Origin of the sequence: Photobacterium profundum (assembly GCF_003026285.1) — a bacterium.
Classification (GTDB): Bacteria; Pseudomonadota; Gammaproteobacteria; order Enterobacterales; family Vibrionaceae; genus Photobacterium; species Photobacterium profundum.
The window spans coordinates 519,045-749,730 of the sequence record NZ_PYOD01000001.1; the positions used below are offsets into that span (position 1 = coordinate 519,045).

Here is a 230,686-nt window from a genome sequence, read left to right on the forward strand (position 1 = left end):
CCTGCGTGAGTGTTCCCGTTTTATCAAACGCAATAGTTTCAATATGACCTAGCTGCTCTAACGCTGCACCACCTTTAATTAAGGCACCTCGTCGTGCGGCGGCGGCTAAACCTGATGTAATCGCAGCTGGCGTTGAAATCACCAATGCACATGGGCACGCAATCAAGAGTAATGTTAAACCTCGGTAGATCCACTCATCCCAAGACTGTGCGAACAACAAAGGTGGAATCACAATAACCAATGCGGCAAACACAATCATTGCTGGGGTGTACCAGCGACTAAAGCGATCTAAAAAGCGCTCAAGTGGGGCTTTACGTGATTCTGCATCTTCAATCAAATGTAGAATCCGATCAATGGCGTTCTCACCTTGCTCTGAAATGATGGTTAAGCGCACCACCTTGTCAGCCACTAGTGAGCCAGCCATTACCTTCTCGCCAGGAATATGTTCAACCGGAACTGATTCGCCCGTGAGTGCACTTTCATCAAAACTAGCAATAATATCAAGTAACTGTGCATCCGCAGGCAAACGCGAACCTGGAGCCACTTCAATCACATCACCTTTCTGTAAATCTTCAGCAGCAACCTTCACTCTTGTACCATCAGCACGAATAACCGTCGCTTCTTCTGGCACAAGATCCATCAATGCTTTTACACCACTACGTGCGCGGGCTGAAGCATACCCCTCCAGCTGTTCCCCGATAAGAAATAACAACAACACCATTGCCGCTTCGGCGGTTTCGCCTAAGTACAATGCACCTATGGCTGCAATGCTCATCAAGGTTTCAATCGAAAATGGTGTGCCTGATTTAGCTAATACAACAGCTTTTTTAGCTATTGGGAATAAGCCTAAAATACTGGTCAGAGTGAACGCGATTAAGCCCATCGGTTCAGACACTTGGCTTATTAGAAATGACACCGCCATCATGCTTGCAATGGTAATGACCGCTAAATTTTGCTTTATAAAATGAGGCTTTTCTTGTTTTTGTTGTGATTTACGCCCAGTAACTAATTGAAACCCTGTTTTTTTCGCTTTGGCTTCAATCGCTTCTACCATATCGGCTGACTGGCAATTCACCACCAGCTTTTCTGTTGCAAACATCACTTTGGCACGTTCGACACCATCAAGTGTCATTAATGCTTTCTCAAGTTTACTGGCACAGCTTGGGCAATCCATACCGAGCACTTTCCAGCTTTGGCTATGCCCTAAATTTGATTGAGTTAACTGTTCTTCAAACTTTTTTTCTTCATCTTTCTGCTGTTCTAACGAAACGTTAGATGTACTACAGCAAGATGTTGAACAGCTGCTTTCACTTACAAGATCACTTTGATGATGATGCTGTTCACCTTTTGAATGCGAATGCTGATGAGTAGGCGAAACATCATGAAGATGAGGGGAACTGGAAGCAGGGCCTTCAGTATTTGAATCACCATCACCATTATTTTCTGTTTCAGTTGATACAACAGTTGCTGTATTGGTTGTACTACAACAATCGGTTGATGTGCACGCTTCTACTTGAACAGAGTTACTCTGTACTGCTGTAGCTTTAATGCTATGGATATGTGGTTTCTTATTATTGCATTGAGCACACATAGGTCACTCTCCTTAATCACTATTTTTATTCTAGCTTGGTGGGCTTTTCCACCTGCAATAACTATAAACCTTAGAGTTGAATCTAAGGTCAACAAAAAAGCCAAAATAATTTATTTTGGCTTTTTACTGTTTATAAGGATTTGAATATTAACAAGAAGTATAACTAGCGTAAGCGCCTAAAGATAACGCCGTTATCTAATATGTCAGTCCAAGGTTGGTAGTCTAACCCCATATCAAATATATACTCTGTGATTAGAGTACGTGCCGATGTTAGTAAAACTTCTGCTTTCCACGGTTTTTCAAAATAACTTTCGATACGAGCACGGTTTATTGCGGCAATCGTATCTTGGTGGGTAGCTTGCCCTGTCAGTAATACTTTCTTGGTACGGAGGAAACGTGAGTCTTGTGATATTTCGGTTAGTAACTCGACACCGGTTTTCCCAGGCATAACATGGTCTGAGATCACTAAAGCGATAAACTCGCCTTCTGCATCTAATTCGTCCATTAGCTCTAACGCTTCATCAGCCGACTCACAATCTTCAACATGAAAGTAATCATTTAACGGTGCTAAATCTTTAAGTACAGCGCTAAGCACTTCTCTCTGGTCATCTACACAGATGATATTTAACTTTTCCATAACCGTCCCTCTACGCAATAGGCAGCTTAATTCGAAATTTTGTTTTTTCTGGATCACTTTTAAGTGCAATCGTACCGCCGTAGCTCTGTACGATACGTTGCACAATAGATAACCCCAGCCCTAAGCCAAACGACAAACCTCCTTTTTTGGTGGTGAAGTTTGGTTGGAAAATTTGTCTACGAGTCACTTCTTCTATAACTGGCCCGTTATTACTAATAGTGATTAATAGTCGATTCTTCGAGCAGCGGGTAATAATCTCTATATGCGGATTATCCGTATACTCCATTGCATCACAGGCATTTTTAATGATGTTAACCCACACCTGTACTAACTCAGTCACACTTGCATTAATGGTTGGCAGCACTGCTGGTCGCAATACGACATTTACACGGCGTAAATTACTTTGCAGTAAAGCCAAAGACTTATGGATGGTGTCATTCACGTCAACATCTGGCTGACGTGCTTGATCACTCCCCCCTAGCTGTTTAACGGAACGTACAATACTTGCGGCATGTTTACCGGCTAGACGCATGTCATGAAGGTCACGCCCTATATCCCAATACTGTAAGGCTTCATCTAAGTTGGTAAGCCATGAATCAGGAATATCACCTTGTGGTACAGCTCGGGCTAATTGTCGAGCTTGGTCACGGTCTAATCGATACATATCTTGCAGGATCTTCGCTCGCTTGCGAACTTCAGCAGATGTTGCAGATTGTCCATCGCAAATACCCGAGTCTAAAAAAGGTGATACTTCTGGCTTATTTTCTTCCAGAAAACGACAAATAGCATTCTGAACACCTTCCGTTTTACTGCTTAATACCCCCACGGCATTATTCAATTCATGAGCAATACCAGCAGCAAGTTGACCTAGCGTGGTCATTTGTTCAGCGGCATACAGTGTTTGTAATGCTTGTTCTTTTTCTATTGCTTCTAACCCAGTCAACATTTGGCGCTGCGCTAATTCATGAACCATCACAGGCATAAACTGCTCAACCAGTGAACCATAGATTTCAGGCTCAATGGGTTGAGTGTTTAAATCAATCCACGCAATTTCACTGTCTTTCTCTGCAATTACTGTGGTTGATGCCACCAATGTTTGCGCAAAATAACTATGCACACCAAAAAACATGCCTTGTTCAACACGAAAAACTTTTGCCGTAAGACCACTGGTTTCATTTTGAAGAGACCCAGATAGCTCTCCCCTTTTAACCCAATACAATTTGTCGTTAAAGCCATCTTGCTTTAAGACCTGAGTACCTGCGCGAACAGAAACCGTTCGTGCGCTGTGACTAAAGTAAACATCGACAATACGCTGTAAAGCCTTCGGTTGATGCATTAATACACCCCTTTAAGCACTTATTAAATATGATCGATAAGGTGTAATAACCAAATCATCACGAAACTCATTAGCACACCAACAATACCAATAATGACACCGACTCGTGCCATCTGATTACTTTGAACATGACCTGTCGCATGCGCTAGCGCATTTGGTGGCGTACTGATAGGTAAAGACATACCAAGAGAAGCGGCAAAAGTAACGACTAGAATAAGTGTGATTTCACCACCCAATGGCGTGAGTGAAGTCATGGATGTGCCTAACGCCGCCATTATTGGCATTAACAAGTTAGCCGTTGCCGTATGAGACATGAAGTTGGCCATCAATAAACACAATACCGCCGCCCCTGCTAACACAACATATGGCGAGTAATTATCAAATGGGATGCTATGCACCATAAGACGAGCTAACCCAGTTTGATCAAGTGCTAAACCAAGTGCAATACCACCAGATACTAACCAAAGCACATCCCAAGAAATCTTCTTCAGATCTTCTTTATTGATGATGCCTGTTAATGAAAATATTGCGACAGGAATAAGTGCAACAGTGTAAGAATTCATACCATGCGATGAACCCATTAACCACAATATAATAGTTAAACCAAAAGTAATGTATACCGTGATTGCTTTCGGCGTTTTAAGGAATTTACCTTTGATGGTCAGTTCAATTTTCTCTTGCTTTGCAGGGTAAAGATAGTTGATAAGAAACCATGCAAATACAAGTAAGATAGCGACAAAAGGCACACCAAAGAACATCCATTCCCCGAACGAGATCATGTTATCTTCTGAGATATACTTCAGCGCGATCGCATTGGGCGGGGTGCCAATTGGCGTACCAATACCACCAATATTCGCAGCGACAGGCACACAAAGTGCAAAGGCTATTTTACCCGGATCTTTCACGCCAAATAATGCAATGACAGGTGCGAGAATAGACAACATCATCGCCGTGGTGGCGGTATTCGACATGAACATCGAAAAAATAGCGGTGATCAACATCAGTCCGAACATGACATATTTGGGCTGGGTACCAAACGGCTTTAACAGCACACGTGCAAGGTTAACATCAAGGCGGTATTTGGTTGCCGCCATTGCAAGGAAAAACCCCCCTAAAAACAGCATAATAATAGGGCTCGCGAACGTTGCCATAATGTCGCTAGAGACTAATAATTCACCAAAATGAGCTTGCCCCTCGCCCTGACGGAACAAGTACAGCCCTTTATCGGAAAGCAATAACAACTCAAGTACAATGATAACCACAGATGTCGCATAAATAGGGATCGGTTCAAGCACCCAGCATAATGCAGCCAGTAAGAAAATAGCGATAACACGTTGTTGGACAACAGTAAGCCCTTCAACAGGAAATGCTGACGCTGGCAACAATAGAATTATGAGTGGAATTAAGATTGGTACTATGTACCGGATGTACTGACGCATAATGATGTTATTCCCTTAAAACAAAAAATGAATCTGTTGTTCACAACTTCGGTCTATTCCTTTGTCGCTGTTTGTTATTTTTGAGTAAATACAACATTGGCATTGCGCATACAAACAGTCGTTCTTGTTGGTGGAATGACTCTGAAAAGCTGTGTTTCATTGCTGATTTGATAATCTAACCATAATCAACAACTAATCTAAGACTTTAGTAGTATTCATTTTGAGTGTAAAAGGGCTACTTTTCTTCGTTATAGATCAATTATTTCGTGAAATGTAAGTAAGTTTTAATTAAAGAGTTATAGTTCCGACTGTTCATATACAAAGGATTAAGAGAGTAAACCAACGATAATGAAGACCTAAATCACAAATACAACCAAAGCGTGACTTACATCACCATTATGGGGCGCTATATAAATAAAAGTACCTTCAACAAAAAAACGCCTTCAACAAATTGTGTTAAAGGCGCTTGGGTCGATTTAATTCATTACATTGGTGCAGCAATGTTTGTTAGATGTGCATATCAGTAACCGTTATTGTGGTTTAGTTTCCTTGCTGAATGTTTCTTCCAATATATCTTCTGATGCCATATAGGTACGAGAAGAACAAAATGGTGTCATTGGTACACTTGGCTCTAGTACTTCCAATTCTTGCTGTTTACGTTCGTGATCGTGTCCCATTTTTTTCACTTGGCGAATCACCAAAAAATACCCCAAGATACCGAAGACGATAGAGCCTACCGCCTGTCCCATTAATACCCCACCAGCACCAGCAATTTGACCGCCAAGAATTACAAATGGGATAGTACCAATGGTTGCTTTACCCATATTCAATGCCGTTGACCATGTAGGACGATTCAAGTTGTTGAAAGCAGCATTTGCCACAAACAATGCACCATTAAAAATAAAGGTAATTGCCACAAAAGAGCAAAAAATCATCACAATTTCGGCAGAATCGTCTTTTAGGCTAAACATACCTATAAGTAAATCTTGCCCTAGCCACAATACGACTGATACCAAGACACAATAAAGAGAGGTAAATAACATCGCGTCGCGTAACGTGCGATTAATACGATCCCAATGGCCTGCACCGAAGTTTTGCCCTATGATAGGGCCTACTGCACCAGATAAAGAAAACACCAACGCAAAACATACTGGCATAATTCGACCAATCACGGCGTATCCCGCAACATAATTCTCACCAAACTGCGCAATATTACTGGTAACAATTGCATTACCGATTGGTGTTGCGGTATTCGTTAATATGGCCGGAAAAGCAATTTTATATATGGTTGGGATGTATGATTTAAAGATACTAAAGTCTGGCTTTGCCACTAGGTTATGCTTGTAAATAACAGCGTAGAGCGAGAAGACCATTACCGCTAAACGCGCAAAAACCGATGCAATTGCCGCCCCTTGCACCCCCATTGATAGCCCAAAAATAAATATTGGGTCCAATATTGCGTTTACACCGCCACCAATTAATGTGGCGACCATAGAACGTCGGGCATCTCCAACTCCACGAAGTGCTGCCCCCGCAGACATAGAAATCGCAATTAAAGGGGCGCTTGGCAGTAAGATAACCAAGTATTGGGTAGCCACTTCAGCTACTCGCCCTTTCGCACCAATCATGCTTAATAATACAGGCAGTTGCCAAAGCATAATCGTCACTAAAATTGCACTGATGATAAAGGCAAATATCATTACATTGACGGTTAGTATTCTGGCTTCATCGCGTTTTTGTGCCCCTAATGCCCTTGAAACAAGTGCACCAGCCGCAATAGAGGTACCAATAGAAGCAGATGTCGAAAAGAAAACTAATGTACCCGCAAAACCAATTGCAGCCGCAAGCTCAACCTCGCCCAACATACTAATAAATAGCATGTCGAGTAGATCAACCAAGAACAGCGCCATTAAACCCACAGCCCCAGTACCCGACATAATGACAATGTGGCGCATGGGTGAGCCAGTCACAAACTTTGCGTGCGTGTTATGTGCTTTATTTGATGAGTCTTTCACTTCTGACGTTTGTGCCACATACACTCCATTCTTTTTATAGTTAATGGCACTTTACTGTTCAATAGATTGATACCATTCTGGTTCAGTAAATGGTCAAATAATTACTTGGTAAAATTGATATTAGCAATTTATACCAACAAGGACGATCAGGTATTTATCTAGATTGGTGTTACATTGTCGATCCTAAAAAAGGCGCATAAAGCGCCTCCTTAACGTATTTTAGTAATCATAGACTTAAAATCAAACTGGGTGCTTAAAGCATTCACCAATCTGGGTACTGATGGCCGTTAATACATCACGACGAGTAATCACCCCAACCAATTGTCCATTATTAATGACTGGATAAATTTTTGGTTTTTGACCAGACATTACTTCTGCGAGTTCGATAATTGAATCTTCAGGCGAAACAGTCAGTACATCTGGTCGCATACAGTCATCGACATTGTGTGTATCTTGGCAGTGATAACCCACTTTCAATAGCTTATGAATCATATCTTGTTCAGACAAAAAACCAACCACTCGTTTTTGCTCGTCGATTACAGGTCCACCAATCTGCTTAGCAGTAAGCAGTTTATCAAGCGCGACCGATAGCGACATATGCTTATCAAATGTGACTGGTCGGCTATTCATATAATCTTTTACTTTTAATGATTCCATACATCCCCCAAACCTATTGTTATAACAAGATAAACAAGTTACGAGCTTTTTTATTATTGCCGGATACTTGCTCCGATAAACTAAGTGTCGTCTATTTCCTTGAAATTACTAAATCGAAATAAGTAATTTTATTGATAGTTAAAAACTATCGCTCAATGAAATATCTATTTTTCACTTATAAAAAAGCCCTTCTGCTATCTAGTAATTAGACAGCAGAAAGGATCCTGCATGTACTATGCCATTATTCCGCAACGATACTTGGTATCATCAAAGTGCTTACATAAATAACATCATCAGCATCGCAATCGGTAATTGATCACCCGATGCTAAAACAATTTGATCACCTTTGATTTGCATTTGAAGTTTATAGTTGCCGTCTTCAAGTACTACCACGCCACCCTGCTCCATCATTTTTGCTCTTTCCAAAAGAATCGGATCTTCATCTACAATAGCTTGAGGCAAAATAAGATTAATTTGACCCGATAGTTTTTCAGAAATTTTAGCCATATTTTCAGAAGCGCGAGCAAGGCCAGGGGCAATATCTAAAGTAATATTACTGCTCACATCACCCTGTGGTGCTGTAACACTTAAATCTTCAAGTTGAACCTTTAAGCCTTTAGCAACCAATAAATCAAGTGCTAACGCCGCTTCTTGCGCCTGAGCTTGTGTCATGTTTTCGTTCAAATCATCAGCCATATCGCCCAAGCGGCTTAGCGCTGAGTAATTTAAGTCCGAGAATGCTAACTTGAAATTAAGATTGGTAAATTCATCACCATTTAAAGAGACAATTTTACCAATCGTCGCAGTGTTGGTGTTCGTCATTATCTGGTCGTTAGTATCAGATGCTTTATCATCAGCTTGCGTTAATACATTACTCATACCAACGCGCATGTCTTCAAGAGACACTTGCATCTCATTTATCTGATCAACAAAGCTAACGCTTTTTAATGCAAAATCCTGCTTACCAATCCAGAATTGACCGTCTAGTATCCCTTTAGCACTACCTGATAAATCAGTAAGCACCATGGCTTCATTTGCAGTCGTAGTAAGTTTCGCTTCTGGTAAGGCATATTCAAATTCGCCATACCCTTTAGCATCTACCACCCCTTTAAGTACTAGCGCACTGGTATCCGCTTTTGCCCCTAATTCTTCAACATATGACATAGGGTTAACCGTGATCGTAAAATCAGTTTTACGTGTAAGTGCTGTTGAAGCGGTAAAAGTAATAGGTGAAACATCTTTTCCCCATATTTCAGCAGCAATCGGTTTCAAATCATCATCAAGTACTAACTGACTTTCAGATGATATACCAAATACGCCATGCGTCATTTTGCTATCAATATGCCAAACAGTTGGCAAGCCTTCTTCTTCAAAGAAAGGCTTAAAAGCATCTTTAATTTCAACACGAGAAACGACATCAGAAGATAAGTAACCACGATCGTAACTTTCGCTGGTAATACTTACATAAGGGCTATCATATTTTCCGACTGTATCCAGATAAATTCGCTCTCCAACCTGACCAGTTGCAAAAGGCCAACACAGTACAATTAGCACTGCACCCGCACCGGCAGCCGCTTTCTTCAACATATCACTTCCTAAAATAGTTTTATAAACCCAGTTAGTTTATTACAAACAGCAGTAATGAGGTATCGATATCCCTATGAATCAAACACTAAAGAGATAATAGTTTACAGGTTTGCTAGATGCCTCTCAGTCCAATATGGCGAATTATTCTACACTTTTAAAGCCAATGAAGTTTATAAGGATATAAGGGTGAATAGTTTTGTCATTTTGTGCCTCGATGATGATCCAAGGATCATTGAACAGTTAAGCAAAGAGCTTGTCCCCTTTGCTAACCTGTTCGATATTATTAGTGCAGAAAGCATAGAAGAAGCACATGACACGCTTGAATTTATCGCACAAAATAACCAACGCGCAGCAATGGTTATTTGTGATAATGAGCTAGGCAGTGAGAATGGCGTTGATTTTATTATTCAGCTAGACCAACACCCTGTAACCCAAAAAGCACGAACCATCCTCCTCAATGATAAACCTCAGCTTGATACCATTATGCAAGCTGTTAATGAAGGACGGCTAAATTATTGCCTCACTAAGCCTTGGAATAGAGGAGAGTTTAATCGTGTATTAGTTAAAGAATTAACGACATACATTCTTAAAAACCCCCAAGAAGATTGGTTGCAATACAGCCGTACCTTAGATCATCGTCGTATTCTAAAAGCTCATATTGATCGCCAAATGTCTAATTTTCGCTCAGGTTTTATTCAAAACACCAATAGCCTTGACGACAATACACTTGCAAAACAAGTGGCTGATGCTTTGCATGACTTTTTTAATGGCAATGATGAAAGCCGAGCGTGCCGAACGTACAGCAAAGGGCATTTATTAACCAAAGAAGGCACATCGAATAATTTCCTCTGGTTAATTACCCAAGGAGAAGTCGCTTTATATAAAGAGGATGATAAGGGATGCAAACATGAAGTTGTTCGCGTAGGTGCAGGGCATTTAGTCGGCGGTATGTCTTTTGTAACCGGAGAAGCTTCATTTTCAACGGGTATCACCTTAGGGAAGACAGATGTAATCAAGCTTGATCGTCAGTTATTTACCAAGGTGATGAATTCACGTAATGAGTTACTCCCTCTTTTTACCAACCTTCTATTACGTAATTTTAACCGTCGCCTACAAGGCAGTATAAAAACGGAGCTACAGTTACAACAAACGTTAAAATCTCTTGATAATGCTCATCTACAACTTGTTGAACAAGAAAAAATGGCTATTCTTGGTCAGTTGGTGGCAGGTGTTGCACATGAACTGAATAACCCGGTATCGGCTATTTTAAGAGGCAGTGAAACACTTCAAGAAACTATCGGCAAGCTCACTGAATCTCAGCTCAATCAGGAAAACCAACGACGCGGTAATCATATTCTGCAACAAGCAATGCAATCAAGGCCATTATCTACATCAGAAACTCGCCAACGAGCTAGACAATTAGAAAGCCAACTGGGTGATCGTCAACTCGCACGTAAAGTGGTTCAGATGGGTATTGATGATCATGAACACCTTTCTGATTGGTTATTGCCGCAAAAGAACCAATTAAAAGAAGTAATGGGCGAATGGGAAAACTATTACCAAATGGGTAACTTCCTACGCTCGATCAATGTTTGCGCACAGCGTATTGCTGATTTAGTCAAAAGCTTAAAAAGCTATGCTAGGCAAGATGATGAAAGTACCCATACCGTTGATATTCATGAAGGATTAGAAGATACCTTGGTTATTTTTGAGAACCGTTTAAAGCGCCATCAGGTGACTAAAGAATATACCCAATTCCCTCTTTTTACCTGCCAACCCATTGCCCTACAGCAAGTGTGGACTAACCTCATTGCAAATGCTTTAGATGCCGTTACTGAGCCAGGTGAAATTCGTATCAAAACCCAATTTACACCCGGTAGTAATAAGCAGTTGATGGATATTGTTATCGAAGACAATGGCAAAGGTATTCCTCTAGAACAACAGAAAAAAATCTTTGAATTGAATTACACCACTAAACGAGAAGGAAACTTCGGGCTAGGTATTGGCTTGTCGGTTTGCCAACAAATAATCAACCAACATAATGGAGAAATTCGGGTTGACTCTGAACTCGATAAATACACTCGAATGATTGTAACGCTGCCCATTAACCACAGCAGCTAACGGAGAGCATATGAACAAATACCTCATCCTATGCGTTGATGATGAAAGAGAAGTGTTAGACAGCGTATTTCATGATCTTGCCATACTCGAAGAGCACTTCATGATTGAAGCAGCTGAATCTGTCGATGAAGCTAAAGAAGTACTTGCCGATGCCATTACTGATCATATACCGCTGGCGTTGATCTTATGCGATCACATAATGCCGGGCGAAAAAGGCATCGATTTTTTAATTGAATTAAAGCAACAGCCTGAAACAAGAAAAACCCGTAAAATATTATTGACAGGCCAAGCTGGATTAGAAGAAACAATACAAGCAGTCAATAATGCTAGCCTCGATTTTTATGTCTCAAAGCCTTGGAATGGCGACAAATTAAAAGAAATAGTTATTGATCAATTAACCACCTATGTCATTGAGAACGAAAAAGACTTAATGCCATGGATCAGGGTGCTTAATACTGAACGTATCATGCAGGCACTAAGCGACAATCGGTTATCTTTATCTGATATTTAATTGTCATACAAACTTTTAGAAACCGTTATAAAGTGTTATCTTGATCACAAAGAATAACCTGTCGGGTTAGTCAAGTATTCGCTGACTAATCCGATTGAATAACAGTGATCCAAAAGGTAGCCTTATGAAAGTTGCAGTCTTTAGCACTAAAAAATATGACCAAAAATCCTTTGAATTGATAAATACCAATTATCAGCATGAGCTGACATATTTTGATTTCCGTTTAACCCAACAAACGGCAATCATGGCGCATGGGTTCGATGCTGTTTGTGCTTTTGTAAACGATGATTTAAGCCAACCTGTACTTCAAGATCTCGCCAACCACGGTGTTCGACTTATTGCGATGCGCTGTGCTGGTTTTGATAAAGTTGATCTTGATGCTGCTGAGAAACTAAATATTCAAGTTGTTCGTGTTCCAGCCTATTCTCCTGAAGCGATTGCTGAGCATACTCTTGGGCTTATGTTGAGTTTAAACCGTCGTATTCACCGAGCATACCAGCGTACTCGTGACGCTAATTTCTCGTTGGAAGGTTTAACAGGCTTCAATTTCCATGGCAAAACAGTGGGGGTGATTGGAACTGGTAAAATAGGTATTGCGACAATTCGAATACTTAAAGGGTTTGGCATGAATATTCTCGCTTACGACCCGTATGAAAACCCTATTGCAATTGACTTAGGGGTCACTTACACCACTTTAGAAGAGATCTACCGCCAAGCCAATGTGATAACTTTGCACTGCCCGATGACCCAAGAAAATTATCATATGCTCAATGCCGATGCCTTTGACCAAATGCGTGATGGTGTGATGATTATCAACACAAGTCGTGGTGGTCTACTTAATTCTGTTGATGCTATTGAAGCATTAAAAGCCAGTAAAATTGGTTCATTGGGTATTGATGTTTATGAAAATGAACAAGATTTATTCTTTCAAGATAAATCAAATGATGTGATTAAAGATGATGTATTTAGACGTTTGTCTTCATGCCACAACGTCTTATTCACTGGACACCAAGCATTTTTAACAGAAGAAGCGCTAGGTAATATTGCTGATACAACGCTCAATAATATTTTAATATTTGATCGTAATACCCTGTCAGGCAATGAACTTATTAACAAGTAACTCAATATATTCGCTATGGGTCAAACAAACAGCCTAAGCGAACATATTAAGCTAGCTTAGAAATAAAAGGCAGGAAGTGATATGACTTCCTGTTTTACGTTTTATAATCGAATTGACACCCAAACTATTTAAACTATTACCTTTCACGATTAAGGAATAATATCTTATTCATTCTTATCATTAATATTTATATTAAAGTGTTTGTATATAAGGTAAATCATGCCGTAAATCACATTCATTTGTGACTTTTGCTGCATTTTTAACCTCACACCTATCATTTTTTCAACTAAATGCATTAATAATCTATTATTGATAATCTTTGTCCATTAAAATAATATCCATTATATTTATGCCTCCATGGACCTCTTTCATGCGTAAAATTCTTTGTGCCACTGGCATCTTATTAGCATCTGTTTCAGTTGCTCATGCAAATTCATCAACAATGAGTAACTTTAGCTACGATTACGCTGAAGCTCGTATTGGTATTAGCCCGCTAACTTATGGTGCTGGTTTCAGTAAATCAATTCACCCAAACGCCCACATTCTTGCTAGCGTTGATACAGAATTTGATAGCGATTGGAACCTAGCGGCTGGTGTTGGCTTCCATGCCCCAATTAATAACTGGGCAGACGTAACTGGTGAACTGAAACTTCGTAATGAAAAAAGCGAAAAGCACGATGGTTCAGGCGGTAAAGTAGGAATGGAAGTAAACATTGGTGTTCGTCAATGGCTTGGTCCACAACTTGAAGTTGGTGGTTTAATCGGGCATACAAGTATCGATGATGATGATAATGTCATCGGAGCAATCTACGGTCGTTTCCATGCCACTGAACTGTTTTCTATTGGTGCTGAAGGCCGTTTTAACGACACTTACGGTGACACTGTTTTACTGACAACACGCTTTAAGTTCTAACGTCTATGCTTACTCGCTTACATTGACGAGTAAAATGATGAATAAAAAAAGTCCTATAGTAGGACTTTTTTATTATCTGTTATAAGTTACATGGAAGTGTTGCTAGCAATCTCATCTGCCAGCCAATCTTGGAAGGCTTTCACTCGTGGCGAAGACTTCATATCTTGTCGGCAAACTACGTAATAGCTTAATGGTGATTTCACGGGCATATCAAAAGGTATCACTAACCGTTCATTTGCTAGTTGCTCTGCGACAAATGACATTCTACCCATAGCTACACCAATTCCCCTTTCGGCTGCTTGTAGCGCTAAATCTGAACGATCAAAAGTACAGCCAACTTCAGGTAAAATTATCCCTTGTCGTTGTGCCCAATATTGCCATTCATCATTACGCCCCGCCCTTGCCCAAGGCGCCGCATCATGAAGCAACATACACATGACTAAGTTATCAGGACGATCATACAAATTGTACCTAAGCGCATATTCGTGCGTACATACCGGAAGCATGCTTTCATCCATTAACTTTTCTGAATGTAGGCCTGCATATTTACCATGTCCAAAATAAATTGCGCAATCAAATATTTCCGTTTGAAAATCGATCAAGTCATTACGGGTACGAAGATGAAAACGTAATGCAGGGTATTTATCGATAAAGCTTTTAATACGTGGCATTAACCACGTCTGTGCAAATGTAGGAGGTGCTGACACATTAAAATCACCGCTTAACTCCAGCGTTTTCAAGTCACGAATTTCATGTGCTATGTCGCCAAAATTTTGAGCAACCACAGCTTTTAGGCGTTTACCTTCATCTGTCAGCATTACTTTCCTTGGCTGTCGAATAAATAGCTTCACCCCTAGACTATCTTCAAGGTTCTTAATTTTATGGCTAACAGCACTTTGCGTCAGGCACAAAACTTCTGCTGCTCGAGTGAAACTCATTTGATCTGCTGCGATAAGAAAGCAATGAAGCCCTGAAAGTACAGAACCCGTTAATTTAGGTAGTTGCATAATGCCTCAAAATGGCACAAGAAAGAGACAGTATAATAACAAATAAAATAGCCACCGATAATCAGTGGCTAGGTAAATACGTAACTTATCCGTCTATTATTCAATGGCGTTCAAAAGTTTCTCTTTATGGTCGTCATTCAATAATGACCAATGGCAACCGTTGACTGCACCAGCAAACATCCAAAGCAACTTAAGATCGATATCAGCCCCATGCGTTTTACGCACTTTACGGAATACTTCAGCTGCACCCAATAAAAGAAAGCTGTTCACATCTGGAATACCGGCTTTTTTAACCATTCTTTCAAGTGTTAAACGCATATTGGGTAAATCACGTAGACGTCGACTCTCTTCTGAACATTTAAACGCCTTCTCTTTTTGTGAAAAAGAGATAGATTCATTGATAAGTAAGTGGCATTTATTTTTGTCACGTAAAAACAATTTCGTTATATCATAGTAGTTTACAGTTGCCGTTGTACTTTTTTTAATATGTTTAAACTTCAGGCAACCTAATTGAAGTAATTTATCATCTAACTCACCACCACCACGTATAAATATCGTGGTATCCGTCAGAATTGCATACATAGCCCCATGAATGAAAACCCCAGTCCCGCCAAACATTGACCGTTTTTCATGGCACCCAAAGTTGCTTAAATATGTTAAATAATCTTCCTTGAAAGCTGACACAGCATGTCCTCCGATTAAGCGCTAATGGTTTCGATTCTCCAGTAACGCCACACATCACGACGTCAACAAATTGACTTTCTCATATCCAATTTATAAATTCCACATATGAAACAAGTAACAGTCACTTTTGAGATTTAAGGCATATTATTTAACGCGAAATAAGAGAAAAGGGACAAAACTTGACCATATTTTTTGCGCTTTACCTCGCAAAAAATTCATGATTCTCTCCTATCTTTTATCGTATTTTTATCAGCGAGGTCTATCTTTATAGTATTAAATTAGGGAAATATAATGACAAACATCGCACTTTTACCTTCATCAAGCCACGTTTTGCCGGGCGGACGGCTAGAAATTATCGTCGCCGAAAAGCGTTATACCCGTATGGTAAAAGACTCTCTCACTTCCGGTGAAGGATTTGCTATGTGCATGATCAATGAAAATGAGGAGTCTGAAGAAATCAAAAAAATTCCCGCGATTGCTACTCACGTAAAAATAATCGACTTTAACGCACAAGAAGGCGGTCTGCTTGTTATTACGATTGAAGGTATACAAAAGATCCGATTACTCAGTATTGAAATTGACCCCGATGGTTTATTAATTGGTGAATTTAAGCCTTATCTTGAGTGGATGTACATGCCTGTCGATGATGATAACGTTAGCCTAAGAGAGAAACTGAAACTTTTTTACTCGTCTATGCCAAAAATAGGCGCCTTATATAACGAGCCTAAATACAATGACATCAGTTGGATATGTCAGCGATGGATAGAGGTACTACCTATAGAGGTGAAATATAAACAATTATTAATAACGCAAGACACAACAAAATTAACAATTCGTTTTTTAAAAAAATTACTCGACTATGAGTACTATGAATAAAACAATGGATTAAATAACAAGTAGAAATAAAATTTACATTCATATCTACTTTTTTACGAATGTTTATTGTATAAGCGTTCATACTCAAGATAAAATACCTAGAATCAATATTTACTTATTTGTAATAATGTCACATTTATCTTTTTTTTGGCTAAAAGCTGAAAGTGAAAAAATAGTTAAAGGTTTAGAGTCTGAATTCTGCACACTGGTAAAAGAGACAGTAAAGCATAACACTCTTTCACTTCCCCCGATTCCGGAGGTTTTAGCGAAGCTTCATACACTCTGTAACGATGAAGAGACGACAGTGCGTGATGTTGCCGATCTTTTGCTCGATGACCCAAGCTTAGCGGCTGCTATTATTCGCACATCAAACACAATTATGTTCAACAGACGTAATGTTATTTGTCATGATCTGCTAACGGCGGTATCTCGCTTAGGGATAATGCGAGTGCGAGATATTGCAACAGCACAAGCAATTGATGAATTAAAAAATAATACACATTGTTTTGAACACGAATGTAATATAGTGCTCTCAAGTAGCGCTATACGTTCCCGTCAATTAGCTGGTACCATGGCTTTAATATGCCAAGGATTTATAAAGACCTCGACTAAACCATTTAAACTTGAACCAGAGAAAGCATTATTAGTCGGCTTGTTGGCAGACATCGGTTTATTTGGTTTAATTAATGAATATCAAAATTACTTAAATAACGGTAATTATTTAGACCTTGATATCGCCACATATATTTTCCAACATTGCTGTAATGAAGCAAGCCCTATTGTGTTAAAACATTGGGGGTTTGATAAAGATTATATTGAAGTTTCATCTAATAAAAAAATGCCTTATTATAATGAACAAAACACCAGTTATTTAGACATTGCCCGTATGGCTAACCACCTTCTACTATTTAAAAATAATGATGATGCCATTGAAGACCATCATGTAGAGATGGATCTGACTGGTGCAGAGGTCATGTATGATTTGACTAATCTTTCAGACAGAGATTTTGATTCCGAACTTCAAAGTGTCATGAAAGCATGCGGATTATAACCAGATAGCAATATGACATAAATATATTGATTCTTAAAACAATACGGTATGTACCGTATTGTTTTCGATTGACCATCCTACATTGCAATTGATAAGCTTCTAAGTTCTGAAAAACGATTGAATAATCTCTGTTTATCATAAAGTAAGGATGCTCATGTTCTCTGGGATGCTTTTCATCTTCCTGCCGCTAATAATTGGTTATTTAATACCAGTACATAAAACATCCGTACTTGAATTTATAAATACCCAAACTAGCAGACTTGTATTGGTCATTCTGGCATTGATGGGCTTAAGCCTTGCCGGGTTAGATAACCTTGGGCAGAATTTAAGCCAAATCCTTCTCTATACTGCCACTTTCTTCATCTCCATCAGCGTCTGTAATCTTGCCGCATTACCATTGCTCGATAAATTATGGCCTACAAACACAGCACATGACCACCGTCAACTTCCACTGGGTAAAATGATCATGGAGTCGGTTAAACTGGTACTTGTTGTGGCTGGTGGCTTAATTGTGGGGATTACACTTGGCTTTGATCTTTCTTGGGTTGATCAAGCAAGTGAGACTATTCTACTTTTATTGCTCTTTTTAATTGGTATTCAATTAAGAAACAGCGGCATGACACTACGACAGATTCTGTTGAATAAAAAAGGGATAATTATTGCCCTTGTCATTATAGGGACTTCACTGCCTGGCGGTATTATTGCAGCCCTAATCTTGGATATCCCCATTACACACGGCTTAGCCATGGCCTCTGGTTTTGGTTGGTATTCACTAGCAGGTATATTGATGGGCGATGGGCTTGGGCCAATCTATGGCGGTGCTGCTTTTTTAAATGAATTAATGCGAGAGCTCATTGCGTTGAGCTTAATTCCATTAATCATTCAGCGTTACCCTAGTACAGCAATTGGTTACGCAGGTGCGACAGCGATGGATTTCACACTACCCGTAATACAAAACTGTGGCGGTATAAAATGTGTCCCTATCGCAATTGTAAGCGGCTTTATCCTTAGTTTACTCGTTCCTGTACTTATGCTGTTCTTTATCTCGCTGTAGCCTTACACAGACACATGTGTACATGTGTACATGTGTACATGTGTTACTTTGACGATAAGATTCCTATACATTCCATAATATTTCCTCATTCGCATGACTAGAAAGGCCACCTCAATGGCCTTTTTATTTATCTGATACCATCACGAAGAATCACCTAATCGGCATATCAACCTTGTCGCACTCCCTTTCAAACACATTTAATACCAATCTAGACAAGTATCTGACCATTTACTTATACAGAATGGTATAACACAAAAAAAGACACGTTGATCCCTTCAAAGAACGAGTTTATTGGGATCTATACGGCGTTGATAATTTCCAACGTAGAACCGCCACGCCTATAAATTCGCGCCAGCCTAAAGCACAATAAATTCTCGCTGAAACGAGTATCTTGAGGCGGCGTACAAATCCAGCACTATTTACTAGGATCAAAAAAGGGAAGCCGAAGCTTCCCTTTTATTTATAGATTTAGTGAGCCGTATTAGTTATTACGAATCCACTCATCCATATCAGATTTTAGGTTGTCAGATTTAGTACCGAAGATAGCTTGAACACCACTACCAGCGATAACAACACCTGCAGCGCCAAGCTTCTTAAGACGATCTTGATCAACGTTCTCAACACTTGCAACAGATACACGTAGACGTGTAATACATGCATCAAGGTTAGTGATGTTGTCTTTGCCACCAAATGCAATAACTAATTCTTTAGCCATCTCTGAACCAGCGCCAACAACGACTGCTTCACTTTCTTCTTCGTCTTCACGACCAGGTGTTTTCAAATCTAGCTTAGCAATAACTACGCGGAATACTACGTAGTAAATTGCAGCATAAATTAGACCCATAACAGGGAATAACCATAGCTTTTGAGCGTTCGCAGAAAGAACAACGAAATCAATGAAACCGTGAGAGAAAGAGGTACCGTGTACCATACCCAGCATATTTGTCATTACAAACGCAGAACCCGCAAGGAAAGCGTGGATTACGTAAAGTACAGGAGCAACAAACATGAATGAGAATTCGATTGGTTCAGTAATACCTGTTAAAAATGAAGTCAGCGCAGCTGAGATCATGATACCACCAACTTTCGCACGGTTTTCAGGCTTAGCTGAATGCCAGATTGCGATTGCTGCAGCAGGAAGACCAAACATCTTGAACATGTAACCGCCAGCTAGCTGACCGAAGCCGTTACCAGCAAGACGAGTTGCTTCATTTGCTTCTAAGTAACAAGTTAGAACACCTGTACGTGCTTCACCCGCAGCGTTTACACAGCTACCCGCCTCGAAGAAGAATGGTACGTTCCAAACATGGTGTAAACCAAATGGGATTAGAGAACGCTCAACAACACCGTAAATGCCGAATGCTAATGTTGGATTCTGGTGTGCCGCCCAATCAGAGAATGCACCAATTGCGCCGCCGATTGGAGGCCAAATGATAGAAAGAACAATCGCAAGACCGATAGAGCAGAAACCTGTCATGATCGGAACAAAACGCTTGCCAGCAAAGAAGCCTAGGTACTCAGGAAGTTGAATACGGAAGAAGCGGTTAAATGCCCACGCCGCAACACCACCAACAAGAATACCACCAAGTACGCCTGTTTCGATGTTCTCAAGACCCATCAGGTTAGCCATAACCTTCAGAGTTGCAGCCATGATACCGTAACCAACAATAGCCGCTAGACCAGCAACACCATCGTTATTTGTAAAACCAAGTGCAACACCTACTGCGAAAAGTAGTGGCATTTGACCAAATACAGAACCACCAGCTTGTTCCATAATTTGTGAAACAACGTCGGGTAGCCAGCTAAAGTTTGCTGCGCCAACTCCTAATAGAATACCAGCTACCGGCAAAACCGATACAGGCAACATTAGCGCCTTACCGACTTTTTGCAGGCTAGCAAAAAGGTTCTTAAACATATTGTGCTCCTGAGTGGAATGTTTTAATTAGAGTTCAAATGGGTGCAAGCGACATACCCCCGTAGCCATAATGCTAGCACCACTTTCTTTTTCTTTCGGCACTTAGTATAAAATGCGGTGCTAAATATAACTTGATGGCAATCAAGAATGCTAATGCAGCATGAAATTTAATTTCAAAATCAAGTGCCGATCACAATAGGCGCACATGCAGTAAAACAAAAAACAAACAGGTAACATATTGAATAATATAGTAAATATAAACATTAAAAAGACAAATAAAAAATGTAATAAATTTTCAGTTTTGTAATCCATGTTATTTTATGTAACGAAGATACTTTTAAGCTATAAGTCATAAAAAATGACCATTTGAAGACTAAACCTTGAATTGGTAATTTGAATATCAAAACAATTAACTAAAACCATTAAAAAAGGGAGCTAAAAGCTCCCTTTTTATAAATTTTATCTTTCGGCTCGCGAAAAAAGGTTAAAGAAGTTATTCGTCGTTACTTTTTCAACTTCTTCGACAGATACCCCTTTTAGCAACGCGATATATTGTGCAACATCACGAACATACGCAGGCTGATTCTGCTTACCGCGATAAGGGATTGGTGCGAGGTAAGGCGAATCAGTTTCAACTAATAAACGCTCTAACGGCAAGCTACTAACTACATTTTTAAGTTCACTTGCTTTATTGAACGTAACAATGCCCGATATCGAAATATAAAAACCAAGCTCAATCGCTTCTTGTGCCATTTCAAGGCTTTCAGTGAAACAATGCAGAACACCGCCACATTTATCTGCACCTTCTTCACGTAAAATTCGCATTGTATCTTCACGTGCCATACGGGTATGAATAATAAGTGGCTTATTCAATTCAACCGCTAAGCGAACATGCTCACGAAAGATCTCTTGCTGCTGCTCAGCCAATTCAGGCTGATAATGGTAATCTAACCCCGTTTCACCGATTGCAATAACGCGATCATGCTGAGCAAATGCTTTCAATTGTTCAAAATTAAACCCTTCTTCAATATCAAGGGGATGAACACCACATGACGCAAAAACATTTCTATGAGGTTCAATCATTTCCATCATTGCTGGAAAACTTTTAAGTGTAACGCCCACAGATAAAAAGTACTCAACACCACGATCTTTAGCTTTAGCTAACACATCATCAATGCCTGTATGAAGTTGCTCGTAATCTAATTTGTCCAGGTGACAATGTGAATCAACTAACACGGTTATTTTCTCCAATAAATCCTGTTAACCACTCTACAATGAGTAATTCAATATTCAAACCACTGTGCTTCTCTAACTTTCGATGTAGTTCGTTAATTTTTCGAACCTGCTGTATCAGAATAGTAGAAGGTACCGCTTGTGCTACTGATTGAATCTTGTCGATAGATTCACAATGCGTAAAATAATCAGTAACACTTTGTTGAAGTTTAATACAGTCAACAAGAAAGTAACTTAACCACTTCATACTAATGATACCCTCACTGCTACACAGTGATACAACATCATAAATGCCAATATGCGGTGGTTGTAAAAAAGCAGCAAATGCTTCCATCAAATGATGGTGCCGAATGTCCATTCCTTGCTCAATAAACTGCTGTGTTGCTAACGGTGCACACGCATTCAAACGAATAGATTCAATCTTGATCGTTTGCATTAATTGCTTTTCCACCCACTGCTTCACAAACTGTTCGTCAGGGGTTTCCATACGCCATTTATTACAGCGACTTACAATTGTCGGTAATAAACTATCCAGAGATTGTGCCGTTAAAATAAACTGACATCCTGATGGCGGCTCTTCCAATGTTTTCAAGATAGCGTTAGCACCCGCTTCACCCATTGAATCAGCACAGTCAATCATGATAACGCGTTGCCCTGCTAGCTGAGAGGTTTCCATTGCCCAGCGATTACATTGCCTGACAGCATCAACACCAATCTGTTTCCCTTCTTGCTCTGGCTTAATAAGATGAAAGTCAGGATGTGTACCTGCAGCAAACAATTTGCAACTATGGCAAACACCGCAGGGTTCAGAGTCACAGTTATGACACAGCACAGTTTGTGCTAATTGTTGCCCTAAAATCTCTCGTCCAGTACCTTTAGGGGCAAGTAATAGAATTGCATGGTGCAAGCGTTCCTGTATTAACAGTTGCTGCCAACTGTGCCATAGCGCTTCATGCCAAGGATAGAGCATCTATTGCTTCTCCAACCAATGATTCAATGCTTGCTTCAGATCGCTCGTTACACACTCTAACGACTGGCTAGCATCAATAATGATCACTTTAGGATTATTTTCTGATAATTCTAGAAAACGAGCACGCGCTCTATGGAAAAAATCCACATTCATTTTTTCGATACGATCTAGCTCGCCACGACCACGCGCACGTTCTAGTCCGAGTATTGGGTCAATATCCATATAAATCGTTAAGTCAGGGCAAAAATCACCTAACACGGTATCACGCAAGTTTTCCATCAATGCTTTATCAAAACCACGACCACCACCTTGGTAAGCTTGAGATGACATGTCGTGGCGATCGCCAACTACCCAGCGGCCTTCAGCTAATGCAGGTTTAATAATGTTATCAACCAACTGAATACGAGCGGCATATAACAAAAGCAGCTCAGCCATATCGGTTAATGGTTCATCTGGGTGCCCATCTTTTATCAAGGCACGCATTTGCTCTGCTAATGGTGTTCCGCCAGGTTCACGCGTCGATTCTGGGTTTTCAATACCATGTGCAGCAAGGGTATCGATCACTTGTTGAATAGCGGTACTTTTACCTGCGCCTTCAAGGCCTTCAATTACAATAAATTTAGCAGTCATCAGTTTCTTAACGTCTTTAAATAAGCGCGTACAGCACGATTATGCTCTACCAGCGATTTAGAAAATTTATGACCACCTTTACCGTCAGCCACAAAATAGTAAAATGAACTCGTTTCTGGGTTTACCGCCGCTAAAACAGATGCTTTACTCGGCATTGCTATTGGCGTTGGAGGCAAACCAAAAATGGTATATGTGTTATAAGGTGTTGGCGTGCGTAAATCACGTTTACGAATATTCCCTTCATATTTATCACCCATACCGTAAATCACTGTAGGGTCTGTTTGAAGGCGCATACCTTTATTTAAGCGGTTCATGAATACCGAAGAAACCAAGGTTCGCTCGTCATCAACAGCTGTTTCTTTTTCAATAATCGAGGCCATAATTAAGGCCTCATAAGCCGACTTTAATGGTATATCGTTATCACGAGCTTGCCATGCTGTATCAAGTAAAGCCGTCATCTTATTGTACGCGCGCTTTAACAGCTCAAGATCAGACGTACCCGCCGTATAATTATAGGTTTCAGGTAATAAGTAACCTTCGAGCTTACTAATATCTGTCGCACCAATGGCTTGAGCAATATCATCTTCTGACATGCCTTCACTTGCATGCACAACAGCTGGTGCTGTTCTTAATTGCTCTAGCCAATCAACAAATCGGTCACCTTCAACGAGAGTAATAGAAAACTGATGCTCTTTTCCTGATGTGACTAATCCAAGTACTTCTCGCAGGTTTTGATCTGGTATGATCAAATACGTACCAGCTTTAATACGTGTCAGTTGAGGCTCTAAACGGCCAATCCAACGTGTCCATTTTGATGGTGTTACCACATCAGCAGTCACTAATTGATTCAGTAACCCTCGAAAACTGGTTCCAGGTGTTACCGTTAAAAGTACATCTTCTTGATTAATCACAGACTGTTCAAGAGACTGGTTAACCTGTTGATACGACCAGCCTGCAACACCTGCTGCAAACACACCCAGTATAAGTACAACAATGAACAACTTCTTTAGCACGTATACAACCTCTTGTTTAAAGCACTGAGCAGTATTCGCTCAGAGAATTCATTTTCATTAATTTTTTTAATTGGCACTAACGCCATAAGCGCATTAGTAATAAAGATTTCATCAGCACAAAGCAATGACTCTAACGATGTTTTGACAAACTCAACACAATAGTCAGTGCTATCGAGCAATTCCAGTACGTGTGATCGCATCACACCATGTACACCTGACATATCCAATTCAGGTGTATATACGGTATTTTCACACCGCCAGAAAATATTTGATGCTGTCGCTTCCATTACATGCCCATTAACATCAAGAACAACAGCGTCCAGCCAACCGCTATCATCGACCTCTTGCTTTAATAGCACTTGTTCAAGTCGATTAAGATGCTTAAAGCCAGCAAGCATAGGAACAAGCCCAAGACGTTGCTGGCAAACACCCAACTCAATGCCATCTTGCTGCCATTCAACATAATGCTTTGGCCAATCAAAATTAGAAATGATGACCTGAGTATCAACACAGCCTGCTGGACTATACCCTCGCCCACCGACACCACGACTGATCACGACTTTGACAACGCCTTTATCTGAATATTGTTTAGCTTGTTGATACACCTGTTGAGTTACGTCATCCCAATTAGGTGCAGAAATCCGGAATGTTTGTACATTTTTTTGTAATCGTTGGAGGTGCAATCGCCATAATAGCGGTTTACCTTGCTTGATCAGCACTGTAGTAAAACTACCATCACCATATTGAGCTGATCGATCACTTATCGAAATGCTGGATTGTTCCGTTCCATTGACCAGTACCATATTGAAATATTCTTCACAGCAAAATTAAATATAAATAAATACGTATAAAAAAACGACCCGATGTAAACATCGGGTCGTTCATAATATCAGGTTATCACTAATTTTTCCTGACCACTCGCTTTAGATGTCTAAAGGGGAATGTCTAGATCTTCTTGAATAGTAACGAGCCGTTTGTACCACCAAAACCAAATGAGTTACATAAAGAGTACTCAAGGTTCTTAACTTGGCGAGCTTCACCAGCTACATAATCAAGGTCACAGCCTTCATCAGGGTTATCTAAGTTAATTGTAGGCGGTACAGCCTGATCAACAAGAGACATAATAGAAATAATAGCTTCAACAGAACCCGCCGCACCTAACAGGTGGCCAGTCATCGATTTTGTTGATGATACTAATACATCTTCAACTGCAGCACCCATAGCGCGCTTAATACCACGCGTTTCAGCTACATCACCTGCAGGTGTTGATGTACCGTGAGCGTTAATATAGCCAATTTTATCAGCATTGATACCCGCATCACGTAGTGTCGCTTCCATTGCCAAAGCGCCACCAGAACCATCAGGCGTTGGTGAAGTCATGTGATAAGCATCACCACTCATACCAAAGCCAACAAGTTCAGCGTAGATTGTTGCACCACGCGCTTTCGCATGTTCGTATTCTTCTACAACTATCACACCTGCACCATCACCTAGAACAAAACCGTCACGGTCTTTGTCCCAAGGGCGAGAAGCCGCTTGTGGATCATCGTTGCGAGTTGATAACGCTTTAGCAGCTGCAAAGCCGCCCATGCCTAGCTCTGTAGATGCTTTTTCAGCACCGCCAGCTAGCATTGCGTCAGCATCGCCATATGCAATCATACGTGCTGCATGGCCAATGTTATGAAGACCAGTAGTACAAGCCGTAGAGATAGCGATGTTAGGACCACGTAAGCCATGCATGATAGACATGTGACCCGCAATCATATTTACAATTGTTGATGGAACAAAGAACGGGCTAATTTTGCGCGGTCCTTTATCCATAAAGGCTTGATGACCAGCTTCGATAAGCCCTAGACCACCAATACCAGAACCGATAGCAACACCAATACGGTGTGCGTTTTCTTCTGTTACTTCAATGCCTGAATCTTTAAATGCTTGCACGCCAGCTGCAATGCCATATTGGATAAATAAATCCATTTTACGGGCATCTTTTTTGGTCATGTATTCTTCAGGGTTGAAGTCTTTGATCATACCGGCAAACTGAGTAGCAAATAAGCTAGCATCAAAATGCTCAATAGTACTAATACCACTAGTACCAGATAGTAAAGCCTTCCAAGAAGATTCAACCGAATTGCCAACAGGAGTTAGCATACCCATGCCAGTAACAACTACACGACGTTTTGACACGATTAATTTCTCCGGGAAAATGAGGATTAAAACAGACTTTAAAAAAATCAGGCGGTCATGGTGACCGCCTGGAGGTGTTCTTTATTACTCAGAAGCGCTGTTTACGTAGTCGATTGCAGCTTGAACTGTAGTAATTTTTTCAGCTTCTTCGTCAGGAATTTCTGTATCGAATTCTTCTTCAAGAGCCATTACTAGTTCAACTGTATCTAGTGAATCAGCACCTAGATCGTCAACGAAAGAAGCTTCGTTCTTAACTTCTGCTTCGTCCACACCTAGTTGCTCAATGATGATTTTTCTTACGCGATCTTCGATGTTGCTCATACTAATATATTTCCTTAAAACAAGAATTCGCTAATGCGATTTGCTGTAGTTTATTCATTACTACAAAAGTTGCAAGACCCTCATTGCTGGTCAAACCACGATTTTTCATGAAATCATGTCGAGTTTGACTTGCGTCATCAAGTATTGCAACTTTTTTGATTAAATCATGTACATGCCGCCGTTAACATGTAACGTTTCACCGGTTACATAAGCAGCATCTTCAGAAGCCAAGAAAGCAACAGCTGCTGCAATTTCACGCGGATCACCTAAACGACCAGCAGGAACATTTGCTAGTGTAGCAGCACGTTGCTCATCATTCAGGGCTTTTGTCATATCTGTTTCAATAAAACCTGGCGCTACCGCATTCACAGTAATACCACGAGATGCCACTTCACGTGCCATAGATTTAGTGAAACCAATCAAACCTGCTTTCGCAGCTGCGTAATTAGTTTGACCTGCATTACCCATAGTACCGACAACAGAACCAATGCTAATAATACGACCATTACGCTTTTTCATCATGGCACGTAGCACTGCTTTAGAAAGACGGAAAACAGATGTTAGGTTAGTATCCATGATATCTTGCCATTCGTCATCTTTCATACGCATTAACAAGTTGTCACGAGTAATACCCGCATTGTTTACCAAAATATCAATATCGCCGAACTGCTCTTTAATCTGCTTTAGTGTATCAGCGATTGAGTCAGGTGAAGTCACGTTCAGGGCTAAACCTTTACCTTTATCACCTAAATATGCGCTAATTGCTTCTGCGCCACTTTCAGACGTTGCAGTACCAATAACAGTTGCGCCGCGCTCAACCAAAATTTCAGCGATTGCACGACCAATACCACGGCTTGCACCTGTTACTAGAGCAACTTTACCTTCCAGGCTCATTGTATTTCCTCTTTAAATAATACTTATTTTGCTGCTTCTAAACTTGCAGAATCATTCACAACAGCACTTGTTAATGCACGATTAATGCGTTTCGTTAGGCCAGTAAGGACTTTACCAGGACCCATTTCAAGTAGCTGCTCAATACCTTCATTTGCCATGCGCTCTACAGATTCAGTCCAACGAACTGGTCCATATAATTGCTTAACAAGTGCGAGCTTAATCGCAGCAGGATCGCTCTCAGTTTGCACATCAGCATTGTTGATCACTGGAATAGAAGGCGTATTAAATTCAATAGCTTCTAATGCCACTGCTAGCTTATCTGCTGCGGGTTTCATTAGTGCACAATGTGAAGGCACCGATACTGGTAATGGAAGTGCACGCTTCGCGCCAGCTTCTTTACACAATACATTAGCACGCTCAACCGCTTCTTTATTTCCCGCAATCACAACCTGACCCGGTGAGTTAAAGTTAACCGGAGAAACGATTTGGTCTTGTGCTGCTTCTTCACATGCTTTCGCAATTGAATCATTATCCAGACCAATAATTGCAGACATTGCACCTACACCAGCAGGTACAGCTTCTTGCATTAATTGACCACGAAGTTCAACTAATTTAATGGCTTCTTTAAAGTCAATCACACCGGCACAAACCAATGCTGAATATTCACCTAGGCTATGACCTGCAAGTACTGCTGGTTGCTCACCACCTTGTTCTTGCCATACACGCCAAATCGCAACAGATGCTGCTAATAAAGCAGGCTGTGTGCGATCAGTTTGATTTAAATCTTCAGCAGGTCCGTTTTGTACCAGTGCCCATAGGTCATAACCTAGTACTTCTGATGCTTCAGCAAAAGTATACTTAACAACATCAAATTTTTCAGCAAGTTCAGCCAACATACCAACAGCCTGAGAACCTTGCCCAGGAAAAACAATCGCGAATTTAGACATTCGAGAGTCCTTTAATTTTTTTAAACTAAGTTTTTCAGTTTTAACTTAACTAATCGCTTTAAACAATCCTGTTATTTATCAGGTTGTTATTATTTTAACTTTAAGCAGTTTTTTAATCGTTATCGTTAAAAATTGAAAGCAATTAGCAACATAATTAGAATTTAACTAGGGCAGAACCCCAAGTAAAACCACCACCAAAAGCTTCCAGCAGCAAGGTTTGTCCGCGCTGGATACGTCCATCACGTACGGCCTCATCGAGAGCTGTCGGTACAGTTGCGGCCGACGTATTGCCATGACGATCGAGTGTTACCACCACTTGATCCATCGACATAGAAAGCTTTTTCGCTGTGGCTGAAATAATACGCAGATTCGCCTGATGAGGTACTAACCAATCAAGCTCAGATTTATCCATGTTATTTTCAGCAAGCGTATTTTTAACAAGATTAGATAGTTGTGTAACCGCCACCTTGAATACTTCATTACCAGCCATATACAACCACTTATCCTCAGTGAATGTTTGACCGTGATCAGGTATTGCTAGGCTTAGTAAACCGCCAAAATGACCGTCAGCATGCAAATGCGTGGAAATAATACCGGGCTCTTCACTTGCACCAATAACAACAGCCCCCGCAGCATCACCAAACAAGATGATCGTCGAACGATCCTCTGGATCACATTTGTGCGAAAGGGCATCAGCACCAATCACCAAAATATTCTTTGCCATGCCTGTTTTAATATGCTGATCTGCAATACTTAGAGCATAAACAAAACCAGAACATGCAGCCGCAATATCAAATGCAGGGCACCCTTTAATATCGAGCATCCCTTGAACCTGACAAGCAGCTGAAGGGAATGAGTGACTTGCACTGGTTGTTGCTACAATAATCAAATCAATGTCTTCTTTATCAATACCCGCCATTTCAATAGCGTTTAAAGAAGCTTGATATCCCATTACTGCCACAGTTTCATCTGGCGCAGCAATACGACGTTCGCGGATACCTGTTCGGGCAACGATCCACTCATCGCTGGTATCTATCATTTGCTCTAAATCTGCATTAGAGCGAATCTGAGATGGCAGATAACTGCCAGTTCCTAAAATTTTACTATACATGAAGACTAATAATGCCTCTCGAGTAAGACTTCTTCCAAACGGTCACTGATTTTAGTCGGTATTTGCCGTTTGACCTCGTGTACCGCTTCACCTATCGCATTTGCGAAAGCGGCAGTATCAGCTCTTCCATGGCTTTTAACCACAATACCTCGTAATCCTAACAGACTTGCACCGTTGTACTGGTCGGGGTTCAATTTCTTAAGGCTAACGAATAGATCGCTAAACAACCATTTAGCTAACAAACGTTTCATTGGGTTAGTAGAAATTGCCTGTTTAAAGCTACTAATGAAGAGATTAGCTACGCCTTCACTGGTTTTTAAACTGACATTTCCAACAAAGCCATCGCAAACAATCACATCCGCTTTGCCTGCATATAACTGATCACCTTCAATGTAGCCTATATAGTGAATATCAGGCGAATTGCTTAGCATTTCAGCACAACGTTTTACTAAATCATTACCTTTAATTTCTTCTTCACCGATATTCAGTAAAGCAACGCGAGGTTTTGACGGTAAAGATTGTTCAGCCAGTACAGAGCCCATTACTGCAAATTGAAATAACGTATCTGCATCACAGGATACATTCGCGCCTAAATCCAATAGCCACGTTTTATTTAAACCATGGGTAGGTATAGCAGAGACTAATGCAGGACGATCAACACCAGGAAGCTGTTTGAGAGTATAACGAGACAGGGCCATTAATGCCCCCGTATTACCAGCACTAACACAAGCATCTGCTTCACCATCGGAAACAGCATCTAATGCCATACGCATAGATGTACCTTGGCTTCGACGCAAAGCATGAGATGGACGAGTTTCGTCGGCAATCACAAGATCGCTATGAATGATACTAATACGAGAATGAGAGTGTTGATTAAGAAGAGTTAGTTGCGCGGCGATAGCACTATGATCACCATAAAGTTTAATTTTGAGTTCAGGGTATTGTAACAGTGCCTGCACAGCGGCAGGCACTATTACTTGAGGACCGAAATCCCCACCCATCGCATCAAGTGCAACGGTTAGACCAGTCAAGGCTCAACCTTATTTGTTGATAACCTTGCGGCCACGGTAGAAACCGTCAGCTGTCACGTGGTGACGTAGGTGAGTTTCACCACTTGCAGAGTCTACAGATACAGCTGCAGTTGTTAGTGCATCGTGTGAACGACGCATGCCACGTGCTGCACGTGATTTTTTGCTCTTTTGTACGGCCATTAACCCTACTCCTGTTAAATAACACTTACTTAGATTGTTTCAATACTGCAAACGGATTCGGACGCTCATCAGCAATAGGGAGTTTACCAAAGACTTTATCAGATGAACTCACTTTACAGTCAGCATCATCATGCATAGCAATCTGAGGTAGTTCTAATATCAACTCATCTTCGATGATTTCAACTAGATTAATCTCACCATTTTCGTCGACTTCAGCCGGCTCATAAGCTTCCGGAAACTCATCATCATCTTCATCAGTTTTGAGAAGCGGACTATAACAGAACTCCACACTAGAAGTGTGATTGAATTCTTCCTGACATCGCTGACAGGTTAACGTTACTTCTACATCAGCACTACCGTGCATGACTGCGAGGTGACGTCGGTCAAAGTCAAATGACAAGGTGACGTTTGCATCACTTTTTACGCTCTGAGTGGATTCAGCTAGACGCGTCAGTAACTCGGCTTTGATGATACCATCATAATCAAGTTGTTTCTGAGCTGCGCGAACTGGATCGACCTTCAGCGGTAATTTTACCTTTTGCATAGGGCGCGAATATTAGCCTTCTAATTAGTTTGAGTCAAAGGAAATGTGTGTGAAATAACAGCTTTTGACCATTTCGCCAAAGAAGGTTCAACCCCTCTTGCTACAATCACCACTTTCCCATCGGTTTGATGGTTATTTACTCATGAGTCAATCACTTGCTCTCCTTATAGAGAGCGAATAAATAACACACAAAAATAGTATGAAAAACGTTCTCACCAGTAGCGAAGATTGCTATCAACCACTCATTTAATGGTACTTTAGCTGAAAATTATGCCATGGCATTTTATCTATAGTCAGCGAAAAACTCGATTCCAATACCTGAGAGAGTTAGACTGTGCCTAGCATTCCTTCACAAGTACAAACCATGACACAACCTTTATTACTTGCATCAACCTCTCCTTTCAGAAAGGCGTTGTTAGATAAGTTTCAATATCCTTTTGAGACAGCAAATCCCAATACTGATGAGAGTAGCTTCTCTGGTGAATCTGCCGAAGCTCTTGTTCAAAGATTAGCAGAACAAAAAGCCAAAGCATGTGAAAACAATTACCCTGATCACTTAATCATTGGCTCAGATCAGGTCTGCGTGATCAATGATAAAATTATTGGTAAGCCCCACACAGTTGAAAATGCTTGCCTACAACTTAAAGCCGCAAGCGGACAAATTGTAACGTTTTATACAGGCTTATGCCTCTACAACGCAAAAACAGGACAAAGCGATGTTATGTGCGAACCTTTCCACGTTCACTTTCGCCAACTAACAGAGCAAGAAATCAAACGCTACATTGAACGTGAAATGCCGCTTTATTGTGCTGGTAGCTTTATGTGTGAGGGACTAGGCATCGCTTTATTCAATAAATTAGAAGGACGCGATCCTAATACTCTCATTGGCCTACCCTTAATTGCTCTACGTGAAATGCTAGAAAAACAAGGCATTCATATTTTATAGATCAAATACAGCTTAGAAAAGAGAATCAGGTTCAACGGTTCATAGAAGTAATTCGAAATCATCAATAAGACACTCGCATTGCTTCTATCATACCCAGCTCGTCCTTTATCACGATTAAACAACAATCTATTTATTCGCAAGACCAGGAACCATTAACAGCTCTTCAATCAAATCAATGACAAATACTGGGTTATATCGATTCAATGTTTCTCTATCATCGACTCCCCAAGTAATACCAACAACATCTACTCCGGCATTATTTGCAAGCCGCATATCATGAACACTATCACCAACCATTAATGCTTCATCTGGTTGTAACCCTAATTCAGCCAGCACTTCATGAATCATAAGAGGGTCTGGTTTCGATGCAGTTTCATCGGCGCATCGAGATACAGCAAAATAGTCTTGAATCTGTGTGTGTTGAAACGCACGATTCAATCCCCTTCTACGTTTACCCGTTGCTATCGCAAGAACTAACTTCTGCTGTTGTAACAATTTTAATGTTTCAACGACCCCTGAATAAAGCTGGCTATCTTGTCGGTTATCCGCAGCCACATAGAGTTCACTATATCGCTGTTGCCATAGCGTGTGTTGCACATCAGTCGCATTTGGATACAAGCTATTTGCTGTTGCTTCCAAACTTAAACCGATTGTTTGTTTATACGCGTTAACTGAAAGGCTTGTTAATCCATCCGTCATTTCAGCAGATTGATGCATACAAGTTACAATTTGAGAGATAGTGTTCATTAACGTTCCATCCCAATCAAAAATAACAACCTTGTACTTTTTCATACTTTTCCTTTATCGAGTCTGGCTAAATTCAAGTAACAAGAGCAACAAGCCTTCAGTGTAAATACCGTTATAGCTTACGTAAATTATCAAGCGAACGGGTTAACAGCGCATCTAACGGTGCACTAATATCAACTGGCTCATCAGTACTTGGATGAGTAAATTTAATATTAGCCGCATGAAGGAATAATCGATTCAAGCCCGTTTTTTTCGTGTAAGCATCAAATCGAGGATCGCCGTAGCGATCATCCCATGCAATCGGGTGCCCTTCATATTGGCAATGCACACGAATTTGATGTGTACGACCGGTAACTGGGCTAGCCTGCACTAATGTTGCGTGTTCAAAACGTTCTAATACTTTGAATCGCGTATCAGAAGCTTTACCATTTTGGTTAACACGTACAATGCTGTTCACTTCATTTTTCAATAAAGGTGCAGTGACTTTTTTACAGCTTGCCTTCCATTCACCCATAACAAGCGCGAAATAATACTTTTGCACTGTCTTTTCACGGAACTGTTCTTGCAACTTACGTAAAGCTGAGCGTTTCTTCGCCACTAATAATATACCCGATGTATCTCGGTCTATACGGTGAACCAATTCTAAATATCGAGCATCAGGGCGTAGTGCACGTAATGCTTCAATTGCGCCAAATTTCAACCCACTGCCACCATGAACAGCAGTACCCGATGGTTTATTCAAAACCAATAAATGATCATCTTCATAAATAACGCACGATTCCAATTCAGCCACTTTTGACAGTTTTGTGCTGATTGGTGCCTGATCTGCCTGTTCAGGTAAAAAAATCGGCGGTACACGGATAAGATCACCATCTTGCAACTTATATTCAGGTTTTATACGTTTTTTGTTTACTCGTACCTCACCTTTGCGCAGAATGCGATAAATCATACTTTTTGGAACGTTTTTAAGCCGAGCACGGAGAAAGTTATCGATCCGTTGGCCAGCAAAATCATCAGTAATGTCGATGAATTGCACTTTTGGTTTATCTTCTTTCATAGATTTGATTCTAACACGCATGCAAAGCAGATTGCCGCAAAAAAGTCACCCTGCTATCATTGCTTACTAGAGTAGGTAAAATTGCCTACTTTATTGACAGGGTGAACAAAGGTTCACCTTAATGGCTATTTTTTATGCACTCTTGGCAATATGCGCAGCATCTGGCGTAAGACGTTATAGTCCCAGGAGTGATTATTAGTGTGTTCAAATTATATTTTTTTTACTGATGTGATAGATACAACCGCGTTGAAGCGGTGATACCAGCTGTATATTTTAGATCTAAACATCTCGATATAGTTGGATGATAAGTGTTGCCAAATAGCACTCCTGAATTTCCAGCCGTGAGGCTGCACTCGTACATAGACCTGGAGTCCGGCACCATCAGTAAACTATCTGTAGTTGACTCACTAAAACAACGACAATAATGAGTACAATATAATGAAAAGAATGTTGATTAACGCAACTCAGAAGGAAGAGTTGCGCGTCGCATTAGTTGACGGGCAGAAGCTTTTCGATTTAGACATCGAAAGCCCTGGTCACGAATCTAAAAAAGCAAATATTTATAAAGGTCGCATCACCCGTATCGAACCAAGCCTGGAAGCTGCGTTCGTTGATTACGGTTCTGAGCGCCATGGCTTTCTTCCTCTTAAAGAGGTTGCTCGCGATTACTTTCCTGCTAATTACACCTACCAAGGCCGTCCTAATATTAAGGAAGTGCTTAAAGAAGGTCAGGAAGTTATTGTTCAAGTTGACAAAGAAGAACGTGGTAACAAAGGCGCAGCCCTTACTACTTTCATTTCGTTAGCGGGTAGCTACCTTGTTCTTATGCCTAATAACCCTCGCGCTGGTGGTATTTCTCGCCGTATCGAAGGTGAAGAGCGTACACAACTTAAGGCAGCACTAAGCACATTAGAACTACCAAAAGGTATGGGCTTAATTGTTCGTACTGCTGGTGTTGGTAAATCTGCTGAAGAACTTGAATGGGATTTAAATGTTCTACTGAATCACTGGAGTGCTGTTAAAGAAGCCGCTGATTCAAATCCTGCACCTTTCCTTATTCATCAGGAAAGTAACGTTATTGCTCGTGCAATTCGTGATTATTTACGCCGCGACATTGGTGAAATTCTTATCGATAGCCCGAAGATTTTCGACCGTGCACGTGATCATATTAAACTTATTCGTCCTGATTTCTTATCTCGTGTTAAGCGTTATGAAGGCGAAGTACCACTATTTAGCCACTACCAAATTGAAAGCCAAATTGAATCTGCGTTCCAGCGTGAAGTTCGTTTGCCTTCAGGTGGCTCAATTGTTATCGACCCAACGGAAGCACTAACCTCTATTGATATCAACTCTGCTCGTGCAACGAAAGGTGGTGATATTGAGGAAACAGCATTCCAAACTAACCTTGAAGCGGCTGATGAAGTTGCCCGCCAACTTCGCCTACGTGATCTAGGTGGCTTGGTTGTAATTGACTTCATTGATATGACGCCAGTTCGTCACCAACGTGAAGTTGAAAACCGTCTTCGTGAAGCGGTTCGTATGGATCGTGCTCGCGTACAAATTGGCCGCATATCTCGCTTTGGTTTACTAGAGATGTCGCGTCAGCGCCTAAGCCCTTCATTAGCAGAAGCAAGCCACCACGTTTGCCCACGCTGTACAGGTACAGGTGTTGTTCGTGATAACGAATCGCTATCTCTATCTATTCTTCGTTTAATTGAAGAAGAAGCATTAAAAGACAACAGTGCACAAGTACTGGCTATTGTACCGGTGGCTGTCGCTTCTTACTTATTGAATGAAAAACGCCGTTCAGTTCAGCATATTGAAAAATTCCACACAGTACGTGTTGTAATTGTTCCAAATGCAGAGATGGAAACACCGCACTTTGAAGTGTTACGTATCCGTGAAGGCGATCAAAAAGATACACTTTCTTACCAAATGCCTAAAGTCATTGAAGCTATTAAAGAAGCTGAAGCGGCAGAAGCACCACAACAAGAACGTGTTATTAAAAAGCATGAAGAACCTGTATTACAAGGCTTTGCTTCACCTAAAACACCAGCGCCTGTTGTTGCTGCAAAACCTAAACCAGCAGCACCAACGAAATCAGCTACCGAAGCAAAAGCTCAACCAGGTTTAATCAGCCGTCTATTCTCTGCGCTAACTAATCTGTTCTCTGGTCCAGCGGAACAAGAGCCAGAAAAGAAAGTTGAAACGAAGCAAGACAACCGTAATGACAACCGTCGTGGTGAACGTCAAGGCAACCGCCGTAATGATACTCGCCGTAACAAAGATAGCTCTCGTCGTAACAATCGCCAAGATACTGATCGTGATAATAGCGAGAATAACGGTGAACAACGTCAGCAACGTCAGCAGCGTCCTCGCCGCAACGAGAAGCCTCAGCAGGAACGTCAGAATGACAAACCAGCGAAGCAACGCTCTCCGCGCAACGAAGACAAACGTCAACCTCGTAAGGATGATGTTCAAGCTCAAAAAGCACCACGCCGTCAAGATGAACAACAGACTAAAGTTGAAAAACCAGTTGTTGATGTAGTTGAGAATAAGCAAAATATTGCACAGGAAAAAGTGGCGACAGTTAAACTACGCCGCCAGCGTCGTCAGCTAAGTCAAAAGATACGTATCACTGACGATGTAGAGAATACACCTGTACAAGCTCAAGCAATTGATGCAGTTGAAGCTGCACCATTAGTAGAAGAGCAAAAACAAACTTCTCCTCTACAAGAAATGGGAACTGCTGTAGCAAAAGAAGCATTAGCGACTGATACTGATACTGATACTTCTGAGCAAGACAATGAGCAGAACACTGAACAAGAAGCAGGTCAGCGTCGTAACCGTCGTTCGCCTCGTCATCTTCGTGCTAGTGGTCAACGTCGTCGTCGTATTCGTGATACACGTGAAGAGAAATCTGACCATGTTTCACACCCAACGACAGATACTAAAGGCTATGCAGCAGTAGAAACGACTGATGCGATAAACGACATGGAAAATGTTATTTCTATTGTCGAGAAGCCAAAAGCAATACGCCCAGAAACGGGTGTCGCATCTCCTGAAATGGCAATGGGTAAAGTTTGGGCTCGCGCAAGCAAGCCATCTGTTGAGACAATTACTGAAACACCAGTAGAAGTACCGACACAACCTGAAGTTATTGCTGAACGTGCTGTATCTGCTGAGCCAGCAGTTGAAACTGAAATGTTAAGCGGTGTAGCAATGCCAGAGCTTGCTATGGGCAAAGTAACGCCAATGCGCTCAACAGTTGAAGCATCAACAACATCAGTAGAAACTCAATCAGTAACTATTGATGAGCCAATTATTATTGAGCCAGTTGTCGCGGCACCTGTTGTTGAAAAAGCTGAAGTTGAAAAAGTTGAAGCCGTTGTTGAACAACCAGTCGCTGAAGTTAAAGTGATTGCAGAAGAGACGACAGTTGAAGCAACAACTGAAGAGACTGTAGTTGAGAAGCCAGTTGCTAACGTTGAAATGCCAGCGCCAGTCGTTGCAGCAACCGTACAAGGCAATGATGTCGCTACTACAGCAACATCACCTCGCGGTCGCCATGCTGTGTCTCCGATGACGAAGGCACCAGCAGTCGCTGAACCTGAAGTCAAAGAGATTACTGTTGCTATCGCCCCTTTACGCGATGTAAAAGTACAATCTCGTCAAGCTGGTAGCCAAACGGCAACAAGCAAGGCAATGGCTCCTATGACTAAACCATCATACGACTAAGCCATAACTCATATAAAAGCCATGCATTATGCATGGCTTTTTTTTGGCCCAAACGAAAATGTAATTAAATGTATCGATAAGTATATTAAATACTATGATGATTACATTCTCTTACTCTTTTAACTGAATGAGCAGCTATCGTTAGCTACAAAGTTGAAGTATGTCACATACAACTGTAGCATCCGTGTCCATTCACGCCCCTTTTAACCACCAAACTGAAGCCAATTTATAAAATGTTTGAATTCCCCCAAGTTTCACATCAATCAGTCAAGAATGACGTACTTTCAGGTTTAACCGTTGCGTTAGCCCTTATTCCAGAAGCGGTTGCTTTTGCCTTCGTGGCTGGTGTCGACCCTATGGTTGGTTTATACGCCGCTTTTATCGTCGGCTTTATTACTGCTATTTTAGGCGGTCGTCCAGGAATGATTTCTGGAGCTACTGGCGCGATGGCTGTTGTAATGGTAAGCCTTGTTGCTGAACATGGTGTTCAATACCTATTTGCTGCCGTTATGCTTGCCGGTCTATTCCAAATTCTTGCCGGTATATTTAAACTCGGTAAATTTATTCGCATGGTGCCCCACCCTGTGATGATTGGCTTTGTTAACGGTTTGGCGATCGTTATATTCTTAGCTCAGCTTGGTCAATTTAAAGTGCAGGGAGCGACAGGTGCACTTGAGTGGATGCAAGGTTCTCAGCTGTATATCATGCTTGGGCTTGTTCTTCTTACAATGGCAATTATCCATTTCTTACCGAAACTAACGACTGCAGTCCCATCATCTCTTGTTGCTATTATCACTGTTACTGTATTAGTTCATGTATTTGGTCTAGATTCTCGTACTGTTATCGACTTCGTTCGTACAATGAGCGGCGACAGTAATGCAACATTAGCAGGTAGCTTACCTACTTTTGCTTTGCCTGATGTGGGTTTCAATATGGAAACCTTACGTATTATCTTACCGTATTCGTTAATCTTAGCTGCAATTGGTCTGATTGAATCACTACTAACATTAACTGTAATTGATGAAATGACAGGAACTCGTGGTAAAGGTAACCGTGAGTGTGTTGGTCAAGGCATTGCAAACGTAACATGTTCAGTGTTCGGTGCAATGGGTGGTTGTGCGATGATCGGTCAGTCGATGATCAACATCAACTCTGGTGGTCGTGGTCGCTTATCGGGTATTACTGCCGCTGTTGGTTTACTTTGCTTTATTTTATTTGGCTCTGCGCTAATTGAAATCATTCCTCTAGCTGCACTTGTCGGTGTCATGTTCATGGTTGTTATTGGCACCTTTGAATGGGCAAGCTTTAAAATGGCGCGTAAAGTACCAAAGCATGATTTCTTCGCCATTATTCTTGTTACCTGTGTAACAGTTGCTGCCGACCTTGCTATCGCTGTTATTGTGGGTGTTATCTACTCTGCACTTGTATTTGCTTGGGATCACGCTAAGCATGTTTACGCATCATCACATACCGATGAAAAAGGAACAAAGATCTACGAAGTAAATGGACCAATTTTCTTTGGTTCGGTTTCTCACTTCCAAGATCTATTTAACGCAAAAACAGATCCAAATGACGTTATTATCGATTTTGCTAAATCACGCGTTGCCGATCACTCTGCAATCGAGGCGATTGATACAATTGCAGAACGTTATGCAAGCCAAGGTAAAACATTGCATATTCGTCATTTAAGCCCTGAATGTCGTGGCTTACTTAAAAAAGCTGGTACTCTAGTTGAAGTGAATATGCTAGAAGATCCAACATACAAAGTAGCGACAGATACGTTAGGCGGCTAAACCCAACGATAAAGACGCTAGAAAACGCCCACGACGGCTTCATTTTGTAATAGTGAAGGCATGTCGTGGGCGTTTTCATATCTATCTTTTTTGAAATGACTCTAGCCTATTTATTTCCAAAACAAGTTAGCCTATCTTTCCTTAATTCATATCCTCCCAAAGACCCCCCAATAAACTCACGTTATGACTCTCAAAAATTTGCTCTAGTCCATATCCAGTACTTTCACGTGCAGAATCGTTCGCAAGGCAATCTCACTGGATATAACCCTGCCCTATATTTTGAAGATTATTAGTGTTTTCTGGGAGATATTGATAGCAGTATTAGTATGGGGCTAGGTTGAGCGGAATCCCAGTATTTTACGGTCTATTTCTGTCCTTTGAAATCAGTATGAGTAATTTAGTGATTTATTAATAGTGATGTTTGTCTCGTCATTTCTTCGTAATTGGTTATTGCTGGGAGTGCCTATATCATATGGATTTGTGAATAAATAAGCATAGCTTATTAGGAGTTCTATACTATACCTACACTCTATATTTAAATTTATCATTGAAACCATAAGGTTTATAAAATGAAAAATTATATTGTTACAGCTACTATATGTATGGCACTTTCTAACTCTCTAATTGCTGGAGATGGCTTACCTGATCCTGGTATGGTATATGAAAAAGGTCATACAGCTATCGTTATTACAGACCCTCAAATTGATTTTTTAAGCCCTGAAGGGGTAACTTGGGGGCTAGTTGGTAAAAGTGTTACTGAAAATAAAACAGTAGAAAATATAGATAGTTTAATGAAAGTTGCAGAGAAAATGAATATTCCACTTTTTATTTCTCCACACTACTATTTTCCAACAGACTCGGACTGGAATCACGGTGGAGCACTTGAAGCCGCAATGCACAGTTTGCATATGTTTGAACGAGCGGGGCAGTTAGATCTTACAGGGTTTGACGGATCGGGTTCTGATTGGATGCCTCAATATAAAAAATATATCAACAACGGTAAAACTTATGTTTCAAGCCCTCATAAACTCTATGGTCCAGACTCTAACGATACGGTATTACAACTACGAAAAAGAGGTATTAATAAGATAATTCTTGCAGGTATGTCTGCAAATCTTTGTACTGAGTCTCATTTACGTGAATTTATGGAACAAGGATTTGAAGTACAAATTGTATCTGATGCAACTGCTGCAGCGCAGTTACCGGGGTTAGATGGATACGCTGCTGCTATGACCAATGTACGAATGATCGCCAACTCAGTCAAAACAACGAAAGAGACACTACAACAGATTAAAAAAGAATTATAGCCTTAAAAGCTAGTGAGTAACTCGGCACTTAATTGTTACCACTGCGCATACGCATATTATGCGCAGTGGGGATAAAAATATGTCATTCCTGCGCGCATCAGCAGCTAATAAGTCGAACACAGTCCCAAATAATAGGCAAGAATATCCAACAAGAACCATACAACAAAGGCGTCTTAAGGAATTAAAAATGCTCCTCAGTGAGGAACTTAAGTATATATCGAACTTAGCGACTCAGCATTGATAACCAGAAGGTTTAATAATGAAGTCTGGTTGGTAATAAAAGCCCGCTTGAACATTGCTATCGTCCACTAATAATATTTACTTTCTTGGATTAACTTTTGTCTTGTTCATTGAGGGTTGCTTGATACGCGGTTACACGAATAAAGTGCACAATATCTTGAGTAAACAACTCTACGGTTTCTTTAATCTGTTCGTATTCAAGATCAACATCATCATTTTCTAAAATACCTTTGGCTAAAATGACACCAACTCGTTCAGCCAATACTTCCTCCGTTTGACTATCAATAAGCTGAGATTCTACAAGTATACGAACGTTCCGGTCACGGGTGCCAAGCAATGCTTTAGCACTTCCAATGAGTGCACCATAAGGAAGAACTTCTGTAATTTGAAGATCTTCAAAATCGGTACTTGCACGGCTAATCATAATATTCAGCGTTGCTGTGTTAGCTCCGGCTTTATCAACAACTTCAGCACCACGTGTGAATTCTTGTTTAACGATCGTAGTTAATCGTTCAGATACTTTATCTAGCACGCGCTCTGGGATTTGGCGTACCGCTTTCGCATTTTGGTGAATACCGACGTCATTAATCAGTATTTTATTATATTCAGAAGCCTCTACTGTTGGAGATACCCACTGCAAACCTGTCGCATCTTCTATGTATTCAACTTCAACCAATTTATCATTATTTTTAATAAATTGAGTTTGTCGTTCATCTTCTGTCGGTAGGCGGCTTGAACAGCCAAGAAGAACAAGTGAAAAACTTATAATAGACAATAATTTAATATTCATACGTCGCTATGCAGTTGATTAAATACCACGCAATTAGAACACTATACGGTTAATGCTTTCAAGCACTATTTTGCAACCACGTGGTGCGTTTAAAAATATAATCACCATATTTGCCATTTCTTCATTGCTTTGCCAGCTTTGCTGCCGCAAAATTTCAGCTCGCTTCATTGCGTTAAACGATATGCCGTCATAAACGTTATCTTGCCAGAACAAGGAAATCTGCACATATGTTTGCCATCACTCAGCCAGATACTCAGCTATCCGACCATATTCAACACCAAATAAACAACAAGACAAAACCGTTAGGTGCATTAGGTCAATTAGAAACTGTCGCATTACAACTGGCTTTAATCCAACAAACTGAAAAAATTGAAATAATACATCCTCATCTACTTGTTTTTGCTGGCGACCACGGTATTGCTCAACATGGTTTAAGTATTGCGCCAAGTGAAGTAACAGCACAAATGGTGGCAAATTTTCTCGCTGGTGGCGCTGCGATTAATTGTTTTTGCCGAACAAACGACATGGCACTAAAAGTCATTGATGCTGGCATTAAGGTAGAACCAGAAGATCACCCTAATCTCGTTAAACAACGTCTTGGTCACGGCACTGAAGATTTCAGCCAGTACGCAGCAATGACAAAGAGCACCGTTTTACAAGCCCTACAATATGGCGCAGACGTTGTAGAAAAGCTAAGCCAGAAAAGTTGTAACCTTGTAGGCTTTGGTGAGATGGGTATTGGTAATACCAGCAGTGCTGCTGCCATAATGGCTGCACTGTTGAATATACCAGCTGATGAGTGTGTTGGCCGTGGTACTGGTATTGATGATCAGCAGCTACAACGTAAAGTCGACCTGATAACTCAAGCGTTAGATCTGCATGCAGAACGATTATCCGATCCTTTATCCATTCTAGCCAATGTTGGTGGGTTTGAAATTGCTCAAATTGTGGGTGGCATGCTAAAGGCTGCTGAAAATAAGATGACGGTATTGGTTGATGGCTTCATTTCTACAGCCGCAGCTATGCTTGCCGTTTCAATGTACCCTGAAGCAAACCACTACTTTATTTATTGTCATTGTTCAGAAGAATCAGGCCATCAGCGGATGCTACAACATTTGAATGCCACACCATTGCTTAGTTTAGGTTTACGTTTAGGCGAAGGGACTGGTGCGGCATTAGCACTACCACTACTGCGCTCTGCTTGTTGTTTCTATAACGAAATGGCCAGTTTTGAAGATGCAGGGATAACAGTGTGAAACACGAACCAGATAGTCAAACTATCACACAACATACAGACACAACGAATCGCTTAAACGCCACTGGTTGTAAACGCCAGTGGCAAATATTTTTGGTTGCATTGGCTTTTTTTACGCGCATTCCTATCCCTGAAAACACGCCTTACTCGTCAGAAAGACTCAATCAGGCAAACCGTTATTTTGGGGCTGTAGGTATTATTGTCGGTTTTTTAACGGCAATAATGTACTGGATTTCCGTACAGGTATTCCCTATAGAGCTCGCCGTTGCAGCCGCAATCATTTGCGGGCTATTGTTAACAGGAGCCTTTCATGAAGATGGCTTAGCCGATGTTTTTGATGGGTTCGGCGGTGGTTGGTCTGTCGAACAAAAGCTAAACATAATGAAAGATTCACGCCTTGGTACGTATGGCGCATCTGCTTTGGTGATGATGCTTGGCTGCAAATGGGCAGTGTTAATTGCGTTAGCAAAAATTGATATCTTGCTACCTGTAGGGCTATTAATAGTGATGCACACGTTAAGTCGAATCTGTGCAGCAAGCCTAATATTTTCTTATCCCTATGTAAGAGCAGATCAAGATAGCAAAGTAAAACCATTAGCTAATCAGCAAAGCCAACACGACTTGTGGGTTTTAATTGCCACAGGATTGATTATATTACTAGTCTTGCCTTTAGAGATGGCTATCAGCTTAACGTTAGTTTTACTTGTTGTTCGTTGGCTCTGCGGTAAATGGTTCCAACAACAATTAGGAGGCTACACCGGCGATTGCTTGGGGGCTGCGCAACAAATTACGGAACTTATGGGCTACCTAACCTTACTAGCCTGGCTTTCATAAAATAAACACACTGACAAAAAATAAAGAGGGAAATCCATGGTTGATCAAACCAACAAGGACGAACGCTATAAATCACGCCAAGAAAAAGTAAAAGCTGACGTCGATGCTCGTGTTGAAGCTGCTCAAGAAGAGAAAGGGCTTTTCCTCATTATTACAGGTAACGGTAAAGGCAAATCTACCTCTGGTTTTGGCACAATTGCCCGCGCTGTGGGTCATGGTTTTAAATGTGGTGTTGGGCAATTCATTAAAGGTACTTGGGACTGTGGCGAGCGTAACCTGCTCGAACAACACGGCGTACACTTTTCTGTAATGGCAACCGGGTTTACTTGGGAAACACAGAATAAAGAAACAGATAAAGCTGCCGCTCAAAAAACGTGGGCAGAATGTAAAGCAATGCTCGCTGATGATAGCTACGACGTTGTTTTACTCGATGAGATGACCTACATGGTAACTTACGGCTACGTGGAGTTAGAAGAGGTTGTGGAAGCAATTAACAACCGTCCAAATATGCAATCGGTTATCATTACAGGTCGAGCGGCGCATCGTGCATTGATTGAAATGGCAGATACGGTATCCGAAGTAAAAAGCGTAAAGCATGCCTTTGAAAATGGTGTTAAAGCACGCAAAGGCATCGACTGGTAATTAAGCAGCAACGTTAATTTTGACTTACAGAGGCAATACTGATGTGTTGCCTCTTTGTATTTGCGATTTAAAATAATTATTTTCTTTCTCTATCTCTTTCCTATTCTTATAATCTCAACTTATTATTCCTAAAACCGTAAAAAGCGGTTAGTACATTGTTTTCGGAGAATTTATGCCTTCCCAGTTACCAAAGAGCTTTAGTAAACCGTTTCTCAAAATATTTCACATTCTTGAAGCAATCCTGCTGGTTGCCATTACCTTAGCCACCTTGTTCGCCATGGTTAATGAGTTTATTCACGTTATTACCCAAAGAAACATCCAGCTGACCGATATTTTATTAATGTTTATTTATCTGGAAGTACTGGCAATGGTGCAGCAATTTGTCGCCCACGGTAAAATTCCGGTGCGCTATCCAATCTATATTGCGATAATGGCGATTGCACGCTATATCACGCTAGGCATGAAAGAGTTAGATGGGGTTTTAGTAGTATGGCTAGCTCTCGCCGCCTTTATTCTTGCAGCTGCGACGTTAGTAATCCGTGTTGGTCATCATTATTGGCCTTATGAAGCAGTAACAGACCCATTAAAGAAGCAGTCTGATGACTAAAGATTTATCAGCTAGAACGCATTCCTAAATAGACATCTATTCGTAAACAAAAAGGGAGCAATTGCTCCCTTTTTCTATTTTATAAATCAGAACTCTAAATTAGGACGACCTACACAACAATTTGTGCGATGGTATAGCCGATCATACACGCTGATATCACACCAATAAGACCTGGCATCATAAAGCTGTGGTTAAAATAGTACTTACCTATCTTTGTTGTACCTGTAACATCAAAGTTACACGTTGCGATATCTGATGGGTAATTAGGAATAAAGAAATAACCGTAAGTTGCAGGCATTAAACCAATCAATAATGCTGGGTTAAGTCCCATTGCAAGACCAACAGGTAGCATCATACGTGCCGTTGCTGCTTGGCTATTCACCACAACAGAGACAATGAATAGTGCTAGAGCGAAGGTCCAAGGGTAGCCTTGTACCATCTCAGTAATACCCGACTTAAACGATGGCATTGCATACTGGAAGTAAGTATCACTCATCCACGCGATACCAAAGATGGCAATAGCCGCCACCATTCCCGATTTAAATACCACACCTTCAGGTACTTTCTGCACGTTAGTACGCGTAACAAGCAAGATTAAACCACCAAAACCAAGCATCATCATCTGAATAATCAATGACATTGAAATCGGTTTAGTTCCCTCACCTATCGTACGAATTTCTGGCACCATCGCCACAACCACAATTGTAGCCAGTGCCAAAATAAATAGCATAACCGCATGCTTTGAAGACGATGGAAGCTTTTCATCGAGAGATGTTGACGTCGTATGAAGAATTTTATCACGCCATAATGGATCTTGTAGACGACGCTGATATTCAGGATCATCATTTAGCTCTTTACCACGACGCAAACTATATAAAGATAATAAAATAGTACCCAATAGCGTAGAAGGCACGGTTACCATTAAAATGGTTAGCAGGTGGATGCTTCCATTGATACCCGATAGCTGTGCCAAATAGTACACAACCGCGGCAGAAATTGGACTCGCTGTAATCGCAAGTTGCGATGCTACAGATGAAGCTGCCATCGGACGCTCTGGTCGAATGCCATTTTTCAATGCAACATCACCAATAATTGGCATGATAGAGTAAACCGCATGACCAGTTCCCAACATAAAAGTCATGGTGTAGGTTACAAGGGGGCCAAGAATGGTTACGCGTTTAGGGTTACTACGTAAAATTCGTTCAGCAACCTGTAACATGTACTTCAAGCCACCAGCCGCTTCTAAAATAGAGGCACAAGTAACCACAGCAAGAATAATTAACATTACCGTGATCGGTGGCGAGGTTGGCGGCATCCTGAAAATGAACACTTCTACCAACAAACCTAAACCTGAAACGACGCCTAAACCAATACCACCAAAACGGCTACCAGCATATAAGACGAGGAGGAGGAATAAAAATTCCAAATACAGCATACTCGTTATCTCCATATATCGAAAAATGCGATCTCAACACAAGACCATTAATACTTTAGGAGTATTTTGACAGCTGTATAATTCATCACTCTTGATAGAAATCAATTAATTAAAAAAATCATTTATTGGGAAAGTAATGTGTGAGCCCACTCTTAGAAACAACGCTCTATAAAAATAGAAACGCTACAATACTTTTTGTAACAATTCACTAAACATACGATTATATGCAACATTTAGAGCGGTGTTTTTTATGTATCACATAAAAAACATCATCAACAATAAGAAACAGATTTACTATAAAATAAAAAAGCTAACACAGTTTTATCACCATATTAGCTTTTAAGCTTGTATGAAGAAAAACCGTTATAACAAGCTATTCATGTCATCAGGGCATTCTTTAATATGACATAAGTTCGCATTAATATTTTGATTCCCTAATAAGCGCAACCATAATGCGGGTAAGTGTTTGGGCCTGACCCGTTTCTCTTCCATTTTTTCAGGCGATAACATTTTCCATTCATCATTATCACTTTCCTGAGCAAACGCAAAACTAAACGGTAGGTATTCAGCCATGCCTAAACGTAAATCCGTCACGATTAATTTGTCATCAATCTGTTGATAACGAACAAATTGATCGCTGAACTTTTCAAGCATAAGTAAATGCTCAGGCTTTTCATTCAACAACCACTCACCACGGGGCTTGGCAATAAAATCAATCGTCTTATCTTTATCTAATAACGACGTTAACCCTTCCCAATACGTATCACTATCTAATACAACGACACGCCACAGCACAGTATTCACAGGTGTTGGGGTAACAAATACAGGTTTATTCTCAAGTGGTGTACCCGCCAAATCCCCTTCGACTCTCGACTCGATAAGTTGCAAAGCAATCACTGACCACGCTAAATACACTGTCGAGATAGCTAGCCCTACTCCACATAGCTTTGCCATCTTCTCTCGCCAAAAAAGGCTAGCAAAAATCACCACGAGCAAGGGTATGGTATAAAGTGGATCGATAATGAAGATACTTGATACCGCAAAACTAATATCAAACGGCCAAAACAGTTGAGTGCCATAAGAGGTAAACGCATCAAGTAGCGGGTGCGTGATAAGACAAGCCGCAATAAGAAGCCAAAGCTGAGTAAAAGAAAAATGAGAAGGGCGCCACTGATGCCAACCTTGCGCTAACAACCAAGAAAACGGTAACAAGATAAATAATGAATGGCTAAAACCACGGTGTTTCACCATATCTGAAACAGGATCACCATAACCAATCAATACATCGAGATCAGGAATCGTACCTAGTGCAGCACCTGCCAGTAATATTTTTGGGGTACTTTTTTTCCCGGCGACAACCGCAGCAACTGCAGCACCTAACGCAGCTTGTGTAACTGAATCCAACCACCTTCTCCTTGTTTTTTAAGCATATTGCAATCACATTGCAAATAGATGCCTTATAAATACACTAACTGAAGGGTCCTATAATAACGACTGAAAAGTAAATAGAAAGTCATACTTTTGGTTGAGAGATAAAGTAAAACAAACACTGGCTTAACATTTTAACCAAAAAGCCCTTACAATTATAAAGCTAACGACTATCCTTATTTTGTCGTCACTAAATTACTATTTAGTTATTGCCGTTTGATACAAAGGACTTTGATTTATAAGAGGATATCAACCTATGGATAAACAGTGCCCATGCTGTAATAAACAGCTTGATGTTCCAGCACTAAAAGATATTGAAAAGAATTTCAGATGCTCGCATTGCGATGCAATTTTAACTCATAGTGAAATGCAAATTATTTCATATGGCGCTATTTACCTTATTGTTGTCACTTCACTCCTAATATTACTTGGTGAAAATACTTTCCTTGCTACAGTTATTGCGTTCATCACTTACCATTTTCTACGTCCAGTAATTGTTGAGCCTAGACTTGATATTAAATTAAGTTATATACCTAAAATTAAAAGCTTAATGCCATTTAAAACAAATAATAGCCTTTAAGGCTCCTTTCTCATTTACGGCCACTAATTTTGTTACACAAAAAACGCCCCCTCTTTTCATTCCTTCACTTTTTAATCAAAGACTTAAAAAGTGAAGGTTAACAAGCCGCTTACTTTATGAACAATATGTGCCATCGATCGCAAATTAATACCGTTGATTTCGCTAGCTTAGATAAGGATACCCACATACCTAAAAGGAAACGCTAATGCCAACAAAAGTATCTGAATATATGACGAGAAAAGTTGTCACTATCCAACCTGAAACAGGATTACGTGAAGCATTTTTTTTAATGCGAGATAATGCAATTCGTCACTTACCAGTTACCAATATTGATGGTGAATTAATTGGTTTCATCAGTGACCGAGAATTACGGCGCCCCGGGTGGGTTGATGAGTCGCCAGATATCGGCCATGAATATGACTTAACAGATGACCTACACGTGGGTGATGTTATGGTTAAAGATATCATCCATGTTAGAACGTATGACACATTAACCAAAGCCATAGGTACGATTCTTAATCACAATATTAGCGCAGCCCCTGTGTTAGATAAAACGGGGCAATTAGTAGGAATACTATCTGCCGTTGATTTATTAAGTGCTTTCCAAGATACGTTAGAGTCACAGAAAACGCATAAAAATAAGAACAAAAAAGCGATGGCTTGATTCTATTTTATAATCAATAAAGGTGTTGCGATGAACCATCTACTACACCTTTATTGTACTAAAACTAGGATACCTTTACGGTTTTACATCCTCGACATTATTAACAACCTTAGGAGTCGCTGTAGCGATCCACGCGGCGCAAAATAGAGTTAAGCGAGCATAGAAATAAAAGAATGCCATTAGACCGATAATAGAGCCAAAGGCAGCACCTGATGGTGATTTCGCTAAGCTTGGTAATATTATAGTCATCGCAAACTTGATAACCTCAAAACCAATGGCTGCCAATAAAGTACCTTGTAATAAAGCCCGCGTTTCTAACTTCTTCTTTGGTAACATCCAAAAAATCCATAAAAACATCAGATAGTTTGCTGTAATTGAAATAGTGAGAGCAATCAATGTTAGCGCAGGACGTAACCACGTGATCCCCCCTAAACCTAGCGCCTCTACAATCGTTTTCTGCGCTGAACCCGCCACTGATGTTAATGCAACAGTAAAGATAAGCGCAGCAACCAAGCCCGTAAGCGCGACAAAATCTTTCCCATATTGTAAGAGCAGGTGATCTTTATCTTCTGGTTTTCGCTCCCACACATCACGCGTTTGCGCTCGAATGGCTTCACGCAAATTACCCATCCAACTAATACCGGAATACAAGGCAATCGCTAAACCACTCAAGCCAACGGTGGTACGTTGATTAATCGCGGTGTTCACGGTATTTTCAAGGGTTTTTGCTAGGCTTGGATCCGTTACACCCGTTACGATTTTATCGATTAGTCCCGTTAGTAGATCGGAATTCGCAGCTAAAACAAAACCAGCAGCAGCAAATAGCACCATTAAAATAGGGATAAGAGATAAAAAAGAAAAGTAAGTAATCGCGGCACCAAACTGGCTGCCTAAACGATCATTAAACCGATCAGCAGCACGTAACAGGTGATCGATAGGAGGAAGCGCTTTTACCTTGCCTACTGCAAACCTACACATCGAAATAAATCGATTCATGATGGTGTTTTTCACTTCTTTTTTATCTTGTTCCATACTCTCTTTACTACTTAATCAATACATTGGAATTGACAATTAAATGCCTAAAGATTATTCAATTTCATATTGTAGTCATAATAAAACTGCAAACTAGTGAATCATTCTTAATCATAAATTTATTATGTACTTAACATTTATTATTTAATTGCTATGTATCTAAAATAGAAAAGGCTTGCCAAAAGTGGCAAGCCTTTTTACTCAAAGTACGTCATGGCTTAGTTAAATAAGCCTTTTAATAACTTATCCGCAGCATTTTTGATATTGTCATCTTTGCTTTTATCACCCAGTAACTTTTCTAAACCGCGATCAATTTCTTTCTTTGCTTTTTCTTCAAGTTCATTGTTTTGTTTAAACAACTCTTTCAAATCCAGTGCAAACGTGGGTTTAGTCCAATCACCTTTTACGTTTACGGGCACAGTCAAATCAGCAATATCATCAATATCTTTACCACCCTGACCTTTACTGCTCGCAACCACTGATGTACTAATGATGAAATCAAGACGCTCGCTTACTAGGTTAGTGTTACCCTTGCCATCAATACGTAATAACGGTGATGCAAGGTGAATATTGGTTGAGGAAGCAACACTTTTACCAATTTTGAAGGTAGCTTTTAAAGCTGAGAAATCCGTCTTCTTTTCTTCTTTCACATATTCTGCTTTTTTACCTTTCAATGTCGCTTTTGCTTCACGAATCATCTCAGGAATATTCACGCCGTAGATTGCACCATCAGCAAAGTTTATCGCAATGCTACCAGCAACATTTTCACGAATGCGCTTTTCAGCCAGCCCAGTACCCGACAGTTTTACATCGATATTACCCGTACCAGCCAGTGTTTCATTTTGTGCAACGTCTTTAAGTAAAGCATGTACATCAACACCTTTAATATGCTTTGTTACCTGATATTTTGGCAACTTACCATTTGCATCGACGGTAGCATTAGCACTAACAGTACCGCCGTATAACTTAGCATTGAAGCGCTGAAGGTTTAGTACACCTTTTTGTACTTTCATATCAACTAGCACATCAGATACTCTCGCATTCGCAACTTTCAATTTTTTAAGAGTAACGGTACCAGCGATATCCAATGTTTTTAAAGCCGATAAATCTGGCTCTTCACTTTTGCTGACTGTTGATGTTTCACCACCAGCAGAAGGCACAGAACCAGTTTCTTCTTTTGTAGTATCTTTATTGCTTGCTGATGATGCAGTGCCTAAGAATGCATCCAGATCAATATTATCACTATTAACATCAAAACGAATAACAGGGATAGTTGCACTCTTAAACGAGCCTTTACCGTCTAAAAGCAGCTCATCGATCGATGTTTCAAACCGACTTAACGTCGCTAAGCCTTTTGCAACATCATAAGTCGCATCAGCGTTTAGCCCGACTTTCATCTCTGGACGCGGTAACGTGCTGCCTTTAAGATCAGAAGATAATGTCAGCTTATCAAGTTCAGCCATATTGTAATCAGTGCTTATTTTAAAGCGTGTTGCACCACTTGCATCAAATGCAAGTTCAGGTATTTGACCTTTCGCAGTAAACGTAATGTTAGCCCAGTCGCCGACTTTTAAATGATCGACACCAAGTGTTAATGATTCAATATTATTAATACTGTCTTTTGCAGACGCAGTTAGATTTAATGCTTTAAGTTCACCGCCTTTATAATCAGTCGCAATCAACAACTGGCTATCACCCTTAGCGGTAAAGCTAAGCTCAGCATTCTTGCCTGTTATATCAAAGTTGGCCTGAGTCCATTCACCTGGTGAAAATGTATCAAGTTTGAAGTTCAAACTATCAATTGTTGTGGCTGTACCGGCTTTATCATCACGTAATTCTGCACTCGCATTCATAACTTCAACGCCAGCTAAGCTGATTGTCCACGGTTGCGTCGCTTCACTTTCTACTGGCAACTGAGTTACAGGTTCGCTATTCGTATTTTCAGTAACAGTGCCTTCAACAGCAGCTTGTTCACCTAGACCATCGAGGTTACTGACACCATCTTTACGTGTTTGAATAAATACACGCGCATCATTTAAACTGATACTACCAATCTCAAGATGCTGAGAGAAAAGAGGCATCACCGACACAGAAAGTTCTGCACTACCCAGTTTCACTAGATCAGCTTCAGCAAAACCTTGAGGGTTCTTAAACTCCGTCTCACCTAAGCTAAAACCAATACTAGGGAAAAAACGCCAGCTAATATCGCCATTAATGACTAAGTCTCGCCCAGTGGCTTTTTTAACTTGTTCACTTAATAAAGGTTTAAATTGATTGGGATCGACCAATGCAAGCAAGGCACCGATACCAACGACTATAACTAGTACAATGGCTAATAATACGTAAAGAAGCTTTTTCATTGTATCCTCTGAATTATCCGTTATTCCTGACTTTTATTACGTTAAAGTTTTTAGTCAGAGTCCATTTATGACAGCGATGGCTACAATTAGTTTCTTGACGAAAAAAACAATAACCATAATAAAATTATGTGAAAACTAAATAGTACTACACCCAAGTTACTTAGTTATATATCAATAACAAAGATATTCTATTACCTAGATTAAAGCAGAAAAAAAGGCAGTCGTTAAGACTGCCTTCATAAAGAATAACCAAATCACAATAATTAAATTAGATTAAGCATTATTTATCTTCATTTATTCGACTAGCAACCGCACCTTGCTGATTTTTATACTTTGCATTTTCACGCTTATTATAAGGTTTTTCAGCAAAATCAGATAATATCTCGAAACTTAATGCGCCAATTGGCATATTAGGGCGAAGCGCCAGTGGTAAACGACCACTGTTAAAAAATTCAAGTACTATACGACCAGACCAGCCTGGATCAATGCGGTGTGCTGTTACATGCACCATTAATCCTAAGCGTGCTAATGAAGAACGACCATCTAACCAGCCGACAATATTACTAGGCAAGGTTACGGATTCGTGTGTAACAGCCAGAGCAAGCTGACCAGGATGCAGATAAAAAGCGTCACCCTCTTCAATGTTAATTTCATCACTCATGACTTTTTCAAGCTGTGATGCGACATCTTCTTTCTTTCCTGAAAGGTCGATAAAGGGGGCACAGTGATCAGTAAAAACACGAAACTTATTACCTAAAGACACATCAACCGTTAAGCCACTAATGCAGTCGTTTGACGGTCTAGGCTCTATAAGAATTTTACCGTCATCAAGATATGTCTTGATATCCCTATCACAAAGTCTCATATCTATGTTATCTCCTGAAAACAGCCAATCCGCTTGTACTTTGACGACAATAAGCAGATATAAAAAAGGCTGACAATGTCAGCCTTAGTAATCACATTATGATTTTAGCAACTTGGCAATATGCGCCTTCAATACATCAATCGCGATTCGGTTTTTACCCCCACGCGGTACGATGATATCGGCATATTGTTTAGACGGTTCAATAAACTGCATGAACATAGGGCGTACCGTCTTTTGATACTGCACAAGCACAGATTCCATTGTACGACCACGTTCAGCAACATCACGCTGCAAACGGCGAAGTAAACAAATATCTAATGGGGTATCCATGAACACACTTGCGTGCATAATTTCACGTAAACGTGGGTCCGTTAATAAAAGAATACCTTCAAGAATGATCACTTTTTTAGGTGTCATTGGTGTGGTTTCTTTTAAACGAGTGTGTTCGCTGTAGCTATATTGAGGCACTTCAACAGCTTTGCCTTCGATCAACCGTTGCAGATGGTCACAAAGTAAATTGTGGTCAAGTGCATTTGGATGATCATAATTCGTTTTAACCCGCTCATCCATGGTCAGGTGACTTTGATCACTGTAGTAACAATCTTCCGTGATAACACCGATCTGGTGATCGCCTACTTTTTCTTTTAATTCTTTATAAACAGTACTGGCAATCAAGCTTTTACCGGACGCAGAAGCACCTGCGATACCAATAATGACGCATTGGTGTGAGTTTTCAGACATATCAGAAAGCACCTGTAAGACAACGAGACGAGGCGGAAAATTAACCGCATTATTATAGGCACTTGCAGCGCCAGAAGCCAGTAAAAATGTGACTTCCAGCACGCTTTGTTAGAAACCTGTCACATTTTTCTCATATTTAGTGCCTTTACTCATTCGTATACTCTTACATTGTACGAATTGTAATCTGCTCTGTAATCACGTCACCTTGCCAGAATAATCGACTCGCAACTTGTCCAGCAAGATCAATGTATGCAGCGGCTTGCTCTGAATCAGGCGATGCTGCGACGGTTGGCTTACCACGGTCGATATCTTCACGAATCGTAATATGCAGTGGTAGTTGCGCTAATAAAGGTACGGAATATTCTTTAGCCATGCGCTCTGCACCGCCAGTACCAAAAATAGTTTCATGATGGCCACAATTGCTACAAATGTGATAACTCATGTTTTCAACCAAACCCACGATAGGCACATCCACTTTATCAAACATGCTTATACCTTTAATGGCATCAGCTAATGCTAAGTCTTGTGGTGTCGTAATAACAATCGCACCTGTTACAGGAATTTGTTGAGCAAGTGTCAATTGGATATCACCCGTACCCGGTGGCATATCAATAACAAGATAATCGAGATCTGGCCACCATGTTTCAGTGATGATTTGTTGCAAGGCTTTTGATGCCATCGGTCCACGCCAAATTGTAGCGCTCTCTGCGGGTACTAAATAGCCAACTGAATTCGTATACAAACCGCATGATTCAACAGGTAACATCATTTTGCCATCTGTTGATTGTGGCTTCTCATCTACCGTACCCAGCATCAAAGGTACAGAAGGACCATAAATATCGGCGTCTAATAAGCCAACTTTTGCGCCTTGCTTCTGCAAGCCTAACGCTAAGTTAACAGCGGTTGTCGATTTTCCCACTCCGCCTTTTGCCGAGCTTACAACTATAATATTTTTAACGCCCTTTAGCGGTTGCTTTTTACCACATGCCAATGGTGCAACACGACACTTAACAACAAACACCATACTGGCAGCTACATGATGCAACTCTTGTTGAGTAAGAATCCAATGTTCAAGTAATTCAGTAATGGCGGTAGCAGCAAAAGGAAGGGTTATGGTCACTGTACCTTGAGCAGATACCGACACAATATTTTCAGTCTCTGCCCATTCTGAAATGAGTAAAGGGTGTTCAAAGTGATTTAACCAAAGACAGATATCTGCAACATTTTCAAAGCGAATCATCGAATCATTCCCCATAAGGTTTAAGGCTCCACGTTCATATTAGACTTATTATCGCACCCACTAACAACCTAGGTATAAGCAAAGTATTGAGGTAGTTAGGGAAAAGGATGGATTCATCTTCTTTTTCTTAATCCTACCACCAATGTACCTAGACTGCTGCTGTTTAGACAGCGTTTAACTTGGATAAATCACCCAGTGACGCTAGGCAATATGCTGCTGATCAGGTAATATTTGATGCTTATTCTATTTTTACCCATCATGAGCGAAATAAGTAATTATGGCTGCGAACCCAAGAAAAATTCTGGTGACCTGCGCCCTACCGTACGCTAACGGTTCTATCCACCTTGGCCACATGCTTGAGCATGTACAAGCGGATATTTGGGTGCGCTATCAGCGCCTTCGTGGTAACGAAGTACACTTTATCTGTGCAGACGACGCACACGGTACTCCAATCATGCTTAAGGCCCAGCAGATGGGTATGGAACCTGAGCAAATGATTGCAGAAGTAAGCAAAGAGCACCAAGCTGACTTTGCTGGCTTCGATATTAGCTTTGATAACTATCACAGCACTCACAGTGACGAAAACCGTGAGCTAGCATCATTTGTTTATACTCAGCTAAAAGACAAAGGGTATATTACTAACCGTACTATTTCTCAGCTATTTGATCCTGAGAAGGAAATGTTCTTACCTGACCGTTTTGTTAAAGGCACATGCCCTAAATGTAAAGCGGAAGACCAGTATGGTGATAACTGCGATAATTGTGGCGAAACATACAGCCCAACAGATCTTATCAATCCGAAATCAGCAGTCTCTGGCGCAACGCCAATCATGAAAGATTCTGAGCACTTCTTCTTTGACTTACCACAGTTTGAAGACATGCTTAAAGCGTGGACAAAATCTGGTGCACTACAAACTGAAACCTCAAATAAAATGCAAGAGTGGTTTGAGTCTGGTCTTCATCAGTGGGATATCTCACGTGATGCACCTTACTTCGGTTTTGAAATCCCAGGTGAAACTGGCAAATACTTCTACGTATGGCTAGATGCACCAATCGGCTACATGGGTTCATTCAAGAACTTATGTGATAAGCGCGACGATCTTGATTTTGACGAATTCTGGAAGAAAGACAGCACAACAGAGCTTTATCACTTTATTGGTAAAGATATTGTGTACTTCCACAGCTTATTCTGGCCAGCAATGCTAGACGGTGCAGGTTTCCGTAAACCAAACAATGTATTTGTGCATGGTTACGTAACAGTAAACGGCGCGAAAATGTCGAAGTCGAAAGGTACCTTTATTAAAGCAGGTACTTACCTTGAGCACCTAGATCCTGAATGTCTACGTTACTACTACGCTGCAAAGCTAAATAGCCGTATTGATGACTTAGATCTTAATCTTGAAGACTTTACACAACGTGTAAACAGCGATGTTGTAAACAAGATTGTTAACCTTGCTTCACGTAACGCAGGTTTCATTGCTAAGCGTTTTGAAGGTAAGTTATCTGAAACATTTGCAGAACCAGCGCTATATGCTGAATTTGCCAACGCTGCAGACCGTATTGCTGAACTTTACGAAACTCGCGAATTTAGCCGTGCTATCCGTGAAATTACAGCTCTTGCAGATAAAGCAAATCAGTACATTGATGAAAAAGCCCCTTGGGTTGTTGCTAAGCAAGAAGGTCAAGACCAAGAACTACAAGATATCTGTTCTGTGGGTATCAATTTATTCCGTGTTCTGATCACTTACTTGAAGCCAGTAATGCCATTACTGGCTGAACGTACTGAAGCATTCTTAAACGAAACACTTACATGGGAAGGTGTGGCACAGCCATTAACTAACCATGAAGTGACAAAGTTTAAAGCACTATTCAATCGTATTGATCCTAAGCATGTTGAAGCAATGGTTGAAGCTTCTAAAGAAGATGCAGCAGCAGCACAAGCACTGATCGAATCAGCAAAACCAACTGGCCCTCTTATTGATGAGCCAATTGAAGCTGAAATTGAATTCGATGACTTTGCTAAAATTGATATGCGAATCGCGAAAATTGTATCGTGTGAAGCTGTGCCAAAAGCAAATAAACTACTGAAGTTCCAATTGGACATCGGTGGTGAAATGCGTCAAGTATTCTCGGGTATCAAATCAGCATACACACCAGAAGAGCTTGTCGGTAAGCACACTGTAATGGTTGCAAACCTTAAACCTCGTAAGATGAAATTTGGTATGTCTGAAGGTATGATCCTAGCAGCAGGACCTGGTGGTAAAGATCTTTGGATCTTAGAACCACACGAAGGTGCTCAGCCTGGTATGCGTGTTATGTAACGCTATACGCCTTAATACTAAGGAGCCTATTGGCTCCTTTTTTTATAAGCGATACCAAACTAATCAAGCCTCTGACTCATCCTTGCTCGTATAATTGTGGTCAATACTGGTATAAAACAGCATTTATGCATAAATCATTCAACCAGCCTATCATTTTTTAATTGAACTTAAATTCAATATTTAAAACTCAGAATATAGATTAAATCCAGTCCATTTAACCAATATGCTGTTAAATGTAAACATTTAGCTCCAAAGCGACCAAAAAAAAGCATTTGCATTTGTTAACAGCACTTTCGAGTTACATGCAAAAAAACACACTCAATTAGATATTACCCTACCGAATCGACGCTAATAGTGCCGTGACCTTAACGAAATCGACTATGATTTAACCACAGTGTTAACGCATAGTTAAATATTCTATTTCCCAAGCTTAAGATGGCATAAAAAATGTGATCTAAAACAGACCTTTGCACTTTAGATAACATTTTACTTCGCTTTAACACCCAAACTACTGCTAATCTGCTCCGCACTCTGATGAGTGATTTACAGAGTGAATAATTATAAGGAGTGTTCTATTCATGAATACAGATAAGAAAAAGATGTCTCTAACTGGCCGAGTTATCCTCGGTATGCTTTTAGGCATATTAACAGGATTTATCATTCGCTCTCTGTTTGCCGATACGGCTTTCGTTCACGAATATATCGTGAACGGTTTATTTGACGTAGGTGGAAAAATATTTATCGCGAGCTTAAAAATGCTTGTGGTTCCATTAGTATTCGTATCTTTAGTGTGTGGCACTAGCTCGCTAAAAGATATCAGTACTCTAGGTCGTCTTGGTGGTAAAACCGTATTATTTTATCTCGTTACTACGGCACTAGCGATTACTCTTGCACTAACAATGGGTACAATCTTCCAACCAGGTGCCGGTGCTGACCTTTCTGCTGCAACAACTTTTGCATCCAAAGAAGCGCCATCATTAGGCGATGTTATTGTTGGTATGTTCCCAACAAACCCAATCAGCTCAATGGCACAGGGAAATACACTGCAAATTATCGTCTTTGCAATTTTGTTTGGTGTTGCTATTAGCGCTGCTGGTAAAGCTGGTGAACGTATTGCCGCTCTATTCGTTGACTTAAACGCAGTAATAATGAAACTAGTTGCACTTTTGATGAACATTGCACCGTATGGTGTGTTCTTCTTAATGGCTAAACTATTTACAGGTCTAGGCTTAGATGCAATCTACAATCTTCTAGGTTACTTCTTAGTACTCAGTGCAACCTTATTACTACATGGTTTAGTGACTTACAGTGTAATGCTAAAAGCATTTTCTGGTTTAAGCCCGATTGTTTTCTTGAAGAAAATGGAAGATGCAGTAATGTTCGCATTCTCTACCGCATCTTCAAATGCAACTATTCCTGTAACGATGGAAACAGCAACTAAGCGTCTTGGTGTCAATAACAAGATTGCATCGTTCACTGTTCCTCTAGGTGCAACCATCAATATGGATGGTACAGCGATCATGCAGGGTGTCGCGACTGTATTTATCGCGCAGGCATTCAACATTGACCTCACGATGAGTGACTATCTCGCCGTAATTATGACAGCAACATTGGCTTCTATCGGTACCGCCGGTGTTCCTGGTGTTGGTCTAATCATGCTTGCAATGGTACTTAACCAAGTTGGGCTACCCGTTGAAGGTATCGCACTTATCATGGGTGTAGACCGTTTACTTGATATGATACGTACTGCGGTAAACATCACTGGTGACAGTGTTGTTACCTGTATCGTCGCTAAGTCTGAAAATGAAATGAGTATTGATACTTTCAATGACCCGAAAGCGGGTGTAAAAGACGAAGAAGTTCACTTCCATACACTAAAACAAAATAGCTAATTACACGTTTAATACCGCTGTAATCAACTAGTTCTAAGGCTTCGCTATTCTCTATAGCGAAGCCTTTTTTTCTGTATCAATATAGTGCAACACTCACTAAAACAGCGCACTTGTTTATACTCCTCCCCTCTCTTTTAAATATAAGCCATTGTTTAATTGGCTATTAAGTAAAAATATTAATCGGCATAGATATTGCTGAACAATATTGTGTATGGAATTTTATACCAATATTTGGAGGAGTTATGTTGATACTATTGCTACTCGTAATAATCTTTGGTGCTAGTTGCTTCTTCCTTTGGCAGGCAAGAGAAAATAAGCGTTTTTTACAAACTCGGTTTGATCAAGTCATCGGTCTTCGACAGCTTATTTTTTTACTACGATTTCATCGCCGTGAAACACATCACTTTTTATCTCAGTCTCATCCACTTGAAACAGCACAATTAAATGAAGTCATTGCGATAAAATCATTGATGAAGATCTTGTCTTCTCGAGCCGATAAAGTGCATAAACCCATGTATCGTATTCTTGCAAAGCAAATCAATAAATTACTGGATGAATGGTTAAGCTATTCTGTTCGCCGTAATCAAGCCGCTCATGGAAAAGCGATTCGACATGTTTTGTACTTAATTGATGATATGATCACCCAAAGCTTGCTCGCGGCAGATAAAGAAGCGCTATTTAAAACCTATCAAACCGCTTGGCCTATTACTTTAAATTCGATTGATAGTTTAAGTCGGTTTCGCTACGCCATTGATAGTTACACCTTAGGAAAAAACTCAAGTAAGCGTGAGTTAAAGGTACACATAGGTGTTATTCAGCGTCGATTAGGACAGATAGCCTTACTAACAAATAAGCCGCCGCTCACTTTCATGATTGATGATCTAATGTTGGAGTTTGAGAGCATCAATTTACAAGCAAGAAATTTGGAAGACGTTAAAGGTGAACTATACCAATTATCACTTAAAATCTCTGATACGATTTTCAATTTATTCGACATAATCTTGACTGATATCGCGACTGATATTTCTGTTCGTTTTCCTGAACTTCAGCACACTAGCAGCAATGTAGTGGCTTTTCAGAAAACACCCAACTTGTATTCTATTTCGCACTAATAGCAATATTCGTATCTCATTCTTATGATATTGCACATATAAAAAAACCCAGCCTTAGCTGGGTTTCTTCTTTATCGCTAACCTCTAAAGAGATTAACCGATGTGCGTAGCACCTTGCATGTACTTACGAAGTACGACAGGGACTTCAATACGACCATCTGCTTGCTGACCATTTTCCATGATAGCAACCATTGTACGACCAACAGCAAGACCTGAACCATTAAGAGTGTGAACAAGCTCTGGCTTCTTCTCACCTTTACGACGGAAGCGTGCTTGCATACGGCGTGCTTGGAAGTCTTGCATGTTTGAACATGAAGAGATTTCACGGTAGGTTTCTTGTGCTGGAACCCATACTTCTAAGTCGTATGTTTTCGCAGCACCAAAGCCCATATCACCCGTACAAAGAATCACTTTACGGTAAGGTAGTTCTAGCAGCTGAAGTACTTTCTCAGCATGACCTGTTAGCTCTTCTAGTGCTGCCATTGAATCTTCAGGCTTAGTGATCTGAACTAATTCAACTTTGTCGAATTGGTGCATACGAATAAGACCGCGAGTATCACGACCGTATGAACCAGCTTCAGAACGGAAACACGGTGTGTGAGCCGTCATCTTCAATGGAAGATCTGCTTCATCTGTAATCGTGTCGCGAACCATATTCGTAACAGGTACTTCTGCTGTTGGAATAAGTGACATACCAACGCCTTCTTCTGTCGCAGGTTTAGTATGGAACAAATCTTCACCAAACTTAGGAAGCTGACCAGTACCAAATAGGCTGTCTGCGTTAACTAGGTAAGGTACATACATTTCAGTGTAGCCATGTTCTTCTGTATGAAGATCTAGCATAAACTGCGCAATGGCACGGTGTAGACGCGCGAATTGACCTTTCATCACGATAAAACGTGAACCTGAAATCTTCACGGCACTAGCGAAATCAAGACCACCAGCCATTTCACCTAGATCAACGTGATCTTTCACTTCAAAGTCGTAAGCTTTTGGCTCACCCCAACGTGAAATTTCAACATTCTCGTCTTCATCTTTACCAGCAGGTACAGAATCATCCGGAAGGTTTGGTACCATCATAGTGATGCTTTGAAGCTCATCAAGAAGTTCTGCCAATGCTTTTTTCGCATCGTCTAGATCACTACCAAGATTTGCTACTTCAGCTAGAATTTTTTCAGCTTCTTCGTGATTGCCTTGTGCTTTCGCTTGACCAATCGACTTCGATCGCGCGTTACGCTGTGCTTGAAGATCTTCAGTCATCATCTGAAGGGACTTACGCTTTTCTTCAAGAAGACGTAAATTTTCAACGTCAAGGGTAAAACCACGACGCGCGAGTTTTTCAGCTGTTTCATCCAGCTCAGTTCGAAGTAATTTAGAATCTAGCATGCTAATCCTGTGCTCTTAATATTCTGAAGTGCTCGTTATTTAGGCAATTATTGCCAAAATAATCTTAAATTTCGGTACGTCAGGAACTCTGACGCCAATTGCTTTACGATACCCAAAAAGCCTTATTATTGGTAGCGCTTTAATGTGCTTTTAGCATCTAATGAAGCAAGATAATTCAACTTTTCGGCAATTTTGGTTTCTAAGCCACGATTTGTTGGTTCATAGTAACGTGTATCTTTCAATTCTGGTGGGAAATAGTTCTCACCCGCAGCATACGCACCAGGCTCATCATGTGCATAACGATATTCAGCACCATAACCCAATTCTTTCATTAACTTGGTTGGGGCATTACGCAAATGAGGCGGTACTTCATAATCAGGATGATGCGCTGCATCTTGCTTTGCTTTTGCAAACGCCACATAAACCGCATTACTTTTAGGAGCACAGGCAAGATATACAATCGCCTGAGCAATGGCACGCTCACCTTCGTATGCTCCGATGCGGGTAAAACAATCCCATGCTGATACCGCAACCTGCATTGCACGAGGGTCTGCATTACCAATATCTTCAGAGGCAATAGCTAATAATCGTCGCACAATATAGAGCGGATCACAGCCTGCTTGCAGCATACGAGCAAACCAGTATAAAGCACCGTCTGGATTAGAACCTCTAATTGATTTATGCACAGCTGAAATCATGTCGTACCAAAGGTCACCTTTATTATCAAAGCGCCCTATTTTCTCACCAGCCACTTCTGCAAGCAGTTCGAGTGTAATCTGTTTAATACCCGCTTTGTTTTCTTCTGCCATATCAATTAACTGTTCAAGATAATTGAGTGACATACGGGCATCACCACATACCAGCTCGGAAAGGCGCTCTTTTACATCATCAACAAACTCAAGATTTGTATCAGATATACCACGAGAGCTATCCTTGAGTGCTTGATCGACAACCGCCAGCACTTCAACCGTTTCTAATGATTTCAACTTATAAACACGGGCACGCGACAACAATGCGTTATTAAGCTCAAATGATGGATTCTCTGTCGTGGCACCAATAAAAGTAACAGTGCCATCTTCAATATGTGGCAGAAAAGCATCTTGCTGACTTTTATTAAAACGATGCACTTCATCGACAAATAATATAGTGCGTCGCCCTGCCATCTTATTTTCACGGGCTTTATCGATAGCAATACGGATATCTTTAACGCCAGAAGTGACAGCCGATACACGCTCAACTTCTGCATTCGCATAATTTGCCGCCACTTCAGCTAATGTTGTTTTACCTGTACCTGGCGGCCCCCAAAGAATCATCGAATGCAGGTGACCCGCCTCTAAGGCGCGTCGTAATGGTTTACCTTCACCAAGGATATGTTGCTGACCAATATACTCTTCAACAGTACGAGGTCGCATTCTTGCCGCTAATGGGCGGAAATCAGATGAAAAATCAAGACTGAAGTTACTCAAAATAACCACTCCCTTAAAGACAGAAAAGGTGGCATTAAATGCCACCTCGTTTAAATAGTGTTTTCTATGCCAAGATGAAGAAATGCTAATGTTCAGCGTTCTTATTTTTCGGCGTTTTTATCAATTGCGTTGATCATCAAGCTCTACACCTTTCGGAGGCGTAAAGGTAAACAAGTTAGCTTTTGGCACTTGCTTGCTGAACTGACGGAATTTGAAATTGCTACGCTGACCATCTTGTTCTACGACAGAAAAATTACGCACTTCGCCCGACTTTGCAACGGTAACAACAAACTTACCCATCGTCGATGTTGTATCTTTCGGCGTTAACGTAAAGGTATCTGACGTTTGAGCCACATTATAATTAGCCCAATCACTTGCACTATTACGGGTTAAAAGTACAAACGGTGTTTGCTCCGTGGCATCTTTCAACCACATCGCGGTAACTTGTTCGATAAATGGGCTGTAGTACCACAACGTTTTACCATCAGAAACCAGTAGGTTTTCATCAGGTGTGACTGTGTTCCAACGGAATAAATTAGGACGTTTAATTGTTACATCCCCTTTTCCTTCTACCAGCACATCACCTTCAGGGCTAACAACTTTCTGGTCAAAATTAGCACTGAATGCATTAACTAAACTCAAGCGAGAACTTAACTCTTGCTGTGGGTTTGCCCATGCAGCAGAAGACAATACCAATGGTGCAGCCAAAAACAGGCCTATCATTGCTTTTTTTATCATTTTACAACCTACTCATATATTCGCTGTGTTGAGGGTTTACCTCAGAACAGCATCATTAATAGTTAATCTCTTGGTGGCGGAGGCGGTGCTAATACCTCACGGTTACCATTATGACCAGGAGCACTTACAATACCGTGCGCTTGAAGCTGCTCGACAATTCGAGCCGCGCGGTTGTAACCAATTTTAAATTTACGTTGAACACCGGATACCGAACCACGGCGAGTTTCGGTCACAAATGCCGCTACATCATCAAATAGCTGATCCAGATCTTCATCACCAGATGCGGCTTCGCCTGGCAGTAAGCCTTCAGAACCTTGATCTGCACTTAAAATACTTTCGATGTACTGAGGTTTCCCTCTCGCTTTCCAATCGTTAACAACGTTATGCACATCATCATCTGATGCAAATGCACCGTGAACACGAATAGTATGGCTTTGGCCTGACGGCAAATACAACATATCACCCATGCCCAATAGCGATTCAGCACCACCCTGATCCAGAATCGTACGGGAGTCAGTTTTGGTTGATACTGTAAATGCCATACGTGTAGGAATGTTAGCTTTAATCAAACCCGTAATAACATCAACAGAAGGACGCTGAGTGGCCAAAATAAGGTGAATACCTGCGGCACGGGCTTTTTGAGCCAAACGGGCAATCAATTCTTCAACTTTTTTACCAACAACCATCATCAAATCAGCAAACTCATCGACGATAACAACAATACTTGGCATCTTTTCTAGCAGTGGCGCATGCTCTGCCATGCTGTCGCCTGGTTTCCACAATGGATCATAGATTGGAAAACCAGCATCAGCCGCTTCTTTTAATTTAGCGTTATAACCCGATAAATTCCGTACTCCAACGGCTGCCATCAACTTATAACGACGCTCCATTTCCCCTACACACCAACGTAATGCATTACCCGCATCTTTCATGTCGGTAACAACTTCGGTTAATAAGTGCGGAATGCCTTCATAAATTGAAAGTTCCAACATTTTCGGATCAATCATAATGAAACGACAATCTTCTGGCGTACATTTGTACAGTAAGCTCAGAATCATTACGTTAACACCAACAGACTTACCAGAACCTGTCGTACCAGCCACTAATAAGTGTGGCATCTTACTTAAATCTGCAACAACCGCTTCGCCAGCAATATCGTTACCTAAAACAACAGGCAATGCACTGTTCATATTCTGAAAGCGATCACTAGCAACCACTTCAGACATGTAAACTGTTTCACGATTTCGATTGGGTAATTCCAAGCCTACATACGGTTTACCAGGAATCACTTCCACCACACGTACTGCAATTGCCGATAATGCACGGGCTAAATCTTTGGCTAAGCCTGAAATACGGCTTACTTTTACGCCAGGAGCAAGATCCAACTCATAACGCGTAATAACAGGGCCAGGATAAACCCCCGCCACTCGTGCTTTGATTTTGTAATCTTCCAACTTAGATTCAACCAAACGAGCTGTTTCCATTAACTCTTCTTCTGATGCTGGTTCTACGTTCTGTCTCGCTGGGGCCAACAAATCAATGGTTGGCATTGGCGATGTTGGCACTGGAAGATCTGGCGCTGACTTCATCAAAAACGGATTGTCTAAACCCGCGGCATGCACTTGTTCTTTTTGTGCCTGACGAATTTTCTGCAAAAAGATTTCTTCATCCGTTAATTCTTCAACATTATCTTGCTGAGAACGATCTAGCTCTGATAATCCATCTTGAACACCAATTTCAATATTGCTCGGTTCAGCTTCAATCTGCTCTACAGGTGCTGGCGACATTGGTGTTGCTGTTTGAACTGTGGGGTGAACTCGCGTTTGAGCGCCGCTTGATTGGGGTATATGTACCGACGGCACAGGCACCGATGTATGTTCAGGAACCCTTTGTGATACTTGTTCTATATTTTCCGCTGGTGCTTGTATTGGCTCGAGAGGGGCTGATATATCAACTAGTGACTCATCACATATCGCTGACGCTGGCATTATAGCGCTTGCAGCAACCACTGGCGTAACAACAGGCGCAATATTCTGAGCAACCTGCATAACAACCTCTGCAACACCTTCAGGTGACAGTGTAATATCAGCAGTAGGTGTCGAAACACTTGTCGTTGTAGACGCTACAGAATGAGAGGCTGAAGCCACAAGCCCTTCATGTTGCTCTTCAACGTACATGGTGAAATCTTCATCTTTTTCTAGCTCTCGCTCTAACTCTGCAATGGTTAGCCCTTTTGCTTGAGTCGTTGATGTAATTTCAACTGGGTCTGTTTGTTCAAGATGAATGCTATCAAGCTGCTTGCCTTCAAGGCTAGCCGTTTCAACACTAGTGCTACTTACAGTACCGTTATGTGCAGCGCCGTTATTTACAAGAGTACTTTCTTGCACATCAGACTTAATAGCCAGATTAGATTCAGGGACATGAACAGAAGTCGTCACATCCATCAAAGGATCGGCTAATTGTTCGCCTTGCGCCGTCGCCACGTCTTGAGCTGCGGCACGGTTTTCAACAGCACTGCTAGCAACAACATTTCCTGCCACGGCAGTTGCCGCAACTGCTGGTTGGCGGAATGCATTATCAGAAACAGGTTGTTGTATAGCTGTTTGCGTACGGTTCGGCATTACAATATGTGGCGTTGACTCTGAATTCCAATCCTGAGAGGGCGTATCTGCTAGTACCGGCTCTGGAGAAGCACTCTTAGAAAAATCAATCTCTGACGCAGTTCTTCGACCATACGAAGCAAGTAACACATCGTCTGCATCAACCTCAGCCGACTGTTCAGGCTGAAGTTGTTTAGCATATGCCGTTTGCTGTTCATCAGGAATATCGGTTGCAAATGGCGTCAATGTTTCTGATTTGTCTGAACGTACAGCATTTAATAACCGTGACATCCCCCTAAGGGTTTTATCACCGATGGTATCAACAATGGTTAGCCAAGAAATACCCGTAAACAATGTAAAGCCAACCGCCCAGAAAAACATCAAGACCAACGTCGTACCAAGCACATTTAGCAGAGGTAATGCCATGTTAGAAACAACATCACCAATCACTCCACCTGACGAGAAATACCAAATGTCATCAAAATTTAAATCAGCTAGACCACAACTAGTAAGAAATAGCAGAAGCATGCCTAATAAGCGTGTTCCATAAATCATATAATCAATAGAAGCTGGCTCACTACGATGGCGGAATAACACCCACGCAGCTAAAACAATGGCAGCGGGTAAAGGATAAGCTAAAGAGCCTAAGGTGAAAAAGAATGTGTCGGCGACAAATGCACCCAGTGCCCCGGCCTTATTTTGAACCTGACCTTCCCAAGCAGTTTGGGACCATGATGGATCGGCGGGGTCAAAACTGACCAAGGCAACCATGATAAAAATGGCAGCCAAAATGCCTATGATCAAAAAGCTTTCAAGAATGCGTTGACCACCCGAAAGACGTAATTTGGGCTGTTTGCTTTTAACCTTCCTCAAAAAAAACTCCGGTGTAACTATTTAATTGCCAAAACAAGAATCTGACTTTTCATTCAGAATTCATACTCTTAGTTGTGAATAGCTCAATAATCTTAATATGCTTATTGTAAAGGAAATCGTCATATTTTGATGACTTATTAAAATTTTATTACCAATTAACCAATACTGACAGCAATCACACTAAGCTATTGACCATAATCAAAGGGTGAACCCATATAATCATGATAAATGGCTTAATATTATTAACCACAAGAAAACACCCTATTGTAGACGTTTATCCCTCGAAAAAATTCATCCTTTTGTCAATTCGTACTAATGCTTAATGAATTGAATAATAATCATGCAATTCGTTAATGTTTAAACCACGATGCAATAGATACAAATCGAGCGGCACTAGGCCGCTCGATTCAATTCTTTACTCAGCCACAATGTAACTAAATAACCATCTTACGATGGATCACAAAGCCATTAGCGAGTTTTGATAACCAGATTATTGGTTTGCTTAACTTCTTCCATCACAACATAAGTACGCGTGTCGTTTACACCAGGCAGACGAAGTAAGGTTTCGCCCAACAGTTTACGGTAAGCAGACATATCACATACGCGAGTCTTCAACAGGTAATCGAAATCACCTGAAACTAGATGACACTCTTGAATGTCTTCAAGTTCTTGAACTGATTTATTAAATTGTTCAAAAACGTCAGGCGCACCACGGTTTAGTGTAATTTCAACAAATACAAGTAGAGATGCATCTAGAAATTGAGGATTCAGCAACGCTGTATAACCGCTGATGTAACCTTGTCGCTCTAGTCGACGCACACGCTCAAGACATGGTGTTGGAGAAAGTCCTACACGCTTAGACAACTCAACATTTGAAATGCGGCCATCTTTCTGTAGTTCGTTCAATATGTTGCGGTCAATGCGATCCAATTCCTTGGATGGTTTCTTTTTGGTATCTACCATTTTTTATTCCACCTTCTTACTTCCTTGCAAAAAAATATACTACAACTTTCTAATATTTAGAATCAAATACTCTTATAGTCAAACTATACTGCCTTTAGATCCGTATTTTTAACCTCGTCACTAGCAACAAAAACTAGTAGACCACGGAGGTAACAGTATGATCATTGGTGTACCAAAAGAAATCAAAAATCACGAGTACCGTGTTGGTCTGATTCCAGCTAGCGTTCGCGAACTTATCTCGTTCGGCCACCAAGTTGTCATAGAAACCAATGCCGGTGCTGGTATTGGCCTCACAGATGCTGACTATCAAGCTGCAGGAGCTTCCATTATTTCTAACGCTAAAGAAGTTTTTACCAGATCAGAGATGATTATTAAAGTAAAAGAGCCTCAAGCAGTAGAAAGAACTATGTTACACGAAGGACAGATTTTATTCACCTATCTTCATCTCGCACCAGATTTCCCACAAACAGAAGACCTGATAAAAAGTAAAGCAATATGCATAGCCTATGAGACCGTAACAGATAATAAGGGTACATTACCACTATTAGCGCCAATGTCTGAGGTTGCAGGGCGCATGTCTATTCAAGCTGGCGCCCAAACATTAGAGAATTCGCGCGGTGGACGAGGGTTACTGTTAAGTGGTGTTCCGGGGGTCGAGCCTGCAAAGGTCGTTATTTTAGGTGGCGGTGTTGTAGGTTCAAATGCAGCACGAATGGCTGTAGGTATGAGAGCTGACGTGACAATACTCGATAAGAATATTGATACGTTACGCGCATTAGATGCTGAGTTTCAAGGAAAAGCAAAAGTTATTTATTCTACAAAAGAAGCCATTGATAGGTTAGTTGTACAGGCCGATTTGATTATTGGTGCTATTTTGATCCCTGGTGCAGCAGCGCCAAAATTAATTACTGCCGCTCACCTTAAAATGATGAAATCAGGGTCTGCGCTGGTTGATGTCGCGATTGATCAAGGGGGGTGCTTTGAAACCTCTCATCCTACAACACACGCTGATCCAACCTTTATAATCGATGACATTGTCCATTACTGTGTTGCTAATATGCCGGGCGCTGTTGCTCGCACATCAACCTTTGCTTTAAATAATGCCACTTTGCCTTATATCATTAACCTTGCCAACAAAGGATACAAAAAAGCACTTCATGATGATGAAGGTTTCTTGAAAGGCCTAAGCATTATGCATGGCAAAGTCACGAGTAAAGAAATTGCAGATACGTTCAACCTCCATTATACCGATCCCGTAACTGCCCTTAGTATGCACTGATTTGTAAACCATCAACCATATAAGCGATAGGTATAATAAAGAAGAAAGTTATCTAAGCTTTCTACTGTAAAATGGAAAATTTGCTAACTGATTTTCCATTTTTACCCACTATCCTCCCACCGCGTTTCACGCTACTTTGTCTTTAACTGATATTTATTTCGTTCAACTGATAAATAAACATGTTGTTAAACTCTATATCAGAGTGAATAAGTAGCAATACACCTACAGCAATTAAGGCTTTTGGATCAGTTAAATCAGTAACTTTTGGTATTATTGATTGGGCTCTTTCTTTACGTCATCATTTTACCTACAATCAGCCTTCAATAAGAAATCATCTCATTCAGCCTGGAGAAGTAATGAGTAACGTAAGACATTGTAATCTACTCATCCTTGGTTCTGGCCCTGCTGGTTACACAGCGGCGGTTTATGCAGCCCGTGCAAACCTCAATCCCGTTATGATCACAGGCATGCAGCAAGGTGGTCAGCTAACGACAACCACAGAAGTTGAAAACTGGCCGGGTGATGCGGAAGGTTTAACGGGTCCGGCATTAATGGATCGCATGAAAGAACATGCTGAAAAATTTGAAACTGAAATCATCTTTGATCACATCAATGAAACTGATTTCAGCCAACGCCCTTTTCGTTTAAAAGGTGACAATGCCGAATACACATGTGATGCGTTAATCATCTCTACAGGTGCATCTGCGAAATACTTAGGTTTAGAATCTGAAGAAGCTTTCAAAGGTCGTGGCGTCTCTGCATGTGCAACATGCGATGGATTCTTCTACCGTAACCAAAAAGTGGCTGTCGTCGGTGGTGGTAATACTGCTGTTGAAGAAGCACTTTACCTATCGAATATTGCCTCTGAAGTTCACTTAATCCACCGTCGTGATACGTTCCGTTCAGAGAAAATTCTGATTAAGCGTCTTATGGATAAAGTTGAAAACGGTAACATTGTTCTTCACACCGATCGTACTCTAGAAGAAGTACTGGGTGATGAAATGGGTGTTACTGGTGTACGTATTAAAGATACTCAGTCTAATACGACAGAAGATTTAGACGTAATGGGTGCATTCATTGCGATTGGTCACCAGCCAAACACGGCCATTTTTGAAGGTCAATTAAAAATGGCAAATGGCTATATCGGTGTGCAATCTGGCACACAAGGTAATGCTACTCAAACCAGCGTAGAAGGTATTTTTGCCGCTGGTGATGTTATGGATCACACATACCGCCAAGCAATCACTTCTGCGGGTACTGGTTGTATGGCCGCATTAGATGCCGAACGTTACTTAGACGCACTAGAACAACAAAAATAATAATCTTACCCTGGCCGCTATCTTCAATAGCGGCCAGATTCTTTCAGCCTGCTCAACATCAGCATTCGCTGTACACCATTTAAAAACGATATCTTTTATATGGATAAACAAATACAGAAAAATTTAACCAAATGGTTAAAAGAACAAAGCAAACTAGCAAAACGCTGGTTAATGCTCACTATTGGGCTGGGTTTCCTTTCTGGATTACTGCTCGTCGGACAAGCCGCACTTCTTGCTAATATTCTTCATGAACTGATCATGGAACATACCGACAAATCTGAGCTGATTAATCAGTTTATTGGTTTGATCGTTGTAGTTGCCCTTCGTGCTGCATGTAGTTGGGGACGTGAAATAACAGGATACCGCTGTGGCGAACAAATTCGCTTACACATTCGTCAACTCATACTAGATCGCCTCCATAATTTAGGCCCAGCCTATATCAAAGGGAAGCCTGCGGGTGTCTGGGCAAGCCTTGTGCTTGAGCAAGTAGAAGAGATGCAAGATTTCTTTGCTCGCTACCTGCCTCAGATGTCAATTGCAGTTTTAGTCCCCGTTATTATTTTAGTGACGGTTTTCCCTCTCAATTGGGCTGCAGGGTTAATATTTTTAATTACAGCACCGCTTGTACCTATCTTCATGGCACTTGTGGGTTTAGGTGCTGCTGATGCTAACCGTCGTAACTTTAAAGCACTCCAGCGTCTTTCAGGGCACTTTTACGACCGCTTGCAAGGCTTATCAACGTTACGTTTGTTTAATCGAGCTGAAGCGGAAGCGGAAAACCTCCATGCTGCATCAACTGTGTTACGCAAACGCACAATGGAAGTATTGCGCCTTGCCTTCTTATCCTCTGCGGTTTTAGAGTTCTTCTCTGCTATTTCAGTGGCTATTGTTGCGGTGTATTTTGGTTTTGCTTTCATTGGCGAATTAAACTTCGGGCATTACGGTATTCCAATTAGCTTATTCACTGGCTTATTTATCTTGGTACTTGCTCCCGAATTTTATCAACCTCTGCGTGATTTAGGTACGTTCTACCACGCCAAAGCACAAGCAATTGGCGCAGCAGAATCGATTGTTGAATTTCTAAATGCAGAAGCTGATGAGATGAAGGCTGGAGATACAAACTTACCGTCACCCGAAACAATAGAGCTTCATGCTACCGGTTTAGAAGTACTCAGTCCGGAAGGACAAATTCTAGCGGGTCCGCTCAGCTTTTCTATTCACTCCCAAGAGCAAGTTGCGCTTGTTGGCCCTAGTGGTGCTGGCAAAACTAGCTTATTGAATGCCCTACTCGGCTTTTTACCTTATCGTGGTAGTTTAAAAATTAATGGCATTGAACTGAATGAACTTGATCACAATCAATGGCGTCAGGCAATTAGCTGGGTTGGACAGAACCCTTTATTGGTTCACGGTACAATTCACGACAACATTACGCTAGGTAATCCATTAGCAACTGAACAACATATTGCTCAAGTGGCGAAACAAGCTTATGCCAGTGAGTTTATTGACCGACTAGAAAAAGGCTACCAGCATCGTGTGGGTGATCGCTCTGGTGGGTTATCGGTTGGCCAGGCTCAGCGATTAGCTGTTGCACGTGCCATGCTACAAAACGGTTCTTTTTGGTTACTGGATGAGCCCACTGCAAGCCTTGATGCAAACAGTGAAAAATTGGTACTTGATAGCTTGGCGCAAGCCGTTAAGGGTCAAACAACGTTGATGGTCAGTCACCGTTTAGATCAACTATCAGCAATCGACCGTGTACTTGTTTTAGACAATGGCAAGCTGGTTCAAAATGGTCATTTTGATCAAATTAGTCATGAAGGCCTTCTCGCTGACATGTTGGCACATACTGATAAGAGGGATCTCGATGCGTGATTTAGTCCCTTACCTAAAGCTTTACCGTAAGCACTGGTTTGGCTTAACTGTAGGTATGATACTCGGCTTATTGACTTTACTTGCAGGGCTTAGCCTTCTCACCTTATCGGGTTGGTTTATCTCAGCATCTGCTGTAGCTGGCTTAACTATTGCCCGACAAACATTTAATTACATGTTACCCGGAGCCGGTGTTCGTGGCTTCTCGATGGCAAGAACCGCTGGTCGCTGGGGAGAAAGAGTTGTAAGTCATAATGCAACTTTCAAACTGCTTGCCGACCTGCGTTTATTCTTTTTTAAAAAACTTACGCCATTAATTCCTGGTCGTCAGACAAATCTGCGTGATGCTGATTTGCTCAACCGTCTTGTAGCTGATGTTGACGCAATGGATCATGTTTATTTGCGCCTTGTTAGCCCTCTTGTTATTGGTGTTATCGGGTTATTAGCAGTAACAGGCTTTCTTGCTTGGTTTGACTTAACCATTGGTTTAACGCTGGGTGCCGTTCTTTTATCGCTCATGCTAGCGCTACCCGTTATTTTTTACCGCTTAGGAAAATCTAACGGTGAAGAACTGACTTATGCCAAAGCCAATTACCGAGTGAAGCTGCTTGACTGGTTGCAAGGCCATGCCGAGTTACTTCTGTTCAATGCAGAAGACCGTTACCGTAAAGAAGCAGAAAGCGAGCAAGAAAAATTACTCGCAGCACAACGCAAAATGGCAAGCCTAACAGGATTCGCGAATGCAATACTGATGGCTGCGACAGGGTGGACGCTAGTACTAATTCTGTGGATTGCCGCTGATGGTGTTGGCGGAGCAATGCCTGATCCCTTCATTGCCATGGTAGCTTTTGCGACAATGGCAAGCTTTGAAATGATGATGCCTGTCGCAGGTGCTTTCCAATACTTGGGGCAGACACTGACTTCAGCACGTCGTTTAAATGAAATTATTGAAGCAACGCCTGATACGCAATTTGATCCTAATGGGCATCAAGCTGTCGTTCACGGTGATATCAGTATTGATAATATCAGTTACACCTACCACGATAGTGAACAGCCTGTTGTTAGTAATGTCTCTATCAAGCTTAAAAAAGGTGAAAAGCTGGCATTGCTCGGGCGTACTGGTTGCGGTAAATCAACCTTGCTTCAGCTAATCACCCGTAATTGGGATCCACAGCAAGGGCAAATCAGCATTGATGGTGTTGCTTTACCCTTATGGCATGAAACATCTCTTCGTAAAGCGATTACCGTCGTTAGCCAACGGGTTGATGTGTTTAATGGCTCATTACGTGAAAATCTTGTGTTGGCGAAACCTGAAGGCACAGATGAAGAGTTCAAAGCATCACTCGTGCATGTTGGGCTAGAAACCTTGCTTGAAGATAAAGGGTTAGATACTTGGTTAGGTGAAGGTGGCCGCCAGATCTCTGGTGGTGAACGTCGCCGCTTAGGTATTGCACGGGCACTGCTTCATAACGCGCCTATCCTTCTACTGGATGAACCAACAGAAGGTCTTGATCGTCGTACCGAACAACAGATTTTAAGCCTGTTACTAGAGCATGCGAAAGATAAAACCGTCTTATTCATTACCCACCGCTTAGTTGGTCTAGAGCAAATGGATCATATTTGCTTAATGGATGAAGGTGAAATCATCGAACGCGGTAAACACCAAGAGCTGATCGCCGCTGGTGGTCGATATACTGAATTGTGTAACCGTATCTAGTTTACCTTAGACAGTAGGTTTCGATACCGAGATAAACAAAAGGCGAGGACATTCCTCGCCTTTTTCACTTTTATCTTTCAAGAATAAATCTCATTTTCTTGATTAAAATTCTTTATCAACCCTTACGCCATCATTGAAGTAGAGAATCCGCACATTGTCACCTCGATTAAACACAGAGGTTTGATCAACATCTTGAATAACATCAATGAGCTTACCTTGATCGGTTTTAATCAGCACTTCAACTAAACGATATTCAATAACGGTTTGCCCTTGCTGGCGATTATGAGCAATACCGGCCCCCGCAACAGCACCTACCGCGGTAGCGACTTCTCGACCTGTACCACCACCAAATTGGTTACCAATCAAGCCACCCACCACACCACCTAGCAATGTTTCCCAGCCGTTTCGTTGTGAATTAATCACTTCTTGTTGGGTGATATAACGAACAGATTCAACCTGGCCAAAAACAACGTCATTTACTGGTCGCGCTTCATTTCGATTATACGGTGCCGCTGTTACGATCAAAGGAAGCATTAGCAGTAACAATAAAAATTTTCTCATATATAATTTCTCCATTGACGCTAATTTTTAACTAAAAAGTATTCTTTTAAAGACTATTTAACGAGAACAATTGAGTTTTATGGCAATTTACCTACCGGAACTTGACCCGGAAAATACTTTTTTCCCGAAACCTGAAACCGCACTTGATGAACCCAATGGCTTACTTGCTTTTGGAGGTGATCTACAACCAGCCCGTTTGTTAGCGGCTTACCGCCAAGGTATTTTTCCTTGGTACTCTAATGGTGAACCTATTCTATGGTGGAGCCCTGCCCCGCGTGCCATCTTTCTGCCTAACGAATTTAAGCCCAGTAAGAGCTTACGAAAGTTCTATCGAAAATCAGGATACCAAATCACACTGAATAATGCCTGTCATGACGTTATTCGCCAATGTGCCGACTGTCGAAGTCCTGAAGAAACATGGATCACCGAAGATATGATCCAAGCTTATCAAACGATGCACAACCTTGGACACTGCCATTCGGTAGAAGTTTGGCACCAAGATAAACTCGTTGGTGGATTTTATGGTTTACAAATCGGTTCAGTGTTTTGTGGTGAATCAATGTTTTCATTAGCCGATAACGCATCAAAAATTGCACTATGGTTTTTTTGCCGCCATTTTTCAGATCAAGGTGGCACCCTCATTGATTGCCAAGTGATGAACAATCATTTGGAGTCACTTGGCGCACTAGAAATTCCACGAGCACCGTTTATGCAACAGCTGCACCAGCAAAGAGCTGCCATAATTAAACCAAATAGTTTTGTTCCTCAAACGCTCAAAATACCTATTGAATAAAGAGATTTATGAATAACCTTTCTTTACGCATCGGCCTCACACCAAACTCCGACTGCAACTACCTACCTAACGAGCAAGAGCAGCTAGGGGTGGTCATGGATGAACATTGGCTATCACCTGTAGGCTATAACATATTACTCTCGTCAGGCTATCGTCGCAGCGGTAGAGCTGTCTATAAGCCAATGTGTGAACTATGTAGTGCATGCACCCCTCTACGTGTCGATTGCCCTAATTTTGTCGCCTCTAAGAGCCAAAAGCGCCAGCTAAATCAAATGAAAAAATTCCGCTGGGAGTTTAAAGCTCAACTCGATGAAGAGTGGTTTCCACTGTATGAAAGATATATCCGTTTACGCCACTCTACAGGCTCAATGTACCCTGCGAATAAAGAGCAATTCTTTGATTTTTGCACCGCAGAGTGGATGGATACTTTGTTTTTGCATGTCTACGATGATGATAAGCTTATTGCCATCGCGGTGACCGACGTATTTGAGAATGCCCTCAGTGCTGTATATAGCTTTTTTGAACCCGATTCCACGCTATCTTTAGGTACTCTATGCGTTCTTTATCAAATTCAATATAGTCAGCAGACGGGTCGAAAATGGCTTTATCCGGGCTATCAAATTGATGGCTGTAAAGCGATGAATTACAAAGTCAGATTCCAACCACACCAGAAGTTAATACTGGGCGACTGGCAATAACTGTTCACCATACAAACAGCTGGGTGAAAATCCAAACAATTCAGCACTTACAAATGAATGTATTTTGGCAAAAAACAGATAAAAGAGACTTTAGACCGCAACAAAAGCTGACAAAGTGTACTGGCAAGGGTAGAATTGCGTCCTAAACTTTACACTCAAACAGTTTCAAGGCATTATCTTGCCCGATCAGAAGAATGGCAGGTAGCCTAAGAGGATTCAATGGCAAAAGAAGACGTAATTGAAATGCAAGGTACTGTACAAGATACACTACCTAACACGATGTTCCGCGTTGAACTAGAAAACGGTCACGTTGTTACCGCTCATATCTCTGGTAAAATGCGTAAGAACTACATCCGTATTCTAACTGGTGATAAAGTTACCGTGGAACTGACTCCATACGACCTTACTAAAGGCCGCATCGTCTTCCGCGCACGTTAATCTTTCACCAAGATTAGACTGCAAATAAAACCTAGCCAAGTGCTAGGTTTTATTTTACCTGAAACTTAAGGTTTGTTGAGCTTTCAACATTGTGACCATATTGTCTTCAGATAAAAAAACCGCCTCGAAGGCGGTTTTTATTTACTGCTAACTCAGCAATGAATGATTAGTGTGCAGCTTCCAATTCATTGTTGCTGTTGTATTGGAAATCCAACTCATTATTAATATAATCGACACGTACCGAGCCACCGTTAACTAAACAGCCGAACAATAGTTCATTCGCTAATGGCTTCTTCAAGCGGTCTTGAATCAAACGCGCCATCGGACGTGCACCCATCGCCTTATCGTAGCCTTTTTCAGCTAACCAAACACGTGCATTATCAGACACTTCCATTGATACGCCCTTCGCATCAAGCTGTGCTTGCAACTCTACGATGAACTTATCAACCACTTGATGGATAACATCTTTTTCAAGATGATTAAACCAAATAATACTGTCTAAACGATTACGGAATTCTGGTGTAAATACACGCTTAATTTCCGACATTGCATCATGACTATGATCTTGTTGAATCAAACCAATCGACTTACGCACTGTTTCTGTAACGCCGGCATTGGTTGTCATAACAAAAATGACATTACGAAAATCAGCCTTACGGCCATTGTTATCTGTTAGCGTACCGTTATCCATAATCTGCAGAAGCAAATTAAAGACGTCTGGGTGCGCTTTTTCAATTTCATCTAACAATACAACAGAGTGTGGTTGCTTGATTACCGCATCGGTTAACAGACCGCCTTGATCATAACCCACATAACCAGGAGGCGCACCGATCAAACGGCTCACAGTATGACGCTCCATGTATTCCGACATATCAAAACGCAGCAGGTCGATACCCATAGTACGTGCTAACTGAACAGTAACCTCAGTTTTACCTACACCAGTAGGGCCAGCAAACAAGAAGGAACCAACAGGCTTATTCTCTGCACCCAACCCAGCACGACTCAGTTTAATAGCTTCGGTTAGTACATCAATGGCATCATCTTGACCAAATACCAGCATCTTCAGTTTGCTGTCTAGCTTCTGAAGTACATCACGGTCACTTGAAGACACAGATTTCTCTGGAATACGTGCCATTTTGGCAATCATCGATTCAATATCGCTAACATTAACGGTTTTCTTACGACGGCTTGCTGGTGCTAAACGGCAACGCGCACCCGCTTCATCAATAACATCAATTGCTTTATCAGGTAGATGACGTTCATTGATATATTTCGCAGATAGCTCTACAGCGGCACGAATCGCTTTATTGGTAAAACGAACTTCATGGTGCGCTTCATACTTAGGCTTCAGCCCCATCAAAATCTTTGTCGTATCATCAAGCGAAGGCTCAATAACATCAATTTTTTGGAAACGACGTGATAATGCACGTTCCTTCTCAAAAATATTGCTGTATTCCTGATACGTCGTTGACCCCATACAGCGTAACTTACCATTGCTCAGTAATGGCTTGATAAGGTTCGCAGCATCGACTTGCCCACCAGATGCGGCACCCGCACCAATAATGGTGTGAATTTCATCAATGAACAATACAGCGTGATCTTCTTTCTCAAGCTGCTTCAGAATACCTTTGAAACGCTTTTCGAAATCACCACGATATTTAGTGCCTGCAAGCAAAGAACCTATATCTAAAGAATAAATCACACAATCTTGAATAATATCAGGCACTTGACCTTCAACAATACGCCATGCCAACCCTTCAGCAATCGCGGTTTTACCCACACCAGCTTCACCCACTAGCAAAGGGTTATTCTTTCTTCGGCGACAAAGCACCTGAACAGTACGCTCAAGCTCACTGTCACGACCGATAAGCGGATCAATACCACCAGCACGGGCTAACTGATTAAGGTTCGTTGCAAAGTTCTCTAGCTTGTCTTCAGACGACTGTTCAGCTCTTGGTTCTTCAGAGCCAACTTCAGGGCCATTTAAATCATCATTGTCACTGTCTTTCACAGTGCCATGAGAAATAAAGTTAACCACATCAAGACGACTAATATCACTCTTCTTGAGGAGGTATGCCGCATGGGATTCTTGTTCACTAAAAATAGCGACAAGAACGTTAGCACCTGTTACTTCACTACGACCTGAAGATTGCACATGAAAAACGGCACGTTGAAGTACACGTTGAAAGCTCAGTGTAGGTTGTGTTTCGCGGCTCTCATCATCAGCAGGAATGAGAGGAGTTGTTTGCTCGATAAATGAGTCGAGCTCTTTACGCAATACATCGAGATTTGCGCGACACGCAAGCAGAGCTTCCTGAGCAGCTGCATTCTCAAGCAAAGCCAAAAGCAAATGCTCAACAGTCATAAACTCATGACGTTTTTCTCTTGCTCGTGCAAATGCACCATTCAAGCTAGCTTCTAGTTCTTTATTTAGCATAAGGCACCTCCCCTAAATACCACTCAAAGTGGCGTGCCGGAAAAATTAAGCTTTTTCCATCGTACACAGTAGCGGATGTTCATTCTCTCTTGCGTGCATCATCACTTGTGCCACTTTTGTTTCGGCGACTTCAGCAGTGAAGGTTCCACAAATTGCTTTACCTTCGTAATGCACGTTGAGCATCAACTGTGTGGCTTTCTCCATGTCCATTGAGAAGAACTTCTGTAACACTTCTATCACAAAATCCATCGGAGTGTAATCATCATTGTTTAAAACAACTTTGTACATCGCTGGTGGTTTAACCTGAGCTTCTTCCTTATCTAATACATCTGACTCAGGAATAATCCATTCGTATAACTTACTCATAATCTCATCTTAGTCATTAGTTCAAGCGCTTGCTATATCTAGGCCCAGAAAAAAAAGATTTTATCAAAATGTTACAATATGCACTTGACTGTCTAGCTCTTTTTACTAAAGTGTAACCTGTAGTAGATATAAACTGCATCAAAACAGCATTAGTATGCAAGAATAGAAGGAATACCTTGTACACTAGTAGTTAAATGGATCTTGAATGCAAGAGGGATGTAAAGCATGGCAACAGGTACAGTTAAATGGTTTAATAACGCCAAAGGTTTTGGTTTTATCTGCCCAGAAGAGGGTGAAGGCGATATTTTTGCGCACTATTCAACTATTCAAATGGATGGATATCGAACTCTCAAAGCCGGCCAACAGGTCAACTATGAGATTCAAACAGGGCCTAAAGGTCACCATGCTAGCGAGATCATTCCAGTTGAAGGTGAACTTACAAAATAGTCACTGAAAACTATCGCATCAATTTCTAAGGTGAGCATTAGCTCGCCTTTTTCATTGAAAATACCGCTTACCTACCCACTCACCTGATTAATCATATTTACATCGGCAACTCATATTATTCACTAAAATCAATAAATATTTCATGAATAAAAAATGAATGACCTCCAACACATCTTATTAACAACACTATTAACAAATATTGGTTAATGTTCCTCTAAGAGAATCATCATATACGTCTATCATAGGCGAAAAAAGAACAAGAGCAAATCGAGACAAAGCAGATAAAAGAAGAATTGAGAGTAAACGCACTGATTGCCTTTATATCTTCATAACTTACAAGTGAACTGCTTTAATATGCAGCAGTACTATGGTCAGGAAATCATCGAGATTTGAAAGAGGGAAAGAAAAGAGTGTAACAAACGTTATTTTGCCTGAGATAGCATAGAATAAAGGCCCAGCCTAAGCTGAGCCTCAAATATCTTACAGAGTAAGAGATTTACAATTACATGTGTTCAATCATGTCATCTGCAAACTCTGAACACTTACGTAAGGTAGCACCTTCCATTTGGCGTTCGAAGTCATAAGTCACAGTCTTGTTGCTGATTGCTGATTCCATTGAACTGATGATCAAATCAGCAGCTTCAAGCCAACCCATATGACGAAGCATCATTTCAGCAGAAAGAATAAGTGAACCTGGGTTTACTTTATCTTGTCCAGCATACTTAGGTGCAGTACCGTGAGTTGCTTCAAACAATGCAACACCATCACCGATGTTTGCACCCGGTGCGATACCGATACCACCAACTTGTGCAGCTAGTGCATCAGAAACGTAGTCACCGTTAAGGTTCATGGTTGCAATTACATCGTACTCAGCAGGGCGAAGTAGGATCTGTTGTAAGAATGCATCAGCGATACAGTCTTTGATAACGATCTCTTTACCAGTATTTGGATTTTTAAGCGTCATCCATGGACCACCGTCCAATAACTCAGCACCAAACTCTTGTAGAGCTACTTCGTAACCCCAATCTTTAAAGGCACCTTCAGTGAACTTCATGATATTGCCTTTGTGTACAAGCGTTAGCGAGTCACGGTCATTATCAATTGTGTACTGAAGTGCTGCGCGAATTAGACGCTTAGTGCCTTCCTCTGAAACCGGCTTAATACCGATACCACATTGCTGTGGGAAACGGATTTTAGTTGCGCCCATTTCATCTTGTAGGAATTTAATGACTTTATCTGCTTCTGCAGTGCCAGCTTGGTATTCAACGCCAGCATAGATATCTTCAGAGTTCTCACGGTAAATTACCATGTCTGTTAGATCTGGACGTTTAACTGGGCTAGGTACGCCATCAAAATAACGAACAGGACGTACACAGATATATAAATCAAGTTCCTGACGTAAAGCAACGTTTAGAGAACGAATGCCGCCACCAACTGGAGTTGTTAGTGGACCTTTGATTGCGACTTTGTATTCACGAATGAACTCTAAAGTTTCTTGCGGTAGCCATGCATCTTCGCCATAAACTTGAGTTGATTTCTCACCTGTGTAGATTTCCATCCACTCAATCTTGCGATCACCTGCATAAGCTTTATTTACTGCCGCATCGACAACTTTGATCATTGCAGGGCTTACATCAACACCGATACCATCACCTTCAATGTATGGGATTACCGGGTTGTTAGGAACGACCAGTTTACCTTCAGAATCCAATGTGATTTTCTGACCTTCGACTGGTACAACTACTTTACTATCCATTTAAATCTCCTAGCGTCCATTTGTTATCTTTTTGTAAGATGCGCGCAAATCATACTCGAAATTTTATCGACACGCCAATACTGTTATTTTCGCGTATAATAGGCATGTCGATTTACTAATCCCCAGTACAGCAGCTATTTATGAAGCCAAATACCCCTTTTCGTCAACCTCAACGTGCCAATAATGAGCGTCGAGCATCAAGAAAGATATCAAACCCGAAGCGACCTCGCGGACCGCAAAAGATCATTTTATTTAACAAACCCTTCAATGTGTTGACTCAATTTTCGGGTGAACCAGGCGATAAAACGCTGGCAGATTATATATCTATCAAAGATATTTACCCTGCAGGGCGACTGGATAAAGACAGCGAAGGCTTATTGGTTTTAACTAATGACGGCATTCTTCAAGCGCGTTTAACACAACCACAATCTAAGCAGCCTAAAACCTACTGGGTTCAGGTTGAAGGTGTGCCAAGTGATGACGATTTGGAACAGCTTCGCAAAGGTGTCACATTAAAAGATGGGCTAACGTTACCAGCAGATATCGAACGCATGGAACAGCCCGTGATTTGGGATCGTACCCCCCCAATTCGTGAACGGAAAAATATTCCAACCACATGGCTTGCGCTTACCCTGCGCGAAGGACGAAACCGACAAGTGCGTCGTATGACGGCTCATATTGGCTTTCCTACATTACGCCTAATTCGTTATAAAATGGCTGATTGGACGGTTGATGATTTAGCGCCAGGTGAGTGGCGTGAAGTGACATTACCTAATACACAAATACGCTAAATTCTATAATTTAAGCCGTTATGTTATAAATTGGTCGCTCCAACGACCAATTTATAACTGACACAATTTGTCATCAAACCCATAATAAAAAGCTACACATTCCCCCAGACTTACACTATTATTGCCCGCAAATAGCAAACGATTGCGCCATTGAAAAATAAAGCATTACGTTTAACAAAATAAAATTATTTATATACAGCATATTGTCAATTTCTCGGTTCTTTTTACACAATGAAACAAATTTGTCTCAGCCATGAAAAAAAACGATTAAATTATTAAAGTGTGATTCTGTTCTCGGTCTGTTTCGACAGATAGCTTTCTGTTAGAATTACGCTCTTAACACTAAATTGCGACTGAAGAGAAATATGTCAGATAACAGCCAGAAAAAAGTCATTGTCGGCATGTCCGGCGGCGTTGATTCATCGGTATCAGCCTACTTACTACTTCAACAGGGTTACCAAGTTGAAGGTTTGTTCATGAAGAACTGGGAAGAAGATGATAACGAAGAATACTGCTCTGCCGCAGAAGATCTCGCTGATGCACAAGCTGTATGTGACAAATTGGGTATCCACCTTCATACCATTAACTTTGCAGCTGAGTACTGGGATAACGTATTCGAGTATTTCTTAGCTGAATACAAAGCAGGTCGTACTCCAAACCCGGATATCCTTTGCAATAAAGAGATCAAATTTAAAGCGTTTTTAGAGTTTGCCGATGAAGTTCTAGAAGCGGATTACATTGCAATGGGTCACTACACACGTCGTAGTTTCCCTACAGCTGAAGGCGAAAAGCCGAAAATGCTACGCGGTGTTGATGGCAATAAAGATCAAAGCTACTTCTTGTATACGTTGAGCCATGAACAAATTGCTCGTAGCCTATTCCCTGTGGGTGAATTGGAAAAACCTGAAGTACGCCGTATCGCTGAAGAGCAAGACTTGATCACAGCCAAGAAAAAAGATTCAACAGGTATTTGCTTTATTGGTGAGCGTAAATTCACTGAATTTTTAGGCAAATACCTTCCAGCACAGCCGGGTAAAATTGAAACCGCTGATGAAGGAAAGGTGATCGGTGAGCATCAAGGTTTGATGTATCACACGCTAGGCCAACGTAAAGGTCTACATATTGGTGGCCAAAAAGGCGGAAACGGTCTTGAAGATGCGTGGTATGTAGTTGATAAAGATCTTAAGCGTAATGTCTTAATTGTGGGTCAGGGTAAAGACCACCCTCGCCTAAAATCGAATGGTTTAGTCGCATCTCAATTAGATTGGGTAGATCGTCAACCAATTCGTCAACCAATGACATGCACAGTGAAAACCCGTTACCGTCAAGAAGATATCCCTTGTACCATCATCCCTATCGATGATGAGAATATCAAAGTTATTTTTGACGAACCTCAAATCGCGGTTACACCAGGTCAATCTGCTGTGTTCTACAGTAATGAGATCTGTTTAGGCGGCGGTATTATTGAGCAGCGAATCTAAAGGAGTCGTCACCAGTGGCACACACCTTATATGACCGTACAATCGCGTTTGCCAGCATCTGCCAAGCAGTAAAGTTGGTTCAATTAGTTGCACAAAATGGCAACTGTGATCGCGAAATTCTAGAAGCTTGTTTGAACAGTATTACTGTAACAAACCCTTCTAATACCATTGAAATTTATGGTAACGAGAGCAATCTACGGCTTGGTCTTGAAACCTTATCGCAAGAAATCGATAGCTCACCAACAGGCAGTGAAATTACTCGCTACTTAGTGAGTGTGATGGCACTTGAACGTAAATTATCAGGTCGACGCGATAGCATGGGTCAGCTTGGTGACCGCATTGATGTCATCATACGTCAGAAAGATCATTTTGATTTATTAGATGATCAAATGGTTAGCAATATCGCCAGTATTTACCTTGATATTATCAGCCCTCTAGGCCCTCGAATTCAGGTAACAGGTGCGCCAGCACATCTTCAACAGCAACAAGTACAGCATAAAGTGCGAGCATTATTGCTTGCAGCTGTTCGTGGTGCAGTGTTATGGCGTCAGGTTGGTGGTAAGCGTCGTCATTTAATTTTCGGGCGTAAGCAAATGGTTGAGCAAGCCAAAATTTTATTGGCTCGCAGTTAATTATTTTATTTTTTCTCGCTGCTCCTATTCTCAAAATAAGAGCAGCGATGTTTACACATCCTCATAAATCAGGAGAGATACAACATGGAACTGTCAGCTCTGACTGCTGTTTCCCCGGTCGACGGCCGTTACGGAAGTAAAACAAGTGTACTTCGCAGCATTTTCAGCGAATTTGGTCTGCTAAAATACCGCACTATCGTTGAAATCCGTTGGCTACAAAAGCTGGCTGCAACTGATGCTATCGTAGAAGTTCCTGCATTTAGTGATGAAGCAAATCAATTTTTAGATCGTGTTGCTACTGAATTTAGTGAAGAAGATGCACTACGCATTAAAGCTATTGAGCGCACAACTAACCACGACGTTAAAGCTGTTGAATATTTCTTGAAAGAGAAAGTAGCAGAGCTTCCTGAGCTACACGCTGTGAATGAATTCATTCACTTCGCATGTACATCAGAAGACATCAACAACCTTTCTCACGCTCTTATGCTGACTGAAGCACGTGAAAAAGTAATGTTACCTGAAGTGCGTAACGTTATTGATTCAATTAAAACGCTTGCAAATGAGTACCGCGAGATTCCATTGCTTTCACGTACACACGGTCAGCCTGCTTCTCCATCTACGATGGGTAAAGAAATGGCTAACGTTGCGTACCGTATGGAACGTCAATTCAAGCAAATCGAAAACGTTGAAATTCTAGGTAAAATTAACGGCGCAGTAGGTAACTACAACGCACACGTGATTGCTTACCCTGAAGTTGACTGGCATCAGTACAGCGAAGAGTTTGTAACGTCGCTAGGTATTACTTGGAACCCATACACAACTCAAATTGAACCGCATGACTACATCGCAGAGTTATTCGATGGCTTTGCTCGTTTCAACACAATTCTTTTAGACTTTGACCGTGACGTATGGGGCTATATTGCTCTAGGTCATTTCAAGCAAAGAACAATTGCGGGTGAAATTGGCTCTTCAACAATGCCGCATAAAGTTAACCCTATCGACTTCGAAAACTCTGAAGGTAACCTAGGCTTAGCTAATGCAATCTTCTCGCACCTAGCACAGAAACTACCTGTTTCACGCTGGCAGCGTGATCTTACTGACTCAACAGTGCTTCGTAACCTAGGCGTTGGTTGTGGTTATGCAATCATTGCTTATACTTCGACGCTAAAAGGTATTAGCAAGCTTGAAGTTAACCAAGCAGCGCTAGAAGCAGAGCTAGACAAAAACTGGGAAGTATTAGCTGAACCAGTACAAACAGTAATGCGTCGCTATGCTATCGAAAAGCCATATGAGAAGCTAAAAGAGCTAACTCGTGGCAAACGTGTTGATGGCGAAGGTATGCGCAACTTTATTGACAGTCTTGAGCTTCCTGAGCACGAGAAAACACGTCTTAAAGAAATGACACCAGCTAACTACATCGGCGATGCAGTAAAGCTAACAGACCAACTATAAGCTGGCTGTACAGACTCTTTTAAGGCTGGTTTCGACCAGCCTTTTTTATACCTATTTTTAATTTAAGTAACCCGCCACCTTTCAACTAACACTTCCCTCCTGAAATCATAACAAACCATTTTAAAATTTAAATTCTTATAAATCAAAATGATATCTTAAACATGTATTATTTATACATGTTTACTATTGCCATAACCAACACTCAGGTATAACATGCATTCAAAATACAGGTTATCGGAATTATAGGTTGGAATTATGTCTATTCACGTTAAGAACAATATTCACTGGGTAGGTCAGCGCGATTGGGAAGTTCGAGATTTTCATGGCACTGAATACAAAACATTGAAAGGAACGAGCTATAACAGTTACCTGATCCGTGAAGGTAAAAACGTGTTAATTGATACCGTTGATCATAAGTTTAGCTACGATTTCGTCCAACAACTAGAGCAAGAAATCGACCTAAACGAGATTGATCTTATCGTCATCAACCATGCTGAAGAAGATCATGCTGGTGCTTTGTCTGTGTTACTTAGCAAGATCCCAAACACACCTATTTACTGTACTGAAAATGCCATTGATTCTATTACTGGTCACCACCATCACCCTGAATGGAATTTCAATGTAGTCAAAACTGGCGATAGCATTGATATTGGTAATGGTAAATCACTCGTCTTTATCGAAACACCAATGCTGCACTGGCCTGATAGTATGATGACGTACATGACAGGAGACGCAGTACTTTTCAGTAACGATGCCTTTGGTCAACACTACTGTGACGAACGTCTGTTCAACGATGAAGTTGAGCAAAACGAACTGATGGAACAATGCTTACGCTACTATGCCAATATCCTAACGCCGTTTAGCCCGCTTGTTACTGCCAAGATTCATGAAGTGTTAAGCTTTAATCTTCCCGTTGATATGGTTGCGACATCTCATGGTGTTATCTGGCGTGATAACCCTACTCAGATTATCGAACAGTATCTTGAGTGGGCCAATGAATATAAAGAAGACAAAATCACTATCTTCTACGATTCAATGTCTAATAACACCCGAATGATGGCAGATGGTATCGCTCAAGGTATCACCGAAACTGACCCAAATGTTGCGGTTAAAATCTTCAATGTTTCTCGTCATGATAAGAATGAAATACTAACTAATGTATTTGGTTCTAAAGGTATTCTTGTCGGTTCATCAACCATGAACAATGTGATGATGCCAAAAGTCGCTGGCATGTTAGAAGAAATTACGGGCTTACGCTTTAAAGGAAAAAAGGCCGGTGCATTCGGTAGTTATGGTTGGAACGGTGGTGCTGTCGATCGTATTCACTCTCGTTTAACCGATGCGGGCTTCTTTACTACTGTCGGGTTAAAAACCAAATGGCGCCCAGATTCAAATGCAATGGAAGAGTGTCGCGAACACGGTCGTAAAATTGCTCGTGAATGGGCGTTACAGCCCCTTACTGTAACTGCGACTACACCCGCGATAAACGAACTTAATGTTGCACCTCGCAGCGTTGTAGTACCTCAAGCTGCTGTAGAAACCGTAACACCAGCAACCAATGAAACGGCAGCCGTGCAACAAGAAGTAACCAGCACCACAACGTCTAGCAACACAGATCAAAAACAGAAACAAATTTGTACTGTGTGCCAGTGGATATACGATCCAGAACTAGGCGAGCCTAATCAAGGTGTTGAACCCAAAACAGCATGGGAAGAAGTACCCGATTCATTCTTATGTCCTGAATGTGGTATTGGCAAGCAAGTATTCGAACCCATTAACTAAGGCAATAGTATGAATAAGCATATTGTTATAATCGGTAGTGGTTTCGCGGCTTATCAATTGGTCAAATCACTACGCAAACAAAATGAGCTAACCCCTATTACGGTTATTACCGCTGATAATGGTGACGATTACTCAAAGCCTGACCTAAGCCATGTATTCAGTCAGCAGCAAACCGCTAATGATCTGATTAAGCAAACAGCTGACGACTTTGCTCGCACGAACAACATCACTTTAATTGCTAATACCCGAGTAAAGGCGATAGACAGTTCAGAACAGGTGGTTCATTTTAATGACCACTGTGTCGGCTACTCTGATTTGGTGCTGGCGACAGGCGCAACCTCTTTTGTTCCACCATTTTCTGGTAATGGAACAAACGAGATCGTCACATTAAACAGCCTAATGGAATATGAAGAGCAGCAAGGTAAGCTAGCAACAGCGAAGTCTGTTCTCGTGCTTGGTGCAGGTTTAATTGGCACTGAAATCGCGATGGATTTAGCGACATCAGGTAAAAAGGTGACATTGCTAGATCGTGCCACCAGCCTTATGCCAACGTTATTACCGTCATTTATTAGTGCCAATTTATATCAAACCATGCAAGAAAAAGGGGTCGATATACAGCTAGGCAAAGACGTTAAAACGATTACCCGCCACCATCAGGAATTGATTGTGACGTTGCAAGATGGATCTTATCAACATGCAGACGTCATTATTGCTGCTATGGGTCTAGCACCTAATACACAATTAGCGCAGGAATCAGGTATTGATGTTGCCAAGGGGATTCTGGTTAATCAGCAGATGCAAACGTCAGTAAACAATGTTTATGCGTTAGGCGACTGTGCCGAACTAAATGGCAAGGTAAGAGCTTTCTTACAGCCAACCATGTTAAGTGCTATGGCATTAGCAAAAACATTACTCGGATCACCAACGCCAGTTCAACTGCCAGCTAGTTTAGTGAAAGTGAAAACGCCTTGGCTACCGCTGCATTTATCGGGCGATACCACCAGCGATAATTTAACTTGGGAAGTAAAACAAGAACCTGAAGGCTTAGTTGCCAAAGCCTTTAACCAAACAACTGGCGACCTCGCAGGTTTCATTGTTAGTCATAATCAGCTTAAAGCAGCATTCCCACTGTTAAGATTATTACCAATAGAATAATTAAAACGAGGGCTAATACCAACCTTCGATAATCACTGCTAGAAATGGATTTCATATTGAGAGGCATCACGATGCCTCTCTTTTTTGCTTCACCTAGCTAAGTCACTTAATTAAGCTTGCGTAAAAATAACAATACCGCGTCGGTTAAGGGCGTTTGCTTTTAGACTGTGTGCTTTAACTATGGGGTTATTTTCACCAAAATACGCGACTTCAAACGTATAATTTTCTACTGAAATACGCGCAGATAAATACTGTTGGATTACTGTAGAGCGGCGGAATGATAGCTTTTCATTATAATCATCAGAGCCTTGATAATCCGTATGCCCCGCAATAACGATATGCCCTTTCAAGTTGATAACTTTAGCAATAAAATCATCTAATTCCGCAATATCTTCAGGCTTCAAAATAGATTTATCAAAATCGAAATGCGACACCAATGATAGGTAGATTTTCTTCTCAGGCTCCACTGTCGGCTGTATTTCTGCAATCAGAAACTTCTTCACCGATAGGTCATCAAATTTATCAATATTTTCATCACTGACATAAGTATCTGTGGCACAGCCAGCCAGCAGGGTTAGTAGCAATGTTATACAAACAGTGCGTAAAAAAACTTTCATTATAGATCCTGTAAATACGTATAGGCGGTTAGCCATGTTATTTAGAACTTACCAACAACATTGATAAAGATACCTTCTGCGTCATAATCATCGTCATGTACGAGATCATCTTCAAAGCTCGAGAAGTTATAGCCAACCCCCACTTTCATGTTGTCGTTAATATGCTTATTCACTGATACTAATGCCCCATGTTCAAGCTGGTCATTTTCCTGATCTTTTTTCCAATGGTATTCGCCAGTGACATCCCAGCTTTTCATCACGTTATAACTTGCGCTTAAACCCGTCAGGAAAATATCGTTCTTCACTGGCACATCAGCACCAGACTCGCGCGTATAGATTTCATCTTTTTTCTTGTAGGCAACTTTGGCCCCCACATCGATATGTGCATCCACTGAGTAGATGGCTTCACCTTCTATTATGTGGCTTTTCTCGTCTTTATAATCGACATCACGATTCATATTGTCGAAATCAACCAAGTAGGTATAGCGAGTTAAAAAGTTAAGGCGATCATTAAAAATTGGACGGTACGCTACCCCCATATTACTTTCGATAAAGCGCTCGACCACTTCATCTGAAGTGGCATTCTCTGATTTGGAGTAATTGAATTTAGCAAACAGTGTGTATTCGTCGGTCAAATGGTGGGTATAGCGGTTGGTGGTAACGTACTGACGAATTTTCTCTTCACCATCATCAACACGGTACTCAACTTTATCTTTTAGAGTGTAGTTATCTTGATCGAAGGCGACGTACAAACTTGTTGCTTTGCGCTCAACCCCCACTTCATCAGGGTAATCAATGGTGCCTTGCTGAAAAGCGATTCCCGCTTCAATATCATCATCCATATCATAGTCGAAACCAAACGAATCAATCCGCCCTTTGCCATTATTTTCATCAACAAATTGGTTTTCTTGATAAACATCTATCGTATCTGTGAGCGTCGCTTTCTGACCAAAGACAATATTGTTTTTATCATCATATTCATCTTCTACATAGCTTACGTAGGTACTGTAATCGTCCGTTACATCGTAGTTAACTGTTGCTTCTGCTGCATCGCCTCGATCACCACTGGTATACTCGCCAGATAAGGTCCAATCTTCCGTAATTTTAGTTTCGGCCCCCACAGTAACGCTGTCGTTCTGATCATAACTGCTGCTCTGGTTGATGGTTTTCTGGGTTTTAGCGTACACGCTGTTATCGTCATCAAAAATATACTCAACACGTGCCCCCACAAGATCGCCATCCCCCTTTTCATCTTGGTTATTCAGCTCTTCAATATGCTTTCCGGCAACTGCAACCTTGACGTGCTCTGTCACCATATATTGGGTTTCTAGCTCGATTTCGTCGGTATCAGTGGTGATATCGCCATTTTCTTCTTGTTCTTCAATATGCTTATAGCGCGCCAATACCTGCGATTTATCTCCGGTTTGTAATCGAAGTTGCGTACCGTAAGCTTCTTGTGCCAAATCGTCGGTTTGACTGGCGTATGAATACCCGGCATCTTTATTTTTGTACCAACCACGAACGTCATTGCCTACCGCGCCAAATGTATCGGGCATAAGATCATAAAGGCTAGCAACACCAGTAATTTCAATCGAATCGCCTTTTCGCACTTTTGCACCAGAACTCACCTCGTCGAAACTCAAACCACCATCGAAAGACACAAAGTTACTGTCTGCTTGCGTACCTTCACTATGACCAAACTCTGTTTTTAAATAGGTCCCTTCTGTCGCACGCAAGGTTAAATCGCTGGCATACATTTCATAATCTTGGTCGTCTTTTTCCTCTTGTACATACGTCGCACCAACCCCAACATTGTCGTTTACCCAACCTTTAACCCGCCCGCCCGTTGCCATCTTATCAATAGCGTCAGACCCTTCAGGTACGTATTCGTAATCAACCGTTAGGTAATTTTCTAAATCGCCACGAGGGCCGCTGTCAATCACGGTGCCAAAGTCATCGCCGACGATGTCGGAAAGTGGACGGGTTAAAATTAAGCGACCTTGGTATTCATCAATTTCATAATCACGCCCTGATTGGAGATACACCTGTTTTTCCGCAATATTAGTATCTTTATCAATGACTTTTACCGATACCTTATCGCTTCCGGGTACAACTTCGCCATGGCGTAAAAAGTACAGACTACCGCCAGTACCTAAAAATTCATCATGTGAGTACAGGCTATCGGCTTGTGATGCAAAACCAACAATATTTAGCTTATCGTCACCAAACTTGGTGGTTTCACGGGTGCGGTAATCCCCTTTGAAGCCATACAGACTACGGTTATAACCACCCGTTTCTGTGCCCGTTACACCTGTGTTGTAGTTGCCCCATAAGTAGCGTGATTTATCATATTGCACATCAAGATAAACCTTACCTTTGGTATTAACGACTTTCTGAATATTGGCATTATCGCCATAGTTACCGTAATACATTTCATCGTCATCTTCTACGATATCGAATACTGTGGTTTCATCGGCTGCAAACGGATTTTTGAACATGTCTTTTAGCGCAGCTTCTTTAGTATCAACATGAGCAACTACACGCAGCTTATCGCCAAACTTACCTTCACCGAAGTAGGCTAAACGACCACGGTTGTATATATCACCTTGGTATTGTTCATCAACACCAAGTACGTCTTTATTGCCCGATACGCGATTTTTACCTAGGTATAAATCGGCTATACCTGCTTGCGAATAGTAAGTATCCGGAATTCGGACAAATAACTGATATTTCCGTTCATCACCGTTATCGTACTCAACACGTACAGGAAACATGTATGCATCTGTCGGTAAATATTGTTCAACATAGAGACGATTATCTTCAATATCATATTCATCGTCGCCGATATAAACTTTATCAATGCCTTTTAAGCCGGTACCCATCAGCTTCGCCATGCCTGAAGATGTGGGAATGTTATGGCGCATTAATTTTGCTTCGCCGTAACTACGCCCATTCTTATCGTCTTCATCATCAAACTTATCGATATCAACTTCTTTCGTAGGTTTTACCATGTCGGCAACACCTATCGTTGATATATCCATATTTCCATCTTTATCCCAAACTTTTAGGCGAAACAGCAACTGCCTTCCAGATTTAAATTTATAATCAGTTTGGGTTTTACCGTCCCAATCGATATCAAAATCATTACTTAGTTTATCTCCGGAAAGTGTCGCTAACGGTTGAGACAAGTGGCTATCTTTACCTTGATAAACCTCTAACTGCCATTTTTTTACATAGTAGCTATAGTTGGTTTGAACATTAAAATTCAGGTTGCTATTTATCGCATCATTTTCAATTTCAACCTCATCACTCAGGCTAATATTTAATACGGGATCGACTTTGGTAATATCTCGGGTCGCCCAAATAGCACCTTCTTTCAAATAAATACGAGAGTTATCTGTTTGCTCATGAATCTCTTTTTTTATGTCTGTTGATTCGCTGCTAATTAATTCCAAACCATCTGTTACCCCAGCTTTGGCGATAAAGGGTAAGCAGGTAATAATAAGTAATGACAGTCGACTTAATTTAAAATTCTTCACTCTTTAACCTTTTAAAAATGCTGTTACAGAAAACCAAAACGAAAAAACCTAGGGCTGATGAATTTTCATCAGCCCTTTTCCTTTGTAATTACTCTTTATTAGGAACTTATCGGCTTCTTCTTTTGGCTATTACCTGCACTGGTTTTGGCTTGAACGCTAAAGTTAAATTTCGCTAACGCATGGGGGGTAATACGTTTTGCTTTAGGGTTCTCACTGATCACCTTCATCCCCGTTGGCAACGAGTCAGAATCTAACTTCACCAGGAAGTTACGCCCTTTCTTATCTGTAACCCATTGGTCGGGAACGTGGTAGCGACCGTATTCATCGGTTTCGATCTTGATGCCTTCTGTCGTAATCAAGCGCGCACCAGGAATGCCATCTTCATAGACACCTAAATTTTCGATGACGATTTCCCATAAATAACCATCGGGTGCTTTATAAAGATTACGGGTCACATTCAGCTCTTCAGCAGATAACTCTTCTTTTACATCACCTTCTAGGTGGCGTTGAATTTTACCTTGCGCATCAAATGTTATCGTTGTGCCATTATCCGTTTCTATCACCAGTAAAAATGGCGTCATTGTACGTGTCTTGAATTGGATATATGCCTTATTTGACTGCTTCAACGTGCGGTTTTTAGATTGACCATATAACTCATCAATATGAATACCGTTTATTGCTGGCACCGTATTTTCGTCATCAACCACCACAGTGTGACCATTAACCTCGAGGGTGGTTGAACCCGCAATATAGTCTTGTGGTTTAACCGTTGTAGTTAGCTCAATATCATCAGCCGTTGCATCGGCTTGGAATCCATCGCCATTGAGATCTTCAAACACCTTACCGATTATCGATGCGGTATCGAATAGTTTATCCGCTTCAATTTCCACCGTTGCCGAACCGGTGTTCGATACATTGCTATTATTAACTTTCGCTACCGCGGTATTAACATACTTGCCAAACGTCACCCCTATACTTACCCGCATCAAGTAGCGAATACGTAATTTTTCGTAAGGGTCAAAATCCACTTGAGGGAATTGCAAACTGCCTGATAGCGTAGGTTCTGCTGACACAACCACATCATCAGAAGTTTCAAATTCACCATCAGCACCGCTTAGCACCATCTCGGTAGAATCTGACACATATTGAAAACCAGCAGGGAATCGGTCATCGACAACAACATTGTTAAAGTAAGATTCATTGTTATTATCGACAATGATCTCATACTCAACAACATCACCCACTTGCGCGTCAGTCTTTGTCGCGCGCTTAGTAAGCTCTAACTCTCCCGTATTATCGGGGATCTTTTTAATATGCGTGGTTGCCTCATCTTGAGTAACCTTGCCATTTTCTTCCGTGGCTTTGAAGACATTGGTAATGTCGTCATCCAAATGCTTATTGATCGTTGCAACAATCATCATCTCTATATTGTTGCGACCATTCGACTTCATATTTTTGATCACATCGAGGTTATTCTTATTGTTTTGGTCACCTTTAATCGTAAAGTGATCAATTAAGCGCCCTTCTTCAAATTCACGACCAGTGATCACCCAATCTGTAAATACATCAATACCTTTAGTATTTTGAAGACCCGCAATATCGTCAAACAATGTTACGTTGGGTGCATTGCCCCCACCGGTATTATTAACCGACAATTGATACTGTACCGTTTTGTCATCATCGGTATAAGAAGCCTTCTCTACCGTTTTCACCACACTCAGCTGCGAACCCACTGGCGGTATTTGTAAAACTTCTAATTTGCCTGACGTACCCACCTCAATCTGTTTGGCGAGCTGCCTAGCTGCCCCCGTACCCGGTATATTGATGGTCGAATCTAAAAAGAAAGTACGTAAATCAATAGGCGTTAACATGTCTTGATTAACGATGGCTACGATGGTGTATTCAACTTTACCATGAGGCGCGATATTGATTGATGTTGCTATATCACTATCATCGGTAAACGTTCCTGACGTGGTATCAACGCCTTCGGTTACGGCTTTAATGGTCCAACTATCAAACGCATTGTCCTCATGGCCATCAATATAGGTACCCGATGCCTTATTAAACTGCGTAAGCAAATACACGTTTTTAGCAATGCCATCACTGTCATTCGCCAATGTTAAGTGGTATTCGATGGTGTTGCCTGGCACGTACTCCTCTTCAACTGCTGTTAATGTGCCTTTCACTTTTGCAGCTACCGTCGGCACCCAGTTACTTTTCACATCATTCCCATTAAGCTGGGCAATGTTTTGAATATCACTGGTTGCATGCTCATTGACTGTGCCTGTTACATCAAACGTAACGGTAGATTTAGGTGCGATATCGACTTTATAGCTGGTCTCGGAACCTTTAACAGTTAATGAGCCTGCTGGTACAACTTTCGGCGTAAAGCTGATAGTACCCGGAATGAAAGCTGGTCCAGTCGTACCGTCAATGTACTTCACTTGAACCGTAGACATATCATCGACGACAATCATATCGTCAATGTAATTTGACGAGGTATTTGCAATCGTCAGTACGAAGCTTAGTGGCTGATTAGGTGTATATTTTTCTTCAACACTGACTTTACTCACACGCGTTGAGGTCGGTGCAGGCTCGACAACTGCATCATCTTCTTGAGAAGCACCGTCAGCATCGGTGATAACCGCTGTATTTGTGATGGTGCTAATCGCATGGTCTTGAACTTTCGCCGTTACAGTGAAGGTCACCGTATCTTCTGGCGCAATATCCATCACCGCATCAATATCACTATTGTTGGCAGGATGATAAATCTTGCGGGTATTTGCCATCACGACAGTTTTACTATCACCCACTTCGTACTCGACTTTCCAGTCGGTAAATGCAGGTTCAGACATGCCCAAATTAGTATCAACAACTATGTTGGATATCTCATCGGTTAGCGCAATATTATTGGCAAAAGATTGCGATTTGTTATGTACATCAATGTGGTAAACAACCTTGCCACCATCGGTATAAGTTTTACTTTCTGAGGTCTTGGTAATTTCAACTTCTGACTTTGCAGCAGGCGTTACTACACTTGCATCTTGCCCGCTGGCTGACGCGTTATTGGTAATGTCGCCAATAACGTTATCTGCAACCTTGGCTTTAATCACAAAGATGATTGATTCATTCGGCGCAATATCTGCCTTCACCGTTTCGTCAGTGGTTTTTGCCACAATACTGTTGATGACGACTGGATCTTCAAAAATAATCGAACTGACATCAAAGGCATTGCCTATTGCAGGCACAGATGCTGATCCCCCTGCAATTTCTGCCTGGATCTTTGATACTTCGTCCCTTATTGCAATGTCATTTGCCCAGCTGCCAGAGATATTGCTAACCGTGACCGTATACGTTAGTTCCTGCCCTGGTACATATTCAGCAGCATCAACTTTTTTCGTGATTTCAAGCGTTGATTCTTTAGGAGTAATGACCACCTCTTCAGAGGCAATATCATTGGCGAACGCGGTATTGGGGATATCGCCGACAACATCGGCTGCTACTGTTGCTTCAAAAGTAACGGTAGCTTTACTTGCAGGACCAATGTCTGCCATTGCCGATACGCTACCATCAGGATTGGCAAAGACAAACCCCTCGCCGTCGACTACACCTGAAATCACTTTTAAGGAACTGATATCAAATGCAGGCCCTGTCTTCCCCCCTGCAACTTCTACATTAATCGCTGCTATATCATCAGTAATTTTCACATCATTCGCCCAAGCATCCGTCGTATTCTCAACAACTAAGCTATAGGTCATGACTTGACTCGGAATAAATGTGGGCTCATCGACACTTTTTATGATGGTGAAAATGGCTGTTTTTGGGGTAATAACGACTTCTGCCGATTTATCGTTGGCATTCGCAATATTACTGATCTCACCGACTACATTTGAAGCCACATTCGCTTTGATTGTGAATACCACATTGCTATTTGGTGCTATATCAGCGGTGGCATTCTCACCAGTACCATCAACAAAGCTCGTCCCTTTCGTAATATCGACAGTGATAGTCGCGGCATCAAATGCTGGTCCCGTTATTACGCTGCCTGCCGTTGAGTCATGTGCTATTTCAGCTTCAATTTTTGAGACCTCATCACTAATCGCAACATCGTTAGCCCAGCTATTCGTCGGGTTATACACCGTCACGGTATAAGTAATCAATTGACCTGGTACAAACTCTTTTGTATCTGCTGTTTTAGTTACCTCGATATCAAAAGGTGCAGGCTGGATAATAACGGTTTCTGAAGGAATATCATCGGCTGTCGCGGTGTTCGAAATTTCACCAATAACATTGTCAGACACAATCGCTGCAATCGTAAACGTAATGGTATCGCCCGGCTTAATATCTGCGATGGCTGAAATAGAACCATCAGGATTAGCCGATACGTAACTCTCACTTTGCTTAACAGATAACGATGATGAACTAAAGGCTGGTCCAATATTCGATGTAGACGAACTGCCCGCTATTTCAGCTGTAATTGCACTAATTGGATCTTTTATTACAACATCGTTCAGCCATGTATCACCGGTATTGGTGACTGTAACGGTATAATTAACAGTCTGCCCCGGAATAAACGTATCTGTATCAACCGCTTTATGAATTTCTAGCGAAGATGCCTGTGGCGTAATAGTGACATCAGCAGGCAGATCGTTCGCCGTTGCAATATTGGTGATATCGCCAATGACATCTTCTGCAACCGTTGCTTTGATCGTAAACGTTACATCACTGTTAGGTGCAATATCTGCTAATGCTGACGTTTGACCTGCACTAGGAACGACATAGCTACCCGTTGCCACAAATGTCGCAGTGATCGTTGCGGGATCAAATGCCGCCCCTAGTTTTGGCGCAACGCCCGTACCACCAGCAACTTCTGTTTCAATATCTTTAACCGCATCAACAATACTGACATCATTTGCCCAGCTTGCTGTTTCATTGTGAACCACAACGTTATAAGTCACCATTTGACCCGGTACAAACTCAGCAATATCAGCAGTCTTATTAATCGTAACGGTTGGCACTTCTGGCTTAATGACTACCGATGCAGTCTCGCCCATTGAATCTGTTACTGTATTTTGAACATCACCTAATACATTATCGTTAAGTGTTGCTTTTAAAGTGAAGTCTACCGTTGTATTCGGTGGAACATCTAATGCGGCATGTAAGACGTTGTTCGAATCATCAAACGTAACAAAGCTTGGATCGCCATCATGGATGACAGTCAACGAATCTACGACAAATGCCGTCCCAAGACCACCGCCTGCAATATCGGCTTGAATACTGGCAAGATCATCATCTATCTCATAATCATTCAGCCAAGCACCACCTTGGTTAGCCACTAAGACATGGTAGGTAACTTCATCGCCAACATTATAAGTCGCCTTATCAACTTGCTTACTTAACAAATGGGCAGGCGCTGAATAAACGTATGTTGCATCATCTCGCTCTAATGCACCTTCATAGCTTGCTTGTGCCACATTGGTAATATCACCTAAAATTTGATCATTCACTTTTCCTTCTAAGTGGATGTTAACAACCTCATTTGGGTGGATATTGAATGCATCAGTATAGCCACTGGTGTTATTGCTAAACTGGCCAGCAACCGCTGATGTTAATGATGACGTGGTCGTAATATCGACAGCATCCCATTGCACAAAAACGTGATCTTCCCCGCCACCAGCAATTTCTGATTTCAGTGTGTCGAGCATGTCTTGCACTTTCGTATCAACCGCATAACCTTCACCGCTATTTTTGATGCTGATATCAAAGCCAATGGTTTCACCCGGTACATAGGCAGGGGGATTGGGTTCAGATCCGCGCGAGGTCACTTTCGTCAGGGTTATTTTTCCGGGAAGCGGTTTAATCATACCCTGAAGGAGCTTGTATGCTGTGCCATCAAGGTAAGCTGTATTCGTAAATTCACCGATCGCATCATCAATCACTGTCGCCTCTATATTAATAAAAGCTCGCGTAATCGATGTGCTTCCAGGAATAGCCGATGCGATTCTAATTTCAGCATCGATGTCGCCCGTTGTACCGATTGCAGATAAATCAGTATCAGCGGTATCACCGTCCACTCGGGTAGTGATCGTCCAATTTTTTAAAGCGGGTTTTACGGTACCGTCAGCAGCTTCAACCTCAATTTTACTCAGCTCATCTTTCAGCTGAATAATAGCAATCGAATCTGAAGCATTGGCTATAGCTATTTGGAAGTTAACCTTCCCCCCAGGAATATAATTTGGCGTATCCGTAGTTTTAGCAGCAATAATTTTGGCATCACCCGGCAGCAAATCGACATGTGCGGTATCAACACCGTTAACCAATAACGTGTTGGTAATTGTTCCAGTCGCATTGCCAGAAACCAAACCCGTTACCATAAATTCAGCCGTCTCATTAGGTGCTAAATCAATAGTTGCATTCAGTGGGTGTTCGCCGGAATAGGTTCCACCGGTAATCACTGATTTGTCTAATGTTGATGTCAATTCAACAGAGTACCTAGAAAAGGCTACTTGACCATCAGTGGTTTTGATTTGGTCTATTTGATCTTCAATATGCACATCATTCGCAAAACCTTTCCCATTATTCGTTACCCATACACTGTAATGAACCAACCCTTTGGGTGCATAATACGCATCGCCCTGATCAGCCGATGTATCAAGTACAAGCTTGTCAGAATCTAAATCTGGTAGCGTCGGTAAGATGGGGTTGGTGGTATTGTTTTGGCTATCGATAATCGCAGTATTCGCATCAATAGTGCCTAACGCATTGTCTTTTATTTGGGCTTTTATGGTGAAAGTGATCCCTTCTTTTGGTGCAATATCAGCTTCAATATCCAAGTTATCTGTTGGTGAATAATTAGGTAAATAGGTATCTTTCTCGAGATCGGAACCTCGGCTAATTACATGGGTAACGACCCAAGAAGAGAACGCGGTTTCTGTCTTATCACCAGCAAGTTCAACCATGATTTTGCTTATTTCATCTTTCATGGTGATGTTATTCGCCCAACCGTCAGATTGGTTATCCACTGTTATTTGGTATTCAACTTCATCACCCGGTAAATAATGGGTGTCCTTTGAATATGTCACCCCACCTACTGATACAATCGTTTTATGATGTTCTACTTGCTTAGGCTGCGGGTCTAACACCGCCGTTGCAGATAAGCTACGATTATCTCGTGATAACCCTTTCGATGCTTTCAAGTGAGCAGTATTGGTAATTTGGCCCAACGCTGTATCGCGAATAGCGGCTTTCACCGTAAATTCAATGTAACCAAGTGGTGCAATATCGATATCGGTATCAATATCAACATTATTCCCCCCCGTAAAACCGTCTACATTAGTAATACCACTTGATTGATCAATAGATACACTCCATAACATAAACGGATTAGCCGTTGGGTTCTCTTTGCCACTACCAGACAGTTCAGCAATATCGGTGGTGATTGACGACAGAATATCGGAGAGGTGTTGATTGTAGATAGTACCCTGCTTGGTATTTTCAAGGCGGATCTTATACACAACATCTTGGCTTGGTAGATATTGAGAAATAGTCTTGCCTGCTGAGTCAAACACTGCTTTTTTTAGAGTCACATTCGCTGGCAGCATTGTTGAAACAGGAGAGATCTTTTCTAACCCATAAACATCAACGGTATTGCTAAAGTCGCCCACCGCTTTATCACTGATTTGAGCTTTGATAATGTAATCGACAAACCCGTCGTGACCAAGATCGGCAAGAGTATCGATATCATGGTCATCGCTGGTTGAGCCAGCATTAGACACACTGCCAGAATCTGTTTCTGTTGTTATCTGCCAGTGAGTAAAAGCTTGACCTGTCGTATTATCAAAATAATCTGTTTCAATACTTTCTATGGCATCTTTCACCGGAATATCAGCAATATTACTGCTACTGTTATTTTGGATATGAATACGGTATTCAACGCTGCCACCCGGCATGTATCCATTGTTGTTTGGCAGCTTAGCGCCATCGGTATCGTAATACGCAACAATCTCTTTGCTGACATCGTACTGGCGGGTTTCAGGGCGAGTCGTCACACTGGTCGTATTATCATTAACATTTAGGACATTCAGAATGTCACCAGCAGCCGTTTCTGCAACTGTCGCTGTTACGTGATAAACGAATTTACCCCCGAGCGGGATATCTGCCGTTGTCTTAAGATCGTGATTGTCGCTATAACTTCCTGGTGAAGCGAACGGTTTGAAATCACCAGAATATACTGGTTTTATGGTCCATTCAGTGAATGCTTTAATTAGGTTGCTATTAACATCTGTCACTTCCACAGATGAAATAGCATCTTCAATATTCACATCCTGTGCATGCGCCTTGCCCGTATTCTCGACGGTCAGTAAATACTCTAGTGTTTTGCCCGGTGCATAGTTCGCTTCAACTGTTTCTTTCTTATATTCAATCTGTGCTGCATAGGGCTTCACAATTAAGCCATCATTATTGATCTCACCAATGGCATCATCACGTACTGTACCAGTAATGGTGTAAACCACCTTATCGTTTGGCGCAACGTCAATAATAGTATCTAAATCGGTATTGTCTTTTACAACACCATCCAATGCTCCATCTGTCGAGCCGCCATCTTTAGGATTTGCATCTTCTATCGCAACATCAACAGTAAACTGTGGGTGGGTAGGATCATCGTCGGTGGCAAAAGGGTTACCTTCACCGCCGTTTAATAACGTAACGCGTAATTTGCTGATCTCATCTTGAATAGCAACGTTGTTAAAATAGCCTAACGCCGATGATGCAGTAATGGTATACGTGACTTTATCACCGGGCTTATACATCGCGGGGGATACTTTACGAATCACTGCCCCACCTGATTCCGCACGATGGTTTTGCACTTTTGCAAACGCTTTATACGTTTGCTTTTTGCCATTGCGATCTATCGAAACAACATTCAGATACGCAATGTTTTCGAGGGTATCTTCAATGACATTGTCTTTCACAATAGTGGTTATACGATAAACCGCTTCAGCTCCCGGCTGTAGCGCTATGTGATCATTTAAATCAGTTGTACTACCCGGCGGTATGATTTGTTCGCTAGTTGATCCTATCGTTCGCTCTACTCCCCAGCTTTCAAACGCTGTGTCTTCATTAGAATCAGGATAATGAGCGTCTTTATCATTCGCAGTTTTTACCCCCATAGTCGATAAACCATCAACAACGGATACATCATTCATTTCTTTATCAGAATGATTAGTTACCGACACCACATATACATGTTCCTGACCTGGGTGGTAGTAAACCTGCTCTGAATACTTATCAATACTGACACTGATATCTTTCTCTGGTTCGTCGATATCCGCTGACTCATCAAACTCACGATTGTTTTGATTGTCATATACTTTCACTGTATTGGTGATTTTTCCGCGATCGAGAAGACTATTAATGACAGTGCCAGTTACCTCAAAGGTAATTTTAGAATGAGGGGCAATATCGACCTGTGTATCAATATTGTCAGTGGTTTTGACTGACTTGAATTCTTGATCAACACGCGTACCTAAGCCTGTTTTTTTATAATCTATTTTCCACTCATCAAATAAACCCAGCGAGGCGATATCATCAAACACAGTAGTGTCATTTGCATAACCATCACCAATATTTTCAATCACAATGGTGTAAGTGACCTCTTCACCTACAACGTAATAAGGCTGATTTACAACTTTGGTAACACGTAGGTTAGGCATTTTAGGATGAGTGACAGCATCATCAGTCACATCATCAGCCTCTAATTTGGCATTGGCTGAATTTGAAAATGTGCCCCAAATTATATGATCTTGTGTACGATCTTTTAAGTGAGCAACCACGGTATAAGTAATTTTCCCGCGGGCTGGAATATCAGCTTTAACATCAAGGTTCTTATCCTTAACCAAACCACTCATACCAGAATCAGCTTCATCACCTTCAGCAACCGCCGTAATCTCCCATGATTCAAACGGATTTTCGGCAGGGCCAAATTCTAAAAGATCAGCACGAATGCCTTCAATATCATCAACAACATGCACGCCTTTAGCAAAACCTGCATAGTCGCCATTCTTGACTTCAATCGTGTAGGTAAAGGTATTTTCAGAATCACTGTACGTACCGAGATCAACATTTTTGCTGATGGAAATATCATGGATATACGGTGTAGAACCGACTTCTGAATTACCTCTATCACCAGCCGTCACTTTGTTGCGGATTTCACCGTTTACTTTCACATTCGTTTTAGCTGTAACGGTATATGTGACTATATCACCAGGATAAATAGTGGCATGGGTATTAATATTAGCGTTATCACGAATGGAGCTATCCAAGTCAGGCTTAGTCGGATTGGTTGCCGCGCCCGAATTATTCGTCGCAGAGGCAGTTACCGTCCAGCTATCAAACGCCTTAATATTGACACCATCAACGCTACTCGCCATTACATCCGAAATAGCGTCATCAACAGGAACATTAATCACATACCCTTGTGCTGGGTTTTCAATAGTGATGGTGTAGGTAAGGTTATCACCGGGAATAAATTGGGTTTTATCAACTGTTTTCTTTACTTGAATCTTGCCTTTTGGCATTTCAAGTCCTGATCCCCCCTCATCAATAGCATCACATCCAGGGGCATCATGAATATGGCCCACGCTATTTTCATTCACTAATGCTTCAATGTGGTAAACCACCTTGCCATTGGGCGCTAAGTCAGCCACAAATTCAAAATCACCACTTTGCTGGCTAGTTTTATTCGCGACCAAACCCGCATCAGTACCCTCACCAATTTCTTCAACACTCTTCACTTTCCAGCCAGAAAATGCATCTGATGTAGAACCATCTGCTTGTTCTGTTTGCACACAGGTTGTGAGGTTATCCACCATGGTGACATTGTTCGCAAATTTAGTGCTGTCACTATTTTCAACCGTGATGTCATAAGGCACCCACTGGCCGGGAGAATATTGGGTTGCCGTGGTCTTTTTACTTGCTAATGCGGTATCTAATACATCTAGATTAGTCGAAGTGGCAACATCAGAAATGGCGACTTGAGCACTCGTACTATCATTGACTTGGGCTGTATTATCTATAGGAGAGATCGATACCGACTTTGTAACCGCTTTAATGGTGTATTTAATCGATTCATTTGGTGCAATAGAGACCATATCATCCAAATCGACATCCGAGACTTCACCCGCTAGCTTTAATGCAGATTGACTGTTGGCCCCTATCGACGCCACTTTTACCGTCCAGCTCTGAAATGGGTTAGCACCCACATCTGTGTGATCATGCTTAGCTGATGCATCATTAGCTAACAACGATGAAATATCACTAACCGCATCTTTAACTTGATATTGGTACGCAATGCCGCGACCTGAATTTGATGCGGTAATGGTATACGTCAGCTCATCACCTACCTGATAATCATTTTTCTTATCAACAGTTTTCGTAATAGAAAGGTTAGGTTTGGCAGGATTTATAACAATAGCGTTTGAAGGGTTAGTTACTGAGTGGGCTGTCGCTTCTGCCGTATTATCAATAGAAGAAACAATATCAAGCGCAACGGTTGCCTTAATTTGGTATTCAACCCATCCACCGGTATCAATACTTACATTCGTTGCACTTAAATTACCAGATGAATTAAAACTACCGACATTTGACAACGAGCCGGATTTTGAAGCAGTAATTGAAGTAGAAGAAAAAGCAGGAACAGAGAGACCGTCAATCGAGGTTGCTTCAATAGCCATAACGGCATCAGCTACTGTCATACCTTTGATAAGCGATGCGCCGTTATTATCAATATGGACTTGATAAGTAATCACTTCGCCTGGTGCAAAATCCCCTTCGGTTACAGCTTTACTGACTGAAAAATCGTATTGAACACGCTTAACAGAAACAACATTAGACTCAATCGTCTCATGAGGGGCGGCAGTAATAAAAGAGCCGCTCACATCAATACGACCAACAACGTCATCAGCAACCCTTGCTGTAAGGTGGTAGGTAATCGTATCACCAGCTGCTAACGTCACATTTTGAGCATATAGATTACCCGAGGTAGAAAAATCACCAACGGAAGATTTAGCAGAAGAGGCATTAGCTGAAATTGACACTGCAGAGAAGGCTTTGCCTTTTCCCCCACTATCAATGTCTGCTAAAACAGCAAGTAAATCACTTTTAACTTCAATGCTTTCTACGCCGCGTCTCGCTGAATTAGTGACAACTAACTTATAATCAATATTATCGTCATTATCATATTTTGCACTAGTACTTGAGAGCGAAATAGCCACATTACTGCTGGCAGCAAAAACATGACCTGAAAAAATGACAGACAAAAGAAAAATACACAGGGGGATAAACCTGATTTGAGCTAAACCGTTATTCATAGACTTGCTGCTGACCTTGCTTCGTTATATTTTGTTTTAACGAACACATGCCTACGCTTCATATCAGGCATTAAGATCGTCAAATTTGGTCAAAGCCTAACAAGTCAATAATTTGGCGTTAAATAATAAAAGCTCGGAAAAAATCACTTCGGTATTTTATCTTCACTCATTTTCTAAATAATAAATTTACTTTTTACCCTATCATGCTTTCCTAATTGCTCGATCACTATGGTTTAGCAGCTTAAGCCTCAAAAATAAAAGTATCGAACATTGCCCCCTATATCTGGGCAATAATACCAACATCAAAAAAACAAATAAAAAACATAAGGTTAAACTGAAAATCAGGAAAATTCAGATCCAAATAACTCTACCTTCAAAATAAATTCAGCTATAAACATTCAGTTTCGACACAAAAACAAATCAAAAAAAACCAATAAGCACTGTTCTCTTCCACCAGGAATAAGGCTTAAAAAACACCCATCCTTCAATGATTTTTTATCTAGCATGATGCGCTTTGCGCTATAATCGGCACTAAGCTCAATAATTAATAGTTTGAACATGTACCAATTAACCTTCTCGTTTGAAGAATTTCTTGCCGAGTTTTGGCAGAAAAAGCCTGTTGTCATAAAAGGTGGTTTTAAAGATTTCGTCGACCCAATCAGCCCTGATGAACTTGCAGGATTGGCGATGGAAGAAGACGTCGATTCCCGTTATATCGCAAGAAACGGCGAAGAGTGGGACGTTCGTCATGGTCCTTTATCTTTTGACAATACACCTGAAGATCACTGGTCATTCATAGTTCAAGCTGCGAATCATTGGCATGAAGGTGCTGCTCGCTTAGTTACACCATTTCGTCAATTACCAAACTGGTTACTTGATGATTTAATGATCAGCTATTCAACGCCGGGTGGTGGTGTTGGCCCACACATTGATCAATATGATGTATTCATTACCCAAGGTTCAGGTAAGCGTCATTGGCGAGTTGGTCCTAAAAAAGATGATTATGAAGAAGAATTCCGCCATCCGGAACTTCGTCAAATCAAAGGCTTTGAGCCAATCATTGACGAAGTAATGGAACCTGGTGATATTTTATATATCCCCCCAGGGTTTCCACACGACGGTTACGCAATAGAAACATCCATGAGCTTTTCTGTTGGCTTTCGCTCACCTAAGAAACAAGAATTATTAAGTAGCTTTGCTGATTTCGTTATTTCTAACGATATTGGGGATGTGCATTACCACAACCCTTCAATTCCTGCGCGTAAAAATTGCGGAGCAATTTTAGAAGCGGAATGTAATGATCTTGAAGCAATGATGCGAAGCTTATTGGATCACCCTAATTTAATGAAACAATGGATGGGGGAACATCTAAGCCACAGCCGTCATGAACTTGATATCATTTCATCAGAGCCGCCTTGGCAAAAAAATGAAACCTATCAGTTTTTAGAAGATGGTGAAGAGTTCAAACGTTTAGGTGGTTTACGGGCTTTTTACCACCCAGAACAACCTAATGTTCTTTACATCAATGGTGAAAAATTCGAACTACCAGAAGAATGTTCAGAAGCTGCTAAATGCCTATGTGATGAAGAACAAGTCAGTTTACCTTTACTTGGGAAACAGCTTGATCACCCCGCATTTTTAGCAATGCTGACACAACTTATCAATATGGGTTATTGGTATCCCGTTGAATAAGAAGCAGTAATTATTTAATTTTGCACCAAACAAAATGTTTGGTGTTCTTTATTTGCAACTTTGATTCTATCCTCTCGCTCTAATTATCCCAGTTACACTTCACCTCTGTGCTTAGAAGCAACGCATTGAGCAATAAAAAACGTCAGCTAGGCTGACGTTTTGGTGAAAACAGAAAAGATACCAACAACAATACCTACACTTTAAATTGACTCGCGAGCGCTTTCTGGCGTTCTGAGATCTCCGTCAAACACTGCCCTATATCTGCAGAGCTTTCGGCATGCATTAAGATACCCTCACTCAGCTCGCGAATATTAGATACATTACGATTCACTTCACCAGAAACAGCTTGCTGCTCTTCTGCAGCCCGCATTATTTGTTCATTCATGGCTTGAATCGCACCAACGGATTCCGTAATTTGGCTTAAACTATCAACCGCTTTACTCACCTGCTCTGCCGTATCACCTGCTAGTTGGTTTCCTTCATCAATTGCACCAACAACACTGCGCGTACCTTGTTGCAAATCGTCAATTACGGTATGAATTTGTCCAACAGAATCTTTTGTTCTGCTGGCGAGCAAACGCACTTCATCAGCTACAACGGCAAAGCCTCGCCCTTGCTCTCCTGCACGCGCAGCTTCTATCGCGGCATTTAATGCTAATAAATTCGTTTGCTCAGAAATACCTTCAATCACCTTTAATATCTCATTGATATTCTCACTATTGCTTTCTAGCTCTTTAGCAATAGGTACCGCACTGTCCATGCGGTTAACAAGACTTGCCATTAAGCCTGCTGATAACTGTATAACCTGCTGCCCTTCTTGCGCTGCACTAGCTGCTTTTTTTGCAGCGTCGACAGCTGTTTCAGTGTGGCTGACGACTTGAGCTGATGTTTGGGTCATTTCTTCTGATGCCGTTGCAACCATGTCAACTTCTTTAAATTGTGATTCACTACCATCACGAGTATTGCTGGCAACATAAGCGGCTTCACCTGCTGTTTTACTCACTTCTTCTACCGTCACAACAACCTGACCAATTGTATCTTGCAGCTTATCAAGGAATCGATTGAACCAAGTTGCTAACTCTCCAACTTCGTCTTGTTGAGTAACGGCGATACGTTGCGTTAAATCGCCTTCGCCACATGCTATTTCTTTTAGGCTTTCGATAACTTGTTTAATCGGCGCGACTAACCGTGATGCTGCAAATAGCACTACTAAGATGCCAAAACCACCGATCAGTACACTCGCGATAATTTGAATATTTGATGATACAGAACGCTGGGCTTGAATCGCGCTGTCTAATGCTATTGCTTCTTCTAATACTTGCTCAGCAGGAAGTTGAACTGTAATACCCCATGTGGTGTTACCCAGCATTACAGGTGTATACGCTAATAACGTTTGTTGGTTATCACTCCAACCAATAAAATCATCTCCCTGGCTTAACCAAGAAGATAACATTTCGGGCAATCCATCTTGCGGTGTATACCTATCACCTAATCGATTTGCATCTTGGTCCCACGCAACAACCGTACCGTCGTTACTTAATAGACTAACTTTACCGACACCATTAAATAGATTGTTATCGACTTCATTAATAACGGACTGAAGGGTATTCAATTTAATATCGATTCCCATAATACCGATAGATTTACCATCCACAATCAAAGGGGTGGTTATTGAACTGATTAGATGCCGTCCAGATTCTTCACTTGAAAAAGTAGGGTCCATCACACAAGTATTTTGAGAAAGTGCACTGCATGAGAAGATATCATTCGCTGCACGCCCTGCTGTATTCAAGCTGGTATTAACAATTTTCTCTTCAGTGAATACACGTTGAACGGCTTGCTGGTTTAATGACTTTGACCAGTAGGGTGCAAATCGCCCCATACTATTGGCACCAACATAATTAGCATCATGATAATTACTGTCTTCACCGTCTAACGCATTGGGTTCAAATACCACGAATGCACTATAGATATTGGGGAAGTTATTGACCGAACGACGCAATAATTCATTAATTGAACCTCGAAGTTCTGCACTATTTGTATAATTTTCTTCAGCATTAAACTTTAAAAATAAAACGCTTTGTGCCAACATTTCAGCTCTATAAGTGGCTTCATCCATATACTGTTGAACATATATAGCCTGACGTTCCGATTGTATTTTTACGAGCGATTCAGATTGATTACGCAAGGATGTGAACGTTTGCTCACTAACAAGTTGCTGGTTTTGACTTGAGAAATAAAATGACAGCCCAGTTAATACGATTACTGTAAGTAGTATCCCTACTCCTGCCATCAGCGTGATTTTCCATTGCACAGAAAGTGAACGCATATAAACAATCCTTGTTTGTATTTGATACCAAAATGTAACGGTTATTTATTTAATTATCAATACGATAAAATATTAATTAAACATTTATATATTAACGAGATACGACATTTTTTTGACATAAAAAAAGCGCGGTTTTGACACCGCGCCTAAAGCCTGTCACAGGCTTGAACTAGTAAGCTTTTAAACAAGATACGGCATGAACATCACCGCCTTGCAAGCCTGGCTTTGTTTGAGCACACTCATCAGAGGCTATTGGGCAACGCGTGCGGAATACACAACCTGATGGCGGATTAATAGGAGAAGGAAGCTCACCTTCTAACAATTGAATTACTTTATTTTTTTCCAACTCAGGATCTGGAATAGGTACAGCAGACATTAATGCTTTGGTATATGGATGTTGTGGGTTAGCAAATAGTGCATCACTTTCACCCATTTCAACCGCATTGCCTAAATACATCACCAAGACACGGTCAGAAATATGTTTCACTACCGACAAATCATGCGCAATAAAGATTAAGCTTAAGCCCATTTCTTTTTGCAGCTCTTTTAGTAAGTTCACAACTTGTGCTTGAATTGATACATCAAGAGCTGAAACCGGTTCATCACAGATAATCATCTTTGGCTTTAATACCAATGCACGCGCAATACCAATACGCTGGCACTGTCCACCAGAAAACTCATGAGGATAACGGTTGATCACGTTAGGCAATAGACCCACTTTGGTCATCATAACTTTAACTTGCTCTTTCACGTCATCATCGTGTAAATCTGGATAGAACGCTTTTAATGGTTCCGCAATAATTTCGCCAACAGTCATGCGAGGGTTCAATGAAGCCAATGGATCTTGGAAAATCATTTGAATTTCTTTACGTTTTTCACGCATATTCGAATGGTTTAATTTTGTTAAATCTTGACCAAGCCAAACAACATTCCCATCAGTAGCTTCAACTAAACCAATAACGGCACGTGCAAATGTTGATTTACCACAACCAGATTCACCAACAACACCGAGTGTTTCACCTTCATATAAACGGATATCAACCCCATCGACAGCTTTCAGTTTCAATGGTTTGGTCCAAGGCCATCCTGATTTAGCGGCAATATTAAAGTGAACTTTTAAATCTTTAATATCTAACAATAGATTTTTTTGTGCATTCATTACCACGTCCCCAAGTCAGAAAAACAAGCACGTAAACGACCGTCAGAAAACGCTTTCAAATCTGGCGCTTCTTGTTTACAACGGCTCGATACACGGTGACAACGCTCTTGATAAGGACAACCAACAGGCAAACGCAATAAGTTTGGTGGATTACCAGGAATTGTCGGTAATTCTTCTCCTTCGGTATCTAAACGTGGAATTGCACGTAGTAAACCTTCGGTATATGGATGCGCTGGCTTATAGAAAATCTCATTGATTTTGCCATATTCCATTGTACGACCCGCATACATCACCAGTACTTTGTCACAGCTACCAGCCACGACACCTAGATCGTGAGTGATCATAATGATCGACGTATTAAAGTCTTTTTTCAGATCATTCAGCATTTCCATGATCTGTGCTTGAACGGTTACGTCTAACGCGGTGGTTGGTTCATCGGCAATCAACAGCTTAGGACGACATAACAACGCCATAGCAATCATGACACGTTGACGCATACCACCCGAAAATTCGTGAGGGTACATAGTAATACGCTGACGAGCTTCTGGAATTTTAACCGCGTCTAACATGCGTACACTTTCTTCAAACGCCTCTTTCTTACCCATGCCTTTGTGCAGCATTAATACTTCCATAAGCTGATCGCTTACTTTCATATAAGGGTTCAATGACGTCATTGGATCTTGGAAAATCATCGCAATTTGCTCAGCTCGAACTTTATTCAGTTCTTTCTCTGGCAAATTGAGAATTTCATTACCTTCAAATTTAGCACTACCGCTAATAATACCGTTTTTAGCCAATAGCCCCATAATGGCAAATACGGTTTGGCTTTTGCCTGAACCCGACTCACCAACAATGCCTAGGGTTTCACCTAGATTAAGCGAAAAATTAAGATCATTTACCGCGGTGACAATACCGTCTTGTGTTGTAAATTCTACGCGTAGATCTTTGACATCTAATAAGCTCATCATTACTTCCTTATACTTGTATACCTAACTCAGCCCATTGCGTGAGAATGTCACCATTAACAGCACTGAGTTAAGTATCACTGATTCTTATCTGTCTTTTGGATCTAGTGCGTCACGTAAACCGTCACCCACATAGTTAAAGCAGAACAGGGTTACCACCATAAATGCCGCAGGGTACATCAACTGCCACAAAGCAACTTCCATTGTTTGTGAACCTTCTTGAAGTAGTGCACCCCAACTCGTCATTGGTTCTTGAACGCCTAAGCCTAGGAAGCTAAGGAAAGATTCAGTCAAGATCATAGATGGCACAAGCAGTGTTGAATACACAGCAACAATACCCAGTACGTTAGGCACGATGTGGCGTGTAATAATTCTCCAACGGCTCACACCCGATACATGCGCAGCTTCAATAAACTCTTTACTGCGAAGTGACAAGGTTTGCCCACGTACAATACGTGCCATATCAAGCCAGGAAATCGCACCAATCGCAACAAAGATCAGCATGATATTTCGACCGAAAAACGTTACCAATACAATCACAAAAAACATGAATGGGATCGAATAAAGAATCTCAAGAATACGCATCATTACACGGTCAGTACGACCACCGATGAAACCAGATGTGGCACCGTAAAGTGTACCGATAACAACAGCAACTAGCGCCCCTAACACACCAACCATTAGTGAGATACGCCCACCAATAAGTGTACGAGTAAACAAGTCTCGACCTAAGCTATCAGTACCAAAGAAGTGACCTTCAACACCATAGCTTGGTGCTGCGTGTAATGAATACCAGTCAGTATCATCATAGGCATAATGACTTAGCATTGGACCAAAAATTACTGCTAGTGTTATTAGCGTTAATATTGCTAAACTCACCATTGCCGCTTTATTACGTTTAAAACGTGTTCGAGCATCTTGCCATAAACTGCGACCTTCGATTTCCAGTTTTTCTGAAAACGCTTCGACAGCTTCTACATTTTCTTTTTTAGTTAGCATCATCTGTCTGGCCCCTAGTAACGAATTTTCGGATCGATATACGCAAGTAAGATATCAACAACAGCATTGAAGATAATTGTTAGCGTACCAATAAGAATTGTAATACCTAAAACCAGCGAGTAATCACGGTTGAAGGCTGCGTTTACAAAGAGTTTACCGATTCCTGGCAGACCAAAGATCGTCTCAATAACCACAGAGCCAGTGATAATACCGACGAATGCAGGTCCCATATAAGAAACAACAGGCAGTAAAGCAGGCTTTAGCGCATGCTTGATAATGATATACGGGTAGCTTAAGCCTTTCGCACGTGCGGTACGAATAAAGTTACTGTTCAATGTTTCAATCATGCTGGCACGTGTAATACGCGCGAATGTAGCAACGTATAGCAGTGACATACCAAACATAGGTAATAATAAGAACTTCATTGAACCATCTTGCCAGCCACCCGCAGGCAACCAACCAAGATTGATTGAGAATATATAGATAAGAATGGGAGCCAAAATAAACGAGGGCATTACAACCCCGGCCATGGCTGTCGACATGATAGTGTAATCAATCCAAGTATTATGCTTCAACGCTGCAATGGTTCCGACGGTTACCCCCATCACCAAAGCAAAGATAAATGCAAAGAAACCAATCTTTGCTGATACTGGTAATGCTTTAACAACCAGTTCATTTACCGTGAAATCTTTATATTTAAATGAAGGACCGAAATCACCTTGAAGAATATTACCAAGGTAGGTGATGTACTGTTCTGAAACTGGTTTATCTAGCCCGTATTTAGCTTCAATGTTAGCCATTACTTCTGGTGGTAATGGACGCTCGCTTGAAAAAGGGTTGCCTGGTGCAAAGCGCATCAGGAAAAACGAAATAGTAATAAGTACCAATAACGTAGGGATGGCTTCAAAAATCCGTTTTGCGATGAATTTAATCATAAACTCTACCGTTTAATTTTTTATAGCTGTGACAGAAAGAGCGCTACACCCAAAATTCCGGGTGCAGCGTTAATAGCGTTATATATCTTGCTGTTTATTTGTCAGCAATGATGTACATGTCTTTAGTGAACAATTTATCTTCTGCGTTGTTTGACGCGTAACCACCAACTTTAGTGCTTACAAGACGCGCCTTAACGTATTGGTAGATAGGTGCAATAGGCATATCTTCAGCAAGTTGCTTTTCAGCTTCAGCGTAAAGCTTCTCACGTTCAACATCAGACGTTGAACTCAATGCTTTAGCCATGATGCCATCATAAGCTTTGCTGTTATATTTTGGATCGTTAGAACTGTTGTTACTTTGCATTAGTGACAAGAAGCTTGATGCTTCGTTGTAATCACCACACCAACCCGCACGTGTTACGTCAAAGTTACCCTGACGGCGGTTATCCAAGTATGTTTTCCACTCCTGGTTTTCAAGCTTAGCTGTTACACCTAGGCTCTTCTTCCACATAGAGGCGATAGCAACGGCTAGCTTCTTATGGTTTTCTGATGTGTTATAAAGCAAAGTAAATTCTAATGGGTTACTGCTATCAAAACCAGCTTCAGCAAGCAGTGCTTTCGCCTCTGCATTACGCTCTTTCTGGTTTAATTTACCGTACTGAGGCGTAACAGGGTTAAAGTTAGCTGTGATTTCTGGTGTTAAGAAGTAACCAGGCTTTTGGCCTTGGCCTAATAACGCTTTAGTAATAATGTCACGATCGATTGCGTAAGAAAGCGCTTTACGAACACGAACATCATTGAATGGTGCTTTATCGTTATTAAAACCGTAGTAGTACGAACAAAGGTTACCAGTAATAGAAACGTCTTCAGCGTGCTCTTTTTGTAAGCGACGGAAGTGTTCATTCGGTAGTTCATTAGTAATATCGATCTCGCCAGCTAAGAAGCGATTCATTTCTGAAACTTGGTTTTCAATAGGCAAATAAGTTACTTGGTTAATAACCGTTTTCTTATCATCCCAGTATTGAGTATTGCGCTTTAATACGATGCGTTCGTTAACAACCCATTTGTCTAAAACATATGCGCCATTACCTACGAAGTTTTCTGGTTTAGTCCAATCGTTACCAAACTTTTCAACCACTTTTTTGTTAACAGGCTTCACTGTTGTGTGGCCCATCATTTTCACAAAATAAGGAACCGCTTCGTTAAGCTCTATTTTTAGCGTATTCGCATCAACAGCGGTTACACCCAACGTTTCTTTATCAGCTTTACCCGCGATGATCTCAGCAGCATTCTTCATGGTCGTCATTTCGATATACCATGAGTAAGGTGATGCCGTTACTGGATCAGCTGCGCGCTTAAAGCTGTATACAAAATCTTCTGCTGTTACTGGATCGCCATTTGACCACTTAGCATCTTTACGCAGGTGGAAAATAAAGGTTTTATTATCTGTCGTTTCCCAACTTTCAGCGACACCAGGAATAGTATTACCGTCTGCATCTTGGTTAACCAAACCTTCAAGTAGGTCACGGATAACATGCGACTCTGGAACGCCTTCCGTTTTATGGGGATCAAGAGAAGCAACTTCAGTGCCGTTACCACGAACAAGTTCTTGTGTTGCAGAAAGTTTTACGCCTTCAGGTACTTCAGCTGCAATTGTAGAAAAAGAAGTTGCAGCAACCGTTAGGCCCGCACTGATCAGTAGTGCTTGAGTGATTTTGTTCTTATACATGCATAACTCCAATACATAATTCTTAGCATCCATGACTTTCTTCAGCTGGCATAATAATTTGCAACCCATACACCGTTAGTCCTAAACAATGCATAGCAAACCGAAGAATTGGTCAAAACATTAACAGGCATTGAAGCAATTTGCCACAAAACCATTACAAAAAGTGAGAATATTCTTAATATTGGTGCTTTATGCAGAACAAATGACCAGACAAAAACAAACGATTAGATAGATCTATTAAAAAAACCACTCCGTAGAGGAAAATCCGCCAAAAACGCTAATAAAAGCACTACTTTGAATAATAAAAGCACCAAAACGAATAACTAATCAGCATAATATGCTCATGCAAATAACATAAGAGAAAAGAGTCAATAACATAAAAGTAAAAACATGATCTTAAGGCATAAAAAAAGCGCCCTTTTTAAGGCGCTAATTCAAAACCGGTTAACAATTGAAAATAAGGAAATTTACTTGTTTTCGCTATCAAACTGGGTAATTTGCTTATCGTCACTCACAGATTGCTGTCTTTGCTCTAATAAAAGCTGTTGATCATCATCTAATTTTGCATTATCTGTAATGCCTAAATCATCCATCATCTGCTTAATCTTTTTGCTGCCTACACGTCTGTGTTTCATATAACTCTCCGCTGTTAAAGAAGACCAGATAGATAAAAATTCACATTTTTATCAGGACACTTAATAAATATGGCACATAATTTAAGTTTGCGCCTAAGCAGGTATTTCTTAATAGCGAAAAGGGGAATTATAAAGGCGCAATATCTACCTTTTTTGCACGGCTGAAGCACGTATTTTAATAACAAAAACGTATAAAAAAAGCACTGATAGATTAAGATTTCACAACGCTGTTTTTTAATGAACTTCCTGTACCTATCGCTCCGCAATAGCGCTACTATCTTCATATCGGGATGATTAATTAGATTTCAGTAATCAAGCTTGATCTTGTCGATACTTCCGTTTCCGTTCTGTTAGCATTTGTGAGTTTAGTATGGCATCAGCAAAACCAGCAGCTTGTCTCGCTCGTCCTAGTCCTACCCGTGTTCGTCATGGTTATGTGCCACCAGCACACCGTCCTCAGTACAATAAAAAAAGTGATTAATAGCTAAATTACGCTATGAGATCAATATAATAATAGCGCCTATATAGGGGCTATTTTTTTACTCGAAAATAAATTTTATTTCTCACGCTTCTCCCTCAAACTAGCAACCAGTTTTACGAAAAATAGTATTGGTATTAGGCCTTCGTTGTGAAATGATAAGCTGATAGATAGAGAGTAAGGGTAATGAAGATGGAAAGTAAGGATACTTTCTCAATTTCTCAGCTTGCTGACGAGTTTGGTATTACACTAAGAAGCATTCGTTTTTATGAAGATCACGGTTTACTTACCCCTACACGTAAAGGTAAAGTTCGCGTATATTCAAAGCAAGATCGCGCTCGCTTAAAGCTAACTTTACGAGGAAAACGTTTAGGTTTTAGCCTTGTTGATATTAGTGAACTCTTTGAATTCTACGATTCAAATAAGAGCAACAAGAAACAACAACAAGATATGTTAAATGCCATAAAACACCGCCAACAATTATTAATACAACAGCAGGCTGATATAGACGCAGTAATGATGGAATTAAATGCTGCAGAAAGAAACTGTTACTTACAGCTCGCTAAATTTGAACAGCAGAACAACAAACCACTTTCAAAGAAATGTATCGCTCCCGCTAAGCTACACCGTTAGTTTTATACTTATATAGCGTCTCTAAGCCTCTCGTGACCTTATTGTTAAGGTTAGAGTTTCTACCTCCTTTATACTCACAAATCATCATAGCCCCCTTCTTATCACCTGATAAAACATCTAATTAAGAAGCTTGAATGTTATAGCTATAAAAAACCCGGCTACAAGAGCCGGGAAAAAAACAGGGATATATCAGTGTACTAATTTATTACCAGTAAACACGTGCACCTAGTGCAAAAGAACTTTCACTATCTACTTCAGTCAGACCAATAAATGAATCAGAACCTTTATTCGAGTAACCTAGCGTTGTGCCGTCGCCGTAACCATATTCAGCATAAACACGGAACCAGCTATTCACGTTGTAATCTGAACCAACATAAACCAATGTACCATCTTGATCTTCAACGCTATCTGCGGATTGTTCTGTATATTCATAGCCAGCATATGCTGTTGCATTATCAGCCCAGCTATATGTACCCGCTAAACTGTAACCATTCTCATCAATCGAAAGGTTCGAATTTTTATCCGACAGCTCTGCGTTGTAATAAGTAAAACCAATAAGTGCAGCCCCAACGGTATATTCTACTGTACCTTCAAAATAGATATTTTCGATATCAGCAGTAATTGTATTCTCTTGAGTAAATTCAGGAAGAGAAGCTTCTGGAGTTACCGTTTCGGTGCCAATTTTATGTGATTTGTCGCGGTTTTGGCCACCACCCGCATGCAAGTTAAAGCGACCAACACTTGTACCAACATAAAGTTCTGCTAGTTCTTGGTTACTATCATCTTCAGATAGGCCGTAGTTCGCTGCAACCCAAAAGTCTTCACCATCAAAATTATATTTAATTAATGAATCATGACGAGCACCAGAAAGCGTGCTGTAACGAAGCGCAGTACCACCGAAGAAATATGAGTAATCAGCACCGTAAACATCATCTGATACTACCCATTGACGACCAAATGAAATTTTACCAAATTCTGAATCAATACCAATATAATGCAAACGGTTATTCATAGAATAATCTGAACCATCTGCTTTATAATTCAAACCAAATTCAACTTTACCAAACACATCCGTTGTGTCTGTTAATTTATATCGAGCGTCAACACCAGTACGAGAAGAGCCCGCATTTAATGTAACGTCTTTATCTTCAAGCTTTTTAACTTCCGTACGAAGCTGACCATAAAAATCAACGGTACCATCTTCTGTCTTAATAATTTCAACTGCCATAGCTGAATTAGCTAATAGTAATGTTGGGATTGCGACTGCTAATAATGTCTTTTTCATTCTACGTTCCTGTAATAACTTATAATTATTTAACTCTTCCTGAGCTGCAGAGAACTTAGCAATAACAAATACACACCGCAACACGGTAAAACCCCGAAAAAATAACACACTCGAAACAATTAACACAAAAAACAACATTGTGGAAAAACACAGAATATGAGTTATTAATCAGTATTTCCAACTAAAAAACCGCAATACCCGCTATGTAATCGAATTCATAAAGAATAATAATTCCATCACCAATAAAAAATATTTTATAAATCATAATAACCAAACGGAATAACAGCAAAGAAAAAAAGATAAAAAAACATTAACAAAAAAAATAAAAAGACCTAAAAATAGGTCAAAAAGCACTCAAATTGATAATTATGTACAAGATTTAAATTTGTTATAAATAAAACCAACAATAAGCGCGGGGAATACTTAGACGCAAAGTCATTCAGATCAAGAATTAATTAAAATAATATCTATTGATAGAACTAAGATGAAGTCATAGTAAGTTGACGCTATAAAAGTGGAGATAAATGAAAGCGACCATAAGTTTGAATAAAGTTTGTCTACAACTAAACTAATATTCAAATAAAGGTAATGAAAAAGGCAGCCATTAGCGGCTGCCTTTCATTGAAAATCGTCAACATATTTTAGATACGAGACAATACACGTGAATTAATGTACCGAAATTTTAGCTACCCAAATCTCATGAGTATCACGAGTAAATTCACCTTGTTCAATTAATCCCTTTAAATAACCAAGCCGATGATGCCCTTCAAGTAAATTAAATGGCGCTTTTAGTACTCGTCCATTTGTCGCATGTAAATCTCGCTCGTAATGAAGAACAATAGGTGCCACAGGCCACGTGCCTTGTTCAGTCATATTTCGAACTAACCAACTACGTTGAAATATTTCGTTGTTCATTCGACGTGTAAGTTTATCAACAACATCATCATGAGGTGTTTTTACGCTGTTTATAATTTGTTCACTAGTCCACGTTTGTTTTGTGAACTGCATTGCTTGAAAATCAAGCCATCCCCAGTTACATAACACCGCTTTCCAATGGCGGTACAGCCACTGCTCTAGCACCTCATCTGGAAAGCTAGGTAACATCATGTGAGCGCGAGCGCGCCATAATTCCCATGATTCACAGTGACGCCCACCAAAACCTTCAGGTTCAATTTCATAAAGTAAACGATCGCTCCTGATCATAATCCCACTCCTATGATTGCTTGTGTTCATATTTTTACCATAGCTATCTGTGATAACTGCATGAAACCAACTCAACAACGCAATAACCATTCATTAATAATGGTTAAATATGCCAGTAAGTTCAACATAGCACAGCTTTTTTTGAAACAACACCTGAATATTCGAGAAAGATTATTCAGGGCATTGTTATTTAATTGTTACATACCTCTTGTGTTGCTCTAAAATAACGCAGTTAGCAGGTAGCCAATTTGTTATTGATTTAAATTACAAAGAGGAATATTCAATCAGTACACTACAATAGAGAAAGTGGAGGAAATGTGGTTTCATGCAGCGGAAGTAATGTGATTATACCAAATCCATTAATTATCTGTTCAAATCCAGCGAGAGTTAATGGAATTGGTATGAACCTTTCACGTCATTGTTTCAGCCATTAAAAAAGGAGCTATAAGCTCCTTTTTTTTAACCTGCCTAACAATCCGTATTAGGTTATTTGTTCTGCCAACGATCAGCAGCAGAAGTGTCGGTATCTCTAGCATCGACCCAACGCGTTTCGTTGCTCGTTTGCTCTTTTTTCCAAAAAGGCGCTCGGGTTTTAAGAAAATCCATGATGAATTCACACGCTTCAAATGCTGCACCACGGTGTGCACTTGTTACACCGACAAATACAATCTGATCGCCTAACCCCAAGTCTCCAACGCGGTGAATCACACGGGTTTTTAATAATGGCCAACGCTCGCGAGCTTGTACGACGATTTCTTCTAACGACTTCTCTGTCATACCTGGGTAATGTTCAAGTGACAGTCCTGTTACGTCATCACCTTGATTAAAGTCACGAACTTTACCAATAAAGGTTACCACGGCACCGGCATCTGTTCCTTCCGATAAAAGCGCATATTCTTCAGCAACAGAAAAATCATCAAACTGAACCGAAATCATATCTAACCTCCCGTCACTGGCGGAAAAAACGCAACTTCATCACCATCTTTAATTTCAGTATCTAAATGACAAATCGTTTGATTAACCGCAACCAATAATTTACCCGATTCAAGTGCCAGTTGCCACTTATCGCCACGTTCCGTCAAATGTGCACGCAGCATCTCTGCCGTTGCATACTCAGCATTAACCTCTAAACGATCAACACCGACTAACTCTTTAACTTGGGCAAAGAAAAGTACATTAATCATGCTTCTACCTTAAAATGACCTGATTTTCCACCCGTCTTCTCGAGCAAACGAACTTGGCTAATCACCATATCTTTTTGAACAGCTTTACACATATCATAAATGGTTAATGCCGCTACTGAGGCCGCTGTTAATGCTTCCATTTCAACGCCCGTTTTACCTGCCAGTTTACAACACGATTCAATGCGTACCATATTGGTTTCATTTTCATTTGTGGCAGGCATTGCTTCAAGCTGTACTTCCACTTTTGATAACAAAAGAGGATGGCAAAGCGGTATTAGATCCCACGTCTTTTTAGCCGCTTGAATACCTGCAATACGCGCTGTTGCAAATACATCACCTTTGCGATTATGACCCGATACAATCAATTCTAGGGTTTCTGGTGCCATATGTACAAATGCTTCAGCACGTGCTTCACGTACTGTTTCAGCTTTAGCTGACACATCGACCATGTTTGCTTCACCAGAAGCATTAATGTGAGTTAGTTGATTCATCTATATTTTGTCCATGAAGAGGCATGAAAAATGACCAAGCATGCCTAAATGTGTTCATAAGTAAGGCTTCGTACTTCGCGATTCAAATGTACAATAAGGTGTTATACAACTAACACCTTACTAAATAAGCTGAAGAATCAACCGCCGATTGAAGCAAGGTTAGGTGTCATACCAGTATTGCCGGCATCAAGGAAATGGCTAACGGATTTTTCCTTTAATCCACCTCGAATACGACTGATGAGCTCTGTACGTTGTTCATCTGCCGACAGTAAATCACGAAGTTCTACTCCGTGATCACCAAATAGGCATAGGTGAAGTTTGCCTTTCGCTGAAACGCGTAAGCGGTTACAACTTTGACAGAAATCTTTTTCATAAGGCATGATAAGTCCAATCTCACCCATATAATCGGGATGACAAAAAACTTGTGCTGGGCCATCATTTTTGCCGTTGATCTTTAAGAGCCAACCATTAGCAATAAGATGATTACGAATGCTTACACCAGAAACATGATAATTTTTGAATAACGAATCCATTTCGCCAGTCTGCATCAATTCAATAAAACGTAACTGAATAGGTCTCGTTTTAATCCATGCTAGAAACTTAGGTAGCTCTTGTGAATTCTGATTTTTAAGCAATACCGTATTAATTTTGACTTGTTCGAAACCCGCGTCAAATGCCGCATCGATCCCAGACATCACCTTATGAAACATATTTTCGCCGGTGATTTGATAAAACATCTTAGGATCTAGGCTATCCACACTCACATTTATATGAGTAAGGCCAGCCTCACGCCACTCTTTGACATTCTTTTCCATACGATAACCGTTCGTGGTGGTAGCCACTTTAGTTATACCGGGCTGAGCTGCTACAGTACGGATAATATCCGTATAGTCACGACGTAAACTAGGTTCGCCCCCAGTGATACGTACTTTTGACGTTCCACATTCAGCAAAAGCCCTTGTTACGCGCTCAATTTCATCCAATGTAAGAAAAGAAGGTTTCTTTTTTTCTGTCGGCTTATAGCCATCAGGCAGGCAGTAAGTACATTTAAAATTACAGACATCTGTGACTGATAGTCGTAAGTAATAAAACTTACGATGAAAGCGATCTTCAAATTGAAGATCATTATCTAATTGTTGCGCCATGGAACACCTTTCCAAATACGGGAGGCCGATTCATTTCTAAATTGACCCTGGTGACAGTATGTCACTGGCTCTGAACACATATATTCTGATTTAAGAAAAACAGAAAACGTAGTGACCAAAGCTCGGAGTTATGGCAGCTATGCAAGCTGATTCACTAGGAAGCAATTTACATAACAGCTAATCTAATAATAAAAGTATCAGATAAAATGCCTTATTGACAAATTACTGAAAAAATATTGCTGTATTCTACCTTTTGGCGCGGATCGCGACAATACTACTAAAGGGAATATTCTTTATATTTCTTACTAATTCTGGGGGTATTATGTCCAATATTATTGAATCTGCGACCATTGACGATATAGCGCTCTATCTGCAGCGTGAAGATGGCATAGATGTAAAAGCATCCTATCAACAGGCACAAAGTGTTATTGATGGCTTCAACGACATGGCGAGCAAAGGAATTATCAAAGGCTGGTATTTTAATGACCAAGGGCATTTAGAACTGCTACCCAGTGACAATGCGCTTCGTATTATTGCTAATCAAAAGTAAAGTGCTTTGCATTTTGCAGCTTGGGTGAACAAACTGTTTGCAATATGCAAAAAAACGCACACTACCTTTCATGCAGCAAGGTATAAAACGACAAAAATAGCGGTGTTGAAATATCGGCATCACATTTGCAATGTCTACTTTATCAGACAACAACATTTGTAAATGGAGCCGACAATGACGAATTTACTACCGCTACTTTTTCAAAAACGTCATGTTCTACCAACAGGTAGAATGCCAATAAGAATAGCTCCAGGACCACAAACTGAAGCATTTAAAGTTGCTGTCACATCTACAAATGGATTTGGCGTTTGTATGTTCGACCGAGGTGAGGATAATCACCAGTTTTTTCATATAGGAACACGTGTAACAGTTGAAGATTTTGATACATCTAAAAAAGATGGTGCATTAATCGTTACGGTTTATGGACACGAAAGCTTCCGTATCAAGTCATTAGAGCAAAACGATAATGGTGTTTTCTTTGGTGAATATCAGACATTGCCACAATGGTCTGAAATGAAGGCACATAATAATCAACAATTATTGGCTGATAAATTACAAATCATGTTTGATAAATACCCTGAATTAGATAATTTACATAGAACTAAAGAATTTCATAATCTGAGTTGGTTATGCCAACGTTGGTTAGAGATTTTACCTGTACCCGCGAGTGAAAAGCAGCTACTACTCAACACACCAAACTGTCTCGATACCTGTGATTATCTTATGAGTATGATGCTTGAATCACATTAGCTTGATGCCAGATGAAAATATTCCAATATGTTGTGTATTTCGTCTTATTAATTTAAAGCATTTTTACTCGCTCAAGCTTCACACAATAATGCTTACTAAGCGTGATACAAGCAGCATATTAAAATCCAAGTCTTGTATTCATATTGCAGCCTTGTATACACTCACGGGTAAATACAGATCACGAAAGCTTGCAAATTGAACATGACAAACACGCAAAATAAAATAAAAACAAAAATCGTCGCTATTGGCGGTGGTCATGGTTTAGGTCGTATACTTTCTTCGTTGTCTGATTACGGCTCTCAGGTTACTGGGATAGTTACAACCACAGACAATGGTGGCTCTACTGGGCGAATTCGTGCTTGCCAAGGCGGAATTGCATGGGGAGATATGAGAAATTGTATCAACCAATTGATTACAGAGCCTTCTGTCGGCTCAATGATCTTTGAATACAGATTTCGGGGTAATGGTGAGTTAAATGGCCACAACTTAGGCAATTTAATGCTTACGGCACTCGATAACCTATCGGTGCGCCCTCTAGAAGCAATAAACCTTATTCGCGATATGCTCAAAGTTGAAACACAAATTATCCCCATGTCTGAGCATCCTGCCGATTTATCTGCTTTGACGCTAACGGGTGAAATCATTTGTGGCGAAACCAGTATCGACGAACTGCCAGACGTTCCACAACGTCTGTATGTTGAGCCATCAGTACCAGCGACAAAAGAAGCAGTAACGGCTATTCATGAGGCCGATATTGTTTTACTAGGTCCCGGCAGCTTTTTAACCAGCATTATGCCACCACTACTATTGAAAGAAATTGCAGGAGCATTAAAAGAATCTAATGCCAAAATTGTTTTCATCTCGAATTTAGATCTAGAAAATGGGCCTGCAGGGCAAATGTCATTAACGACAATGCTGCATTGGTGTGAGCGAGCAATGAACGGCAAGTATATTGATGCTGTCATTACTGATAAGCCGATACCTGAGCTCGCCCCCCGATACGAGCAACTAATCGAAGACTTAGCATCTAATAATCATGAGTGGCGTCATGATAGAGAAAAGTTAAAGCATGCTATTGACAAAATCATTATTGCTGGCTAACTGCTTATATCTATGCGCAGTCTCTTCAACCATCGTCCTAAATTCAGGCAGACGGTCGACTACCCAATGATCTTGCTCTTGCTTCACTCTCGACTCACATTCTTGAGCCATTAGAGCGAGATCATCTGCACCAAAGCTAGCAGCACTGCTCTTTACAGCATGACTAATATCACCAATTTGGGCTACCGTTGGTTGATCGGATAATTGACGTAAATATTGCTCTAGTTCATCACTAAATACATTGAACAAGATCGAAACGGTTTCGTCACCCACTTCATCAGCTAGGCGCTTTATTGTTTCTTGGTTAATATTAATAGCCATAATTAATCGATCTCCCTATTACTACCTACAGCATCTTGCCAGGCTTGTAATTTTCTATAAATTGTTGATGGGCTAACTTCTAGCAAACCTGCAGCACGAGGAACATTACCATCACACGCATCAATAGCAGTTTGTATTGCGCGTTTTTCGACAACCCAAAGCGGCTCAATTGCAGTCCGTTCAATGGGTTCGGTGTGTAAGATATCTTTCTGTACAATCGTAGTTTTTTGTACTCCAGAAGCAATCCTTAGAGGGGATGCAATTTCAACGCCAGATATCTCACTAATTGGCGGTGGAACCATTTGAAGTGTCACTTCTTCGCCAGAATTTAAAACGACAATATTACGAATAACGTTTTGCAATTCACGAACATTGCCCGGCCAAGCATGTAGCTTAAACAATTCAATCACGTCTGAAGAAAAACGACTAAAGTTTTTGCCTTCTTCTACAGACATTAACGCTAATAATGCATGTGCTATTTCTATCATATCGTCACTACGATCACGCAGTGGGGGTAATGCAATTGGAATAACATGCAGGCGATAATAGAGATCTTCTCGAAAGCGCCCTTCTTGAACTTCAATCCACGGATTACGATTTGTAGCACATACAAAGCGCACATCAACAGTGCTTGTTTTAGAAGAACCTACTTTTTGATATGTTCCTGTTTGAATAAAACGTAGCAGTTTGCTTTGCAAATCTAAATCCATTTCGCACAGTTCATCAAGAAACAATGTTCCTTTGTGAGCCATTTCAACAGCACCTTGCCGTTCTGTCGATGCACCTGTAAATGCACCTTTAACATGACCAAACAACTCACTCTCAATGAGTTCTTTAGGAATTGCGGCACAATTTAATGCGATAAACGGTTTATCATTACGCGGACTAGCAGCGTGAATCGCTTCAGCACACACTTCTTTACCCGTACCACTTTCCCCCGTAACAAAAACAGTCGCCTTACTCGACGCTGCAGATTCGATAACACGATATACAGCTTGCATCGGTATACTATTACCAATGAACCCCTGATATTGCGCTCCACCTTGTTTAGATTTAGATGATTGCTGACTTTTACTATTATCTTTTAAAGCATTATTCACCGTAATGCGTAAACGATCAGCTTCGCAGGGTTTGATCAGAAAATCTTGGGCGCCGTGTCTCATCGCATCGACCGCAACATCAATGGATCCGTGAGCGGTCATAATAACAACAGGTAAATTCTGATGGTTAAGACGTACAGATTCAAGTACTTCCATACCTGTCATATCAGGCAAACGAAGGTCTAACAGGATAAGCTCAGGCACAGTCTCTTTCATGAAGTTCAGTGCATCTCTTCCTGTTCCGACAATCGTGACATTTAATCCTAATGGATTTAGATAAGATTTATACAATGCCGCTACCGATGCCGTATCTTCGACCATTAGGACTTGTCTTTGTTTTATTCCGCTTTCCATTGCCACTCCACGCTACCTTTCCCTGAACTAATTGTAATCAATACATAAATTTATGTAGTCTCTATTTTTGTATTTTTGCAAAAACTTACGTTCGTTGCATTATAATTCGCAAAACGATTCGCAAAATGCGAACACCTTAAGATAGTTAGCAATAATTTATGACAAATTAATCGCTATATGCAGTATTTATAGCAAAAAAAGTCATAATAAAAAGTTGGCATAAGACATGCATTAATAAATATGACTCTTAATGTAGAGTCAACCTAGCCAACTGACGTTGTTTGTGGAATGAATTCACTAAAACAATGATGCCAACCGAAACTATTACGGTTGGTTTTTTTTTACCTGGAATTTGGTAAAAGAAGAGAGTCGCCACGAGTAGAACCTAGTCCCTGCTCGCGACGCAAAGGGGTTATAGCTCATTTTCCACGTAGAACCACTAGGTCTATAAATGGGCGTCTTACCTAGAGCCCAACAAATTTTCGCTGAAATGAGCACCTTGAGATAATTTGAGTATATCATTAACTGTTCATGATAAATTGCTGGCGTAACGTATGTATTTTGTCACGAGTTTCAGCTGCTTTTTCAAATTCTAAATTCTGTGCTAAATCGTACATCTCTGTTTCTAGTCGCTGTATTTCAACTTCTAACTGCTGAGGAGACAGATTGACATAAGTGCCTTTACTTTCAGCAACGCGGTTGAGTTGCGCTGCCTTATTCATTCTAGAACGAGAACTTGGTTTACCCAGTTCAAGAATATCACCCACTTTTTTGTTCAATCCTTGCGGAGTTATACCATTCTTTTCATTATGGATAGTTTGCTTTTCTCGGCGGCGATTAGTTTCAGAGATTGCGCGTTCCATTGAACCGGTAATCTTATCACCATAGAGAATCGCGCGGCCTTCAAGGTTACGGGCTGCACGGCCAATTGTTTGAATCAACGATCTTTCTGAACGTAAAAAACCTTCTTTGTCTGCATCAAGAATAGCAACTAAAGATACTTCAGGAATATCTAACCCTTCTCGTAGCAAGTTGATACCGACCAACACATCAAACTCACCCAGTCGTAAATCACGAAGAATCTCTACGCGTTCGACAGTATCGATGTCAGAGTGAAGATAACGTACTTTGACACCATGTTCTGCCAAGTATTCGGTTAAATCTTCAGACATACGCTTAGTCAGTGTCGTTACTAATACACGCTCACCTTTCGCTTCTCTGATCCGAATTTCAGACAGAAGGTCATCAACTTGTGTTGCAACCGGACGCACCTCAATAATAGGATCGAGTAAACCTGTAGGTCTAACAACCTGTTCGGCAATATCATTACCCGATTGCTCTATTTCATATTTACCCGGTGTTGCTGAGACATAAATAGTTTGTGGGGCTAATGATGCAAACTCATCAAACTTCATAGGACGGTTGTCGAGGGCTGACGGTAAACGAAATCCGTATTCAACTAGGTTTTCTTTACGAGAGCGATCACCACGATACATGGCGCCAATTTGCGAGACAGTGACATGAGATTCATCAAGAATGAGCAAACCATCAGCCGGTAAATAATCAAATAGCGTTGGAGGCGGCTCACCTTCCGCACGGCCACTTAAGTAGCGAGAATAATTTTCGATGCCTGAGCAAAAGCCTAATTCGTTCATCATTTCAATATCAAACTGCGTACGCTGTGAAATCCGTTGCTCTTCTACAAGCTTATTGTTATCCATAAGTTGTTTGCGTCGAACAACCAGCTCATCTTTAATTTTTTCAATAGCTTCCAGAATTTTTTCTCGGGGAGTTACATAGTGTGTTTTTGGATAAATTGTGCAGCGCGGTAAATTTTTTTCGAGTATAGCGCCAGTTAAAGGGTCAAATACGCTGATACACTCAACTTCATCATCAAATAACTCAATACGAATAGCATCATGTTCTGATTCCGCAGGAAAAACATCGATAACTTCTCCTCTTACACGAAAATGCCCACGTTCAAAGGAAACGTCATTGCGTGTATATTGCAGTTCAGCGAGACGACGGAGAATATCACGTTGATTTAACATGTCTCCACGGCGCACATGCAACATCATCTTCAGGTAGGAATCAGGATCACCCAGACCATAGATGGCAGATACAGAAGCAATAATAATAACGTCACGACGTTCTAATAACGCCTTGGTAGCGGATAGTCGCATTTGTTCAATATGTGCGTTTACAGAGGCATCTTTTTCAATGAAAGTATCAGTTGTCGGCACATACGCTTCAGGCTGATAATAATCATAATAAGAAACAAAATATTCAACAGCATTATCAGGAAAGAACTCTTTCATTTCGCCATAGAGTTGCGCTGCTAACGTTTTGTTCGGAGCCATAATAAACGTAGGGCGATTAGCTTCTGCGATTACATTCGCAATAGTGAACGTTTTACCTGAACCTGTAACCCCCAATAAAGTCTGATGAGCAAGCCCAGCATCAAGCCCCTCTAATAATTGATTAATCGCTGTAGGTTGATCACCTGCTGGTGAAAAACCAGAAGATAGAGAGAAGACTTTACTCATAATAGCGCGTCCAAAACAAGACAATAAGCCTCCATTTTGCGTTGAGATATTGTAAAGTCAATGCTAATGGTGACATTGGAAATAAGAGGGAAAAAACTAAATAATAGTCGTAAGAGATTGACCGATATTTTTTATCGGCGTATTATTCACGCCCACAGAGTTTCTCATACTCGCATTTACTCAGCTTCCTGCTGAAAATAAACATTGATGTTTCATTTTTTATTTTTTTGACAAGAAATCCATCCACAGCTTTTCCTCTTTTTGCTTTAAATCAATTCACAGTTCTATTTATAATAAAAATAATGTAGACCATTTATTCTAATAATCTACTCAAACTCAATACTTATTTTTCAATCGCACTGATTACAAGTATTTATCCGGTATTATTTATATCGATAAAAACTTACATTGAAAATCATTTTATACATCAATGATACTTTTCTAGTGTCCATCAACACAGTTATCCACAGTTTCCGTGGATAACTAAGGTAAAGCCTTGTGCTGATTGGGGTAAAGAAAATCAAGATTTTTTTACAAAAAATTCAAATCAACCAGCCGCGCTTAATTTTCATACAGCGTGATGTAAAACAAAGCTAGTCATTAATGAGAAATGCTCACTAGCCTCATTTATATACCCAAGCTACCTCAACGAGCTTCTGGTATATCAAGCCCAAAATGCAAATATGCACGGTGAGTTGCAATACGTCCACGCGGTGTTCGCTGTAAGAAACCTTGTTGAATCAAGTAGGGCTCTAATACATCTTCAATCGTATCTTTTTCTTCACCGATCGCGGCAGCTAAGTTATCTAACCCTACTGGCCCACCCATGAATTTATCGATAATGGCTAAAAGCAGTTTTCGATCCATGTAATCAAAACCGCTACTATCAACATCCAGCATATCTAAAGCTTTCTTTGCGGTATCTGCGCATATAATGCCGTTACCCACCACTTCAGCATAGTCACGTACTCGACGTAATAAGCGGTTAGCAATACGGGGTGTACCACGAGCACGATGAGCCATTTCTAGCGCGCCTTCTTCTTCCATAGAAAGACCAAGACAATCAGCACTGCGTTGTACAATATCTTTCAGATCGCCAACTTTGTAATACTCTAGACGCTGGGTAATACCAAACCGGTCGCGCAGCGGTGAAGTCAAAGACCCCGCACGCGTTGTCGCACCAATTAGAGTAAAGGGCGGTAAATCAATTTTAATAGAGCGTGCGGCAGGCCCTTCACCAATCATGATATCTAACTGATAATCTTCCATTGCTGGATATAGTACTTCTTCAACATGTGGGCTTAACCGATGGATTTCATCAATAAATAGGACATCATTTGGCTCAAGGTTGGTCAGTAACGCAGCTAAATCACCCGCTTTTTCTAATACCGGTCCAGAGGTAGTGCGAATGCTGACCCCCATCTCGTTGGCAACAATATTTGCTAACGTCGTTTTGCCTAAGCCAGGAGGACCAAAAATCAATAAATGATCGAGGGCTTCATCACGAAGCTGAGCCGCTTTGATGAAAATTTCCATCTGACCTCGAACATGGTCTTGCCCTTGATAGTCATTCAATAACTTAGGACGAATTGCTCGATCAATGACTTCGTCATCGCGGCTTTCAAAACTATTTGATATTAATCGATCAGCTTCAATCATAATGCGTTTGCCTGTTTAGCCTTATACCATCGAACGTAATGCTTCACGGATGATGTTTTCACTGCTCATCTCAGGCTTCACTACTTGAGATACCACTTTTGCTGCCTGCGGCGCTTTATAACCTAAAGCAATAAGTGCACTTACCGCTTCATCTTCAGCACGCGCACTCGAGTATTGTTGTACTTCTGCATTTGATGCTGCTGCATCTGACGCTGGTGTGAATAGATCACCTTCACCCCACCCCTTCAAGCGATCTCTCATTTCGATCACTAAACGCTCTGCTGTTTTCTTGCCAACACCGGGAATTTTCACCAATGTCGTAATATCTTCATTTTCAACACTCAAAACAAACTGACTTGCCGTCATTGCTGAAAGAATGGCTAAACCAAGCTTCGGGCCAACGCCATTGGCTTTTATAACTTCACGAAAAAGCTCTCGTTCACTTTTTTTATTAAAGCCATACAGTAATTGTGCATCTTCACGGACAATAAAATGCGTACAAATAACCGCAGCCTGACCTACCTCAGGTAGCTCGTAGAAACAACTCATTGGCATTTGAACTTCATAACCGATACCACCAACATCTATTAATACTTCTGGTGGCTGTTTCTCTAAAATTGTTCCACTAAGTCGGCCAATCACTGCACTATCTCTGTATGAGTTGAAATTGGCTCTAGGATAGTAAAGTGCTGGATGGATATCCAGCACTTTATGTCTTTAGGTGAGTAGAAAAACGAAGATGATATTCATTCTATTTACGAATTAAAAAATCAACTCACTTTCGGTGAAGATACGACTGCGTTTAAGCTGTCGGCTAAACCTTTTAATGCTTCAACACGTTGCGCTAACTGCGCCCCTTGTATCGCCACGGAATCTGATACTTTATTTGTTTCAACAACCCCTGTTGCTACTTCATGGCTTGCCGTATTTAACTCTTTTAATGCATGAACTTGGTGGCTCATAATATCTGCTAGCTGATTTACATCACCAGAAATGCTACTTACCTGATCGATAATCGCCGTCAACTCTTGGGCTGTTGCTTTAATAACCGTTTGACCGTGATGCACTTCTTTTCGGCTTTTATCCAATAATGTACGAATTTCGAGTGCCGATTCATTACTTTTGGCAGATAACTCTCGCACCTGTGAAGCTACGACAGCAAAGCCTCGTCCATGATCTCCTGCTCGCGCAGCTTCAATCGCAGCATTCAATGCTAGCAAGTTAGTTTGATCAGCAACCGTTGTGATCAAATCAGCAACAGAAACAACTTCGGCATTACTGCTTAAAATTCGTTCGATTGCATTGGTTGATGCTTCTAGTGATTCGACACTTTTTTGCGCTTGTTCACCGACCAATTGACTACGTTGTTTTAGCTCAGTAACAAATCGGTCTGATTCATCAATACCTGATGTCATATGAATCAATTGCTGGCTCATTTCTTCAGCTGAGCTAGCCTGCGATTCACAATTCATATTTAAGTGATTAACTTGCTGATGAAGCTCACCTGATTGCTGTTCCAATTGATTGGCAACATCTGATAACTGGCTAGCATTCAAATTAGCTTGATTTAATACGACAGATAGCTTTTTTTCACCTTGTTGAGCATTACTAGCAATTTGTTGACTGGTTTGTTGAGCTTGTTCAGATGCAGAAAGTGCAGCTTGTCGTTGCTTCACCGTGTAGGCTTGCGCTATACCGATAACCACCAGCGGTAATATAATACCTGACCACGTTTCAACAATGTGCGCACTATCTGTAAGTACTAGGTCTGGAAATATAAAGCCACTTAAGGTGGCGTTAACCATCCACGCTGAACTCGCAATAACGAACACACTCCACAATGCCGCCATCAAAGGCCTGGCTGTAAGAAAAAAAGCGATCAGCAATAGTGGCATCCAAAAAGATTGAGTAGAGTTGACGATACCACCACTTTGATAAACGATATTGAATGCATGCACGACCATGCCAACAAATCCAAGATTGAGCGCTAGTTCAGGCGTTTTGAATACTCTTAGCATTAAGCCAGCAAACACTTCGCAAGCAATTAATAACAGCGATGTTATTATCAACAATGAATGGTCGTGCTTATACCATTTGATTAAGCTATACATGCCAACAAAAAAGGAAAGCAGTGTAAAAAATACAAGCGTATCGACATAACGAGCTTGTTCTGTATTCCATTGATGAGAAGGCGGCAAAAATAAATGTCGCCATATTGAGATGGGAGTCATAAAAAAGCTTTCCTTGCGATAATTCGATTTATTTAATCATCCTAATAAGGTAACTAACGCGTTATGAAACTAGTTACTAGTATGACCTCTGACCAATATATGCTAATTAACAATACACCCACAAAATAAAAAGCAGCCAATGGCTGCTTTTATGATCTGGCTAACACTACGTGAAAAAATATTTATTCTTGATTTATATTAATCACTTAACGATAACGGCCACGGCGGGCACTGCTTGCTTTACCAGACATCGCAATTAATGTTTTATGGGTATGAGCATGACAAATGGCAACAGCTAATGCATCGGCAGCATCTGCTTGTGGCTTACCTGGCAATTTAAGCACCGAACACACCATATGTTGAACTTGGGCTTTATCTGCGGCTCCCGTACCAACTACCGCCTGCTTTATTAGACGAGCAGCATACTCACTTACAGGTAAGTCAGCATTGACCGCTGCGACAATAGCACTGCCTCGTGCTTGCCCCAGTTTTAACGCAGAGCTGGCATTCTTCCCCATGAAGACTTCTTCAATCGCAAAGGTATCGGGTTGGAATTGAGTGATCACTTCAGAAACACCTGCATAGATTTGCTTTAATCGGCCAGGGATATCTTCAGCAGATGTTCTAATACAGCCGCTACCAAGGTACTCAAGGTTTCGACCAACCTGACGAATAACACCGTAACCAGTAATTCTAGAACCAGGGTCTATTCCTAAAATAATCGTCATTTGTTTGCCACTGCATTAGCGATAAATACACCAAACATTACAGTTGTTCTGCAATTTCATCAGTAATTTCACCGTTATGGTAAACTTCCTGAACATCATCTAAATCTTCTAGCGCATCAATCAGGCGCAATAATTTAGGTGCTGTTTCTAAGTCTAAATCGGCTTTCGTAGAAGGCACTAGTGTTACTTCTGCATTCGCAGCGTCAAAACCTGCTGCATCTAATGCGTCTTTTACCGAACCAAAATCTGATGGTGTTGTGTATACATCAATAGAGCCATCATCATTAGTTTCAATGTCTTCTGCACCGCTTTCTAACGCTGCTTCCATCATTACATCTTCATCAAGACCTGCAGCATAAGAAATAACGCCTTTCTTATCAAACAGGTAATTAACACTGCCATCAGTGCCTAAGTTACCGCCTGACTTACTAAAAGCATTACGTACACCTGAAACAGTACGATTACGATTATCTGTCATGCATTCAACCATAACAGCAGTACCTGCAGGACCATAACCTTCATAGATAACCGTTTCTAAATCTGCTTCTCCGTCACCACCAGCGCCACGTTTAACGGCACGGTTAATCGTATCGCGGGTCATATTGTTGGATAAGGCTTTATCCACTGCCGCACGCAAACGGGGATTATTTTCTGCTTCTGGGCCACCGTCTTTGGTCGCAACAACAATCTCACGAATCAATTTAGTAAAAATTTTTCCACGTTTAGAATCTTGCGCAGCTTTACGGTGTTTGATGTTGGCAAATTTACTATGACCAGCCATGAATACTCCGAATTTTTAGTCAGCCTGTTGGCTTGAGGTTTCACGAGGATGAAGATTGGCCAGTGGAATCACTGGCCAAATAGATTACGGTGATAAATTAAAGCACAGAGTCTTTATTCAGCACTTTCTTCTTTATCTGTTTCTTTTTTTGCAATCGCAACAGCAATAGAAAGCTCTTTTAGCGACTCTGGGTTCGCTAGGCTTGGTGCATTGGTTAGCAAACAAGATGCAGCTGTTGTTTTAGGGAATGCGATAACATCACGAATGTTATCTGTACCACATAACAACATAACCAAACGATCAAGACCGAACGCAAGACCAGCGTGTGGTGGTGTACCGTACTTCAATGCTTCAAGTAGGAAACCAAACTTAGACTGCTGCTCACCTTCTTCAATACCTAAAATACTGAATACTGCTGATTGCATCTCTGCGTTGTGTATACGCACAGAACCGCCGCCCACTTCATAACCATTAATTACCATATCGTATGCGTTTGAATTCGCAGCCGCAGGGTTAACAGCTAATTCTTCAGCCGTAATACCTAATGGTGATGTGAATGGGTGGTGCATTGCATGTAGGTTACCTTCATCGTCTTCTTCAAACATCGGGAAGTCGATAACCCATAGCGGTTTCCATGCTGACTTGTCAGTCAATTCAAGATCTTCACCCAGCTTAAGACGTAGTGCACCCATAGCTTCAGTAACAACACGCTTGCTGTCAGCACCGAATAGGATGATGTCGCCCGTTTGTGCTTGGGTACGATCTAATAGGGTTGCAACCACTTCTTCGTTCAAGAATTTAGCGACTGGAGATTGAACACCTGCAAAGCCAGCTTCACGGTCGTTCACTTTCATCCATGCAAGACCTTTCGCGCCGTAGATACCCACGAACTTAGTGTATTCATCAATTTGCTTACGCGACAGTGATGCGCCACCAGGAACACGGATAACCGCTACGCGGCCTTTTTCGTCGTTAGCAGGGCCAGAGAATACTTTGAAGTCTACATCTTTTAGGATGTCAGCAACGTCTACCAATTCAAGCGGGTTACGTAGATCTGGCTTATCAGAACCAAAACGACGCATCGCTTCTTCAAATGGCATGATTGGGAACGTGCCTAGATCGACATTCAGTAGCTCTTTCCACATTTCAGTGATCATCTTCTCTGTCATTCCACGCACTTGCTCGGCGCTCATGAAAGAAGTTTCGATATCGATCTGTGTGAATTCAGGCTGACGATCAGCACGTAAATCTTCATCACGGAAACATTTAACGATTTGGTAGTAACGATCGAAACCCGACATCATCAACAACTGCTTAAATAGCTGCGGTGATTGCGGCAATGCGTAGAAGCTACCTTTGTGTACACGACTTGGTACTAAGTAATCACGAGCACCTTCTGGTGTCGCTTTAGTCAGTACTGGTGTTTCAATATCTAAGAATGCATTCTCGTCTAGGAAACGACGAACAAAGCTAGATGCTTTAGCACGTAGTTTAATGCGGTCGCTCATTTCAGGACGACGTAGGTCTAGGTAGCGAAACTTAAGACGTTGTTCTTCAGAGTTATTCTGATTAAAATCTAGTGGTAACACGTCAGAGCGGTTGATAATTTCAAGGCCTGTTGCCAAGATTTCAACTTCACCGGTTGCCATTTTTTTGTTTACTTGGCTTTCTGGACGAACGCGTACTTCACCGATAAGACGGATACAGAATTCGTTGCGCAGTTGGTTAGCCAGTTCGAATACATCTTTCATATCCGGGTCGACAACTACCTGAACAATACCTTCACGATCTCGCATGTCGATGAAGATTAGACCGCCTAAATCACGGCGACGGTTAACCCAGCCGCATAATTCTACTGTTTGTCCTTCAAAGGACTTGTTCAGGTGACCACAATATTGGGTGCGCATAAGAAATTCCTGATCTGTTTACTAATATCCTGTGAGCGATTTCAGCAAGCTAATCACTTACCTTGCACAGGCTGATTCATTCCCGACCACTAACCGCTCAATCTTTATCCAATTTAGGACGTTAAGTGTGGTCGGAATGCAAAAATGACGAAACATTATAAAGCAAAAAAACCAATGTAGGAAAAATCCGACCACTAAATCAAGGAAAAATACTCACTTCTTTGCAGATAACGTTGACCTAACGCAAACTATCTACTCACAATAAGAACTTACAGCGTTAATACGTAATTTATCAACGTTCAAAAAACACTCAATCAAGGAGGCTTGTTATGACGATTCCAACCAATAGGCCTCTTTTTCTCGGGCTTGCCATGTGGTCTCATAACCAATGGCAAAAGAATTTATATGGCTCGGGATGCAAAAATAGTGATCGCTTAGCGCGATACGCAGAAATATTTAATACTGTCGAAGGCAATACAACTTTTTATGCTACACCTGCTATTACCACAGTCAAAAAATGGCATGATGCAACACCGAATGATTTTCGATTTACCTTCAAATTGCCCAGTACTATTACCCATCAAAGCCAGTTAATGCATTGCGATCAACTTCTAGCTGATTTCTTAAACGTTATGACCCCTCTTGAAAATAAAGTGGGGCTATGGAAAATCCAATTACCTGCCAATTTTGGTCCTGATGCATTACCCACACTCAAAAAGTTTCTACAAAAAATCCCTAAACACCTTACTTGTGGTGTTGAAGTGAGGCATTACGCCTTCTTTAATAAAGGCGAAGCAGAAAAAGCCTTAAATGGATTGCTGATCGAACACCAAGCTAACCGTATTATTATGGATAGCCGCCCAGTGTTTGCCGCACCTCCAACTTCTGAAGCAGTAATTGACGCCCATCAAAAGAAACCGCATGTACCAGTGCATGCCATCGCAACGGCTACGCAGCCAATGATTCGCTTTATTGGTCACCCTGAAGATTTAAGTAACGACCCTTTCTTCAATAACTGGTTAACCCGATTACCAAAATGGATAGCAGATGGGAAGCAACCGTATTTATTCATTCATACACCCGACAATGTTTTAGCCCCAGAATTAGCTATTCGTTTGTATCAAAAATTACAACAACGTATTGCGAACAGCACATTATCATTACCTGATATCGCGCTTCCTCCCGAGCCAGAAGCAAGCCCTCAGATTACTTTACTCTAGTAATAGCGATTTCTTCCGTTAAATTGAACAATGAACAGAAGCTGTTTATGGTTTTATTATTAATTCTCTAAAGACAAATGACCTCATTTTCTCTACAATACGCGACCTTTCAGGGGGTGATGGAACACGCTTTGGGTTGAACAATAGGATCCATGTTCTTTATCAATTAAGAGGTTCGTGAGAATGGCAGGCCAAGACAATATTTTTGCTGCGCCAATTGAAAAACTCGGTGATTTTACTTTCGATCAAAAAGTAGCAGAAGTTTTTCCAGATATGATTCAGCGCTCGGTTCCCGGGTACAGCAATATCATTTCTGCTATTGGTATGTTAGCGGAGCGCTTTGCTAAACCACACTCAAAGATATACGACTTGGGTTGTTCTTTAGGTGCCGCCACGCTGTCTATGCGTCGGTCTATTCAGCAAGAAGGCTGCGAAATTATCGCGGTTGATAATTCTGCTGCCATGGTTGAACGTTGCCGACTTCATATTGATGCTTACCGTTCTGATACCCCCGTACAGGTGATTGAAGCAGATATCCGCAATATCGATATTGCCGATGCTTCTGTGGTTGTCTTGAACTTCACCTTGCAATTTCTAGTGCCTGAAGATCGTCAGATACTACTAGAAAAAATCTATGCAGGGTTACGTCCTGGTGGCATTTTAATCCTGTCTGAAAAATATATTTTTGACGATGAGCAAGCACACGAATTACTCATTGATCTTCACCACGATTTTAAACGAGCCAACGGTTACAGCGAGCTAGAGATCAGTCAAAAACGCAGCGCGATCGAAAACGTGATGCGCCCCGATAGCATTGATACGCATAAAAAACGCTTAACTGAGATTGGCTTCAGTAGTACTGAAGTATGGTTCCAGTGCTTTAATTTCGGTTCTATGTTCGCTATTAAATAAGGTATTTTGTTTTTACTATGTTTAGTTTTTCTGAGTTTTATAAGCTAATCGCCCAGCACGAAACCCTGCGTCCTTGGCTAAATACCTTGCCAAAGCAATTAAGTGATTGGGAAGAAGCAGAGCACGGCGACATGGGTCGCTGGATGCGAGCATTGAAAAAATTTCCAACAGATAAACCTGATATTATCGATATCAAAAACGAAGTGAGTGTTCGTTATGAAGATGGTGTCGCTAACGGCGAACAAAAACGTTTAGAAAGTTTGTTACGTTTATTGCACCCGTGGCGTAAAGGCCCGTACAACATGCACGGTATTCACATTGATACTGAATGGCGTTCAGATTGGAAGTGGGATCGCGTATTACCACACATATCACCGCTGAAAGGTCGTTCAGTGTTAGATGTTGGCTGTGGCAACGGTTACCACATGTGGCGTATGTTAGGTGAAGGGGCGGCATTAACTGTTGGTATAGATCCATCTAACCTATTCTTAATCCAATTCGAAGCAATACGTCGCCTTATGGGTGATGATAACCGTGCGTTTTTATTACCTTTGGGTATTGAACAACTACCAGAGTTAAAGGCATTCGATACCGTTTTCAGCATGGGTGTACTTTATCACCGCCGTTCGCCATTAGATCATATTATTCAGCTAAAGAATCAACTTCGTAAAGATGGTGAAGTAGTTCTAGAAACCTTAGTGATTGAAGGTGACGAAAACGCAGTATTAGTGCCAACAGGCCGTTACGCGCAAATGCACAATGTATACTTTTTCCCATCAGCAAAAGCGTTAAAAGTCTGGATGGAAAAATGCGGCTTTGTTGATGTTCGTATTGTTGACGAAAATATCACAACAACCGATGAGCAACGATCGACAGATTGGATGACGAATAATTCCCTGCCGGAATATTTAAACCCAGAAGATCCTACAAAAACCATTGAAGGTTACCCTGCACCTAAACGCGCTGTTTTAGTTGCTCGGAATCCTGACTAATCACTGACAAAGGGATGCTTTTCGCATCCCTTTTTTTACGCTAAACTGTCGCCGCTTATAGAAAAATAGAAGTTCTTCTGGGAGAGACCATGCTTCGCCGCAGCTTTACACTACTCACTTTAGCTATGCTTTCAGGCTGTACACTTACGCAGTCAAAAAATCACGAAGAAACCTTAATAGCCATTAATACAATGGAAAAGAATGTCAACATTCAGCTTGAGACAATGACTCAGCAAATTAATGAGAAAAATGAACATATTGCCAATTTAGAAAATGAATTATCATCAGTTTCAAAAGATGTGAAGTTCGTTAAGCATAAAGTATTAACTCAACCTAAACTGGTTGTAGAAAAACAAGTTATAACGATCCCAGCAGAAGCTAAACCTATTGATATTAAAGTCGCTAATGGCAAAGCAGTTTTAGGTCAAGAAGAATGGATTTGGCTAGATTCAGTTAAACAGAACTTTAAAGCCCGTATTGATACTGGTGCAACAACATCGTCACTTAATGCCGTAGATCTACAAGTTTTCGAGCGTGATGGTAAAGAATGGGTTCGCTTTAACTTAAGCCACCTTAATGATGAAACGAGCAAAAAGCCGGAAATCATTGAGGCGCAAGTTGTGCGTTGGGTTAAAGTTCGCCAATCTACATCAGATGAAGCAGCAAGACGCCCCGTTATCGAAGCATGGATCCAATTAGGGTCATTACATGAAAAAGTACAATTTACATTGGCTGATAGAACACAAATGACCTACCCAGTATTACTCGGTCGTGAATTTTTTAAAGACATTGCATTAGTCGATGTTGGCAAACAATTTATCCAAGGAAAGAGTCAGCCCGAAGCGGCATCAAAGACTAATAATTAAATGATGAGGATGTCATGACGTCAAGAATACCTTTTTACTTTATAGTTTCATTGCTCGTCTTTGCGGGCATTGCACTAAGCATGTACCGTCATGATGTGTATGGCGTACCATGGACACCAGGTGCTGAACGTGCTGTTTGGGAGGTAGAAGCACGGGTTGAATTTGATGCGATTGGTGATCCCGTTAAAATCTCAATGGCGGCCCCTGAAACACAACAAGGTTTTACATTAATCGATGAAAGCACGTCATCACCCGGTTACGGTGTTGCGTTAATTGATACCGATAAAGGTCGCCGTGCTGAATGGTCTATTCGTGAAGCAATGGGGCAACAAATTCTGTATTACAAAACGCAGATGCTTATCGATGATCAGGCCAATTATAAAGACACCCCTCCCAAGGGTGAGCCGATGACGGTTAGCTTAGATAACCCGCAACAAACAGCCGCCACAGCATTGCTTGACCAAGCCCGCACTCGTTCTTCTGACAACCTTACTTTGACTCGTGAATTGATTAAACAATTTAACGATAAACAAAATCAGAATGCAGGTTTGCTTCTCAATAATCTAACCCGTGAAGAAGCTATTACAGGGGTCCTATCTCTAGAGAAAATTCATAGCCGTGTGGTGGGTGGGCTTCAGCTTGAAGACGGTCGCCGCCGCCAAAGTATCAATCCAATGGTTGAAGTATGGGATACCAACACTGAAAAATGGGAGCTATTTGATCCGCTAACCGGTAACGAAGGTCGCCCAGATAACGTACTTGTATGGAATCAGCAAGGTCATTCATTATTAGATGTTGTAGGTGGTCGTAACTCACACATTAGCTTCTCGATCATTGCACAAGATATTACCCCTCAGCAGGCAACAAGAGAGAAAGTACAAGCAGAAGATCTCTTAAACTTCTCGATTCATACCCTGCCGGTTGAAGAACAAGCCATGTTCAAAACCATCATGCTTGTGCCTATTGGTGCGCTGATTGTTGTTTTCCTTCGCGTTATCATCGGGCTAAAAACATCAGGTACATTCATGCCAGTATTGATTGCTGTCGCATTTGTACAAACGCAGTTGATCACCGGTATTATCGGCTTCTTATTGATTGTGGGTACGGGTCTAATTATTCGTAGTTACCTCTCTAAGCTCAACTTACTTCTCGTCGCCCGAATATCGACCGTCATTATCTCGGTCATATTGATTATTTCAGTATTTACCGTTGTTGCCTTTAAGATTGGTTTAGTTGAAGGCCTGACAATTACATTCTTCCCGATGATCATCCTATCGTGGACTGTAGAGCGTATGTCAATTCTATGGGAAGAAGAAGGAGCAAAAGAAGTCTTCATTCAAGGTGGTGGTTCATTATTAACGGCGGTTTTAGTTTACATCGCAATGACCAATGAGATTGTTCGTCACTTAACATTCAACTTTATCGGCATGCAGCTTATTATTATGGCTGTCATTCTAGTACTCGGTAATTACACAGGCTATCGTTTAAGCGAACTTCGTCGATTCAAACCATTAACGGAGGACTAAACTATGTCTATATTGTCACAGTTCACCTCACCGTTTAAGCTGCGGGATCGCGGCATTATGGGAATGAATAAACGGAATCATAGCTATATTGGTCGCTATAACGATCGAACGCTTTATCCGTTAGTCGATGATAAGTTAAAAACGAAAATTATCGCTCAAGAAGCCGGTGCAACAGTACCCGATCTGATTGGCGTCATTGATAGCCAAGTTTTCGTAAAACGTGTCCACGACATGGTTAAAAACTGGCCTGGCTTTGTTATCAAACCTGCGCAAGGTTCTGGGGGTAAAGGCATTCTTGTTATTATTAATCATAAAGATGGTATTTATACTAAGCCATCTGGTGCACAGATCAATAGACAAGATGTTGAGCGTCACGTTACCAATACCCTTGCAGGGTTGTTCTCTCTGGGTGGTAAGAATGACGTAGCGATGATTGAAAACCTGATTCAATTTGATAATGTTTTCGATGGTTTCAGTTTTGAAGGTGTGCCTGATGTACGTGTCATCGTATTTAAGGGCTACCCTGTAATGGCGATGATGCGTTGTTCGACCGCGGCATCAGATGGTAAAGCAAACTTACACCAAGGTGCTGTTGGAGTCGGTATCGATATTGCGACAGGCAAAGCGGTACGTGCAGTGCAATTTAATCAACCAATTGAACACCACCCAGATACCGACCGATTGCTAAGCGAATTGGCGGTACCTAATTGGAGTAAGTTATTAACACTTGCAGCCAGTGCTTGGGAAATGACAGGGTTAGGCTATTTGGGTACTGATATGGTACTGGATAAAAGCAAAGGTCCTATGGTATTAGAACTAAATGCACGACCAGGTTTGGCCATTCAAATTGCTAATGGCTGCGGTTTACTACCTCGCCTACAGCATATTGAGCATTTAGGTACGACGGCTAAAATGCCACCACCAGAAGAACGTGTTGCTTATGCCGCAGATCAGTTTGGCACTAAACCAACATTCTAATCAAACAAGATAACCTGATTTCAGGTTAAGAGTAATATTTAAGCCTCAGAGACTATCTGGGGCTTTTTTATATCTCAAAATTGTGCGAATAATATTGCTCTGTTGATCTTTCAACAAACTATTCATCTAGCTTTCAAAACAAATGGAATTCACTATGTCAGCAACTATATCTAACACGTTATTTGACTCGCATGTCGATCGCACACACAGTAATAGTATAAAGTGGGATAAGTATCAGAATGCAGATGTCTTACCTATGTGGATCGCTGACAGTGATTTTCGAGTACCAAAAGAAATAACAGACGCATTGCAAGAGCATATTAATCATGGTGTTTTTGGCTATGGTAAGCCCCCTACTCGCTTAACGGAGTTACTCGTTGAGCGCATGAAAACGTTATACAACTGGGATATTCAACCAAAGTGGATTGTATTCTTACCTGGTCTAGTATGCGGCCTTAATCTCGCAGTGCGTTCATTAACAGACGCGCATCAAAGTGTGATTACGCCAAAGCCTATTTATCCTCCATTTGTATCATCTATTAAACTTGCGCAACGTACTGCTTCATACGCACCAGTCACATTGCAAGATAAACGCTGGTTAATCGACTTTACACAAATAGAAACCAACCCAAAGTCCAAGCTTCTCTTATTCTGTAATCCATTAAATCCTGGTGGAACGGTATATCGTCGTGACGAATTAGAACAAATATTAATGTTCGCTGAAGAAAATGACTTATATGTATGTTCCGATGAAATTCATTGCGACTTAATTCTAGATACGGATGTAAAACACATACCGTTTGCAAGTTTGAATAAAAGCGCCGAGCAACGGTCTGTCACGTTAGTAGCACCCAGCAAAACCTTCAATATTGCAGGCCTTGGGGCATCAATGGCTATCATTCCAAATTCTGCTCTGCGCCATAAATTCAAGCAAGTACGAGCGGGAATAGTACCCGATGTTAATGTACTCGCCTATACAGCAGCACAAGCCGCTTATGAAAGCGGACAGCCATGGTTAGAGCAACAACTTGCCTACTTACGGCAAAACCGTACCACATTAACAGCTGCCATCGACAGCATGCCTTATTTAACGATGCAGCACATTGAAGCCACCTATTTAGCATGGATTGATGCTTCTGCCTTACCTGTTACAAGCCCTTTTAAATTTTTTGAGCAGGCAGGTGTTGGCCTTTCTCCAGGGTCAGATTTTGGTAACCCCAAATTTGTACGGTTAAACTTTGGCTGTACCCATGAAACACTTACCGAAGCGTTACGTCGTATGCATGTAGCTATTAATACACTAGAAATAAATATGGCTGAATCATTTCATAAATAAAGCATATTTAGACTAAAGTTATGCTTTTACAAACCGATAAAGAGGTACCTTAAACAAGGAATCTCTTTATAACGATGCAAGTCCATACTTTAGATAAAGCACAGTTAATTAACGAAGTGCAGCTTGGTACCCAACTCAACCATGCGGTTGAAGGTGGTCGCCGTGCTGATTTTGCGTTAATGCTGGCATTTCTATCACCGGATCATCTAGAGAAGACCCCCGTAGACCCAACACCAGCATCTGAGCAAACAGAAGCTGATTTACGCGCATATTTTGAACTACCCGAACCACAACCCCTAACAAGTACTAAGCATTGTTATGACCATGCTGCCGCTCAAGCAGATGCTTTTCATAAAGGAGGGTTAACTAGTTCGCAGTTTCTTCATGAATTAAAGCCAACAGCACTGACTTTTCCCCCACTAGGTACAAAAGGTATGCCCGAAGAGTTATACCACAACCTCTCTGGTCACGAACGCCGTAAGTTACCACCAACGGAAGATGCAACCATTCAAGCATCCCCTCAAGATTTGTATTTATCATTGATACAATCAAAGCGCTATGCAGAGATGTATCATTCAGCATAATGCTACCTACTCTTCCTGCATTCGTTAGATAAATATTTATTTCGTGACAGTCATCATAGCTTTGATACCTCTCAAAGGAAGCATCTTCACACTTTACTAACATTTATTAACAGAGTCTCATTATATGCGTGTCTTTTCACATTCAACCAATTGAAAAGGCGTCAATATATTCAAATAACGTTAGTAATTTATAAGTTGGATGGTGGGAATGGATATTGCAAACTCAGTTATTTTAATAACCGCAGCAGGCAGTCCGATGGGAAAAGCAATTTCAATGCACTTTGCCTCCCTAGGGGCACAACTTGCTTTACTTGATACGAATCCATCCTCGCTAAAAAAAACCTATGAGGCTTGCCTTGCAATTGGTGGTTCCTGCGAGCAATTTTTACTAATAAGTAAAGATGAAAACACCATTATGCATGCCATAAATGATGTACATAATCATTTTGGGGCAATCGATATACTCGTCAATTATTGGTTAGGTGAAGATCTTCCAAGCTTATTTAGTGATGGGGCTGTTGATAAATTCTGCCGCTCAATGACAAAAGGAGCGACAACATTTTTCATTTTTGGCAAACAAGCTGCTAACTACATGCGAAAAAATAATCGCAAAGGTCTAATTATTAACCTTGCAGCTCATCAATTTAATAGTCAAACCACCACCGCCTCTGGTTCAAAAGCGATGATTTCAGGTTTAACGCAGAGTTGGGCATTAGAACTTGCTGAATTTAATATTCGGGTTGGTGGCGTTGTGCCAATGTGCTTCAGCCACGAAGAAAGTAGTCCGCAAAGTAACCTATTAAACCAACACCTTCAATACGAAATAGTAAGAAGTGCTGAGTATATTGTGGCAAATGACTATTTTAATGGAAGAATGATCGAAGCCGAAGTGGGATAACCCCACCTTGTTTATTGTTGATATTGATAAGAAAAATAATGAGTATTTATTCTCAGAAATAAAAACAAACTCCCATAAAAAAACCCGCCAAATTGGCGGGTTTAATAATCATGATTAGCGATTTAAGAATTAAGCTTTAGCTGCTTCTTTCTTTGCTTTCACTTTTTCTACTTTTTCAGCAACGACTACTGGCTCAGACTTCTTAATGACAGTCGTACCTTCGAAAGTTTCACCTTCAATATACGGAGTACCGTAGTAAGCAGACGTTAGTACTTCTTTCAGCTCGCAGATAAGAGGGTAACGTGGGTTAGCACCAGTACATTGGTCATCGAACGCTTCAACTGATAGTTGGTCTAGTTTCGCTAGGAAGTCAGCTTCTGGAACACCAGCAGCTTGGATTGATAGCGGGATATCTAGTGCAATTTTCAGTTCTTCTAACCATGTTAGTAGACGTTCAATCTTCTGAGCAGTACGGTCACCAGCTTGTGATAGACCTAAGTGGTCAGCAACTTCAGCATAACGGCGACGAGCTTGTGGGCTTGCGTACTGAGAGAATGCAGTTTGCTTCGTTGGGTTATCGTTCGCGTTGTAACGTACAGTATTCGAAATCAACAATGCGTTAGCTAAGCCATGTGGTACGTGGAATTCTGCACCCACTTTGTGAGCCATTGAGTGACACACACCTAGGAATGCATTTGCAAACGCAATACCAGCGATAGTTGCAGCATTGTGCACTTTCTCACGAGCGATTGGGTCAGCTGCACCATTTGCGTAGCTTGATGGTAAGTATTCTTTAAGCATTTTAAGCGCTTGTAGAGCTTGACCATCTGAGTATTCGTTCGCAAGAACAGAAACGTAAGCTTCTAGTGCGTGAGTTACTGCATCGTAACCACCAAATGCTGTTAGCGACTTAGGCATGTTCATTACTAAGTTCGCGTCAACGATAGCCATTTGAGGTGTTAATTCGTAATCAGCTAGTGGGTACTTAGCACCTGTCTTATCGTCTGTAACAACAGCGAAAGGTGTAACTTCAGAACCCGTACCAGATGTAGTAGTGATACATACTAGTTCAGCTTTTTTACCCATTTTAGGGAACTTGTAAATACGCTTACGGATATCCATAAAGCGCATTGCTAGTTCTTCAAAGTGAGTTTCTGGGTGCTCGTACATAACCCACATGATCTTCGCAGCATCCATCGGAGAACCACCACCAAGCGCAATGATTACGTCAGGCTGGAAGCTCTTCATTGCTTCAGCGCCTTTCTCAACGATAGACAGCGTTGGATCCGCTTCAACATCGAAGAAAGTGTGAACTTCAATGCCTTGTGCTTTAAGCAGTGATACTACTTCGTCAGCGTAGCCATTGTTGAATAGGAAACGGTCTGTTACTAGGAATGCACGTTTCTTGTCTTCTAGATCGCTCAATGCGATTGGAAGGCTACCACGACGGAAATAAATTGACTTAGGTAGTTTATGCCACAACATGTTCTCAGCTCGCTTCGCTACAGTTTTCTTGTTGATAAGGTGCTTAGGACCTACGTTCTCAGAGATAGAGTTACCACCCCATGAACCACAACCAAGAGTTAGAGAAGGTGCTACGTTAAAGTTGTAAAGGTCACCGATACCACCGTGAGTCGTCGGGATATTTACAAGAATACGAGCAGTCTTCATCTTGTCGCCGAAGTACTTGATACGCTCTTTGTTTACATCTTGGTTAGTATATAGACCAGATGTGTGACCGATACCGCCGATATCAACCATAGTACAAGCTTGCTCTACCGCATTTTCAAAAGAAGTTGCGCGGAACATACCTAACGTTGGAGATAGTTTTTCGTGTGCGAATTCGTCTTCGTGCTTAACTTCAACGCCTTCACCGATAAGGATTTTTGTATCAGCAGGAACGGTAACACCCGCCATTTCAGCAATTTTAGTTGCTGGCTGACCAACGATATCTGCGTTTAGGTTGCCGTTGATAAGCAAGATTTTACGAACTTTATCAGCTTCAGCTTTAGACAATACATAACCGTTGTGAGAAGCAAAACGTGCTTTCACTTCGTCGTATACTTCGTCCATAACGATAACTGCTTGCTCAGAAGCACATACAACACCGTTATCGAATGTCTTAGACATAAGTACTGATGCAACAGCACGCTTAATATCAGCAGTTTCATCAATAACTACAGGTACGTTACCCGCACCAACACCAATAGCTGGTTTACCTGAAGAGTAAGCCGCTTTAACCATACCAGGACCGCCAGTCGCAAGAATAAGGTTAATGTCGTCATGCTTCATCAATGCATTTGAAAGTTCAACTGAAGGTTGGTCAATCCAACCAATGATGTTTTTTGGTGCACCAGCAGCAACAGCAGCATCAAGCACTAATTTAGCTGCATCGTTCGTTGAGTTTTTAGCACGCGGGTGTGGCGAGAAAATGATCGCGTTACGTGTTTTAAGAGAGATAAGAGATTTGAAGATTGCAGTAGATGTTGGGTTCGTTGTCGGTACGATACCGCAAATTATACCTACTGGTTCTGCGATAGTCATGGTACCGAACTCTTCGTTCTCTTCCAAAATACCGCAAGTTGGTTCGTCTTTGTATTTGTTGTAGATAAATTCTGAAGCGAAGTGGTTTTTGATAACCTTATCTTCAACAATACCCATACCAGACTCAGCTACAGCTTGTTGAGCTAGAGGAATACGTGCGTTGTTCGCAGCTAGAGAAGCAGCACGAAAGATTTTATCAACTTGCTCTTGAGAGAAAGTTGCAAACTCTTGTTGAGCAGCTTTTACGCGGGCAACCATTGCATCTAGTTCAGCCATATTTGTAACAGGCATAGTTAACTCCTAACTTAATATTGAAAATTCTTTAGTAAGGATACGTCTTAAATCCTTTAAGGCGGCTGGATGGAAACTTAATTGTTTCAACAATCCCGCAACACACATACTTAGTAAATTGCTTTCAAAACTGATTATAAAATTTCACACCCCGAATTAATTTGATTTAGATCACTTGTAATCCAAAAGGAGTAAATTTTGTCAACTTTTGATCTCAAAGAGACTTAATCAACAACTTACAGCCAAATATACGACCTATAACCACGTTTAAAGTAAGTGAAATAAAATAAACCATTAAAAGATGCGGAAATATTACGTAATTTTTTTACATAAGATGTAAAAAACGTTATCAGTTGTGACAATAATCACATTTTTAGTCGCTAATCGATTAAACTTTGTTTCATACTTACTAGCACATGTATTACCCACTTAGAGTAATACACCACTCTATACATTTACAGGTTATTAACAACAGAAAAATCATTAGAATGTTTATTGCTAGATATAACAATTTTTAATTGGTGGATTCATCTTCTTTCGCTTAGAGTATCGCTGATTAGCAGGGACTCGGATAAGTCATCATTAGACAATAATGATTCATTTCTCATTCTCCCTTTATGTTCTTGTATTTTGTGCCTTCAATTAACTGTTATTAAATTAGAATTAATGAATACGAATCGGGAATGTAAATGCAAATCGTGAGCAAGAAGTACGCTTCTTTTTTATTAACGTTTGTCTGATGGTCAAACAATGCAGTCACTAGAATTCGCCATTTTTTTACAATTTTTCGTCGGTTTAATTGCGGCGGTAAACCCTATAGGCATCATGCCGATTTTCGTTACTTTAACGGCTCATATGGGCCCTGAAGAAAGAAATAAAACCGCGTTTACAGCCAATATTGCTGTTGCAATTATTCTGACTGTATCTCTACTTGCAGGTCAATTCCTACTTGATATGTTTAGCATTTCGCTCGATTCTTTTCGGGTAGCTGGCGGCTTATTATTGCTCACAATTGCCTTCTCAATGATGAGTGGTAAGCTCGGTGAAGATAAACAGAACAAGCAAGAGAAATCAGAATCTGCTAGCAGAGAACAGATTGGTGTCGTCCCCCTTGCCATGCCTTTAATGGCTGGTCCCGGTGCGATTAGTTCAACGATCGTATATGGTTCTCGCTTCCCAGGTATCCCTAATACACTTGGTATTGCCGCTACAATTATCGCGTTTGCGTTCTGTTGTTGGCTATTATTTAGAGCGGCACCTATTATTGTTCGATTCTTAGGTCAAACAGGCATCAACGTTATTACCCGTATTATGGGTTTAATATTAGCGGCCTTAGGCATTGAATTTATAGCAACAGGCTTAAGAGCACTGTTTCCAGGCTTAAGTTAATAGTTAGTGCAATACAGGCGCTGAATAGTCTGAAATTAATTCAAAAAAGGGCTGCGATTAGCGTAGCCCTTTTTGTATGGTGAATTCTAACTTATTCATTTTATACTCAAGTTACTCTGAATCCAGCACTTTGAGGTGACTTAGGTATACTATAATAAACCTCACCTTTTACTGATGCCTAACCATTAATGCTCAATAGCATTTCGTCATAAAGCATCATTTTTTGTTTAACGCTTAGTGAAGAACGAACATGGCAGCATTTACTCAACGGCAAAAAATTTATCAAGTCATTTTTGGCACTAGTACACGAGCTGGTCAAATCTTCGATATAGTCTTAATCATTGCGATATTAAGCTCTGAAGCCATACTTATTTTATCGTCAGTCACCGTAGTAGAAACACGCTTTCCTGAAACGTTATTTTATGCAGAATGGCTGTTCACTCTATTATTTACAATTGAATATATTACTCGATTGTATTGCTCCCCTAAACCGATTGCTTATGCTCGTAGTTTTTACGGCATCATCGATTTACTAGCTATTATTCCGGCCTATGTTGCCTTTTTCATACCCGGTTCTAATTACCTACTGATTATTCGCCTTATAAGAGTATTGCGAATATTCCGAATACTTAAATTGGCGCGTTATCTAAGAGATTCCAACATCTTGCTGCGTTCTTTAAGACAAGCACAACGTAAGATATTCGTCTTTTTTAGTTCAGTACTCATTCTAGTGACAGTATTTGGTTCGTTAATGTTTGTTATCGAAGGTCCCGACAACGGCTTCACCAGCATTCCACAGAGTATCTACTGGGCAATAGTAACCATAACCACCGTAGGATATGGCGATATGATTCCCCACACCGTTATGGGGAAAGCGTTGGCTTCTCTTACCATGCTATTAGGTTATTCAATCCTTGCGGTACCTACAGGCATCATAACAGCTGAACTCAGCCAAGAAATGAAAACGCATCGCGAGTTTATTCGCTGTCCAAACTGTGCCACCAGCGGTCATGAAACAGATGCGGAATACTGTAAAAAGTGCGGGACGAAACTGCCGGAACATTTATAAGATGAATGTTACATGCTTGTGTGAATCTAGTTTATTTCGCAGCTAAAATTAAATAGAGGACAGCCAACAAAGCCGTAACATAAAAAAAGACAATACGCTTACTGTTTACTAAAACACAGCTGCGATATTGTCTTTTTTGTTTTTATATTCAGCTTGATGCGTTAAATGCTACCTAGGTCGAACGCCCACTGGTTATCAAAACCAATTTATTTACTGCTTTTCAGTAGCTAGATAATTTACCGCTTTATCAGGAAAATCAGTAAATACACCATCAACATTGGCAGTGTTGTAGAAAATATCTAACATGTCGTCAAAGTTATTGGCATACGTTGGAATTCTACCTTGGTCTGCGCGGAATGTGTACGGATGTACTTTCATCCCTTCAGCATGGGCAGCTTTAACCAACCCTGTTAATTGAATATTATCTTTAGAGGATTTATCTGATACAACCATTGGTTTCCATGGTCCGATACCATCAGCATACTTAGCAACTTGCTTCATCCCTTCTTTTTTGAACATCCAATCATAGCTGTAAGGCTGTGAATTGCCTTTGTTATCATACACCATGGTTTCATTCCAATCGGTATACGCCATTAATTGTATCAACTTCAGATCCATACCCATTGCAGGCATCAATTCTTCATGAATACGTTTTAATTCATTAAAATCGAAAGTTTGCAGGTACACATTGCTGTCTTTATCGGTATAGCCATACTCTTTCAGCACTTTTAATACCGCTTTACTGATATCTTTGCCCTCATGACGATGGAACCAAGGCGCTTTAATTTCAGGGTAAATACCAATGTCGTAACCCAAAGATTTGTTCAAACCTTGGATCATTTCAATTTCTTCTTCAAACGTAGGAACTTTAAAGTCTGACTTCCACATTGGGTAGCGTTCAGGGAAACCTTGAACCTGCTTGCCCTCTTTGTCGACATTGAACCCTTCAGTTACGCTCAGCTGCTTAATCTCAGCAAGGGTAAAGTCTATCGCGTAATATCTTCCATCGTTACGTGCTCGATCTGGAAACTTTTGCGCGACATTAGTGACACGGTCAAGATAATGATCATGAAGCACAACAAGTTTATCGTCCTTTGTCATAACAACATCTTGTTCAATGTAGTCAGGCTTCATAGCATACGCCATCGCCTTTGCAGCCAAGGTGTGTTCTGGTAGGTATCCTGATGCACCGCGGTGGGCAACAACAACTTTATCTGTTTCAGAAGCTGATTGAGCAAAAAATGGAGACATAAGTAAGGTGCTACCAATCGCAGCGGTAAGCCATAGCTTTTTCATTATTATTTTCCTTAATAATCAATACTTACCCTTCATAATATGAAAAGGGGGGAACAAGTATGAGTAAGATAAACCACGGAAAGAATAATAAAGATTTCCCTCTATTTAGCTTCGACTTATTATACTAATTGTGATCAGATTCGCTCGAATTCGAACATTACTTCTTCGAATGGTGATACCGGATCAATAATCAAAATATGAATTAAAGCAAATTAGTGCTTCTATACTTTTCTACTCTGTTTTATTTGTGCTCGCTTTTATCTTCTGTTTATCAAAAACAACAATAAAAACAAAAAAATGACATAAAAAAACCGAAGCCAATGCTTCGGTTTTCAATTTCTTTGCTTACACAGCGATTACCCAATATGTAATCGCTGACGTACTGTAATTACTTACGGCGCCAAGTTGTTCCTTGCGGACCATCTTCTAGAATAATCTTCATAGCAAGTAGCTTATCACGAGCAGCATCGGCGGCAGCCCAATCTTTTGCTGCGCGAGCATCAAGACGTTGTTGAATTAAACTTTCAATTTCTGCCACATCATCTTGGCCAGCGCCACCTTGAAGGAAAGCTTCTGGGTCTTGCGATAATAAACCTAGAATATCAGCTAGCTCACGTAAACGTGCACCTAATGCTGATGCTTGTGCAATGTTGTCAGCGATTGTTTCATCAGCCTTTAGACGGTTGATTTCACGAACCATATCAAATAATACGGAGTACGCTTCAGGAGTATTAAAGTCATCATTCATTGATGCAGTAAAGCGCGTAACAAACTCTTCGCCGCCTTCTGCTTGCGCAGTCAAATCCAAACCACGTAATGATGTGTATAAACGCTCTAGTGCCGAGCGTGCTTGTTTCAGGTTCTCTTCACTGTAGTTCAATTGGCTACGGTAATGACCCGACATCAAGAAGTAACGTACACTTTCTGCGTCATAATGACCGAGTACATCGCGAATAGTGAAAAAGTTACCTAAAGATTTAGACATCTTTTCACGATCAACCATTACCATGCCACTGTGCATCCATGTATTCACATATTGCGAACCCGTTGCACAGCATGATTGTGCAATTTCATTTTCATGGTGTGGAAATTGTAAATCTGAACCGCCACCATGAATATCGAAATGATCACCTAGAATTGCAGAGTTCATTGCTGAACATTCAATGTGCCAACCCGGGCGACCAGCCCCCCAAGGTGATTCCCAAGTAGGCTCACCAGGTTTAGACATTTTCCACAATACGAAATCAAGAGGGCTACGCTTAGCCATATCAATATCAACACGAGCACCCGCTTGAAGCTGGTCTAGGTCTTGCCTAGATAGGCGACCATATTCTTCAAACTTGCTTACTTCGAACATAACATCACCGTTACTCGCCACGTATGCAAAGCCACGTTCAATCAAACGCTCGCACATGGTAATAATTTCAGCGATGAATTCTGTTGCACGCGGTTCAATATCTGGACGTTTCATGCCTAAAGCATCAAAGTCTTTATGCATTTCACCAATTAAACGTTCGGTTAAAGAATCACAGCTTTCGCCATTTTCAGCCGCACGCTTGATAATTTTGTCATCGATATCAGTAATATTTCGAACAAACGTTAAATCGTAACCAGAGTATCGCAGGTAACGAGAAACCACATCGAAAGACACAAATGTACGACCATGCCCAATGTGACATAAATCGTAAATGGTTACCCCACAGACATACATGCCTACTTTACCAGGCTGAATGGGTTTGAATTCCTCTTTCTGTTTTGTCAGTGAGTTATAGATCTTCAACATGCTTCGTACGTACTCATTTAATGGGTGTCGATATAAGAGAAGTAATTATACCCAAACATCGTCAAGATGCGAGTTTCAGTGTGAATTTATTGGCTTCTAGCACAATGACTCACTGTATTTTTATCACCATTTGAAACATCAAAATTTGTATGAATAGGTACTAGTAAGTTAGACTTCAAAGTCTAAGCATATACAATCCATTAAAGGACAATCTCATGGTAACGCTTCACACTACTTTTGGTGACATCAAGATCCAACTTAACACAGAAAAAGCGCCTGAAACGTGTGCAAACTTCCTACAATATTGCCGTGACGGTTTCTACAACGGTACGCTTTTCCACCGTGTAATTGATGGTTTCATGATCCAGGGCGGCGGTATGTCTGCTGGTATGGTTGAGAAAGAAACACGTGAAACAATCAAAAACGAAGCAAGCAATGGCCTAAGCAACAAAGTGGGTACACTTGCTATGGCACGTACAATGGAACCGCATTCTGCAAGCTCTCAGTTTTTCATCAACGTTAACGACAACAAATTCCTAGACTTTAAATCAGCAACGCCTGATGGTTGGGGCTACTGTGTATTTGCTGAAGTTATTGAAGGTATGGACGTTGTAAACAAGATCAAAGCTGTTTCTACTGGTAACAGCGGCTACGTTCACCAAGACGTGCCAGTTGAAGACGTTGTAATCAACGACGTAACAATCGAAGAATAATCTTTGATTAGGGTGAGCGTTTGCTCACCCTCTTTCTATTATGACGACTCTCTTTATTGCAGATTTGCACCTCAGTGCTGAACGTACAGATATCACCGATTGTTTTCTTCACTTCATGCAACAAGAAGCAAGAAACATCGATGCGCTCTATGTACTCGGCGATTTATTTGAAATGTGGATTGGAGATGACGATGACTCCCCTTTCCTGCAACAGATAAAGCACGCATTCAAACAGCTCACAGATTCAGGCGTACCTTGCTACTTCATTTATGGTAACCGTGATTTTTTAATTGGATCGCGTTTTTGCCAAGAAACCGGCATGACATTATTACCTGAACACACCGTTATCGACCTTTACGGTACACCCACGTTAATCCTTCATGGCGATACACTTTGCATTGAAGATGAAGATTATCTACGTTATCGAAAAAGAGTACATAACCGTTTCATTCAGTGGTTATTCTTCTGTTTACCTTTAACGTATCGCCAAAAGGTTGGTGATAAAATTCGTAGTGGTAGCAGCAAGAATAATAAAGAAAAAACGACCAGTATTATGGATGTGACGCCAAATGAAGTCGTACGGCTGATGGCTGAACAAAATGTCGTTGACATGATCCATGGCCATACTCATCGTCCTGATGTACACCATGTTGACGTTAATGGAAAAGCCGCAACCCGTACGGTTTTAGGTGATTGGTATCATCATGGTTCCGTTTTAGTGTGTACTCCTGATGGCTGTAAACTTGAAACCCGTGATTTCAGCAAGAAAAACCAATAGTGTGGCTACATCTGGTATTCAACGATAAACCAATAAAAAAGGTACGCCAAAACGTACCTTTTTCATTTTATATTAGAATCAGTTAACGCTAACCAGCAGAGGATTCAGTACGCAAACTAGTACGACCTTTTGTCCATGACCGATACATCGTCGCTGAAGTATAAAGTACCACTGCAGTCACTAACCAAGCCAGCACATGCATATCTAACGACTGCACTAAATACGCCGCAATAACCACACCAATCGGCCCTGTAATAGCCACGACAATCGCTGCACGACTATTAATTCGATTCATACGAATAAAGCTGCCTGCAGAGAAAAAACTCAAAAATGCACAAGAACACATCATAATAGGGAAAGCCGCTAGCGGATGCATACCCAGTAAATAAACCATTGTCATACATGGTGCATATAAACCAATGCCAACAGTCATTAGCGCACCAAATAAGAAGTTACCAATAATACCAACGGCTAACTTCCAGCCAGTTAACCCCAAGCTCATCCCACCTAAAGGAAACAGCTTTAACTGCCCCGCAAGCATTAACCCAGCAACAATGAGTAAAGCAATGCTCATTACAAGTCGAATGACTTGTCGATCCCAACTAGACACTAAACGAGCCCCCCAGGTTGCACCTAAACAAGCAGCAATAACAAGGCTCACTAAGGTCGTTGGGTCAACATCGACAGCCGTTAAAAAGATCAACGATTGTACAACGGTTGCTAAAACTGCTTGGCAATTCAACGTGCCGGGTAACAGCTGATCATCAATAAGCTTAAATTGTTTATAGCCTGCCGTTTTTATAGCAAAACTACCAACACCTAATGTGTCGCAAAAATTGGCAAAGCCACCAATAAAAGCAATAGGAAGAATTCTTGTTTGCGCCTCGTGCGCTCGGTTTTTTCGCCATGACAGAAAAAGCATAGCAATAAACACGCCTCCTCCTACAAGCAATCCCGCTTGTAGCAAGGTAAATATATTCATTTAAAGTACAATCTGTTGAAAATAAAAAAATATTATCTATTAATGTCTAAAATCAGTCTTTGTCCTATATCATTGTCTTAATTTGTAATGAATATCACATTGGGTATTGATACTAATTTGTAATATAACCAATCAAAATGATTCTATTCACTAGAGTTATTAATGGGTACAATTGGCATTGTTTTCCTATTCATTTTCTTCATATTGGTTATACGAAAAGCACATGCATTCATACCTAGCACGGCAACCTATTCTAAATAAAGACAAAGTAACCGTAGGGTACGAATTACTTTTTCGAGATGGACCCAATAATTGCTTCCCCGATGTTGAAGATGAACTCGCAACCAATCGTTTATTGATCGATAATTTTTTCACTTCAGGGTCATCACAAGTGACCGCAGGGAAAAAAGCTTTCGTAAATTTCCCAGAATCAAGCCTTCTTCAAAGAACGCCTCTTCTTTTTCCCAAACAAAGCTTTGTGATTGAGATTCTGGAAAGTTGCACCCCTTCAGATGCATTACTAGACGCTATTATGGAACTTCATCAAAAAGGCTACACGCTGGCATTGGATGACTTTGTTCCAAGTGAAAATTGGCTACGTTTTCTACCTTTTATCCATATTATTAAATTTGATATACGTGCGATACCAATTGGCAGAACGCACTTTTTTATACAAAAACATAAGAAAAATAATATCAAGTTTTTAGCAGAAAAAGTCGAAACGTATGCTGAATTCATTGAAGCTCGTAATGCTGGATTTGATTTTTTCCAAGGCTTCTTTTTTAGTAAGCCCGAAATGGTACAAAGTAGATCACTGACACCATCAGCTTTAACAACAATGCAGCTTTATCAAGAAATATGCTTACCGCAAGTTAACTTTAATAAAGTTGAACAAATTATAGCCACTGATGTATCACTGTCATACAAATTACTTCGCCATGTAAACACCATTACATCGTCAAAATCGCAGCCTATTTCATCGTTCAAACAGGCATTAGTCTATTTAGGTGAAGAAAAATTACGCCGCTTTATTTCTTTTGTTGCTGCGTCTCATGCTTTGGCAGAAAAACCCCAATCGTTATATAACCTCTCCTTACAAAGAGCTAACTTTTGTGAACGTTTAAGTTTACTTACCACCCCAAAAATAGTGAGTAATCAGGCTTTTTTAACGGGCTTATTTTCACTTCTTGATTCATTACTTGATCAATCAATTGAAGAGTTAATTGAACAATTGCCTTTAAGCGCTGAAATTCAAGCTGCACTAGTGAACAAAACTGGGCCTCTCGGCATAATGCTTAAATTAGTCATCGCTTATGACCAGGCAGATTGGGGTAAAGTCTCTCTCTACAGCAAAGAACTGGGTATTGATGAAACAAACGTTGCAGATGTCTATGTTGAGTCATTAAAATGGTCGGCAATTATTGAGAAATCATCAGCGACCAAATAATCATGTCTAATCAAATCACGTTATGCCCATGTGGTAGCAAAAAACAACTTGCAGAATGTTGTCAGCCAATACATCAATCAGCAACATCAGCGACACACCCTGAACAAATTATGCGTGCGCGTTACAGTGCGCACGTTCTAGGCCTTGTTGATTTTGTTGTTGCTACCTACCACCCAAGTTGTGAAGCAGAGCAACACCGCGAAGCAATTGCAGATTCAGTTCACTCAAAATGGCTTGGGCTTCAAGTCATAAACAGTGAGATTGCTGACAATGGTGAAGGTTTTGTTGAATTCAGAGCCATGTATCAAGATGGAAAAGATCAATATACGCTGCATGAACGATCTCGTTTTCTGCAAGAAACAGTCAACGGAGAACTGCAATGGTTCTATATCGATGGCGATTATCCTGAAAACCACATAGCTGAAGAAACTGCAGAAACACCACCAGCAATTCAACCAGCAGTAAGTACCAAAACCATCGGGCGCAATGACCCTTGCACCTGTGGCAGTGGTAAAAAATTCAAAAAGTGTTGCGGATAACCTCAGCAACAAAAACACATCACTTGTCTTAAAAAGTTCTTGAGATCAGCATTAGCGGGTCTCTCTTAGCTTGCTTCTTTGCTTATCCCGCCTTCAACATTTCTTTAAATAAAAACCACCTAGCATGTCATCATTAATCATAATGGCAGTGTTAATACAAAAAATAGAACAAAAAACACTCAAGATGTTCACTAATGTGCCGACACGGTTTTATATACATAATAAACGTGGAGGGAAAGACATGATCAATACCAACAACAATCTGCCGCGAACTGCACAGAAACAGCTCAAAAAAGTGACCCAATCAACTATGATCACTGATCGCCATCAACGGGTCGAGCCTAAGCAAGAAGACGCACTCGAACAACCCGAAGAACAACAAGTAAATAAACAAAAAAAAGGGTTATTAGATATTTATGTTTGATTGGCTCATTTACTAACGTACACACTGCTACATTTTTGTTAATACAACTTAGAGCTTCCTCACGGGATACGCTGTACCTCCGTGAGAAAGCGAGTACAAATAGGCACTTTAGACGGTATCAATAATGAATTTACTATTTACATAAAATTAATGTTGCAAATTCTAATGAGCTTCGTTAGTGTGAATACCAAGCATTACACACAAGTGTATTAAGTAACTATCTATACAGAGTAAATAATTATGCGTATCCCAATGGTAAATCTACATCACCATCATCATCCTGACTAGTCTTTCGGGAGGATACGCCTCACTCTGGAAGACAGCCAAAAAATCTTCCAGTGTTTGATAAAATAAAGAATTCAAACCCTCGGAGAACATCACTTCCGAGGGTTTTTGCGTTTTAGGGCTTTAAAAGATTAACTTTACAGAATTGGATTAAGGAATATGACCATGCAAACACAACGATTAAGAATTGCGATTCAAAAGAAAGGACGTCTGAGTAAAGAGTGCCAAGATTTACTTAAGCGTTGCGGTGTTAAATTCAATATGGTCGGTGAGCGCCTAGTGGTTCATTCTGAAAATATGCCTATCGACCTACTCCTTGTTCGTGATGATGACATTCCTGGTCTTATTATGGATGGTGTTGTTGATCTTGGGGTTATTGGTGAGAATGAGCTAGAAGAAGTAGGGCTAGAACGTGCTGCTCGCAATGAACCTTCTGATTATAAAAAGCTTCGTCGTTTAGATTTTGGTGGCTGTCGCTTGTCTATCGCTATCGACAAAGATGAAACGTATAACGGACCACAAGATCTTCAAGGTAAGCGTATCGCTACAACCTACCCTCAACTTGTTAAACGTTATATGGACGAACAAGGCGTTACATTCAGCCCTTGTATGCTAAACGGCTCTGTTGAAGTCGCTCCTCGCGCAGGTCTAGCCGATGCAATTTGTGACCTTGTATCAACAGGAGCAACGCTGGAAGCCAATGGGCTAAAAGAAGCCGCGGTTATTCTTCGCTCTAAAGCTGTACTAATTCAATGTACAGCCGATCTAGGTGCCGAAAAACAAGCGCTAATTGATCGTTTGTTAACACGTATGCAGGGTGTCATTCAGGCAAAAGAATCAAAATACATCATGCTACATGCACCAACAGATCGTCTTGAGCAAATTAAAATGCTGCTACCTGGTGCTGAAGATCCAACCGTATTACCACTATCACAAAATAACAACCGCGTAGCCGTTCATCTTGTCAGTACTGAAAACTTGTTCTGGGAAACGATGGAACAATTAAAAGAATTAGGGGCGAGCTCTATTCTAGTACTGCCAATTGAAAAAATGATGGAGTAACACAATGAAAACGGTTGTTTGGCAATCTCTCAGTGAAAACCAGCAAGAATCTTTACTTCAGCGTCCAGCAATAACTGAAGGTGCAAATATTACCGCCATTGTCGCTGATGTGATTGCTGATATCCGTCAACGTGGTGATGAAGCACTATTAGATCTCACTGAAAAATTTGATCGTGTTCGCCCTGATTCAATCAGAGTGTCTGAACAGGAAGTAGCGGCAGCTTCATCACGGCTTAGCAATAGCATGAAACAGGCGCTGCAACAGGCTTATCAAAATATCTCAACATTCCACAAAGCACAGAAAATAAAGCCGCTTCGTGTTGAAACACAACCAGGTGTGGTATGTGAGCAAGTAACACGACCAATAAACTCTGTTGGTTTATACATTCCTGGTGGTAGTGCACCATTACCATCGACAGTATTAATGCTGGGTGTTCCCGCACAAATTGCAGGATGCCGTCAGGTCGTTTTATGCTCACCGCCCCCCATTGCCGATGAAATATTATATGTGGCCCAACTATGTGGCATTACAGAAATCTATAATGCTGGCGGCTCTCAAGCCATTGCAGCTATGGCTTATGGCACAAAATCAGTCACGAAAGTCGATAAGATTTTCGGACCGGGTAATGCCTTCGTGACAGAAGCAAAACGCCAAGTCAGCAATGATTTCCGTGGTTCGGCAATTGACATGCCTGCGGGCCCTTCCGAAGTATTAGTCATTGCCGATAAAACAGCTGATCCTGATTTCATTGCCGCAGATTTATTAAGCCAAGCGGAACACGGACCTGACTCTCAAGTTATTTTGTTAACACCAGAACCAAGCATAGCTGATCGTGTGGCTGATGCTATTCAGCAGCAACTGAAAGTATTACCTCGTGCTGATATTGCTCGCCAAGCCTTGGGCTCTAGTATTTTAATTGTTACAGAAACAATCACACAGTGTATCTCTATTTCTAACCACTACGGTCCTGAGCACTTAATTGTACAAACGCGTGAACCGCGAGAGTTAGTGCCTTTATTGGATAATGCTGGCTCAATCTTTCTTGGTGATTGGTCGCCAGAATCAGTGGGTGATTACGCCTCTGGCACTAACCATGTGCTACCAACCTATGGTTACACACGTACCTATTCAAGCTTAGGTCTTGCTGATTTTTCTAAACGTATGACAGTACAAGAGCTTACCGCTGATGGCCTAAAAACCTTAGCGCCTACCGTGGTTACCATGGCTGAAGCTGAAGGGTTAGATGCACATAAACGCGCTGTTACTATCCGTATCGAAAAATTGCAACAGCAAGCAATATTAAAAGCACAACAAGTTAAAGAAAAGGAGGCGTAATAATGAGCATTGAAGAATTAGCGCGTAAAACAATACGCGAACTTACGCCTTACCAATCAGCACGTCGTTTAGGCGGTAGTGGTGATATTTGGCTAAACGCAAACGAATCCCCTTTTGCAAATGAATATAGTGTCACCTGTAGCCGCCTAAACCGTTATAGTGAATGCCAACCAGCTGAGCTGATTCAAGCTTATGCTGATTATGCGGGGGTTGATAGTAAGCAAGTTTTGACATCCCGTGGTGCCGACGAAGGTATCGAATTATTAATTCGCACATTCTGCGAACCAAACCAAGACAGCATTCTTTATTGCCCACCGACATATGGCATGTATGCTATCAGTGCAGAAACGTTTGATATCAATACGAAAATAGTGCCACTAACACCGGAATGGCAATTAGATCTGCCTTCGATTGAAAATAACCTTAATGGGGTTAAATTAGTGTTCATTTGTAGCCCTAACAACCCTACTGGTAACGTCATGAAGCGTCGAGATATCGAAAAGCTACTTGATATGACCACAGACAAAGCAATTGTGGTCGTTGATGAAGCATATATCGACTTTTGCCTTGAAACCTCGACGGTAGATCTACTCGCCAAATACCCACACTTAGTGATCCTTCGTACGCTATCAAAAGCATTTGCATTAGCAGGCTTACGTTGTGGTTTTACGCTAGCCAATACTGACGTTATTAACTTATTGTTGAAAGTTATTGCACCGTACCCAGTGCCAGTGCCAGTTGCTGATATAGCTGTTCAAGCCTTGTCTGTCGCTGGTCGTGCTAAAACGAAATATCAAGTACTCGACATCAGTGCAAATCGTGCTTACTTGCAAGCCGGGTTAGGGATGCTGCCAGGTGTCACTGTCTATGATGGCTACGGTAATTATTTACTGGTGAAATTCTCACAAGCCGATGCTTTATTTACCGCATTATGGGATCACGGCATTATTTTACGACGATCTCCTATTGAAAACTGCATTCGTATCAGTGTCGGTAATCGTGATGAATGTGAAAAAACACTGGCCTTTATTCGTGCTCATGTCATATCACAAGGCAATGCATCAGCAAATAATGATGAATTAAACGCATCTAATTAAACACAAGGAAGTACATTGTGAGCAAAGAAAAAATTCTATTTATTGATCGGGATGGCACCTTAATTGTTGAGCCACCCGTTGATTTTCAAGTTGATCGATTAGATAAACTCAAGCTAGAACCGTTTGTTATACCAGCACTGTTAACGCTGCAAGATGCAGGATATAAACTTGTAATGGTGACTAACCAAGATGGTTTGGGAACAGATAGCTACCCACAAGCAGATTTCGATGCACCGCAAAATATGATGATGGAAATCTTCGAGTCGCAAGGTGTTAAGTTTGATGATGTATTAATTTGCCCACACTTCAATGAAGACAACTGCAGCTGCCGTAAACCAAAACTAGGATTAGTGAAAAGTTACCTACAGCAAGGTCGGGTTGATTTCGCAACATCTGCAGTAATTGGCGATCGTCAAACTGATCTTCAGTTAGCTGAAAATATGGCCATCAAAGGTATTCAATACAACCCACTACCTACCGATAAGAGCAGCTTAAACTGGCAGCAGATTGTAAAAGACCTAACAACAAACCCTCGTATTGCTGAAGTTGTTCGTACCACCAAGGAAACTGACATTCGCGTTAAAGTGAATTTAGACCAAACTGGTGGGAACTCTATTGAGACAGGCTTGGGCTTCTTTGACCACATGCTCGATCAAATTGCAACACACGGTGGCTTTCAAATGCAGGTTAATGTGAAAGGTGACTTACACATCGATGATCACCACAGCATTGAAGATACTGCCCTCGCATTAGGGCAAGCACTCAAAGAAGCACTGGGTGATAAACGCGGTATTGGTCGTTTTGGCTTTAGCTTACCAATGGATGAATGCTTAGCACAATGTGCATTAGATTTATCAGGTCGCCCTTATTTAAAATTTGAAGCAGAATTTGGACGCGATCAGGTTGGCGATCTTTCAACTGAAATGGTATCGCACTTCTTCCGCTCCCTTACTGATACGCTGGCGTGTACCTTGCACCTTTCATCGACAGGTCATAACGATCACCACATTGTAGAAAGCTTGTTCAAAGCATTTGGTCGCACATTACGCCAAGCAATTCGTGTTGACGGTAATGAGCTACCAAGCAGTAAAGGAGTTCTGTAATGGCAAGTGAAAATCAAAAAGTTGTCATCATTGATACCGGCTGTGCCAATGTATCTTCTGTTCGCTTTGCGATTGAGCGCTTGGGCTATACCGTTACGATAAGTAAAGAAACAAGCGTGGTACTAAATGCGGATAAATTATTTCTTCCCGGTGTAGGCACGGCAAGTGAAGCCATGAAAAACCTGCAAGAGCGAGATTTAGTTGAACTCGTCAAGCAAGTTGATAAGCCATTACTCGGCATCTGTCTAGGGATGCAATTACTGGGTGCATTATCCGAGGAACAAGGACAGAACGGAAAAGAGCTTGTTCCTTGTTTAAACCTGTGCGACGCCCCAATTAAAAAATTAAAAACAGGCGATTTACCCTTACCTCACATGGGTTGGAATACGATTACTCCGGTGGACAATCACCCATTATTTCAAGGTATTCCAGCAGGCAGCTACTTCTATTTTGTACATAGTTACGCCATGCCAGTATCTACTGAAGTTAACGATTACACCATCGCCCAGTGTGAGTATGGTCAGCCTTTTAGTGCAGCAATTCAAAGTGGCAATTATTATGGTGTGCAGTTCCATCCTGAACGTTCTAGCAAAGCAGGCTCTCAACTGATTAAGAATTTTTTAGAGATGTAGCCTGTTACTTAACATCATATTTTTCACATAAAGTGATTTACATGCATAAAAAGGATTTAGGATGATTATTCCCGCACTCGATTTAATTAATGGTCAAGTCGTTCGTTTGTTTCAAGGCGATTATGGTCAAGTCACTGAATACAAAGTAGACCCAGCAGAACAATTTAAACGATATAACCAAGCCGGTGCAAACTGGCTACATTTAGTCGATCTTACCGGCGCAAAAGACACATCAGCACGCCAACTAGACCTAATCAGCCAATTATTGGCAAGCACCCCAGCAAATATACAAATTGGTGGAGGTGTACGGTCAGAGAAAGATGTGTTTGATCTATTGGAAGCAGGCGCACAACGTGTTGTTATTGGTTCTACTGCCGTAAAACAACCAGAAATGGTAAAAAGTTGGATGGAAAAATACGGACCAGAGCACATTGTTCTAGCCCTAGACGTTAATATAGATAAAGACGGTAACCGCAACGTGGCTATTTCTGGCTGGCAAGAAGATTCAGGTGTAAGCATTGAAGCATTGCTTGAAGACTTCCTAACCGTTGGTCTAAAACACGTTTTATGTACTGATATTTCACGTGACGGCACCTTGGCTGGCTCTAATGTTGAGCTATATGTCGACCTTTGTGCTCAATACCCACAAGTACAATTTCAATCTTCAGGCGGTATCGGTGACTTAAACGATATTGCAGCCTTAAAAGGCAGCGGTGTAGCTGGCGTCATTGTAGGTCGTGCTTTATTAGACGGTAACTTTACTGCTGAAGATGCTTTCCACTGCTGGAATAGCTAGAACAAGGAGTCAAACAATTATGTTAGCTAAACGAATCGTTCCTTGTTTAGACGTTCGAGACGGTCAAGTAGTAAAAGGGGTGCAGTTCCGTAATCACGAAATTATTGGTGATATTGTCCCTTTAGCCAAGCGCTACGCAGAAGAAGGCGCTGACGAGCTGGTTTTTTATGATATTACCGCATCCAGTGATGGTCGTGTCGTTGATAAAAGCTGGGTAGCTCGTGTCGCTGAAGTTATTGATATTCCTTTCTGTGTTGCTGGTGGTATTAAATCTGTTGAAGATGCGAGCCGTATATTGCAATTTGGTGCCGATAAAGTATCGATAAATTCCCCAGCCCTTGCCAACCCTGCACTTATCACAGAACTTGCTGATAAATTTGGCGTGCAATGTATCGTGGTGGGTATTGATTCATACTTTGATGCTGAAACAGGTAAATATCAGGTTTATCAATTTACTGGTGATGAATCGCGCACTAAAGCAACTCAATGGGAAACCTGTGATTGGGTTCAGGAAGTACAAAAACGTGGCGCAGGTGAAATTGTATTAAACATGATGAACCAAGATGGCGTTCGTAACGGTTACGATCTAAAGCAATTAAATATGGTACGTGAAGTTTGCCATGTTCCTTTAATTGCTTCTGGTGGTGCAGGTGAAATGGTTCACTTTGCAGATGCTTATCAAAAAGCCAATGTGGACGGTGCACTTGCCGCTTCCGTATTCCACAAGCAAATCATCAATATTGGTAAACTTAAGCAGTACTTAAAAGAACAGAATGTGGAGATCCGACTATGAGCCTTGTAACAACAATTAATTGGAAAAAAGTAGACGGATTAGTCCCTGCTGTCATTCAAGACAACACCAGTGGTCAAGTACTGATGTTAGGGTATATGAACCAAGAAGCTTTAAACAAGACGCTAGAAACAAAACAAGTCACGTTCTGGTCTCGCACCAAAGAGCGCCTTTGGACAAAGGGAGAAACCTCTGGCAATGTACTCGAGCTTAAAAGTATCAACCTTGATTGTGACCAAGATACATTATTAGTAAAAGTGAACCCTATAGGGCCAACTTGTCACTTAGGTACACCAACATGCTTCGACAACGATGCAGAAGGCAAGCAAGAACAACCTGCATTGGTGTTTCTTCATCAACTTGAGCAAGTCTTGGCTAATCGTAAAGGTGCAGATCCCGAATCGTCTTACACGGCCAGTTTATACGCTCGTGGCACCAAACGTATTTCGCAAAAAGTGGGCGAAGAAGGCGTTGAAGTCGCGCTTGCGGCAACGTCGGGTGACAAGGCGGAATTAGTGTGTGAATCGGCAGATCTGATCTATCACCTAATTGTTTTACTACAAGATCAGGGACTAAGCTTGTCTGACGTTACTGAAAAATTGCAAGAACGTCATAACAAATAATAGGCTTAAACTGGTTATTTATAATTTTAAACCAAAGCGTTCACTGTTATTAAAATAAACAAAAAGGGAGCAATGCTCCCTTTTTTAATTCATGTTATACAACTATGTGCGGTATCGTTATTAACGACCTAACGCTTCTTTATAATGCTTTCGACAAACTGAAACATAGCGATCATTACCACCAATTTCGACTTGATCGCCATCAGCAATGGCATGACCCGTTTCATCTTGGCGAATAACCATATTAGCCTTGCGGCCGCAATGACAAATTGTTTTTAACTCTACGAGCTTATCAGCCCAAGAAAGCAAATATCGACTGCCATCAAATAGCTCGCCACGGAAATCACTGCGTAACCCATAACATAGAACAGGAATATGTAACTTATCGACGACTTCTGTTAATTGGTAAACTTGTTCTTTTGTTAAAAATTGGCATTCATCTATTAATACACAATCAATATGTGTATCTGCATACATCACGCTTAATTTAGACCAAAGATCGTCGCTTTTATTATATAGCTCAGCGTCTTCTTCCAAACCAATTCTAGAACTCACCTTCCCTGCACCAAATCGGTCATCAATTGCAGCTGTAAAAATCACTGGTCTCATACCGCGTTCGCGATAATTAAAAGATGACTGCAATAATGTTGTCGATTTACCCGCATTCATTGCAGAGTAATAGAAATACATCTGGGCCATGTGGCTCCCCTAATAAGACAATTAGCTTGGTTCAAAATCAGCCGAGATGCTACAGAAAACCCCTGTAAATTGAAAGTCTCGACCAGAGAGAAATGCTAATAATGGTGCGTAGCGCTGATAAAATGAATCAAAACGAAAAAAGCCTGTGAAAATATCACAGGCTTTCGTATTTTCTTACCGTTTAGTATGCACGCGTTATGCGTTAGCTGTTGTGCCTTTAGGGCGTCGAGACAACCAAGACAAGAGTACACATACAAGAATAAAGGTAATCGTTGCAGCCATGAAGGCAACAGGTAATGAATCCGTCATGCCAAGTACTAAGAAGCCAATAACCGATACAAACGCGACAGATAGCGCATAAGGCAACTGCGTTGAAACGTGATCAATATGATGACAACGAGCCCCCGTTGAAGACAGAATCGTTGTATCTGAAATCGGTGAACAGTGGTCACCAAACACTGAACCAGCTAATACTGCACCCAACATTGGTAACATTAATGCGATATCCGTTGCACCAGCAAGGTCTCCGGCAATCGGAAGCATAATACCGAATGTGCCCCATGAAGTACCTGTCGAGAAAGCCATAATGCCAGCAAGCACAAATAGAATCATAGGTAACAACATCGGGTTAATATTGCCCTGCACAAGAGTAGACAGGTATTTACCGGTTGCCATATCACCAATAACACTACCAATACTCCATGCAAATAGAAGGATTAGAATCGCACCAAACATCGATTTAGCACCAATCCACATTGTCTTTGCAACATCGGCCATTGGGATCTTCTGACGAATCACAGGTACTAGAGCTGAAATCAGACCAATTAAGCCACCGTAGCAAAGCGATAAACCAACATCGGTATTTTCAAAAGCACCAAGAATATTAAATGCAATACCATCTTCGGCAAGCACTTGATAACCAGTAAAAATCATAAAGAAGAATGTAGCAAATATTAGCGCAATAATAGGCAGAACCAAATCAGCAACACGACCATTGCTGCTCTCGTCGATTTCGAGCTCATCATTTAAGTCTTTTGCTCGACTATCATCATCACCTTCATCAAATCCACGGCCTTGGCTTGCCTGAATTTCATGCTTCTTCATTGGACCAACATCAATTTGGAACCATGCAACAACAAATACCATTGCAAGTGCGAAGACTGCATAGAAGTTCATTGGCGCTAGCTGAACAAAAGCACTCAGCGCTGAATACTCCGTCACACCATGTGACGCTAAAATGCCACCAATAAGGGTGATAATGTATGCACCCCAGCTTGACGCTGGCATAAGAACACACATAGGGGCAGCGGTAGAATCTAAGATATAAGCAAGTTTAGCGCGAGACACATAAAAACGGTCTGTTACAGGGCGAGCAATCGAACCAACAGCTAGGCTATTAAAGTAGTCGTCAACAAAAATGAAAACACCTAAAAATGCTGCTAATAATTTTGCACCGCGTTTGCTTTTTATACGAGTCTGCGCCCACTCTGCAAAAGCACGAGTACCGCCAGATAATGTAAGAAGTGCTGTCATCATTCCAAGTAATAAAAGGAAAGCAACAATGCTCATATTCCAACTATTAATTGCGCCATCATCGATGAACAAGCTTGATACTGTCGTTGATAAGTAACCAACGGTTGCACCTGCGGAGAAGTCTGTAAGTAATACAGCACCTAAAAGAACACCTACACCCAACGAAACAAGTACTTTACGTGTAAGAATAGCTAAACCTAGTGCCACCAATGGTGGTAAAAGTGATATAGCTGAATGGGAAAAATCTACAATATTCATGATCTCTACTACAACCGGTTCTGGTCGGAGATCTACTGTTAGTACGGTGTAATACCGCAATTTGAAGAGTTTAAGGAAAGAAGGTACCTCCTCTCCTACCCTCACAGTAGCGCTCCATAGTTAATGTAATTATATACTATGGCAGTGTTGCACCTATTCGATACAACCCCAGCAAGAACGTTCGATTAACGCCTTCTTACTTCGGCATTGGCTCCTTTCACAAGCAATCATAGGAATCACCCTCCAGCTTGTTACTTATAGACAATGCGCCTCTACCCTTAGTTAAGGAATGGTTCATTCTACGGACTGACAATTCATTTGCAACAAGTTCCAGTGCATTTTTTAACAAAAATAGTGAATAATATTGCCCGCATGGTGATTTTTTAACCATTAAATCTGAATGCTTATCTTCACTATTATGAAATCAGACACATTAATAAATAGATATGAAATGAAAATGTATTATGGCTTCTCATCAAAATCTTCCATTACATTTTTCAAAAATGAGAACATCTTTGAAAAATAATCATTATTTAATTAGTAATTAAATAAATTGTTTGGCACATTACATATAAAAGTATTACTATTGCTGTAAATTAACTTTGACTGCTATTATTATTTACAGCTAGTTTAAAACTAACAGGAAATAAAAATGTCTGACGTAATGAAAGTACTATTAAACCTACGTAGCCTTCGCGCACTTTCTCGTGAATATACAGTAGAACAACTACAAGAAGCACTTGAAAAGCTACAAAGTGTCGTTTCAGAACGCACTGAAGCTGAAGCTGAAGATTTAGCTAAAGAAACTGAGCGTAAAGAAAAACTCGACCATTACCGTGAATTGCTAATGGCTGACGGTATCGATCCTGAAGAGCTATTATCTAGCCTAGCTAAAGCACCTAAAGCTAAACGTGCTGCTCGTCCTGCTAAATATAAGTTCATCGATGAAAACGGTGAAGAAAAAACATGGACAGGTCAAGGCCGTACTCCAAGTGCACTTAAGAAAGCACTAGATGACGGTAAATCTTTAGAAGATTTCGAATTATAATTTAGCTGAACTCAAGCTGAATAAACCCAGTTAAGGCTGGGTTTTTTTATACTTAATCCAAAATATTATACCCTTCAATATAAGCAATAAACATAACCATGATTCTTGCCATATACTATTTCCACACTCTTCCCTGTTAAATTTATAGTATAAAAACACTTTCACAAACTAATGTAACCCAATGACTACCAAGCCAACACCCCCACAGTAAGTGACTGTTTTAAAAACAATTAAAGCCAAGTGCGATAGAGAATACATAAAACTTCATCTATACTAATATTATAACAATATTCTTATTTATAGTTTCCAATCTAAGTCATTATCCCAATACAAAATAACAACAAAGATGTAATCTTCAGTCCGATTACAATACAAAATACGCAGAGTAGGTTCTACCTATATAGTATTACGGTAATTCAACACAAAAAAGCCAGACATTAATGTCTGGCTTTGAAAAGCGATTATAAGTAAGAAATTAGCCTAATACTAATAACGTCAACTATCGGATTTTATCTGCTAGATGACTAACGGCCAAAGCAAAATAATGCGATCGATTCCACTTTAACAATGTTTGGTAATTACCATAAACTAGATACGCTCGACCATGATTATCATCTGGTTGAACCAACCAAGCATTAATTGCAACATCAGGTAATGGCTCACCATTAAGTTTGCGAACACCAATACTCTGCCAATTAGCTAATGATTTAGCTTTTTCCTGTTCAACGCCTTTTAAGCCTGAACTAACCGGAGAGACTAATTTAACTTGTCGCCCCCATGTATATTCATCATTCCATCCAGACATCTTCAAGTAATTGGCAGCGGAGGCAAAGACATCATCAACATTTTGCCAAATATCAATCTTGCCATCATTATTTCCATCCACAGCATAAGTCAGGAAGGAGGTTGGCATAAATTGAGGCTGTCCCATTGCACCAGCCCAAGAACCTTTCATATTCTCGGGACTGATATGACCTTCATTTAATATTTGTAATGCAGCCATAACTTGTTTACGGAAGAAAGCTTCTCTTCGCCCGTCATAAGCTAAAGTAGAAAGTGCTTCGACAACATTATAATTCCCCATAAGACGACCAAAATTACTTTCGACCCCCCATAAGGCAACAATAAATCGTGGTTGAACACCGTATTCACGACCAATTCGTTCTAAAGCTGTTTTATGTTCTTGATATAAACGGTTCGCTTGCTTTACCTTCCAATCAGGTACCGCACGAGGAATATATTCATCAAGCGTCAACTTTTTCTCAGGCTGATTTTTATCAGCCTTTACCGCACGTTCAGTATATTGAATATTGTCGAAAGCAGAATTGATAATCGACTCTGAAATTCCATTATTACGAGCTTCAACTTTTAATCCACTCACATATTCATCAAAACCTTCATTAGCAGAAAAAGCTGATGAAGATATCCCTAATCCAATGACCACCATGGCCGATATCAGTCGCTTGTGCATATTCACCTTTACGAAGTTTGTGAGGCTTTCGCTGCCTTATATTGATGTAACAAATTGGTTATTGGGGGTGGTACTTGTAAGTAATAGCCAACAGTAGAAAGTGATTCCTTCACTTTTTCTACATCAGCCAATGCCAACTTACGGCCTTCAAGCTTTAACACCATAACAAACTGCGGTGTTCCAAAGGTTCCCATTAAACTATCAGGCACATCTGAAAAGTCGTCTTTTTTATTAATATATAAGTACGTATTTTCTTTTTTTGAACTTTTATAAATTGAACACAACATCAAAAACCGCCTGTTTGTGAAATCTTCACTCAATTCAGACAACTTTTTTGCTTAATCATTCCATGAAATACCAATTTGATAAGGTACTGGATGAGAAGCTTGTCTGAATTTCCAATGCTAGGGCAAGGATAGCTTGCCGATATACCTATAGGAATATACCATGCAAGTACCTTTGTGATAACGTATCTAATTGGCTAATTCAGTTTAAGTCATATAATGAACATGACCAAAATGGCAGAATTAAAAGGGAGCTCCTTTACGCTCTCCGCCCTACACTTAGTTGATGGGGATATAAAAAAGGCGACTGATTACTTAAAAGAAAAAGTAAATCAGGCACCTAACTTCTTTGCGTCTGCACCAGTTGTAATAGATATAACCCAAGCAGGGCGTGAAATTAATTTTAAGCAGTTAAAAGAAGATGTAAAAGATGCGGGAATGATTCCTGTTGGTGTTAGTGGTTGTAAAGACGCTCGCATGCAAAATGAAGCAAAATCAGCAGGCTTTGCTATTATGAATGCTGCAAAACAGGCTAAGGATATGCCTGTTGCTATTGAACCAACGCGAATTATTCGTACCCCGGTACGTTCTGGACAGCAAATATATGCGAAAAATTGTGACCTTGTTGTCATGAGCCATGTCAGCGCTGGTGCTGAAATTATCGCTGATGGTTGTATTCATGTTTATGGCAACCTACGAGGCCGTGCAATTGCAGGTGCTAATGGCCAGCATCAAGCGCAAATTTTTTGTCAGAATATACAATCTGAATTGATTTCTATTGCTGGTAACTACTGGCTTAGTGATAAAATCAAGGAAGAGTTCTGGGGTAAAGGTGTCGTTATCTCACTTGCAGAAAATAATTTAAACATAGAGCATTTAACTCTATAACGTTTGATAAGGAATTTAATAGATGGCGCGTGTTATCGTTGTTACCTCAGGCAAAGGTGGTGTTGGTAAAACCACATCCAGTGCGGCAATCGCATGCGGTTTAGCCCTAGCTGGGAAAAAAACGGCTGTAATCGATTTTGATATCGGTTTACGTAATCTTGATTTAATCATGGGTTGCGAGCGTCGTGTTGTATATGATTTTGTCAATGTCATAAATGGCGAAGCCAGCCTGAATCAAGCTCTAATAAAAGACAAACGTGTTGATAACCTTTTTGTACTTCCGGCTTCTCAAACACGAGATAAAGATGCGCTAACAAAAGAAGGTGTAGCGCGCATTCTACATGATCTTGATGAAATGGGTTTTGAGTTCGTTATTTGTGATTCACCAGCAGGTATCGAGACCGGCGCTTTAATGGCATTGTATTTTGCCGATGAAGCCATCGTTACAACAAACCCTGAAGTATCTTCAGTTCGCGACTCAGACCGTATTTTAGGTATTCTAGATTCGAAGTCTCGCCGAGCAGAACAGGCAGAAGAGCCTGTTAAGCAACACTTGTTGTTGACACGTTACAATCCTGCACGTGTTACTAACGGCGATATGTTGAGTGTTCAAGATGTTGAAGACATTCTGCACATTCCGCTTTTAGGTGTTATCCCTGAAAGCCAAGCAGTACTCAACGCATCAAACAAAGGTGAACCCGTTATCTTTGATACAGAATCTGATGCTGGGTTGGCATACGGCGATACTATTGCACGTTTACTGGGCGAAGAGCGCCCATTCCGTTTCTTAGAGGAAGAGAAAAAAGGCTTCCTTAAACGCTTATTTGGAGGCTAATTTATTATGGCTTTGCTAGAGTTCTTCCGTCCAAAGAAGGCAACTACGGCAAGCGTAGCGAAAGAAAGGCTACAAATTATTGTTGCTGAACGTCGTTCTGCTGGTCAAGGTGCACCCTCTTATTTGCCTCAACTGAAGCTTGATCTTCTAGAGGTTATTAGAAAATACGTGCATATCAACCCAGATCAAGTAAGTGTCAATCTCGATCAAAAAGACGAAGATCTGTCTGTTCTTGAGCTAAACGTTACGTTGCCTGAAGATAAATAATAAAAAGCCCTGAAAGATACTTTCAGGGCTTTTTTAAAAAATAAAACGTACTGTCTATTTCTTATTCAGTAGCGGTAAGACGCGCTCTTCAAACAATGGTTTACGCCATGTTTTTAGCATATCAGGCAACTTATCGTCTGATTTCTGGTATTTCCACGCCCATGATATCAGCTGATTTATCTGCTTTTTAGACGCTAGGAACTCAGGTACAAGGCCTGTTTCTACCTCGACTTTAGTAACCACATCTTTGATATGTTTCACTACCTGCTTATAACCAGACAAATCGACCAAGCGGATAATTTTTTCTGGGTACTGTTCAGCTGGAATATCTTCTACATCCTGAACAATCTTTAACAGTCGATTAGCATGGCGTTGAATTTCCATACTCTCGAAACCTTCAGTCGACATTACTGATTTTGACTTAATATTATATTTAGCCAGCTTCCAAATATGCAGTTCTTTCACCACGAAGTTCAATGCGATGTCACGCTTGCGAGCTTCTAAAATTCGCCACTTCGCGGCTTGTTGCAATACCGCTAATTGCTTAGGATTTAATTGCCAAGCATTTTTCACTAAACGATAAGCTTTATCTAAATCAACACCTTGCGTACGCTTTTGCATCAAAGCTGTACACTCTAACTCTAATGCATCCATCCAGCCTTTCGCTTTTACTTTTTCAAGTAAAGTTTCATATAAAGGCAGCAAATAAAAGACATCTGCAGCGGCATAGTCGAGTTGCTTATCTGTAAGTGGGCGGGCTAACCAGTTAGTACGTGCTTCGCCTTTTTCTAGATCGACACCAACATATTCACTGACTAAAGAGCCAAAACCTGCTGAAACACCATGGCCCAAGAATGCCGCCATTAATTGCGTATCGATCATTGGTGTTGGTAAGCAGCCAGCATGATGCTGGAATACTTCCAAATCTTCACCACAAGCATGAAGCACTTTGATAACAGATTGATCACGCAGTAAATCCCAAAATGGTGTTAAGTCTTCAATTTCAATAGGATCAATCAATACAAGATTATCACCATCAAACATTTGAATAAGACCCAACTTAGGATAAAGCGTACGAGTACGTACAAACTCGGTATCAAGCATAACTACCGAATATGTGCGGGCATGATCACAGATTGTGTCTAAACGTTGAGTTGTCGTTATTATTTCAAAATTCACAGCAAACCTTATTTAACCGGCAGTTATATCGACTCATTCATTATCACAATGAATCACGATATTCAGTCATGTTATACCCACAGATATTTCGTACAAGAGCGAAAAATAGATGTGCTATTAATAGCCATATAAAAAAGAGCTATTCACTACGATTTAATCGATACTATACGAAATACCAATGAGACAACACCAAACTATATGGGTATATTTACTATTAAACGCCTTAACGAATTAATACTATACCCAAGCAACCTCAAAATACAGGATTCAGAGTGATATCAGCGTATTTAGTTCAAGGATAATGTGTGTAGGAATTGCATTCCCTTTCAAGCACATTTGACACAGAAGTAGATACGCTGAATCACTCCCGAAGGGCGAGTTTTGTTGGGCTCTATGCAGTGTTACTTATTTTCAACGTAGAACGACTAAGTCTATAAATAAGTGCCTTGCCTAGAACCCAACAAATTCTCGCTGAAACGAGCATCTTGAGATAACTTGGGTATAACAATCATTATCTCAAATAAAAAGTGCCGACTATAATAGTCAGCACTTAATTGTAACCTTTTTTCTCTCCAGCGTATTTCGGTTTTTAACTCCCGAATACATTATCAGAAACAAAGGCTTCATCAGAAATAAAATCTTCGTTATGCATCTTGAGATTTAGCTGCATTTTCTGATTCTTCACGCAAAGCACGACGTAAGATTTTACCAACGCTGGTCTTTGGTAACTCCTCGCGGAATTCAACGATCTTAGGAATTTTATAACCTGTTAAATGCTCACGACAATGTATTAAAAGCTCATCGCGCGTTAAGCTTGAATCACGAGGAACAATACACACTTTTACAATTTCGCCTGACACTTCGTGTTCTTGGCCAATTGCAGCCACTTCAAGCACTTTAGGGTGAAGCGCTATAACATCTTCAATTTCATTCGGATAAACATTAAATCCAGAAACAAGAATCATGTCTTTTTTACGATCGACAATATGCAGAAAACCTTCATCATCAAAACGAACTACGTCACCCGTTGAAAGCCAACCATCATCCGTTAAGACTTCTTTCGTCGCTTCAGGGCGCTCCCAGTAACCTTTCATCACCTGAGGGCCACGCACCTGTAGTTCACCCGTTTGATCATTCGGGAGTACATTACCTTCGTCGTCGACAATACGTACATCCGTTGAAGGTACAGGTAAGCCAATTGAGCCATTATAGTCGACCAGATTATGAGGGTAAGCCGCCACAAGTGGGGCACATTCTGTTAAACCATAACCTTCAAGCAAATACGTTTTCGTAATGTCTTTCCACTTTTCAGCAACCGCACGCTGAACAGCCATTCCACCACCAACAGATAAACGCAAATTACTGAAGTCTAACTCATGGAAGTCTTCATTATTCAATAATGCGTTAAACAACGTATTCACGCCGGTAATCGCTGTAAATTGATAACGTTGCAGTTCTTTAACAAATGTTGGGATATCTCGCGGGTTAGTAATCAATAAGTTCTGACCACCAATTTCAATAAACAATAAGCAGTTAACCGTCAGAGCAAACACGTGATACAAAGGCAGAGCCGTAACAATTAACTCTCGACCATCTGTTAATACTGGTCCGTAAGCACCTTTTGCTTGCATCACGTTAGCGAGCATATTGCGATGAGTCAGAACCGCTCCCTTTGCAACACCTGTTGTACCACCAGTGTATTGAAGGAATGCGGTATCTTCACCTGATAAGAAGGGTTTGACGTATTGCATACGTCGACCTTTCTTTAATGCAGCACGCATCGAGGTAGCATGTGGAAGGTGATACTTAGGCACCATTTTTTTCACATACTTAACAACGAAATTAACTAATGTACCTTTAGGACGAGAAAGCTGATCGCCAAGGCTGGTCAAAATAACATGGTTTACACATGTATTTTTGACCACACTTTCTAAGGTGTGTGCAAAGTTTGAAACGATCACAATTGCTTTGGCACCTGAATCGTTAAGCTGATGTTCTAACTCACGGGGTGTGTAAAGTGGATTAACGTTAACGACGACACAACCAGCACGAAGAATACCGAATAAAGCAATTGGATATTGCAACAAGTTAGGCATCATTACCGCTACACGGTCGCCTTTCTTTAACTTCAGGTCATTTTGCAAATAAGCAGCAAAAGCACGACTACGCTCTTCCAACTTACGGAAAGTCATTACCTGGCCCATATTAATAAATGCTGTTTGATCTGCAAATTTGTGTACAGATTGCTCAAACATTTCAACCAGTGACGGGTATGCATCCGGGTTAATTTCAGCCGGTACATCTTCCGGATAGCGGTTAAGCCAAACCTTATCCAATTGTATTCTCCTTCTTTTCTATGGCATTTCGCCACTAACTCTGCTGCATTAGCACATTAAACAATTGTTTATGCTCAGCATTACAGCACAACCAACAAATAATTAACATAAACTGATTAGACCAGATATATGAAGTTTGAAGTCAACATTAAAAATCTTGCGTAAAAGTCAAAATATGGCGGTACACATCATTAGGACTGTCGATATGACAATGATGACCACCCGCAACTTTCACCTGATTAAACTGCTGAAACCAAAGCCTTTCTGGGGTTTTTCGTTGTAATTGTTGAAAACCATTATTACCAACAATTGATAAAACTGGGCACTGAATCTGCGACATTAATGCTTGTGCATGCTCTTCAGCCATCCGATATAGTGAATCACACCGCAATCGCTCATCATGACGCCAATACCAGTGTTCGCCATCCGTTTCTGTTCCTCGTTCCACTAACGGATACAGTTCAGATTTAGTTAACTTGTTAACTACACAACGTAAATTCAACGCTTCTTCAAAGGACGCCATTTTTCGCTTTGGACGCGTAACATTTCGTTGACGATAACGTTGACGGCTCACAATGCCTTGCTTTAATCGTAAAGCGGTATTGTCTGCTGTTTCATAAAGCGGTGTTAACCCTTCAATTAACACAATACCTTGCACTTTTTCAGGAAACGCAGCTGCATAACAACCCGCGACAATAGCCCCTAAAGAATGCCCAACTAAATATAGGTTTTGCTCAGACAGAAGCTCAACAACCTGATGCAAGTCATCAATATAATCAACAAAGTGATAATAGTTATCACGATGACGATGTTCAGATAAACCATGTCCTGGCCAATCAAGCGCCACAACATGATAGTGTTTAATCAAGTCTGTAAATAACACATCAAAGCTGGCGGCATTGTCTTGCCAACCATGCAACATTAATAACGTTGGCTTCTCTGTATCGTTATTTTTTTCTATCGGTACAGACAAGCTATTATTGCTACTTTCAAACGAGCAAAGTCCAGCCAACTGTTTCTCAGCCAGCTGAATAAAAATGTTGTGCATCACGCTAAGTCTCTAATGACGGATGATATCCAGTTACTTTACTTAGTCACACGTTGCTTTACTTCGCCGCGTGTCGAACTAAATCCAGAACCAAAACCATAATTCATAAACGAACAACGAGTACCTATACAACTATGATACGCATCGAAATTATCAAGGCGTATTTCTTGTTTAATCTGCCAAATTTGAGAACCAGAAACCGTTACTACGGGAAATGTATATTCAAATTCCCCAACCTTACCTTTCTCGTTGCCATCTAGCGTACCAACAACCGTAAGTAAACGCCCTTGGGTATATTCTAGTGGCTCAAGAAACCCATCAATATAAGCAACAAATCTACCTTGTGGTTTCTCATCCAATTTTGGACGACCATCAGAGGTTAAAGGCAAGCTTGCCATTTCAATACGTGTTCGATGCTTTTCATTGGTAATCGAGGCAATAATTCCACCAAGACGTACCTCTTTATGCTGTACAAATGCGGGATCATCAACGATCGTCGCAAAGTCAGTTATTGGGGTTTCAGTCTGAGTTTTCAGGCTATCTGGTATGCTGGCGCAGCCTACCACAAAGAAGATAAACAGCCCAAGAAATAGCTTTCTAAACATTAGGTTCTCCGTCATAACGTTCAATATACGCTCAACAACTAATAACATCAGTAAACAGAGAGTTTATAGCAAGGTAAGATGATAGGAAATCGTCGAGAGGTATAAACGGTTTGCATTACATAGTGAACCGAGTTCATCTTAAATTTCAGCCAATAAAGCTACACATAGAGATCAACACCAACAAGATTTGATAATTCATCTCTCTTATTTTGATGCATCACACCAAGGTATGAATCCAGCGCTTCTCGATTTATACCTTCAGGTTGATCATATTGAATATTGGCACGTGCATTAAGAATAACATCAGGGCTTGTAGCTGGTTTTGAAACACCACTAGCAATAACAGCAGATTGTGTATTATTCACCACATTAACAGGCTTTGAAGCCTGAGGTTTTTGTTGTGGGTGAATGGAAGGTGGTAAACGAGTAATTGACACCATAATACGCCTCCGATAAACAAAGAAACGAACGTTAACATGTCGAATTTAATCAGCAGTGCTGATTGCTTGTTAATATTCGTTTCTTATCATTATTTCGTGTATCGCCAGCTATCAAAAGACGCTTTATTCGCGACCTGGTAGCTTTTTCCAAGTAACGGTATCACGTACATATACAGGGCTAGCGTCTTCAGCAGAAACCGCTTCACCACGTGCTAATGCATATTTAGCCAGCACAACCATATCTTGTGAGTCAGGATAAAGAATCTCGCCCTTTTGAGCATTAAGATTCAGCTGGCCACGTAATTCAGCATAGCTCTCCCAACCTGTACCTGCCGTTAACCAGATACCTGAATCGGTTTGATTTGCATTCTGTTCTTGTACTAGCGCATCAGGAGCAAGAACTCGCTCTTTACCTTGTAGTAACCAATCACCGTCGATTTGACGTCGATATTGTCCCCAGTAAATTTCACCCATGCGAGCATCGATAGCCGTTAACACTTGCTCTGATTGATGTTTACGGTACGTGCCTTGTGCCATTGTCATCAACGTTGAAATACCCACCATAGGTAAATCAGCACCAAATGCTAAACCTTGAGCAATACCAATACCAATACGAACACCAGTGAAACTTCCTGGGCCTCGACCAAAGGCCAACGCATCAAGTTGAGTCAACTTCACGCCACCTTCAGCCAGAACAGTATCAACCATAGGTAATATTTTAGTTGTATGTTCACGTGGTGCATATTCACAACGTGAGATAATTTCATTACCCATCATAAGGGCTACAGAACAGTTTTCAGTTGATGTATCAACTGCAAGAATTTTGGTGCTCATTCAAGCCTCTGAATGCTAGTGGTCATCATTTAGCGGCGTATCAACACCGTTAACTTCCGACAGAAACTGCCCAACACGACTGATATCACGCGTACGTGGTATCTGTGGTAGGCTTCTTAAAAAGACAGCGCCATAAGGACGCGTGACCAAGCGATTATCACAAATAACAAGCACACCTTTATCCTGCTTATCGCGGATCAAACGACCCACCCCCTGCTTTAGGGTAATAACAGCATCAGGTACTTGTACTTGTGAAAAAGGATCACCACCACGTAAGCGGCAATCTTCAATACGTGCTTTTAGCAACGGATCATCCGGTGCTGTAAAAGGCAATTTATCGATAATAACACAGCTAAGCGCCTGTCCTCTAACATCAATGCCTTCCCAAAAGGCACCAGTGGCGACTAACAGTGCATTACCCCGTTCTAAATACTCTGCTAAAAGCTTTTGTTTCGTTGTCTCACCCTGGACTAAAACGGGTAAATCTAACTTCGCACGAAAGCCTTCTGCTAAGTCTCGCACCATTTGATGAGAAGTACATAAAAAGAAACAACGCCCATTATTGGCTTCAATTAGTGGCGTAAGCATCTCCACCAGCCGATCTGCGGTGCCAAAGCTATTGGGTTCAGGTAAGAACCGAGGCACACACAACAACGCTTGTTGTTGATAATCGAATGGACTTTCTAATGAGAACTGCTGTTTAGGTTCAAGCCCTAAGCGATGGCTAAAATGACTGAAGTCATCATCGACAGCAAGTGTGGCAGAAGTAAAGATCCACGCCCCTTCTTGAAGGGCCATTTGTTCTCTGAATTTTTCAGCCACCGATAACGGTGTGATATGTAAAGTAAAATGACGCGGCGTGCATTCAAACCAATAAGAATAGCCCGTAATAGAAGTATCACAAAGGCGATTCAGACGTGCTTTTAATAACGTGGCACGTTCAAATGCTGCGTCTAACAGTTGGCTGCGCCCTAAGGCTAACTTTAATACATCGTAAGTAAGATCTAGTGCATCATTTAGACGAGTTAATTCACGTTGAACTGCAGGTGTTTTCATCGCATCACGCCAGTTTCCTCGAAAGCCGGGTTCACCTAACACAATCCGCAAATCAAAGGCAGCTTGCGTTAATCTATCAGCTGTCTTTTGTAACTGTCGCATATCTTTAGCTTCAGTCCGATAAGCAATTTCAACGTCTTTGGCTAACTCTTGAAGTTGGCGACTCGATAAGCTCTGACCAAAATATTGGCTCGCGATATCAGGCATTTGATGGGCTTCATCGAAAATAAATACTTCAGCCTCGGGGATTAGTTCACCAAAACCGGTTTCTTTTATCGCGAGATCGGCTAAAAATAAGTGATGGTTTACTACTACCACATCAGATTCCATCGCTTTACGACGAGCTCGTACAACAAAGCAATCATCAAAAGACGGACAATCACGCCCCAAACAATTATCGTTGGTAGAGGTGATCATTGGGATAACAGGGCTATCTTCTGCCACACTATCACATTCCCCCAAATCACCACTTTTTGTCGCAGAAGACCAACTACGCACTTTGATTAACTGACTCAGCAGCGTAGGATCGGCATGTACACCATGGCTTTCTGTCATTTGACGGCTGAGACGATCTAAACATAAATAGTTTGAACGCCCTTTTAGCAACGACACACGCCCCGTAAAACCCAATGACCGCATCATTAAAGGTAAATCGCGGTGAAATAATTGCTCTTGTAAATTTTTCGAGCCTGTACTGATAATCGTTTTTTTGCCACGCGCTAAAGCAGGAACAAGATAAGCAAATGTTTTGCCTGTACCCGTGCCAGCTTCTACTACTAACTGTGTTTTATTACAGATAGCATCATCTACAGCTTGTGCCATGTCAATCTGAGGTTGTCGTGCCTGAAAGCCCGGGATCGCTTTATCTAGGGCGCCTTTGGCGGCAAAAAATGACTTTATCATTCATGGTTATCTATACAGTATAAGATTGAGCATTATGCCAACTTTGTTAATCTGCGACCATAATTAATTAATACAAGTATTCGTTGTTGCCAGTGTAAAACCATAAGGAATAAAGAAATCAAATGCATATCAAAGGCTATTCATTAGCGTGATAGTTCAATTATCTTTTGACCCTGTTATAAATACACGGTACATAGAAGGGAGTTAAATTTAAAAATACTGTTCAAGGATGACCATGGAAAAGAAAACGCTTCTCACCGATTGCCCCGATGCGATAGGCCTTATCTCAAAAATCACGAACATCTGTTATAAACATCAGCTCAACATTGTGCACAACAATGAATTTGTCGATAACACCAACAAGCAGTTCTTTATGCGTACCGAATTAGAAGGATATTTTAACGATAAAACCTTCTTAGCCGATCTGGACCATGCACTTCCAACAGGTAGTCACCGCTGTTTAGTCAGTTCAGAGCGTAAACGTATTGTAATTATGGTCACTAAAGAAGCACATTGTATTGGTGATATTCTGGTAAAAGCGTACGACGGTACGCTTGATGTCGACATCGCCGCTGTTGTGGGTAATTACGATACATTAGGTAAATTAACAGAAAAGTTTGATATCCCCTTTCACCATGTGAGCCATGAAGGGCTAACGCGTGAAGAGCATGAAGATAAATTGCTCGCATGTATTAAGCAATATGAACCAAATTATGTCGTACTCGCCAAATACATGCGCATACTTACGCCTGAGTTTGTAGCTGCATTCCCACACCAAATCATTAATATTCACCATAGTTTCTTGCCAGCGTTTATTGGTGCAAAACCTTACTTACAAGCTTTTGAGCGAGGCGTGAAAATTATTGGCGCAACAGCCCACTTTGTTACCAATGATCTGGATGAAGGCCCGATTATTACGCAAAACGTGATCCCTGTTGATCATAATTTCAGTGCCAATGACATGGCGCGATCTGGCCGTGATGTTGAAAAATCAGTACTCAGTAAAGCACTGGGATTAGTGGTTGATAACCGTGTGTTTGTGCATGGTAATAGAACAATCATTCTTTAGTAACCTAATAGAATGTTTACAGACTCAATAACGAGTTGAGAGTCACAAATAATTACAACTCGTTATTTAACCTTACCTTATGCCTACTTGTTTCGTTATTTAAGCGTATTCGCTGTCAATCACATCTTTTAGTGAACACGGGTGTAATTTGATACACACATCGTTTTTCTTAAATGCATAGGTGGGATTCGCCAAACGCTCTTTTTCTCCAGAAGGTGAACTTGCTTTCAGCTTGATGCCCTTTTCAGAAAGTCGAGACCATTCTTTTTCAAGCTGAGGAAACGCTGACTCTAATACGTCTTTGAGTTCATCTGTATTCTTCGCCTTACCAGGGATCACAAACTCCACATGCTCCCAGCCCTCTTGTGGATAGGTCTTGTCACTTGGGTACGGTAATTCTAAACATTCAATCGACCAAGAACCGACATTTAATGGCTGGTGGAAACCAATTACAATAATAGGGCGACCATTAATCATATTATTTGACCACTCATCACCATACGCTAACCATGCTTGATGAAGTGCCTTCGCGATATCCAAGTCATTAACACGTAATGCGATATGATCCGCTTGGTATTGCTCTAAAGATAATCCTAGTTCATTTGCCAATGCCGTAATACGATCTAAAAAACCGGGTAAATTGGCCAACATTTGCTCAGGATGTAGACCTATGTCTGTTAGCTTCTGCATGTTTTTTCTCCAGTAATTTTTGAATCAGCCAATGAACGCATAATTATCCATAGTTTTGCCATAAGAGGAACCCTCAAACACCATACTACAGACCTTGCTGCATCTTGATTTGTGCATAATTTTCATTCGTTACCCACTCCTTAAAAAAAAACGCAAACAATACCTTTTTCAGGTTGCCAAAACACCTTAATATGTGGGTATTATTAGGGCTATACATATTAATGTATTCAAGATGCTATCTCTTAGTCCAGAGGATGTTCCGTCAAAAATACTCACGTAACGTATATTTACATTAATTGATTAGAATTCTTGTAGCCCTCTTTCGTGATTATTCTTGACGGTTTTGCTTATTGCAACTCTTGAGTACCGTAACGTTTTCATCTCGCTAATCAATATATTAGCGTTACAAACGATTTAAAGGATCTGCGTGTGAACATTCAAGCACTAATTAACGATAAAGTCTCTCAGGCACTAGAAGCCGCTGGTGCACCAGCAGGCAGTCCTGCCGCTGTTCGCCAATCAGCAAAAATTCAGTTTGGTGATTACCAAGCAAACGGTGTAATGGGTGTTGCTAAAAAGTTAGGCACTAACCCTCGCGAATTCGCTCAAAAAGTTATCGATGTGCTAGATCTTGACGGTATCGCTGAAAAAGTGGAAATCGCAGGCCCTGGCTTCATTAATATCTTCCTAGATAAATCTTGGCTTGCAGCACGTGCAGAAGAAGCACTAACCGATGACCGCATTGGTGTTGCTGCTGAGAAGCAACAGAATATTGTTGTCGATTACTCAGCGCCAAACGTTGCAAAAGAAATGCACGTTGGTCATCTTCGTTCAACGATCATTGGTGATGCAGTAGTACGTACCCTTGAATTTTTAGGTCATAACGTTATTCGTGCTAACCACATTGGTGATTGGGGTACGCAGTTTGGTATGCTGATTGCGAACTTAGAACGCGTTCAAAATGAGACTGGCGAAGTTTCGATGGAGCTTGCCGACCTTGAAGGCTTCTACCGCGAATCTAAAAAGCTATACGACGAAGATGAAGAATTTGCCGTTCGCGCTCGTGGTTTCGTTGTTAAGTTACAAAGCGGCGACGAATACTGTGCTGGAATGTGGAAAAAGCTTGTTGACGTTACTATGGTACAAAACCAGATTAACTATGACCGCCTAAATGTATCACTAACCCGTGATAACGTGATGGGCGAATCAATGTACAACGACATGTTGCCTAACATTGTTGCCGATCTAAAAGAAAAAGGCCTGGCGGTTGAAAGTGACGGCGCACAGGTTGTCTTCCTTGATGAATACAAAAACAAAGATGGTGACCCTATGGGCGTTATCATCCAAAAGCGCGACGGTGGTTTCCTATACACAACAACAGATATCGCATGTGCTAAATACCGTTTCGAGCAATTAAATGCCGATCGTGTACTTTACTTCATCGACTCACGTCAGCATCAACACCTAATGCAAGCATGGTCTATTGTTCGTAAAGCAGGTTACGTTCCAGAAGAAGTCACGCTTGAGCACCATGCATTCGGCATGATGCTAGGTAAAGATGGTCGTCCATTCAAAACACGTGCAGGCGGTACTGTTCGTCTGGCTGATCTTCTTGATGAATCTGAAGTACGTGCAGCAAAACTTATTGAAGCGAAAAACCCAGAGCTAGAAGCAACAGAGAAAGACAAAATTGCCAAAACAGTTGCAATGGCTGCGGTTAAATATGCCGATCTTTCTAAGCACCGCACAACAGATTACATCTTCGATTGGGACAACATGTTGGCATTCGAAGGGAACACTGCGCCGTACATGCAATATGCATATACACGTGTAGCTTCTATCTTTAAGCGTGCAGATGTTAATCTAGCAGATCTGACTCATCCTATTGTGATCAACGATGAGAAAGAGCAAGCACTTCTATCGACTCTTCTTCAGTTTGAAGAAGCAGTACTGAATGTTTCTCGTGAAGGTCAGCCACACCTTATGTGTACTTACCTATTCGAGCTTGCGGGTAAATTCTCTAGCTTCTATGAAGCTTGCCCAATCTTAAATGCTGAAGAAGCAGTCAAGCAGAGCCGTCTGAAGCTTGCTCTACTAACAGCTAAAACAATTAAGCAAGGTTTAGACCTTCTAGGCATCGAAACCCTTGAGCGTATGTAATAAATTTTGAGCTCTGGCTAATTATTTAAACAATACAATCTAAAAAATTAAGCCTTCTAGGGTATCTTTAGAAGGCTTTTTTATTATATATTCACGAAACAAATCAATTAGTTCAGCAGAAGTATACCTTTGAGACTTGCTCGGTATTGTTTTTGAGCATTAATACTTATCTTGATAGGCACAATATCAAGTTTTGCGTTTAGACATGGAATTAGGTTATGAGTACAGATAGCTTTGTGGAATCAACTGAAACGTTGAAAAAAACTGTTCCTCTAATGATGAAGCACAAAGTCCCAACAACCCCGACTAACTACGCTCTTTGGTATACGTATACAAAGCAACAAACCCCTGAACTCAATCTAGCTATCGATAAAGGCATTGCTGAACTTGGGTTATGTACACCCACATTATGTGAATCGTTATATCAGGAACACTTAGCCAATCAAACAGAACGAGATGTGCGACAAGTCAAACAGAGCCTTACGGCTATGGTACAAGAGCTCTCACATACAATGGCCGATGCGTTATCTGATACCGAAACATTCCAAGGGGTATTAACAAAAAGTTTTGATCAGCTCGAAACCGCAGAACAAAATGGTTTATCGCTTGACGATACAATGAAGCTTGTTAGAGATCTCATTCGAGAGTCTCGTCAAATTCAAGCTTCAACAGGTACATTTAAAGGTCAACTAAACACCGCAAAAGATGAAATAACCACACTGCGTGAAGCGCTCGCCGAAAGCCAAAAAGAAGCCAATGAAGATGCACTTACCGGTATTTTAAATCGCCGTGCTTTTGAACGAGATTTTCAACATTACATTGAAAACAACACACCACTTAGTTTAATTCTGTTAGATATCGATAAATTTAAAGATTTCAATGATAACTTCGGCCACTTAATGGGCGATCAAGTACTGAAAACCATCGCCCGCCGTTTAAAAGAAAGTTGCCGTGATTATGCTCAAGCTTATCGCTTTGGTGGCGAGGAGTTCGCTATTATTCTTCCTCATAAAATGAAGGCATCGGCACGTCAACAAGCTGAAACATTCAGACGAGCATTTGAACGAATTTCTGTCATTGATAAAAAAACAGGCCAGCGTGTTAACTCAATAACCGCATCTTTTGGCGTTGCAGAAAAGCAGCCAAATGAGTCAGGTGAATGTTTAATTGACCGCGCCGATACCTTTATGAATCAGGCTAAACAATTAGGCAGAAACCGCGTACTACCTTTAAATTAACAATAGCGTTAAACTAACAAAAGCGCTCAACGACATATATTGCATGAAAAAGGTCATCCTAATATTTGAAGCAAAAGAATGACCTTTTCCCTCACAAAGCCGATATAAAGTAAATCGCCTACGCTTAATATCAAGTGCTTTTCTCTCGGTGGTTTTTACCGCTCATCACTTTATTGCCCAAAACGCTGTCCGCCACTGTTTAGCCAATGCATTTCTTCTGGGGTCGACAGTCGACCATGAACAGCATTACGGTGTGGGAAGCGACCAAATAACACAATAACCTCATGATGGCTCACCGCATACTTATAGAAGCCTTCAAAGATCACTGCATTTTCTGGTAACACTGTCTGCCGCAAGCGATCAAAACGAAATACGCACTCTTCCTGATCTTCCTGTGTTTCTGAATGCTCTAATGGTAGATAGAAAAAAACCCGTTCAATTGGCGTTAATTCTTCATCTTGATTTTTTGCTAACCCTCGCTTACAAATAGCAAGAGCCAATGAATCGTAGCGAAATGCTGCACTTAACCCACGGTAAATATTTCGAGTAAACTGATCGAGTAAGATGATAAGTGCTAACGCACCTTTAGGCGTTTCTGCCCACTTGCCTAACTCACCTCGTCCTGCACGACTCACTAGGTCTCTATACTGCTCGGTGATTAATGTATCGGTACCTTTATCACCTTTAAACCACAAGGCGTTCTTATCATTTTTAGGGACTTCACCATCCAACTCACCAAACCAAAAGTCCAAAACTTGCTGATATTCATTAACCATTTTTATCTCCACTCAAGCAACAAAGACTTGTTTAACAAGCTAACCACTCATAAACACCTATTACTCAACAACGCTTATACCTGAATAAATACACCGACAGTTAGCAGAGTCTTAATGTCTTTATTTCAAAGATAATGTCAGAATACCGATGTACCTATTTATAGAAATCGACAATGTTTCAGCTTGTGAGCAACACTGTACTCTTAAGGAATATTTACAATGAGTTTCATACTACATTCGCGATTAGCGTCAGATACCACAATCTTAGGTGATTTACCGCTTTGTCAGGTGCTACTGTCTAAGGAAGCATTAGGGCCATGGTTAATTCTAGTACCGCGCAAAGAAGACTTAACCGAAATTCATCACCTTCCTGAAGATGAGCAGTATCAGCTTATGCGTGAATCAAGCGCGGTTGCTTCGTTATTAGAAAATAACTATCAAGCAGATAAAATTAATGTAGGGGCACTAGGTAACCTCGTTCCTCAATTGCATGTTCATCACATCGCACGCTTTAAGGTTGATGTTGCATGGCCAGGGCCAGTTTGGGGCAATACAGATGGCACACAGCGTGATGAAGAGCTACAACTCGCATTAGCAGAAGATCTTCGTGTAGATCTGAGCAACATAACAGGATTTGTTTCAGCATAACGCTGTCATGATTAACCGTTTATCAAACAGCACGCATTAAAAAGGCAACCCGCAGGTTGCCTTTCATACTCTATTTCTTATATCGCAAAGATTAACGCATAACGGTTACTGATAACTCGTTTGCATCTAAGCATCGGTACCAGACTTCTTTTGCTGATTGGCGACAACCATCACTATCGCAGCCCACTAGCTCTTTACCAATAAGTCCTTTGCGGATCCAAACGGCTAACATTGCTTCAACGCCATCAGCAGACATTCCAAAATGAGTAGCTAAATTACTACGGCTCGAACGCCCATGTTGTTCTATATATTGCTTTAGCTGTTGAAGTATCATAATAATGCCAATTCTTTTTGTTGTTTTTGCCCTTGGTATTTAAACACAATAAACAACCCAACATTAATCAATACAAAGAAAGCTATCCATCCCATGCTACTTACCGGATGGTCAGTGAAATGCGCTACTTGGTAGAAAATAGTTGCAAATGTGTATGCTAACAGCATTGTCCAGCCTGCAATAAATACAGAGAACTTCTGACCAAATTCACGAACATACGCCCCCATAGCAGCCGCACAAGGCGTATATAACAAAATGAATATTAAATAAGACATTGCCGCAGCAGAACTCACAAAGTGCGCTTGAATATTACCAAAGATAGACTGATCGACTTCTTGCTCTTCAGCTGCTGTACTTAAATCATCTAGCTCGCCGACGGTAATACCAAGGGGATCCGAATAGCTAAGATCAGCTAAGTTTGCAGGAATTGATGCTACCGCTTCTTGTAAACTTCCAAATAAATCATACTCTGCGTCTTCATCTACCGAAGGAGCATACAAGCTGTTTAGCGTACCAACTACAGCTTCTTTCGCAAAAATACCAGTGATTATACCAACCGTCGCTGGCCAGTTATCTTCTTTTACACCAATAGGCGAAAGAACAGGTGTTACGATTTGTGCCGCTCTTGATAGCACTGAATTTTCACTGTCTTCATTGCCAAATGTACCGTCAGTACCCAATGAGTTGAAAAAGCTTAGGCAGGCAACAACAACAACAATCGTCTTACCGGCACCAAATACAAAACGCTTTAGCTTCTGCCATGTTTTAATGCCCACATTACGCATAGTTGGAAACTCGTAATCTGGCATCTCCATAATGAAACTGTCGCTCTTGCCTGGATATAGCGTGTAACGAAGAACAACACCCGTCATTACAGCAGCAAAAATACCTAGCACATAAAGACCGAAAACTACGTTTTGACCATTATTAGGGAAAAATGCGGCCGCAAATAAAGCGTAAACGGGTAAACGAGCACCACATGACATAAATGGCGCCATTGCGGCTGCCAGTTTACGTTCACGCTCTTGCTCTAGAGTACGTGTCGCCATAATTGAAGGGACGTTACAGCCAAAGCCTAATACCAATGGTACAAACGCTTTACCTGGCAAGCCGACTTTCTGCATCACCTTATCTAGCACGAAGGCAGCTCGCGCCATGTAGCCAGAGCTTTCAAGCACTGCTAAGAATAAGTACAAACATGCTATAACAGGAATGAAGGTCGCAACAGTTTGAACACCACCACCAACACCATCAGCAATAACCGTCACCAACCAGACCGGTAAATGCCCATCTAATAGATAATGACCACCATCAACTAAGATCGCACCAACACTAATATCAAAGAAATCGATGAATGCACTACCAATATTGATAGAGAACATAAACATCAAATACATAACAACGAAGAAGAATGGTATACCAAATGCGCGGTGTAATAATACAGCATCAATTTTGTCGCTAATGCTTCGGCTTAATTTACCTTCTTGACGACGCACTTTTTGGCAAAGTTGATGTAAATAGGTATAACGCACATCAGCAACTTGAATATCAGGGTCAACTTCAACTAATAATTTATTACGTATATTACATGCTTTACTCTTATCTGTTTCAGATAAGCCATTAATTACCAAGGTATCATTCTCTAATACACGAATAGCTTGAGAACGAGCGTTTAGTTGATCATTAGAAAATAAACTTTCAAGTTCAGCAATTGCTGATTCAAAATTCTTACCGTAATCTAAAAGCATGTCGCCAACCGCTACACCTTGTGCAAGCATTTTATGTAGGCTAGTTTTGAAGGCTTCTACTTGTTTTAAATTGTTTGCTGATAAACATAAAACAGGGCATCCAAGCATTTTTTCTAACGCTTTAACATCCAATACCTGACGCTGACGTTGTAGCACATCCATTTTATTTAGGACGACCACCATTGGGCGTCCTAACTCACGTAATTGCAATGTCATATACAGACTACGTTCAAGGCAAGATGCATCAACCACATTAATAATGACATCAGCTGGTGTTGTTAAAATAGCGCGGGAAGCAATCGCTTCATCTAAACTATTTGCATCATTTGCACTGTCTAAGTTATAGATACCAGGCAAGTCTGTTAATGCAAAATGATCACCAGCACATTGATAGTTACCCGTCTTCTTTTCAACAGTTACACCAGCCCAGTTACCAACTTGCTGCTTTGCACCAGTAAGGCCATTAAATAAAGTTGTTTTACCGCTGTTTGGGTTACCAACAGTTAAAATATTGTATTTCATTAATGTGCCTCCACTTCAATATCTGCAGCAATTTGCTTACGTAAGGCAATATTAACACCACGAACTCGAACCTGAAGAGGATCTCCCAGAGGAGCAAAACGCACAACCGTAATTTCAGTGTTAGGCAATAGTCCCATTACCATCAACTTTTTACGGGTAGCAGTAGGAAGATCAGATAAATGGGTGACAATACCGCTTTCACCGCAAGACAACTCAGACAGTTTCATAGTAAATGACTACCTTAATAAGAATTATTAGTATTTCCACTCAAGATCTTACACATTCAGTTGCATTCTATCTTGTTTAAAATCAATATTTATCAATTCACATATGGATTCATTGATTCCAAAAATGAAAAGTCTTGTTTTAGGAAGTCTTATTCTTCTTTCAAGTATTTTGAATCCATAAAAAAAGCGCACTCAGTGCGCTTTTTCCAATTACGTACTAATACCAATCTAAACAAGTTTAACCAGGCATAACACTCAATAATCTTTGCTTCTCTTCGCTTGCTTCCTGTTTAAACACTGCGCGTGCTTTCCCTGCTATGGGTGCAGCTTGAGGTAACGGTACTTTCATTGCATTCACCGGGCGATTGTTTTTAATCAATTCGAAATGGAGATGTGGACCCGTTGAACGTCCAGTATTGCCACTTAAAGCAATGCGTTCACCCATTTTTATTCTATCGCCAACTTTGACTAAGCGCTTACTCAAATGCAGATAGCGCGTCATATAGTCACGCCCGTGCTTAACGACAATGTAATTACCCGCCAACGCGTGATATCTCGACTTCACCACAACACCGTCTCCTGCTGACAGTATTGGCGTACCAATAGGCACAGCAAAGTCGGTACCATTGTGTGGCGAGATCCGCCCTGTTACAGGGTGCTTACGATTAGGGTTAAACGACGAACTGATACGATAACGTTTCGCCGTTGGGTAACGTCGAAGAGCGCGATTCAAGCTTTGGCCATTCACATCATAAAACTGACCATCGGAGTGACGCATTATGAAAACTTCTCGATTACCACTTAAATAAAAGAGAGCCTTAACATCCCCTCGTCCCACCGATTTACCATCAATGAATTCACGATCAACAGAGACAGCAAAACGGTCACCTTTTCGGGCTTCTCGTCCAAAATCAAATTTCCATTGCAATGCTTTTACGACAGTTTGGATTTGTGACGGTGATAAACCAGCAGCTTGTGCTGAATTATAAAAGCTTCCTGAAACTCGTCCCGTTAAAAAGACTGATTGAATTACACCCGTTTTTTCAACGGCTTTATAGGTATAACCTTTAGGGCCTAACACAAAAGTATCGGTCATTTTTTTATTACGCTGAATAGAAAGCTCTTTCACTTTCCCCTCTTTATTCAACGACCATGTAATGCTTTGCCCTATATGTAAGTTTTGAACTGTTTTATTCGCATCAATTAAGCGATACATGTCGCTTATTGGTATCGCATATTGCGAGAATATAGACCCTAGGGTGTCACCTGATGTGACAGTATGGGAGTGTGCAACATCTGTTACTGCATCAAGCTTCTGCTCTAATTCATCTTTAGGCGCTAAAAACTCAGGATCGGCTTGGTCAATAACGGCACCTAAAGGCTCGCTATTATTTTCTGACAAAATTTCAATATCATCATGAGCGAGTTGAATCTCAACTCGCTGAGTAGACTGAAACGTAGGAGTAGTATGTTTACCAGGTTGCCAAAGAAGGGCAAGAGCCACCAACAATGACGTGGAGGCCAACGCAATCCGATGCTGCCGAGGTAACTGTTTAGCTGAAGAAGTTGCAACCTTGTAAAATTTCATTTTTATTTAAGACACTTGCTAAAACTTTCCCCCAACTCCTCTAGGAATTGGACATAACCTCCCTTGCCCTCAGCAATATTTGTTGCCATCGGATCAAGAGTACCTATCTTCACTTCAGTGCCATTAATTACACTGTTAATAACAGAAGGTGAAAACTGAGGCTCACTAAAGACGCAAGAAGCTTGTTGATCTTGTAATGTTCGACGAATTGAGATTAGCGTCTTCGCACCTGGCCTACGATCTGGCTCTACCGTAAAATGACCAAGATTGTTTAATCCAAATTGTTCTTCAAAATAACCATAACCGTCATGAAAAACAAAGTAGCCATGGTTAGCTACCGGCTTCAACTTATTTTCTAGCGCTAGAATTGCCCCTTCCACCTCTGCAGTGAACTGAGAAAGGTTAGCTTCATATTCATTTTTATGCAATGGATCATGCTTAACAAGCGCGCTAGTGATCACATTTGCAGTTTGAATTACTTGCTTTGGCCCTAACCATAGATGTGGATCTATACCATCATGACTATGTTTATGGTCACCATGGTCGATAACTTTTTCATGATCATAATGGCGAAAATCGACTGAATGCGACTGTGTAATGGCTAAACTGTTCTCTTTTTCTGTTAACAATTTGGTGAGGAAACGTTCCAACTCCGGCCCCACCCATATCACCAAATCAGCATCCTGAATTTTTTTAACATCTGAAGGGCGTAATGCATAATCATGTGGAGAGGTACCCGGGGGTAAAATGCTCTCACTGGTTGTTACACCGTCTACCAGTTCTTGCACAATTAAATTTAATGGCTTCACCGTGGTCACAACCGTAAAGTCTTTTGCTGATACTGTTGTTGAAAAAGCTAACACAATGGCACTACACCACAAGGTAAAGCGACGCATAAGAGTTCCTATAAAAATTAAAGATGACGAGCAAGATAGTGTGATGTTATAATATAACACCTTACTTTTGCAAACCTCTATAAGCATTCTTTTTTATGACAACGTTAGTTGAATTACAATCGGTGACTGTCACTTTTGGTGACCGGCATGTACTTGACCAAGTATCAATGAAACTTGAACGAGGGCAGATCACAACACTGATTGGTCCTAATGGTGCAGGTAAATCGACCTTGGTTAAAGTCATTACAGGACTACGTAAACCTTCTGCAGGACACGTTGTTCGTCAAAAAGGAATTACGATTGGTTACGTACCGCAGAAGTTACAACTCAACTCAACCTTGCCATTAACGGTCGACCGCTTCATGCGTCTAGCTGGTCGCTATGACGAAAATGCAAGGAAGGAAGCATTAACCTTAGTCGGTGGCACTCACTTACATCATAGTGATATGCATTCGTTATCGGGTGGTGAAATGCAGCGGGTTTTATTAGCACGTGCACTATTGCAAAAACCCGACGTATTAGTGCTAGATGAGCCTGTTCAAGGTGTGGATGTAAATGGTCAACTTGAACTCTACAATCTAATTCAAAGCCTTCGCGATATATTAAATTGTTCGATCTTAATGGTATCGCACGATCTACATTTAGTGATGGCAAAAACAGATAACGTTATTTGTTTACATCATCATATTTGTTGTTCAGGTGAGCCCGATACAATTACTAATCACCCTTCATATGTTGCGTTATTTGGTCAACAGCAGAGTGAGCAACTCGCATTATATCACCATCATCATAATCATGATCACGACTTAGCAGGTAGCCCTGTCGGCCCATGCCAACATAATAAACAACACGGACACGATAATGCTTGAGTTTCTTCTTCCTGCGCTTGCTGCTGGTATTGGTATCGCAATTCTTGCGGGGCCACTGGGTTCTTTCGTTGTATGGCGAAAAATGGCTTACTTTGGTGATACATTATCTCACGCATCATTACTAGGGATAGCCCTCGGTTTTCTATTTGATATAAACCTAAACTTGGCGCTAATTATTTGTTGTATGGTGCTAGCCGTTATTTTAGTGAGCTTGCAAAAACAAAAATATGTCGCAACAGATACCTTACTCGGTATTTTGGCACACAGTGCATTGTCGTTAGGCTTAGTGGCAGTGAGTTTTCTTGATCATGTTCGTATCGATTTAATGTCTTACCTTTTCGGCGATCTACTGGCCGTTACAACCGCTGATTTGATGTGGATATACGGCGGGGGGATTTTAGTACTTGGTGCGCTGATCACACTTTGGCGTCCGCTACTCTCAATGACCATCAATGAAGACATGGCACAAGTTGAAGGCGTTAATGTAGACTTAATGCGACTGGCACTGATGTTAATGGTGGGCATGGTTATCGCCGTGGCAATGAAATTTGTTGGCGCATTAATTATTACATCATTACTCATTATTCCAGCAGCAACCGCCCGTCGATTCTCTCATAGCCCAGAAATGATGGCGTGTATGGCCTCTGTCATTGGCATTATTGCAGTATTTATAGGTCTTGCAATGTCATGGCATTATGACACACCTGCTGGTCCTTCTGTTGTTGTCGCAGCAGCTGCGATGTTCATGCTGAGTCAACTGAAAAGAGCAGAAAGATAGCACCGAGTATTACGAATACATTATTGTAAACAAAGAAAAGCCAGCATGCATTGCTGGCTTTTCTTTATTAACGACAAACACAATAGATTAAAAGCATGTACTTAAATACTTAATTAAAAAAGCTACGGTGTTTCTCATTACATGTTTGTTTTACTTTCATTGATACTGCTCTATTTTTTGAATCCGGCAGGTAATCAAGTAAACATTGATTATAGTTAGCATCTTTTTCTGACAGCATGAAGTTATCGACATAAAGCTGATTACAGGCATGGGTTAACATGCTTGCAGCACTCGGATCTTCCGTTCCCGTTACATACTGTAAGACACAATCTTGATACGCTGCTTTATCTTCTTTTGCTTGTAAATTACCCGCAAAAAACAGCAATACAAAGAGTATTTTGTACTTATTCATAGTCATTAAATACACCGTTCAATTTTTAGTGGTTATACTGTAATTAAAATATACTTCTGCTTAACGAACAGTGAATAAACCTCAGAAATACATTTCAGAGCAGGACACACTTCAAATAAAAAAGCCTATCTCAATAATAGACAGGCTTTTTTTATTAGCAATTAGCTATAAAGCAGTGAATGATTACCAACCAGTAACTTCACGCAGTGCTTTACCGATATCAGCTAGGCTTTTAACAGTTTTAACACCAGCTTCTTCAAGGGCTGCAAACTTATCTTCAGCAGTGCCTTTACCACCAGAAATAATCGCACCAGCATGACCCATGCGCTTACCAGGAGGAGCCGTAACACCAGCGATGTAAGAAACAACAGGTTTAGTTACGTTAGCTTTGATGAATGCTGCCGCTTCTTCTTCTGCAGTACCACCGATTTCACCAATCATTACGATTGCTTCAGTTTCAGGGTCTTCTTGGAAGAGCTTAAGAATATCAATGAAGTTAGAACCAGGGATAGGGTCGCCACCAATACCAACACACGTAGACTGACCGAAACCTTCGTCTGTAGTTTGCTTGACAGCTTCGTAAGTAAGCGTACCTGAACGAGATACAATACCTACTTTACCTTTCTGATGAATATGACCAGGCATGATACCGATCTTACATTCGTCTGGAGTAATAACACCCGGACAGTTAGGACCAATCATCACTACGCCAGCTTCGTCTAAACGTACTTTTACGTCAAGAAGATCAAGCGTTGGAATACCTTCAGTTATCGTTACGATTAACTTAATGCCAGCATCGATTGCTTCAAGGATGGCATCTTTACAGAAAGGAGCTGGTACATAGATAACTGATGCTGTTGCGCCAGTTTCTTCAACGGCTTCGCGTACTGTATTAAATACAGGAAGATCAAGATGCGTTGTTCCGCCTTTACCAGGTGAAACACCACCAACCATTTTTGTACCGTATGCGATAGCTTGCTCTGAATGGAAAGTACCTTGACCACCAGTGAAGCCCTGACAAATAACTTTCGTATCTTTATTAATTAGTACAGACATTATTTGCCCTCCGCTGCAGCAACTACTTTTTCCGCAGCTTCAGTTAATGAAGTCGCAGCAATAATATTCAGACCACTTTCCGCAAGTTTTTTCGAACCTAGAGGTGCGTTGTTACCTTCAAGACGAACAACTACTGGTACTTTAACGCCAACCTCTTCAACAGCACCGATAATGCCATCAGCAATAAGATCACAACGTACGATACCGCCAAAAATATTTACAAGAACCGCTTTAACATTCGTATCCGATAGGATGATCTTAAATGCTTCAGTTACACGCTCTTTTGTTGCGCCGCCGCCTACATCCAGGAAGTTAGCAGGCTGGCCGCCGTGTAGGTTTACGATATCCATCGTACCCATAGCCAGTCCAGCACCATTAACCATACAACCAATGCTACCGTCTAGTGCAACATAGTTAAGTTCCCACTGTGCTGCGTGTGCTTCGCGCTCATCTTCTTGAGATGGATCGTGCATTTCACGTAGCTTAGGTTGACGGTACATTGCATTTGAATCAATGTTGATTTTTCCATCAAGACACAAAAGGTTACCTTCAGCAGTAACAACAAGTGGATTGATTTCTAATAGAGCTAAGTCGTATTGAGCAAACATGTTGCCTAGACCCAGAAAAATCTTAACGAATTGCTTAATTTGATCGCCAACTAAGCCAAGTTTAAATGCAAGCTCACGCCCTTGGTATGGCTGAGGGCCAACCAATGGATCAATCGCAGCTTGGTGAATAAGTTCTGGCGTTTCTTCAGCAATTTTTTCAATATCCACACCACCTTCAGTCGATGCCATGAATACGATGCGACGTGTAGCACGGTCTACAACTGCACCTAAATATAATTCATTTGCGATGTTAGACGCTTCTTCAACCAAAATTTTCGTTACTGGTTGACCATTTGCATCTGTTTGGAAAGTGACTAGGTTTTTTCCCAGCCATTTTTGAGCAAATTCTTTAACACCGTCTTTCGTATCATGTATCTCTACGCCGCCCGCTTTACCACGGCCGCCTGCGTGTACCTGACACTTAACAACTTTCTTATCTGTACTAATACGACCAGCCGCTTCAAATGCTTCTTGCGCTGTATCACATGCGAAACCTTCTGGAACTGGCAGACCGTACTCAGCAAAAAGCTGTTTTGCTTGGTATTCATGCAAATTCATGATGTTCTATCCGTTTTATATCCCTTAGGGGGAAGTGTTATATCCATATGAAATACTCTTGGGTATTTCTTCGTCATTCTATCTTCAAGCTTTTATGTAAGCCGGACGTTGAGCCTGTCCGGCTTAGCTTTTTAGATATTAAACGTCTAGCAATAGACGTGTTGGGTCTTCTAGTAGATCTTTAATTGTTACCAAGTAACCCACTGACTCACGGCCATCAACTAAGCGGTGATCATAAGACAATGCAAGATACATCATAGGTAAGATTTCAACCTTACCATCTACAGCCATTGGGCGATCTGCAATTTTATGCATACCCAAAATTGCTGCTTGTGGTGGGTTGATAATCGGCGTAGACATCAGAGAACCGAAGACTCCACCGTTAGTAATTGTAAAGTTACCGCCAATCAACTCATCAACAGTAAGCTTACCGTCACGGCCTTTGATTGCGAGTTCACGAATACCTTTCTCGATTTCAGCAAGGCTTAGTTTGTCACAGTCACGCAGAACAGGGGTTACTAAGCCACGCGGTGTTGACACCGCAATACTGACATCGAAGAAGTTGTGATAAACAATCTCATCGCCATCAATTGATGCATTCACTTCAGGGTAACGTTTTAGCGCTTCAACAACCGCTTTCACGTAGAAAGACATGAAACCTAAACGAATACCATGACGCTCTTCAAAGATATCTTTGTATTGCTTACGAAGATCCATGATTGGTTTCATGTTCACTTCGTTAAACGTTGTTAGCATTGCTGTGCTATTTTTAGCTTCAAGCAAACGCTCTGCAACACGCTTACGTAGACGTGTCATAGGTACACGTTTCTCACTACGCGCAGCAAGAGGCGCTTCGATTTTAGCTTCAGCAACAGGTGCTGCAGCTGGAGCAGTACCATTTTTTAGGTAAGCTTCCACATCTTCACGAGTGATTCGACCGCCAACACCTGTACCTTTAACGGCAGATGCTTCAATGCTGTGTTCGCCAAGTAGACGGCGTACAGCAGGGCTTAGTGCTTCATTCGTTTCTTCAGTCAGTGAAGCCGTATTGCGCTTGTTCGGCGATGATTCAGCTGCTGCTGGCACATCCTTTGTTGGTTCACCGGCAACCGCACCCGCTTTAATCTTACCAATTAACTGCTTAGATAAAACAGTGGTGCCATCAGCTTCAATAATTGCTTCTAAGATACCATCTTGAGGCGCTGGAACTTCCAACACTACTTTGTCAGTTTCAATATCAACTAATACTTCATCGCGTGTAACAAAGTCGCCAGGCTGCTTGTGCCAAGTCGCAACTGTCGCATCAGCAACGGATTCAGGTAAATCAGGAACCAGAATTTCGATCGTCATATCGGTTTTGTCCTTTTGTTTCCAGTTCTTATTCTGTGATAGTCAGAGCGTCTTCAATTAACGCTTTCTGCTGCTTAAGGTGCACCGACATGTAACCCACAGCCGGTGACGCCGATGCAGGGCGACCTGCATAATTCAAATCAGAGCCTGTTGGCAATGCTGAACGGAAGTTATGTTGACTTGAATACCATGCACCTTGGTTTTGAGGCTCTTCTTGACACCAAACATAGTCGGTAACATGTTGATAATCAGCCAATGTAGCTTCAACATCTTCTTTAGGGAATGGGTATAGTTGTTCAATACGAACAATAGCAACATCTGTTTGTTCATTCTTACGACGTTGCTCTAGAAGATCGTAATAAACCTTACCAGAACAGAACACGACACGTTTCACTTGTGTCGGCTCTAGTGCATCCACCTCGCCAATCGCCGGTTGGAATGTACCTTCCGCTAAGTCTTCCATCGTTGAAACACACAGTGGATGACGAAGCAGTGATTTAGGTGACATCACGATCATTGGACGACGCATAGGGCGTACAACCTGACGGCGCAGCATGTGATAAACCTGTGCAGGTGTAGATGGCACGATAACCTGCATATTTTGCTCAGCACAAAGCTGCAAGTAACGTTCAAGGCGAGCAGATGAGTGCTCAGGGCCTTGTCCTTCATAACCGTGTGGCAACAGCATGGTTAAGCCACACATACGTCCCCACTTCTGTTCACCAGAACTAATAAACTGATCGATAACAACCTGAGCGCCGTTGGCAAAGTCACCAAACTGTGCTTCCCAAATGGTTAAACCACTTGGTTCTGCAGTCGCGTAACCGTATTCGAATGCTAACACTGCTTCTTCAGAAAGAACCGAATCGATAACTTCGAATGGACCTTGCTTATCATGCAGGTGCGCTAGCGGCACATAGGTGCTGGCATCTGCTTGGTTATGCAATACAGCGTGGCGGTGAAAGAATGTACCACGGCCAGAATCTTGTCCTGTAATGCGAATACGATTACCGTCATCAACTAAGGTTGCATACGCTAATGTTTCTGCCATCCCCCAATCAACAAGCTTATCACCCGCTAACATGGATAAACGGTCGTTATACAGCTTCTGCACTCGCCCTTGTAGGGTATGGCTTTCAGGGAACTGACAAATACGCTGGCCAAGCTCTTGTAAACGATCACGTTCAACTTTGCTTGCCCAATCAACTGTCCAGTCATGACCAAGGTATGGAGCCCAATCTACTGAATGCAGTTTCATCGGGCGCCATTCTTTAACCACACATTCGCCGCGGTCAAGCGCATCACGATATTCGTTAACAAAGCTTGTTGCTGTTTCTAACTCGAAGATTCCGCTATCAGTCAATGTATCAGCATAAATTTTACGCGGCGTTGGGTGCTTTTTGATTTTCTGATACATCAATGGCTGAGTTGCATTGGGCTCATCAGCTTCGTTATGACCATGGCGTCGGTAACAAACCAAATCAATAACAACATCACGTTTGAATGTATTACGGAAATCAAATGCGATACGCGTAACAAACGCTACGGCTTCTGGATCATCAGCATTAACGTGAAAAATAGGTGCTTGGACCATTTTCGCGATATCAGTACAGTATTCCGTTGATCGCATATCTTGAGGATTGGACGTTGTAAAGCCGATTTGGTTATTCACGACGATACGCACAGTACCACCAACGCGGTAGCCGCGAGCCTGAGACATGTTAAATGTTTCAGCTACAACACCCTGCCCTGCAATCGCAGAGTCACCATGAAGTGTAATCGGCAATACTTTCGAACCGTCACTATCACCTAAGCGATCTTGACGAGCACGAACAGAGCCGACAACAACAGGGTTAACAATTTCTAGGTGTGACGGGTTAAATGCGAGAGCTAAATGCACATCACCACCAGGTGTTGCGAAGTCAGCAGAGAAACCTTGGTGATACTTCACATCACCTGTCCCCCAGCTGTCCCCATGCTTACCCGCAAACTCATCAAACAAGTCTTGCGGTTTTTTACCCAGAACGTTAACAAGCATGTTGAGACGACCACGGTGAGCCATACCAACAACAACTTCACGTACACCCTGACTGCCAGCATGACGGATCAGTTCTTTCATCATTGGAATAAGGGCATCACCACCTTCCAACGAGAAGCGTTTCGCTCCAGGGAATTTTGCACCAAGATAACGCTCAAGACCTTCAGCAGCTGTTAGCTCTTCAAGAAAACATTGCTTTTCATCTTTACTAAACGTACCTGTACTTGATACAGATTCAAGACGTTGTTGAATCCAACGTTTTTCATCCGTATTTGTAATATGCATATATTCTGCGCCGATAGAACCACAATAGGTTTTCTTCAGTGCTGCATATATTTCTGAAAGCTTCATCGTTTCTTGACCAACGGCAAAAGAACCGACGTTGAAACTTTCATTAAAATCATCCTCAGTCAAATTATGGAATTCAGGGGCAAGTTCAAGAACTCGTTCCTGTTCCCACAATCCTAAAGGATCGAGGTTTGCGTGTTGATGCCCACGGAAACGGTATGCGTTAATTAACTGCAATACCTTAACTTGCTTAACATCTACATCTGGATCACTGACGGTAGCGCTTAGATGGGTTGTTTCTTTTGCTAGACGTCGGAAATAATCACGAACACGTGAATGAGGCTGTTCTACAACATTCTCATTAACTACAGGCAAATCACCAAAAACGGTTTGCCATTGTTCATCAACTAATTCTGGGTCGCTAAGATACAACTCGTAGAGGTCTTCTACATAAGTCGCATTGGCGCCAGCTAAGTGTGAAGACTCAAGCCATGCCTTCATAACGCCGTTCTGCATTGTTTTCCCTTAACCACTAGTTATCGCCGTTTTCCCGGTCTCTAAGCCGGACTTAAAAGCTAGCCTTACTAAGTAAGTAGGTCAGGCTAGCATATCGATAATTCTTTTACTTATACCGCTCGTTTAAGCAGCATTGATTTAATATGACCAATTGCTTTGGTTGGATTTAATCCCTTAGGACAAACATTTACACAGTTCATGATGCCATGGCAACGGAAAACGCTAAAAGCGTCGTCTAGATCAGACAATCGTTCATCTGTTGCTGTATCTCGGCTATCAATTAGCCATCTGTACGCTGCCAACAGACCAGCTGGTCCGATGAATTTATCTGGATTCCACCAGAAAGACGGACAAGATGTTGAACAACAAGCACACATAATACAATCGTATAAACCGTCAAGATGAGCACGATCTTCTGGTGATTGAAGGTTTTCACGTGCAGGCGGTATTGCACCATCATCAATCAGATACGGTTTCACTTTCGCGTAGTTCGCGTAAAACTGTTCCATATCAATGATCAAATCACGAATAACCGGCAAACCCGGTAATGGACGAATAACAATCGTTTTATCATTGACTAATGCTGACAACGGAGTAATACAAGCTAGGCCATTCGTGCCATTCATATTTACACCATCAGAACCACACACGCCTTCACGACATGAGCGACGGAAAGCAAGTGTCGGATCTTGTTCTTTCAGCAAAATTAATGCGTCCAGAACCATCATGTCAGAGCCTTCTGGCACATCAAGGGTATAACCTTTCATGTGCGGCGCATTATCAATGTCTGGATTATAACGATAAATTGAAAAATTCAGTTTCATGAGTCTTCCCTTCCCTAGTAAGTACGCGCTTTCGGCGGGAACGCTTCGCGAGAAATCGGTTTCATATTTACATCACGCTTCGACATTTGCTCTGTCTCAGGGTTGTAAATTGAGTGACATAGCCAATTCTCATCATCACGCTCAGGGAAGTCGAAACGAGCATGTGCACCACGACTTTCTGTTCGGAAGTTCGCAGCAACAGCTGTCGCGTATGCAGTTTCCATTAAATTATCAAGCTCTAAACATTCAATGCGCTGAGTGTTGAATTCAGTCGACGTATCGTCTAGACGTGCATCTTTCAGGCGCTCACGGATAGCTTTCAGTTCTTCTAAGCCTGTCGCCATAGCCTCACCTTCACGGAATACCGAGAAGTTGTTTTGCATACAAGACTGTAAATCTTTACGGATTTGAACTGGATCTTCACCTTTTTGCGTATTGTTCCAACGATTTACACGCGCTAAAGATGCTTCAATATCAGATTCACTTGCAGGGCGAGCTTCAGATTGCGCAGAAAGCGTTTCACCTAGATGTAAGCCAGTCGCACGACCAAATACAACTAAATCAAGCAATGAGTTGCCACCTAAACGGTTGGCACCATGTACCGATACCGAGGCAATTTCACCACAAGCAAATAGACCCTGTACTTCTTCATCTTGACCGGCACTGTTTTGTTTTAGCGCTTGACCAGAAACCTGCGTAGGTACACCACCCATCATGTAGTGACATGTTGGGATTACTGGAATGGGCTCTTTCACTGGGTCGATATGTGCGAATGTACGCGACAATTCACAAATACCAGGAAGACGAGATTCAAGTACATCTTTACCAAGGTGATCCAATTTAAGCTTAAGGTGTGGACCCCATGGGCCATCACAGCCACGCCCTTCACGAATTTCAACCATCATTGAGCGCGCAACAACGTCTCGGCCAGCAAGATCTTTCGCATTAGGCGCATAACGCTCCATGAAACGTTCGCCGTCTTTATTCAGCAAGTAACCGCCTTCACCACGGCAACCTTCCGTCACTAATACACCAGCACCAGCAATACCCGTAGGGTGGAATTGCCACATTTCGATGTCTTGCATTGGTACGCCAGCACGAAGTGCCATACCAACACCGTCGCCAGTATTAATAAATGCATTCGTTGTTGATGCATAAATACGACCTGCACCACCAGTTGCTAAAATTGTCGCCTTCGATTTAAAGTAACAAGTTTCACCTGTTTCCATACAAATGGCGGTACAACCAAGAATTGCACCGTCTTGGTTTTTAACTAAATCAAGTGCATACCACTCAGAAAAGATAGTTGTTTTATGCTTGATATTCTGTTGGTACAACGTGTGAAGAAGTGCGTGACCAGTACGGTCGGCCGCAGCCGCTGTACGCGCAGCTTGTTCGCCACCAAATGCTTTAGATTGACCACCGAAAGGACGCTGGTAAATCGAACCATCTTCAAAACGAGAAAACGGAAGACCCATTTTTTCAAGCTCGATTACTGATTTAGGTCCGTTTTGACACATGTATTCAATGGCATTCTGATCACCAATGTAATCAGAACCTTTTACGGTGTCGTACATATGCCATTGCCAATTATCAGGATGCGAATTACCAAGAGCTACGGTAATACCACCTTGCGCTGACACAGTATGAGAACGTGTAGGGAAAACTTTAGACAACAAAGCACAGCTAAGGCCTTGTTCAGAAATTTGTAGTGCTGCGCGCATACCTGCACCACCAGCACCGATAACTACGGCATCAAACTCACGAACTGCAATGCTCACTTACACACCCCACACAATGAAGAAACCTGAAAACAGGTAAACAAAAAGTACAGCTACAACACCAAATTGAATGCCTGCACGCAAAGCAGCGCATTTAATGTAATCGGTCAATACTTGCCACAACCCAATCCAGGCGTGAACAAGAATCGAGAGTAACGCCAACATAGTGAAAACCTTAGTACTCAGTTGCCCCCAAAAGGCAGTCCAAGTTTCAAAACTAAGGTCAGGACCAAAGGCGATAAAACCGACCATATAAATGGTGTAAAGGGTTAGAATGATTGCGGTTGCGCGAATCAAGATGAAATCGTGGATACCATTACGGCCGACAGTGGATACGTTGTTTACCATACTAGGCCTCCAGCAAATACAGAAAGAACAGCAACAATTACAAAGCTCACTTTCGTGCTTGCAATGCCTGTTTCCATTTCTTCAAAATATCCCATATCCATTATTAGGTGACGAACACCTACAACAATGTGATAGAACAATGCTGTTAACACACCCCATAATATAAATTTCACAAAAAAGCTGTCAGCAATGCTGGCTGCGCTTGCAAAACCTTCAGGGGAAGATAAGGAAATATTCAATAACCAAAGTAAGATTGCAACAGAAACGAACGTAATAACGCCGGATACGCGGTGTAGGATTGACGCAATCGCAGTTAAGGGGAAGCGAATCGTCTGTAGATCAAGATTGACAGGTCTTGGCTTTTTAACTTTCACGGTGTTTGCCCACTCAGCTCCATTGAAGCATTTTATTTTTATAAAACTCCCCGGCCATCTGCTACGCCAGCGAATAAGTGCAACATATACGTAACGTTAGGTTGCCAGGTTGTTTTTACATCAAATATAAACACCCTTCAACCTAAGTAACTAATATTATTAATAACTTAAGCATTCGCTTCTGGCATTAGCATAACCAGAGACCTGCCGCGAGTATACGCCCCGTAACAACCAAACACAAACCTCGTTACATGACATCTAACACGCTTTTAGAAATTCACACCTTTTTATTTAAACTTATTAACAAGTGCACACAAAACAGCATCAAAATTGACATTTGAGCCAACGAAAGGTACAACAAAAGGAGGTCCGTATTGGATTAGGATTATAATAATAGCAAAGGAGATTGTTATGGCGGATAAGAAAGCGACTCTTCATATTGAAGGGAAAGCCCCAATTGAACTACCAATTCTTGGGGGCTCTCAGGGTCCAGATGTAATTGATGTGCGTAAACTTGGCGCTAACGGTTACTTTACATTTGATCCTGGTTTTCTAGCCACAGCATCATGTGAATCTCAAATTACTTACATTGATGGCGACAAAGGTATCCTGTTACACCGTGGTTACCCGATCGATCAATTAGCCAATAACGCTGACTACTTAGAAGTATGTTACGTATTGTTATATGGTGAAGTACCAACCCGAGCTCAGTACGAATCTTTCCGTACAACTGTGACGCGTCACACGATGGTTCATGAGCAAATTGCCAGCTTCTTCCACGGTTTCCGTCGAGATGCTCACCCTATGGCAGTTATGTGTGGTGTGGTCGGAGCGCTTGCAGCGTTTTACCATGATTCATTAGATATCAACAATGATAGCCACCGTGAAATCACGGCATTCCGTTTGCTATCAAAAATGCCAACCCTTGCTTCAATGTGTTACAAATACTCAATTGGACAACCATTTATCTTCCCTCGCAACGATCTAAACTATGCAGAAAACTTCTTGCATATGATGTTTGCGACTCCGTGTGAAGAGTATGAAGTAAGCCCAGTTGTTGCGCGTGCAATGGATAAAATATTTACCTTGCATGCAGATCACGAACAAAATGCTTCAACATCTACAGTACGTTTAGCTGGATCTTCAGGTGCTAACCCGTTTGCCTGTATTGCAGCTGGTATTGCATCGCTTTGGGGGCCAGCACACGGCGGTGCGAATGAAGCCTGCCTGAAGATGCTAGAAGAAATTGGCAGCGTTGATAAAATTGAAGAATATATAGAACGTGCGAAAGACAAAGAAGACCCGTTCCGTCTAATGGGCTTTGGTCACCGAGTTTACAAAAACTATGATCCGCGCGCTACAGTAATGCGTGAAGCATGTCATGAAGTACTTGAAGAGTTGAACATTGACGACCCACTATTGGACGTAGCAATGGAGCTTGAGCGTATTGCACTTTCTGACCCATACTTCATCGATAAGAAGCTGTACCCGAATGTTGATTTCTACTCAGGTCTAATCTTGAAGGCTATCGGTATTCCAGTTTCAATGTTTACTGTTATTTTTGCCATGTCTCGTACTGTTGGTTGGATTGCACACTGGAGTGAAATGCACAGTGACCCTGATAATCGTATCGGTCGTCCTCGTCAGCTTTACACTGGTGAACTACAACGTGAATTCAAGCCTCTTCATGAACGTGAATAGCATTGATTTAACGAATAATAGTTAATCATTAGAAATTAAAAAGGTTGAGCTATTTAGCTCAACCTTTTTTGTACTCATACCGCAGCGAGATTCTGGCTCTTAGTATTTATGCGTCGTTTAAAAGTAGAACTTATACCGGGTTATCAATATCGATAAACGTCACATCAAATTGATGCTCTTGCGCTAACCATTCACCTAATGCCTTCACGCCATAACGCTCAGTGGCATGGTGCCCAGCTGCAAAATAATGAATTCCTAACTCACGTGCAGTGTGAACCGTCCGCTCAGAAATCTCACCCGAAATAAATGCATCAAGCCCTTTTTGTGCCGCTAGATCAATATAATCTTGTCCACCGCCAGTACACCAACCCACAGTTTTAATATCAGCCGGTGCATTATCCCCAATATGCAAAGGCTCACGATGTAACCCGATAGAAAGTCGAGATGCTAATTCAGCACCCGTTATCGTTTTGTCGAGTTGTCCGTACATCGCCACCGAACGGGGATTACCATCTTCTAATCCACCAATCACTTCCAGTTCAAGCATTTGTGCCAATTTAGCGTTATTACCCAATTCAGGATGCACATCTAGCGGCAAATGGTAAGCATATAAATTGATACCATTTTCAATCAGCGCTTTAATACGACGAAATTTCATACCTCGAATTTCAGCGGGTTCACCTTTCCAAAAAAAACCGTGGTGAACTAATAATGCATCCGCTTTTTCTTCAATAGCACGCTCTATTAGGGCTTGGCATGCTGTTACACCTGTTATGATTTTTTTGACCTGAGTCTTACCTTCAACCTGAAGGCCGTTCGGGCAATAATCTTTAATTAAATGAGGGCTGAGCAATTCGTTTAATGCTGCTTCCAGTTTCAGATTATTCATTATGGCTTCCTGTTATGATCTTTCTACCCAAGTTATCTTGATTATAACTTTGAAAAGTAAAAGGTATACCCAAGCTACCTCAATATGCAGAATTCAGAGTGATCTCACCGTCTAGCCGCTTTTTCAATTGATAGAACAGAAATAATATACTTGAGCATCTCAATAAAGTTCTTTTGCGCCATGTTCGGTCTGTTTTAACCAAACAGGTTTATTACTGGTTTTAACCCAATAGCGATGTAAATAACTATAGATCCGAGAACGTGTTGATATAGGTAAAAAAATGACTATAGGAAAAGATAAAAGTCCGGCAAGTACAACAAAAATACGGCGAAGGATAATCTTAAAAAGCGGAAATGGTTTGTACATACAGCCTCCAAACTGGCCTAACCTGTATGTATTCTAAGCGATAACGTACAATTAAATATATGATTCAGCACAATAATTGAACGACTTCGTTTACTGAGTAATATAGGGGTTAGCCATGCCAGATATTGTCAACGACACAACCAGAGCAAAGCAATTCAGACGTGATATCTCTGCTGTATTATCATGCCCTACCCTAACCCTTGGCGTTAAATATCAAATAGATAATGAATGGCTAGAGGAACTACGTAAACACGCATCTATTCCCAGCTATGAGGCTTATAACGGAAATCAGCGGCTTGGCTTCTATTATCAATGGTTGTGGTTAAAGATTATTAATGCTCATTCAAATTATGAATTAGTCGCTGAAGAAATGCAGCTACAATGGGATAATCAAACCGTTGGCGCGATTGATTTTCTTGTAAGAAATAAGAAAAATAATAAACTAGAACATTGGGAAGTGGCAATAAAGTTCTACCTTGAACACCAAGGTAACTGGATTGGACCTAATGCCAAAGATCAATTAGACAGAAAAATTAACCGCATGAGCTGCCATCAACTTGAATTAAGTCACCATAATGCTTATCGCACTCAATACAATTCGATTTATGGGCAACCAGCGGTAAAGCGTCTTATTATGCAAGGGCGACGATTTAATCACGATGTAGCAACAAATCATCAATCTAGCATTGAAATTAACCCTAATAGCCTTACAGGAAAATGGTGCTTTCAGGCAGAGGCTAAAATAATGTCTACCAATAGTATGCAGCTAAGAGAACTTATTAAGCAGCATTGGATATCGCCACCCGCTTACGAAGAACTAACAGCAATATTAGATACGGCTTCGTTAGTACGACCAACACAGGCTGTTTCACCTGATAATCAAATATGGTATGTCGTACCCAATGAATGGCCATGGCATAAAAAAACGCCCTAGTATCCAATAGTAACAGTGGATAGTAGAGCGTTTATTGGTATCAATTATTGTTTGCTTTACACGCTAACAATAACGAAAAACCGTCTGTTATAAGCCAGCATCAGCAAAGACTTTACTTACAATTTCTTGTGCTTCTTTTTCGATAAGGCTTAGATGTTCTTTACCTTTAAAGCTTTCACAGTAAATTTTGTAAATATCTTCAGTACCAGATGGGCGAGCAGCAAACCAACCGTTCTCTGTTGTTACTTTAAGACCACCAATTGCTGCACCGTTACCAGGAGCATGAGTTAGTCGCGCAGTAATGACATCACCAGCTAATGTTTCAGCAGCAACCATCTCAGCAGATAGCTTGCTCAGTACCGACTTTTGTTCGCCATTTGCAACAGCTTGTAATCGGTTGTACTCAGAAGCGCCATGCTTAGCCGCTAACTCTTCATAATACTGCTGTGGGTTTTTACCCGTTACCGCAGTAATCTCTGCCGCAAGTAAACATAAAAGAATGCCATCTTTGTCTGTCGACCATGGTGTACCATTCATGCGAAGGAACGATGCCCCTGCACTTTCTTCGCCACCAAAGCCTAGTTCACCAGAATATAGACCATCAACAAACCATTTAAAACCAACAGGTACTTCGCATAAATCACGACCTAAATCAGCAACTACACGGTCGATCAATGCACTAGAAACCAATGTTTTACCAACAGCAACACTTTGGCTCCACTCTGGACGGTGACGGTATAAATAATCAATACACACAGCCAAGAAATGGTTAGGGTTCATCAAACCTGCAGGTGTAACGATACCATGACGATCATAATCAGGATCATTACCAAACGCTAAGTCATAGTTATCTTTATGCGCAAGAAGACCAGCCATTGCATATGGAGAAGAACAGTCCATTCGGATCGCGCCATCTTTGTCGAGTGACATAAAACGGAATGACGGATCAATGGATTCATTGATCAATGTTAAATCAAGACCATAATGTTGACCAATCTGACGCCAATATTCAATACCGGAGCCACCTAAAGGATCAACACCAATCTTAAGATTTGCTTTTTGAATCGCCGCCATATCAACAACATTCACTAAGTCGTCAACATAAGGTGCAACAAGTTCTTTTTCTACCACTAAGTCGCTAGCACGTGCCACTTCAATCGCAACACGCTTAACATCAACTAAACCGTTAGCAATAATTTCATTTGCGCGCTTTTCGATTGCAGATGTTAGCTCACCTTCTGCTGGGCCACCATGTACAGGGTTGTACTTGATGCCACCATCTTGCGGTGGGTTATGAGAAGGCGTAATCACGATACCATCAGCTTTATCAGCATTTGCCAAGTTATGGCAAAGAATGGCATGGGATACACCCGGTGTAGGGGTATAACCATTATCTTCTTGGATAACCACTTTTACATTATTTGCCACTAAGACTTCTAATGTAGAGGTAAAAGCTGGCTCAGATAAAGCGTGAGTATCTTTACCTAAGAAAAGTGGACCCGTTACACCTTTTTCAGCACGAACTTCAGCAACAGCTTGAGCAATAGCCCAAATATGATGCTGGTTAAACGTACCTTTATCAGCCGTTCCACGATGACCAGACGTGCCAAAAGCAACGTGCTGCTGTGGATTTGAAGCACTTGGCTCAATCAAAAAGTAGTTTGCAACTAATGCAGGAATATTATGCATATCTTCTTGCTGAGCACGTTGCCCAGCGCGAGGATGGATCGCCATGTACTTATCCTTGTAAAACGAAGGCATATTGCCAGTTAAATTACACCGCAAACTTTTTCTATGATGTCAGCGTTATAGTTCATTTTAACCATAAGCTGCTCAACCATTTGACGTTTACGATCAGTATTCGTATTCGTTATAACCCAGTAAGGCGTGCCTGGGATAGCCTTCGGCTTAGTCGTTTTACCACTCGCAAGTAAAGCTTCTTCGTTATCTGCAAAGTAAACGCGGGTACGACCTTTAATTGCCGCAGCTTCAATGAAGCCGTCAGAATCGATGCGATAAAGTGAAGATAAGATCATCATAAATCGACCAATGGCTTTATCTTGTACCGCAAACTCATCAGAAATCAGCAATGTTCGCATTTCTTTCACACGATCTAGTTTCTGCTCATTTCCTGCGTCTTTGCTAACAACAATACCTTTTGGACGTACTGGCACGACAACCTCAAGTTGCTGCTCTGCAGGTACCATTAACAAGCGACGCAAAATATCGGATGCACTTTCACCAATATGTTGGGTTTGACTTGCGATATAACGATATAGCTCTTCGTCTACCTCAATACTCTTCATCGTAGTGTTCATTATCGTTCCGTTTAAAAATCACAGCGCGATTATACCGTGATCCGAGGTTATACTCTACGGTAAATACCACACCTAATAAGAGAAAATAGTCAGTGAATCTTCATTATCGTGTTGAAGGCCAAGGAAAGGTGATCGTTTTGATCCATGGTTTGTTCGGAAGTTTAGATAATCTTGGGTTACTCGCTAGATCATTGAAAGATAATTATAAAGTGATCAGCGTGGATCTACGTAATCATGGTAAGTCTGCGCATACCGACACATTCACTTATCAAGATATGGCTAATGACGTGCTTGCCGTTATTGATGAATTGAATATTGAACAATTTTCGGTTGTTGGTCACTCTATGGGTGGAAAAGTAGCCATGGCGCTCAGTGAAGTAGCAACAACACGCCTTGAGCATTTGATGATTCTTGATATGGCCCCAGTGCACTACCATGTTCATCGACATGAAAATGTATTTGCAGGTCTACGCGAAGTCGCTAAGCATACCGTTAATAAGCGAAGCGAGGCTGATGTTTACCTCGCAAAGCATGTGCTTGAACCGGGCGTTCGTCAGTTTTTATTAAAATCATTTGCGAAAGATGGCGATAATTATAATTGGCGATTTAATGTAGAAGGATTAATTGCAAATTACGCTACAATCATGGGCTGGAATGATGTTTTACCTTTTGAAGGCAAAACATTATTCATAAAAGGACAAGAATCAGAATACATATTGCCCGAACACCGTGAAAAAATTGCTCAACAGTTCCCCCATGCTAAAGCGCACATGGTCGCAAACACGGGTCACTGGCTACATGCAGAAAAACCTGAAACCGTAAATCGTATCATTCTCAGCTTTTTGCAGCGTCCTTAACATTAACAGTGAGCGTCTGTCGTGATATAGTGCGCGCCTAGTTCGATAGTTGTAAGGGATGATGTGTTATACGAGTACATGGACTTGCTTGAATCTGTCGGGCTAGATTTGCTTTTTGCTTCGATATTTTTCTTTATTGGCATGGCGATTAAAGACGTATTAAAGCAAGGTAACGTTCCTCCTTTTGGTCGCAAGATCGTTTGGATGGTACTATTTCTAGGATGTGCTGGCTTTATCACCAAAGGTCTGATTCAGATCAGCTGGGAAGGCGCAGGCTTAGGCTAAATTTCAATAGCTTGATGTATTCAACCTACATCGAGTTATGCTCATTATTATGAGCACATGATGATCTCACGGTTATCACTAAACATTTCGGGTTTAATCCTGATCTAATTTATGTAAACCGTTAACGATAACGGTCAACAACTAATAAATGGGTAATCTCTACTATGGCGAGTGTTGGACTCTTCTTTGGTAGCGACACAGGCAATACCGAAGCTGTCGCGAAAATGATTCAAAAACAACTAGGTAAGAACTTAGTTGAAGTAAAAGATATCGCAAAAAGCAGCAAAGAAGATATTGATAATTTTGATCTACTGCTTCTAGGTATCCCTACTTGGTACTATGGTGAAGCACAGTGTGATTGGGATGATTTCTTCCCTGAACTAGAGAATATTGACTTCTCTACAAAGCTTGTTGCTATCTTTGGTTGTGGTGACCAAGAAGATTACGCAGAATATTTCTGTGATGCGATGGGCACAGTACGTGACATCGTTGAAGGACGTGGCGCAACAATTGTTGGTCATTTCTCTACAGAAGGCTTTGAGTTTGAAGCTTCTAAAGCACTTGTTGATGACAACAACTTTGTTGGTTTATGCGTTGATGAAGACCGTCAACCAGAATTAACTGACGAACGCGTTGAAAAATGGGTTAAGCAAATTTTTGAAGAAATGTGCCTTGCTGAATTAGCAGACTAATCAATTTGCTCCTATATTAAAAACGCGCTTTAAGAGCGCGTTTTTTTATATCTCTACTTTATACTGCTTCGCTTTGCACTTCAGCACTCGCCTCTTCCAAAGAATTATTGCCATTACCACTTTCTATCGGACGATATTTAGGCTTTTTACGTATATACAATACTCGTCGAACTGTAGACACTACTTCACCTTTATCGTTATGCACATTAACAACAAACTCGGGAAAATATTTATCACCGTTTGACGTATTGTGTTTGATGTTTTTCACACAATCGTCAGAAATAATGAAGCTAGCTGTTAAATCTGAATCACCAGGTTTTAGGAAGTTAATATCAGCTTGTTTATCCCAAACAAAATACTCTTTCCCTAATATCCCCATTAACATCAGGGCGTAAACAGGATCAGTTAGTGAAAAAATACTCCCACCATATTGGGTACGATTAGCATTCTTATTCCACCACCTTAGCTTCAACTTAATTTTTACACAGCGAAAGTCGTCGCTGATATGAACGATTCGAATGCCAGCCCCCCAAAATGGTGGCCAAATATTCAACGCAGATCTCACAATTCGAGGTGTATAATACTTAAACACAGTCTTAATCCTTATTGACTGGTACGATGAGGCATTCTATACATTTTTTTAACATTTTTACAAACTAAAGAAAATTTGCATAACTCATAGATTCATTGCCGTTTAAGGTTTATTGTTATCTTATCGTCCCTTATAATGAACAGATATGGGGAAAGACTACTGCATTTTATTTTTGCAGGTAGCCAATAGGAAACTCAGATGTCAGATAATAATCACGCACTTAAGCAAGCAGGCTTAAAAGTCACACTTCCTCGTTTAAAAATTTTGGAAGTGTTGCAACAACCTGATTGCCAACATATCAGTGCGGAAGACTTGTATAAGAAATTGATCGATATCGGTGAAGAAATTGGTCTTGCTACAGTTTACCGAGTATTAAACCAATTTGATGATGCTGGCATTGTTACACGCCACCACTTTGAAGGTGGTAAGTCTGTTTTCGAATTAGCAACTCAACATCATCACGATCACTTAGTTTGTCTCGATTGTGGCAAAGTTATTGAGTTTTCTGATGACATCATTGAAGAACGTCAGAAAGCAATTGCAGCTAGCTTTAATGTTCGCTTAACAAATCACAGCCTATATCTTTATGGCCACTGTATTGAAGGCGACTGTAATTCAGACCCAAGCCTTCACGACGTTAAATAAGTATTAGAGCATAAATCCTTACTTCTGCTGATACACAGTAAGCATAAAAAAACCAGCCAAATGGCTGGTTTTTTATTAAACAAATAAAGCCGACTATTCAATCCGCTTTATTGGTGATTAATCACCAATCTTTGCCCATGTATCACGTAAGCCTACTGTACGGTTAAAGACTAGTTTCTCTGCTGAAGAGTCTTTATTATCAACACAGAAGTAACCAGTACGCTCAAACTGAAGCGCTTTTTCCGCTTCTGCTGTTTTTAAGCTTGGCTCAACAAAACCATTAAGTACTGTTAACGATTCAGGGTTAATCACAGAAACAAAGTCATCTGATGCTGCTGGGTTAGCAACAGTAAATAGGCGATCATAGAGACGAATTTCTGCAGGTAAACCAGCATCTGCAGATACCCAATGAATAACACCTTTCACTTTACGACCATCAGATGGATTCACACCTAATGTTTCATTATCGTAAGAACAGAAAATGGTCGTAATATTACCTTCGGCATCTTTTTCGATACGTTCAGCTTTAATTACGTAAGCGCCACGTAAGCGCACTTCTTTTCCTAACACTAAACGTTTGTATTTCTTGTTCGCTTCTTCGCGGAAATCTTCACGTTCAATCCAAATTTCACGCGTAAACGGAACTTCACGCGTACCCATTTCTGGTTTATTTGGGTGGTTACTCACTGTTAATACTTCAGCATCACCAGTAAAGTTTTCAATCACAATTTTAACAGGATCAAGAACGGCCATTGCACGTGGTGCATTCTCATTCAAATCATCGCGAATACATGATTCTAATGAACTCATTTCGATGGTGTTTTCTTGCTTAGTAACACCAATACGTTTACAGAACTCACGAATAGATGCAGACGTAAAGCCACGACGGCGTAAACCAGAAACAGTTGGCATACGTGGATCGTCCCAACCAGACACCAAGTTATCAGTGACTAATTGATTAAGCTTACGCTTAGACATTACCGTATATTCAAGATTTAAACGGCTAAACTCGTACTGGCGAGGTTGGCAATCAATCGTAATATTATCCAAAACCCAATCGTATAAACGACGGTTATCTTGGAACTCAAGTGTACAAATCGAGTGCGTAATGCCTTCTAGCGCATCAGAAATACAATGTGTGAAGTCGTACATCGGGTAGATACACCACTTATCACCTGTTTGGTGATGAGTCGCGAAGCGAACACGATAAATAACAGGATCACGCAGCACCATAAATGATGAAGCCATATCGATCTTAGCGCGAAGAGACATAATGCCTTCTTCAACTTCACCGTTCTTCATTTTTTCGAACAGTTCAAGGTTTTCAGCAACACTACGATCACGGTATGGGCTTGGTTTACCTGGCTCTGTTAAGTTGCCACGGTATTCACGCATTTGCTCTGGACTTAGCTCATCAACATACGCTAAGCCTTTATTAATTAATTCAACTGCAAACCCGTATAGCTTATCGAAATAGTTTGATGAATAACAAATCTCACCACTCCAATCAAAGCCCAACCAGTTAACATCGTTCTTAATTGACTCAACGTATTCGATGTCTTCTTTTTCAGGATTAGTGTCGTCGAAACGTAAATTACATTGACCCTGATAGTCCTGAGCAATACCGAAGTTCAAACAAATAGATTTAGCATGGCCGATATGCAGGTAACCATTCGGTTCCGGCGGGAATCGGGTATGAACGCTTTTATGTTTGCCACTATCTAAATCCGCATCAATAATTTGGCGGATAAAGTTAGTTGGACGAGCTTCAGATTCACTCATCTATTACACCTCGTGTGCTTACAGGATTTTAGAACTGACTATGATCCATAAATATGGGTCACGACTCAACAATTAGTATGCTTTGTTTACCAATATATATAAAAAAACCCCGCAGAAGCGGGGTAAATAGAACTATTACACTTTTTATGACCCTAAATGAAGGTCAAAACAACAACATTCCAATCAGGAATTCACATGAAGGATGAATTACCGAATCCTTAAATCTGACAATCTAAGGTACGAAACTACAACAGCAGCTTCTTAATAAGCTCTGGGGGGAGCTTATTAAGAAGCTGGCGAGAGAACCTCTCTCGCACAACTTTATTTTAAATCGTTAATCGGAACTTTCATTAAATTACAACGATGTTACTCGACTAAAGCGTAAACCATTCGCACTCACGGCACGCACCGATACATCACCCGAAATTACCGGCTGAGTATCATGGTTATAAGTATTCCAGTTATCACCGCCATCGGTTGAATACTGTAGTTTAAGACCAGGCATACTCACATTCATTTGTAATCTGCCGTTTTCAATTTTCGCTCCAGGAACGGGAACGCGATATTGAATACCTGCCGCATCTAACTTCGCCAATTCACGCTGACCTAATACATTGGCAAAACGTGCCCACTCAGCATTAAGCGCACCTTTATTCACTAAGTTTGTTTGCTGTGAATACTCAACACCGGCTTTGTAGTCCACCTCCCAATCAGCTTTATGCCAAGCACGCTCTGCAGCCGCTAGAACACGTGGGAATACCATAAATTCATATTGTTCATCGGTACGTACGGTTTCACTCCAAAGTTGAGCAGATAAGCCATAGAAGCCTTTGTATTCTGCTGTGCCTTTGCTTGCAAAACCGTTACCATCACGATCGAGTGATGTTTCTGCATTTTGCGGTAAGTTTTCTGGTGCGAAACCAAACATTTTACGCGTATCTGTCGCGCGTGTTGCCCAGTAGTAGCCTCGCTCTTCTGGATCCACTTCGTATGGCATATCCATGTAAACATAATCAGGGCTAGATATGATTAGATCGTAACCTTTAGCTGACCAATCATAAGCTGAAGCACCGCCGCCCCAGTAAAGAACATCCCAGAAGTTCACGCGCACATTATCGGTTGCGAAAGCTTCGGCATCCTTTGAGTACTTCAAGCCATCTTGCCATGCTTGGAAATTTTCAATACCTTGATCTGCCACTAACTGGCTAACACGCTCAGCAAAGTAACTTGGCAAGTGGTCGTAATCTGCCACGGTACCGTCATTAATCGTTTGCTGGCACATTGGTGATTTTGCAAATGGCTTATCTTGTAGAGATAGGTCAAGATCGCCCTTCCAAGCCACTTTCTCTGCCGAGTTTATATCTTGGAAGCCAGCACCTTGTTTAATGTTTTTGGCCTCATCACCACCGAAGTGCCACGTATTTAGAGGCATGCCTGCAGCTTTGTGCATTGCAGCCATTTCGGTGATCACTTTATCGACGAAAGCAACCGATGAATCCATACATGGGTTAATGAAGCTACGCTTGTCATAAAATTGCACTGTCGTCACATTGGATGTGTCTTGCGGATCCATCAAACGATATTGATTGGCTGCTTCTATATCACCCGTAGCAGCTAAACGCTTATAACGTGCTTCCATTGACACTACCGCAGCACGAGCGTGCGCAGGCATATCAATTTCAGGAATCACTTCAATACCGCGTGCCTTCGCGTACATTAAGATATCAATGTAATCTTGCTTCGAGTAGAAACCAGATCCAAAGTTATCTGATGTTGGGCCAGAGCCTAACTGAGGCAACACACATTGTATTTCTGATAAATCATGACAACGATTAGAACCGATATCTGTTAGTTCAGGTAAACCAGGAATTTCGATACGCCAACCTTCATCATCCGTCAGGTGAAAGTGGAATTTGTTCATCTTATACGCTGACATTTGATCTAACGTACGAAGAATGGCCGCTTTAGAGTGGAAATGACGACCGACATCAACCATTACACCACGATAATCAAAGCGTGGAGCATCAGTAATTTTAACCGTTGGAATCGTATTCTTATCACCCGTTGTCATCAATGCGATCAACGACTGCATACCGTAGAAAGCACCTTGGTAATCATAACCAACAATGTAAGTCGCATCTTTACGGACATCTAACTGGTAAGCGCCTTCAATTTTTTGTTCTTTGGTAAATCGCGTTGGGTCTAAAGTCACTTTTACCGCATATTGACCTTCAGTATTTACTCCTAACATCTCTAAGCGATCATTTAGCGCAACCATCATGCTACCTGGAATCGCTTCATTTTCGATATTAATGCCGCCAGCTAATGATATTGATTCACCCGTTAGCTGAGTACTCAAAGGCGTAGGAATAATTGATCCCGCAAGATCTTCTTTTACAATTAGATTAACGTCGTTATTTTTTTCGAAACGAGACTGAGCAGTAGCCAATACATTATTGTCATCAGGCGTACGCTTCCAATTATCACCAGAAATAGGTGTTAAGTATGCAGATGGATCTTCAGCATCAGTACTTTTGATTGTTTTAGGCTTGGCATCACCCGATACAACATAAGCACGAGGCATATAATCATTTTCAAATAACGTCCAGTACTCACCGATGTAAGGAATAACGACTGTTTCACCTTCAGCAAAGCCATCAAACTTATCGGTTGGTTCTAGCGTGTGTAAGTCACCTGTGACATGCGTGATTTTAAATTGGTCATTCTGAACATCCAAAATCATACGAATACTGTGGAAATAGATAGTCCAATCTTTACTATCAACAGCAGGACCATTATTTACTAGCGTCAAATTAATTAAATCGCACGATGCCCACTCTGCATTTAAGTCCTGACATTTCAGCCCATCATTTGCACCGTGATTTGTAACAAGTTCATAATTAACATCAAGATTCTCGGCAAGGTTGTTTACAATATTTTGTTCAGGCGAACCTTGTGATGCACACCCTGTTACTGCTAATGCTATAACAGATGCTAGCGCAGTTAATTTAAAAGAAATAAAGCTCATGATTTGTCTCCCGAAGCCCCCCATAGAGGGGAATTTTAATCGAGGCCTAAAAGTTAGGCACTCAAAAGAACGGTCTCCTATTCTCTTAGAGAATGTGGAGACCGTTTAATTTAAAAATAAAGCTTTGTTACGTTACTTAAGAATTTAAGTAATTAAGGCAGTTTTACAGCAGATAGGTCTTCTGAAGCTGGGATACGTTTCATTTCGCCAGCAACGATTTCAGCAAGAGGACCAAGGATAACCTGTAGGTTGTTTGAACCTAATTTAACCACACCCATTGCACCTAGCGCTTTTAGTGTCTTTTCATTAGCAAGACTGCTGTCTTTCAATGTTAGACGTAGACGCGTGATACATGCATCGATGTTTTCAAGGTTACCGTGACCACCAAGTGCTTTAAGGTACTGCTTAGCAAGCTCACCCGTTTCTTTTGAACCAGTCACACCGCTCTCTTCTACATCGTCATCTTCACGGCCAGGAGTCTTAAGGTTGAACTTAACGATAACTGTACGGAAGATTGCGTAGTAAAGACCAAAGAACACGAAACCTTGAAGAATTAGCATGTACCAGTTAACAGCTAGCGGGTTACGAGTAGATAGAACCATATCTACTAGGCCAGCTGAGAAGCCGAAACCAGCAATCCACTGCATTGATGCTGCAATGTAAACAGACAGACCAGTTAGTACTGCGTGAATAACATATAGCGGCGGAGCAAGGAACATGAATGCAAATTCTAGTGGCTCAGTAACACCTGTAAAGAATGATGCGAAACCTGCAGCAATCATGATAGATGCTACTTTTTCTTTATTCTTTGCTTTAGCCGTGTGGTACATCGCAAGAGCTGCACCAGGTAGACCAAACATCATGATAGGGAAGAAACCAGCTTGGTACATACCAGTTATACCTGGTGTAGCTGTACCTTCAGCGATTGATTTAGCACCACCAAGGAAGTTAGGAATATCATTAATACCTGCAACATCAAACCAGAATACTGAGTTTAGTGCGTGGTGTAGGCCAACAGGGATTAGTAGACGGTTGAAGAATGCATAGATACCTGCGCCTGCTTCACCCATTCCTTGAATACTTTCACCAAAGCTAACTAAGCCACCGTAAATTGCAGGCCATAAGTACATAAGTACGAAAGCAATAAAAATACCAGCAACAGACGTTAGAATAGGTACTAAACGTTTACCAGAGAAGAACGCAAGTGCTTTATGCAGTTCTACTGTATAGAAACGGTTGTAGATTTCAGCAGATACGATACCAACAAGGATACCAACAAATTGGTTGTTGATTTTACCAAAGGCAGCAGGTACTGCGCTTGGGTCGATACCTTGAATTTGTGCTACTGCACCAGGCGCTAGAAGCGTTGTAACAACTAGGTAACCAACGAAGCCAGAAAGTGCCGCTGCACCGTCTTTGTCTTTCGACATACCGTACGCAACACCAACGGCGAATAGTACAGACATGTTATCGATAATTGCGGCACCAGCCTTAATCAAAAAAGCCGCAAGTGCACTGTTCGCACCCCAACCATTTGGATCAATCCAGTAACCAATACCCATTAAAATTGCAGCAGCTGGTAGCGTTGCTACCGGCACCATTAATGCTTTACCTACTTTTTGAAAATATCCAAGAATATTCACCCTTAGTTCCCCCTATGGTTTTCTTAGAATTTGAAACAGACAACTTTATTCTGCTATCTGATTAAGTCCTTTGCAGTTTAAGAAATTAATTTCGCTCCGCAAATTAAAAGGTCATCATTTGTGATCTCAATCACCTGAACAGCCAAGATCTAAACGAATTTGCTAGCCCGATCATAAAACTTATTTTATTATTCGAAACAAAGGCGATATGTCGTTAAGATTTTTTTGATTTAACAATTACCGATGAGGTGTCAGGGTGAGATTAATACCACTTAATAATGCGAAAGAAGTAGGTTTGTGGTCAGCACGCTATATCACTGATCGTATTAATAAATTTAAGCCTACAGCAGATAAACCGTTTATTTTAGGTTTACCTACAGGCGGAACTCCTCTCACAACTTATAAGCGTCTTATTGAGCTTTATGAAGCTGGCGAAGTAAGTTTTAAGCATGTTGTGACATTTAACATGGATGAATACATTGGTATTACCGCCGACCATCCAGAATCTTACCGTAGTTTCATGTATAACAATTTCTTTAATCACATTGATATTAAAGAAGAAAATATCAATTTACTTAATGGTAATGCAGACGATGTTGATGCCGAATGCCAACGTTACGAGGCTAAAATTAAATCGTACGGGCGTATTCATTTATTCATGGGCGGTGTCGGAAATGACGGTCATATCGCATTTAATGAGCCAGCGTCTTCATTAGCATCTCGCACTCGAATCAAAACATTAACGCAAGATACCCGCATCGCGAATTCTCGTTTCTTCGACAACGATATAAATCAAGTACCTAAATATGCATTAACTATCGGTGTCGGTACTCTGCTTGATTCAGCAGAAATCATGATTTTAGTGACAGGTCACAATAAAGCATTGGCACTAGAAGCCGCTGTCGAAGGTAACGTCAACCACCTATGGACGGTATCAGCGCTTCAGTTACACCCTAAAGCATTGATTGTTTGTGATGAGCCTGCAACACAAGAATTAAAAGTAAAAACAGTTAAGTACTTCCAAGAGTTAGAAACTCAAAATATTAAAAATCTTTAACAAAAAAGGACATGTTCATGTACGCGCTTACCAATTGTCGCATTTTTACCGGTAGCGATGTGCTGAATAACCACGCTGTCATCATTGACAGCGTGAGCATTCACGCTGTTTGCCCGGTAACAGAATTACCAGAAAATATTGAACTCGTTGATTTAGACGGTGCTAATCTAACACCTGGTTTTATTGACCTACAACTCAACGGTTGTGGTGGTGTAATGTTTAATGATGAAATTAATGCAGAGACAATTCACACCATGCACCGTGCTAACCTTAAATCAGGTTGTACAAGCTTCTTACCTACGTTAATCACATCTTCTGATGAAGATATGAAAGCAGCCATTGCAGCGACACGTGACTATCAGAGCCAACATGAAAATCATTCTTTAGGTCTTCACCTTGAAGGTCCCTATCTGAATGTGATGAAAAAAGGCATTCATTCTGTTGATCATATTCGCCGCTCTGACAGTGCAATGATTTCAACAATTTGTGAAAATGCCGATATCGTAACTAAAGTAACTTTGGCACCAGAACAAAATGCGCAAGAGCATATTGAACAACTGGTTGAAGCTGGTGTTGTCGTGTCAGCTGGGCATACAAATGCAACGTATGTAGAAGCCCGAAAAGGCTTTGCTGCTGGCATTAGTTTTGCCACACACCTGTTTAATGCGATGACACCAATTGCGGGACGTGAGCCTGGTATGGTTGGGGCTATCTACGACACACCTGACGTATATACCGGTGTAATTGCAGACGGTTTTCATGTCGATTATGCGAATATTCGCATGGCACATCGTATGAAAGGTGAGAAACTTGTTTTAGTCACCGATGCAACTGCACCCGCAGGAGCAGACATGGATCACTTTATTTTCGTCGGTAAGAAAGTATATTACCGTGATGGCAAGTGTATTGATGAGAATGGTACACTTGGAGGTTCGGCACTAACCATGATAGAAGCGGTTAGAAACAGTGTCGAACACGCAGGTATCGCTCTGGATGAAGTGATTCGCATGGCTACCCTCTATCCAGCACGAGCTATTCGTGTTGATGATAAATTGGGAGCAATCAAAAAAGGCATGGTTGCTAACTTTGCTATTTTCGATCGCGATTACAACATTCGAGCGACTGTTGTTAACGGTGAATACGAGCAGAATTAAAATATGACAGGCGGACAAATTGGTAATGTAGATCTGGTTAAACAGCTTAACAGTGCAGCTGTTTACAGATTAATAGACTTGCAAGGCCCTATATCACGGATTCAGGTTGCAGACGTGAGTCAGCTTGCGCCTGCAAGTGTTACTAAGATTACCCGCCAGTTGCTTGAGCGCGGCTTAATAAAAGAGGTCGCGCAACAAGCCTCTACCGGTGGTAGACGTGCTATTTCGCTGACAACTGAGTCAGCCGCTTTCCACTCCATTGCAATTCGCCTTGGACGAAATTATATCGAGATTACGCTGTATGACCTCAGTGGTAAGCATATTACAAGTGCTGCGCATAATTTCTATTACACGACCCAACAAGAACTGACAGATGGATTATTAAGCCATATTCGTCGGTTTATTTCCGGTAATCAGAACGTAATAAAAGAACTTGTTGCTTTTGGTATTACACTGCCAGGTTTAATTAACCCTGAAAAAGGCATTGTTGAATACATGCCTCATATCGATGTCGATAATTTCCCATTAGCAGGTACAATCAAAGATAATTTTGGTGTGATTTGTTTTGTTGGCAATGATATCAGAGGCTTAGCACTTGCTGAGCATTACTTCGGCTCAAGCAAAGACTGCAAAGACTCAATTCTTGTCAGTATGCACCATGGTACTGGTGCCGGTATTATCGTTAATGGTCAGGTATTTCTTGGGTTTAATCGTAACGTTGGTGAAATCGGACATATTCAAATCGACCCTCTTGGTGATAAATGCCAATGTGGTAACTTTGGTTGCTTAGAAACAGTAGCTTCAGATCCTGCAGTTGTTACACACGTTCAAGCACTTCTAGATCAAGGCTATCCAAGTAGCTTACAAGAGTTAGATGGCATTACGATGCTGTCAATTTGTGAGGCGGCAAACAACGGTGACGAACTTGCAAGCCAGGCATTAATTAAAGTGGGGAATCAGCTAGGCAAAGCCTTAGCGATGACAATCAACTTATTCAACCCTCAAAAAATAGTGATCGCGGGTAATATTACTCAAGCAAAAAAGGTGGTTTTCCCTGCTATCCGACGTTGCGTTGAAACTCAATCACTTTCTACATTTAATAAAGACTTACCAATCGTTGCATCGGAGCTATACAACCAACCTACCATTGGCGCTTTCTCTATGATTAAGCGTGCTATGCTAAATGGTGTACTTCTACAACGACTATTAGAAGACTGATAGTGCTCATAAATTAATGCTGACTTAATATAGCTAATTAATTTGTAACAATTTATTTTTAAGGGGGAGTGTCAGACAGACATTCCCCCTTATGCTATATTACGCGCAAAACATCAGCTGAAGCTTAAATATTATATCGATGATACTAATGGGCACTCAAAAAGCACCGTTAGAACTATATTATATTTTAAGCTCTAAATTAAAGGATTGTCACTCCGGCTATGGAACTCGTTTTCGTTATTGCCGCATTTCTTGCAGGCTTCATTGCCTTGAGGTGCAAACTTCCTCCCTTAGTGGGCTTTTTATTGGCGGGCTTTGCCCTTAATAGTGCTGGCTTTCATTCAACCGAAACGCTTACAGTATTAGCTGATCTTGGTGTAACACTTTTATTGTTCACCATTGGTTTGAAACTTGATGTAAAAACGCTACTAGCCAAAGAAATTTGGGGAGGGGCAACACTTCATAATTTACTGTCTACAGCATTATTTACGTTGGCGTTACTGGGTTTTAAACAGCTAGGCATTGGCATGCTGGCTGACTTAGAACTAATGCAACTCGCACTGCTGGCTTTTGCGCTCTCGTTTTCAAGTACGGTATTTGCGATAAAAGCATTACAAGAAAAAGGAGAGCTCAACGCAACATACGGTACTCTCGCCATTGGTATCCTCATTATGCAGGATATTTTTGCCGTTCTTTTCCTCACTTTTTCAACCGGTAAAATACCCGAAATTACAGCACTAGGTTTATTTGCCCTTCCTTTATTGCGACCACTTATGTTCAAAGTTTTGGATAAAGCTGGGCACGGTGAAATGCTCGTACTTTATGCTATTTTCCTTGCATTAGTTGCAGGCGCGGGTTTATTTGAATTAGTCGGCATGAAAGCCGATCTTGGTGCACTAATTCTTGGCATGATGCTAGCCGCTCACCCTAAAGCATCAGAAATGTCGAAAACCCTCTTTAATTTAAAAGAGTTATTACTCGTCTGCTTCTTCCTCAATATAGGCTTAGCAGAACAACCAACGTTTGATGGCTTTTTAATGGCAATTCTATTACTACTGCTATTACCGATTAAAGGATTACTTTATTACGTTATCTTCAACTTTAGTCGCTATCGTGTTCGTACATCTTTATTGGGTACACTCACGTTATTTAACTACAGTGAATTTGGACTTATTGTGAGTGGCATGGCATACAAGCTAGGCTGGTTACCAGGCAACTTCCTTGTCGCCATCGCCATTGCTGTATCGTTATCATTCTTAATTGCAGCACCACTCAACAGTATGGGACATCGACTTTATACAGAGGCATCAAAATGGCTCAAAGAATATGCCCCTGAAAAGCTCAACGCAAATGATCAGCTCATTGATCTAGGTGATGCAAAAATACTCATTTTAGGTATGGGTCGTATTGGCACTGGTGCCTACGATGAGCTTGTTATCCGTTATGGAAAGCAAGTCATTGGTGTTGAAAACCGTGAAGATTCAGCACTGAATCATCGCAATGAAGGACGTAATGTCATTCATGGTGACGCCACTGACCCCGACTTTTGGGCAAGAGTCATCGCTAATCACCGTATTAAATTAATTTTATTGGCAATGCCACATAGCCAAGCAAATACCTTTGCTTTAGAACAGGTTAACTTGCGTAGTTTCGATGGGAAAGTGGCAGCTATTGCTAAATATAATGACGATGAAGAACTGCTTCATGAGCTAGGCGTAGATGCCGCTTTTAATATCTACAACGAAGCAGGAAGTGGTTTTGCTCGCCATGTATGTGAGCACTTAGAACCAAAGATTAAACCTATTTAACCTCAACTCGGGATAAGAAAGCCCCATAAACAAATCAACGGCAGCTTCGGCTGCCGTTTGTTTTTTCGTACGAAAAAACGACCACAATTAGATTTAATTCGGAAAAAATCAATTTAACTGAATGATATTCACTACAGGCTATTTTCTTTAACTGAACGAATGTTTTTTATTGCATTTACTTACAGAATACGCAATTTTAACAATCAGAAAGGGAAAAGATGAAAGCCGTCTATAAATCTAACTAGACGCTGGAATCTTAACCCGAAAGAATTTAGGGATAGAATTAAAACCGTTTGGTTGGAGTGGAAAGTATGTGTTCAGTATTTGGTATCTTAGACATTAAAAGTGATCCATCAACATTGCGTGCGACTGCACTAGAAATGTCAAAAAAGATGCGTCACCGTGGTCCTGATTGGTCAGGTATCTATTCATCGGATAAAGCAATTCTTGTGCATGAACGCCTAGCAATTGTGGATTTGAATAGCGGCGAGCAGCCACTTTACAACCAAGATAAAACACATGTTTTAGCGGTTAATGGTGAGATTTATAACCACAAGGAATTAAGTGCAGAATTTGCACCAGACTACCCTTTCCAAACCGAATCTGATTGTGAAATCATTTTAGCTCTATATAAAGAGAAAGGGCCTGAACTGCTTGATTACCTAAACGGTATCTTTGGCTTTATTCTTTATGATGCGGTTGAAGATGCGTATTTAATCGGACGTGACCATATTGGTATTATCCCGCTATACCAAGGTTATGACGAACATGGTAACTATTATATTGCGTCTGAAATGAAAGCACTTGTACCAATCTGTAAAACCATCAGTGAATTCCCTCCTGGAAGCTTTCTATGGAGCAAGAAAGGGGAACCAACACGTTACTACAAACGTGACTGGATGGAATTTGAGACGGTTGCTGATGCACCAACAGACAAAGTGGCGCTAAAAGATGCACTAGAAAGTGCAGTTAAACGCCAATTAATGACAGATGTACCTTATGGTGTACTACTTTCTGGCGGATTAGATTCATCGATTATTTCAGCTATCACCAAGAAATTTGCTGCTCGTCGTATTGAAGATGATGAGAAATCGCAAGCTTGGTGGCCAACATTGCACTCTTTTGCTGTCGGCCTAGAAAATGCGCCAGACCTTAAAGCTGCAAAAGTTGTCGCAGATAGTATTGGCACTGTTCACCACGAGCTGACTTACACGATTCAAGAAGGTATCGATGCAATTCGTGACGTGATTTACCACATTGAAACATACGATGTAACAACAATTCGTGCATCGACACCTATGTATTTAATGTCACGAAAAATCCGTGCAATGGGCATTAAAATGGTACTTTCTGGTGAGGGCGCCGACGAAGTATTCGGTGGCTACTTATACTTCCACAAAGCACCTAACAAGCGTGAATTCCATGAAGAAACAGTACGTAAGCTACTAGCGTTGAACATGTTTGACTGTGCTCGAGCAAACAAATCGATGGCGGCTTGGGGCATTGAAGCACGTGTACCTTTCTTAGATAAAGAATTCTTAGAAGTTGCAATGCGCATTAACCCAGAAGATAAGATGTGTGGCAACGGTAAGATGGAAAAGCATATCCTACGTGAGTGTTTTGAAGATCACCTACCAGAATCAGTTGCATGGCGCCAAAAAGAACAGTTTTCTGATGGTGTAGGCTATAGCTGGATTGATAGTCTAAAAGAAGTCGCTGAAGCTAAAGTCACTGAGCAACAACTAGAGACAGCGAGCTTCCGATTCCCGTACAACACGCCAACAACCAAAGAAGGCTATATGTACCGTGAAATCTTTGAAGAGCTATTTCCACTAGAAAGCGCTGCCAAGTGTGTTCCTGGTGGCCCGTCAATCGCATGCTCAAGCGCTAAAGCTATAGAGTGGGATGAGAGTTTCAAGAACAGTGCAGATCCTTCAGGACGCGCTATTGCAGCCGTTCACAACGAAGCTTATAAATAAAAGCATATAGAGAGGCGAGTTTACACTCTCCCCTCTTCTTTGTTCAAATTAGCGCAGATATAAAATAAAAAAACCGCCATCTTCGGCGGTTTTTTTATTCTCGAAACTCGGTTCTAGAAACTCATAACTCTATACTGAAACTTAACGCTCCCAGTATGCTTCTTCCAGACTATCTTCACGCTCAGGCAAGCCACGAGAAAGACGCGGAGAGTGCTGTGCAAGCACTTCGTAGCTCACTCGGTTTGCATATAAACATACCTGTGAGAATGAAGAATACGTTAGGAAGCTCTGCTGATGCTTACTTGAATTCGGCACATTCTCTTTGTGGTAATGATTGGCAGACATATCATGCAGCAGTGCTGATAGTGCGCCATCACCCGCGCCATTGGTATTCTTAATACGCTCTGGGCCACCCATGTAAGGTGCAATGTGCGAATACGCTTTAATTGGCGTT

At 41.1% G+C, this 230,686-nt stretch carries 191 protein-coding genes, 2 riboswitches and 1 other annotated feature (2 of these 194 only partly in view); of the genes, 84 read left to right on the forward strand and 107 right to left on the reverse strand.

The genetic code is table 11. The annotated features are described in order from the left end of the window. The 7 genes from C9J48_RS02290 to C9J48_RS02320 all read right to left on the reverse strand — a co-directional run. Positions 1-1,591, reverse strand: the 5' portion of a protein-coding gene (locus tag C9J48_RS02290; RefSeq protein ID WP_006231292.1) for a zinc/cadmium/mercury/lead-transporting ATPase. It extends 896 nt beyond the left edge of the window; the window shows 1,591 of its 2,487 coding nt (coding positions 1-1,591); its start codon is at positions 1,589-1,591; its stop codon lies beyond the left edge, outside the window. 163 nt (positions 1,592-1,754) lie between these two features. Next, the gene (locus tag C9J48_RS02295) at positions 1,755-2,228 is read right to left on the reverse strand and encodes a response regulator (RefSeq protein WP_006231291.1); all 474 of its coding nucleotides are present in this window, start codon (positions 2,226-2,228) and stop codon (positions 1,755-1,757) included. A gap of 10 nt (positions 2,229-2,238) precedes the next feature. Continuing rightward, positions 2,239-3,564, reverse strand: coding sequence for an ATP-binding protein (locus C9J48_RS02300; protein ID WP_006231290.1), 1,326 nt, complete (start codon positions 3,562-3,564; stop codon positions 2,239-2,241). Between the two features lie 23 nt (positions 3,565-3,587). Next, positions 3,588-5,003, reverse strand: a complete 1,416-nt coding sequence (locus tag C9J48_RS02305) for an SLC13 family permease (protein WP_006231289.1) — start codon at positions 5,001-5,003, stop codon at positions 3,588-3,590. A 530-nt stretch (positions 5,004-5,533) separates the two neighbouring features. Continuing rightward, the gene (locus C9J48_RS02310; protein ID WP_242610855.1) at positions 5,534-6,940 is read right to left on the reverse strand and encodes an MATE family efflux transporter; all 1,407 of its coding nucleotides are present in this window, start codon (positions 6,938-6,940) and stop codon (positions 5,534-5,536) included. Positions 6,941-7,258: 318 nt separating this feature from the next. Beyond that, positions 7,259-7,675 (reverse strand): CBS domain-containing protein, encoded by a 417-nt coding sequence (locus C9J48_RS02315; RefSeq protein ID WP_006231287.1) that lies wholly within the window; start codon positions 7,673-7,675, stop codon positions 7,259-7,261. Between the two features lie 276 nt (positions 7,676-7,951). Further along, positions 7,952-9,262, reverse strand: coding sequence for a DUF945 family protein (locus C9J48_RS02320; RefSeq protein WP_006231286.1), 1,311 nt, complete (start codon positions 9,260-9,262; stop codon positions 7,952-7,954). Positions 9,263-9,448: 186 nt separating this feature from the next. Between C9J48_RS02320 and C9J48_RS02325 the strand changes: the two genes are divergently transcribed. The 4 genes from C9J48_RS02325 (at position 9,449) to C9J48_RS02340 (ending at position 13,927) form a co-directional block, all read left to right on the forward strand. Next, the gene (locus tag C9J48_RS02325; protein WP_006231285.1) at positions 9,449-11,383 is read left to right on the forward strand and encodes an ATP-binding protein; all 1,935 of its coding nucleotides are present in this window, start codon (positions 9,449-9,451) and stop codon (positions 11,381-11,383) included. 10 nt (positions 11,384-11,393) lie between these two features. Beyond that, positions 11,394-11,894, forward strand: a complete 501-nt coding sequence (locus C9J48_RS02330) for a response regulator (RefSeq protein WP_006231284.1) — start codon at positions 11,394-11,396, stop codon at positions 11,892-11,894. A gap of 124 nt (positions 11,895-12,018) precedes the next feature. Further along, complete coding sequence (locus C9J48_RS02335) at positions 12,019-13,014, forward strand: 2-hydroxyacid dehydrogenase (protein WP_006231283.1); 996 nt, start codon at positions 12,019-12,021, stop codon at positions 13,012-13,014. 370 nt (positions 13,015-13,384) lie between these two features. After that, entirely contained in the window at positions 13,385-13,927 is a 543-nt protein-coding gene (locus tag C9J48_RS02340) for a hypothetical protein (protein ID WP_006231280.1), read from the forward strand. Between the two features lie 86 nt (positions 13,928-14,013). On the opposite strand, the gene dsdC is transcribed toward C9J48_RS02340, so the two are convergent. Beyond that, on the reverse strand, positions 14,014-14,934 hold the full coding sequence (gene dsdC, locus C9J48_RS02345; RefSeq protein WP_006231279.1) for a DNA-binding transcriptional regulator DsdC: 921 nt from the start codon (positions 14,932-14,934) through the stop codon (positions 14,014-14,016). 96 nt (positions 14,935-15,030) lie between these two features. Beyond that, the gene (locus C9J48_RS02350) at positions 15,031-15,618 is read right to left on the reverse strand and encodes a TfoX/Sxy family DNA transformation protein (RefSeq protein ID WP_036803322.1); all 588 of its coding nucleotides are present in this window, start codon (positions 15,616-15,618) and stop codon (positions 15,031-15,033) included. 291 nt (positions 15,619-15,909) lie between these two features. Here C9J48_RS02350 and C9J48_RS02355 point away from each other — a divergent pair, with 291 nt between their 5' ends. The 3 genes from C9J48_RS02355 to C9J48_RS02365 all read left to right on the forward strand — a co-directional run bounded on the left by C9J48_RS02355 (position 15,910) and on the right by C9J48_RS02365 (position 18,599). Then, a complete protein-coding gene (locus C9J48_RS02355; RefSeq protein WP_006231277.1) occupies positions 15,910-16,494 on the forward strand; it encodes an LON peptidase substrate-binding domain-containing protein in 585 nt (194 codons plus the stop codon). Between the two features lie 127 nt (positions 16,495-16,621). Continuing rightward, positions 16,622-17,545, forward strand: coding sequence for an HDOD domain-containing protein (locus C9J48_RS02360; RefSeq protein WP_006231276.1), 924 nt, complete (start codon positions 16,622-16,624; stop codon positions 17,543-17,545). A gap of 154 nt (positions 17,546-17,699) precedes the next feature. Then, a complete protein-coding gene (locus tag C9J48_RS02365) occupies positions 17,700-18,599 on the forward strand; it encodes a LysO family transporter (RefSeq protein WP_006231275.1) in 900 nt (299 codons plus the stop codon). 481 nt (positions 18,600-19,080) lie between these two features. On the opposite strand, the gene ptsG is transcribed toward C9J48_RS02365, so the two are convergent. The 14 genes from ptsG to yceD form a co-directional block, all read right to left on the reverse strand. Further along, entirely contained in the window at positions 19,081-20,514 is a 1,434-nt protein-coding gene (gene ptsG, locus C9J48_RS02370; RefSeq protein ID WP_006231274.1) for a PTS glucose transporter subunit IIBC, read from the reverse strand. Positions 20,515-20,973: 459 nt separating this feature from the next. Further along, complete coding sequence (locus C9J48_RS02375) at positions 20,974-21,750, reverse strand: TatD family hydrolase (protein ID WP_006231273.1); 777 nt, start codon at positions 21,748-21,750, stop codon at positions 20,974-20,976. Beyond that, positions 21,740-22,717 (reverse strand): DNA polymerase III subunit delta', encoded by a 978-nt coding sequence (gene holB / locus C9J48_RS02380; protein ID WP_006231272.1) that lies wholly within the window; start codon positions 22,715-22,717, stop codon positions 21,740-21,742. The genes C9J48_RS02375 and holB overlap by 11 nt, the downstream gene beginning before the upstream one ends. Further along, on the reverse strand, positions 22,718-23,347 hold the full coding sequence (tmk, locus tag C9J48_RS02385) for a dTMP kinase (protein WP_006231271.1): 630 nt from the start codon (positions 23,345-23,347) through the stop codon (positions 22,718-22,720). Further along, on the reverse strand, positions 23,347-24,360 hold the full coding sequence (mltG, locus tag C9J48_RS02390; RefSeq protein ID WP_006231270.1) for an endolytic transglycosylase MltG: 1,014 nt from the start codon (positions 24,358-24,360) through the stop codon (positions 23,347-23,349). Before mltG ends, tmk begins: the two co-directional genes overlap by 1 nt. Then, positions 24,354-25,163: an aminodeoxychorismate lyase gene (pabC, locus tag C9J48_RS02395; protein WP_006231269.1), complete on the reverse strand. Its 810-nt coding sequence runs from the start codon at positions 25,161-25,163 to the stop codon at positions 24,354-24,356. Before pabC ends, mltG begins: the two co-directional genes overlap by 7 nt. A gap of 142 nt (positions 25,164-25,305) precedes the next feature. Further along, positions 25,306-26,547, reverse strand: a complete 1,242-nt coding sequence (fabF, locus tag C9J48_RS02400) for a beta-ketoacyl-ACP synthase II (protein WP_006231268.1) — start codon at positions 26,545-26,547, stop codon at positions 25,306-25,308. Positions 26,548-26,631: 84 nt separating this feature from the next. Further along, complete coding sequence (gene acpP, locus C9J48_RS02405; RefSeq protein ID WP_107253049.1) at positions 26,632-26,868, reverse strand: acyl carrier protein; 237 nt, start codon at positions 26,866-26,868, stop codon at positions 26,632-26,634. 159 nt (positions 26,869-27,027) lie between these two features. Further along, complete coding sequence (fabG, locus tag C9J48_RS02410) at positions 27,028-27,762, reverse strand: 3-oxoacyl-ACP reductase FabG (protein WP_006231202.1); 735 nt, start codon at positions 27,760-27,762, stop codon at positions 27,028-27,030. A gap of 23 nt (positions 27,763-27,785) precedes the next feature. Beyond that, positions 27,786-28,709, reverse strand: a complete 924-nt coding sequence (gene fabD / locus C9J48_RS02415) for an ACP S-malonyltransferase (protein WP_006231203.1) — start codon at positions 28,707-28,709, stop codon at positions 27,786-27,788. A 154-nt stretch (positions 28,710-28,863) separates the two neighbouring features. Continuing rightward, positions 28,864-29,820 carry a beta-ketoacyl-ACP synthase III gene (locus tag C9J48_RS02420; protein WP_006231204.1) on the reverse strand — a complete coding sequence of 319 codons (957 nt, stop codon included), beginning with the start codon at positions 29,818-29,820 and terminating at the stop codon, positions 28,864-28,866. Between the two features lie 5 nt (positions 29,821-29,825). Continuing rightward, positions 29,826-30,851 (reverse strand): phosphate acyltransferase PlsX, encoded by a 1,026-nt coding sequence (plsX, locus tag C9J48_RS02425; RefSeq protein WP_006231205.1) that lies wholly within the window; start codon positions 30,849-30,851, stop codon positions 29,826-29,828. Between the two features lie 9 nt (positions 30,852-30,860). Continuing rightward, on the reverse strand, positions 30,861-31,031 hold the full coding sequence (gene rpmF, locus C9J48_RS02430; RefSeq protein ID WP_006231206.1) for a 50S ribosomal protein L32: 171 nt from the start codon (positions 31,029-31,031) through the stop codon (positions 30,861-30,863). 25 nt (positions 31,032-31,056) lie between these two features. Then, on the reverse strand, positions 31,057-31,575 hold the full coding sequence (gene yceD, locus C9J48_RS02435; protein WP_006231207.1) for a 23S rRNA accumulation protein YceD: 519 nt from the start codon (positions 31,573-31,575) through the stop codon (positions 31,057-31,059). 364 nt (positions 31,576-31,939) lie between these two features. On the opposite strand from yceD, the gene C9J48_RS02440 reads away from it, so the two are divergent. Then, positions 31,940-32,521, forward strand: coding sequence for a Maf family protein (locus tag C9J48_RS02440; protein ID WP_036803498.1), 582 nt, complete (start codon positions 31,940-31,942; stop codon positions 32,519-32,521). Between the two features lie 126 nt (positions 32,522-32,647). On the opposite strand, the gene C9J48_RS02445 is transcribed toward C9J48_RS02440, so the two are convergent. Together C9J48_RS02445 and rluC are read right to left on the reverse strand one after the other, a co-directional pair. Next, a complete protein-coding gene (locus tag C9J48_RS02445) occupies positions 32,648-33,313 on the reverse strand; it encodes an HAD family hydrolase (RefSeq protein ID WP_006231209.1) in 666 nt (221 codons plus the stop codon). A gap of 67 nt (positions 33,314-33,380) precedes the next feature. Then, positions 33,381-34,325, reverse strand: coding sequence for a 23S rRNA pseudouridine(955/2504/2580) synthase RluC (rluC, locus tag C9J48_RS02450; RefSeq protein ID WP_006231210.1), 945 nt, complete (start codon positions 34,323-34,325; stop codon positions 33,381-33,383). Positions 34,326-34,763: 438 nt separating this feature from the next. On the opposite strand from rluC, the gene rne reads away from it, so the two are divergent. The 3 genes from rne to C9J48_RS02465 all read left to right on the forward strand — a co-directional run bounded on the left by rne (position 34,764) and on the right by C9J48_RS02465 (position 41,163). Beyond that, positions 34,764-38,063, forward strand: coding sequence for a ribonuclease E (gene rne / locus C9J48_RS02455; protein WP_006231211.1), 3,300 nt, complete (start codon positions 34,764-34,766; stop codon positions 38,061-38,063). A 233-nt stretch (positions 38,064-38,296) separates the two neighbouring features. Beyond that, positions 38,297-39,856 (forward strand): SulP family inorganic anion transporter, encoded by a 1,560-nt coding sequence (locus C9J48_RS02460; protein ID WP_006231212.1) that lies wholly within the window; start codon positions 38,297-38,299, stop codon positions 39,854-39,856. A gap of 569 nt (positions 39,857-40,425) precedes the next feature. Then, a complete protein-coding gene (locus C9J48_RS02465) occupies positions 40,426-41,163 on the forward strand; it encodes a cysteine hydrolase family protein (RefSeq protein ID WP_006231213.1) in 738 nt (245 codons plus the stop codon). Positions 41,164-41,494: 331 nt separating this feature from the next. Here the strand turns inward: C9J48_RS02465 and C9J48_RS02470 are convergent, their stop codons facing one another. Then, a complete protein-coding gene (locus C9J48_RS02470; RefSeq protein ID WP_006231214.1) occupies positions 41,495-42,193 on the reverse strand; it encodes a DUF3313 family protein in 699 nt (232 codons plus the stop codon). Between the two features lie 227 nt (positions 42,194-42,420). Between C9J48_RS02470 and cobT the strand changes: the two genes are divergently transcribed. The 4 genes from cobT (at position 42,421) to C9J48_RS02495 (ending at position 45,531) form a co-directional block, all read left to right on the forward strand. After that, positions 42,421-43,449, forward strand: a complete 1,029-nt coding sequence (cobT, locus tag C9J48_RS02480; RefSeq protein ID WP_006231216.1) for a nicotinate-nucleotide--dimethylbenzimidazole phosphoribosyltransferase — start codon at positions 42,421-42,423, stop codon at positions 43,447-43,449. Next, positions 43,446-44,282, forward strand: a complete 837-nt coding sequence (locus tag C9J48_RS02485) for an adenosylcobinamide-GDP ribazoletransferase (RefSeq protein WP_006231217.1) — start codon at positions 43,446-43,448, stop codon at positions 44,280-44,282. The genes cobT and C9J48_RS02485 overlap by 4 nt, the downstream gene beginning before the upstream one ends. A gap of 36 nt (positions 44,283-44,318) precedes the next feature. Beyond that, positions 44,319-44,924 (forward strand): cob(I)yrinic acid a,c-diamide adenosyltransferase, encoded by a 606-nt coding sequence (gene cobO / locus C9J48_RS02490; protein ID WP_006231218.1) that lies wholly within the window; start codon positions 44,319-44,321, stop codon positions 44,922-44,924. Between the two features lie 172 nt (positions 44,925-45,096). Beyond that, positions 45,097-45,531 (forward strand): phosphate-starvation-inducible protein PsiE, encoded by a 435-nt coding sequence (locus C9J48_RS02495; RefSeq protein WP_006231219.1) that lies wholly within the window; start codon positions 45,097-45,099, stop codon positions 45,529-45,531. Between the two features lie 109 nt (positions 45,532-45,640). Here C9J48_RS02495 and C9J48_RS02500 read toward each other — a convergent pair whose 3' ends face one another. Both C9J48_RS02500 and C9J48_RS02505 read right to left on the reverse strand, forming a co-directional pair. Next, positions 45,641-46,966, reverse strand: coding sequence for an anaerobic C4-dicarboxylate transporter (locus tag C9J48_RS02500; protein ID WP_006231220.1), 1,326 nt, complete (start codon positions 46,964-46,966; stop codon positions 45,641-45,643). Between the two features lie 363 nt (positions 46,967-47,329). After that, complete coding sequence (locus tag C9J48_RS02505) at positions 47,330-48,370, reverse strand: metal-dependent hydrolase (protein ID WP_006231221.1); 1,041 nt, start codon at positions 48,368-48,370, stop codon at positions 47,330-47,332. A 280-nt stretch (positions 48,371-48,650) separates the two neighbouring features. Between C9J48_RS02505 and C9J48_RS02510 the strand changes: the two genes are divergently transcribed. Both C9J48_RS02510 and C9J48_RS02515 read left to right on the forward strand, forming a co-directional pair. After that, a complete protein-coding gene (locus C9J48_RS02510) occupies positions 48,651-48,974 on the forward strand; it encodes a hypothetical protein (protein WP_006231222.1) in 324 nt (107 codons plus the stop codon). A 205-nt stretch (positions 48,975-49,179) separates the two neighbouring features. Next, positions 49,180-49,638 carry a CBS domain-containing protein gene (locus C9J48_RS02515; protein ID WP_006231223.1) on the forward strand — a complete coding sequence of 153 codons (459 nt, stop codon included), beginning with the start codon at positions 49,180-49,182 and terminating at the stop codon, positions 49,636-49,638. A 75-nt stretch (positions 49,639-49,713) separates the two neighbouring features. Here the strand turns inward: C9J48_RS02515 and yhjD are convergent, their stop codons facing one another. The 5 genes from yhjD to apbC all read right to left on the reverse strand — a co-directional run bounded on the left by yhjD (position 49,714) and on the right by apbC (position 55,876). Then, positions 49,714-50,634 carry an inner membrane protein YhjD gene (yhjD, locus tag C9J48_RS02520; RefSeq protein ID WP_036803502.1) on the reverse strand — a complete coding sequence of 307 codons (921 nt, stop codon included), beginning with the start codon at positions 50,632-50,634 and terminating at the stop codon, positions 49,714-49,716. 254 nt (positions 50,635-50,888) lie between these two features. Continuing rightward, a complete protein-coding gene (locus C9J48_RS02525; protein WP_006231225.1) occupies positions 50,889-53,030 on the reverse strand; it encodes an AsmA family protein in 2,142 nt (713 codons plus the stop codon). Positions 53,031-53,310: 280 nt separating this feature from the next. Next, the gene (gene dcd / locus C9J48_RS02530; protein ID WP_006231226.1) at positions 53,311-53,895 is read right to left on the reverse strand and encodes a dCTP deaminase; all 585 of its coding nucleotides are present in this window, start codon (positions 53,893-53,895) and stop codon (positions 53,311-53,313) included. Between the two features lie 96 nt (positions 53,896-53,991). Then, positions 53,992-54,636, reverse strand: a complete 645-nt coding sequence (udk, locus tag C9J48_RS02535) for a uridine kinase (RefSeq protein WP_006231227.1) — start codon at positions 54,634-54,636, stop codon at positions 53,992-53,994. Between the two features lie 163 nt (positions 54,637-54,799). Further along, on the reverse strand, positions 54,800-55,876 hold the full coding sequence (gene apbC / locus C9J48_RS02540; protein ID WP_006231228.1) for an iron-sulfur cluster carrier protein ApbC: 1,077 nt from the start codon (positions 55,874-55,876) through the stop codon (positions 54,800-54,802). A 277-nt stretch (positions 55,877-56,153) separates the two neighbouring features. Here apbC and metG point away from each other — a divergent pair, with 277 nt between their 5' ends. From metG to C9J48_RS02555, 3 genes are all read left to right on the forward strand, one after another. After that, positions 56,154-58,196, forward strand: coding sequence for a methionine--tRNA ligase (metG, locus tag C9J48_RS02545; protein WP_006231229.1), 2,043 nt, complete (start codon positions 56,154-56,156; stop codon positions 58,194-58,196). A 578-nt stretch (positions 58,197-58,774) separates the two neighbouring features. Continuing rightward, positions 58,775-60,088 (forward strand): dicarboxylate/amino acid:cation symporter, encoded by a 1,314-nt coding sequence (locus C9J48_RS02550; protein WP_006231230.1) that lies wholly within the window; start codon positions 58,775-58,777, stop codon positions 60,086-60,088. Positions 60,089-60,330: 242 nt separating this feature from the next. Then, the gene (locus tag C9J48_RS02555; RefSeq protein ID WP_006231231.1) at positions 60,331-61,200 is read left to right on the forward strand and encodes a hypothetical protein; all 870 of its coding nucleotides are present in this window, start codon (positions 60,331-60,333) and stop codon (positions 61,198-61,200) included. A 93-nt stretch (positions 61,201-61,293) separates the two neighbouring features. Here C9J48_RS02555 and serS read toward each other — a convergent pair whose 3' ends face one another. The 5 genes from serS to lrp all read right to left on the reverse strand — a co-directional run bounded on the left by serS (position 61,294) and on the right by lrp (position 69,226). Continuing rightward, complete coding sequence (serS, locus tag C9J48_RS02560) at positions 61,294-62,586, reverse strand: serine--tRNA ligase (RefSeq protein WP_006231232.1); 1,293 nt, start codon at positions 62,584-62,586, stop codon at positions 61,294-61,296. Positions 62,587-62,711: 125 nt separating this feature from the next. After that, complete coding sequence (locus C9J48_RS02565) at positions 62,712-63,998, reverse strand: replication-associated recombination protein A (protein ID WP_278044555.1); 1,287 nt, start codon at positions 63,996-63,998, stop codon at positions 62,712-62,714. A 174-nt stretch (positions 63,999-64,172) separates the two neighbouring features. After that, positions 64,173-64,772, reverse strand: coding sequence for an outer membrane lipoprotein periplasmic chaperone LolA (lolA, locus tag C9J48_RS02570; protein ID WP_479724476.1), 600 nt, complete (start codon positions 64,770-64,772; stop codon positions 64,173-64,175). Between the two features lie 80 nt (positions 64,773-64,852). Further along, on the reverse strand, positions 64,853-68,263 hold the full coding sequence (locus C9J48_RS02575; protein WP_006231235.1) for a DNA translocase FtsK: 3,411 nt from the start codon (positions 68,261-68,263) through the stop codon (positions 64,853-64,855). Between the two features lie 468 nt (positions 68,264-68,731). Next, a complete protein-coding gene (gene lrp, locus C9J48_RS02580) occupies positions 68,732-69,226 on the reverse strand; it encodes a leucine-responsive transcriptional regulator Lrp (RefSeq protein WP_006231236.1) in 495 nt (164 codons plus the stop codon). A 157-nt stretch (positions 69,227-69,383) separates the two neighbouring features. On the opposite strand from lrp, the gene ald reads away from it, so the two are divergent. From ald to cydC, 4 genes are all read left to right on the forward strand, one after another. Further along, entirely contained in the window at positions 69,384-70,505 is a 1,122-nt protein-coding gene (gene ald, locus C9J48_RS02585) for an alanine dehydrogenase (RefSeq protein ID WP_006231237.1), read from the forward strand. A 356-nt stretch (positions 70,506-70,861) separates the two neighbouring features. Next, the gene (gene trxB / locus C9J48_RS02590) at positions 70,862-71,824 is read left to right on the forward strand and encodes a thioredoxin-disulfide reductase (protein ID WP_006231238.1); all 963 of its coding nucleotides are present in this window, start codon (positions 70,862-70,864) and stop codon (positions 71,822-71,824) included. A gap of 99 nt (positions 71,825-71,923) precedes the next feature. Then, entirely contained in the window at positions 71,924-73,696 is a 1,773-nt protein-coding gene (gene cydD, locus C9J48_RS02595; protein WP_006231239.1) for a heme ABC transporter permease/ATP-binding protein CydD, read from the forward strand. Then, positions 73,689-75,410 carry a heme ABC transporter ATP-binding protein/permease CydC gene (gene cydC, locus C9J48_RS02600; RefSeq protein ID WP_006231240.1) on the forward strand — a complete coding sequence of 574 codons (1,722 nt, stop codon included), beginning with the start codon at positions 73,689-73,691 and terminating at the stop codon, positions 75,408-75,410. Before cydD ends, cydC begins: the two co-directional genes overlap by 8 nt. A 102-nt stretch (positions 75,411-75,512) precedes the next feature. Here cydC and C9J48_RS02605 read toward each other — a convergent pair whose 3' ends face one another. Next, the gene (locus C9J48_RS02605; RefSeq protein WP_006231241.1) at positions 75,513-75,971 is read right to left on the reverse strand and encodes a glycine zipper 2TM domain-containing protein; all 459 of its coding nucleotides are present in this window, start codon (positions 75,969-75,971) and stop codon (positions 75,513-75,515) included. A 79-nt stretch (positions 75,972-76,050) separates the two neighbouring features. On the opposite strand from C9J48_RS02605, the gene aat reads away from it, so the two are divergent. The 3 genes from aat (at position 76,051) to infA (ending at position 77,900) form a co-directional block, all read left to right on the forward strand. Next, positions 76,051-76,764 (forward strand): leucyl/phenylalanyl-tRNA--protein transferase, encoded by a 714-nt coding sequence (gene aat / locus C9J48_RS02610; protein WP_006231242.1) that lies wholly within the window; start codon positions 76,051-76,053, stop codon positions 76,762-76,764. An 8-nt stretch (positions 76,765-76,772) separates the two neighbouring features. Next, the gene (locus tag C9J48_RS02615; protein WP_006231243.1) at positions 76,773-77,462 is read left to right on the forward strand and encodes an arginyltransferase; all 690 of its coding nucleotides are present in this window, start codon (positions 76,773-76,775) and stop codon (positions 77,460-77,462) included. 219 nt (positions 77,463-77,681) lie between these two features. Further along, a complete protein-coding gene (infA, locus tag C9J48_RS02620) occupies positions 77,682-77,900 on the forward strand; it encodes a translation initiation factor IF-1 (protein WP_006231244.1) in 219 nt (72 codons plus the stop codon). Between the two features lie 166 nt (positions 77,901-78,066). On the opposite strand, the gene clpA is transcribed toward infA, so the two are convergent. After that, the gene (gene clpA, locus C9J48_RS02625) at positions 78,067-80,337 is read right to left on the reverse strand and encodes an ATP-dependent Clp protease ATP-binding subunit ClpA (RefSeq protein WP_006231245.1); all 2,271 of its coding nucleotides are present in this window, start codon (positions 80,335-80,337) and stop codon (positions 78,067-78,069) included. Positions 80,338-80,382: 45 nt separating this feature from the next. Next, the gene (gene clpS, locus C9J48_RS02630; RefSeq protein WP_006231246.1) at positions 80,383-80,703 is read right to left on the reverse strand and encodes an ATP-dependent Clp protease adapter ClpS; all 321 of its coding nucleotides are present in this window, start codon (positions 80,701-80,703) and stop codon (positions 80,383-80,385) included. Between the two features lie 225 nt (positions 80,704-80,928). Between clpS and cspD the strand changes: the two genes are divergently transcribed. Further along, positions 80,929-81,150, forward strand: coding sequence for a cold shock domain-containing protein CspD (gene cspD / locus C9J48_RS02635; protein ID WP_006231247.1), 222 nt, complete (start codon positions 80,929-80,931; stop codon positions 81,148-81,150). 502 nt (positions 81,151-81,652) lie between these two features. Here the strand turns inward: cspD and icd are convergent. After that, positions 81,653-82,906, reverse strand: coding sequence for an NADP-dependent isocitrate dehydrogenase (gene icd, locus C9J48_RS02640; RefSeq protein WP_006231248.1), 1,254 nt, complete (start codon positions 82,904-82,906; stop codon positions 81,653-81,655). A gap of 140 nt (positions 82,907-83,046) precedes the next feature. Between icd and C9J48_RS02645 the strand changes: the two genes are divergently transcribed. The 6 genes from C9J48_RS02645 (at position 83,047) to norW (ending at position 90,199) form a co-directional block, all read left to right on the forward strand. Further along, complete coding sequence (locus C9J48_RS02645; protein WP_006231249.1) at positions 83,047-83,697, forward strand: pseudouridine synthase; 651 nt, start codon at positions 83,047-83,049, stop codon at positions 83,695-83,697. A gap of 353 nt (positions 83,698-84,050) precedes the next feature. Further along, positions 84,051-85,178: a tRNA 2-thiouridine(34) synthase MnmA gene (gene mnmA / locus C9J48_RS02650; protein ID WP_086004189.1), complete on the forward strand. Its 1,128-nt coding sequence runs from the start codon at positions 84,051-84,053 to the stop codon at positions 85,176-85,178. A gap of 14 nt (positions 85,179-85,192) precedes the next feature. Then, entirely contained in the window at positions 85,193-85,810 is a 618-nt protein-coding gene (hflD, locus tag C9J48_RS02655; protein WP_006231251.1) for a high frequency lysogenization protein HflD, read from the forward strand. Between the two features lie 84 nt (positions 85,811-85,894). After that, positions 85,895-87,262 (forward strand): adenylosuccinate lyase, encoded by a 1,368-nt coding sequence (gene purB, locus C9J48_RS02660; protein ID WP_006231252.1) that lies wholly within the window; start codon positions 85,895-85,897, stop codon positions 87,260-87,262. 255 nt (positions 87,263-87,517) lie between these two features. Beyond that, positions 87,518-89,044 (forward strand): anaerobic nitric oxide reductase flavorubredoxin, encoded by a 1,527-nt coding sequence (gene norV, locus C9J48_RS02665; protein WP_006231253.1) that lies wholly within the window; start codon positions 87,518-87,520, stop codon positions 89,042-89,044. 9 nt (positions 89,045-89,053) lie between these two features. Next, positions 89,054-90,199 carry an NADH:flavorubredoxin reductase NorW gene (gene norW, locus C9J48_RS02670; protein WP_006231254.1) on the forward strand — a complete coding sequence of 382 codons (1,146 nt, stop codon included), beginning with the start codon at positions 89,054-89,056 and terminating at the stop codon, positions 90,197-90,199. A gap of 110 nt (positions 90,200-90,309) precedes the next feature. Here the strand turns inward: norW and C9J48_RS02675 are convergent, their stop codons facing one another. The 3 genes from C9J48_RS02675 to C9J48_RS02685 all read right to left on the reverse strand — a co-directional run bounded on the left by C9J48_RS02675 (position 90,310) and on the right by C9J48_RS02685 (position 106,723). Further along, entirely contained in the window at positions 90,310-90,816 is a 507-nt protein-coding gene (locus tag C9J48_RS02675) for an OmpA family protein (protein ID WP_006231255.1), read from the reverse strand. A gap of 41 nt (positions 90,817-90,857) precedes the next feature. Then, positions 90,858-94,355, reverse strand: a complete 3,498-nt coding sequence (locus C9J48_RS02680; protein WP_006231256.1) for a TonB-dependent receptor — start codon at positions 94,353-94,355, stop codon at positions 90,858-90,860. Positions 94,356-94,453: 98 nt separating this feature from the next. Beyond that, positions 94,454-106,723, reverse strand: a complete 12,270-nt coding sequence (locus C9J48_RS02685) for a CLIPPER-2 domain-containing protein (protein WP_006231257.1) — start codon at positions 106,721-106,723, stop codon at positions 94,454-94,456. 558 nt (positions 106,724-107,281) lie between these two features. Between C9J48_RS02685 and C9J48_RS02690 the strand changes: the two genes are divergently transcribed. Further along, a complete protein-coding gene (locus tag C9J48_RS02690) occupies positions 107,282-108,415 on the forward strand; it encodes a ribosomal protein uL16 3-hydroxylase (protein WP_006231259.1) in 1,134 nt (377 codons plus the stop codon). Between the two features lie 193 nt (positions 108,416-108,608). Here the strand turns inward: C9J48_RS02690 and C9J48_RS02695 are convergent, their stop codons facing one another. The 7 genes from C9J48_RS02695 to C9J48_RS02725 form a co-directional block, all read right to left on the reverse strand. Continuing rightward, positions 108,609-110,744, reverse strand: a complete 2,136-nt coding sequence (locus C9J48_RS02695; protein WP_006231260.1) for a methyl-accepting chemotaxis protein — start codon at positions 110,742-110,744, stop codon at positions 108,609-108,611. A 169-nt stretch (positions 110,745-110,913) separates the two neighbouring features. Then, positions 110,914-111,903, reverse strand: a complete 990-nt coding sequence (gene oppF / locus C9J48_RS02700) for a murein tripeptide/oligopeptide ABC transporter ATP binding protein OppF (RefSeq protein WP_006231261.1) — start codon at positions 111,901-111,903, stop codon at positions 110,914-110,916. Then, positions 111,903-112,868: an ABC transporter ATP-binding protein gene (locus tag C9J48_RS02705; protein WP_006231262.1), complete on the reverse strand. Its 966-nt coding sequence runs from the start codon at positions 112,866-112,868 to the stop codon at positions 111,903-111,905. The genes oppF and C9J48_RS02705 overlap by 1 nt, the downstream gene beginning before the upstream one ends. 87 nt (positions 112,869-112,955) lie before the next feature. After that, the gene (oppC, locus tag C9J48_RS02710) at positions 112,956-113,867 is read right to left on the reverse strand and encodes an oligopeptide ABC transporter permease OppC (protein WP_036803504.1); all 912 of its coding nucleotides are present in this window, start codon (positions 113,865-113,867) and stop codon (positions 112,956-112,958) included. 14 nt (positions 113,868-113,881) lie between these two features. Beyond that, a complete protein-coding gene (oppB, locus tag C9J48_RS02715; protein WP_006231264.1) occupies positions 113,882-114,802 on the reverse strand; it encodes an oligopeptide ABC transporter permease OppB in 921 nt (306 codons plus the stop codon). A gap of 94 nt (positions 114,803-114,896) precedes the next feature. After that, a complete protein-coding gene (locus C9J48_RS02720) occupies positions 114,897-116,531 on the reverse strand; it encodes an ABC transporter substrate-binding protein (RefSeq protein WP_036803320.1) in 1,635 nt (544 codons plus the stop codon). Positions 116,532-116,998: 467 nt separating this feature from the next. After that, positions 116,999-117,166 carry a hypothetical protein gene (locus C9J48_RS02725; RefSeq protein WP_006231200.1) on the reverse strand — a complete coding sequence of 56 codons (168 nt, stop codon included), beginning with the start codon at positions 117,164-117,166 and terminating at the stop codon, positions 116,999-117,001. 670 nt (positions 117,167-117,836) lie between these two features. On the opposite strand from C9J48_RS02725, the gene C9J48_RS02735 reads away from it, so the two are divergent. Next, complete coding sequence (locus C9J48_RS02735) at positions 117,837-118,277, forward strand: MerR family transcriptional regulator (RefSeq protein ID WP_006231197.1); 441 nt, start codon at positions 117,837-117,839, stop codon at positions 118,275-118,277. Positions 118,278-118,482: 205 nt separating this feature from the next. On the opposite strand, the gene C9J48_RS02740 is transcribed toward C9J48_RS02735, so the two are convergent. From C9J48_RS02740 to moaA, 6 genes are all read right to left on the reverse strand, one after another. Next, complete coding sequence (locus tag C9J48_RS02740) at positions 118,483-119,562, reverse strand: porin (protein ID WP_006231196.1); 1,080 nt, start codon at positions 119,560-119,562, stop codon at positions 118,483-118,485. A 666-nt stretch (positions 119,563-120,228) separates the two neighbouring features. Continuing rightward, positions 120,229-120,765: a hypothetical protein gene (locus C9J48_RS02745; protein ID WP_006231195.1), complete on the reverse strand. Its 537-nt coding sequence runs from the start codon at positions 120,763-120,765 to the stop codon at positions 120,229-120,231. A 486-nt stretch (positions 120,766-121,251) separates the two neighbouring features. Continuing rightward, the gene (gene moaE / locus C9J48_RS02750) at positions 121,252-121,701 is read right to left on the reverse strand and encodes a molybdopterin synthase catalytic subunit MoaE (protein WP_006231194.1); all 450 of its coding nucleotides are present in this window, start codon (positions 121,699-121,701) and stop codon (positions 121,252-121,254) included. A 2-nt stretch (positions 121,702-121,703) separates the two neighbouring features. Further along, positions 121,704-121,949 carry a molybdopterin synthase sulfur carrier subunit gene (moaD, locus tag C9J48_RS02755; RefSeq protein WP_006231193.1) on the reverse strand — a complete coding sequence of 82 codons (246 nt, stop codon included), beginning with the start codon at positions 121,947-121,949 and terminating at the stop codon, positions 121,704-121,706. Continuing rightward, complete coding sequence (gene moaC, locus C9J48_RS02760; RefSeq protein WP_006231192.1) at positions 121,946-122,440, reverse strand: cyclic pyranopterin monophosphate synthase MoaC; 495 nt, start codon at positions 122,438-122,440, stop codon at positions 121,946-121,948. Before moaC ends, moaD begins: the two co-directional genes overlap by 4 nt. A 137-nt stretch (positions 122,441-122,577) precedes the next feature. Then, positions 122,578-123,585: a GTP 3',8-cyclase MoaA gene (gene moaA / locus C9J48_RS02765; RefSeq protein ID WP_006231191.1), complete on the reverse strand. Its 1,008-nt coding sequence runs from the start codon at positions 123,583-123,585 to the stop codon at positions 122,578-122,580. Beyond that, positions 123,573-123,725: riboswitch (molybdenum cofactor riboswitch) on the reverse strand. It overlaps the preceding gene by 13 nt. 182 nt (positions 123,726-123,907) lie before the next feature. On the opposite strand from moaA, the gene C9J48_RS02770 reads away from it, so the two are divergent. From C9J48_RS02770 to yvcK, 3 genes are all read left to right on the forward strand, one after another. Continuing rightward, on the forward strand, positions 123,908-124,135 hold the full coding sequence (locus C9J48_RS02770; protein ID WP_006231190.1) for a hypothetical protein: 228 nt from the start codon (positions 123,908-123,910) through the stop codon (positions 124,133-124,135). 174 nt (positions 124,136-124,309) lie between these two features. Beyond that, positions 124,310-124,885, forward strand: a complete 576-nt coding sequence (locus tag C9J48_RS02775; RefSeq protein WP_006231189.1) for an LON peptidase substrate-binding domain-containing protein — start codon at positions 124,310-124,312, stop codon at positions 124,883-124,885. A gap of 201 nt (positions 124,886-125,086) precedes the next feature. Next, positions 125,087-125,986, forward strand: a complete 900-nt coding sequence (gene yvcK, locus C9J48_RS02780) for a uridine diphosphate-N-acetylglucosamine-binding protein YvcK (protein ID WP_006231188.1) — start codon at positions 125,087-125,089, stop codon at positions 125,984-125,986. Here the strand turns inward: yvcK and C9J48_RS02785 are convergent. The 9 genes from C9J48_RS02785 to aspS form a co-directional block, all read right to left on the reverse strand. Continuing rightward, positions 125,948-126,307 carry an Hpt domain-containing protein gene (locus C9J48_RS02785; RefSeq protein ID WP_006231187.1) on the reverse strand — a complete coding sequence of 120 codons (360 nt, stop codon included), beginning with the start codon at positions 126,305-126,307 and terminating at the stop codon, positions 125,948-125,950. The genes yvcK and C9J48_RS02785 overlap by 39 nt on opposite strands. 2 nt (positions 126,308-126,309) lie before the next feature. Further along, a complete protein-coding gene (gene luxO / locus C9J48_RS02790; protein WP_181320793.1) occupies positions 126,310-127,761 on the reverse strand; it encodes a quorum-sensing sigma-54 dependent transcriptional regulator LuxO in 1,452 nt (483 codons plus the stop codon). Between the two features lie 521 nt (positions 127,762-128,282). After that, positions 128,283-130,307 carry an excinuclease ABC subunit UvrB gene (uvrB, locus tag C9J48_RS02795; RefSeq protein ID WP_006231185.1) on the reverse strand — a complete coding sequence of 675 codons (2,025 nt, stop codon included), beginning with the start codon at positions 130,305-130,307 and terminating at the stop codon, positions 128,283-128,285. A 645-nt stretch (positions 130,308-130,952) separates the two neighbouring features. After that, on the reverse strand, positions 130,953-131,966 hold the full coding sequence (ruvB, locus tag C9J48_RS02800; RefSeq protein WP_006231184.1) for a Holliday junction branch migration DNA helicase RuvB: 1,014 nt from the start codon (positions 131,964-131,966) through the stop codon (positions 130,953-130,955). Positions 131,967-131,987: 21 nt separating this feature from the next. After that, complete coding sequence (gene ruvA / locus C9J48_RS02805) at positions 131,988-132,608, reverse strand: Holliday junction branch migration protein RuvA (protein WP_006231183.1); 621 nt, start codon at positions 132,606-132,608, stop codon at positions 131,988-131,990. 128 nt (positions 132,609-132,736) lie between these two features. Further along, positions 132,737-134,197: a methyl-accepting chemotaxis protein gene (locus C9J48_RS02810; protein WP_006231182.1), complete on the reverse strand. Its 1,461-nt coding sequence runs from the start codon at positions 134,195-134,197 to the stop codon at positions 132,737-132,739. A gap of 206 nt (positions 134,198-134,403) precedes the next feature. Beyond that, a complete protein-coding gene (gene ruvC / locus C9J48_RS02815) occupies positions 134,404-134,925 on the reverse strand; it encodes a crossover junction endodeoxyribonuclease RuvC (protein WP_006231181.1) in 522 nt (173 codons plus the stop codon). A gap of 37 nt (positions 134,926-134,962) precedes the next feature. After that, positions 134,963-135,706, reverse strand: coding sequence for a YebC/PmpR family DNA-binding transcriptional regulator (locus C9J48_RS02820; RefSeq protein ID WP_006231180.1), 744 nt, complete (start codon positions 135,704-135,706; stop codon positions 134,963-134,965). Positions 135,707-135,819: 113 nt separating this feature from the next. Next, complete coding sequence (gene aspS / locus C9J48_RS02825; RefSeq protein ID WP_006231179.1) at positions 135,820-137,613, reverse strand: aspartate--tRNA ligase; 1,794 nt, start codon at positions 137,611-137,613, stop codon at positions 135,820-135,822. Positions 137,614-137,942: 329 nt separating this feature from the next. On the opposite strand from aspS, the gene C9J48_RS02830 reads away from it, so the two are divergent. The 9 genes from C9J48_RS02830 (at position 137,943) to C9J48_RS02870 (ending at position 146,925) form a co-directional block, all read left to right on the forward strand. Beyond that, entirely contained in the window at positions 137,943-138,833 is an 891-nt protein-coding gene (locus tag C9J48_RS02830) for a DUF72 domain-containing protein (protein WP_006231178.1), read from the forward strand. A 183-nt stretch (positions 138,834-139,016) separates the two neighbouring features. Beyond that, on the forward strand, positions 139,017-139,745 hold the full coding sequence (gene cmoA / locus C9J48_RS02835) for a carboxy-S-adenosyl-L-methionine synthase CmoA (RefSeq protein WP_006231177.1): 729 nt from the start codon (positions 139,017-139,019) through the stop codon (positions 139,743-139,745). 17 nt (positions 139,746-139,762) lie between these two features. Continuing rightward, entirely contained in the window at positions 139,763-140,737 is a 975-nt protein-coding gene (cmoB, locus tag C9J48_RS02840) for a tRNA 5-methoxyuridine(34)/uridine 5-oxyacetic acid(34) synthase CmoB (RefSeq protein ID WP_006231176.1), read from the forward strand. Positions 140,738-140,826: 89 nt separating this feature from the next. Further along, complete coding sequence (locus C9J48_RS02845) at positions 140,827-141,603, forward strand: ATP-dependent zinc protease family protein (protein ID WP_006231175.1); 777 nt, start codon at positions 140,827-140,829, stop codon at positions 141,601-141,603. A 14-nt stretch (positions 141,604-141,617) separates the two neighbouring features. Further along, a complete protein-coding gene (locus C9J48_RS02850) occupies positions 141,618-143,129 on the forward strand; it encodes an inactive transglutaminase family protein (protein WP_006231174.1) in 1,512 nt (503 codons plus the stop codon). A gap of 9 nt (positions 143,130-143,138) precedes the next feature. Continuing rightward, positions 143,139-144,107, forward strand: a complete 969-nt coding sequence (locus C9J48_RS02855; protein WP_373456036.1) for an alpha-L-glutamate ligase-like protein — start codon at positions 143,139-143,141, stop codon at positions 144,105-144,107. 154 nt (positions 144,108-144,261) lie between these two features. Then, a complete protein-coding gene (locus tag C9J48_RS02860) occupies positions 144,262-145,443 on the forward strand; it encodes a MalY/PatB family protein (RefSeq protein WP_006231172.1) in 1,182 nt (393 codons plus the stop codon). 74 nt (positions 145,444-145,517) lie between these two features. Continuing rightward, positions 145,518-146,027, forward strand: a complete 510-nt coding sequence (locus tag C9J48_RS02865) for a VC2046/SO_2500 family protein (RefSeq protein ID WP_006231171.1) — start codon at positions 145,518-145,520, stop codon at positions 146,025-146,027. 208 nt (positions 146,028-146,235) lie between these two features. Next, on the forward strand, positions 146,236-146,925 hold the full coding sequence (locus C9J48_RS02870) for an SDR family oxidoreductase (RefSeq protein WP_242610837.1): 690 nt from the start codon (positions 146,236-146,238) through the stop codon (positions 146,923-146,925). A gap of 129 nt (positions 146,926-147,054) precedes the next feature. Here C9J48_RS02870 and adhE read toward each other — a convergent pair whose 3' ends face one another. After that, positions 147,055-149,760 carry a bifunctional acetaldehyde-CoA/alcohol dehydrogenase gene (gene adhE, locus C9J48_RS02875; RefSeq protein WP_006231169.1) on the reverse strand — a complete coding sequence of 902 codons (2,706 nt, stop codon included), beginning with the start codon at positions 149,758-149,760 and terminating at the stop codon, positions 147,055-147,057. A 750-nt stretch (positions 149,761-150,510) separates the two neighbouring features. Here adhE and C9J48_RS02880 point away from each other — a divergent pair. Together C9J48_RS02880 and C9J48_RS02885 are read left to right on the forward strand one after the other, a co-directional pair. After that, positions 150,511-151,149, forward strand: coding sequence for a YchE family NAAT transporter (locus tag C9J48_RS02880; RefSeq protein WP_006231168.1), 639 nt, complete (start codon positions 150,511-150,513; stop codon positions 151,147-151,149). 250 nt (positions 151,150-151,399) lie between these two features. Beyond that, entirely contained in the window at positions 151,400-152,218 is an 819-nt protein-coding gene (locus C9J48_RS02885; protein WP_006231167.1) for an ion transporter, read from the forward strand. Between the two features lie 210 nt (positions 152,219-152,428). Here C9J48_RS02885 and glpQ read toward each other — a convergent pair whose 3' ends face one another. Together glpQ and cysS are read right to left on the reverse strand one after the other, a co-directional pair. Next, complete coding sequence (glpQ, locus tag C9J48_RS02890) at positions 152,429-153,514, reverse strand: glycerophosphodiester phosphodiesterase (RefSeq protein ID WP_006231166.1); 1,086 nt, start codon at positions 153,512-153,514, stop codon at positions 152,429-152,431. A gap of 388 nt (positions 153,515-153,902) precedes the next feature. Next, positions 153,903-155,297: a cysteine--tRNA ligase gene (gene cysS / locus C9J48_RS02895; protein WP_006231165.1), complete on the reverse strand. Its 1,395-nt coding sequence runs from the start codon at positions 155,295-155,297 to the stop codon at positions 153,903-153,905. Between the two features lie 215 nt (positions 155,298-155,512). Between cysS and C9J48_RS02900 the strand changes: the two genes are divergently transcribed. Continuing rightward, complete coding sequence (locus C9J48_RS02900; RefSeq protein ID WP_006231164.1) at positions 155,513-156,010, forward strand: peptidylprolyl isomerase; 498 nt, start codon at positions 155,513-155,515, stop codon at positions 156,008-156,010. A 40-nt stretch (positions 156,011-156,050) separates the two neighbouring features. Further along, positions 156,051-156,788, forward strand: coding sequence for a UDP-2,3-diacylglucosamine diphosphatase (gene lpxH / locus C9J48_RS02905; RefSeq protein ID WP_006231163.1), 738 nt, complete (start codon positions 156,051-156,053; stop codon positions 156,786-156,788). Between the two features lie 88 nt (positions 156,789-156,876). Here lpxH and C9J48_RS02910 read toward each other — a convergent pair whose 3' ends face one another. Further along, positions 156,877-157,770 (reverse strand): sulfite exporter TauE/SafE family protein, encoded by an 894-nt coding sequence (locus tag C9J48_RS02910; protein WP_036803317.1) that lies wholly within the window; start codon positions 157,768-157,770, stop codon positions 156,877-156,879. Between the two features lie 223 nt (positions 157,771-157,993). On the opposite strand from C9J48_RS02910, the gene C9J48_RS02915 reads away from it, so the two are divergent. From C9J48_RS02915 to hisIE, 11 genes are all read left to right on the forward strand, one after another. Next, the gene (locus tag C9J48_RS02915) at positions 157,994-159,217 is read left to right on the forward strand and encodes an EAL and HDOD domain-containing protein (RefSeq protein ID WP_006231161.1); all 1,224 of its coding nucleotides are present in this window, start codon (positions 157,994-157,996) and stop codon (positions 159,215-159,217) included. Between the two features lie 2 nt (positions 159,218-159,219). Continuing rightward, a complete protein-coding gene (locus tag C9J48_RS02920) occupies positions 159,220-159,756 on the forward strand; it encodes a YchJ family protein (RefSeq protein WP_006231160.1) in 537 nt (178 codons plus the stop codon). Positions 159,757-159,997: 241 nt separating this feature from the next. Next, on the forward strand, positions 159,998-160,180 hold the full coding sequence (locus tag C9J48_RS02925) for a hypothetical protein (RefSeq protein ID WP_006231159.1): 183 nt from the start codon (positions 159,998-160,000) through the stop codon (positions 160,178-160,180). A 263-nt stretch (positions 160,181-160,443) separates the two neighbouring features. Next, positions 160,444-160,579, forward strand: a sequence feature (His leader region). A 51-nt stretch (positions 160,580-160,630) separates the two neighbouring features. Beyond that, positions 160,631-161,527, forward strand: a complete 897-nt coding sequence (gene hisG / locus C9J48_RS02930; RefSeq protein WP_006231158.1) for an ATP phosphoribosyltransferase — start codon at positions 160,631-160,633, stop codon at positions 161,525-161,527. Between the two features lie 4 nt (positions 161,528-161,531). Next, positions 161,532-162,863: a histidinol dehydrogenase gene (gene hisD / locus C9J48_RS02935; RefSeq protein WP_006231157.1), complete on the forward strand. Its 1,332-nt coding sequence runs from the start codon at positions 161,532-161,534 to the stop codon at positions 162,861-162,863. A gap of 2 nt (positions 162,864-162,865) precedes the next feature. Continuing rightward, positions 162,866-163,960: a histidinol-phosphate transaminase gene (hisC, locus tag C9J48_RS02940; protein ID WP_006231156.1), complete on the forward strand. Its 1,095-nt coding sequence runs from the start codon at positions 162,866-162,868 to the stop codon at positions 163,958-163,960. A 17-nt stretch (positions 163,961-163,977) separates the two neighbouring features. Further along, the gene (gene hisB, locus C9J48_RS02945) at positions 163,978-165,063 is read left to right on the forward strand and encodes a bifunctional histidinol-phosphatase/imidazoleglycerol-phosphate dehydratase HisB (RefSeq protein WP_006231155.1); all 1,086 of its coding nucleotides are present in this window, start codon (positions 163,978-163,980) and stop codon (positions 165,061-165,063) included. Then, positions 165,063-165,695, forward strand: a complete 633-nt coding sequence (hisH, locus tag C9J48_RS02950) for an imidazole glycerol phosphate synthase subunit HisH (RefSeq protein WP_006231154.1) — start codon at positions 165,063-165,065, stop codon at positions 165,693-165,695. Before hisB ends, hisH begins: the two co-directional genes overlap by 1 nt. Before the next feature lie 61 nt (positions 165,696-165,756). Next, positions 165,757-166,491, forward strand: coding sequence for a 1-(5-phosphoribosyl)-5-[(5-phosphoribosylamino)methylideneamino]imidazole-4-carboxamide isomerase (gene hisA / locus C9J48_RS02955; protein ID WP_006231153.1), 735 nt, complete (start codon positions 165,757-165,759; stop codon positions 166,489-166,491). 19 nt (positions 166,492-166,510) lie between these two features. Continuing rightward, entirely contained in the window at positions 166,511-167,284 is a 774-nt protein-coding gene (gene hisF / locus C9J48_RS02960; RefSeq protein ID WP_006231152.1) for an imidazole glycerol phosphate synthase subunit HisF, read from the forward strand. Further along, the gene (gene hisIE / locus C9J48_RS02965) at positions 167,281-167,904 is read left to right on the forward strand and encodes a bifunctional phosphoribosyl-AMP cyclohydrolase/phosphoribosyl-ATP diphosphatase HisIE (RefSeq protein WP_006231150.1); all 624 of its coding nucleotides are present in this window, start codon (positions 167,281-167,283) and stop codon (positions 167,902-167,904) included. Before hisF ends, hisIE begins: the two co-directional genes overlap by 4 nt. Positions 167,905-168,024: 120 nt before the next feature. Here hisIE and C9J48_RS02970 read toward each other — a convergent pair whose 3' ends face one another. Both C9J48_RS02970 and C9J48_RS02975 read right to left on the reverse strand, forming a co-directional pair. Next, complete coding sequence (locus tag C9J48_RS02970) at positions 168,025-168,603, reverse strand: thymidine kinase (protein WP_006231149.1); 579 nt, start codon at positions 168,601-168,603, stop codon at positions 168,025-168,027. A 195-nt stretch (positions 168,604-168,798) separates the two neighbouring features. Beyond that, entirely contained in the window at positions 168,799-170,394 is a 1,596-nt protein-coding gene (locus C9J48_RS02975; protein WP_006231148.1) for a Na+/H+ antiporter NhaC family protein, read from the reverse strand. A gap of 99 nt (positions 170,395-170,493) precedes the next feature. Continuing rightward, positions 170,494-170,677: riboswitch (Lysine riboswitch) on the reverse strand. A gap of 369 nt (positions 170,678-171,046) precedes the next feature. Here C9J48_RS02975 and C9J48_RS02980 point away from each other — a divergent pair. Then, a complete protein-coding gene (locus C9J48_RS02980; protein WP_006231147.1) occupies positions 171,047-171,442 on the forward strand; it encodes an H-NS family histone-like protein in 396 nt (131 codons plus the stop codon). 499 nt (positions 171,443-171,941) lie between these two features. On the opposite strand, the gene C9J48_RS02985 is transcribed toward C9J48_RS02980, so the two are convergent. Both C9J48_RS02985 and C9J48_RS02990 read right to left on the reverse strand, forming a co-directional pair. Then, entirely contained in the window at positions 171,942-172,913 is a 972-nt protein-coding gene (locus C9J48_RS02985; RefSeq protein WP_006231146.1) for a lytic murein transglycosylase, read from the reverse strand. An 8-nt stretch (positions 172,914-172,921) separates the two neighbouring features. Continuing rightward, positions 172,922-173,200, reverse strand: a complete 279-nt coding sequence (locus C9J48_RS02990) for a YcgL domain-containing protein (RefSeq protein ID WP_006231145.1) — start codon at positions 173,198-173,200, stop codon at positions 172,922-172,924. 222 nt (positions 173,201-173,422) lie between these two features. On the opposite strand from C9J48_RS02990, the gene minC reads away from it, so the two are divergent. Genes minC through minE form a run of 3 tightly spaced genes read left to right on the forward strand, consistent with a single transcriptional unit; the run spans position 173,423 to position 175,187 of the window. Continuing rightward, positions 173,423-174,085, forward strand: a complete 663-nt coding sequence (minC, locus tag C9J48_RS02995) for a septum site-determining protein MinC (protein WP_036803313.1) — start codon at positions 173,423-173,425, stop codon at positions 174,083-174,085. Positions 174,086-174,107: 22 nt separating this feature from the next. Beyond that, positions 174,108-174,920, forward strand: a complete 813-nt coding sequence (minD, locus tag C9J48_RS03000) for a septum site-determining protein MinD (protein ID WP_006231142.1) — start codon at positions 174,108-174,110, stop codon at positions 174,918-174,920. A 6-nt stretch (positions 174,921-174,926) separates the two neighbouring features. After that, positions 174,927-175,187 carry a cell division topological specificity factor MinE gene (gene minE / locus C9J48_RS03005; protein WP_006231141.1) on the forward strand — a complete coding sequence of 87 codons (261 nt, stop codon included), beginning with the start codon at positions 174,927-174,929 and terminating at the stop codon, positions 175,185-175,187. A gap of 54 nt (positions 175,188-175,241) precedes the next feature. Here the strand turns inward: minE and rnd are convergent, their stop codons facing one another. From rnd to yoaA, 7 genes are all read right to left on the reverse strand, one after another. After that, complete coding sequence (rnd, locus tag C9J48_RS03010; protein WP_006231140.1) at positions 175,242-176,366, reverse strand: ribonuclease D; 1,125 nt, start codon at positions 176,364-176,366, stop codon at positions 175,242-175,244. Positions 176,367-177,010: 644 nt separating this feature from the next. Then, positions 177,011-178,702 carry a long-chain-fatty-acid--CoA ligase FadD gene (gene fadD / locus C9J48_RS03015; protein ID WP_006231139.1) on the reverse strand — a complete coding sequence of 564 codons (1,692 nt, stop codon included), beginning with the start codon at positions 178,700-178,702 and terminating at the stop codon, positions 177,011-177,013. Positions 178,703-178,850: 148 nt separating this feature from the next. Next, positions 178,851-179,750, reverse strand: coding sequence for an alpha/beta fold hydrolase (locus C9J48_RS03020; protein WP_006231138.1), 900 nt, complete (start codon positions 179,748-179,750; stop codon positions 178,851-178,853). 38 nt (positions 179,751-179,788) lie between these two features. Further along, positions 179,789-180,355, reverse strand: a complete 567-nt coding sequence (locus C9J48_RS03025) for a Slp family lipoprotein (RefSeq protein WP_006231137.1) — start codon at positions 180,353-180,355, stop codon at positions 179,789-179,791. 158 nt (positions 180,356-180,513) lie between these two features. Further along, a complete protein-coding gene (locus C9J48_RS03030) occupies positions 180,514-180,795 on the reverse strand; it encodes a hypothetical protein (protein ID WP_006231136.1) in 282 nt (93 codons plus the stop codon). 123 nt (positions 180,796-180,918) lie between these two features. After that, complete coding sequence (gene tsaB, locus C9J48_RS03035) at positions 180,919-181,629, reverse strand: tRNA (adenosine(37)-N6)-threonylcarbamoyltransferase complex dimerization subunit type 1 TsaB (protein ID WP_006231135.1); 711 nt, start codon at positions 181,627-181,629, stop codon at positions 180,919-180,921. Positions 181,630-181,644: 15 nt separating this feature from the next. After that, positions 181,645-183,588, reverse strand: coding sequence for a DNA repair helicase YoaA (yoaA, locus tag C9J48_RS03040; protein ID WP_006231134.1), 1,944 nt, complete (start codon positions 183,586-183,588; stop codon positions 181,645-181,647). 235 nt (positions 183,589-183,823) lie between these two features. On the opposite strand from yoaA, the gene purU reads away from it, so the two are divergent. Next, positions 183,824-184,657: a formyltetrahydrofolate deformylase gene (gene purU / locus C9J48_RS03045; protein ID WP_006231133.1), complete on the forward strand. Its 834-nt coding sequence runs from the start codon at positions 183,824-183,826 to the stop codon at positions 184,655-184,657. A 99-nt stretch (positions 184,658-184,756) separates the two neighbouring features. On the opposite strand, the gene C9J48_RS03050 is transcribed toward purU, so the two are convergent. Beyond that, positions 184,757-185,347, reverse strand: a complete 591-nt coding sequence (locus C9J48_RS03050; RefSeq protein ID WP_006231132.1) for a VOC family protein — start codon at positions 185,345-185,347, stop codon at positions 184,757-184,759. Between the two features lie 429 nt (positions 185,348-185,776). Here C9J48_RS03050 and argS point away from each other — a divergent pair, with 429 nt between their 5' ends. Then, entirely contained in the window at positions 185,777-187,507 is a 1,731-nt protein-coding gene (argS, locus tag C9J48_RS03055; protein ID WP_006231131.1) for an arginine--tRNA ligase, read from the forward strand. A 218-nt stretch (positions 187,508-187,725) separates the two neighbouring features. Then, a complete protein-coding gene (locus C9J48_RS03060; RefSeq protein ID WP_006231130.1) occupies positions 187,726-188,745 on the forward strand; it encodes a GGDEF domain-containing protein in 1,020 nt (339 codons plus the stop codon). 170 nt (positions 188,746-188,915) lie between these two features. Here C9J48_RS03060 and C9J48_RS03065 read toward each other — a convergent pair whose 3' ends face one another. Then, positions 188,916-189,521 carry a DUF924 family protein gene (locus C9J48_RS03065; RefSeq protein WP_006231129.1) on the reverse strand — a complete coding sequence of 202 codons (606 nt, stop codon included), beginning with the start codon at positions 189,519-189,521 and terminating at the stop codon, positions 188,916-188,918. 219 nt (positions 189,522-189,740) lie between these two features. Here C9J48_RS03065 and C9J48_RS03070 point away from each other — a divergent pair, with 219 nt between their 5' ends. After that, on the forward strand, positions 189,741-190,169 hold the full coding sequence (locus C9J48_RS03070; RefSeq protein WP_006231128.1) for an HIT domain-containing protein: 429 nt from the start codon (positions 189,741-189,743) through the stop codon (positions 190,167-190,169). Between the two features lie 91 nt (positions 190,170-190,260). Here the strand turns inward: C9J48_RS03070 and C9J48_RS03075 are convergent, their stop codons facing one another. From C9J48_RS03075 to znuA, 5 genes are all read right to left on the reverse strand, one after another. Continuing rightward, on the reverse strand, positions 190,261-190,503 hold the full coding sequence (locus tag C9J48_RS03075; RefSeq protein WP_006231127.1) for a FeoC-like transcriptional regulator: 243 nt from the start codon (positions 190,501-190,503) through the stop codon (positions 190,261-190,263). Beyond that, positions 190,500-192,773: a Fe(2+) transporter permease subunit FeoB gene (gene feoB / locus C9J48_RS03080; RefSeq protein ID WP_006231126.1), complete on the reverse strand. Its 2,274-nt coding sequence runs from the start codon at positions 192,771-192,773 to the stop codon at positions 190,500-190,502. The genes C9J48_RS03075 and feoB overlap by 4 nt, the downstream gene beginning before the upstream one ends. After that, positions 192,773-193,000, reverse strand: a complete 228-nt coding sequence (locus C9J48_RS03085) for a FeoA family protein (RefSeq protein WP_006231125.1) — start codon at positions 192,998-193,000, stop codon at positions 192,773-192,775. The genes feoB and C9J48_RS03085 overlap by 1 nt, the downstream gene beginning before the upstream one ends. Positions 193,001-193,238: 238 nt before the next feature. Next, positions 193,239-194,588, reverse strand: a complete 1,350-nt coding sequence (gene mepM, locus C9J48_RS03090) for a murein DD-endopeptidase MepM (protein WP_006231124.1) — start codon at positions 194,586-194,588, stop codon at positions 193,239-193,241. A gap of 2 nt (positions 194,589-194,590) precedes the next feature. Beyond that, on the reverse strand, positions 194,591-195,484 hold the full coding sequence (gene znuA / locus C9J48_RS03095) for a zinc ABC transporter substrate-binding protein ZnuA (RefSeq protein ID WP_006231123.1): 894 nt from the start codon (positions 195,482-195,484) through the stop codon (positions 194,591-194,593). Positions 195,485-195,579: 95 nt separating this feature from the next. Here znuA and znuC point away from each other — a divergent pair, with 95 nt between their 5' ends. Continuing rightward, complete coding sequence (gene znuC / locus C9J48_RS03100; RefSeq protein ID WP_006231122.1) at positions 195,580-196,353, forward strand: zinc ABC transporter ATP-binding protein ZnuC; 774 nt, start codon at positions 195,580-195,582, stop codon at positions 196,351-196,353. Continuing rightward, positions 196,346-197,131 carry a zinc ABC transporter permease subunit ZnuB gene (gene znuB / locus C9J48_RS03105; protein ID WP_006231121.1) on the forward strand — a complete coding sequence of 262 codons (786 nt, stop codon included), beginning with the start codon at positions 196,346-196,348 and terminating at the stop codon, positions 197,129-197,131. Before znuC ends, znuB begins: the two co-directional genes overlap by 8 nt. Positions 197,132-197,240: 109 nt before the next feature. Here the strand turns inward: znuB and C9J48_RS03110 are convergent, their stop codons facing one another. The 9 genes from C9J48_RS03110 to sdhC form a co-directional block, all read right to left on the reverse strand. After that, complete coding sequence (locus C9J48_RS03110) at positions 197,241-197,549, reverse strand: VF_A0006 family four-cysteine protein (protein WP_006231120.1); 309 nt, start codon at positions 197,547-197,549, stop codon at positions 197,241-197,243. Between the two features lie 177 nt (positions 197,550-197,726). Next, on the reverse strand, positions 197,727-198,599 hold the full coding sequence (gene sucD, locus C9J48_RS03115; protein ID WP_006231119.1) for a succinate--CoA ligase subunit alpha: 873 nt from the start codon (positions 198,597-198,599) through the stop codon (positions 197,727-197,729). Next, positions 198,599-199,765, reverse strand: coding sequence for an ADP-forming succinate--CoA ligase subunit beta (gene sucC / locus C9J48_RS03120; protein WP_006231118.1), 1,167 nt, complete (start codon positions 199,763-199,765; stop codon positions 198,599-198,601). Before sucC ends, sucD begins: the two co-directional genes overlap by 1 nt. 138 nt (positions 199,766-199,903) lie before the next feature. Then, a complete protein-coding gene (gene odhB, locus C9J48_RS03125) occupies positions 199,904-201,115 on the reverse strand; it encodes a 2-oxoglutarate dehydrogenase complex dihydrolipoyllysine-residue succinyltransferase (protein WP_006231117.1) in 1,212 nt (403 codons plus the stop codon). Positions 201,116-201,143: 28 nt separating this feature from the next. Next, positions 201,144-203,957 carry a 2-oxoglutarate dehydrogenase E1 component gene (sucA, locus tag C9J48_RS03130; RefSeq protein ID WP_006231116.1) on the reverse strand — a complete coding sequence of 938 codons (2,814 nt, stop codon included), beginning with the start codon at positions 203,955-203,957 and terminating at the stop codon, positions 201,144-201,146. Positions 203,958-204,067: 110 nt separating this feature from the next. Continuing rightward, positions 204,068-204,781, reverse strand: coding sequence for a succinate dehydrogenase iron-sulfur subunit (locus C9J48_RS03135; protein ID WP_006231115.1), 714 nt, complete (start codon positions 204,779-204,781; stop codon positions 204,068-204,070). Between the two features lie 14 nt (positions 204,782-204,795). Further along, positions 204,796-206,562 (reverse strand): succinate dehydrogenase flavoprotein subunit, encoded by a 1,767-nt coding sequence (gene sdhA, locus C9J48_RS03140; RefSeq protein WP_006231114.1) that lies wholly within the window; start codon positions 206,560-206,562, stop codon positions 204,796-204,798. Continuing rightward, complete coding sequence (gene sdhD, locus C9J48_RS03145; protein WP_006231113.1) at positions 206,563-206,910, reverse strand: succinate dehydrogenase, hydrophobic membrane anchor protein; 348 nt, start codon at positions 206,908-206,910, stop codon at positions 206,563-206,565. It lies immediately after the preceding gene. Further along, positions 206,904-207,284, reverse strand: a complete 381-nt coding sequence (gene sdhC / locus C9J48_RS03150) for a succinate dehydrogenase cytochrome b556 subunit (protein WP_006231112.1) — start codon at positions 207,282-207,284, stop codon at positions 206,904-206,906. The genes sdhD and sdhC overlap by 7 nt, the downstream gene beginning before the upstream one ends. Before the next feature lie 411 nt (positions 207,285-207,695). On the opposite strand from sdhC, the gene C9J48_RS03155 reads away from it, so the two are divergent. Beyond that, the gene (locus C9J48_RS03155) at positions 207,696-208,985 is read left to right on the forward strand and encodes a citrate synthase (RefSeq protein WP_006231111.1); all 1,290 of its coding nucleotides are present in this window, start codon (positions 207,696-207,698) and stop codon (positions 208,983-208,985) included. 130 nt (positions 208,986-209,115) lie between these two features. Here C9J48_RS03155 and C9J48_RS03160 read toward each other — a convergent pair whose 3' ends face one another. Next, entirely contained in the window at positions 209,116-209,874 is a 759-nt protein-coding gene (locus tag C9J48_RS03160) for a Nif3-like dinuclear metal center hexameric protein (protein WP_006231110.1), read from the reverse strand. 159 nt (positions 209,875-210,033) lie between these two features. Beyond that, entirely contained in the window at positions 210,034-210,240 is a 207-nt protein-coding gene (locus tag C9J48_RS03165; RefSeq protein WP_006231109.1) for a DUF2517 family protein, read from the reverse strand. Between the two features lie 115 nt (positions 210,241-210,355). Here C9J48_RS03165 and C9J48_RS03170 point away from each other — a divergent pair, with 115 nt between their 5' ends. Then, positions 210,356-211,174: a DUF1853 family protein gene (locus C9J48_RS03170; protein ID WP_006231108.1), complete on the forward strand. Its 819-nt coding sequence runs from the start codon at positions 210,356-210,358 to the stop codon at positions 211,172-211,174. An 87-nt stretch (positions 211,175-211,261) separates the two neighbouring features. Here C9J48_RS03170 and pgm read toward each other — a convergent pair whose 3' ends face one another. Continuing rightward, entirely contained in the window at positions 211,262-212,908 is a 1,647-nt protein-coding gene (pgm, locus tag C9J48_RS03175; protein WP_006231107.1) for a phosphoglucomutase (alpha-D-glucose-1,6-bisphosphate-dependent), read from the reverse strand. Positions 212,909-212,943: 35 nt separating this feature from the next. Further along, positions 212,944-213,480, reverse strand: a complete 537-nt coding sequence (gene seqA / locus C9J48_RS03180; RefSeq protein ID WP_006231106.1) for a replication initiation negative regulator SeqA — start codon at positions 213,478-213,480, stop codon at positions 212,944-212,946. Between the two features lie 104 nt (positions 213,481-213,584). Here seqA and C9J48_RS03185 point away from each other — a divergent pair, with 104 nt between their 5' ends. From C9J48_RS03185 to fldA, 3 genes are all read left to right on the forward strand, one after another. Then, complete coding sequence (locus tag C9J48_RS03185) at positions 213,585-214,349, forward strand: alpha/beta fold hydrolase (RefSeq protein ID WP_006231105.1); 765 nt, start codon at positions 213,585-213,587, stop codon at positions 214,347-214,349. A gap of 63 nt (positions 214,350-214,412) precedes the next feature. Next, a complete protein-coding gene (locus C9J48_RS03190) occupies positions 214,413-214,634 on the forward strand; it encodes a DUF2788 domain-containing protein (RefSeq protein WP_006231104.1) in 222 nt (73 codons plus the stop codon). 164 nt (positions 214,635-214,798) lie between these two features. Beyond that, positions 214,799-215,326, forward strand: coding sequence for a flavodoxin FldA (gene fldA / locus C9J48_RS03195; RefSeq protein WP_006231103.1), 528 nt, complete (start codon positions 214,799-214,801; stop codon positions 215,324-215,326). Positions 215,327-215,384: 58 nt separating this feature from the next. Here the strand turns inward: fldA and C9J48_RS03200 are convergent, their stop codons facing one another. Continuing rightward, on the reverse strand, positions 215,385-215,918 hold the full coding sequence (locus tag C9J48_RS03200; protein WP_006231102.1) for a DUF4442 domain-containing protein: 534 nt from the start codon (positions 215,916-215,918) through the stop codon (positions 215,385-215,387). A 198-nt stretch (positions 215,919-216,116) separates the two neighbouring features. On the opposite strand from C9J48_RS03200, the gene fur reads away from it, so the two are divergent. Further along, the gene (gene fur, locus C9J48_RS03205) at positions 216,117-216,563 is read left to right on the forward strand and encodes a ferric iron uptake transcriptional regulator (RefSeq protein ID WP_006231101.1); all 447 of its coding nucleotides are present in this window, start codon (positions 216,117-216,119) and stop codon (positions 216,561-216,563) included. Positions 216,564-216,680: 117 nt separating this feature from the next. Here fur and glnS read toward each other — a convergent pair whose 3' ends face one another. From glnS to nagE, 3 genes are all read right to left on the reverse strand, one after another. Then, positions 216,681-218,345 (reverse strand): glutamine--tRNA ligase, encoded by a 1,665-nt coding sequence (gene glnS, locus C9J48_RS03210; RefSeq protein WP_006231100.1) that lies wholly within the window; start codon positions 218,343-218,345, stop codon positions 216,681-216,683. A gap of 355 nt (positions 218,346-218,700) precedes the next feature. Then, complete coding sequence (locus C9J48_RS03215; RefSeq protein WP_373456032.1) at positions 218,701-221,397, reverse strand: beta-N-acetylhexosaminidase; 2,697 nt, start codon at positions 221,395-221,397, stop codon at positions 218,701-218,703. 128 nt (positions 221,398-221,525) lie between these two features. Next, positions 221,526-223,016 carry an N-acetylglucosamine-specific PTS transporter subunit IIBC gene (gene nagE / locus C9J48_RS03220; RefSeq protein ID WP_006231098.1) on the reverse strand — a complete coding sequence of 497 codons (1,491 nt, stop codon included), beginning with the start codon at positions 223,014-223,016 and terminating at the stop codon, positions 221,526-221,528. A 256-nt stretch (positions 223,017-223,272) separates the two neighbouring features. Between nagE and nagB the strand changes: the two genes are divergently transcribed. The 5 genes from nagB to asnB all read left to right on the forward strand — a co-directional run bounded on the left by nagB (position 223,273) and on the right by asnB (position 230,232). Next, complete coding sequence (gene nagB, locus C9J48_RS03225; RefSeq protein WP_006231096.1) at positions 223,273-224,073, forward strand: glucosamine-6-phosphate deaminase; 801 nt, start codon at positions 223,273-223,275, stop codon at positions 224,071-224,073. A gap of 17 nt (positions 224,074-224,090) precedes the next feature. After that, positions 224,091-225,227 carry an N-acetylglucosamine-6-phosphate deacetylase gene (nagA, locus tag C9J48_RS03230; protein ID WP_006231095.1) on the forward strand — a complete coding sequence of 379 codons (1,137 nt, stop codon included), beginning with the start codon at positions 224,091-224,093 and terminating at the stop codon, positions 225,225-225,227. 3 nt (positions 225,228-225,230) lie between these two features. Then, complete coding sequence (gene nagC / locus C9J48_RS03235) at positions 225,231-226,445, forward strand: DNA-binding transcriptional regulator NagC (RefSeq protein WP_006231094.1); 1,215 nt, start codon at positions 225,231-225,233, stop codon at positions 226,443-226,445. A 221-nt stretch (positions 226,446-226,666) separates the two neighbouring features. Further along, positions 226,667-228,253: a cation:proton antiporter domain-containing protein gene (locus C9J48_RS03240; RefSeq protein WP_006231093.1), complete on the forward strand. Its 1,587-nt coding sequence runs from the start codon at positions 226,667-226,669 to the stop codon at positions 228,251-228,253. A 311-nt stretch (positions 228,254-228,564) separates the two neighbouring features. Continuing rightward, a complete protein-coding gene (asnB, locus tag C9J48_RS03245; RefSeq protein ID WP_006231092.1) occupies positions 228,565-230,232 on the forward strand; it encodes an asparagine synthase B in 1,668 nt (555 codons plus the stop codon). Positions 230,233-230,373: 141 nt separating this feature from the next. On the opposite strand, the gene C9J48_RS03250 is transcribed toward asnB, so the two are convergent. Continuing rightward, a protein-coding gene (locus C9J48_RS03250; RefSeq protein WP_006231091.1) for an inosine/guanosine kinase crosses the window boundary here: on the reverse strand, positions 230,374-230,686 show its 3' portion. The gene runs 992 nt beyond the window's last position; 313 of the gene's 1,305 nt are visible here — the last part of the coding sequence; the start codon falls outside the window, past its right edge; the stop codon is at positions 230,374-230,376.

Coding starts and splice junctions, on each gene's coding strand:
- C9J48_RS02295 (WP_006231291.1), bottom strand. CDS start 2,228: ATGGAAAAGTTAAATATCATCTGTGTAGATGACCAGAGAGAAGTGCTT.
- C9J48_RS02300 (WP_006231290.1), bottom strand. CDS start 3,564: ATGCATCAACCGAAGGCTTTACAGCGTATTGTCGATGTTTACTTTAGT.
- C9J48_RS02305 (WP_006231289.1), bottom strand. CDS start 5,003: ATGCGTCAGTACATCCGGTACATAGTACCAATCTTAATTCCACTCATA.
- C9J48_RS02310 (WP_242610855.1), bottom strand. CDS start 6,940: ATGTCGGGTACTGGGGCTGTGGGTTTAATGGCGCTGTTCTTGGTTGAT.
- C9J48_RS02315 (WP_006231287.1), bottom strand. CDS start 7,675: ATGGAATCATTAAAAGTAAAAGATTATATGAATAGCCGACCAGTCACA.
- C9J48_RS02320 (WP_006231286.1), bottom strand. CDS start 9,262: ATGTTGAAGAAAGCGGCTGCCGGTGCGGGTGCAGTGCTAATTGTACTG.
- C9J48_RS02330 (WP_006231284.1), top strand. CDS start 11,394: ATGAACAAATACCTCATCCTATGCGTTGATGATGAAAGAGAAGTGTTA.
- C9J48_RS02335 (WP_006231283.1), top strand. CDS start 12,019: ATGAAAGTTGCAGTCTTTAGCACTAAAAAATATGACCAAAAATCCTTT.
- C9J48_RS02340 (WP_006231280.1), top strand. CDS start 13,385: ATGCGTAAAATTCTTTGTGCCACTGGCATCTTATTAGCATCTGTTTCA.
- dsdC (WP_006231279.1), bottom strand. CDS start 14,934: ATGCAACTACCTAAATTAACGGGTTCTGTACTTTCAGGGCTTCATTGC.
- C9J48_RS02355 (WP_006231277.1), top strand. CDS start 15,910: ATGACAAACATCGCACTTTTACCTTCATCAAGCCACGTTTTGCCGGGC.
- C9J48_RS02360 (WP_006231276.1), top strand. CDS start 16,622: ATGTCACATTTATCTTTTTTTTGGCTAAAAGCTGAAAGTGAAAAAATA.
- C9J48_RS02365 (WP_006231275.1), top strand. CDS start 17,700: ATGTTCTCTGGGATGCTTTTCATCTTCCTGCCGCTAATAATTGGTTAT.
- ptsG (WP_006231274.1), bottom strand. CDS start 20,514: ATGTTTAAGAACCTTTTTGCTAGCCTGCAAAAAGTCGGTAAGGCGCTA.
- holB (WP_006231272.1), bottom strand. CDS start 22,717: ATGCTCTATCCTTGGCATGAAGCGCTATGGCACAGTTGGCAGCAACTG.
- tmk (WP_006231271.1), bottom strand. CDS start 23,347: ATGACTGCTAAATTTATTGTAATTGAAGGCCTTGAAGGCGCAGGTAAA.
- pabC (WP_006231269.1), bottom strand. CDS start 25,163: ATGGTACTGGTCAATGGAACGGAACAATCCAGCATTTCGATAAGTGAT.
- acpP (WP_107253049.1), bottom strand. CDS start 26,868: ATGAGCAACATCGAAGATCGCGTAAGAAAAATCATCATTGAGCAACTA.
- fabG (WP_006231202.1), bottom strand. CDS start 27,762: ATGAGCCTGGAAGGTAAAGTTGCTCTAGTAACAGGTGCAAGCCGTGGT.
- fabD (WP_006231203.1), bottom strand. CDS start 28,709: ATGTCTAAATTCGCGATTGTTTTTCCTGGGCAAGGTTCTCAGGCTGTT.
- C9J48_RS02420 (WP_006231204.1), bottom strand. CDS start 29,820: ATGTATAGTAAAATTTTAGGAACTGGCAGTTATCTGCCATCTCAGATT.
- rpmF (WP_006231206.1), bottom strand. CDS start 31,031: ATGGCCGTACAAAAGAGCAAAAAATCACGTGCAGCACGTGGCATGCGT.
- yceD (WP_006231207.1), bottom strand. CDS start 31,575: ATGCAAAAGGTAAAATTACCGCTGAAGGTCGATCCAGTTCGCGCAGCT.
- C9J48_RS02440 (WP_036803498.1), top strand. CDS start 31,940: ATGACACAACCTTTATTACTTGCATCAACCTCTCCTTTCAGAAAGGCG.
- C9J48_RS02445 (WP_006231209.1), bottom strand. CDS start 33,313: ATGAAAAAGTACAAGGTTGTTATTTTTGATTGGGATGGAACGTTAATG.
- rluC (WP_006231210.1), bottom strand. CDS start 34,325: ATGAAAGAAGATAAACCAAAAGTGCAATTCATCGACATTACTGATGAT.
- rne (WP_006231211.1), top strand. CDS start 34,764: ATGAAAAGAATGTTGATTAACGCAACTCAGAAGGAAGAGTTGCGCGTC.
- C9J48_RS02460 (WP_006231212.1), top strand. CDS start 38,297: ATGTTTGAATTCCCCCAAGTTTCACATCAATCAGTCAAGAATGACGTA.
- C9J48_RS02465 (WP_006231213.1), top strand. CDS start 40,426: ATGAAAAATTATATTGTTACAGCTACTATATGTATGGCACTTTCTAAC.
- C9J48_RS02470 (WP_006231214.1), bottom strand. CDS start 42,193: ATGAATATTAAATTATTGTCTATTATAAGTTTTTCACTTGTTCTTCTT.
- cobT (WP_006231216.1), top strand. CDS start 42,421: ATGTTTGCCATCACTCAGCCAGATACTCAGCTATCCGACCATATTCAA.
- cobO (WP_006231218.1), top strand. CDS start 44,319: ATGGTTGATCAAACCAACAAGGACGAACGCTATAAATCACGCCAAGAA.
- C9J48_RS02495 (WP_006231219.1), top strand. CDS start 45,097: ATGCCTTCCCAGTTACCAAAGAGCTTTAGTAAACCGTTTCTCAAAATA.
- C9J48_RS02500 (WP_006231220.1), bottom strand. CDS start 46,966: ATGCTGTATTTGGAATTTTTATTCCTCCTCCTCGTCTTATATGCTGGT.
- C9J48_RS02510 (WP_006231222.1), top strand. CDS start 48,651: ATGGATAAACAGTGCCCATGCTGTAATAAACAGCTTGATGTTCCAGCA.
- C9J48_RS02515 (WP_006231223.1), top strand. CDS start 49,180: ATGCCAACAAAAGTATCTGAATATATGACGAGAAAAGTTGTCACTATC.
- yhjD (WP_036803502.1), bottom strand. CDS start 50,634: ATGAATCGATTTATTTCGATGTGTAGGTTTGCAGTAGGCAAGGTAAAA.
- C9J48_RS02525 (WP_006231225.1), bottom strand. CDS start 53,030: ATGAAAAAGCTTCTTTACGTATTATTAGCCATTGTACTAGTTATAGTC.
- dcd (WP_006231226.1), bottom strand. CDS start 53,895: ATGAGACTTTGTGATAGGGATATCAAGACATATCTTGATGACGGTAAA.
- udk (WP_006231227.1), bottom strand. CDS start 54,636: ATGTCTGAAAACTCACACCAATGCGTCATTATTGGTATCGCAGGTGCT.
- apbC (WP_006231228.1), bottom strand. CDS start 55,876: ATGATTCGCTTTGAAAATGTTGCAGATATCTGTCTTTGGTTAAATCAC.
- metG (WP_006231229.1), top strand. CDS start 56,154: ATGGCTGCGAACCCAAGAAAAATTCTGGTGACCTGCGCCCTACCGTAC.
- C9J48_RS02550 (WP_006231230.1), top strand. CDS start 58,775: ATGAATACAGATAAGAAAAAGATGTCTCTAACTGGCCGAGTTATCCTC.
- C9J48_RS02555 (WP_006231231.1), top strand. CDS start 60,331: ATGTTGATACTATTGCTACTCGTAATAATCTTTGGTGCTAGTTGCTTC.
- serS (WP_006231232.1), bottom strand. CDS start 62,586: ATGCTAGATTCTAAATTACTTCGAACTGAGCTGGATGAAACAGCTGAA.
- C9J48_RS02565 (WP_278044555.1), bottom strand. CDS start 63,998: ATGCGACCTCGTACTGTTGAAGAGTATATTGGTCAGCAACATATCCTT.
- lrp (WP_006231236.1), bottom strand. CDS start 69,226: ATGGTAGATACCAAAAAGAAACCATCCAAGGAATTGGATCGCATTGAC.
- ald (WP_006231237.1), top strand. CDS start 69,384: ATGATCATTGGTGTACCAAAAGAAATCAAAAATCACGAGTACCGTGTT.
- trxB (WP_006231238.1), top strand. CDS start 70,862: ATGAGTAACGTAAGACATTGTAATCTACTCATCCTTGGTTCTGGCCCT.
- cydD (WP_006231239.1), top strand. CDS start 71,924: ATGGATAAACAAATACAGAAAAATTTAACCAAATGGTTAAAAGAACAA.
- cydC (WP_006231240.1), top strand. CDS start 73,689: ATGCGTGATTTAGTCCCTTACCTAAAGCTTTACCGTAAGCACTGGTTT.
- C9J48_RS02605 (WP_006231241.1), bottom strand. CDS start 75,971: ATGAGAAAATTTTTATTGTTACTGCTAATGCTTCCTTTGATCGTAACA.
- aat (WP_006231242.1), top strand. CDS start 76,051: ATGGCAATTTACCTACCGGAACTTGACCCGGAAAATACTTTTTTCCCG.
- C9J48_RS02615 (WP_006231243.1), top strand. CDS start 76,773: ATGAATAACCTTTCTTTACGCATCGGCCTCACACCAAACTCCGACTGC.
- infA (WP_006231244.1), top strand. CDS start 77,682: ATGGCAAAAGAAGACGTAATTGAAATGCAAGGTACTGTACAAGATACA.
- clpA (WP_006231245.1), bottom strand. CDS start 80,337: ATGCTAAATAAAGAACTAGAAGCTAGCTTGAATGGTGCATTTGCACGA.
- clpS (WP_006231246.1), bottom strand. CDS start 80,703: ATGAGTAAGTTATACGAATGGATTATTCCTGAGTCAGATGTATTAGAT.
- cspD (WP_006231247.1), top strand. CDS start 80,929: ATGGCAACAGGTACAGTTAAATGGTTTAATAACGCCAAAGGTTTTGGT.
- icd (WP_006231248.1), bottom strand. CDS start 82,906: ATGGATAGTAAAGTAGTTGTACCAGTCGAAGGTCAGAAAATCACATTG.
- C9J48_RS02645 (WP_006231249.1), top strand. CDS start 83,047: ATGAAGCCAAATACCCCTTTTCGTCAACCTCAACGTGCCAATAATGAG.
- purB (WP_006231252.1), top strand. CDS start 85,895: ATGGAACTGTCAGCTCTGACTGCTGTTTCCCCGGTCGACGGCCGTTAC.
- norV (WP_006231253.1), top strand. CDS start 87,518: ATGTCTATTCACGTTAAGAACAATATTCACTGGGTAGGTCAGCGCGAT.
- norW (WP_006231254.1), top strand. CDS start 89,054: ATGAATAAGCATATTGTTATAATCGGTAGTGGTTTCGCGGCTTATCAA.
- C9J48_RS02675 (WP_006231255.1), bottom strand. CDS start 90,816: ATGAAAGTTTTTTTACGCACTGTTTGTATAACATTGCTACTAACCCTG.
- C9J48_RS02685 (WP_006231257.1), bottom strand. CDS start 106,723: ATGAATAACGGTTTAGCTCAAATCAGGTTTATCCCCCTGTGTATTTTT.
- C9J48_RS02690 (WP_006231259.1), top strand. CDS start 107,282: ATGTACCAATTAACCTTCTCGTTTGAAGAATTTCTTGCCGAGTTTTGG.
- C9J48_RS02695 (WP_006231260.1), bottom strand. CDS start 110,744: ATGCGTTCACTTTCTGTGCAATGGAAAATCACGCTGATGGCAGGAGTA.
- oppF (WP_006231261.1), bottom strand. CDS start 111,903: ATGAATGCACAAAAAAATCTATTGTTAGATATTAAAGATTTAAAAGTT.
- C9J48_RS02705 (WP_006231262.1), bottom strand. CDS start 112,868: ATGAGCTTATTAGATGTCAAAGATCTACGCGTAGAATTTACAACACAA.
- oppC (WP_036803504.1), bottom strand. CDS start 113,867: ATGCTAACTAAAAAAGAAAATGTAGAAGCTGTCGAAGCGTTTTCAGAA.
- oppB (WP_006231264.1), bottom strand. CDS start 114,802: ATGATTAAATTCATCGCAAAACGGATTTTTGAAGCCATCCCTACGTTA.
- C9J48_RS02720 (WP_036803320.1), bottom strand. CDS start 116,531: ATGTATAAGAACAAAATCACTCAAGCACTACTGATCAGTGCGGGCCTA.
- C9J48_RS02725 (WP_006231200.1), bottom strand. CDS start 117,166: ATGAAACACAGACGTGTAGGCAGCAAAAAGATTAAGCAGATGATGGAT.
- C9J48_RS02735 (WP_006231197.1), top strand. CDS start 117,837: ATGGAAAGTAAGGATACTTTCTCAATTTCTCAGCTTGCTGACGAGTTT.
- C9J48_RS02740 (WP_006231196.1), bottom strand. CDS start 119,562: ATGAAAAAGACATTATTAGCAGTCGCAATCCCAACATTACTATTAGCT.
- C9J48_RS02745 (WP_006231195.1), bottom strand. CDS start 120,765: ATGATCAGGAGCGATCGTTTACTTTATGAAATTGAACCTGAAGGTTTT.
- moaE (WP_006231194.1), bottom strand. CDS start 121,701: ATGATTTCGGTTCAGTTTGATGATTTTTCTGTTGCTGAAGAATATGCG.
- moaD (WP_006231193.1), bottom strand. CDS start 121,949: ATGATTAATGTACTTTTCTTTGCCCAAGTTAAAGAGTTAGTCGGTGTT.
- moaC (WP_006231192.1), bottom strand. CDS start 122,440: ATGAATCAACTAACTCACATTAATGCTTCTGGTGAAGCAAACATGGTC.
- moaA (WP_006231191.1), bottom strand. CDS start 123,585: ATGGCGCAACAATTAGATAATGATCTTCAATTTGAAGATCGCTTTCAT.
- C9J48_RS02770 (WP_006231190.1), top strand. CDS start 123,908: ATGTCCAATATTATTGAATCTGCGACCATTGACGATATAGCGCTCTAT.
- C9J48_RS02775 (WP_006231189.1), top strand. CDS start 124,310: ATGACGAATTTACTACCGCTACTTTTTCAAAAACGTCATGTTCTACCA.
- yvcK (WP_006231188.1), top strand. CDS start 125,087: ATGACAAACACGCAAAATAAAATAAAAACAAAAATCGTCGCTATTGGC.
- C9J48_RS02785 (WP_006231187.1), bottom strand. CDS start 126,307: ATGGCTATTAATATTAACCAAGAAACAATAAAGCGCCTAGCTGATGAA.
- luxO (WP_181320793.1), bottom strand. CDS start 127,761: ATGGAAAGCGGAATAAAACAAAGACAAGTCCTAATGGTCGAAGATACG.
- uvrB (WP_006231185.1), bottom strand. CDS start 130,307: ATGAGTAAAGTCTTCTCTCTATCTTCTGGTTTTTCACCAGCAGGTGAT.
- ruvB (WP_006231184.1), bottom strand. CDS start 131,966: ATGATTGAAGCTGATCGATTAATATCAAATAGTTTTGAAAGCCGCGAT.
- C9J48_RS02810 (WP_006231182.1), bottom strand. CDS start 134,197: ATGACTCCCATCTCAATATGGCGACATTTATTTTTGCCGCCTTCTCAT.
- ruvC (WP_006231181.1), bottom strand. CDS start 134,925: ATGACGATTATTTTAGGAATAGACCCTGGTTCTAGAATTACTGGTTAC.
- C9J48_RS02820 (WP_006231180.1), bottom strand. CDS start 135,706: ATGGCTGGTCATAGTAAATTTGCCAACATCAAACACCGTAAAGCTGCG.
- aspS (WP_006231179.1), bottom strand. CDS start 137,613: ATGCGCACCCAATATTGTGGTCACCTGAACAAGTCCTTTGAAGGACAA.
- C9J48_RS02830 (WP_006231178.1), top strand. CDS start 137,943: ATGACGATTCCAACCAATAGGCCTCTTTTTCTCGGGCTTGCCATGTGG.
- cmoA (WP_006231177.1), top strand. CDS start 139,017: ATGGCAGGCCAAGACAATATTTTTGCTGCGCCAATTGAAAAACTCGGT.
- cmoB (WP_006231176.1), top strand. CDS start 139,763: ATGTTTAGTTTTTCTGAGTTTTATAAGCTAATCGCCCAGCACGAAACC.
- C9J48_RS02845 (WP_006231175.1), top strand. CDS start 140,827: ATGCTTCGCCGCAGCTTTACACTACTCACTTTAGCTATGCTTTCAGGC.
- C9J48_RS02850 (WP_006231174.1), top strand. CDS start 141,618: ATGACGTCAAGAATACCTTTTTACTTTATAGTTTCATTGCTCGTCTTT.
- C9J48_RS02860 (WP_006231172.1), top strand. CDS start 144,262: ATGTCAGCAACTATATCTAACACGTTATTTGACTCGCATGTCGATCGC.
- C9J48_RS02865 (WP_006231171.1), top strand. CDS start 145,518: ATGCAAGTCCATACTTTAGATAAAGCACAGTTAATTAACGAAGTGCAG.
- C9J48_RS02870 (WP_242610837.1), top strand. CDS start 146,236: ATGGATATTGCAAACTCAGTTATTTTAATAACCGCAGCAGGCAGTCCG.
- adhE (WP_006231169.1), bottom strand. CDS start 149,760: ATGCCTGTTACAAATATGGCTGAACTAGATGCAATGGTTGCCCGCGTA.
- C9J48_RS02880 (WP_006231168.1), top strand. CDS start 150,511: ATGCAGTCACTAGAATTCGCCATTTTTTTACAATTTTTCGTCGGTTTA.
- C9J48_RS02885 (WP_006231167.1), top strand. CDS start 151,400: ATGGCAGCATTTACTCAACGGCAAAAAATTTATCAAGTCATTTTTGGC.
- glpQ (WP_006231166.1), bottom strand. CDS start 153,514: ATGAAAAAGCTATGGCTTACCGCTGCGATTGGTAGCACCTTACTTATG.
- cysS (WP_006231165.1), bottom strand. CDS start 155,297: ATGTTGAAGATCTATAACTCACTGACAAAACAGAAAGAGGAATTCAAA.
- C9J48_RS02900 (WP_006231164.1), top strand. CDS start 155,513: ATGGTAACGCTTCACACTACTTTTGGTGACATCAAGATCCAACTTAAC.
- lpxH (WP_006231163.1), top strand. CDS start 156,051: ATGACGACTCTCTTTATTGCAGATTTGCACCTCAGTGCTGAACGTACA.
- C9J48_RS02910 (WP_036803317.1), bottom strand. CDS start 157,770: ATGAATATATTTACCTTGCTACAAGCGGGATTGCTTGTAGGAGGAGGC.
- C9J48_RS02915 (WP_006231161.1), top strand. CDS start 157,994: ATGCATTCATACCTAGCACGGCAACCTATTCTAAATAAAGACAAAGTA.
- C9J48_RS02920 (WP_006231160.1), top strand. CDS start 159,220: ATGTCTAATCAAATCACGTTATGCCCATGTGGTAGCAAAAAACAACTT.
- C9J48_RS02925 (WP_006231159.1), top strand. CDS start 159,998: ATGATCAATACCAACAACAATCTGCCGCGAACTGCACAGAAACAGCTC.
- hisG (WP_006231158.1), top strand. CDS start 160,631: ATGCAAACACAACGATTAAGAATTGCGATTCAAAAGAAAGGACGTCTG.
- hisD (WP_006231157.1), top strand. CDS start 161,532: ATGAAAACGGTTGTTTGGCAATCTCTCAGTGAAAACCAGCAAGAATCT.
- hisC (WP_006231156.1), top strand. CDS start 162,866: ATGAGCATTGAAGAATTAGCGCGTAAAACAATACGCGAACTTACGCCT.
- hisH (WP_006231154.1), top strand. CDS start 165,063: ATGGCAAGTGAAAATCAAAAAGTTGTCATCATTGATACCGGCTGTGCC.
- hisA (WP_006231153.1), top strand. CDS start 165,757: ATGATTATTCCCGCACTCGATTTAATTAATGGTCAAGTCGTTCGTTTG.
- hisF (WP_006231152.1), top strand. CDS start 166,511: ATGTTAGCTAAACGAATCGTTCCTTGTTTAGACGTTCGAGACGGTCAA.
- hisIE (WP_006231150.1), top strand. CDS start 167,281: ATGAGCCTTGTAACAACAATTAATTGGAAAAAAGTAGACGGATTAGTC.
- C9J48_RS02970 (WP_006231149.1), bottom strand. CDS start 168,603: ATGGCCCAGATGTATTTCTATTACTCTGCAATGAATGCGGGTAAATCG.
- C9J48_RS02975 (WP_006231148.1), bottom strand. CDS start 170,394: ATGAATATTGTAGATTTTTCCCATTCAGCTATATCACTTTTACCACCA.
- C9J48_RS02980 (WP_006231147.1), top strand. CDS start 171,047: ATGTCTGACGTAATGAAAGTACTATTAAACCTACGTAGCCTTCGCGCA.
- C9J48_RS02985 (WP_006231146.1), bottom strand. CDS start 172,913: ATGCACAAGCGACTGATATCGGCCATGGTGGTCATTGGATTAGGGATA.
- C9J48_RS02990 (WP_006231145.1), bottom strand. CDS start 173,200: ATGTTGTGTTCAATTTATAAAAGTTCAAAAAAAGAAAATACGTACTTA.
- minC (WP_036803313.1), top strand. CDS start 173,423: ATGACCAAAATGGCAGAATTAAAAGGGAGCTCCTTTACGCTCTCCGCC.
- minD (WP_006231142.1), top strand. CDS start 174,108: ATGGCGCGTGTTATCGTTGTTACCTCAGGCAAAGGTGGTGTTGGTAAA.
- minE (WP_006231141.1), top strand. CDS start 174,927: ATGGCTTTGCTAGAGTTCTTCCGTCCAAAGAAGGCAACTACGGCAAGC.
- C9J48_RS03020 (WP_006231138.1), bottom strand. CDS start 179,750: ATGCACAACATTTTTATTCAGCTGGCTGAGAAACAGTTGGCTGGACTT.
- C9J48_RS03025 (WP_006231137.1), bottom strand. CDS start 180,355: ATGTTTAGAAAGCTATTTCTTGGGCTGTTTATCTTCTTTGTGGTAGGC.
- C9J48_RS03030 (WP_006231136.1), bottom strand. CDS start 180,795: ATGGTGTCAATTACTCGTTTACCACCTTCCATTCACCCACAACAAAAA.
- tsaB (WP_006231135.1), bottom strand. CDS start 181,629: ATGAGCACCAAAATTCTTGCAGTTGATACATCAACTGAAAACTGTTCT.
- yoaA (WP_006231134.1), bottom strand. CDS start 183,588: ATGATAAAGTCATTTTTTGCCGCCAAAGGCGCCCTAGATAAAGCGATC.
- purU (WP_006231133.1), top strand. CDS start 183,824: ATGGAAAAGAAAACGCTTCTCACCGATTGCCCCGATGCGATAGGCCTT.
- C9J48_RS03050 (WP_006231132.1), bottom strand. CDS start 185,347: ATGCAGAAGCTAACAGACATAGGTCTACATCCTGAGCAAATGTTGGCC.
- C9J48_RS03060 (WP_006231130.1), top strand. CDS start 187,726: ATGAGTACAGATAGCTTTGTGGAATCAACTGAAACGTTGAAAAAAACT.
- C9J48_RS03065 (WP_006231129.1), bottom strand. CDS start 189,521: ATGGTTAATGAATATCAGCAAGTTTTGGACTTTTGGTTTGGTGAGTTG.
- C9J48_RS03070 (WP_006231128.1), top strand. CDS start 189,741: ATGAGTTTCATACTACATTCGCGATTAGCGTCAGATACCACAATCTTA.
- C9J48_RS03075 (WP_006231127.1), bottom strand. CDS start 190,503: ATGATACTTCAACAGCTAAAGCAATATATAGAACAACATGGGCGTTCG.
- feoB (WP_006231126.1), bottom strand. CDS start 192,773: ATGAAATACAATATTTTAACTGTTGGTAACCCAAACAGCGGTAAAACA.
- C9J48_RS03085 (WP_006231125.1), bottom strand. CDS start 193,000: ATGAAACTGTCTGAGTTGTCTTGCGGTGAAAGCGGTATTGTCACCCAT.
- mepM (WP_006231124.1), bottom strand. CDS start 194,588: ATGAAATTTTACAAGGTTGCAACTTCTTCAGCTAAACAGTTACCTCGG.
- znuA (WP_006231123.1), bottom strand. CDS start 195,484: ATGCGTCGCTTTACCTTGTGGTGTAGTGCCATTGTGTTAGCTTTTTCA.
- znuC (WP_006231122.1), top strand. CDS start 195,580: ATGACAACGTTAGTTGAATTACAATCGGTGACTGTCACTTTTGGTGAC.
- znuB (WP_006231121.1), top strand. CDS start 196,346: ATGCTTGAGTTTCTTCTTCCTGCGCTTGCTGCTGGTATTGGTATCGCA.
- C9J48_RS03110 (WP_006231120.1), bottom strand. CDS start 197,549: ATGACTATGAATAAGTACAAAATACTCTTTGTATTGCTGTTTTTTGCG.
- sucD (WP_006231119.1), bottom strand. CDS start 198,599: ATGTCTGTACTAATTAATAAAGATACGAAAGTTATTTGTCAGGGCTTC.
- sucC (WP_006231118.1), bottom strand. CDS start 199,765: ATGAATTTGCATGAATACCAAGCAAAACAGCTTTTTGCTGAGTACGGT.
- odhB (WP_006231117.1), bottom strand. CDS start 201,115: ATGACGATCGAAATTCTGGTTCCTGATTTACCTGAATCCGTTGCTGAT.
- sucA (WP_006231116.1), bottom strand. CDS start 203,957: ATGCAGAACGGCGTTATGAAGGCATGGCTTGAGTCTTCACACTTAGCT.
- C9J48_RS03135 (WP_006231115.1), bottom strand. CDS start 204,781: ATGAAACTGAATTTTTCAATTTATCGTTATAATCCAGACATTGATAAT.
- sdhD (WP_006231113.1), bottom strand. CDS start 206,910: ATGGTAAACAACGTATCCACTGTCGGCCGTAATGGTATCCACGATTTC.
- C9J48_RS03155 (WP_006231111.1), top strand. CDS start 207,696: ATGGCGGATAAGAAAGCGACTCTTCATATTGAAGGGAAAGCCCCAATT.
- C9J48_RS03160 (WP_006231110.1), bottom strand. CDS start 209,874: ATGAATAATCTGAAACTGGAAGCAGCATTAAACGAATTGCTCAGCCCT.
- C9J48_RS03165 (WP_006231109.1), bottom strand. CDS start 210,240: ATGTACAAACCATTTCCGCTTTTTAAGATTATCCTTCGCCGTATTTTT.
- C9J48_RS03170 (WP_006231108.1), top strand. CDS start 210,356: ATGCCAGATATTGTCAACGACACAACCAGAGCAAAGCAATTCAGACGT.
- pgm (WP_006231107.1), bottom strand. CDS start 212,908: ATGGCGATCCATCCTCGCGCTGGGCAACGTGCTCAGCAAGAAGATATG.
- seqA (WP_006231106.1), bottom strand. CDS start 213,480: ATGAAGAGTATTGAGGTAGACGAAGAGCTATATCGTTATATCGCAAGT.
- fldA (WP_006231103.1), top strand. CDS start 214,799: ATGGCGAGTGTTGGACTCTTCTTTGGTAGCGACACAGGCAATACCGAA.
- fur (WP_006231101.1), top strand. CDS start 216,117: ATGTCAGATAATAATCACGCACTTAAGCAAGCAGGCTTAAAAGTCACA.
- glnS (WP_006231100.1), bottom strand. CDS start 218,345: ATGAGTGAATCTGAAGCTCGTCCAACTAACTTTATCCGCCAAATTATT.
- C9J48_RS03215 (WP_373456032.1), bottom strand. CDS start 221,397: ATGGGGGGCTTCGGGAGACAAATCATGAGCTTTATTTCTTTTAAATTA.
- nagA (WP_006231095.1), top strand. CDS start 224,091: ATGTACGCGCTTACCAATTGTCGCATTTTTACCGGTAGCGATGTGCTG.
- nagC (WP_006231094.1), top strand. CDS start 225,231: ATGACAGGCGGACAAATTGGTAATGTAGATCTGGTTAAACAGCTTAAC.
- C9J48_RS03240 (WP_006231093.1), top strand. CDS start 226,667: ATGGAACTCGTTTTCGTTATTGCCGCATTTCTTGCAGGCTTCATTGCC.
- asnB (WP_006231092.1), top strand. CDS start 228,565: ATGTGTTCAGTATTTGGTATCTTAGACATTAAAAGTGATCCATCAACA.